The organism is Nocardioides solisilvae, assembly GCF_003194625.1.
Lineage (GTDB): Bacteria > Actinomycetota > Actinomycetes > Propionibacteriales > Nocardioidaceae > Nocardioides > Nocardioides solisilvae.
In genome coordinates this window covers 674,587-898,892 of sequence record NZ_QHKX01000002.1, presented here as the reverse complement: position 1 = coordinate 898,892, position 224,306 = coordinate 674,587, and the positions used below count along the sequence as shown (strand labels likewise).

227 protein-coding genes, 1 tRNA gene and 3 pseudogenes (2 of these 231 only partly in view) are annotated in these 224,306 nt (G+C 74.2%); 137 read left to right on the top strand and 94 right to left on the bottom strand.

Translation table 11 applies throughout. The features are described 5' to 3' along the window. On the top strand, positions 1-523 hold the 3' portion of the coding sequence (locus DNK53_RS10360) for a ribose-phosphate diphosphokinase (RefSeq protein WP_110182157.1). 449 nt of this gene lie to the left of the window's left edge; only the last 523 of its 972 coding nucleotides appear in the window; its start codon lies off the left edge, out of view; it ends in the stop codon at positions 521-523. 18 nt (positions 524-541) lie between these two features. Here DNK53_RS10360 and DNK53_RS10355 read toward each other — a convergent pair whose 3' ends face one another. Then, complete coding sequence (locus tag DNK53_RS10355) at positions 542-1,228, bottom strand: maleylpyruvate isomerase family mycothiol-dependent enzyme (RefSeq protein WP_162599881.1); 687 nt, start codon at positions 1,226-1,228, stop codon at positions 542-544. Positions 1,229-1,349: 121 nt separating this feature from the next. On the opposite strand from DNK53_RS10355, the gene DNK53_RS10350 reads away from it, so the two are divergent. The 5 genes from DNK53_RS10350 (at position 1,350) to DNK53_RS10330 (ending at position 5,911) form a co-directional block, all read left to right on the top strand. After that, on the top strand, positions 1,350-1,766 hold the full coding sequence (locus tag DNK53_RS10350) for a MarR family winged helix-turn-helix transcriptional regulator (protein WP_110182155.1): 417 nt from the start codon (positions 1,350-1,352) through the stop codon (positions 1,764-1,766). Positions 1,767-1,993: 227 nt separating this feature from the next. After that, the gene (locus DNK53_RS10345; protein WP_110182154.1) at positions 1,994-2,638 is read left to right on the top strand and encodes a 50S ribosomal protein L25/general stress protein Ctc; all 645 of its coding nucleotides are present in this window, start codon (positions 1,994-1,996) and stop codon (positions 2,636-2,638) included. Between the two features lie 86 nt (positions 2,639-2,724). Next, positions 2,725-3,315: an aminoacyl-tRNA hydrolase gene (gene pth, locus DNK53_RS10340; RefSeq protein WP_110182153.1), complete on the top strand. Its 591-nt coding sequence runs from the start codon at positions 2,725-2,727 to the stop codon at positions 3,313-3,315. A 329-nt stretch (positions 3,316-3,644) separates the two neighbouring features. After that, positions 3,645-5,066 carry a sugar transferase gene (locus DNK53_RS18070; protein WP_239456470.1) on the top strand — a complete coding sequence of 474 codons (1,422 nt, stop codon included), beginning with the start codon at positions 3,645-3,647 and terminating at the stop codon, positions 5,064-5,066. Further along, positions 5,063-5,911: a glycosyltransferase family 2 protein gene (locus DNK53_RS10330; RefSeq protein ID WP_204163852.1), complete on the top strand. Its 849-nt coding sequence runs from the start codon at positions 5,063-5,065 to the stop codon at positions 5,909-5,911. The genes DNK53_RS18070 and DNK53_RS10330 overlap by 4 nt, the downstream gene beginning before the upstream one ends. A gap of 5 nt (positions 5,912-5,916) precedes the next feature. Here the strand turns inward: DNK53_RS10330 and DNK53_RS10325 are convergent, their stop codons facing one another. Further along, positions 5,917-6,513, bottom strand: a complete 597-nt coding sequence (locus DNK53_RS10325; protein ID WP_110182447.1) for an acyltransferase — start codon at positions 6,511-6,513, stop codon at positions 5,917-5,919. A 53-nt stretch (positions 6,514-6,566) separates the two neighbouring features. On the opposite strand from DNK53_RS10325, the gene DNK53_RS10320 reads away from it, so the two are divergent. The 8 genes from DNK53_RS10320 (at position 6,567) to DNK53_RS10285 (ending at position 19,030) form a co-directional block, all read left to right on the top strand. Then, on the top strand, positions 6,567-11,309 hold the full coding sequence (locus tag DNK53_RS10320) for a DUF4082 domain-containing protein (protein WP_110182152.1): 4,743 nt from the start codon (positions 6,567-6,569) through the stop codon (positions 11,307-11,309). A gap of 64 nt (positions 11,310-11,373) precedes the next feature. After that, positions 11,374-12,459 (top strand): Gfo/Idh/MocA family protein, encoded by a 1,086-nt coding sequence (locus DNK53_RS10315; RefSeq protein WP_110182151.1) that lies wholly within the window; start codon positions 11,374-11,376, stop codon positions 12,457-12,459. Then, on the top strand, positions 12,456-13,457 hold the full coding sequence (locus tag DNK53_RS10310) for an NAD-dependent epimerase/dehydratase family protein (protein WP_110182150.1): 1,002 nt from the start codon (positions 12,456-12,458) through the stop codon (positions 13,455-13,457). Before DNK53_RS10315 ends, DNK53_RS10310 begins: the two co-directional genes overlap by 4 nt. Further along, entirely contained in the window at positions 13,454-14,596 is a 1,143-nt protein-coding gene (locus DNK53_RS10305) for a DegT/DnrJ/EryC1/StrS family aminotransferase (RefSeq protein ID WP_110182149.1), read from the top strand. Before DNK53_RS10310 ends, DNK53_RS10305 begins: the two co-directional genes overlap by 4 nt. Continuing rightward, positions 14,593-15,243 (top strand): NeuD/PglB/VioB family sugar acetyltransferase, encoded by a 651-nt coding sequence (locus DNK53_RS10300; protein WP_110182446.1) that lies wholly within the window; start codon positions 14,593-14,595, stop codon positions 15,241-15,243. The genes DNK53_RS10305 and DNK53_RS10300 overlap by 4 nt, the downstream gene beginning before the upstream one ends. Continuing rightward, positions 15,240-16,346 carry a DegT/DnrJ/EryC1/StrS family aminotransferase gene (locus DNK53_RS10295; protein WP_110182148.1) on the top strand — a complete coding sequence of 369 codons (1,107 nt, stop codon included), beginning with the start codon at positions 15,240-15,242 and terminating at the stop codon, positions 16,344-16,346. Before DNK53_RS10300 ends, DNK53_RS10295 begins: the two co-directional genes overlap by 4 nt. A gap of 3 nt (positions 16,347-16,349) precedes the next feature. Beyond that, entirely contained in the window at positions 16,350-17,810 is a 1,461-nt protein-coding gene (locus DNK53_RS10290; RefSeq protein WP_110182147.1) for an oligosaccharide flippase family protein, read from the top strand. Continuing rightward, positions 17,807-19,030 (top strand): glycosyltransferase family 4 protein, encoded by a 1,224-nt coding sequence (locus DNK53_RS10285; protein WP_110182146.1) that lies wholly within the window; start codon positions 17,807-17,809, stop codon positions 19,028-19,030. Before DNK53_RS10290 ends, DNK53_RS10285 begins: the two co-directional genes overlap by 4 nt. Positions 19,031-19,045: 15 nt before the next feature. Here the strand turns inward: DNK53_RS10285 and DNK53_RS10280 are convergent, their stop codons facing one another. Genes DNK53_RS10280 through DNK53_RS10265 form a run of 4 tightly spaced genes read right to left on the bottom strand, consistent with a single transcriptional unit; the run spans position 19,046 to position 23,122 of the window. Further along, on the bottom strand, positions 19,046-20,203 hold the full coding sequence (locus DNK53_RS10280; RefSeq protein ID WP_162599879.1) for a glycosyltransferase family protein: 1,158 nt from the start codon (positions 20,201-20,203) through the stop codon (positions 19,046-19,048). Positions 20,204-20,208: 5 nt separating this feature from the next. Continuing rightward, positions 20,209-21,105: a glycosyltransferase family 2 protein gene (locus DNK53_RS10275; protein WP_162599878.1), complete on the bottom strand. Its 897-nt coding sequence runs from the start codon at positions 21,103-21,105 to the stop codon at positions 20,209-20,211. Continuing rightward, the gene (locus DNK53_RS10270; protein WP_110182143.1) at positions 21,102-22,406 is read right to left on the bottom strand and encodes an O-antigen ligase family protein; all 1,305 of its coding nucleotides are present in this window, start codon (positions 22,404-22,406) and stop codon (positions 21,102-21,104) included. The genes DNK53_RS10275 and DNK53_RS10270 overlap by 4 nt, the downstream gene beginning before the upstream one ends. Next, on the bottom strand, positions 22,406-23,122 hold the full coding sequence (locus tag DNK53_RS10265) for a hypothetical protein (protein ID WP_110182142.1): 717 nt from the start codon (positions 23,120-23,122) through the stop codon (positions 22,406-22,408). Before DNK53_RS10265 ends, DNK53_RS10270 begins: the two co-directional genes overlap by 1 nt. A gap of 107 nt (positions 23,123-23,229) precedes the next feature. Here DNK53_RS10265 and DNK53_RS10260 point away from each other — a divergent pair, with 107 nt between their 5' ends. After that, positions 23,230-23,877: a hypothetical protein gene (locus DNK53_RS10260; protein WP_110182141.1), complete on the top strand. Its 648-nt coding sequence runs from the start codon at positions 23,230-23,232 to the stop codon at positions 23,875-23,877. Positions 23,878-23,962: 85 nt separating this feature from the next. Here the strand turns inward: DNK53_RS10260 and DNK53_RS10255 are convergent, their stop codons facing one another. After that, a complete protein-coding gene (locus DNK53_RS10255) occupies positions 23,963-25,438 on the bottom strand; it encodes a DUF4082 domain-containing protein (RefSeq protein ID WP_162599877.1) in 1,476 nt (491 codons plus the stop codon). Between the two features lie 235 nt (positions 25,439-25,673). Continuing rightward, positions 25,674-26,576 (bottom strand): FkbM family methyltransferase, encoded by a 903-nt coding sequence (locus DNK53_RS10250; protein ID WP_162599876.1) that lies wholly within the window; start codon positions 26,574-26,576, stop codon positions 25,674-25,676. Between the two features lie 220 nt (positions 26,577-26,796). Between DNK53_RS10250 and DNK53_RS10245 the strand changes: the two genes are divergently transcribed. Both DNK53_RS10245 and wecB read left to right on the top strand, forming a co-directional pair. Further along, positions 26,797-28,179, top strand: coding sequence for a right-handed parallel beta-helix repeat-containing protein (locus tag DNK53_RS10245; protein WP_110182138.1), 1,383 nt, complete (start codon positions 26,797-26,799; stop codon positions 28,177-28,179). Between the two features lie 28 nt (positions 28,180-28,207). Further along, entirely contained in the window at positions 28,208-29,344 is a 1,137-nt protein-coding gene (gene wecB, locus DNK53_RS10240) for a non-hydrolyzing UDP-N-acetylglucosamine 2-epimerase (RefSeq protein WP_110182137.1), read from the top strand. 7 nt (positions 29,345-29,351) lie between these two features. Here the strand turns inward: wecB and wecC are convergent, their stop codons facing one another. From wecC to DNK53_RS10210, 6 genes are all read right to left on the bottom strand, one after another. Further along, the gene (wecC, locus tag DNK53_RS10235; protein ID WP_110182136.1) at positions 29,352-30,608 is read right to left on the bottom strand and encodes a UDP-N-acetyl-D-mannosamine dehydrogenase; all 1,257 of its coding nucleotides are present in this window, start codon (positions 30,606-30,608) and stop codon (positions 29,352-29,354) included. Continuing rightward, the gene (locus tag DNK53_RS10230; protein WP_110182135.1) at positions 30,601-31,524 is read right to left on the bottom strand and encodes a WecB/TagA/CpsF family glycosyltransferase; all 924 of its coding nucleotides are present in this window, start codon (positions 31,522-31,524) and stop codon (positions 30,601-30,603) included. The genes wecC and DNK53_RS10230 overlap by 8 nt, the downstream gene beginning before the upstream one ends. Next, positions 31,517-32,677, bottom strand: a complete 1,161-nt coding sequence (locus tag DNK53_RS10225) for a hypothetical protein (protein ID WP_110182134.1) — start codon at positions 32,675-32,677, stop codon at positions 31,517-31,519. The genes DNK53_RS10230 and DNK53_RS10225 overlap by 8 nt, the downstream gene beginning before the upstream one ends. 76 nt (positions 32,678-32,753) lie before the next feature. Beyond that, positions 32,754-33,773, bottom strand: a complete 1,020-nt coding sequence (locus DNK53_RS10220) for a TolB-like translocation protein (protein WP_110182133.1) — start codon at positions 33,771-33,773, stop codon at positions 32,754-32,756. Next, positions 33,770-35,044 carry an MFS transporter gene (locus DNK53_RS10215; RefSeq protein ID WP_275425745.1) on the bottom strand — a complete coding sequence of 425 codons (1,275 nt, stop codon included), beginning with the start codon at positions 35,042-35,044 and terminating at the stop codon, positions 33,770-33,772. Before DNK53_RS10215 ends, DNK53_RS10220 begins: the two co-directional genes overlap by 4 nt. Positions 35,045-35,048: 4 nt before the next feature. Next, positions 35,049-35,474, bottom strand: coding sequence for a hypothetical protein (locus DNK53_RS10210; protein WP_110182132.1), 426 nt, complete (start codon positions 35,472-35,474; stop codon positions 35,049-35,051). Between the two features lie 514 nt (positions 35,475-35,988). Here DNK53_RS10210 and DNK53_RS10200 point away from each other — a divergent pair. After that, on the top strand, positions 35,989-36,792 hold the full coding sequence (locus tag DNK53_RS10200) for a 3'(2'),5'-bisphosphate nucleotidase CysQ (RefSeq protein ID WP_239456469.1): 804 nt from the start codon (positions 35,989-35,991) through the stop codon (positions 36,790-36,792). Between the two features lie 78 nt (positions 36,793-36,870). On the opposite strand, the gene DNK53_RS10195 is transcribed toward DNK53_RS10200, so the two are convergent. Further along, positions 36,871-37,524: a hypothetical protein gene (locus DNK53_RS10195; protein ID WP_110182130.1), complete on the bottom strand. Its 654-nt coding sequence runs from the start codon at positions 37,522-37,524 to the stop codon at positions 36,871-36,873. A gap of 201 nt (positions 37,525-37,725) precedes the next feature. On the opposite strand from DNK53_RS10195, the gene DNK53_RS17775 reads away from it, so the two are divergent. The 4 genes from DNK53_RS17775 (at position 37,726) to DNK53_RS10180 (ending at position 42,929) form a co-directional block, all read left to right on the top strand. Then, positions 37,726-37,884 carry a hypothetical protein gene (locus tag DNK53_RS17775; protein ID WP_204163851.1) on the top strand — a complete coding sequence of 53 codons (159 nt, stop codon included), beginning with the start codon at positions 37,726-37,728 and terminating at the stop codon, positions 37,882-37,884. A gap of 153 nt (positions 37,885-38,037) precedes the next feature. After that, entirely contained in the window at positions 38,038-41,538 is a 3,501-nt protein-coding gene (mfd, locus tag DNK53_RS10190) for a transcription-repair coupling factor (protein ID WP_110182443.1), read from the top strand. A 24-nt stretch (positions 41,539-41,562) separates the two neighbouring features. Beyond that, positions 41,563-42,258 carry a SurA N-terminal domain-containing protein gene (locus DNK53_RS10185; RefSeq protein ID WP_110182129.1) on the top strand — a complete coding sequence of 232 codons (696 nt, stop codon included), beginning with the start codon at positions 41,563-41,565 and terminating at the stop codon, positions 42,256-42,258. A gap of 5 nt (positions 42,259-42,263) precedes the next feature. Then, the gene (locus tag DNK53_RS10180; RefSeq protein ID WP_239456468.1) at positions 42,264-42,929 is read left to right on the top strand and encodes a nucleoside triphosphate pyrophosphohydrolase; all 666 of its coding nucleotides are present in this window, start codon (positions 42,264-42,266) and stop codon (positions 42,927-42,929) included. A gap of 97 nt (positions 42,930-43,026) precedes the next feature. On the opposite strand, the gene DNK53_RS18375 is transcribed toward DNK53_RS10180, so the two are convergent. Beyond that, the gene (locus DNK53_RS18375; RefSeq protein WP_275425744.1) at positions 43,027-44,451 is read right to left on the bottom strand and encodes a collagen-like domain-containing protein; all 1,425 of its coding nucleotides are present in this window, start codon (positions 44,449-44,451) and stop codon (positions 43,027-43,029) included. 79 nt (positions 44,452-44,530) lie between these two features. Then, positions 44,531-45,088, bottom strand: coding sequence for a tetratricopeptide repeat protein (locus DNK53_RS10170; RefSeq protein ID WP_162599875.1), 558 nt, complete (start codon positions 45,086-45,088; stop codon positions 44,531-44,533). A 74-nt stretch (positions 45,089-45,162) separates the two neighbouring features. Between DNK53_RS10170 and DNK53_RS10165 the strand changes: the two genes are divergently transcribed. The 5 genes from DNK53_RS10165 (at position 45,163) to DNK53_RS10145 (ending at position 49,767) form a co-directional block, all read left to right on the top strand. Next, positions 45,163-46,239: a tetratricopeptide repeat-containing glycosyltransferase gene (locus tag DNK53_RS10165; protein ID WP_110182126.1), complete on the top strand. Its 1,077-nt coding sequence runs from the start codon at positions 45,163-45,165 to the stop codon at positions 46,237-46,239. Between the two features lie 108 nt (positions 46,240-46,347). Beyond that, positions 46,348-47,625, top strand: coding sequence for a phosphopyruvate hydratase (gene eno, locus DNK53_RS10160; RefSeq protein ID WP_110182125.1), 1,278 nt, complete (start codon positions 46,348-46,350; stop codon positions 47,623-47,625). A 21-nt stretch (positions 47,626-47,646) separates the two neighbouring features. Continuing rightward, positions 47,647-48,288, top strand: a complete 642-nt coding sequence (locus DNK53_RS10155; RefSeq protein WP_110182124.1) for an FtsB family cell division protein — start codon at positions 47,647-47,649, stop codon at positions 48,286-48,288. Further along, positions 48,285-48,821: a DUF501 domain-containing protein gene (locus tag DNK53_RS10150; protein WP_110182123.1), complete on the top strand. Its 537-nt coding sequence runs from the start codon at positions 48,285-48,287 to the stop codon at positions 48,819-48,821. Before DNK53_RS10155 ends, DNK53_RS10150 begins: the two co-directional genes overlap by 4 nt. Next, positions 48,811-49,767, top strand: a complete 957-nt coding sequence (locus DNK53_RS10145) for a Ppx/GppA phosphatase family protein (RefSeq protein WP_239456467.1) — start codon at positions 48,811-48,813, stop codon at positions 49,765-49,767. Before DNK53_RS10150 ends, DNK53_RS10145 begins: the two co-directional genes overlap by 11 nt. Before the next feature lie 6 nt (positions 49,768-49,773). Here DNK53_RS10145 and DNK53_RS10140 read toward each other — a convergent pair whose 3' ends face one another. Beyond that, the gene (locus tag DNK53_RS10140) at positions 49,774-50,694 is read right to left on the bottom strand and encodes a LysR substrate-binding domain-containing protein (RefSeq protein WP_110182122.1); all 921 of its coding nucleotides are present in this window, start codon (positions 50,692-50,694) and stop codon (positions 49,774-49,776) included. A 74-nt stretch (positions 50,695-50,768) separates the two neighbouring features. On the opposite strand from DNK53_RS10140, the gene DNK53_RS10135 reads away from it, so the two are divergent. The 7 genes from DNK53_RS10135 to DNK53_RS10105 all read left to right on the top strand — a co-directional run bounded on the left by DNK53_RS10135 (position 50,769) and on the right by DNK53_RS10105 (position 59,482). Further along, the gene (locus DNK53_RS10135; RefSeq protein WP_110182121.1) at positions 50,769-51,692 is read left to right on the top strand and encodes an EamA family transporter; all 924 of its coding nucleotides are present in this window, start codon (positions 50,769-50,771) and stop codon (positions 51,690-51,692) included. Then, entirely contained in the window at positions 51,689-52,537 is an 849-nt protein-coding gene (locus tag DNK53_RS10130; RefSeq protein WP_110182120.1) for a uracil-DNA glycosylase, read from the top strand. The genes DNK53_RS10135 and DNK53_RS10130 overlap by 4 nt, the downstream gene beginning before the upstream one ends. Then, positions 52,530-53,072 (top strand): glycine cleavage system transcriptional repressor, encoded by a 543-nt coding sequence (locus tag DNK53_RS10125; RefSeq protein WP_110182440.1) that lies wholly within the window; start codon positions 52,530-52,532, stop codon positions 53,070-53,072. Before DNK53_RS10130 ends, DNK53_RS10125 begins: the two co-directional genes overlap by 8 nt. After that, on the top strand, positions 53,069-53,629 hold the full coding sequence (gene def / locus DNK53_RS10120) for a peptide deformylase (protein WP_110182119.1): 561 nt from the start codon (positions 53,069-53,071) through the stop codon (positions 53,627-53,629). Before DNK53_RS10125 ends, def begins: the two co-directional genes overlap by 4 nt. Positions 53,630-53,656: 27 nt before the next feature. Continuing rightward, positions 53,657-53,730 (top strand) — tRNA-Leu (locus DNK53_RS10115). Between the two features lie 110 nt (positions 53,731-53,840). Then, complete coding sequence (locus DNK53_RS17765) at positions 53,841-58,406, top strand: esterase-like activity of phytase family protein (RefSeq protein WP_204163850.1); 4,566 nt, start codon at positions 53,841-53,843, stop codon at positions 58,404-58,406. 224 nt (positions 58,407-58,630) lie between these two features. Further along, positions 58,631-59,482, top strand: coding sequence for a Bax inhibitor-1/YccA family protein (locus DNK53_RS10105; RefSeq protein ID WP_110182118.1), 852 nt, complete (start codon positions 58,631-58,633; stop codon positions 59,480-59,482). 73 nt (positions 59,483-59,555) lie between these two features. Here the strand turns inward: DNK53_RS10105 and DNK53_RS10100 are convergent, their stop codons facing one another. From DNK53_RS10100 to DNK53_RS10085, 4 genes are all read right to left on the bottom strand, one after another. Next, positions 59,556-60,200 (bottom strand): response regulator, encoded by a 645-nt coding sequence (locus DNK53_RS10100; protein WP_110182117.1) that lies wholly within the window; start codon positions 60,198-60,200, stop codon positions 59,556-59,558. Continuing rightward, positions 60,152-61,459: a sensor histidine kinase gene (locus tag DNK53_RS10095; protein ID WP_162599874.1), complete on the bottom strand. Its 1,308-nt coding sequence runs from the start codon at positions 61,457-61,459 to the stop codon at positions 60,152-60,154. Before DNK53_RS10095 ends, DNK53_RS10100 begins: the two co-directional genes overlap by 49 nt. A 118-nt stretch (positions 61,460-61,577) precedes the next feature. Beyond that, positions 61,578-62,114 (bottom strand): DUF3060 domain-containing protein, encoded by a 537-nt coding sequence (locus DNK53_RS10090; RefSeq protein WP_162599873.1) that lies wholly within the window; start codon positions 62,112-62,114, stop codon positions 61,578-61,580. A gap of 41 nt (positions 62,115-62,155) precedes the next feature. Further along, positions 62,156-63,193: an SGNH/GDSL hydrolase family protein gene (locus tag DNK53_RS10085; RefSeq protein ID WP_110182114.1), complete on the bottom strand. Its 1,038-nt coding sequence runs from the start codon at positions 63,191-63,193 to the stop codon at positions 62,156-62,158. 54 nt (positions 63,194-63,247) lie between these two features. Here DNK53_RS10085 and DNK53_RS10080 point away from each other — a divergent pair, with 54 nt between their 5' ends. Then, positions 63,248-64,660, top strand: a complete 1,413-nt coding sequence (locus DNK53_RS10080; protein ID WP_110182113.1) for a cystathionine beta-synthase — start codon at positions 63,248-63,250, stop codon at positions 64,658-64,660. Positions 64,661-64,681: 21 nt separating this feature from the next. Here DNK53_RS10080 and DNK53_RS10075 read toward each other — a convergent pair whose 3' ends face one another. Further along, positions 64,682-66,262, bottom strand: a complete 1,581-nt coding sequence (locus DNK53_RS10075) for a sensor histidine kinase (protein ID WP_110182112.1) — start codon at positions 66,260-66,262, stop codon at positions 64,682-64,684. Between the two features lie 52 nt (positions 66,263-66,314). Here DNK53_RS10075 and DNK53_RS10070 point away from each other — a divergent pair, with 52 nt between their 5' ends. After that, positions 66,315-67,109, top strand: coding sequence for a TSUP family transporter (locus tag DNK53_RS10070; RefSeq protein WP_239456466.1), 795 nt, complete (start codon positions 66,315-66,317; stop codon positions 67,107-67,109). Between the two features lie 11 nt (positions 67,110-67,120). Then, positions 67,121-67,741 carry a YigZ family protein gene (locus tag DNK53_RS10065; protein WP_110182439.1) on the top strand — a complete coding sequence of 207 codons (621 nt, stop codon included), beginning with the start codon at positions 67,121-67,123 and terminating at the stop codon, positions 67,739-67,741. Between the two features lie 16 nt (positions 67,742-67,757). Here DNK53_RS10065 and DNK53_RS17760 read toward each other — a convergent pair whose 3' ends face one another. Then, on the bottom strand, positions 67,758-68,315 hold the full coding sequence (locus DNK53_RS17760) for a TetR/AcrR family transcriptional regulator (protein ID WP_204163849.1): 558 nt from the start codon (positions 68,313-68,315) through the stop codon (positions 67,758-67,760). Positions 68,316-68,353: 38 nt separating this feature from the next. On the opposite strand from DNK53_RS17760, the gene DNK53_RS10055 reads away from it, so the two are divergent. After that, positions 68,354-69,601 (top strand): CoA transferase, encoded by a 1,248-nt coding sequence (locus DNK53_RS10055; protein WP_204163848.1) that lies wholly within the window; start codon positions 68,354-68,356, stop codon positions 69,599-69,601. 21 nt (positions 69,602-69,622) lie between these two features. Here the strand turns inward: DNK53_RS10055 and DNK53_RS10050 are convergent, their stop codons facing one another. Both DNK53_RS10050 and DNK53_RS10045 read right to left on the bottom strand, forming a co-directional pair. Further along, on the bottom strand, positions 69,623-69,856 hold the full coding sequence (locus DNK53_RS10050) for a DUF3099 domain-containing protein (protein WP_110182110.1): 234 nt from the start codon (positions 69,854-69,856) through the stop codon (positions 69,623-69,625). Further along, positions 69,829-70,902 (bottom strand): FAD-dependent monooxygenase, encoded by a 1,074-nt coding sequence (locus tag DNK53_RS10045; RefSeq protein ID WP_110182109.1) that lies wholly within the window; start codon positions 70,900-70,902, stop codon positions 69,829-69,831. Before DNK53_RS10045 ends, DNK53_RS10050 begins: the two co-directional genes overlap by 28 nt. Before the next feature lie 54 nt (positions 70,903-70,956). Here DNK53_RS10045 and DNK53_RS10040 point away from each other — a divergent pair, with 54 nt between their 5' ends. Beyond that, positions 70,957-71,496 carry a TetR/AcrR family transcriptional regulator gene (locus DNK53_RS10040; RefSeq protein WP_110182108.1) on the top strand — a complete coding sequence of 180 codons (540 nt, stop codon included), beginning with the start codon at positions 70,957-70,959 and terminating at the stop codon, positions 71,494-71,496. A gap of 6 nt (positions 71,497-71,502) precedes the next feature. On the opposite strand, the gene DNK53_RS10035 is transcribed toward DNK53_RS10040, so the two are convergent. Continuing rightward, positions 71,503-72,048 (bottom strand): DUF488 domain-containing protein, encoded by a 546-nt coding sequence (locus DNK53_RS10035; protein WP_110182437.1) that lies wholly within the window; start codon positions 72,046-72,048, stop codon positions 71,503-71,505. Positions 72,049-72,116: 68 nt separating this feature from the next. On the opposite strand from DNK53_RS10035, the gene DNK53_RS10030 reads away from it, so the two are divergent. Continuing rightward, entirely contained in the window at positions 72,117-72,569 is a 453-nt protein-coding gene (locus DNK53_RS10030; RefSeq protein ID WP_110182107.1) for an SRPBCC family protein, read from the top strand. Positions 72,570-72,579: 10 nt separating this feature from the next. Here DNK53_RS10030 and DNK53_RS10025 read toward each other — a convergent pair whose 3' ends face one another. Both DNK53_RS10025 and DNK53_RS10020 read right to left on the bottom strand, forming a co-directional pair. Continuing rightward, positions 72,580-74,103 carry a hypothetical protein gene (locus tag DNK53_RS10025; protein ID WP_110182106.1) on the bottom strand — a complete coding sequence of 508 codons (1,524 nt, stop codon included), beginning with the start codon at positions 74,101-74,103 and terminating at the stop codon, positions 72,580-72,582. A 44-nt stretch (positions 74,104-74,147) separates the two neighbouring features. Continuing rightward, positions 74,148-74,546 carry a YchJ family protein gene (locus tag DNK53_RS10020; RefSeq protein ID WP_110182436.1) on the bottom strand — a complete coding sequence of 133 codons (399 nt, stop codon included), beginning with the start codon at positions 74,544-74,546 and terminating at the stop codon, positions 74,148-74,150. Between the two features lie 28 nt (positions 74,547-74,574). Here DNK53_RS10020 and DNK53_RS10015 point away from each other — a divergent pair, with 28 nt between their 5' ends. From DNK53_RS10015 to DNK53_RS09910, 23 genes are all read left to right on the top strand, one after another. Next, positions 74,575-75,336: a VOC family protein gene (locus tag DNK53_RS10015; protein WP_110182105.1), complete on the top strand. Its 762-nt coding sequence runs from the start codon at positions 74,575-74,577 to the stop codon at positions 75,334-75,336. 9 nt (positions 75,337-75,345) lie between these two features. Further along, on the top strand, positions 75,346-75,825 hold the full coding sequence (locus DNK53_RS10010) for a CinA family protein (protein WP_110182104.1): 480 nt from the start codon (positions 75,346-75,348) through the stop codon (positions 75,823-75,825). A 43-nt stretch (positions 75,826-75,868) separates the two neighbouring features. Then, positions 75,869-77,386, top strand: coding sequence for an AtzH-like domain-containing protein (locus DNK53_RS10005; protein WP_110182103.1), 1,518 nt, complete (start codon positions 75,869-75,871; stop codon positions 77,384-77,386). A 71-nt stretch (positions 77,387-77,457) separates the two neighbouring features. Further along, a complete protein-coding gene (gene uraD, locus DNK53_RS10000; RefSeq protein ID WP_110182102.1) occupies positions 77,458-77,949 on the top strand; it encodes a 2-oxo-4-hydroxy-4-carboxy-5-ureidoimidazoline decarboxylase in 492 nt (163 codons plus the stop codon). Then, on the top strand, positions 77,946-78,266 hold the full coding sequence (gene uraH / locus DNK53_RS09995) for a hydroxyisourate hydrolase (protein WP_110182101.1): 321 nt from the start codon (positions 77,946-77,948) through the stop codon (positions 78,264-78,266). The genes uraD and uraH overlap by 4 nt, the downstream gene beginning before the upstream one ends. A 1-nt stretch (position 78,267) precedes the next feature. After that, on the top strand, positions 78,268-79,185 hold the full coding sequence (gene pucL / locus DNK53_RS09990; RefSeq protein ID WP_110182100.1) for a factor-independent urate hydroxylase: 918 nt from the start codon (positions 78,268-78,270) through the stop codon (positions 79,183-79,185). After that, a complete protein-coding gene (gene allB / locus DNK53_RS09985; RefSeq protein ID WP_204163847.1) occupies positions 79,185-80,537 on the top strand; it encodes an allantoinase AllB in 1,353 nt (450 codons plus the stop codon). The genes pucL and allB overlap by 1 nt, the downstream gene beginning before the upstream one ends. Continuing rightward, positions 80,534-81,769, top strand: a complete 1,236-nt coding sequence (locus DNK53_RS17755; protein WP_239456465.1) for a pyridoxal-phosphate-dependent aminotransferase family protein — start codon at positions 80,534-80,536, stop codon at positions 81,767-81,769. The genes allB and DNK53_RS17755 overlap by 4 nt, the downstream gene beginning before the upstream one ends. Further along, entirely contained in the window at positions 81,766-83,019 is a 1,254-nt protein-coding gene (locus tag DNK53_RS17750; protein ID WP_204163846.1) for an allantoate amidohydrolase, read from the top strand. The genes DNK53_RS17755 and DNK53_RS17750 overlap by 4 nt, the downstream gene beginning before the upstream one ends. Next, on the top strand, positions 83,016-83,855 hold the full coding sequence (locus DNK53_RS09975; protein ID WP_110182099.1) for a MurR/RpiR family transcriptional regulator: 840 nt from the start codon (positions 83,016-83,018) through the stop codon (positions 83,853-83,855). The genes DNK53_RS17750 and DNK53_RS09975 overlap by 4 nt, the downstream gene beginning before the upstream one ends. After that, positions 83,855-84,664: an FAD binding domain-containing protein gene (locus DNK53_RS09970; RefSeq protein ID WP_110182098.1), complete on the top strand. Its 810-nt coding sequence runs from the start codon at positions 83,855-83,857 to the stop codon at positions 84,662-84,664. The genes DNK53_RS09975 and DNK53_RS09970 overlap by 1 nt, the downstream gene beginning before the upstream one ends. Then, entirely contained in the window at positions 84,661-87,330 is a 2,670-nt protein-coding gene (locus DNK53_RS09965) for a molybdopterin-dependent oxidoreductase (protein WP_110182097.1), read from the top strand. Before DNK53_RS09970 ends, DNK53_RS09965 begins: the two co-directional genes overlap by 4 nt. Beyond that, positions 87,327-87,800: a nucleoside deaminase gene (locus DNK53_RS09960; protein ID WP_110182096.1), complete on the top strand. Its 474-nt coding sequence runs from the start codon at positions 87,327-87,329 to the stop codon at positions 87,798-87,800. Before DNK53_RS09965 ends, DNK53_RS09960 begins: the two co-directional genes overlap by 4 nt. A gap of 154 nt (positions 87,801-87,954) precedes the next feature. Further along, on the top strand, positions 87,955-89,019 hold the full coding sequence (locus DNK53_RS09955; protein ID WP_110182095.1) for an ABC transporter substrate-binding protein: 1,065 nt from the start codon (positions 87,955-87,957) through the stop codon (positions 89,017-89,019). After that, on the top strand, positions 89,019-89,840 hold the full coding sequence (locus DNK53_RS09950; protein WP_110182094.1) for an ABC transporter ATP-binding protein: 822 nt from the start codon (positions 89,019-89,021) through the stop codon (positions 89,838-89,840). Before DNK53_RS09955 ends, DNK53_RS09950 begins: the two co-directional genes overlap by 1 nt. After that, on the top strand, positions 89,837-90,595 hold the full coding sequence (locus DNK53_RS09945; RefSeq protein WP_110182093.1) for an ABC transporter permease: 759 nt from the start codon (positions 89,837-89,839) through the stop codon (positions 90,593-90,595). The genes DNK53_RS09950 and DNK53_RS09945 overlap by 4 nt, the downstream gene beginning before the upstream one ends. After that, a complete protein-coding gene (locus tag DNK53_RS09940) occupies positions 90,592-91,392 on the top strand; it encodes an ABC transporter permease (RefSeq protein ID WP_204163845.1) in 801 nt (266 codons plus the stop codon). Before DNK53_RS09945 ends, DNK53_RS09940 begins: the two co-directional genes overlap by 4 nt. After that, positions 91,382-92,458: an adenosine deaminase gene (add, locus tag DNK53_RS09935; protein WP_110182091.1), complete on the top strand. Its 1,077-nt coding sequence runs from the start codon at positions 91,382-91,384 to the stop codon at positions 92,456-92,458. The genes DNK53_RS09940 and add overlap by 11 nt, the downstream gene beginning before the upstream one ends. Positions 92,459-92,471: 13 nt before the next feature. Continuing rightward, the gene (locus tag DNK53_RS09930; RefSeq protein ID WP_110182090.1) at positions 92,472-93,506 is read left to right on the top strand and encodes an isopenicillin N synthase family dioxygenase; all 1,035 of its coding nucleotides are present in this window, start codon (positions 92,472-92,474) and stop codon (positions 93,504-93,506) included. Between the two features lie 88 nt (positions 93,507-93,594). Beyond that, entirely contained in the window at positions 93,595-95,007 is a 1,413-nt protein-coding gene (locus DNK53_RS09925; protein WP_110182434.1) for a magnesium chelatase ATPase subunit I, read from the top strand. After that, positions 95,000-95,407 (top strand): OsmC family protein, encoded by a 408-nt coding sequence (locus DNK53_RS09920; protein WP_110182089.1) that lies wholly within the window; start codon positions 95,000-95,002, stop codon positions 95,405-95,407. The genes DNK53_RS09925 and DNK53_RS09920 overlap by 8 nt, the downstream gene beginning before the upstream one ends. After that, positions 95,404-97,437 carry a vWA domain-containing protein gene (locus tag DNK53_RS09915; RefSeq protein WP_110182088.1) on the top strand — a complete coding sequence of 678 codons (2,034 nt, stop codon included), beginning with the start codon at positions 95,404-95,406 and terminating at the stop codon, positions 97,435-97,437. Before DNK53_RS09920 ends, DNK53_RS09915 begins: the two co-directional genes overlap by 4 nt. A gap of 18 nt (positions 97,438-97,455) precedes the next feature. Further along, on the top strand, positions 97,456-98,565 hold the full coding sequence (locus DNK53_RS09910; protein WP_110182087.1) for a MalY/PatB family protein: 1,110 nt from the start codon (positions 97,456-97,458) through the stop codon (positions 98,563-98,565). 3 nt (positions 98,566-98,568) lie between these two features. On the opposite strand, the gene DNK53_RS09905 is transcribed toward DNK53_RS09910, so the two are convergent. Beyond that, complete coding sequence (locus tag DNK53_RS09905; RefSeq protein WP_110182086.1) at positions 98,569-100,374, bottom strand: ABC transporter ATP-binding protein; 1,806 nt, start codon at positions 100,372-100,374, stop codon at positions 98,569-98,571. Between the two features lie 95 nt (positions 100,375-100,469). On the opposite strand from DNK53_RS09905, the gene DNK53_RS09900 reads away from it, so the two are divergent. Next, a complete protein-coding gene (locus DNK53_RS09900; protein ID WP_239456464.1) occupies positions 100,470-100,919 on the top strand; it encodes a MarR family winged helix-turn-helix transcriptional regulator in 450 nt (149 codons plus the stop codon). 9 nt (positions 100,920-100,928) lie between these two features. Here DNK53_RS09900 and DNK53_RS09895 read toward each other — a convergent pair whose 3' ends face one another. From DNK53_RS09895 to DNK53_RS09880, 4 genes are all read right to left on the bottom strand, one after another. Beyond that, complete coding sequence (locus DNK53_RS09895; protein WP_110182085.1) at positions 100,929-102,260, bottom strand: ABC1 kinase family protein; 1,332 nt, start codon at positions 102,258-102,260, stop codon at positions 100,929-100,931. A 24-nt stretch (positions 102,261-102,284) separates the two neighbouring features. Beyond that, positions 102,285-102,818 (bottom strand): GNAT family N-acetyltransferase, encoded by a 534-nt coding sequence (locus DNK53_RS09890; RefSeq protein WP_110182084.1) that lies wholly within the window; start codon positions 102,816-102,818, stop codon positions 102,285-102,287. A gap of 11 nt (positions 102,819-102,829) precedes the next feature. Continuing rightward, a complete protein-coding gene (gene msrA / locus DNK53_RS09885; protein ID WP_110182083.1) occupies positions 102,830-103,474 on the bottom strand; it encodes a peptide-methionine (S)-S-oxide reductase MsrA in 645 nt (214 codons plus the stop codon). Between the two features lie 87 nt (positions 103,475-103,561). Next, positions 103,562-104,056 carry a hypothetical protein gene (locus DNK53_RS09880; protein ID WP_110182082.1) on the bottom strand — a complete coding sequence of 165 codons (495 nt, stop codon included), beginning with the start codon at positions 104,054-104,056 and terminating at the stop codon, positions 103,562-103,564. A gap of 43 nt (positions 104,057-104,099) precedes the next feature. Between DNK53_RS09880 and DNK53_RS09875 the strand changes: the two genes are divergently transcribed. The 4 genes from DNK53_RS09875 to ilvA are packed head-to-tail and all read left to right on the top strand — an operon-like array spanning position 104,100 to position 109,252. After that, positions 104,100-105,281: a cystathionine gamma-synthase gene (locus DNK53_RS09875; RefSeq protein WP_239456463.1), complete on the top strand. Its 1,182-nt coding sequence runs from the start codon at positions 104,100-104,102 to the stop codon at positions 105,279-105,281. Next, the gene (locus DNK53_RS09870) at positions 105,268-106,704 is read left to right on the top strand and encodes a glutamate mutase L (protein WP_239456462.1); all 1,437 of its coding nucleotides are present in this window, start codon (positions 105,268-105,270) and stop codon (positions 106,702-106,704) included. The genes DNK53_RS09875 and DNK53_RS09870 overlap by 14 nt, the downstream gene beginning before the upstream one ends. 9 nt (positions 106,705-106,713) lie before the next feature. Continuing rightward, positions 106,714-108,039, top strand: coding sequence for an AI-2E family transporter (locus DNK53_RS09865; protein WP_239456461.1), 1,326 nt, complete (start codon positions 106,714-106,716; stop codon positions 108,037-108,039). Continuing rightward, positions 108,032-109,252 (top strand): threonine ammonia-lyase, encoded by a 1,221-nt coding sequence (ilvA, locus tag DNK53_RS09860; RefSeq protein ID WP_110182079.1) that lies wholly within the window; start codon positions 108,032-108,034, stop codon positions 109,250-109,252. Before DNK53_RS09865 ends, ilvA begins: the two co-directional genes overlap by 8 nt. Before the next feature lie 15 nt (positions 109,253-109,267). On the opposite strand, the gene greA is transcribed toward ilvA, so the two are convergent. Further along, positions 109,268-109,765 (bottom strand): transcription elongation factor GreA, encoded by a 498-nt coding sequence (gene greA / locus DNK53_RS09855; protein WP_110182078.1) that lies wholly within the window; start codon positions 109,763-109,765, stop codon positions 109,268-109,270. Positions 109,766-109,871: 106 nt separating this feature from the next. Beyond that, on the bottom strand, positions 109,872-110,267 hold the full coding sequence (locus DNK53_RS09850) for a DUF4307 domain-containing protein (protein ID WP_162599871.1): 396 nt from the start codon (positions 110,265-110,267) through the stop codon (positions 109,872-109,874). Positions 110,268-110,296: 29 nt separating this feature from the next. On the opposite strand from DNK53_RS09850, the gene mca reads away from it, so the two are divergent. Genes mca through DNK53_RS09835 form a run of 3 tightly spaced genes read left to right on the top strand, consistent with a single transcriptional unit; the run spans position 110,297 to position 111,769 of the window. Beyond that, a complete protein-coding gene (gene mca / locus DNK53_RS09845; RefSeq protein ID WP_110182076.1) occupies positions 110,297-111,181 on the top strand; it encodes a mycothiol conjugate amidase Mca in 885 nt (294 codons plus the stop codon). Between the two features lie 13 nt (positions 111,182-111,194). Then, positions 111,195-111,458 carry a hypothetical protein gene (locus DNK53_RS09840; RefSeq protein ID WP_162599870.1) on the top strand — a complete coding sequence of 88 codons (264 nt, stop codon included), beginning with the start codon at positions 111,195-111,197 and terminating at the stop codon, positions 111,456-111,458. A 38-nt stretch (positions 111,459-111,496) separates the two neighbouring features. Further along, a complete protein-coding gene (locus DNK53_RS09835; RefSeq protein ID WP_239456460.1) occupies positions 111,497-111,769 on the top strand; it encodes a GlsB/YeaQ/YmgE family stress response membrane protein in 273 nt (90 codons plus the stop codon). An 86-nt stretch (positions 111,770-111,855) separates the two neighbouring features. On the opposite strand, the gene DNK53_RS09830 is transcribed toward DNK53_RS09835, so the two are convergent. Genes DNK53_RS09830 through DNK53_RS09820 form a run of 3 tightly spaced genes read right to left on the bottom strand, consistent with a single transcriptional unit; the run spans position 111,856 to position 113,343 of the window. Continuing rightward, complete coding sequence (locus DNK53_RS09830) at positions 111,856-112,422, bottom strand: 1-acyl-sn-glycerol-3-phosphate acyltransferase (RefSeq protein WP_110182074.1); 567 nt, start codon at positions 112,420-112,422, stop codon at positions 111,856-111,858. Positions 112,423-112,451: 29 nt separating this feature from the next. Next, complete coding sequence (catC, locus tag DNK53_RS09825; protein ID WP_110182073.1) at positions 112,452-112,730, bottom strand: muconolactone Delta-isomerase; 279 nt, start codon at positions 112,728-112,730, stop codon at positions 112,452-112,454. A 1-nt stretch (position 112,731) separates the two neighbouring features. After that, positions 112,732-113,343: a dioxygenase family protein gene (locus DNK53_RS09820; protein WP_476739102.1), complete on the bottom strand. Its 612-nt coding sequence runs from the start codon at positions 113,341-113,343 to the stop codon at positions 112,732-112,734. Positions 113,344-113,506: 163 nt separating this feature from the next. Between DNK53_RS09820 and DNK53_RS09815 the strand changes: the two genes are divergently transcribed. Beyond that, a complete protein-coding gene (locus DNK53_RS09815) occupies positions 113,507-114,793 on the top strand; it encodes an SGNH/GDSL hydrolase family protein (protein ID WP_110182072.1) in 1,287 nt (428 codons plus the stop codon). Positions 114,794-114,989: 196 nt separating this feature from the next. Here DNK53_RS09815 and DNK53_RS09810 read toward each other — a convergent pair whose 3' ends face one another. Next, positions 114,990-116,486 (bottom strand): DUF222 domain-containing protein, encoded by a 1,497-nt coding sequence (locus DNK53_RS09810; protein WP_162599869.1) that lies wholly within the window; start codon positions 116,484-116,486, stop codon positions 114,990-114,992. A 140-nt stretch (positions 116,487-116,626) separates the two neighbouring features. Between DNK53_RS09810 and DNK53_RS09805 the strand changes: the two genes are divergently transcribed. Next, a complete protein-coding gene (locus tag DNK53_RS09805) occupies positions 116,627-117,016 on the top strand; it encodes an SRPBCC family protein (RefSeq protein WP_110182070.1) in 390 nt (129 codons plus the stop codon). 24 nt (positions 117,017-117,040) lie between these two features. On the opposite strand, the gene DNK53_RS18370 is transcribed toward DNK53_RS09805, so the two are convergent. The 3 genes from DNK53_RS18370 to DNK53_RS09790 all read right to left on the bottom strand — a co-directional run bounded on the left by DNK53_RS18370 (position 117,041) and on the right by DNK53_RS09790 (position 118,774). Then, a complete protein-coding gene (locus tag DNK53_RS18370; RefSeq protein WP_204163844.1) occupies positions 117,041-117,469 on the bottom strand; it encodes a M23 family metallopeptidase in 429 nt (142 codons plus the stop codon). A gap of 88 nt (positions 117,470-117,557) precedes the next feature. Further along, on the bottom strand, positions 117,558-118,061 hold the full coding sequence (locus DNK53_RS09795) for a winged helix-turn-helix domain-containing protein (protein ID WP_110182068.1): 504 nt from the start codon (positions 118,059-118,061) through the stop codon (positions 117,558-117,560). A gap of 29 nt (positions 118,062-118,090) precedes the next feature. Further along, on the bottom strand, positions 118,091-118,774 hold the full coding sequence (locus tag DNK53_RS09790; RefSeq protein WP_110182067.1) for a VOC family protein: 684 nt from the start codon (positions 118,772-118,774) through the stop codon (positions 118,091-118,093). A gap of 119 nt (positions 118,775-118,893) precedes the next feature. Here DNK53_RS09790 and DNK53_RS09785 point away from each other — a divergent pair, with 119 nt between their 5' ends. Further along, positions 118,894-119,385, top strand: a complete 492-nt coding sequence (locus DNK53_RS09785; RefSeq protein WP_110182066.1) for a SigE family RNA polymerase sigma factor — start codon at positions 118,894-118,896, stop codon at positions 119,383-119,385. Continuing rightward, positions 119,385-120,662, top strand: a complete 1,278-nt coding sequence (locus DNK53_RS09780) for a hypothetical protein (RefSeq protein ID WP_110182065.1) — start codon at positions 119,385-119,387, stop codon at positions 120,660-120,662. Before DNK53_RS09785 ends, DNK53_RS09780 begins: the two co-directional genes overlap by 1 nt. 1 nt (position 120,663) lies before the next feature. Here the strand turns inward: DNK53_RS09780 and DNK53_RS18365 are convergent, their stop codons facing one another. From DNK53_RS18365 to DNK53_RS09760, 5 genes and pseudogenes are all read right to left on the bottom strand, one after another. After that, the gene (locus DNK53_RS18365; protein WP_338041015.1) at positions 120,664-120,945 is read right to left on the bottom strand and encodes a CoA-transferase; all 282 of its coding nucleotides are present in this window, start codon (positions 120,943-120,945) and stop codon (positions 120,664-120,666) included. Next, positions 120,894-121,301, bottom strand: coding sequence for a CoA-transferase (locus tag DNK53_RS18360; protein ID WP_275425742.1), 408 nt, complete (start codon positions 121,299-121,301; stop codon positions 120,894-120,896). Before DNK53_RS18360 ends, DNK53_RS18365 begins: the two co-directional genes overlap by 52 nt. Further along, positions 121,298-122,101, bottom strand: coding sequence for a CoA transferase subunit A (locus tag DNK53_RS09770; protein ID WP_110182064.1), 804 nt, complete (start codon positions 122,099-122,101; stop codon positions 121,298-121,300). The genes DNK53_RS18360 and DNK53_RS09770 overlap by 4 nt, the downstream gene beginning before the upstream one ends. Beyond that, complete coding sequence (gene pcaD / locus DNK53_RS09765) at positions 122,101-122,877, bottom strand: 3-oxoadipate enol-lactonase (RefSeq protein ID WP_110182063.1); 777 nt, start codon at positions 122,875-122,877, stop codon at positions 122,101-122,103. Before pcaD ends, DNK53_RS09770 begins: the two co-directional genes overlap by 1 nt. After that, a pseudogene (locus tag DNK53_RS09760) lies at positions 122,877-123,110 on the bottom strand (acetyl-CoA C-acyltransferase); the annotation flags it as partial. The gene pcaD and the pseudogene DNK53_RS09760, both read right to left, overlap by 1 nt. 17 nt (positions 123,111-123,127) lie before the next feature. On the opposite strand from DNK53_RS09760, the pseudogene DNK53_RS18355 reads away from it, so the two are divergent. From DNK53_RS18355 to DNK53_RS18350, 3 genes and pseudogenes are all read left to right on the top strand, one after another. Further along, positions 123,128-123,193, top strand: a pseudogene (locus DNK53_RS18355) (hypothetical protein); the annotation flags it as partial. Between the two features lie 51 nt (positions 123,194-123,244). Beyond that, positions 123,245-123,910, top strand: a complete 666-nt coding sequence (locus DNK53_RS09755; protein ID WP_239456456.1) for a LysR family substrate-binding domain-containing protein — start codon at positions 123,245-123,247, stop codon at positions 123,908-123,910. Positions 123,911-124,071: 161 nt separating this feature from the next. Then, positions 124,072-124,200, top strand: coding sequence for a hypothetical protein (locus DNK53_RS18350; protein ID WP_275425741.1), 129 nt, complete (start codon positions 124,072-124,074; stop codon positions 124,198-124,200). Between the two features lie 13 nt (positions 124,201-124,213). On the opposite strand, the gene DNK53_RS09750 is transcribed toward DNK53_RS18350, so the two are convergent. Genes DNK53_RS09750 through trhA form a run of 6 tightly spaced genes read right to left on the bottom strand, consistent with a single transcriptional unit; the run spans position 124,214 to position 129,699 of the window. Then, complete coding sequence (locus tag DNK53_RS09750; RefSeq protein ID WP_162599868.1) at positions 124,214-125,797, bottom strand: copper resistance CopC/CopD family protein; 1,584 nt, start codon at positions 125,795-125,797, stop codon at positions 124,214-124,216. Further along, positions 125,794-126,417, bottom strand: coding sequence for a DUF1775 domain-containing protein (locus DNK53_RS17495; RefSeq protein WP_162599867.1), 624 nt, complete (start codon positions 126,415-126,417; stop codon positions 125,794-125,796). Before DNK53_RS17495 ends, DNK53_RS09750 begins: the two co-directional genes overlap by 4 nt. A 36-nt stretch (positions 126,418-126,453) precedes the next feature. Then, on the bottom strand, positions 126,454-127,929 hold the full coding sequence (locus DNK53_RS09740; protein WP_204163843.1) for a protein adenylyltransferase SelO: 1,476 nt from the start codon (positions 127,927-127,929) through the stop codon (positions 126,454-126,456). Positions 127,930-127,952: 23 nt separating this feature from the next. Beyond that, positions 127,953-128,423: a DUF421 domain-containing protein gene (locus tag DNK53_RS09735; RefSeq protein WP_110182059.1), complete on the bottom strand. Its 471-nt coding sequence runs from the start codon at positions 128,421-128,423 to the stop codon at positions 127,953-127,955. 27 nt (positions 128,424-128,450) lie between these two features. Continuing rightward, positions 128,451-128,969, bottom strand: a complete 519-nt coding sequence (locus DNK53_RS09730) for a hypothetical protein (protein WP_110182058.1) — start codon at positions 128,967-128,969, stop codon at positions 128,451-128,453. A 10-nt stretch (positions 128,970-128,979) separates the two neighbouring features. Continuing rightward, on the bottom strand, positions 128,980-129,699 hold the full coding sequence (gene trhA, locus DNK53_RS09725) for a PAQR family membrane homeostasis protein TrhA (protein WP_110182057.1): 720 nt from the start codon (positions 129,697-129,699) through the stop codon (positions 128,980-128,982). A 110-nt stretch (positions 129,700-129,809) separates the two neighbouring features. On the opposite strand from trhA, the gene DNK53_RS09720 reads away from it, so the two are divergent. The 4 genes from DNK53_RS09720 to DNK53_RS09700 all read left to right on the top strand — a co-directional run bounded on the left by DNK53_RS09720 (position 129,810) and on the right by DNK53_RS09700 (position 134,499). Then, complete coding sequence (locus DNK53_RS09720; RefSeq protein ID WP_110182056.1) at positions 129,810-130,586, top strand: isoprenyl transferase; 777 nt, start codon at positions 129,810-129,812, stop codon at positions 130,584-130,586. A gap of 281 nt (positions 130,587-130,867) precedes the next feature. Next, the gene (locus DNK53_RS18045; protein WP_239456455.1) at positions 130,868-132,052 is read left to right on the top strand and encodes an ATP-binding cassette domain-containing protein; all 1,185 of its coding nucleotides are present in this window, start codon (positions 130,868-130,870) and stop codon (positions 132,050-132,052) included. A 344-nt stretch (positions 132,053-132,396) separates the two neighbouring features. Beyond that, positions 132,397-133,704: a PhoH family protein gene (locus tag DNK53_RS09705; RefSeq protein WP_204163842.1), complete on the top strand. Its 1,308-nt coding sequence runs from the start codon at positions 132,397-132,399 to the stop codon at positions 133,702-133,704. Between the two features lie 162 nt (positions 133,705-133,866). Then, the gene (locus tag DNK53_RS09700; RefSeq protein WP_110182054.1) at positions 133,867-134,499 is read left to right on the top strand and encodes an aggregation-promoting factor C-terminal-like domain-containing protein; all 633 of its coding nucleotides are present in this window, start codon (positions 133,867-133,869) and stop codon (positions 134,497-134,499) included. Between the two features lie 9 nt (positions 134,500-134,508). Here the strand turns inward: DNK53_RS09700 and DNK53_RS09695 are convergent, their stop codons facing one another. Continuing rightward, a complete protein-coding gene (locus DNK53_RS09695; protein ID WP_239456454.1) occupies positions 134,509-135,921 on the bottom strand; it encodes an acyl-CoA synthetase in 1,413 nt (470 codons plus the stop codon). 113 nt (positions 135,922-136,034) lie between these two features. On the opposite strand from DNK53_RS09695, the gene DNK53_RS09690 reads away from it, so the two are divergent. Next, the gene (locus tag DNK53_RS09690; protein ID WP_204163841.1) at positions 136,035-136,463 is read left to right on the top strand and encodes a hypothetical protein; all 429 of its coding nucleotides are present in this window, start codon (positions 136,035-136,037) and stop codon (positions 136,461-136,463) included. Here the strand turns inward: DNK53_RS09690 and DNK53_RS09685 are convergent. From DNK53_RS09685 to DNK53_RS09675, 3 genes are read right to left on the bottom strand one after another with little or no spacing between them, the layout of a single operon-like run. After that, positions 136,460-137,062 (bottom strand): hypothetical protein, encoded by a 603-nt coding sequence (locus tag DNK53_RS09685; protein WP_110182053.1) that lies wholly within the window; start codon positions 137,060-137,062, stop codon positions 136,460-136,462. The two genes, DNK53_RS09690 and DNK53_RS09685, sit on opposite strands and share 4 nt — an antisense overlap. A gap of 10 nt (positions 137,063-137,072) precedes the next feature. Beyond that, positions 137,073-138,455 carry a class II fumarate hydratase gene (locus DNK53_RS09680; protein WP_110182052.1) on the bottom strand — a complete coding sequence of 461 codons (1,383 nt, stop codon included), beginning with the start codon at positions 138,453-138,455 and terminating at the stop codon, positions 137,073-137,075. Further along, on the bottom strand, positions 138,452-139,144 hold the full coding sequence (locus DNK53_RS09675) for a spermidine synthase (protein WP_110182051.1): 693 nt from the start codon (positions 139,142-139,144) through the stop codon (positions 138,452-138,454). The genes DNK53_RS09680 and DNK53_RS09675 overlap by 4 nt, the downstream gene beginning before the upstream one ends. Positions 139,145-139,296: 152 nt before the next feature. Between DNK53_RS09675 and DNK53_RS09670 the strand changes: the two genes are divergently transcribed. After that, complete coding sequence (locus DNK53_RS09670) at positions 139,297-140,079, top strand: cobalamin B12-binding domain-containing protein (protein ID WP_162599866.1); 783 nt, start codon at positions 139,297-139,299, stop codon at positions 140,077-140,079. Positions 140,080-140,113: 34 nt separating this feature from the next. Here DNK53_RS09670 and DNK53_RS09665 read toward each other — a convergent pair whose 3' ends face one another. After that, on the bottom strand, positions 140,114-141,091 hold the full coding sequence (locus DNK53_RS09665) for an ArsR/SmtB family transcription factor (RefSeq protein WP_239456453.1): 978 nt from the start codon (positions 141,089-141,091) through the stop codon (positions 140,114-140,116). Between the two features lie 57 nt (positions 141,092-141,148). On the opposite strand from DNK53_RS09665, the gene DNK53_RS09660 reads away from it, so the two are divergent. Continuing rightward, the gene (locus DNK53_RS09660) at positions 141,149-142,432 is read left to right on the top strand and encodes an MFS transporter (protein WP_110182049.1); all 1,284 of its coding nucleotides are present in this window, start codon (positions 141,149-141,151) and stop codon (positions 142,430-142,432) included. Here the strand turns inward: DNK53_RS09660 and DNK53_RS09655 are convergent. Together DNK53_RS09655 and DNK53_RS09650 are read right to left on the bottom strand one after the other, a co-directional pair. Further along, positions 142,368-144,080 (bottom strand): fumarate hydratase, encoded by a 1,713-nt coding sequence (locus DNK53_RS09655; protein ID WP_110182048.1) that lies wholly within the window; start codon positions 144,078-144,080, stop codon positions 142,368-142,370. The genes DNK53_RS09660 and DNK53_RS09655 overlap by 65 nt on opposite strands. 11 nt (positions 144,081-144,091) lie before the next feature. Then, complete coding sequence (locus DNK53_RS09650) at positions 144,092-145,729, bottom strand: hypothetical protein (protein ID WP_162599865.1); 1,638 nt, start codon at positions 145,727-145,729, stop codon at positions 144,092-144,094. Between the two features lie 160 nt (positions 145,730-145,889). Between DNK53_RS09650 and DNK53_RS09645 the strand changes: the two genes are divergently transcribed. From DNK53_RS09645 to DNK53_RS09625, 5 genes are read left to right on the top strand one after another with little or no spacing between them, the layout of a single operon-like run. Next, positions 145,890-147,014 (top strand): ABC transporter substrate-binding protein, encoded by a 1,125-nt coding sequence (locus tag DNK53_RS09645; RefSeq protein WP_110182046.1) that lies wholly within the window; start codon positions 145,890-145,892, stop codon positions 147,012-147,014. A gap of 2 nt (positions 147,015-147,016) precedes the next feature. Continuing rightward, on the top strand, positions 147,017-147,895 hold the full coding sequence (locus tag DNK53_RS09640; protein ID WP_110182045.1) for an ABC transporter permease: 879 nt from the start codon (positions 147,017-147,019) through the stop codon (positions 147,893-147,895). After that, positions 147,892-148,668, top strand: a complete 777-nt coding sequence (locus DNK53_RS09635) for an ABC transporter permease (protein ID WP_204163840.1) — start codon at positions 147,892-147,894, stop codon at positions 148,666-148,668. Before DNK53_RS09640 ends, DNK53_RS09635 begins: the two co-directional genes overlap by 4 nt. Next, positions 148,669-149,703, top strand: a complete 1,035-nt coding sequence (locus tag DNK53_RS09630; RefSeq protein ID WP_110182044.1) for an ABC transporter ATP-binding protein — start codon at positions 148,669-148,671, stop codon at positions 149,701-149,703. Between the two features lie 38 nt (positions 149,704-149,741). Beyond that, complete coding sequence (locus DNK53_RS09625; protein WP_420846492.1) at positions 149,742-150,839, top strand: NAD(P)-binding domain-containing protein; 1,098 nt, start codon at positions 149,742-149,744, stop codon at positions 150,837-150,839. 4 nt (positions 150,840-150,843) lie between these two features. Here the strand turns inward: DNK53_RS09625 and DNK53_RS09620 are convergent, their stop codons facing one another. Beyond that, a complete protein-coding gene (locus DNK53_RS09620) occupies positions 150,844-151,281 on the bottom strand; it encodes a PLD nuclease N-terminal domain-containing protein (protein ID WP_110182043.1) in 438 nt (145 codons plus the stop codon). A 207-nt stretch (positions 151,282-151,488) separates the two neighbouring features. Between DNK53_RS09620 and DNK53_RS09615 the strand changes: the two genes are divergently transcribed. Genes DNK53_RS09615 through DNK53_RS09575 form a run of 9 tightly spaced genes read left to right on the top strand, consistent with a single transcriptional unit; the run spans position 151,489 to position 158,592 of the window. Continuing rightward, a complete protein-coding gene (locus DNK53_RS09615; RefSeq protein ID WP_110182042.1) occupies positions 151,489-152,079 on the top strand; it encodes a thiamine phosphate synthase in 591 nt (196 codons plus the stop codon). A gap of 5 nt (positions 152,080-152,084) precedes the next feature. Further along, positions 152,085-153,113, top strand: a complete 1,029-nt coding sequence (gene thiO / locus DNK53_RS09610) for a glycine oxidase ThiO (RefSeq protein ID WP_162599864.1) — start codon at positions 152,085-152,087, stop codon at positions 153,111-153,113. Beyond that, positions 153,110-153,307 (top strand): sulfur carrier protein ThiS, encoded by a 198-nt coding sequence (gene thiS, locus DNK53_RS17490; protein ID WP_162599863.1) that lies wholly within the window; start codon positions 153,110-153,112, stop codon positions 153,305-153,307. Before thiO ends, thiS begins: the two co-directional genes overlap by 4 nt. Further along, positions 153,304-154,071 (top strand): beta/alpha barrel domain-containing protein, encoded by a 768-nt coding sequence (locus DNK53_RS09600; protein ID WP_110182039.1) that lies wholly within the window; start codon positions 153,304-153,306, stop codon positions 154,069-154,071. The genes thiS and DNK53_RS09600 overlap by 4 nt, the downstream gene beginning before the upstream one ends. Next, complete coding sequence (locus DNK53_RS09595) at positions 154,068-154,640, top strand: thiamine phosphate synthase (RefSeq protein ID WP_110182038.1); 573 nt, start codon at positions 154,068-154,070, stop codon at positions 154,638-154,640. Before DNK53_RS09600 ends, DNK53_RS09595 begins: the two co-directional genes overlap by 4 nt. Beyond that, positions 154,637-155,434: a bifunctional hydroxymethylpyrimidine kinase/phosphomethylpyrimidine kinase gene (thiD, locus tag DNK53_RS09590; protein WP_110182037.1), complete on the top strand. Its 798-nt coding sequence runs from the start codon at positions 154,637-154,639 to the stop codon at positions 155,432-155,434. The genes DNK53_RS09595 and thiD overlap by 4 nt, the downstream gene beginning before the upstream one ends. After that, positions 155,431-157,068 carry a phosphomethylpyrimidine synthase ThiC gene (thiC, locus tag DNK53_RS09585; protein ID WP_110182036.1) on the top strand — a complete coding sequence of 546 codons (1,638 nt, stop codon included), beginning with the start codon at positions 155,431-155,433 and terminating at the stop codon, positions 157,066-157,068. Before thiD ends, thiC begins: the two co-directional genes overlap by 4 nt. A gap of 17 nt (positions 157,069-157,085) precedes the next feature. Then, positions 157,086-157,934 carry a Cof-type HAD-IIB family hydrolase gene (locus DNK53_RS09580; RefSeq protein ID WP_110182035.1) on the top strand — a complete coding sequence of 283 codons (849 nt, stop codon included), beginning with the start codon at positions 157,086-157,088 and terminating at the stop codon, positions 157,932-157,934. Positions 157,935-157,944: 10 nt separating this feature from the next. Further along, complete coding sequence (locus DNK53_RS09575; RefSeq protein ID WP_110182034.1) at positions 157,945-158,592, top strand: DUF1707 SHOCT-like domain-containing protein; 648 nt, start codon at positions 157,945-157,947, stop codon at positions 158,590-158,592. A gap of 200 nt (positions 158,593-158,792) precedes the next feature. Here the strand turns inward: DNK53_RS09575 and DNK53_RS09570 are convergent, their stop codons facing one another. The 4 genes from DNK53_RS09570 to DNK53_RS09555 are packed head-to-tail and all read right to left on the bottom strand — an operon-like array spanning position 158,793 to position 163,134. Beyond that, on the bottom strand, positions 158,793-160,061 hold the full coding sequence (locus DNK53_RS09570; protein ID WP_110182033.1) for an ABC transporter ATP-binding protein: 1,269 nt from the start codon (positions 160,059-160,061) through the stop codon (positions 158,793-158,795). A gap of 4 nt (positions 160,062-160,065) precedes the next feature. Then, positions 160,066-160,905 (bottom strand): carbohydrate ABC transporter permease, encoded by an 840-nt coding sequence (locus DNK53_RS09565; protein WP_110182032.1) that lies wholly within the window; start codon positions 160,903-160,905, stop codon positions 160,066-160,068. Between the two features lies 1 nt (position 160,906). Beyond that, entirely contained in the window at positions 160,907-161,851 is a 945-nt protein-coding gene (locus DNK53_RS09560; protein WP_239456452.1) for a carbohydrate ABC transporter permease, read from the bottom strand. After that, positions 161,848-163,134, bottom strand: coding sequence for an extracellular solute-binding protein (locus DNK53_RS09555; protein WP_162599862.1), 1,287 nt, complete (start codon positions 163,132-163,134; stop codon positions 161,848-161,850). Before DNK53_RS09555 ends, DNK53_RS09560 begins: the two co-directional genes overlap by 4 nt. Before the next feature lie 128 nt (positions 163,135-163,262). Here DNK53_RS09555 and DNK53_RS09550 point away from each other — a divergent pair, with 128 nt between their 5' ends. Then, positions 163,263-164,657: an acyltransferase family protein gene (locus tag DNK53_RS09550; protein WP_110182030.1), complete on the top strand. Its 1,395-nt coding sequence runs from the start codon at positions 163,263-163,265 to the stop codon at positions 164,655-164,657. Here the strand turns inward: DNK53_RS09550 and DNK53_RS09545 are convergent. Next, positions 164,611-165,552, bottom strand: coding sequence for an alpha/beta fold hydrolase (locus DNK53_RS09545; RefSeq protein ID WP_110182029.1), 942 nt, complete (start codon positions 165,550-165,552; stop codon positions 164,611-164,613). The genes DNK53_RS09550 and DNK53_RS09545 overlap by 47 nt on opposite strands. Before the next feature lie 90 nt (positions 165,553-165,642). Between DNK53_RS09545 and DNK53_RS09540 the strand changes: the two genes are divergently transcribed. Continuing rightward, positions 165,643-166,473, top strand: coding sequence for an alpha/beta fold hydrolase (locus tag DNK53_RS09540; protein WP_162599861.1), 831 nt, complete (start codon positions 165,643-165,645; stop codon positions 166,471-166,473). Here the strand turns inward: DNK53_RS09540 and glpX are convergent. Continuing rightward, entirely contained in the window at positions 166,438-167,460 is a 1,023-nt protein-coding gene (gene glpX / locus DNK53_RS09535) for a class II fructose-bisphosphatase (RefSeq protein ID WP_204163839.1), read from the bottom strand. The two genes, DNK53_RS09540 and glpX, sit on opposite strands and share 36 nt — an antisense overlap. 92 nt (positions 167,461-167,552) lie before the next feature. Between glpX and DNK53_RS09530 the strand changes: the two genes are divergently transcribed. Then, complete coding sequence (locus tag DNK53_RS09530) at positions 167,553-168,098, top strand: DUF4245 domain-containing protein (RefSeq protein WP_162599860.1); 546 nt, start codon at positions 167,553-167,555, stop codon at positions 168,096-168,098. Between the two features lies 1 nt (position 168,099). On the opposite strand, the gene DNK53_RS09525 is transcribed toward DNK53_RS09530, so the two are convergent. Together DNK53_RS09525 and xseA are read right to left on the bottom strand one after the other, a co-directional pair. Further along, entirely contained in the window at positions 168,100-168,309 is a 210-nt protein-coding gene (locus DNK53_RS09525) for an exodeoxyribonuclease VII small subunit (RefSeq protein ID WP_110182025.1), read from the bottom strand. Beyond that, a complete protein-coding gene (xseA, locus tag DNK53_RS09520; RefSeq protein ID WP_110182425.1) occupies positions 168,302-169,591 on the bottom strand; it encodes an exodeoxyribonuclease VII large subunit in 1,290 nt (429 codons plus the stop codon). Before xseA ends, DNK53_RS09525 begins: the two co-directional genes overlap by 8 nt. Before the next feature lie 56 nt (positions 169,592-169,647). On the opposite strand from xseA, the gene DNK53_RS09515 reads away from it, so the two are divergent. Together DNK53_RS09515 and DNK53_RS09510 are read left to right on the top strand one after the other, a co-directional pair. Continuing rightward, a complete protein-coding gene (locus DNK53_RS09515) occupies positions 169,648-170,655 on the top strand; it encodes a 4-hydroxy-3-methylbut-2-enyl diphosphate reductase (RefSeq protein WP_110182024.1) in 1,008 nt (335 codons plus the stop codon). Next, the gene (locus DNK53_RS09510) at positions 170,655-171,278 is read left to right on the top strand and encodes an L-threonylcarbamoyladenylate synthase (RefSeq protein ID WP_110182023.1); all 624 of its coding nucleotides are present in this window, start codon (positions 170,655-170,657) and stop codon (positions 171,276-171,278) included. The genes DNK53_RS09515 and DNK53_RS09510 overlap by 1 nt, the downstream gene beginning before the upstream one ends. On the opposite strand, the gene DNK53_RS09505 is transcribed toward DNK53_RS09510, so the two are convergent. The 4 genes from DNK53_RS09505 to DNK53_RS09490 are packed head-to-tail and all read right to left on the bottom strand — an operon-like array spanning position 171,224 to position 174,056. Beyond that, the gene (locus DNK53_RS09505) at positions 171,224-171,655 is read right to left on the bottom strand and encodes a DUF6542 domain-containing protein (RefSeq protein ID WP_162599859.1); all 432 of its coding nucleotides are present in this window, start codon (positions 171,653-171,655) and stop codon (positions 171,224-171,226) included. The two genes, DNK53_RS09510 and DNK53_RS09505, sit on opposite strands and share 55 nt — an antisense overlap. 22 nt (positions 171,656-171,677) lie before the next feature. Then, entirely contained in the window at positions 171,678-172,838 is a 1,161-nt protein-coding gene (locus DNK53_RS09500; RefSeq protein WP_110182424.1) for a DNA recombination protein RmuC, read from the bottom strand. A gap of 58 nt (positions 172,839-172,896) precedes the next feature. Continuing rightward, on the bottom strand, positions 172,897-173,262 hold the full coding sequence (locus DNK53_RS09495) for a DUF5655 domain-containing protein (RefSeq protein WP_204163838.1): 366 nt from the start codon (positions 173,260-173,262) through the stop codon (positions 172,897-172,899). Between the two features lie 5 nt (positions 173,263-173,267). After that, positions 173,268-174,056 carry an exodeoxyribonuclease III gene (locus tag DNK53_RS09490; protein ID WP_110182020.1) on the bottom strand — a complete coding sequence of 263 codons (789 nt, stop codon included), beginning with the start codon at positions 174,054-174,056 and terminating at the stop codon, positions 173,268-173,270. A gap of 169 nt (positions 174,057-174,225) precedes the next feature. On the opposite strand from DNK53_RS09490, the gene DNK53_RS09485 reads away from it, so the two are divergent. Continuing rightward, on the top strand, positions 174,226-175,008 hold the full coding sequence (locus tag DNK53_RS09485) for a 1,6-dihydroxycyclohexa-2,4-diene-1-carboxylate dehydrogenase (protein ID WP_110182019.1): 783 nt from the start codon (positions 174,226-174,228) through the stop codon (positions 175,006-175,008). 42 nt (positions 175,009-175,050) lie between these two features. Then, positions 175,051-176,112 carry a 2-keto-3-deoxygluconate permease gene (locus DNK53_RS09480; protein ID WP_110182018.1) on the top strand — a complete coding sequence of 354 codons (1,062 nt, stop codon included), beginning with the start codon at positions 175,051-175,053 and terminating at the stop codon, positions 176,110-176,112. A 48-nt stretch (positions 176,113-176,160) separates the two neighbouring features. On the opposite strand, the gene DNK53_RS09475 is transcribed toward DNK53_RS09480, so the two are convergent. Both DNK53_RS09475 and DNK53_RS09470 read right to left on the bottom strand, forming a co-directional pair. Further along, the gene (locus tag DNK53_RS09475) at positions 176,161-177,681 is read right to left on the bottom strand and encodes a PH domain-containing protein (RefSeq protein ID WP_110182017.1); all 1,521 of its coding nucleotides are present in this window, start codon (positions 177,679-177,681) and stop codon (positions 176,161-176,163) included. After that, positions 177,678-178,208, bottom strand: a complete 531-nt coding sequence (locus DNK53_RS09470; protein ID WP_239456451.1) for a PH domain-containing protein — start codon at positions 178,206-178,208, stop codon at positions 177,678-177,680. The genes DNK53_RS09475 and DNK53_RS09470 overlap by 4 nt, the downstream gene beginning before the upstream one ends. A 95-nt stretch (positions 178,209-178,303) precedes the next feature. Between DNK53_RS09470 and ychF the strand changes: the two genes are divergently transcribed. Beyond that, complete coding sequence (gene ychF / locus DNK53_RS09465) at positions 178,304-179,377, top strand: redox-regulated ATPase YchF (protein ID WP_110182016.1); 1,074 nt, start codon at positions 178,304-178,306, stop codon at positions 179,375-179,377. A 248-nt stretch (positions 179,378-179,625) separates the two neighbouring features. On the opposite strand, the pseudogene DNK53_RS09460 reads toward ychF, so the two are convergent. Beyond that, positions 179,626-180,386 (bottom strand): annotated as a pseudogene (locus DNK53_RS09460) (IS256 family transposase); the annotation flags it as partial. Positions 180,387-180,501: 115 nt separating this feature from the next. On the opposite strand from DNK53_RS09460, the gene DNK53_RS18040 reads away from it, so the two are divergent. The 3 genes from DNK53_RS18040 (at position 180,502) to DNK53_RS09445 (ending at position 181,949) form a co-directional block, all read left to right on the top strand. Continuing rightward, positions 180,502-180,711 carry a DUF3024 domain-containing protein gene (locus DNK53_RS18040; RefSeq protein WP_110182422.1) on the top strand — a complete coding sequence of 70 codons (210 nt, stop codon included), beginning with the start codon at positions 180,502-180,504 and terminating at the stop codon, positions 180,709-180,711. 61 nt (positions 180,712-180,772) lie between these two features. Next, on the top strand, positions 180,773-181,234 hold the full coding sequence (locus tag DNK53_RS09450; protein WP_110182015.1) for a helix-turn-helix domain-containing protein: 462 nt from the start codon (positions 180,773-180,775) through the stop codon (positions 181,232-181,234). Between the two features lie 19 nt (positions 181,235-181,253). Further along, positions 181,254-181,949, top strand: a complete 696-nt coding sequence (locus DNK53_RS09445) for a nucleotidyl transferase AbiEii/AbiGii toxin family protein (RefSeq protein WP_204163837.1) — start codon at positions 181,254-181,256, stop codon at positions 181,947-181,949. Between the two features lie 213 nt (positions 181,950-182,162). Here DNK53_RS09445 and DNK53_RS09440 read toward each other — a convergent pair whose 3' ends face one another. Genes DNK53_RS09440 through DNK53_RS09425 form a run of 4 tightly spaced genes read right to left on the bottom strand, consistent with a single transcriptional unit; the run spans position 182,163 to position 185,032 of the window. Further along, on the bottom strand, positions 182,163-182,786 hold the full coding sequence (locus DNK53_RS09440; protein ID WP_110182013.1) for a cation efflux transmembrane domain-containing protein: 624 nt from the start codon (positions 182,784-182,786) through the stop codon (positions 182,163-182,165). Continuing rightward, positions 182,779-184,005, bottom strand: a complete 1,227-nt coding sequence (locus tag DNK53_RS09435; protein ID WP_110182012.1) for an MFS transporter — start codon at positions 184,003-184,005, stop codon at positions 182,779-182,781. The genes DNK53_RS09440 and DNK53_RS09435 overlap by 8 nt, the downstream gene beginning before the upstream one ends. Then, a complete protein-coding gene (gene ddaH / locus DNK53_RS09430) occupies positions 183,969-184,733 on the bottom strand; it encodes a dimethylargininase (RefSeq protein WP_110182011.1) in 765 nt (254 codons plus the stop codon). The genes DNK53_RS09435 and ddaH overlap by 37 nt, the downstream gene beginning before the upstream one ends. 44 nt (positions 184,734-184,777) lie before the next feature. Then, entirely contained in the window at positions 184,778-185,032 is a 255-nt protein-coding gene (locus tag DNK53_RS09425) for a Fe-S cluster assembly protein HesB (protein ID WP_110182010.1), read from the bottom strand. 160 nt (positions 185,033-185,192) lie between these two features. On the opposite strand from DNK53_RS09425, the gene DNK53_RS09420 reads away from it, so the two are divergent. Both DNK53_RS09420 and DNK53_RS09415 read left to right on the top strand, forming a co-directional pair. After that, complete coding sequence (locus DNK53_RS09420) at positions 185,193-187,025, top strand: BCCT family transporter (protein WP_110182009.1); 1,833 nt, start codon at positions 185,193-185,195, stop codon at positions 187,023-187,025. A gap of 44 nt (positions 187,026-187,069) precedes the next feature. Continuing rightward, on the top strand, positions 187,070-187,927 hold the full coding sequence (locus DNK53_RS09415) for an alpha/beta fold hydrolase (protein WP_110182008.1): 858 nt from the start codon (positions 187,070-187,072) through the stop codon (positions 187,925-187,927). On the opposite strand, the gene DNK53_RS09410 is transcribed toward DNK53_RS09415, so the two are convergent. After that, a complete protein-coding gene (locus DNK53_RS09410) occupies positions 187,924-188,406 on the bottom strand; it encodes a DinB family protein (protein WP_204163836.1) in 483 nt (160 codons plus the stop codon). The genes DNK53_RS09415 and DNK53_RS09410 overlap by 4 nt on opposite strands. Positions 188,407-188,453: 47 nt before the next feature. Here DNK53_RS09410 and DNK53_RS09405 point away from each other — a divergent pair, with 47 nt between their 5' ends. Beyond that, on the top strand, positions 188,454-188,948 hold the full coding sequence (locus tag DNK53_RS09405; protein WP_162599858.1) for a GNAT family N-acetyltransferase: 495 nt from the start codon (positions 188,454-188,456) through the stop codon (positions 188,946-188,948). Then, positions 188,945-190,618 carry a peptide chain release factor 3 gene (locus DNK53_RS09400; protein WP_239456450.1) on the top strand — a complete coding sequence of 558 codons (1,674 nt, stop codon included), beginning with the start codon at positions 188,945-188,947 and terminating at the stop codon, positions 190,616-190,618. The genes DNK53_RS09405 and DNK53_RS09400 overlap by 4 nt, the downstream gene beginning before the upstream one ends. Here DNK53_RS09400 and DNK53_RS09395 read toward each other — a convergent pair. The 3 genes from DNK53_RS09395 to DNK53_RS18345 all read right to left on the bottom strand — a co-directional run bounded on the left by DNK53_RS09395 (position 190,599) and on the right by DNK53_RS18345 (position 194,742). After that, positions 190,599-191,453: an ATP-grasp domain-containing protein gene (locus DNK53_RS09395; protein ID WP_110182004.1), complete on the bottom strand. Its 855-nt coding sequence runs from the start codon at positions 191,451-191,453 to the stop codon at positions 190,599-190,601. The genes DNK53_RS09400 and DNK53_RS09395 overlap by 20 nt on opposite strands. Next, positions 191,450-193,588 (bottom strand): DEAD/DEAH box helicase, encoded by a 2,139-nt coding sequence (locus DNK53_RS09390; protein ID WP_110182003.1) that lies wholly within the window; start codon positions 193,586-193,588, stop codon positions 191,450-191,452. The genes DNK53_RS09395 and DNK53_RS09390 overlap by 4 nt, the downstream gene beginning before the upstream one ends. 185 nt (positions 193,589-193,773) lie before the next feature. Next, positions 193,774-194,742, bottom strand: a complete 969-nt coding sequence (locus DNK53_RS18345) for an FUSC family protein (RefSeq protein WP_275425740.1) — start codon at positions 194,740-194,742, stop codon at positions 193,774-193,776. Here DNK53_RS18345 and DNK53_RS09380 point away from each other — a divergent pair. Beyond that, on the top strand, positions 194,741-195,541 hold the full coding sequence (locus DNK53_RS09380) for a thioesterase family protein (RefSeq protein WP_110182002.1): 801 nt from the start codon (positions 194,741-194,743) through the stop codon (positions 195,539-195,541). The two genes, DNK53_RS18345 and DNK53_RS09380, sit on opposite strands and share 2 nt — an antisense overlap. A gap of 35 nt (positions 195,542-195,576) precedes the next feature. Here DNK53_RS09380 and DNK53_RS09375 read toward each other — a convergent pair whose 3' ends face one another. Continuing rightward, a complete protein-coding gene (locus tag DNK53_RS09375) occupies positions 195,577-196,707 on the bottom strand; it encodes a hypothetical protein (RefSeq protein WP_110182001.1) in 1,131 nt (376 codons plus the stop codon). Positions 196,708-196,731: 24 nt separating this feature from the next. On the opposite strand from DNK53_RS09375, the gene DNK53_RS09370 reads away from it, so the two are divergent. Genes DNK53_RS09370 through DNK53_RS09345 form a run of 6 tightly spaced genes read left to right on the top strand, consistent with a single transcriptional unit; the run spans position 196,732 to position 203,389 of the window. Then, a complete protein-coding gene (locus tag DNK53_RS09370; protein WP_239456448.1) occupies positions 196,732-197,802 on the top strand; it encodes an NADP-dependent oxidoreductase in 1,071 nt (356 codons plus the stop codon). A 40-nt stretch (positions 197,803-197,842) separates the two neighbouring features. Continuing rightward, positions 197,843-198,175 (top strand): hypothetical protein, encoded by a 333-nt coding sequence (locus tag DNK53_RS17485; RefSeq protein ID WP_162599857.1) that lies wholly within the window; start codon positions 197,843-197,845, stop codon positions 198,173-198,175. An 11-nt stretch (positions 198,176-198,186) separates the two neighbouring features. Then, entirely contained in the window at positions 198,187-199,110 is a 924-nt protein-coding gene (mshB, locus tag DNK53_RS09360; RefSeq protein WP_110181998.1) for an N-acetyl-1-D-myo-inositol-2-amino-2-deoxy-alpha-D-glucopyranoside deacetylase, read from the top strand. Positions 199,111-199,117: 7 nt separating this feature from the next. Continuing rightward, positions 199,118-199,471 (top strand): hypothetical protein, encoded by a 354-nt coding sequence (locus tag DNK53_RS17480; protein ID WP_162599856.1) that lies wholly within the window; start codon positions 199,118-199,120, stop codon positions 199,469-199,471. 9 nt (positions 199,472-199,480) lie between these two features. After that, positions 199,481-201,244, top strand: coding sequence for a VanW family protein (locus DNK53_RS09350; protein ID WP_110181996.1), 1,764 nt, complete (start codon positions 199,481-199,483; stop codon positions 201,242-201,244). Positions 201,245-201,271: 27 nt separating this feature from the next. Then, on the top strand, positions 201,272-203,389 hold the full coding sequence (locus DNK53_RS09345) for an acyltransferase family protein (protein ID WP_110181995.1): 2,118 nt from the start codon (positions 201,272-201,274) through the stop codon (positions 203,387-203,389). 37 nt (positions 203,390-203,426) lie between these two features. On the opposite strand, the gene DNK53_RS09340 is transcribed toward DNK53_RS09345, so the two are convergent. Together DNK53_RS09340 and DNK53_RS09335 are read right to left on the bottom strand one after the other, a co-directional pair. Continuing rightward, the gene (locus DNK53_RS09340; protein WP_110181994.1) at positions 203,427-204,215 is read right to left on the bottom strand and encodes a ZIP family metal transporter; all 789 of its coding nucleotides are present in this window, start codon (positions 204,213-204,215) and stop codon (positions 203,427-203,429) included. Between the two features lie 28 nt (positions 204,216-204,243). Beyond that, the gene (locus DNK53_RS09335) at positions 204,244-205,197 is read right to left on the bottom strand and encodes a GNAT family N-acetyltransferase (protein ID WP_110181993.1); all 954 of its coding nucleotides are present in this window, start codon (positions 205,195-205,197) and stop codon (positions 204,244-204,246) included. Positions 205,198-205,254: 57 nt separating this feature from the next. On the opposite strand from DNK53_RS09335, the gene fdxA reads away from it, so the two are divergent. Both fdxA and dapC read left to right on the top strand, forming a co-directional pair. Continuing rightward, positions 205,255-205,581, top strand: a complete 327-nt coding sequence (gene fdxA, locus DNK53_RS09330) for a ferredoxin (RefSeq protein WP_110181992.1) — start codon at positions 205,255-205,257, stop codon at positions 205,579-205,581. A 5-nt stretch (positions 205,582-205,586) separates the two neighbouring features. Next, the gene (dapC, locus tag DNK53_RS09325) at positions 205,587-206,690 is read left to right on the top strand and encodes a succinyldiaminopimelate transaminase (protein WP_204163834.1); all 1,104 of its coding nucleotides are present in this window, start codon (positions 205,587-205,589) and stop codon (positions 206,688-206,690) included. 74 nt (positions 206,691-206,764) lie between these two features. Here the strand turns inward: dapC and DNK53_RS09320 are convergent, their stop codons facing one another. Further along, the gene (locus tag DNK53_RS09320) at positions 206,765-207,754 is read right to left on the bottom strand and encodes a VldE C-terminal domain-containing protein (protein WP_239456447.1); all 990 of its coding nucleotides are present in this window, start codon (positions 207,752-207,754) and stop codon (positions 206,765-206,767) included. A 4-nt stretch (positions 207,755-207,758) separates the two neighbouring features. Continuing rightward, a complete protein-coding gene (gene dapD, locus DNK53_RS09315) occupies positions 207,759-208,724 on the bottom strand; it encodes a 2,3,4,5-tetrahydropyridine-2,6-dicarboxylate N-succinyltransferase (protein WP_239456446.1) in 966 nt (321 codons plus the stop codon). Positions 208,725-208,763: 39 nt separating this feature from the next. On the opposite strand from dapD, the gene DNK53_RS09310 reads away from it, so the two are divergent. The 3 genes from DNK53_RS09310 to DNK53_RS09300 all read left to right on the top strand — a co-directional run bounded on the left by DNK53_RS09310 (position 208,764) and on the right by DNK53_RS09300 (position 210,960). Further along, positions 208,764-209,192 (top strand): hypothetical protein, encoded by a 429-nt coding sequence (locus tag DNK53_RS09310; RefSeq protein ID WP_162599855.1) that lies wholly within the window; start codon positions 208,764-208,766, stop codon positions 209,190-209,192. Further along, positions 209,189-209,617 carry a hypothetical protein gene (locus DNK53_RS09305; RefSeq protein ID WP_110181989.1) on the top strand — a complete coding sequence of 143 codons (429 nt, stop codon included), beginning with the start codon at positions 209,189-209,191 and terminating at the stop codon, positions 209,615-209,617. The genes DNK53_RS09310 and DNK53_RS09305 overlap by 4 nt, the downstream gene beginning before the upstream one ends. 113 nt (positions 209,618-209,730) lie before the next feature. Continuing rightward, positions 209,731-210,960 (top strand): hypothetical protein, encoded by a 1,230-nt coding sequence (locus DNK53_RS09300; RefSeq protein ID WP_110181988.1) that lies wholly within the window; start codon positions 209,731-209,733, stop codon positions 210,958-210,960. A 12-nt stretch (positions 210,961-210,972) separates the two neighbouring features. On the opposite strand, the gene DNK53_RS09295 is transcribed toward DNK53_RS09300, so the two are convergent. Further along, entirely contained in the window at positions 210,973-211,521 is a 549-nt protein-coding gene (locus DNK53_RS09295) for a DinB family protein (protein WP_204163833.1), read from the bottom strand. A 336-nt stretch (positions 211,522-211,857) separates the two neighbouring features. Between DNK53_RS09295 and ileS the strand changes: the two genes are divergently transcribed. Genes ileS through DNK53_RS09265 form a run of 6 tightly spaced genes read left to right on the top strand, consistent with a single transcriptional unit; the run spans position 211,858 to position 218,767 of the window. Continuing rightward, positions 211,858-215,190 carry an isoleucine--tRNA ligase gene (ileS, locus tag DNK53_RS09290; protein WP_110181987.1) on the top strand — a complete coding sequence of 1,111 codons (3,333 nt, stop codon included), beginning with the start codon at positions 211,858-211,860 and terminating at the stop codon, positions 215,188-215,190. A 44-nt stretch (positions 215,191-215,234) separates the two neighbouring features. After that, a complete protein-coding gene (dapE, locus tag DNK53_RS09285; RefSeq protein ID WP_110181986.1) occupies positions 215,235-216,380 on the top strand; it encodes a succinyl-diaminopimelate desuccinylase in 1,146 nt (381 codons plus the stop codon). Further along, a complete protein-coding gene (locus tag DNK53_RS09280; RefSeq protein WP_110181985.1) occupies positions 216,377-217,132 on the top strand; it encodes an LOG family protein in 756 nt (251 codons plus the stop codon). Before dapE ends, DNK53_RS09280 begins: the two co-directional genes overlap by 4 nt. 30 nt (positions 217,133-217,162) lie before the next feature. Next, a complete protein-coding gene (locus DNK53_RS09275; RefSeq protein ID WP_110181984.1) occupies positions 217,163-217,462 on the top strand; it encodes a DivIVA domain-containing protein in 300 nt (99 codons plus the stop codon). A gap of 49 nt (positions 217,463-217,511) precedes the next feature. Continuing rightward, positions 217,512-217,934 (top strand): hypothetical protein, encoded by a 423-nt coding sequence (locus tag DNK53_RS09270; RefSeq protein ID WP_110181983.1) that lies wholly within the window; start codon positions 217,512-217,514, stop codon positions 217,932-217,934. Continuing rightward, positions 217,931-218,767 carry a M14 family zinc carboxypeptidase gene (locus tag DNK53_RS09265; protein WP_110181982.1) on the top strand — a complete coding sequence of 279 codons (837 nt, stop codon included), beginning with the start codon at positions 217,931-217,933 and terminating at the stop codon, positions 218,765-218,767. Before DNK53_RS09270 ends, DNK53_RS09265 begins: the two co-directional genes overlap by 4 nt. Before the next feature lie 58 nt (positions 218,768-218,825). Here DNK53_RS09265 and DNK53_RS09260 read toward each other — a convergent pair whose 3' ends face one another. Together DNK53_RS09260 and DNK53_RS09255 are read right to left on the bottom strand one after the other, a co-directional pair. Beyond that, positions 218,826-219,617: an enoyl-CoA hydratase-related protein gene (locus DNK53_RS09260; protein ID WP_110181981.1), complete on the bottom strand. Its 792-nt coding sequence runs from the start codon at positions 219,615-219,617 to the stop codon at positions 218,826-218,828. Between the two features lie 5 nt (positions 219,618-219,622). Beyond that, positions 219,623-220,414: a PaaX family transcriptional regulator gene (locus DNK53_RS09255; RefSeq protein WP_110181980.1), complete on the bottom strand. Its 792-nt coding sequence runs from the start codon at positions 220,412-220,414 to the stop codon at positions 219,623-219,625. Between the two features lie 138 nt (positions 220,415-220,552). Between DNK53_RS09255 and DNK53_RS09250 the strand changes: the two genes are divergently transcribed. The 3 genes from DNK53_RS09250 to DNK53_RS09240 are packed head-to-tail and all read left to right on the top strand — an operon-like array spanning position 220,553 to position 222,652. After that, entirely contained in the window at positions 220,553-220,720 is a 168-nt protein-coding gene (locus DNK53_RS09250; RefSeq protein ID WP_082574674.1) for a DUF3117 domain-containing protein, read from the top strand. 11 nt (positions 220,721-220,731) lie between these two features. Next, entirely contained in the window at positions 220,732-222,288 is a 1,557-nt protein-coding gene (locus DNK53_RS09245) for a leucyl aminopeptidase family protein (protein ID WP_110181979.1), read from the top strand. Between the two features lie 10 nt (positions 222,289-222,298). Then, positions 222,299-222,652, top strand: a complete 354-nt coding sequence (locus DNK53_RS09240; protein ID WP_110181978.1) for a hypothetical protein — start codon at positions 222,299-222,301, stop codon at positions 222,650-222,652. Between the two features lie 9 nt (positions 222,653-222,661). Here DNK53_RS09240 and DNK53_RS09235 read toward each other — a convergent pair whose 3' ends face one another. Next, positions 222,662-223,300: an O-methyltransferase gene (locus DNK53_RS09235; RefSeq protein ID WP_110181977.1), complete on the bottom strand. Its 639-nt coding sequence runs from the start codon at positions 223,298-223,300 to the stop codon at positions 222,662-222,664. Between the two features lie 160 nt (positions 223,301-223,460). Here DNK53_RS09235 and sigE point away from each other — a divergent pair, with 160 nt between their 5' ends. Continuing rightward, positions 223,461-224,048 carry an RNA polymerase sigma factor SigE gene (gene sigE / locus DNK53_RS09230; protein WP_239456445.1) on the top strand — a complete coding sequence of 196 codons (588 nt, stop codon included), beginning with the start codon at positions 223,461-223,463 and terminating at the stop codon, positions 224,046-224,048. After that, on the top strand, positions 224,045-224,306 hold the 5' portion of the coding sequence (locus DNK53_RS09225) for a hypothetical protein (RefSeq protein ID WP_110181976.1). The gene runs 254 nt beyond the window's last position; the window shows 262 of its 516 coding nt (coding positions 1-262); it begins with the start codon at positions 224,045-224,047; the stop codon falls past the right edge of the window. The genes sigE and DNK53_RS09225 overlap by 4 nt, the downstream gene beginning before the upstream one ends.

Below are 224,306 nucleotides of genomic sequence, written 5' to 3'. Positions count from 1 at the left end.
CATGGCGATCCAGATCCTCACCGACTACGTGCGGGAGAAGTACGGCACCCAGCAGCTCGCCGTCGTCTCGCCCGACGCCGGCCGGATCAAGGTCGCCGAGCGCTGGTCGGCCCGCCTCGGCGGGGTGCCGCTGGCGTTCATCCACAAGACCCGTCGCACCGACCGGCCCAACGAGACGGTCGCCAACCGCGTGGTCGGCGACGTCGCCGGCCGGATCGCGGTGCTGACCGACGACATGATCGACACCGGTGGCACCATCGTGAAGGCCGCGGAGGCCTGCATGGAGGCGGGCGCCGCGGGCGTGATCATCGCGGCCACCCACGCGATCCTCTCCGACCCGGCGGTCGACCGGCTGAAGAACTGCGTGGCCACCGAGGTCGTCGTCACCAACACGCTGCCGATCCCCGAGGAGAAGCAGTTCGACAAGCTGACGACGCTCTCGATCGCGCCGCTGCTGGCGCGGGCGATCCGCGAGGTCTTCGAGGACGGCTCCGTCACGTCGATGTTCGACGGGCACGCCTGAGGGACGCCCGCAGGAGGGTCAGGCGGCGAGGAGGGCGACCCCCTCGCCGCTCAGCCCGGTGGCGGCCCGGCCGCGGCCGGCGCAGACCATGAGCAGCTCGCTCGCGCGGCCCCGCAGCTCGGGGCCGTCGCCGCGCACCCAGTCGACGTCGGTGGCGACCATCCGGACCTGCCGGACGATGCTCCGGCTGTGCAGCAGGCCGGGCAGCAGGCGGCAGCGGTCGGCGGCGACCAGCGCGGCCCCGACGTCCGGGTCGTGGTGCCGCCCCAGCGCCCGGACCACGTCCTGGTGGTGCACGAGCACGTCGAGCAGGGGCTCCACGCTGGTGGTGACGGCCACCCGGTGCCGGGAGCCGGCGTACCGCTCGAAGTCGGCCAGGATCGTCGCGACGGGCTGCCTGCCGCGCCGCTTCACGTCGCGGAAGATCATCGCGTCGTAGCTCCGGCCCAGGTTGCGGGCGAGGAGCGCCACCAGCTCGGGGGCGTGGATCTGCGGTGTCGCGATGACGTGCGCCGCCACGTCGCGGACGGTCCACCCTGCGCAGAGCGAGGGACGCTCCCACTCCTCCTCGCTGAGCGACGCGAGCATCGCGCCCATCGCCCGGCGCTCGGCGTGGACGTGGCGCCAGACCTCGTCGGACGGCATGGGACGCAGGGTCCGGCGCAGGGTGGCGCCGAGGCCGTCGGGGTGTGTCGTGAGGCTCATCGCGCCTCCCACGGAGTTTGGTAAGGTTTCCTGACCAATATCGCGAGGGAGGTCGGCGGTGTCAAGAGCTGGGGCGCAGGACGACGGCGTACGACGGTGGGACCGGGCAGACTCCCTGTCCATGCACCCCGCGGTGCTCATGCAGGTGGCCCACCGGCACGTGGAACGCCGCGTCCTGGCGCGGGCCCACGAGCGGGGGTTCGCGGACCTCACCACGGCCCAGGCGCGGGTGGCCGCGCGGATCGACGAGGAGGGGACGCGCCTGACGGTCCTGGCGGAGCGGGCGGGGACCACCAAGCAGTCGGCGGGCGAGCTGGTCGCCGCGCTGGAGCGCGGGGGGTACGTGCGGCGCGTGCCCGACCCGGCGGACGCGCGCGCCCGGCTCGTGCGCCTCGCGGAGCGGGGCGAACGGGCCCGGACGGCGGCCCGCGAGGTCGAGCGGGAGGTGCTGGGGGAGTGGGAGGAGCGGCTCGGGCCCGTCCGGTTCGCCGCGCTCCGCGAGGCCCTTGCCGACCTGCGGGAGCTCACGGACGACTGACGGGGCTGCGATTTCGGGTCCGGGCGCCGGGCCGGTAGTCTGCTGCAGTTGCCTCGGCGAGGGAGTCCCCACCGCACCACCTGGTGAGGGAGCTCCGTGATCGACAGGGCAGGCCAGCCACTGCGCCGCGCCCCCTGCCGGGAGCGCGGCGTTCGTCGTTCCGGCGTCCGTCCTCGCGGGGCAGCCACCCAGACCACCCGCAGCACCGCAACCCCACGGAGTCGAGCATGTCCACCGAGAAGATCACCGCCCAGGTCCGCACGGAGTTCGGCAAGGGCGCCGCCCGCCGGATCCGCCGCGAGGACAAGATCCCCGCCGTCGTCTACGGCCACGGCGCCGAGCCGGTCCACCTGACCCTTCCGGGCCACGAGACCATGATGGCGATCCGCCACGGTGGTGCCAACGCGCTGCTCGAGCTCGACGTCGACGGCGAGACCCGGCTCGGCCTGGTCCGCGACGTCCAGGTCGACCCGATCCGCCGGGTCATCGAGCACGTCGACTTCGTCTCCGTCGTCCGCGGCGAGAAGGTCACCGTCGACGTCCCGGTCCACGTGGTCGGCGACGCCGTGCGCGACGCCCTCGTGGTGACCGAGAACGCGACCGTCCAGCTCGAGGCCGAGGCCACCCACATCCCCGAGCAGATCGAGGTCTCCGTGGAGGGCGCCGAGGCCGGCACCCAGGTGCTCGCCTCCGACCTGGAGCTCCCGAAGGGCTCGACCCTGCTGTCCGACGCCGACCTGCTGATCGTCAACGTCACCCAGCAGATCTCCGCCGAGGCGCTGGAGGCCGAGCTGGAGTCCGCCGAGGCCGACGCCGGCATCGAGCGCGACGAGCCCGAGGCCGAGGCCGCTGCGGAGCCCGCCGCGGAGTGACCTCTCCCGCTCGTCGCACGGCGCCGTGACCCCTCGGGTCGCGGCGCCGTGCTGCATCCCGGGGACGGTACGGGATACTCCTCCCCATGGACTCGCAGGTGTGGCTCGTCGTCGGCCTGGGCAACCCGGGCCCGAAGTACGCCAAGCACCGGCACAACGTGGGCTACATGGTCAACGACCTCCTCGCCGAGCGGCTCGGCTCCGGCTTCCGGACCCACAAGACCGGCCGGGCCGACGTGGTCGAGGGCCGGCTGGGCAGCCCGGGCCAGCCTGGCCCGCGGCTCGTGCTCGTCCGGCCGCGCAGCTACATGAACGAGACGGGCGGGCCGGTCTCGGCGGTCGCGAAGTTCTACGGCGTGCCGCCCGAGCGGATCGTGGCGGTCCACGACGAGCTCGACATCGACTTCGGCACCCTGCGGCTCAAGAAGGGCGGCGGCGACAACGGCCACAACGGCCTGCGGTCGATGCGCTCCTCGCTCGGCACCGGGGACTTCTACCGCGTCCGCGCCGGGATCGGCCGACCCCCCGGCCGCCAGGACGTGGCCGACTTCGTGCTGTCGGACTACTCCTCGACCGAGCGCAAGGAGCTGCCGATCCAGCTCGTGGAGGCCGCCGACGCCGTCGAGTGCCTCGTCCTCGAGGGCCTGGAGAGGGCGCAGCAGCAGTTCAACCGCTGACCCGCCCGCAATCATGTTGATCGCTCGTCATCGTTTCATCTAAATCGGGCATTCCACCGGGGCCCCTGCCGCCGTAGCGTCCAAGCCACGGATCGGGTCGGATCCGTCATCACCGCGGGGGACGCGGGGACTGGCCGGGGGGTCACGATGCACGACGCAGTGGAGAGTTCCGCACGCAGTCACACTTGTTCGGGGGGGTGGCACGTCCACGCCCAAGCTGTCCGCGGGTGGGCAGCCCCCCGAGCCGCCCGCGGCAACGGCCGCCGCGTCGTCCCTCCGTTGCCCCATGCGGCGGACCGGGACGGCGCGGCGGTGCTGCGGGGGACGAGGTGAGCGCGGGAGCAGTCCCGCGCCCGGGCCTCGTGCCCGACACCCTGCTACCGGTCCTGCGGACCGGACCGGTGCCGGAGGACATGGAGGTCGTGCCGGGCGCGGGGCGGCCGTTCAGCCGCCTGCTGCTGCTCGCCGAGCTCTCGTGGGTGGTGGCGGCGATGTCCGTGGCGGCCCTGTTCCTGCACCCGGGGGTCTGGCTCGGGCTCCTGGTGGGGTGCGGCGTGTTGCTGGCGCTCTACCTGCCCGGCCGCGACGCGGTGCGGCCCGGCCTCCCGACCCCGGGCCGCGTGGTCCGGGAGCTGGCGCTGCCGCTGGCGGCCACGGCCGTGGCGGCCTCGACCGGCTGGATCGCGCAGGCGGCGCTCGACGCCGCCCTCGGGATGGTCCTCGCGGCCGGCTCGGTCACCCTGCTCGCCGCCGCGGCCCGTCGGGCGTGGACGACGGGCGTCCGGACGGTGGTGATCGGCCCGGCCGCCGAGGTGGCCGAGACCTTCGCCCGCTGGGACCGCGACCGTCGGGTGAGCCTCGTCGGCTCCCTCGTCGTCGAGGGGGAGCAGCCCGGGGACCGCCCCGGTGACGCCTTCCACGCGGAGGACCCCCGCGCGCTGATCCTGGGCTTCCGCCCCGACATGGTGATGGTGGTGCCGGGCCCCGGGGTCGACGCCATGTGCATCCGCAGGATCGGGTGGGCGCTGGAGGGCACGGGCGCCGGCCTCGCGGTCTGCTCGGGGTTGGAGGGCATCGCCGCCCACCGGATCCAGCACACCCGGATGGCGGGCATGAGCGTGATGCAGGTGCGCACGAGCCGACCCTCCTGGCTCGCCCGGGGGGCGAAGGCCGCGGGGGACCGGGTGCTGGCCCTGCTCCTGCTCGCGGCGCTCTCCCCGCTGCTGCTGGTGCTGCTCGGCCTGGTCCGCGCCACGTCGCCGGGCCCCGGGCTCTTCGCCCAGGTCCGGGTGGGCCGCCACGGAGCCCCGTTCACGATGTACAAGCTGCGGACCATGCGGGCCGACGCCGAGGAGGTCAAGGACCGACTGCGCGCCGTCGACGAGGGCAACGGGCTGCTCTTCAAGAAGCGCGACGACCCGCGCGTCACCCCGCTGGGCCGGCTGCTGCGCAAGTACTCGCTCGACGAGCTGCCCCAGCTGATCAACGTGCTTCGCGGGGAGATGTCGCTGGTCGGGCCGCGGCCTGCCCTGCCCGAGGAGGTCGCCCGCTACACCCCGCTCGAGCGCCGACGGCTCGCGGTGCGTCCCGGGATGACCGGGGCCTGGCAGGTGAGCGGCCGGTCGACGCTGGGCCGCGAGGAGTCCATGCGCCTCGACCTCGACTACACCGACAACTACCGGGTGGTGGACGACCTGCTGATCGCGGTGCGCACCGTCGACGCGGTGGCCCGCCCGCAGGGCGCGTGGTGACCGTGGCCCGGGCCAGCGTGGTGATCCCCGCCCACAACGAGGCCCGCACGATCGGCCGCAACCTGGCGGCGCTGCGGGCGGGGGCCCGGGAGCTCGACCTCGACGTCGTCGTCGTCTGCAACGGGTGCACCGACGGCACCGCCGAGGCCGCCCGGGCGGCCGACCCCGCGGCCCGGGTGATCGAGATCCCCCAGCCGTCCAAGACCGAGGCGGTCCGGGTCGGGAACGCGGCCACCTCGGTCTTCCCCCGGGTCCACCTCGACGCCGACGTGGAGCTCAGCGGCACCGACCTGCGCGTCCTCCTCGAGCCGCTCGCCCGCGGCGAGGCCCTGGCCACCGCGCCGAGGCGCCGGCTGCCGCGGGACGGCTGCTCGCGCTGGGTCGAGTGGTACTACGACGTCTGGGAGGAGCTGCCGCAGGTGCGCGCCGGTCTCTTCGGCCGCGGCGTGGTCGCCGTCGCCGCCGACGCCCAGGCGCGGATCGAGCGCCTCCCGACCCTCATGAGCGACGACCTCGCGATCTCCGAGGTCCTCGACCGCGAGGAGCGGCGGGTCGTCGAGGGTGCGACGGTGGTGGTCCACCCGCCACGGACGCTGCGCGACCTCGTGCGGCGCCGGATCCGGGTCGCGACCGGCAACGTGCAGGCCGGACGGGCCGGCGTCCGACGCGCCGAGTCCGTGACGCGCCCGGCCACGCTGCTGGCCATGGTGGGACGGCGTCCGTCGCTGGCCCCGCGGCTGCCGGTCTTCCTCGCGGTGACGGTGGTGGCCCGGCTGGGCGCCCGCCGGGCCGTGCGCGCCGGCGACTTCACCACGTGGCAGCGCGACGAGAGCTCGAGACGATGAGCGCCTCAGCCGCGCTCGCGGAGCACCCCGTCCTCCTCGACGTACTCCTCACCGGTGCGGGGGCAGGCGAAGACGCCGTCCCCCCGGTCCTCGAGCGGCAGGCCGGCGCGACCGACCCAACGGATCCGACGGGCGGGGGAGCCCACCACCAGGGCGAAGTCGGGCACGTCAGCGGCAACGGTCGCGCCGGCGGCCACCAGCGCCCAGCGGCCGATGGTCACGGGCGCCACGCAGACCGTCCGGGCGCCGATGGAGGCGCCCTCGCGGACGGTCACGCCGACCATCTCCCAGTCGTCGGCGCCCTTGAGCTCGCCCTCGGGGGTCACCGCGCGGGGGAAGGTGTCGTTGGTCAGGACCACGGCCGGGCCGACGAAGACGCCGTCCTCCAGGACGGCCGGCTCGTAGACCAGCGCCTGGTCCTTGATCTTGCAGCGGTCGCCGACCTGCACGCCGGGGCCCACGTAGGCACCCCGGCTGATGATGCACTCCCGGCCCACGCGCGCGTCCTCGCGGACGTGGGCGAGGGGCCACACGACCGTGCCGTCCCCCAGGGACGCGCGGTCGCTCACTTCGGCGGATCCCACGATCCGCGGCGGTTCCAACTCGGGCACCGGACCAGCCTCATCTCTCGAAGGACATGGAACGAGGTCCCGCCATGCTAGAGGAGCCGCGACGTCTGCGTCGCCGTCCCGCCACGCCGCTGCTGCTGCTCGGCCTCCTGCTCGCCCTCCTGGTGGTGCCCGGGGCCTGGACGTCGGCCGGGGCGGCCGACCCGTGCGGCGCCGGCGGCAACGCCATCGCCTGCGAGAACTCCAAGCCCGGCACCCCGCCGTCGGTGTGGGACATCGACGGCGCGGGCGACGCGTCGATCCAGGGCTTCGCGACCGACATGTCGGTCAACGTCGGACAGCGGATCGACTTCAAGGTCGACACCGACGCCACGGCGTACACGATCGACGTCTACCGGCTCGGCTGGTACCAAGGCCTCGGCGCGCGCAAGATCGCCTCCGTCACCCCCAGCGCGACCCTGCCGCAGCGCCAGCCGGCGTGCGTCCGGGACGCCGCCACCGAGCTCGTCGACTGCGGGAACTGGGCCGTCTCGGCGTCGTGGAACGTGCCGACGACCGCCGTGAGCGGCGTCCACGTCGCCCACCTCAAGCGCTCCAACGGCGACGAGAGCCACATCACCTTCGTGGTCCGCAACGACGCGAGCACCTCCGACGTCGTCGTCCAGACCTCCGACACCACGTGGCAGGCCTACAACACCTACGGCGGCTCGAGCTTCTACCAGGGCGCTGCCAACGGCCGGGCCTTCAAGCTGAGCTACAACCGGCCGGTCCTGACCCGCGGGCTGCAGAACGGCCGCGACCACTTCATGGGCACCGAGTACCCCTTGGTGCGCTTCCTCGAGCGCAACGGGTACGACGTCAGCTACCTGTCGGGCGTGGACACCCACCGCCGCGGGCAGCTGCTGACCCAGCACGACGTCTTCGTCTCGGTGGGCCACGACGAGTACTGGACCGGGACCCAGCGGGCCCACGTCGAGGCGGCCCGGGACGCGGGCGTCAACCTCCAGTTCCTGAGCGGCAACGAGGTCTACTGGCGCTCGCGCTACGAGCCGTCGATCGACGGCCGGGCCACGCCGCACCGGACGCTGGTCACCTACAAGGAGACCTGGAACAGCGCCAAGATCGACCCCTCCCCGGAGTGGACCGGCACGTGGCGCGACCCGCGGTTCGCCGCGCCCGCCCAGGGCGGCGGGCTCCCGGAGAACGCCCTCACCGGGACGATGTACAAGGCGAACTACAGCGACCTCCCCCTCACAGTGAGCGCGGCGGAGGGCAAGCTGCGGCTGTGGCGGCACACGCCGCTGGCCAACCTGGCCGCGGGGAGCAGCGCGCAGCTGGCCCCGCACACGGTCGGCTACGAGTCCAACGAGGACGTGGACAACGGGTTCCGGCCGAAGGGGCTGATCCGGACATCCACGACGACCGGCCCGACCCCGGAGTACCTCCTCGACTACGGCCTGCGCGTCGCCCCGGGCACGACGACCCACCACACCACCCTGTACCGCGCGGCCAGCGGGGCGCTGGTCTTCAGCGCCGGCTCCGTGCAGTGGTCGTGGGGCCTGGACGCCGAGCACGACTCCTCCTACGCCCCCGAGCCGGCCGACGTCCGGATGCAGCAGGCCCAGGTCAACCTGCTCGCCGACATGCGCGCCCAGCCCACCACCCTGATGGCCGGCCTCACCCTCGCCTCCCGGACCACCGACACCACCGGCCCGGTCGTCAGCATCTCGGCCCCCGCGGCCGGCAGCACGATCAGGAACGGCGACCGGGTGACCGTCACCGGGACGGCCACCGACTCAGGTGGCCGGGTCGCCGGGGTCGAGGTCTCCGGCGACGGCGGCCAGACGTGGCACCCCGCCACCGGCACCACGTCGTGGAGCTGGTCCTACGTGCAGTCCGGCACCGGGACCGTCGCGGTCCAGGCGCGGGCCACCGACGACAGCGCCAACACGGGGGCCGTCGCGAGCCGGCAGCTCACCGTGACCTGCCCCTGCTCCGTCTTCGGCTCCGAGGTGCCCGCGACCCCGGCGACCGCCGACACCTCGGCGGTCGAGCTCGGCATGCGGTTCAGCCCGACCACCGACGGGTTCGTCTCGGGCGTCCGGTTCTACAAGGGGCAGGGCAACGGCGGAACGCACGTCGGCTCCCTGTGGAGCGCCACCGGCCAGCTGCTCGGCCGCGGCACCTTCACCGGGGAGACGGCCACCGGCTGGCAGACGCTGCAGCTCGCCGACCCGGTCCCGGTCGCGACCGGGCAGACGTACGTCGTCTCCTACACCGCGCCGCAGGGCAGGTACGCGCTGCAGTCCGACGCCTGGTACCAGGCGCCGAAGGTCGCGACGCCGCTGCGCGTGGCCGGCGGCTTCGGCGCCGCACCCGCCGGCGTCTTCGCCGACGCGGGCCGCTTCCCCGACCGCAGCTACGGCAGCAGCAACTACTACGTCGACGTGCTCTTCACGACGATGGACGGGTCGCCCCTCCGGGTGGGTTCCCAGTCCCCGCTGCCCGGCTCGACCAGCGTCCCGCCGCAGAGCACCGTGTCGGCGGTCTTCTCCAAGCCGCTGACGTCGGGGTCCGCCTCGATCCAGGTGCGCGACGCGCTCGGCGCCCTGGTCGCCGGCAGCTCCCAGTACGACGCCGCGACCCGCCGGATCACCTTCACGCCGAGCCAGCCGCTCGCCTCGTCCGTCCGGCACCAGGTCACGGTCCGGGGCACCGACACCGCCGGGCAGCAGGTCTCGGCGGGCGGTGAGTGGGCCTTCACCACGGCGAAGCCGGCCGCCGCGCCCGGGGTCTGCCCGTGCGGCGTCTACGACGACGCCACGCAGCCGGGCACCCTCCAGGACTCCGAGACCGCCGCGGTCACCCTCGGGCTGCGCTTCGCGCCGCTCCGGGACGGCCAGGTCTCGGGCGTGCAGTTCTTCAAGGGCCCCGACAACACGGGGACCCACGTGGGCTCCCTGTGGCGGGTCTCCGACGGGGCGCTGCTCGCGCAGGGCACCTTCACCGGCGAGAGCACGTCGGGCTGGCAGGAGCTGACGTTCGGCTCGCCCGTCACCGTGCAGGCCGGCGTCCAGTACGTCGTGGGCTACCGCACCACGGTGGGTCGGTACTCGGTGACGACCAACGCGTTCGCGCAGGGCGCGCTCGACACGTCGATGATCGACGCGATCGGCGGCGCCTACACCTACCCGGCAGGTTTCCCCTCGGCCCAGTCCTCGACGAGCTACATGGTCGACGTCGTCTTCCAGAAGGCACCGGAGCCGTTGACGGTGACGGCCCAGGCGCCCGCGCCGGGGGCGGTCGAGGTGCCGCGCGGCACGTCCGTCGCGGTCGACTTCTCCACCTCCGTGCGGCCCGGCGCGACGCTCACCCTCGTCCAGGGCGGGACGACGGTGCCCGGCACGATGAGCCTGGGCGCCGGCGGGACGTCGCTGAAGTTCACGCCGTCCTCCCTGCTGGCCGCCGGCAGCGACGTGCAGGTCACGCTGGCGGGGGTGACCTCCACCGAGGGCGCCGCCCTGCCGACGCGGATCTGGGGGTTCCGCACCCGGAGCGCCTCGGCGGCCGTGGAGCAGACGCTCTTCACCACCCAGGTCCCCGCGACGGCCGCGATCGCCGAGGCCAGCCCCGTGGAGCTCGGGACGGCCTTCGTGCCGGCCCGCGACGGCCGGGTGACCGGCGTGCGGTTCTTCAAGGGGACGGGCAACACCGGGACGCACCGCGGCTCGCTGTGGTCCGCGGACGGTCAGCGCCTCGCCCAGGTCACCTTCGCCGGGGAGTCGGAGAACGGCTGGCAGAAGGCCTACTTCGACACCCCGGTGCCGGTCACCAAGGGGACGCAGTACGTCGTCTCGTACTTCGCCCCGCGGGGCCACTACGCTGTGACGTCGGGCTTCTTCTCCACCGAGCTGGTCTCCGGCGACCTCCGGGCCCCGGCGGGCGCCAACGGCCGCTACCTCTACGGCTCGGACGGCGGGTTCCCGCAGTACTCCTGGAGCTCGACGAGCTACTTCGTGGACCCGGTCTTCGAGGCGGGGGCCGCGACGGTCGCGGTGGAGTCGCGGAGCCCGGCGCCGGGCGCGACGGGGGTGGTGACGGCGGTGCAGCCGCGCCTGACCCTCACCGAGCCGGTCCGGGCGACCGGGTGGGCCGCCACCCTGACCCGGGCCGGGACCCAGGTGCCGGTCGACGTCGCCCGCACGGCGGACGCGAGGTCGCTGGTGGTGACCCCGCAGCAGCCGCTGGCGACCGGGACGACGTACACGGTCACCTTCTCCGGCGTGGTCTCCGAGGAGGGAGCGGTCCTGCCCACCCAGTCGTGGAGCTTCACGACCGAGCAGGCCGCGGCGCCGACCACCTCGCTCTTCGAGGGGGTGGCCCCGGCCACCGCCGCCGCCTCCGACACGGCGGCGGTGGAGCTCGGCACGAAGTTCGTGCCGGCGGTGAACGGCCAGGTCCTGGGCGTCCGCTTCCACAAGGGCACCGGCAACACGGGCCAGCACACGGGCTCCCTCTGGTCCGCGGACGGGCAGCGCCTGGCGCAAGTCACCTTCGCCCAGGAGACCGCCTCGGGCTGGCAGAGCGCGACGTTCGACCAGCCGGTCGCCGTCACCGCCGGGACGACGTACGTCGTCTCCTACCACGCGCCCGTGGGGCGCTACTCGATCACGACCGGCTTCTTCTCCCAGCCGTGGACGCGGGGCGACCTCACCGCGCCCGCCGGGACCAACGGCGTCTACCGCTACGGCTCCGGCGGCGTCCTCCCGACCGGGAGCTACCAGTCCAGCAACTACTTCGTCGACGTCCTCTTCCGGGCGGCGCCGTGACCAGCAGGACCAGCAGGACCAGCACCAGCAGAAGGACCGACAGCAGCGAGCAAGGGGGCACCACATGACCGGCACCACACAGGCACGGCCACCGATCGGCGTGGCCGTCGTCGGCGCGGGCTACTGGGGACCGAACCTGGTCCGCAACTTCCGCGCCAGCCCCGACTGGGAGCTGGTCGCCGTCTGCGACCTCGACGAGGAGCGGGCCCGCCGGGTGCTGGGCGGCGGGTCGGGCGACGTCCTCGTGACGTCGTCGCTGGCCGAGGTGCTCGGGCGCGACGACGTGGCGGCGGTCGCCGTCGCCACCCCGGCCCGCACCCACCAGGGGATCGCCCTGGCCGCCCTGCGCGCCGGCAAGCACGTGCTGGTGGAGAAGCCGCTCGCCGACAGCGTCCCCCACGGCCGGGCGATGGTCGAGGCGGCCCGCGAGCAGGGGCTCGTGCTGATGGCCGACCACACCTACTGCTACACCCCGGCGGTGCTCAAGATCCGCGAGCTGGTCGAGGCCGGTGAGCTGGGCGAGATCCTCTTCGTCGACTCGGTCCGGATCAACCTCGGGCTGGTGCAGCCAGACGTCGACGTCTTCTGGGACCTGGCGCCCCACGACCTGTCGATCCTCGACTTCGTGCTCCCGGGCGGGCTGCGACCGACCGGGGTGGCGGCCCAGGGGGCCGACCCGCTGCGAGCCGGCAAGGCGTGCGTCGGGTATCTCAGCCTCCCCCTGCCAGGAGGGTCGATGGCCCACGTCCACGTCAACTGGCTCAGCCCGACCAAGATCCGTCAGATGGTGGTCGCCGGCACCCGCCGGACCCTCGTCTGGGACGACCTCAACCCCCAGCAGCGGGTGAGCGTCTACGACCGCGGGGTCGACCTGGCGCAGCAGGCGGTCGGGACGACGGACCGCACCGCCGCGACGATCTCCTACCGCCTGGGCGACACCTGGGCGCCGGCCCTGCCGGAGCGGGAGGCACTGGCGGGGATGGCCGCGGAGTTCGCCGCCAGCATCCGGGAGCGACGACCGTCGCGGACCGACGGCGCGGCCGGGCTCCGGGTGCTCCGGGTGCTCGACGGCGCCTCCCGCAGCCTCGCCGCCGGCGGGGTCCTGGTCGACACCGACATCAGCACGACACAGCTGGAGGTAGTGGGATGACGAGCCTGGAGGGCGCGCAGGTCCTGGTCACGGGCGGGGCCGGGACGATCGGCTCGACCCTGGTCGACCAGCTGGTGGAGGCGGGGGTGGCCCACGTCGACGTCCTGGACAACCTGGTCCGGGGCCGGCGGGCCAACCTCGACGACGCCCTGGCGTCGGGCCGGGTCGCCCTCGTCGAGGGCGACATCACCGACCGGGACCTGGTCCACGACCTGACCCGCGGCAAGGACCTGGTCTTCCACCAGGCGGCGATCCGGATCACCCAGTGCGCCGAGGACCCGCGGCTGGCGCTGGAGGTGATGGTCGACGGCACCTTCAACGTGGTGGAGGCCGCCGCGCAGGCGCGGGTCGGCAAGCTGGTGGCGGCGTCGTCGGCCTCGGTCTACGGGATGGCCGAGGAGTTCCCGACGCCGGAGCGCCACCACCACCACCACAACGACACGTTCTACGGGGCCGCCAAGTCGTTCAACGAGGGCATGGTCCGCAGCTTCCGCGCGATGCACGGGCTCGACTACGTCATGCTCCGGTACTTCAACGTCTACGGGCCCCGGATGGACGTGCACGGCCTCTACACCGAGGTGCTGGTGCGCTGGATGGAGCGGGTCGCCGACGGTCGACCGCCGCTGATCTTCGGCGACGGCCGCCAGACCATGGACTTCGCCTGCGTCCCCGACATCGCCCGCGCCAACGTGCTCGCCGCGCGCAGCGACGTGCGCGAGGGGGTCTACAACGTCGCCAGCGGCACCGAGACCAGCCTGCTGGAGCTGGCCGAGGCGCTGCTGCGGGTGATGGGGCGGCCCGACCTCTCGGTCGAGCTCGGGCCGGAGCGCGCGGTCAACGGCGTGGTGCGTCGGCTGGCCGACGTCTCCGCCGCGCGGCGCGACCTCGGCTTCACCACCGAGATCGGCCTCGAGGAGGGGCTGCACCGGCTCGTCGAGTGGTGGCGGCCGCTGCGCGAGGAGATCGCGGCCGGACGCCAGCTGGCAGGTGCACGATGAGCCGGATCAACGTGATGCAGCCGTGGTTCGGCGAGGAGGAGACCGCCGCCGTCGCCGAGGTGCTCGCCTCCGGCTGGGTGGCCCAGGGGCCCCGGGTGGCGGCGTTCGAGCGCGCGTTCGCCGCCCACCAGGAGGCGGACCACGCCGTGGCCGTCTCCAGCTGCACGGCGGGCCTCCACCTGGCGCTGCTGGTCGCCGGCGTCGGGGCGGGGGACGACGTGGTGCTGCCGTCGTTCTCCTTCATCGCGACCGCCAACGCGGCGACCTACCTGGGGGCCCGGCCGGTCTTCGCCGACGTCGACCCGGTCACCGGCAACGTCACCGCGGAGACGGTCGCCGAGGTGCTGACCCGCGACACGCGGGCGGTGGTGGTCGTCGACCAGGGCGGTGTCCCGGTTGACCTCGACCCGGTCCGCCGCCTGTGCGACCCCCAGGGGATCGTGGTCGTCGAGGACGCCGCCTGCGCGGCGGGCTCGACCTACCGCGGGCGCCCCGCCGGGGCGGGCGCAGAGATCGCGGCGTGGTCCTTCCACCCGCGCAAGCTGCTCACCACCGGCGAGGGCGGGATGGTCACCACCTCCCGCCCCGAGTGGGCGGAGCGGGTCGCCCGGCTCCGCGAGCACGCGATGAGCGTCTCGGCGGCCGAGCGGCACGCCAGCGTCCTCGCGCCCGCCGAGCAGTACCCGGAGGTCGGGTTCAACTACCGGATGACCGATCTGCAGGCGGCGGTCGGGCTGGTCCAGCTGGGGCGGCTCGACGAGATGGTGGCGCGGCGCCGCGCCCTCGCCGAGGGGTACGCCAAGGCGCTGGAGGAGGTCGACGGGCTCCGGCTGGTCGCCGACCCGCCCCACGGGACGACCAACTTCCAGTCCTGCTGGGTCGAGGTGGAGGAGGAGTTCCCGCTCAGCCGGGACGAGCTGCTCGTCCACCTCGCGCGGGCCGACATCTCGGCACGGCGCGGGATCATGGCGGCGCACCGGCAGCCGGCGTACCGCTACCGGTACGGCGGCGGGCTGCCGCTGCCGGGCACCGAGCGGCTCACCGACCAGACGCTGATCCTGCCGCTCCACCACCAGCTCTCGGAGTCCGACCAGGCGCGCGTCGTGGAGGCGCTGTGCCGGGCAGGGCGGGCGAGGTGAGCGGGCTGCTGCTGCTCGCCGCCAGCGGGCTCGCCCGCGAGGTGCTCGCGGTGCCGGGGCTGCTGCAGCGGCACGCCTCGGTGACGCTGCTGGACGACGACCCGGCCCGGTGGGGGACCGAGGTGCACGGCCACCCGGTCCGCGGCGGGCTGGAGCTCGCGGGGGAGTACCCCGACCACCGGCTCCTGGTCTGCGTGGGCCGCGGGGCGGCGCGGCGCGCGGTCGTGCGGCGCCTGCACGGGCTGGGGGTCCGCCCGGACCGGTACGCCACCGTCGTCCACCCCGACGTGCGGGTGCCCCCGGGCTGCCGGGTCGGGCGCGGCAGCGTGCTCCTGGCGGGCGTGGTGCTCACCGCCGACGTGGAGGTGGGCGAGCACGTCGTGGTGATGCCGCACGCGACGCTCACCCACGACGTGGTGCTCGAGGAGTTCGCGACCGTCTGCGCGGGCGTCCAGCTCGGCGGCGGCGTCCGCGTGGGGACCGGCGCCTACCTGGGGATGGCCGCCGCGGTGCGCGAGCGCCTCGTGGTGGGCGCCGACGCCGTCCTCGGGATGGGGGCCGTGCTGACCGCGGACCTGCCCCCCGGCGAGACCTGGGCGGGCGTCCCGGCCCGCCCCCTGCGACGACCCGTGGAGGTGGAGGGATGAACGTCCCGTTCGTGGACCTGGCGTCGCAGCACGCCGAGGTCGCCGACGAGGTGCAGGTGGGCCTCGCCGACGTCTTCGCGCGCACCGCGTTCGTCGGCGGCGAGGAGGTGGGCCTCTTCGAGGCCGAGTACGCGCGGTACGTCGGGGCGCGGCACTGCGTGGGCGTGGCCAACGGCACCGACGCCCTCGAGCTGGCGCTGCGCGCCGTGGGCGTCGGGCCGGGGGACGAGGTGGTCCTGCCGGCCAACACGTTCGTCGCCACGGCGGAGGCGGTCTCGCGGATCGGGGCCGTCCCGGTCCTCGTCGACGTCGACGAGGAGCACCTGCTGGTCGACGTCGACGCGGTCGGGCGGGCCCTCACCCCGCGCACCCGGGCCGTGGTGCCGGTGCACCTCTACGGCCAGGTCGCCCCCGTCGAGCGGCTGCTGCCGCTCTGCGCGGCGGCGGGGGTCGCGGTCGTGGAGGACTCCGCCCAGGCGCAGGGCGCGCGCCGGCACGGCGCGCCGGCCGGCTCCCTCGGGCTGGCGGCGGCGACGAGCTTCTACCCCGGCAAGAACCTGGGCGCCGCGGGCGACGCGGGCGCCGTCACCACCTGCGACGAGGAGGTGGCCGACCGGGTGCGGCTGCTGGGGGCGCACGGCTCGCGCACCAAGTACGTCCACGAGGTGGTCGGGACGAACTCGCGGCTCGACACGGTGCAGGCCGTCTACCTGCGCGCCAAGCTCGCGCGGCTGGAGAAGTGGAACCAGCTGCGCCGCGAGGCGGCCGCCCGGTACGCCGAGCTGCTCGCCGACCTGCCCGGCGTCCGGGTCCCGCGGACGTTGCCCGGCAACGAGGACGTGTGGCACCTGTACGTCGTCCGGGTCGCCGACCGCGACCGGGTGCTGGCCGGGCTGGCCGAGGCGGGCGTGGGCGCCGGGATCCACTACCCGACCGCCCTCCACCTCACCCCCGCCTACCGGCACCTGGGCCTCGGGCCGGGGGCCTTCCCGGTGGCGGAGGCGGCGGCCGACGCGATCCTGTCGCTGCCGATGTTCCCGCACCTCGCGCCCGTCCAGCAGGAGCGGGTCGCGGACGTCCTCGGCAGCCTCGTGCGGGGCTGACGCGTGGGCCGCAGCAGCACCGTGGGGGAGCGGGAGCAGCGCACGCCGACGCGCCCCGGTGCCGGCGGCGCTCTCGTCTGGAGCCTGGTCAACACCGCGGTCGCCCGCTTCGGCACCGTGGCCATCGGCATCGCGCTCGCGCGGATGCTGGGACCCGAGGAGTTCGGCACCTTTGCGGTGGCCCTGGTCGCGCTGATGGCGGTGCTCAGCTTCAACGAGCTGGGGGTGAGCCTGGCCATCGTCCGCTGGCGGACCGACCCCGCCGAGATCGCCCCCACGGTGGCCACGATCTCGACGGCCACGAGCGTGCTGGTGGCCGGGGCGGCGATGCTGGGCGCCCCGGCCTTCGCCGGCGCCATGGGCTCCCCCGAGGCGGCCGGCCTCGTGCAGCTGCTCGTGCTCTGCGTGGTGGTCAACGGGGTCGTCGCCACCCCGGCCGCGCTGATGCAGCGGGCCTTCCGCCAGGACCAGCGGATGCTCGTCGACCAGGTCAACGTGTGGCTGGGTGCGGCGGTCTCCCTCGCCATGGCGGCGACGGGCAGCGGCGCCGAGGCCCTGGTCGTCGGACGGCTCGTGGGGGCCGTCGTCTCCGGGGCGCTCTTCCTGCGGTTCTCCCCCCTGCCGCTGCGGTTCGGCTTCGACCCGCGCTGCGCCCGCCGGCTGCTGTCCTTCGGCCTGCCGCTCGCGGGGGCGAGCGTCGTGGTCTTCCTGGTCGGCTTCCTCGACCAGGTCGTGGTGGGGAGCGTGCTGGGGCCGGTGACGCTGGGCCACTACGTGCTGGCGGTGAACCTCGCGTCCTGGCCGGTGCTGCTCTTCTCCCAGCCCCTGCGCAGCGTGGCCCCCGCGCTCTTCGCGCGGATGCAGCACGACCCCGAGGCGCTGGGGCGGTCCTTCGGCCTCGTGCTGCGGCCGGTCGCGCTGGTGGCCCTGCCGCTCTGCGCGGTGATGGCGGTGACCGCGCCCGAGCTGGTGCGCTTCGTCTACGGCGAGGCGTGGGCCGGCGCGGCGCCCGCGCTGCGGTGGCTCGCGGTGCTGGCGGGCCTGCGGATCTTCTTCGAGCTGGCCTACGACCACCTCGTCGTGCGGGAGCGCTCCCGCGCGCTGCTCCGGGTCCAGCTGCTCTGGGTGACGCTGCTGGTCCCCGCGGTGTGGTGGGGGACCCGCAGCCACGGCGTGGAGGGTGCCGCCGTCGGCCTCCTGGTCGCGGCCGCGGCGGCGAGCGTCCCCCTCTACCTGGCCGAGCTGGCCCGGGTCGGCGTGCGTCCCGCGGCGGTGCTCTCCGCGCTGGCGGTCCCGCTGGCGGCGGCTGCCGTCACGGCCGCGGCGGCGGGAGCCCTCGTGGCGACCGTGGCCCCCGACCTCGTGGCCCTCGTCCTGTGCGGACTCCTCTCGTCGGCGGTCTCCGCCCTGCTCGTGCTGCGGCACCGGGCCGACCTCGACGTCTTCCGGAAGGTCTCCCCATGAGGGTCCTGGTCTACCCGCACGCCATGGAGATGGGCGGCAGCCAGCTCAACGCGGTCGAGCTGGCCGGCGCGGTCCGAGACCTCGGCCACGAGGTCGTCGTCTACGCCCCCGACGGCCCCCTGGTCGACGTGGTCGCCCGGATGGGCCTGGAGGTGGTGCCCCGGCACCCGTCGCCGATCACCCCCGGACCCGGCACCGCGCAGGACCTCCGCCGGCTGTCCCGGACGCGCGGGATCGACGTCCTGCACGGCTACGAGTGGCCGCCGATCATGGAGTGCTGGGCGGCGGCCGGCCCCGCGCGCGGGGGGCCGGCGGTGGTCGGCACCGTGATGTCGATGGCCGTGGCCGACTTCCTCCCGCGCTCGCTGCCGCTCTTCGTCGGGACCGAACGGCTGCGTCGGCTCACGGCCGCCACCCGGCCGGGCGAGGTGCTGCTGATGGAGCCGCCGGTCGACGTGCGCGCCAACGCCCCGGGCGGCCCCGGGCGGGAGTTCCGGGCGGCCCACGCGGAGCCCGACGAGCAGCTCGTGGTCGTGGTCACCCGGCTCGCCCGGGAGCTCAAGCTCGAGGGGATCCTGACCGCGGTGCACGCCGTCGCCCTGCTCGCCCGCGAGCGGCGGGTGCGGCTCGTCGTCGTCGGTGACGGCCCCGCGCGGGCCGAGGTGGAGGGGGCGGCGGCGGCGGCCGCCGCCCTGGTCGGTCGGCCGGTCGTGGAACTGACGGGGTCGGTGCCCGACCCGCGGGGCGCCTACGACGCCGCCGACGTCTGCCTCGGGATGGGCGGGTCGGCGCTGCGCGCGATGGCCTTCGCCAAGCCGCTGGTGGTCCAGGGCGAGGGCGGGTTCTTCCGCACCCTCACCCCCGACTCCCTGCCCCAGTTCCTCGAGGGCGGGTGGTACGGCCGCGCCGACCTCGGCCGGGCGGACGCGGTGCTCGCGCTCGCGGGTCAGCTGCGCGAGCTGCTCGACGACCCGGCGGGCGCGGCCCGGCTGGGAGCGTTCGGCCGACGGGTGGTGGAGCGACGCTTCAGCCTCGAGCGGGCCGCGGAACAGCTCGTGACGACGTACGCCGCCGCCCGCCGCGCCCCGGCCGAGGGGTCGCCGTGGGTGCGGGACTCCGTGCGGTCGGGCGCGGGCCTGGTGGGCTACAAGGTGGTCCGTCGCGCCCGGCGGCTGGGGGGCCGGGTGAGCCGCGACGACTTCAACGCCCGACCCGCCTGAGCCGGCGGTGCGCCGTCACCCCGGGACGTCGAGGCCGAGGAGGCCGGCCAACCGCCGGGCCCGCTCCTCCCAGCCGTGCCGGCGGGCGAAGCGGCGGCGTGCCTCGACCTCCCGCGGGTCGCCGGCGGCATGGGCCAGCGCCACCGCCCGGGCGGCGAACTCGTCGGGTCCCGACGCCACGGCCACGAGGTCGGTGGCGAGCAGCTCGAGCGCCGGCAGCGGCGTGGAGAGGGCCGCCCGCCCCGCGGCGAGGTACTCCAGGGTCTTGAGCGGGAAGCTGGCCCGGTTGAACGCGGAGTCGGCGTACGGCGTGAGGCCGACGTCGATGCGGCGCAGGTACGACGGGAGCTCGGCGAACTCCTTGCGCCCCACCCACTGGACGTTGCCCCGGGCGACCAGCCGGTCGAACCGGGCGCCGCCCCAGCCGGCCAGCCGGGGGCCCACCAGCAGCAGCGACAGGCCGGTCCCGGCCACCGCCTCCAGCAGGGCCAGGTCGATGCGCTCGGAGAGCTGCCCGACCACCCCCGCCACCCGGCCCTCGAGCGAGACGTCCTGCGGCTCGGGGGCCTCCTCGACCCGCGCGTGGTGGTCGACGTCGCAGCCGTTGGGCAGGACGAAGGCCGACCTGTCCGGCCAGCGCTCGACGATCACCGGGGAGACGGCCCCCAGCGTCTGCGCCTCGGCGACCCGGCGCGCCTCCAGCGCGGCCATCCGATCGGGACGCTGCCCCATCAGGGCGGCGCCGGCCGGGAAGTCGTCGGTCGCGTAGTAGACCCGGCGCGCCCCCGGCACCGGCTGCAGCGGGAGGTAGGGGCTGGTCGCCACCACGACGTCCACCCGCCCCGGTCCGGCCGCCAGGAAGCGGTCCAGGAGCGTGCGGGCGAGGGCGGCCGTGACGGGGAGGACGCCCGGGCGGTAGGGCCACGGCGGCGCGGGGAGCGTCACCCGGGTCACGCCCGGCAGGGGCGTGCCGACCCGGACGCCGCGCAGGGCGTCCCGCGGGCCGGCGGAGCGCACCACCGACAGCGGCGGGTCCACCCAGACCACGTCCGTCCACCGGGCGAGCCGGGTGACGAGCTGTCGGTCGGTGCCGACGACGCCGTCCCAGGGCACGCCGGCCTGCCACAGCACCGTGGGGCGGGCGCCGCCGGGGCGCGCGGTCTCGTCGTCCATCCCGGTCACCGGGGGAGGAGGCCGTCGCCGCAGCGGAGCTCGGGCGGACGTCGACGGGGGACCAGGAGGCTGACCAGGGCCGTGCGGGACCTGCGCTCCCCGCGCACGGCCTTCGAGCCCTCGCTGGCCAGCGCCAGGGCGTAGTAGAGGAGGGACGCCGGCAGCCGGTGCCGGCGCCGGTAGAGCCGCACCCGGTTGACGATCTGCATCGCGTGGATCGCGGGCGACTGGCCGGACCCTCCGCCGACGTGGGTGACGACCGCGTCCGGCACGTAGACCGTGCGCAGCCCGGCGTCCCGGGCCCGGAGGCAGAAGTCGGTCTCCTCGGAGTAGAGGAAGAAGCTCTCGTCCCACCCGCCCAGCAGGTCGTGGCAGGCCCGGTCGACCAGCAGGCACGCCCCCAGGGCCCAGTCGACGGTCCGGGGCGTCTCGTAGGCCGCGGGGTCGTCGAGCCGCTCGCTGAGCGCCGGGTGCCGGGTGCCGCCCAGGCCCAGCGCCCGCCCCAGCGTCGGCTCGCGGCGCAGGGAGAGGAAGAGGCTCCCGTCGGGGGAGAGCACGCGGGGGGCGGCCACCCCGTGGGCGGGGTCGCGCAGGGCGTCCACGAGCCGCGGCACCGACCCCGGCGCGAGGGTCAGGTCGGGGTTGAGCACGAGCACCGGGCCGGTGCCGGCGAGCGCGGCGACGCCGGCGTTGATCCCGGCGGAGTAGCCGTGGTTCCCCGACTCGACGAGGAGGCAGTCCGACCTCGCGGCGACCAGCTCCCGGGTGCCGTCGGTGGAGCCGTTGTCGACGACCACCGTGGCGTGCTCCTGGCCCGCCATCGCCGCGGGCAGCGAGTCGAGCAGCGCCCCCACGACGTGGACGGACTGGTAGGTCACCACGACCACGTCGACCCGGCTCACGCGGCCACCTCCGCACGGGCGGCCCTCGGTGGGGAGAGCGGTTCCCGCTGCAGGCGCCACAGGGCACCGCAGAGCCCGACCACCAGGAAGGTGAGCCCCGAGGCGGTCGGGAAGCTCAGCCCGTCGTAGGTGACGAGCCCGACCGCGGCGGCCGCGACCGCCGCGACGTACCCCTGGCCCCGCTCGGCGGCGACCGGCCCGGTGAGCAGCCGGGAGCGGCCCGCCGTCCAGCCGGCGGCCGCCAGGAGCGCGACGAAGGCGACCAGGCCGACCGCCCCCACCTCGACCAGCAGCAGGAGGTACTGGTTGTCGAGGATGCGGTAGCTCGGCAGGAAGGTGCCGTACCCCCGGCCGAGGAGCGGCGCCTGCTCGATGAAGTGCCACACGACGGGGTAGGAGTCCGTCCGCGAGGCGACGCTGTCGTCCGTGCCGACGGTGGTGAAGAGCTTGAGGATCGTGCCGGCCATCCCCGGCACCGCGACCAGGACGACGGCGAGCATCCCGCCGCAGGTGGCCAAGGCCCAGAGCCGGGCCCGGCGGCCCCAGACCACGCCGAGCACCAGGAGGCCGACCACGGCGCTGAGGATCGCGGAGCGGGAGCCCGACAGCAGGATCGCGAACGCCATGGCCGTGACGGCCGCCCAGTGCCGGCCGCGCGCGGTCGGCGTGGTGCGCGCGTAGGAGATCGCGATCGGCAGCACGATCCCCAGCACGGCGCCGAACTCGATGGGGTGCAGCGCGGTGCCGGCCGGGCGGGCGAAGCCGTTGCGGACCACGAGGTCGCTCAGCGGCGCGCTGGTGACCAGGCCGGGCGGCGTGAACGCCCTGATCAGGAGGTCCTCCGCGGCGAACTGGGCCAGGCCGAGCAGCGCGGTGAGCGCGCCCGCCAGGACCAGCCGCCGCGTCAGCACGTCGAACCGCTCCATCGTCGGCACGCCGTCGTGGGCGAGCAGGCAGACCCCCGTCCAGCCGACGAGGGCAACCATGCCCAGCGTGGCGGTGCTCGCCTCGTCGGCGGCGACCGGCCGGGACATGGCCACCGCATAGCTCGCGGTGAAGGCGAGGAACACGCAGAGCAGGGCGCGCCGGACCGGCTGGCTCCCCCGGTGGGCGGGCGTGGAGCGCTGCAGCTGGTGGAAGAGCCACCAGCAGAGCCCCGCCAGCGCGACCAGGGTGGCCGGCGCCCCGGCGCCGCCCAGGGGCGCCACCACCCAGCGGGACTCCAGGCCGACGAGCAGCACGAGGTAGAAGGTCAGGTAGGTGACCGCGTCCAGGTGGGCGTCGCGCCTCGTGCCCGGCATCAGGCGTTCCCGGGATCCCGCTCGTCCGACTCGTCCCGCTCGTCCCGCTCGTCCGGCTCGTCCGGCTCGTCCGTCGCGTCCGGCTTGCCCGGCCTGCCCTTGCGGGACCGGCGGCGGGTGCTCCGGGAGCGGAGCAGGCTGTCGACCAGCGCGACCGCGAGGACGCTGACCAGCAGGAGGGCCGCGGCGAGCAGGCTGAGCACCTGCACCTTGGCGCGCAGGACGGGCTCGGCCTCGTCGTCGGCGTGGATGACGACCTGGGTGATCTGCTGGGACGGCCTGATGTTCACCGACTCCTGCAGCTCGACCAGGTCGGCGGGCAGGCGCTCGAGCAGGAGGCGGAGCGTCGCCTCGGCCAGCTCGGGGTCCTCGTGGGTGGCCTCGAGCGTGATCACCGGCGCGCTCGTGGCGAAGTCGGGGAGCACCGTGTACTCGGCGTCGGGCACCTCGGCCTCGATCTCCTCGGCGGTCGAGGAGGACGACATGGAGCGGACGAGGATGTCGGCGGTCTGCTTCAGCCCACCCAGCTCGAGGAACCTGTTCTGCTCGGGGAACTCGGCGTTGCGGGGCGGGACCAGCACGACGGCGGCCTCGCTGCGGTAGCTGGGCGGGACGCGCTGGGCGGCGGCGTACACCGCTCCCGCGGAGAGCACGAGGGCGAGCAGCAGCAGCGGCCAGCGCCGCAGGCAGATGACGAAGACGTCCCGTAGGTACACGCAGGTCCTCCTCCCCCGGGTGAGCACCGCGCCCGTCCGTGGATCGTACTCATCCGAAGGGCTTCGTGGGCAGGTGCGGACCGCTGGCCGGGCATAGCATGCGACGCATGACGACGGTCGAGCTGCTGCGCCGGCTCCTGCGCCGGTGGTACGTCGTCGCGGCAGGGCTCGTGGCCACCGCCGCCGTGGCCGCGGCCGTGGCGAGCCCGGCCCCCCTCTTCGTCAGCCGCGTCGACGTCGTCCTCGTGGCCCCGCCCGACGACACGCTCGCCCCCGAGCTGGTGAGCCGGGGGGAGGACCTGATCGCCCTGGCCGGGCTCGTCGAGCGGCTGGTCAACGAGGGGCGACCCCGCGAGCCGGGCACCGCGCAGGTCGTCCCCCTCGAGGGGACGGGGGTGCGACGGGGCGTCCAGGTCACGCTCCCCAACGCCGGGGGCCAGTGGGACCACAGCTTCGTGGCGCCGGTGCTGGACGTCCAGGCGGTCGGCACGAGCCGGGCGGAGGTCGTCGCCCTGCGCGACGACGTGCTGGACCGGGTGGTGCGGACGCTGCGGCAGACGCAGGCGGACGACGGGGTGCCGCCGCGCCGGCGGGCCACGGCCCGCGTGGTGCCCGAGGACGGGCCGGTCGTGCCCGCCGGCGGCCACCCCACCCGGGCGGCCGCGGCCGCGGGCGTCGTGGGGCTCCTGCTCACCGCCCTGGCGGGCCTCCTGGTCGACGGCGTGCTGGTGCGACGCCGGGCCCGCCGCTCCTGACGCGCCGCGACCCCGGGCGGGACGTCCGGTGCGGACGCCCCGGCCGGGGTCGTGGGCACGGGCCTGGGCCCGTGGGGGGTTCGGCTCAGTAGCCGACGGTGCTGCCGGTGGCGGCGTCCTTGTTGCCGGTCCAGTTGACCTGGGCGTTGCGGATGAGGCCGTAGCCCCAGCGGCCCTTGCCCATCACGTTGTTGGAGTACGTGATGTTGCTGACCTTGTTGGTGCTGGAGAAGTTGCCGTCGGCGTAGACGGTGTAGCCGCCGCCGACCAGCTTGTTGCCGGTGACCGTGATGTCGCTGATCGCGCCGAAGTAGTTGTCCACCATGACCGTCGAGGTCTGGCTGTGCTCGGACATGTCGATCGTGTTGTTCTCGACGCGGATGTTGCTCAGGCCGCCGTCCATCTGGATCCCGTCGTAGTGCGGGTCGTTGACGGCCTTGAGGGAGTGGATCCAGTTGTTGCGGATGACGCTGCCGGAGCCGGGGACGATGCCGTCGGCGGTGCCGACGATCTCCGAGTCGGTGACGGTCATGTTGCGACCGCCCCCGCCGATGCCCCCGTTGCCGTCCGCGGTGCCGGTGCCGTTGATCTCGAGGTTGTCGAGCTTCGCGCCGGCCGCGCTCACGCGCACGGTGTAGTAGGACGAGCCGGTGATCCGGGTGTTGCGCACCGTCACGTTCTCGGCGCGGATCTCCAGCGAGCCGCGGATGTCGAGGTTCTCGACGACCGCGCCGGGCTGGGTGACGACGACGCTGCCGGACGACTTGAGGGTGACGCCGGCAGGCACGCCGGTGCTGGCGGCGTTCGGGAAGCCGGTGACCGGGGTCGGCTCGGGCGTCGGCGTCGGCGTCGGCGTCGGCGTCGGCGTCGGGGTCGGGGTGGGCGTCGGGGTGGGCGTCGGCTCCGGGATCGGGGCGACGGGCTGGTTGGCGCTGCTCGCGGTGATCACGTCGACCCAGTAGTTGGACGACAGGTAGCTCTTGGTCGGGAAGCCGGAGGCGCTGCCGTACCGGTAGACGCCGTTGCTCCCGGAGCGGGCGCGCAGGCCGTTGGCCTCGACCGCGGTGGAGAAGCCGCGCTGCGTGGCGGCGTACCGGCCCTTGGGCGCGAAGACGGAGACGGTGTAGCGCTCGCCGGCCTTCAGGTCGACGGGCTGGCTGAAGGCGACCGAGATCCAACCGGTGCTGGAGGTGCGCGGGATGGAGACGGTGGCGAGCCGGGTGCCGGTGCTGCTCCACAGGGACGCCGAGGTCGGGGTCACCGAGGAGTCGCTCGAGGACTTGTAGACCTGGGCGCCGAGGGCACGCTTGGCGGTCAGCGGCGTGAAGGACACGCCGAGCTCGACGCTCGCGGTGTCGGAGTCGGTCCGCACGCTGGAGGGCCGGGTCTCGGGGAAGAGGCCGGAGGAGGCGAGCTGGGTGGCGGAGAAGGTGGTGGAGCTGGTCTCGGCCTGGGCCGCGCCGGGGACGGCGAGGGCGACGGCCCCCGCGACGAGGAGCGCGGACAGGGAGGGGAGGGCGACCCGCGTGAGCGGGCGCGCGGAGGAGTGGCCAGAAGGCATGGTGATGTCGCAACTTTCGGTGGGCTTCATGACTTGGCGCAGCCGGGGCCCGAGAGGCCAAGGAGCCGGAAACGCGTACCCAACATCGGGTACGGATGGGGAGCGTGCCAGCATCGCGTACCCCATTTGGGGTAGACCCCTCGTCAACACCACCCGGAAGGGTGAGGCGAGTCACCCGTTCGGGCCATGCGAGGGGGCGCCGAGGGCGTGCGACGGGCCAGGGGGCCGACCGGGGTCAGCGCCTCGCGAGCACCAGGTAGTGGTTCATCGGGCTCGGCCGCTCCACCGACGCCCCGGGGGAGAGGTCGACGGGCACGAGGGCGTCGCGGGCACCGTCGTACACGCAGACGTCGTACCCGGGCAGCTGCGCCGCGCGCAGGGCCTCGCGCAGCGCGGTGCCGTCCAGCAGCATCGCCAGGCCCACGCGGCCGGCCCGGAGCACCGGCAGCGCCCCGGCCAGCACCTGGGCCTCGTGGCCGGCGGTGTTCACCTTGAGCACGTCGACCTCCGCGAGCCCCTCCGCCCGGAGGAACGCCTCGAGCGTGGTGAGCGGGAGCTCGTCGGTGTCGGTCCCCGTCCCGGAGGGGTGTGGCGTCCCGTCCTCCAGCCCGTCCTCCAGCCCGTCCTCCAGCTCGCGGATGCCGTTGAGGTAGCGGCGGCTGCTGGCCCGGAGCGTCGCGCGCCCGGCGTGCTCGCCCACCGCGAGGCGGTGCGTCACCACGCGGTCCTGCAGCCCGTTGGCGAGGACGTTCTCGTGGAGCACCTCCAGCCCGGCGGCGTCGGGCTCGCAGGCGTGGACCACGGCGCCCGTGCGCGCGGCCGTCATCGTCCAGGTGCCGATCGACGCGCCGACGTCCACCGCCGTGCGGCCGGGCCCGAGGTGCCGCTCCAGCAGGGCCAGCTCGGGCTCCAGCAGGTCGCCGAAGACCACCAGGGTGGGGATCAGCTGCTCGGGGTGCCGGAAGGCGATCCGCAGGCCCGTGCGGCGCGTCCGGGTGACCACGGTCCGGGGCCGGCGCAGCGTGACGACCAGGAGGCGCAGCAGGCCCGCGACGACGCGGGTCGGACCCACCTGGCGCACCCCCCACGCCACCTTGGTGACGGCGAGCCGGGCGCGGGCGGGGGTGGGCAGTGGCATGGTGGCCTCGCAGCTCTCTGGCACGTCGCTGGAACGTCTGTGGTGCGTCTGCGGCACGCCTCCGTCAGGAGCGCGGACCGGGTGTCGCCATGATGCCGCAGATTGACATCTCGTCAACGTTGCCCCAAGGATGACGAGCGTCCTCGTCGTCCCCGGACCGCTCGGTCGTGCTCGGACCGGCCAGCCCTCCCGGGCGGCGCGCCCCCGTCGCGGAGAACCCATGTCCTTCCTCAAGCGAGCCAGGCCGGCCACTCGTGGCCTCGCCCTCGCCAGCCTGTTCCTCACCCTTCCCGGCGCCGCCCTCGGCGTCGGTGCCGACCTGTCCGGCGCCGCCCCCGCGGCCGCCGCCCCCGTGCCCCAGCGCCCCCTCGCGGGCGACGAGGCCGGCCAGGCGGCGGACGCCGCCGCGGCCGACCCCCACGCCTGGCGCGGCAACGCGCGGATCGCCGTGCGACGCGCCGGCGCGGAGCGGGGCGACGTCACCACCGTGAAGGCGCGTGGCCGGGCGGGGAAGGGCCGGACCAGGCTCACCCACCGCGCGGTCCGCGCGGAGGGGGTCGCCGTCGGCGCCACCTACCGGGCGGCGGTCCTCGTGCGGGCGCGCAAGAAGCCGGTGAAGGTCACCCTGCGGGTGCGGGAGCAGGGTGCCGGCCAGACCGTGACGCACCGGCGCTCCGTCAGGCTGCGGCCCGGCGCGTGGCGCCCCCTGCGCCTGCGGCTCACCACCACGCTCCCCGACGCCTCCCTGCGGCTCCAGCTGCGCGCGGGGCTGGGCGCGGGACGGCTCCAGGTCGACGAGCCCGCTCTGGTGGGCGTCGCCGGGCGCACCACGCCGCCGCCGCCGCCGACGGAGACCGGTTTCCCCGACGCCGCGTCCACCGGCGTCCAGGACGGCGTCGCGCTGCGCGCCTCGCGCGGGCTCACCGTCACCACCGACGGTGCCGTGGTGGAGAACCTCGACATCTCGGGCCAGCTCCACATCCGCGCCAACAACGTGACGGTGCGCAACGTGCGGGTCCGCAGCAGCGACTACTACGCGCTCTACGTGACCGGCTCCGGCGCCCGGATCGAGCACGTCGAGGTCGACGGGCTCGGCTTCTCGGGCACCGGCGGCGCCGCCGGCATCGGCGGGGGCGGCAAGGGGATGACGGTCGTCGCGGCCGACATCACCGGCGTCGAGAACGGCGTGGTCCCCGGCTCCGGGAGCGTCGTGCAGGACTCGTGGATCCACGGGCTCGCCTCGCCCGGCGACCCGCACTACGACGGCATCCAGATGGACGGCGGGCTGAGCGACATCCGCGTCGTGCACAACACCATCGACATGTCGGAGCACTCCCAGACGGCGGCGGTGATGGTCGACAACTACTTCGGCCCGATCAGCCGGATCTCGGTGACCGGCAACCAGCTCCTGGGCGGTGGCTACACCGTGTACGCCGACGGCTCCTTCTCGTCGTCCGACGCGGTCTCAGCGATCACCTACGCCGACAACGTCTTCGGCAAGGGCCACTGGGGCTACGGGCTGCTGCGCAACGCGGACGTGACCTGGTCGAACAACACCGACCTGGGGACGGGGCGCGCGGTCCGCGCCCGGTCCGAGGGCTAGCGGCTGCAGAGCCGGGACGGAGGGGGAGATGCGCAAGGTGATGGTGGCCTACGGGACGAGGCCGGAGGCCATCAAGATGGCCCCCGTCGTCCTGGCCCTCGCGGAGTCCCGGCACCTGGAGCCGGTCGTCGTGGTGACCGGGCAGCACCGGCAGATGCTGGACCAGGTCAACGGCCTCTTCGGCATCCGTCCGGCCCGCGACCTCGACGTCATCCGGCCCCGGCAGGAGCTGCACGAGGTCACCCAGCGGGTGCTGGCGGGCATGACCGAGGTGCTGCGGGCCGAGCGTCCCGACGCGGTGCTCGTGCAGGGGGACACCACCACCACGATGGTGGCGGCGCTGGCCGCCTTCTATGAGAAGGTGCCCGTCGTCCACCTCGAGGCGGGGCTGCGGACCCACGACCGCTACAACCCCTTCCCCGAGGAGATCAACCGCCGGCTGACCTCCCAGCTGGCCTCGCTCCACCTGGCGCCCACCTCGGTGTCGCGCGACAACCTGCTCCGCGACGGGCTGGACCCCTCCGACGTGGTCGTCACTGGCAACACCGTCATCGACGCGCTGCTGGACGTGGTGGCGCGGGAGCTCCCCCTCGAGGACCCCGCCCTGGCGGTGCTCGACGGGCGTCCTGCCGTCCTGGTCACCAGCCACCGCCGGGAGTCCTGGGGCGAGCCCATGGCCCGGACGGCGTCCGCCGTCGCCCGGCTCGCCAAGGAGTTCCCCGAGACCGTCTTCCTGCTCCCCGCCCACCTGAACCCGACGGTCCGCGAGGTGCTGCTGCCGCCGCTGGAGGGGCTCGCCAACGTGGTCGTCACCGACCCGCTCTCCTACAGCGACTTCGCCCGGGCGATGGCCGCCAGCTCGGTCCTGCTGACCGACAGCGGCGGTGTCCAGGAGGAGGCCCCGAGCCTCGGGAAGCCCGTGCTGGTGCTGCGCGACAACACCGAGCGGCCCGAGGCGGTCACCGCGGGCACGGTGAGGCTGGTCGGCACCGACGAGCGCCTCGTCGTCGAGTCGGTGAGCGAGCTGCTCACCGACCCGGCGGCGTACGACGCGATGGCGCGCGCCGTGAACCCCTACGGCGACGGTCGTGCCGCGCCCCGCTGCATCGCCGCCCTCGAGCACTTCTTCGGGGTGGGGGAGCGGCTCCCCGAGTTCGCCCCCTGAAGGCGGCTCAGCGCCAGATCCCCCGGGTGTCGTAGAGCACCTTGCCCTCGAGCCGCGAGCGGCTGAGCGAGCGGAAGTGGTCGTGGTCGACGAGCACCACGACGATGTCGGCGTCGTCGATCGCCTCGTGGACGCGCTGCAGGCGCACGTGGGGGCGGCCGTCCAACGCCGGGGGCAGGTGGTCCACGAAGGGCTCGGCGACCCGCAGGTCCAGGTCGGGCAGCGCGTCGGCGATGTCGGTGACGATGTCCATCGCCGGGCTCTCGCGCAGGTCGTCGACGTTGGCCTTGTAGGCCAGACCCAGGCAGGCGACCGTCGGGTTGCGGAAGCGCTCGGTCTTGGCGACCACCTGCTCCGCCACGTGGTGCGGCTTGCTGTCGTTGACCTCGCGCGCGGTCCGGATCAGCCGGGAGAGCTGGGGGGCCGCGCCCACGATGAACCACGGGTCCACCGCGATGCAGTGGCCGCCGACGCCAGGCCCCGGGGTGAGGATGTCGACCCGGGGGTGGTGGTTGGCCATCTTGATGATCTCCCACACGTCGAGCCTCAGCTCCTCGCTGATGAGGGAGAGCTCGTTGGCGAAGGCGATGTTGACGTCGCGGTAGGCGTTCTCGACCAGCTTGGCCATCTCGGCGCTGGCCGCGTCCGTCAGGTGGATCTCGCCCTTGCTGAAGACCCGGTAGATCGAGGCCGCCTTCGCCGCGCACCGGCGGGTGACGCCGCCGACCACCCGGTCGTTGGTGATCATCTCGACCATGATCCGGCCCGGCAGCACCCGCTCGGGGCAGTGGGCGACGTGGAAGTCGGGGACGCCCTCGGAGGTGTGGGGCGCCACGAGGTCGGGCCGCAGCTCCTCGAGCCAGCGGCTCACGCCCTCGGTGGTGCCCGGGGGAGAGGTGGACTCGAGCACCACGATCTCCCCGCCCCGGAGCCGGGGCGCGATCTCCTCGACCGCCGCCCGCACGTGGCTCAGGTCGGCCTGGTGGTCGTCGCGGAAGGGCGTCGGGACGGCGATGATGTAGGCGTCCGCCTCGGGCGTCTTCGTGGTGGCGGTGAGCCGGCCCATCGTGACCGCACCGCTCACCCCGATGGCCAGGTCGGGCTCCACGAAGGGCAGCTCGCCGCGCGAGACCGCCTCCACGGTCGCCTCGTTGACGTCGACGCCGATCACCTCGACGCCGCCGACCGCCAGCGAGACGGCGGTCGGAAGGCCGATGTAGCCGAGCCCCACCACCGCGACCTGTCCCTGGAAGACCTCATCCATGTCGTGCCCCCGCTTCCTGCGTGCTCCGAGTCGTCGGCGTGTTCGTCGACGTGGGTGCCGACCCGGTGGTCGGCCGGCGCGGTCCGCGGGGTCGCGGTACGCGCATCCGCACCGGCTGCTCCGTCCGGGCCGGCCGGCCCGGGGCGGACGGCCGGTACGGCGTCCTGGGGTGGATCCGCTCGACCACGAGGAGGCCGACGAACGCCGTGTTGGTGACGAGGTAGCGGCGCCACAGGCGCCGCGGCTCCTGGCGGACCCGGTAGGCCCACTCGAGGCCCGCGCGCTGCCAGCGCTCGGGCGCGCGGCGGGTGACGCCGGCGAGGACGTCGAACGACCCGCCCACGCCGTGCAGCACCGGGACGTCGAGGTCGTCGCCGTAGGTCCCGAGGAAGATCTCCTTGTGCGGCGTGGTCATGCCGAGGAAGAGCATGTCGGCCCGGGAGCGCCGGATCTCGTCGGCCACGGCGGCGGACTCGGAGCGGTCGAAGTAGCCGTCGCGGCTCCCCGCGACCACCACGCCCGGCCAGCGCCTCGCCACGACCTCCTCGAGCGCGGCCAGCACGTCGGGCCGCGCGCCCAGGAGGTAGACCCGCAGGCCGTCGCGGTCCGCGACGTCGAGCAGCGCCTCGAAGAGGTCGATCCCGGCGACCCGCTCGGGCAGGGGGTGGTGCAGCACCCGGCTGGCCCACACCACCGACTGCCCGTCGGCGAGCAGCACGTCGCAGGTGAGCAGCGAGTCGCGCAGCAGCGGGTCTGCCGTCAGCTTGACCACCTTGGCCGCGTTGACGACCCCGATCAGCAGGCGCGCGCGGGTGCGCACCGCCTCGCGCGCCAGCTCCACCGCCTGGGCGAGCGTGAGGGGTGCGACGTCGAGCCCGAAGAGCGGCTGCCCGCGCAGCGCCACGGCCTCACTCATCGCCGGCTCCGGTGGGGAGCCAGGCGTACAGGAGCCAGCCGAGCTCGTAGGGGCGGCACTCGTGGTCCACGACCCCCGGTGGCAGGACGACGTCGAGCCCGGGGACCCGGACGCCGGGGGCCGCCGCGGAGGCCGCGGCCTGCAGGGCCCGCGCCGCCTTGCGCGGCTCGCGTCGGCCGACCTTGCGCCAGACCACGCCCCAGCGCTCGGAGACGAGCTCCTCGAGGGCCTCGGGGTGGCGGCCCAGCCAGCCGACCCCGCGGGCCACGGCGTCGCGGTGGTCGGCTCCGCCGGCCTCGAGCAGGTCGAGGAGCACCATCGGGGCCATGGCGTGCTGGTGGACGCTGTAGACCGGGTACCGCTCGACCACGGTGCCGTCACGGGCGTCGTAGTGCCACCACCACTGCCCCTGCTCGCCCTGGAGGTCGCACAGGCGCGCGGCGGTGAGGTCGGCGGCCGCCAGCCACTCCCCGGGCCCGTGGACCGAGGCCCGGGCCAGCGCCTGCAGCGGGTAGACCTGGTCGGCGAAGCTCCCGACGTGGGCCCGCCAGCGCGGCTTCCCGGCGGAGGGCAGCACGTGGGGGTAGATCCCCTGCGGTCCGCGGCCGGCGGTGAGCCGGGCGGCGGCGCGCTCCGTGACCAGGTCGGTGCGGCCCAGCCCGGCCGCGACGGTGGCGGCCGTGAGCATCCAGGAGACGTCGACCGTCGGCAGCGGCTGCCCCGCGGCGAGGTGCTCCTCCAGGCGGCAGAAGAGCTTGTCGTCGAAGACGCCGCTGAGCTCGGCCTCGGCCCACGCCACCAGCGCCACCGCCCCTGGGTCGGGGTGGTCCAGGGCCGTGCGCGCGGCCCGGGCCAGCACCTCGCCCGGCGACGTGCCGCCCAGCACCTCGCGGGCCCGGGCGGGGCCCAGGCGTCCGAGGCCGAGCAGGGCCATCGCCGTGTAGCGCAGGTTCTGCCCCTCCGCCCTCAGCGCCACGCCGTCGCGCCCGGCGACGAGCCGCAGCGTCTGGGCGAATCCGCCGGCCCCGGCGTCGTACCCGCGGGCGAGCCCGCGCGGTGCGAGCGCCAGCAGGCGCTCGACGTCCTGTGCCACCTCGGGCTCGACGCGTGCGAGCCTGTCCTCGTGCTGGGAGAGCACGTCGTGCTGCTTCATGAGACCCCCCGATCCGTCCTCACATCGTGCGGGACCTGAGGGGGTCGGGCTATCACCAGTAGTGGGTAAATGTTGATCAGCGGTCAACCACGGAGGGTGACCAGGCCTCCTCGACGAGCAGGCTCGGCGCCCGGCTCGCCCCCGGCGAGACGTCCAGCGACCAGACGTCGCTCACCCCCGGCTGGTCGGCGCGGGGGAGGCCGTAGATCAGCGTGTCGTCGTCGAGCCACGTGACCTGGTCGTCCACCCCGCGCGGGCCCCGGGAGGGCTCGTGCCGGGCGCCGGTCGCCAGGTCGAGCACGGCGAGCCCCCAGGTCGTCCCCGAGCCCGGGTCGGTGTCGACCTTGAAGGCGACCCGCGAGCCGTCCGGCGACAGCGCCGGGCACTCGGCGTCGCGGGCGACCGAGGTGAGGGTCCGGTCGCCGAGGTCGCCCTCGACGAGCCACGTCGCGCCCCCGGTGGCCACGGTGGCGTAGAAGCGGTCGCCGCCGGCGAAGGTGACGCCCCAGACGTTGCGGTCCACGGGCGAGACGGCGCGGCCGTCCAGGACGAGGTCGAACTGCTCGAGGTTGCCCCAGTCGCGGCCGCCGCCCCACTCGCGCACCACGGTCTCGGTGGAGAAGCCGGTGGCCAGGTAGGAGTGGCCGGTGACGAAGGACGTCGTCGCGACCAGGCTGCCGTCGGGCGAGACGCGCGTCCGGCTCGGGACGCCCGGCAGGGGGTGCGAGCGCTGCACCTGCCAGTCGGCGTCCAGCTCCTGGGCCTCGAAGCCCGTCAGGCCCGCGGTGGTCAGGCAGGAGGCGCCGCCGCTCCACGCGGCGACGCGGTCGCACTGCACGTCGGTGAAGTCGCGGGCCCCCCGAGGGTCGTCGAGAGCCACCATGGCCACCGTGCCGTACCGGTTGTCGAGCCCGGTGTGCCGGAAGACGATCCGCGGGAGCCTCGCCAGGGAGCCGGCGGCCGCGCGGCTCACGGCCGGCTCGCGGGCCCGCTGCTCGTCGACCCGGTCGCGCTCCCGCAGCCCGTACGCCGTCGCCGCGACGACCGCGACGACCGTCACCGCCACGAAGGCGGTCAGGCGCCCCCGGGGGCTCACGCCGCCGCCTCGTCCAGGCGGCGTACCCGCGTCGCGGCCGCCAGCACCGCCACCGCGAGGCCGGCGGCCACCACCAGCAGCGCCGTCCGGACCCCGAGCGTCAGCCACAGGAAGCCGAAGCCGAACGACGCGGCCATCCGGGCGAGCGCCACCACTGTCTGGGCGGCCGCGATCCCGCTCGCCCGCGCCTGCACCGGCACGAGCCGCCCGGCCAGCGCGGCCGTCACGCCGTCGGTGGCGGCGTAGAACAGCCCCAGCAGCAGCAGGGTCGCCACGACGGCCACCGCCGCCGGCTCCACGGCGGTGGCGCAGAGGTAGGCGACCGCGAGCACGGCGTGCCCCGCCACGAGCACCCGGGCCCGCCCGACCCGGTCGGAGAGGCGGCCGACCGGCACGGCGAGCAGCAGGTAGACCACGTTGGTCCCGACGTACATCAGGGGGAACCAGACGGCCGCGATCCCGCCCTGCTCCAGCAGGGCGAGGTAGAGGAAGCCGTCGCCGACGGTGAGCACGCCGAGCCCCGCCGCCACCAGCAGCAGGGGGCGCAGCCGCCGGTCCGCCAGGTCCCGCAGGCGGACCCGGGGCGGGTCGCCGTCCGCCTCGCGGTCGGCCGCGCCGTCCGGGCCGCGGAGGCGCACGTCGGGCCCCAGCAGCCCGAGCAGGGCCACCCCGACGACCGCGAAGGCCAGGGAGACGACCAGCACCACCCGGTGGCCCCCGGGGACGGCCCACAGCACGCCGAAGGCGACCAGCGGCCCCAGCGCGGCGCCGAGGGTGTCGAGCATCCGGTGGACGCCGAAGGCGCGGCCCAGGTGCTCGGGCGGGGCGCTCGCCGAGATCATCGCGTCCCGCGGCGCCGTCCGGATCCCCTTGCCCAGCCGGTCGACCGCGACCACCGAGGCGACGCTGCCGAGCCCGGCGGCGAAGAGCAGCAGGAGCCGGGCCAGGGCGGAGAGGAGATAGCCGGCGAGGGCCACCCACTTGGGGCGGTCCGTCCGGTCGGCCAGCCAGCCCCCGGCCAGGCGGACGAGGGCGCTCAGCCCCTGGTGCAGCCCGTCGACGAACCCGTAGGCCATCGCCGAGAGCCCGAGCACCCCGGTGACGTAGAGGGGCAGGATCGCCGCGACCGACTCCGACGAGACGTCGGTGAGCAGGCTGACCATGCCGAGGACGACGACCGCCCGCCCGACCCGGCGGGGAGCGGGCCGCGCGTCCCGCGGGAGCCGGGCGTCGGGACCGGCCGGCGGGCGGTCCCGGAGGGAGAGGTACACCGGGTCACCCGTCCCCGGCGTGCAGGACGCCGTGGACCGAGTACGCCGTGCCCCGGCCGGCCGGGCGCAGGGTGACCACCACCGAGCTGCGTCCGCGCCGGAACGCGGCGGCCTGGGTGCCGGCGACCGCGGGCGTGACCTCCTCGGCCATCCCGTACCGCCCCAGCCGCAGTCGCAGCCCCCGCAGCACCCGGGCCGGCGGGCGGTCGGTCCGGGCGTCGAGGGCGACCTGCACCCGCGACCCGTCCCTCGAGACGCTGCTGGCGGTGACCGTCGAGCCCGCCACCGGCCGCACCGCCGCCGGGAAGCCCGCGACCAGCTCGCCCCCCGCCCGACCGCTCCGCGGGAGCGGGGTCGGGAGGAGCGGCGGCGCCGCTCCGGGACGGGTGGTGCCGAGCGTGGGCGCGGCGGGTCCCGGCGTCCCGGGCATCTCCAGGCCCCCGGACGCGGCGGGCTCCGAGGAGGACGACGGCGACGAGGACGAAGGGGACGACGACGGGGACGACGGCGGGGACGACGGCGGCGGGGACGACGACGGGGGCGCCGACGAGGGCGGTGCCGTCCGCGTGCGGGACGGTCGCGGCGTCGAGGCCTTGGGCGGCGGGGAGGTCGCGGACGAGCCCGGGTCCGTGGCCGGCGTCCCTGGCTCCGCGGTCTCCAAGAAGCCCGGGGACGACGCGGCGTCCGGCGCCCGGGTCTCGTCGCCGGAGCACCCCGCCGGCGCCACCGCCAGGGCCAGCGCCCCCAGGGCGAGCGCCCCCAGGGTGGGGGCGCCCGCGAGCCGCGCGCGACCGGTCCGCACCGACATGACGCACCCCCCGGTGGCTGTTGTCCTGTGGTCATCAGTATCGACGGCCGGGGGCTCGCGCGAGTCCCCCAATTGCGGTAAGCGTGGGCCCCGGTCCCTCGCGGCCCGGGGGTCGGGGACGTGAGAGGCTGCGCCTGTGACGACCCCAGAGACTCCCCAGATCCCCGCCGCCGCCCTCGCCGACGACCACGCCTTCGCCGTGTGGGCCGCCGAGCAGGCCGGCGTGCGACTGCTCGAGGTCCGCGCCCAGGGCCTCCAGGGCAAGGCCCTCAAGGACGCCGGCGACGCGGCCGCCCAGTCGGTCCTCGCCGAGCTGCTGGCGACCCACCGCCCCGACGACTCCGTCCTGTCGGAGGAGGCCGCCGACGACAAGGCCCGCCTCGAGGCCGAGCGGGTCTGGATCATCGACCCCCTGGACGGCACCCGCGAGTTCTCCGAGCCGCCGCGCGACGACTGGGCCGTCCACGTCGCCCTGTGGCAGCGGACCGCCGGGCCCGACGGGGCCGGCGAGCTCGTCGCGGGTGCCGTGGCGCAGCCGGCGCTGGGGGAGACCTTCAACACCGCCATGCCCTCCGTGGTGCCGCCGCGCACCGCCGGGAAGCCGCGGATCGCCGTCTCCCGCTCGCGCCCGCCGGCCTTCGTCGAGGCGCTGGCCGCGGAGCTGGACGCCGTCCTGGTGCCGATGGGCTCGGCCGGCGTCAAGGTGATGAGCGTGGTCCGCGACGTCGCGGACGCCTACGTCCACGCGGGCGGCCAGTACGAGTGGGACAACGCGGCCCCCGTGGCCGTGGCCCGGGCCGCCGGCCTTTTCTGCTCCCGCGTCGACGGCTCCGAGCTCGTCTACAACAAGGACGACGTCTCGCTGCCCGACCTCATCGTCTGCCGCCCCGAGCTGGCCGAGTCGATCGTCGACTTCGTCCGCCGCCACGGCACCGACTGACCCGGTCCGCCGGCCCCGGACGCACGACGGCCGCGACCCCGCCGGGGGTCGCGGCCGTCGTCGTCACGGCTGCTGGGGTCAGCGGACGATGTAGGGGTTGGTCCAGCCGGTGTAGTGCTGGTCGCTCGGCACGGTGACGCTGAACTGGAAGCCGCGCTTGTTGGGGGCCTTCACCTTGAAGACGCCCTTCTTGTTGGTCTTGACGGTCCGCCACTTCTTGGGCGTCTGCTTCTTGCCGACCAGGCGCTTGAGGACGACCTTGCGCTTCTTGAAGTCCGGCGTGATCTTGCCGGTCAGCGTCAGCTTGTTGGTCTTGATGGTGACCTTGCGCTGCACCGCCATCGGCAGCTCGTTGGACTCGCTGACGCCGTAGGCGTAGGAGCTGCTCGCGCCGCCGTCGTAGATCAGCTTGTAGAGGGTGTTGCTCTTCGCCTTGTGCCGGAAGGAGAGGTAGCCGCTGGCGTTGGCGGTCTCCACGGGCAGGTAGTCGGCGTCGCGGGAGCTCTTCGCGTAGAGGGTCACGGTGCCGTAGGAGACGCTGCGCCCGGCGGCGTCGCGGACGGCACCGGTGATCCAGGCCTCCTCACCGACGACGATGGCCGGGTCGCTGGTCTCCAGCACGGCGACGGTGGCGATCGGCTCGACGGCCTGGGCGGGGGCCCCGACGGCGAGCGGGACGAGGCCGAGCAGGCCCGCGGAGGTGATGCCTGCGAGCAGGCGGGTGGTCTTCATACCCCGGTGTTTCCCTTCTGGTGGACGTGGGCCTGTTCCCACGAAGTCGTGTGAGGCGGCCCCCGAGAGCCGCCGCGCAAGTCCTACCCCAGGTGAGGTATGGCCAAACCAAGGGATGCGCGGTAGCCCTTTCGGGCCATTTCCGGGTGCCGCTGCCGTGTTCTGCCACGGACCCGGTGTGGCTCGGGTCACCGTGGAGGCATGTGGGACACCGTCGACACCTCGGGCTCGAGCCACCTCTCTCACGACATGCCGTGCACGACGTGCGGGCACGCCGGCCACGTCTACCTGCCCTGCTCGGACAGCTGCGACTGCCAGCCGGTCACCGCGGCCGCACGCCGCGCACCGGTGCTGGCCTGACCCCCGGGCCGTAGACTCGGCGCGCACCCCCGACCCCGCCCGGTCGGGGGACTGTCGTGCTCGTCGTCGTCGGAAGGCCCTGTCGTGAGCCCTGGCTCCACGCTCACCTCGCTCACCCGCGCAGTCCTGGCCGACCCGGCGCTCGCCGAGTCGATGGCCGATGCCCGGGGCGGCGCCGTCCGCGCCCTCGACCTCACCGGTCCCGCGGCCCTGCGCCCGTTCGTGGTCCGGGGCCTGGTGGACGCCGGCCGCTTCGTGCTGGTGGTCACCGCCACCACCCGCGAGGCGGAGGACCTGACCGCAGAGCTGGGCGCGCTGCTGGATCCGGCCACCGTGGCGCACTACCCCTCGTGGGAGACCCTGCCGCACGAGCGGCTCAGCCCGCGCAGCGACACGGTCGGCAGGCGGCTCGCCGTGCTCCGCCGCCTGGTGCACCCCGGCGAGGACGCCAGCAACGGCCCGCTCCGGGTGGTCGTCGCCCCCGTCCGGTCGGTGCTCCAGCCGCAGGTGAAGGGGCTGGCCGACCTGGTGCCCGTCGAGCTGGTCAAGGGCCAGGAGGTCGCCATCGACGACGTCGTCCGCGGCCTCGCGGACGCGGCGTACTCGCGCGTCGACCTGGTCGAGCGGCGCGGCGAGTTCGCGGTCCGCGGCGGCATCGTCGACGTCTTCCCGCCCACCGAGGAGCACCCGCTGCGGGTGGAGTTCTGGGGCGACGACGTGGAGGAGATCCGCAGCTTCTCCGTCGCCGACCAGCGCACCCTGGAGGAGGTGCCGCGGCTGTGGGCGCCGCCGTGCCGCGAGCTGCTGCTCACCGAGGAGGTGCGGGCCCGGGCGGCCGAGCTGGGCCGCGCCCACCCGCAGCTGCTCGAGATGACCGACAAGATCGCCGCCGGCATCGCAGTGGAGGGCATGGAGTCCCTTGCGCCGGTGCTCGTCGACGACATGGAGCTCCTCGTCGACCTGCTCCCCGCCGACACCCACGTGCTGGTCCTCGACCCCGAGCGTGCCCGGACCCGCGCGCACGACCTGGTCGCGACCAGCGAGGAGTTCCTCGGCGCCAGCTGGGCCGCGGCGGCCAGCGGCGGCTCGGCCCCGATCGACCTGTCGGTGGCCTCCTACCGCGAGGTCGCCGACGTGCGCGAGCACGCGCTCGGCCGGGGCCTGGCCTGGTGGTCGATGAGTCCCTTCGGCCTCGGCGACACCGCCGAGCTGGCCGAGCTCGACCTCGACGTGCGGATCGGCGCCGTGGAGTCGCGGACGCTGTCGGCCCAGCCGGTCGAGAGCTACCGCGGCGACCTCGAGCGGGCGCTGCGCGACGTGACGCAGTGGCTGGCCCACGACCACCAGGTGGTCGTCATGTACCCCGGCCACGGGCCCGCCCAGCGGCTGGTCGAGGTGCTGTCCGAGCACGACGTCCCCGCCCGGCTCGCGGAGCCCACCGACCAGCCGGCCGGCCCCGGCGTCGTCACGGTCACCTGCGGCCCGCTCGACCACGGCTTCACCGATCCCGACCGCAAGGTCGTCCTGCTGACCTCGGAGGACCTGTCGGGGCAGAAGTCCTCCACCCGCGACATGCGCAAGATGCCCGCGCGCCGCAAGAAGCAGATCGACCCGCTCGAGCTCAAGACCGGCGACTACGTCGTCCACGAGAAGCACGGCGTGGGCCGCTTCATCGAGATGAAGCAGCGGGAGGTCCAGGGCGCGACCCGCGAGTACCTGGTCGTCGAGTACGGCGCCTCCAAGCGCGGCGCGCCGCCGGACCGCCTCTACATCCCCGCCGACACCCTCGACCAGGTCACCCGGTACGTCGGCGGGGAGCAGCCCAGCCTCGACCGGCTCGGCGGCGCGGACTGGACCAAGCGGAAGAACAAGGCGCGCAAGGCGGTCCGCGAGATCGCGGGCGAGCTGATCAAGCTGTACGCCGCCCGGCAGGCGACGCAGGGGTACGCCTACGGCCCCGACACCCCCTGGCAGCAGGAGCTCGAGGACGCCTTCCCCTTCGCCGAGACCCCCGACCAGCTCACCACGGTCGACGAGGTGAAGGCCGACATGCGCAAGACGGTCCCGATGGACCGCCTGATCTGCGGCGACGTGGGCTACGGCAAGACCGAGATCGCGGTCCGGGCGGCGTTCAAGGCCGTCCAGGACGGCAAGCAGGTCGCCGTCCTGGTGCCGACCACGCTGCTGGTCACCCAGCACCTGAGCACCTTCACGGAGCGGATGAGCGGCTTCCCGGTCGTGCTGAAGGCGCTGAGCCGCTTCCAGTCCGACAAGGAGGCGAAGGAGGTGCTGGCGGGGCTGGCCGAGGGCAGCATCGACATCGTCGTCGGCACCCACCGGCTGCTGGGCAAGGAGGTCCGGTTCAAGGACCTCGGGCTGATCATCGTCGACGAGGAGCAGCGGTTCGGCGTCGAGCACAAGGAGCAGATGAAGTCGCTGCGGACCTCGGTGGACGTGCTCTCGATGAGCGCCACCCCGATCCCGCGCACGCTCGAGATGGCGGTCACCGGGATCCGCGAGATGTCGACGATCACCACCCCGCCCGAGGAGCGGCACCCGGTGCTGACGTACGTCGGCGCCTACGAGGACCGCCAGGTGGTGGCCGCGATCCGGCGGGAGCTGCTCCGCGACGGCCAGGTCTTCTACATCCACAACCGGGTGCAGTCGATCGAGAAGGCCGCGGCGAAGCTCCGCGAGCTCGTCCCCGAGGCGCGGGTGGCCACCGCCCACGGCCAGATGGGGGAGAAGCAGCTCGAGCAGGTGATGCTCGACTTCTGGGAGAAGAGGTTCGACGTCCTGGTCTGCACCACGCTCGTCGAGTCGGGCCTGGACGTCTCCAACGCCAACACGATGATCATCGAGCGCTCCGACACCCTCGGCCTCTCCCAGCTGCACCAGCTGCGCGGCCGGGTCGGCCGGTCGCGCGAGCGGGCCTACGCCTACTTCCTCTACCCGTCGGAGAAGCCGCTGACCGAGACCGCCCACGAGCGGCTCGCGACCCTGGCCCAGCACTCCGACCTCGGCGGCGGCATGGCGATCGCGATGAAGGACCTCGAGATCCGCGGCGCAGGCAACCTGCTGGGCGGCGAGCAGTCGGGACACATCGCCGACGTGGGCTTCGACCTCTACGTCCGGCTGGTCGGGGAGGCCGTGAGCGAGTTCCGCGGCGAGGAGAACGACGAGGTCGAGGAGGTCCGCATCGAGCTGCCCGTCGACGCCCACCTGCCCCACGACTACGTGCCGAGCGAGCGGCTCCGGCTGGAGATGTACAAGCGGCTGTCGGAGGTGCGCGGCGACGACGACGTCGACGCGATCCGCGAGGAGCTCGTCGACCGCTACGGCCCGCCGCCCGAGGTCGTCGAGACGCTGCTGCTGGTGGCCCGCTTCCGCGCCCGTGCCCGCCGCGCCGGGCTCACCGAGGTCGGGGTGGCCGGCAAGAACGTCCGGTTCGCGCCGGTCCGGCTGCCCGACTCCCGGCAGGTCCGGCTGCAGCGGCTCTACCCGAAGGGCAGGCTGCACAGCCAGGTCGACGCGCTCATGGTGCCGCGCCCCCTCGGGTCGGCGAACGGCACCGGCATCGCCCTGCTTCAATGGGCCTACGGCGTGATCGACCAGATCATCGACCCGCCGCCCGCTGCTGCCCCTGCCAGCTGACGTCCGCACCTCCGAGGAGAACCCGTGAGCTCGTCCCGCACCCGTCGTACCGCCCTCGTCGCCGCCACCGCCGCCGTGATCCTCTCCGGCTGCGGCGCGGGCGACTCGCAGACGGCGGCCACGGTCGGCGACCGGGAGGTCTCGATGGCGTCGGTCGACCGCCTCGCGCGGGCGATCTGCGAGCGCGAGGAGCGCCAGTACGAGGAGACCGGCCAGAGCCTGGCCATGGAGCGGCTGCGCCAGACCGCGCTCAACACCCTGACGATCGAGGCCGTGGCCGAGCAGGTCGCCGAGGAGTACGACGTGCGTCCCGGCGCGGCGTACGGGCGTGCGCGTGCCGGCTACGAGGCCGAGGCCGAGTCCCTCGGTCTCTCCGAGGAGGTCCGCGAGGCCTACGTCGACGGCTCGTCGGTGGACGCGCTGCTGGAGGACGTCTTCCTCGGGGTCGGGCGCTCGCTCCTCGCCGAGGAGGGCGTGACCGAGGCGTCGGAGCAGCAGGCCGCGGAGCGCGGCATCGACGTCGTCCGCACCTGGCCGGAGCGCTACGACCTCGAGGTCAACCCGGTCTTCGACGTCCGGGTGGAGGACGGGATGCTGCGCCCGGCCGGTGGCGCGAGCCGGGTGGGCGTGGCGGTCTCCGAGACCGCGACGAGCGCGGCCGCGACCGCCGAGGACCCGAGTCTCGCCTCCGGCCTCCCCGACCACCTGCGCTGCGGCTGACCCTCGTGGCGGGCGACCGGGAGCCCGTCGGCGAGCCGCTCCTGGAGCTCGCCGAGGTGATGCGGCGGCTGCGCGCGGAGTGCCCCTGGAAGGCGGCGCAGACCCACCGCTCGCTCCAGCGCTACCTCGTCGAGGAGACCCACGAGGTGCTGGAGGCGATCGACGTCGGCGACGCCACCGGCGACTGGGACCACCTGCGTGAGGAGCTCGGCGACCTGCTGCTCCAGGTCTACTTCCACGCCGCGGTCGCGGAGGGGCGCGGCGCCTTCACCCTGGACGACGTCGCCCGGGGCATCACCGAGAAGATGCGGCGCCGCAACCCCCACGTCTTCGGCGACGCCGACGCCACGTCGGCAGCGGCCGGCCTCGACCCCGCCGCCGTCAACGAGCTGTGGGAGCAGGCGAAGGCCGCGGAGAAGCAGCGCACGTCGGTCCTCGACGGCCTGGCCCCCGGGTTGCCCGCCCTGCTCCTCGCCGACAAGGTGCTCGACCGCCTCGAGCGCGAGGCCCGCGGCCCCGGCGGACGTCATCAGGAGGGGTCGCCGGAGCAACCGGGCGTGATGACGTCCCAGGAGGTCGGGGAGGAGCTGCTCGCGCTCGTCGCCCGCGCTCGCGCCGACGGCGTGGACCCCGAGCAGGCGCTGCGCGACGCCGTACGCCGTCTCGTCTGACGCCGGCGGGGGCCCCGCGGAGAGGGGCGAGCCGGGCGACCCCGGAGACGAGCGATCCCCCGCCAGGCGGACCCGGCGGGGGATCGGTGGAGGTGCCTCAGGAAGCGCAGACGGTGTAGACGGTGACGTTCGTCTGTCCCTCGTAGGTGTACATGCTCGTCGTCCAGTGTGTCGGGGCTGACGTGACGAGGTTGCGGTTCGCGTCGCTGGGGTAGCTGCTTCCCGTGATCAGGTCGATGGGCTGGCTCGGGGAGACGGCTCCTCCGATCGCGACCTCGCCGGGGAGGCACGCGCCGCCCAGGACGCGCACCGTCTCGATGGAACCGACGGTTACGGTCTGGCCGGGTCGGTAGGCGACCCCCGCGAACGATCCGGCGGCACCGGTCGCGCCCGTGGCACCGGTCGCGCCGGTGACACCCGGCACGCCCTGCGCGCCGGTGGGGCCCGTCTCGCCGACGGGGCCGGTCGGGCCGGTGGGACCCGGGTCGCCGGTCTGGCCGGTGACGCCCGTGGCTCCGGTCGCGCCGTCCATGCCCGCGGGCCCGGTGGGCCCGGTGGGGCCGACCTCACCGACCGCGCCGGTGATGCCCTGCGCACCGTCGGCACCCGGCACCCCCTGCGGGCCGTCGGCACCCGTGGCACCGGTGGCGCCGGTGGGGCCCGTGGCGCCCGTCGCGCCCGTGGCGCCGACGGGGCCGGCCGGGCCGATGTCGCCCTGGATGCCCTGGACGCCCTGGAGGCCCTGGGCGCCGGTGGCACCCGCGGCGCCGGTGGCGCCGGTCTCGCCCTGCACACCCTGCACACCCTGCACGCCCTGGATGCCCTGGGCGCCGGTGGCACCCGTGGCACCCGTGGCGCCGGTCGAGCCCGTGGCGCCGGTCTCGCCCTGCACACCCTGCACACCCTGGATGCCCTGGGCGCCGGTGGCACCCGTGGCGCCGGTGGCACCGGTCGAGCCCGTGGCACCCGTGGCGCCGGTCTCGCCCTGGATGCCCTGGACACCCTGGAGGCCCTGGGTGCCCGTGGCACCCGTGGCACCCGTGGCCCCGGTCGAGCCCGTCGAGCCCGTCGCGCCGGTCTCGCCCTGCACACCTTGCAGGCCCTGCGCGCCGGTCGCGCCCGTCGCGCCGGTCTCACCCTGCACGCCCTGGACACCCTGGGGTCCGGCAGCGCCGGTGGCACCACGCTCACCCTGCGGGCCGGCCTCACCTCGGGGGCCGGCCACACCCTGCGGACCTTGCGGTCCCTGGGGACCGGTCTCGCCCGGCTTGCCCTGGGGGCCCTTGGCCGGGTTGGGGTTGTTGCGCCCCTTGTACCAGCGGATCTCCTGCTGGCCGGGGCGGCAGTCCTGGCGGGGTCGCACGATCTCGAGCTTCCCGGTCTTGACCGAGTAGCAGGCCTTGATGACCCGCTCGAACTGCGCGGGCTTCGCGGAGGCCGAGGGGATGGTCGTGGTGAAGAGCCCGGAGACCGCGATGGCGGCGAGGGAGGCCTGGGCGAGGCGCTGTCGTCGTGGAGTCACCGGCGCAATCTAGGCGCAAGGACGAAGGTCCCGTGGCGTTTTCGGGCAACCTTTGCCCACGCGCGTCCGGAGTCCTCGCTCACCCGTAGCTGGGCGCGGTGACCTCGGACATCGCCGGGTCGAGCCGCAGGCCGGTCGCGAGGTGCTCCTCGCCCTCGGCCTTGCGGCCGAGGTGGAGCAGCGCGAAGCCCAGCCGCATGTGCGCACGCGCCATCTCGGGGTCCGAGGCGACGGCTCGCTCGAAGTAGTCGACGGCGGTCTCGACGTCGCCGGTCTCGGCGATCACGCCGCGGTTGTAGAGCGCGGCGGCGAACTCGGGGTAGACCTCGAGGGCCCGGTCGTACGCCGCCGTGGCGGCGTCGGCGTCACCGGTCTGCTGCTCGAGGAGCCCGAGGTTGTAGTGGCCGTAGGCGTTGCCCGGGTCGAGCTCGAGGAGCTCGTCGAGCGTCGCGCGCGCGTCGTCGTACTCCTCGGCGCCGATCTGCGCCTGGCTCCTCGAGACGAGGGTGTCGACCTCCTTCTGCTCGGCGGCCGACAGGCTGCTGCCGTCCTGCTCGTCGTCGGAGCTGCACGCGGCAGCGCCGAGGACCAGGGCGACGACGACGAACGGCGAGAGCAGGGAGCGCAGGGAGATCACCGGGGGATCGTAGAGGTGGTCCAGACCTCCTGAGGGGTGAACGGCGAGATCCATCGCCCCGTAGCATCCGGCCCATGTCCCGCCTGGGTGTGCACATGATCGTCAAGGACGAGGCCCACGTCATCGAGCGCTGCCTGGGCAGCCTCCGCGGCTTCGTCGACTGGTGGGTGGTCTGCGACACCGGCTCCACCGACGGCACCCAGGAGGTCGTCCGGCGGGTGATGGTCGGCGTGCCCGGCCGCCTGCTGGAGCGGCCCTGGGTCGACTTCGGCCACAACCGCCAGGAGGCTCTGGAGGCGGCCCGCGACCTGCCGGAGTCCGCGCCCGACGACTACGTCCTGTGGATCGACGCCGACGACCAGCTCACTGACCTGCCCGACGAGCTGCCCGAGCTCACGCTCGACGGCTACCACCTGCCCGTCGACTACGGCTCGACGCGCTTCAGCCGGGTCACCCTGACCCGGCTGGGGTCTCCCTGGCGGTGGACCGGCGCGGTGCACGAGTACCTCGACCTGCCGACCGCGACGCTCGGTCGCCTCGACGCGCCGCGCGTGCTCGTCGCCGGGGGAGGGGCGCGGTCCACTGACCCCGACCGGTTCCGCAAGGACGCCGCGCTGCTCGAGGCCGAGCTGGCACGCGACCCCGACGACCCCCGCGCGCAGTTCTACCTCGCCCAGTCGTGGCGCGACGCCGGCGAGACCGAGCGGGCGATCGCGGCGTACCGGGTGCGGATGGCCAACGAGCGCGGCTGGGCGCAGGAGCGCTTCTACTCCGCCCTCCAGCTGGCCCGCCTGCTGCGCGTGACGGGCCGTCCGGCCGACGAGGTCGCCGCGGCGTTCCTCGACGCCGTCCACCTCGACCCGTCGCGCGCCGAGCCGCTGGTCGACCTGGCCCACCACGAGCGTGTCCGCGAGCGCTTCGCGGTCGCGGCGATCTACGCGCGGGCGGCGCTGCGGCTCCCGCCCGCCCCGGACACCGCGCTCTTCGTGGAGCCCGACGCCCACGGCGTCCGCGCCTGGGACGAGCTGGCTGTCGCCTGCTACTGGTCAGGCGAGTACGACGAGGGGCGCGAGGCGGCGGTGAAGGCCCTCGAGCTGCGCCCCGACGACGAGCGGCTCCGCGCCAACCTCGCCTTCTTCGACGCCCGCTGATCGCCGGGCAGCGCGGGAGGGTCGCGGCTCGGGCGGGGCGCGGCGGGGCCCCGGGGGCGCACTAAGGTGGCTCCGACGACCGCCGTCTACCCCCTCAGGAGCAGCACCGTGGCATCCATCGAACTTGTCGGCGCACGCGAGATCCTCGACTCCCGCGGCAACCCCACCGTCGAGGTCGAGGTCCTCCTCGACGACGGCTCGTTCGGCCGCGCCGGCGTCCCCTCGGGCGCCTCGACCGGCGCGTTCGAGGCCGTCGAGCTGCGGGACGGCACGCCCCGGTACGGCGGCAAGGGCGTCGCCAAGGCGGTCAACGCGGTGATCGAGAAGATCGGCCCCGCGCTCGTCGGCCTGGAGGCGGACGACCAGCGCCTCGTGGACCAGACGATGATCGACCTCGACGGCACCGACAACAAGTCCGAGCTGGGCGCCAACGCGATCCTCGGCGTCTCGCTGGCCGTGGCACGGGCCGGGGCGGAGTCGGCCGGGCTCCCGCTCTTCCGCTACGTGGGTGGCCCGAACGCCCACCTCCTGCCGGTGCCGATGATGAACATCCTCAACGGCGGCGCCCACGCCGACACCAACGTCGACATCCAGGAGTTCATGGTCGCCCCGATCGGGGCCCCGACCTTCGGCGAGGCGCTCCAGCAGGGCGCCGAGGTCTACCACGCCCTCAAGTCGGTGCTGAAGAAGAAGGGCCTCGCGACGGGCGTCGGCGACGAGGGCGGCTTCGCCCCCGAGCTGCCCTCCAACCGCGACGCCCTCGACCTGATCGCCGAGGCGATCGGCGTCGCCGGCCTCACCCTCGGCCGCGACGTCGTCCTGGCGCTCGACGTCGCCGCCACCGAGTTCTGCGAGAACGGCTCCTACACGTTCGAGGGCGGCAGCAAGTCGGCCGACCAGATGATCGCGTACTACACGGACCTCGTCTCGTCCTACCCGATCGTCTCGATCGAGGACCCGCTGGACGAGGAGGACTGGGACGGCTGGAAGGCCATCACCGACTCCCTCGGCAGCCGCACCCAGCTGGTCGGCGACGACCTCTTCGTCACCAACGTGCAGCGCCTGCAGCGCGGCATCAGCGGCGGCCAGGCCAACGCCATGCTGGTCAAGGTCAACCAGATCGGCTCGCTCACCGAGACCCTCGACGCCGTGGACCTCGCCCACCGGGCCGGCTACCGCAACATGATGAGCCACCGCTCCGGCGAGACCGAGGACACGACGATCGCCGACCTCGCGGTCGCCACCAACTGCGGCCAGATCAAGACCGGCGCCCCGGCCCGGTCCGAGCGCGTCGCGAAGTACAACCAGCTCCTTCGCATCGAGGACCAGCTGGGCGAGGCCGCGCGCTACGCCGGTGCGGCCGCGTTCCCGCGTTTCACCGCCTGAGCGAGGGAGACTGGTCGCCTGATGGCGACTCGACGAACTCCCCGGTCCACCCCCGGAGGCTCCCGACGACCCGGCCAGCGCGGCCCCGCGCCGCGCGGCCGGGCCGTCGTCGGACCCACCCGCGGCGCGACCCTGCGCCTCGGGGGGCAACCGGCGGCGGCGGGGGGCGACGGTACGCCGCCGAGGCGGCGCCGCTTCCGGCTCACCGGCCGCGCCGGGGTGCTGCTCCTGGTGGTCGCGGTCCTCGCCGTCTCCTACGCCTCGTCGCTGCGCGCCTACCTCGACCAGCGCGCCGACATCCGGGAGATGCGCGAGAGCATCGAGCAGCGCCGGGCCAGCATCGCGGAGCTGGAGCGGGAGAAGGCGCGCTGGGAGGACCCGGCGTTCGTCCGGGCGCAGGCGCGGGAGCGGTTCGGCTACGTGATGCCCGGGGAGACCGGGTTCCAGGTGCTCGACGCCGACGGCAAGCCCCTCGACGAGGGGCCGGGCCTGGCCGACCCCGCGACCGTCGGGGACCAGACCCCGACCCCGTGGTGGAGCGAGGCGTGGGACTCCGTGGAGCTGGCGGGCCACCCGCCGCCGCCGGAGCCGCCGCCGGCCGACAAGATCGACGGCGTCAGGCGCAGCAAGCAGGCAGAGAAGGCACGGGAAGGGACGCAGTGACCGACGCACGGATCGAGGGCCGCGACGAGCAGGCGGTCGCCGCCCAGCTGGGCCGGGAGCCCCGCGGCATCCACGAGGTCGGCCACCGCTGCCCGTGCGGCAACCCCGACGTGGTGACCACCGAGCCGCGCCTGCCGAACGGCACGCCGTTCCCCACGACGTACTACCTCACCTGCCCGCGGGCCGCCTCCCGGATCGGCACCCTCGAGGGCGGGGGCCTGATGAAGGAGATGCAGGCCCGGCTCGCCGACGACGAGGAGCTGGCCGCCGCCTACCGCGCGGCCCACGAGCGCTACCTCGAGGCCCGGGCGGCGATCGGCGCCGAGGCCGGACTCGACGTCCCCGAGATCGAGGGGATCTCCGCCGGCGGGATGCCCGACCGGGTGAAGTGCCTCCACGTGCTGGCCGGCCAGTCCCTGGCCCAGGGCCGCGGCGTCAACCCGCTGGGCGACGAGGTGCTCGACCTGCTGGGCGAGTGGTGGGCCGAGGGGCCGTGCGTCACCGTGGAGCAGGAGGAGGAGCGTGGTGGTTGAGGAGGGCGTTCAGCGCCCGTCTCGAAACCCGGTCGCCGCCATCGACTGCGGCACCAACACCGTCAAGCTGCTGATCGGCACCCTTCCCGAGGTGGCCGTCCGCGAGATGCGGATGGTCCGGCTCGGCGAGGGCGTCGACACCACCGGCGAGCTGTCGGCCGCCGCGCTGGCGCGCTGCTTCGCCGCGATCGACGAGTACGCCGCGCTGATCGCCGAGCACGGCGTGCCTGCCGAGCGGATCCGGTTCTGCGCCACCTCCGCGAGCCGGGACGCGCGCAACGCCGACGTCTTCGCGCAGGGGGTCCGGGAGCGCCTCGGCGTGCTGCCCGAGGTGATCGCGGGGGAGGAGGAGGCCGCGCTCTCCTTCGACGGGGCCGTCCGCAACCTCCGGGAGCCGGCCGCCCCGCCGGTGCTGGTGGTCGACATCGGCGGCGGCTCCACCGAGCTCGTGCTCGGCGTCGACGCTCCGGCGGCCGCGGTCTCGCTCGACATCGGCTCGGTCCGGATGCACGAGCGGCACCTGCACGGCGACCCGGCCACCGCCGACCAGGTCGCCGCCTGCGTCGCCGACGTCGACGCGGCGCTGGACCGCGCGGAGGCCGCCGGCGTCGACCTCTCCTCGGCGGCCAGCGTGGTGGGGGTGGCCGGCACCTGCACGACGGTGGCGGCGGGCTGCCTCGACCTGCCGGCGTACGACCGCGACGCGATCGACCAGGCGGTGCTCACGGTCGCCGAGACGCACGCCTTCGCCGAGCGGCTGCTGGCCGCGCCGGTCGCCGAGCGGCTGGCGATGCCCTTCATGCACCCCGGGCGCGCCGACGTGATCGACGCCGGGGCCCTGATCCTGGACCGCGTGCTGCGTCGCACCTCGGTCGACGCCTGGACCGTCTCGGAGTCCGACATCCTCGACGGCATTGCCTGGTCGGTGGCGGCGCGCGGCGCCTGAGCCGCCTCAGGCGGGCGGCGCCAGCGCGGCGTCCCGGGCGACGACCGTGCGCAGCACCTCCCGGACGTGGCGCACCGTCGGGCTGGCGTCCATCGTCTCGCGCCACAGCAGCCGCACGGTCCGGGTCGGCACCGGCGCCCGGACGGGGACGGCGACCACCTCGGCCGGCAGCGGGCTGCGGCCGAGCCGCGGCACCAGGGCGACCGCGAGGCCCTCCTGCACCAGCCTGACCTGCGACTCGAACTCGAAGGACCAGAAACGCACGCGCGGGAGCCGCAGCGCCGCGAACATCACGGTGAACCACTCGTAGCAGATGGTGCCGGGCTGGGTGGAGGCCCAGACCTCGTCGAGCAGGTCGGCCGGGGTGACCGACTCCCTGCCGGCGAGCGGGTGGTCGCGGTGGACGAGGAGGTCGGCCTCGTCGTCCCCGAGGTGCTCGGTCCGCACCCGCGCCGGCACCGACAGCCCGACGCCCACCCAGCTGTGCACCAGCGCGAGGTCGACCTGGCCGGAGGCGACGAGGTCGACGGCCTGGTGCGGGTCCTCCTCGGCCACCGTGAGCTCGAGGGCCGGGGCCGTCCGTCGCAGCTCGCCGGCGAGCGGGGCGACCAGGCCGCGGACCCCCGTGGAGAAGGCGGCGAGCCGCAGGGAGCCGGCCAGCTCGTCGCCGTGGGCCAGGAGGGCGGACTCCAGCTGCTCGACCCGGGCCAGCACCTCGCGCCCCTCCGCGACCAGCAGCCGGGCCTGCTCGGTGAGCACCACCCGGCGCCCGACCCGCTCGGTGAGCGGCACGCCAGCCTGCTGCTCGAGCCGCTTGATCTGCTGGGAGACCGCCGACGGGGTGTAGCCCAGCGAGGCCGCGGCGGCGGCGACGGTCCCGCGGGCGTCCAGGGCCAGGAGCGACTGCAGCGCGACGAGGTCGATCATGTAGTGATGCTACCGATTCGACCGCATGTCTATTCGCTGGACGTGAACGATCGCCGCGGGCGACGATCCTCCTCGTGCCCCTCAAGGACTCCCTCCTCGCCACCCTGGTCGCCGTCATTTGGGGCGTGAACTTCGTCGTCATCGACGTGGGCCTCTCCGACGACGTGCCGCCGCTGCTCTTCGCCGCCCTGCGGTTCGCGGTGGTGGCGCTGGCCGTGCTCATCGTCGCCCGGCCCCGGTTGCCCTTCGGCCAGGTCGCCCTCGTCGGCCTCTTCATGAGCGTGGGCCAGTTCGGGCTGCTCTACACCGCGATGGCGATGGGGATGCCGGCCGGCCTCGCCTCGCTGGTGCTGCAGGCGCAGGTGGTGCTCACCATCCTCTTCGCCGCCGTGCGGCTCGCCGAGCGGCCCACCGCCGGGCAGGTGGCCGGCGTGCTCCTCGGCGCCCTGGGCCTCAGCGTGGTCGCGCTCGGGCGGAGCGCGGCGACCCCGCTGCTGGCGCTGCTGGTCACGGTCGGCGCGGCGGCCTCGTGGGCCTGCGGCAACGTGGTGACCCGGCGGCTGGGGTCGGCGAACGGGCTGGCGCTCACGGTCTGGTCGGCGACGGTGGTGCCGCTCCCGCTGATCGGCCTGAGCCTGCTGCTCGACGGCCCGGCCGCGGTCGGGCACGCGCTGACCCACCTGTCGGGCGCCGCGGTCGCATCCACGGCGTACACGGCCGTGCTCGCCTCCTGGGTCGGCTACGGCATCTGGAACTCGCTGCTGGCCCGGCACCGGACTTCGGCCGTGGTGCCCTTCACCCTCCTCGTCCCGGTGTTGGGGATGTCGAGCGCCGCGCTCGTCCTCGGCGAGGTGCCGAACCGCTGGGAGGCCCTCGGCGGGCTGGCCCTGCTGCTCGGCGTCGCCACCGCGGCGCTCGGGCTCCCGCGGCGACGCCGTCGCCCGACGTACGGTGGCGGCGTGGAGGAGCGCCAGCAGACCGTGCGCGTGCCCGGGTGAGGCACCCGCTGACCGGGCAGGACTTTCCCTCCCCGGTGCCGCCCGGGACGGGGTGGCCCGAGGACCCGGCGCCGTCCGGCACCCCGGTCGCGCGCACCGCCGGCGGCGTACGACGCCTGGCCGCCACCCGCGAGCTGCCGGTGCTGAACGCCCGGGTCAGCGTCTGCTCCGCGTGCCCCCGGCTGGTGCGCTGGCGCGAGGAGGTCGCGCGGACCAAGCGCGCCTCGTTCGCCGACCAGCCCTACTGGGGCCGCCCGATCGCCGGCTGGGGAGACCTCGAGCCCCGGGTCCTGGTCGTCGGGCTGGCGCCGGCCGCCAACGGGGGCAACCGGACCGGGCGGGTCTTCACCGGCGACAGCAGCGGGGACTGGCTCTTCGCCAGCCTGCACCGGGTCGGGCTCGCCGCGCAGGCCACCTCCGAGCACGCGGGGGACGGGCAGCGGCTGCTGGGTGCCCGGATGGTGGCCACGGTGCGGTGCGCCCCGCCCGACAACAGGCCCACCCCCGAGGAGCGCGACACCTGCGCCCCGTGGATCGACCGGGAGGTGGCCCTGGTCCGGCCGCACCTGCGGGCGGTGGTCGCGCTGGGCGCCTACGGCTGGGACGGCGCGCTGCGGGCGCTGCGTGGGGCCGGCGTCCCGGTGCCCGTGCCGAAGCCGCGGTTCGGGCACGGCGTCGAGGTGTCGCTCGACGGGCTGACGCTGCTCGGCTGCTACCACCCCTCGCAGCACAACACCTTCACCGGACGCCTCACGCCGGGGATGCTGGACGACGTGCTCGGCCGGGCGCGCGACCTCGCCGGGCTGCCCGGGCCGGGGCTGGGGGAGAATGGGCGGCATGACTGACGCAGGCACTGACGCAGGCACGCTGCACGCCATCACGGTGCTGGGCCACGACCGCCCCGGCATCATCGCCGAGACCACCGCGCGGCTGGCGGACCTGGGGCTCAACATCGAGGACACCTCGATGACCCTGCTGCGCGGCCACTTCGCGATGACCCTGATCTGCGCCGGCACGGCGACGGACGCCGAGGTGGAGGCCGCGCTCGCCCCGCTGGCCGCCGACGGCAGCCTGACCGTCACCGTCCGCGAGGTGCCCCACGAGGAGCCGGCGCACGCGTCCGGCAGCCAGTGGCTGCTCTCGGTGCACGGCGGCGACCGACCGGGGATCCTGTCCGGCGTCGCGGCCGAGGTGGCCCGCGTGGGAGGCAACATCACCGACCTCACCACCCGGCTCGCCGGTGACCTCTACCTCGTCGTCGCCGAGGTGGCCCTGCCCGCCGACGCCGACGTGGCCGCCCTCGAGGCGGCGGTGCGCGCGACCGCCGAGCGGCTCGGCGTCGGCGCCACCCTGCGACCCGCGGAGGCCGACGAGCTGTGAGCGCCACCCACGACCGGCTCGCCGCCTGGACGGAGGACGAGCTGGGGGTGACCGGGCGCGTCCTCGACGTCGTCCGGGCCCCCGCGCCCGTGCTCTCCACCGACGGCGGCCGGGTCGACCCGACCGCCCCCGAGGTGGTCCAGCTGGCCGCCGACCTCGTCGCCACCATGCGGGTCTCGCCCGGCTGCGTCGGGCTCGCCGCCCCCCAGGTCGGGGTCGGCGCCAAGGTCTTCTGCGTCGACGTCTCCGAGCACCCCAAGGCGCGCACCCACCACGGCACCTTCGTGTTCTGCAACGCCGAGGTGGTCGAGTCCTCGCGCAACGAGAAGGCGCGCGAGGGCTGCATGAGCGTCCCGGACCTGACCGGCGACGTGAAGCGCGCCTCCCGGGTCCTGGTGCGCGGCCAGCTGCCGGGCACCGGCGAGGAGGTCGAGGTCCGCACCGACGCCTTCGAGGCCCGCTGCCTGCAGCACGAGATCGACCACTGCGACGGCCTGCTCTTCCTCGACCGGGTGGCCGGCGCGCACGCGGTGTACGCGCGCCAGACCTACCTGTAGGCGCACCTCTAGGCTGCACCCCGTCCGGCCCCCGTATCCCAACCGGCAGAGGAAACCGCCTTAAAAGCGGCTCAGTCTGGGTTCGAGTCCCAGCGGGGGCACCGACCGTTCACCTGCGGGTCACGCCGGCGCCCCCGGTCCGCGACCGTCCCGCCACCGGGGCCCCCGACCATCCGAAGCGGTTCTCGGGTCAGCTTCGGAAAGGTTCCGCATGTCCACCTCTGTGTTCGTACGTCGTGGGGTGGCGTTGCTGGCGAGTGCGGCCCTGCCGCTCTCGCTGCTCGCCGTCCAGGGCTCCGCCCCCGCGGGCGCCGTCGACCCGGCGGCCACCGGTCAGCTCTACCACCGCCTGGCCACCTACCCCGTCTTCCAGAACGTCCCCGCGGGGGCCGACCCCAGCGGCGAGACGGTTGCCGAGATCTCCGACGTCACCGACGACGGCAACACGGTCGTCTACACCGACGCGCTCGGGCAGCGCGTCGGGTTCGTCGACATCACCGACCCGTCGGCACCGCGGGGGCTGGGCTCGATCGACGTGACGGCCGCCCCGGGTGGCGACGCGATCGACTCGCCGACCTCCGTCGCCGTCGTCGGCGGCCACGTGCTGGTCGCGGTCGACACCACCGACACCGACACCGAGGGCCTCTACGCGCCCGGCGGCCGACTGGACGTCTACGACGTGGAGACCCGCGCGCACGTGCGCAGCTTCAACCTGCGCGGCCAGCCCGACTCGATCGCGGTGAGCCCCGACGGGACCCACGCCGCCGTGGCGATCGAGAACCAGCGCAACGAGGACTACGCCGTCACCGATGGGCTGCCGCAGCTGCCCGCCGGCTTCGTGCAGGTCCTGGAGCTGGACGGCGCGCCGTCCGCCTGGACCCGGACCAAGGTGGACCTGCCGGCCTCCGCCCTCGCCGGGATGGACACCCCCGAGGACGCCGAGCCCGAGTACGGCGACATCAACGACGACAACGAGTACGTGCTCACCCTGCAGGAGAACAACGGCCTCGTCGTGGTCGACCTGGAGACCAAGGAGATCCTCCACGCCTTCAGCGCGGGCAACGCCCAGGTCTCCGGGATCGACGACGACAACGACGGGATCTTCGACCTCACCGCCGACCTCGACGTCCCCCGGGAGCCGGACGCCGTCCAGTGGGTGGGCGACGGCCTGGTCGCCACCGCCAACGAGGGCGACTGGAAGGGCGGCAGCCGCGGCTGGAGCGTCTTCGACGTCACCACGGGCGACGTGGCCTGGGACGCGGGCAGCTCGTTCGAGCACCTCGCCCTCGAGCACGGCCTCTTCAACGACGACCGGGCCGACAACAAGGGCTCCGAGCCCGAGGGCCTCGCCTTCGAGGTCGTCGACGGCACGCCGTACGCCTTCGTCGGGTCCGAGCGGAGCAACTTCGTCGCGGTCTACGACATGACGGCCCCCCGGGAGCCGGCCCTCGTGCAGGTCCTGCCGACCACCAACGGCCCCGAGGGGCTGCTGCCGATCCCGTCGCGTGGCCTCTTCGTGGTCTCCTCCGAGACCGACGAGGCCGCGGCGGGCGTGCGTTCGACGGTCGCGGTCTACGGCCTGGCCGACGACCGGCCCGCCTTCCCGTCGGTCGTCTCGAAACCCGCCGCTCCCGGCGAGCCGCCGATCGGCTGGGGCGCGCTCGGCGCGCTCTCGGCCGACCCGACCCACGCCGACCGGCTGTGGAGCGCCTCCGACGCCGCCTTCGCGACCGGTCGGATCTACTCGATGGACGCCTCGCAGGCCCCGGCCGTGATCGACGGGGTGCTCGAGGTGACCGAGCCGGGCGGTGCCCGGCCCGAGATCGACATCGAGGGTCTCCACGCCCGCGCCGAGGGCGGCTTCTGGCTCGCCGTCGAGGGAGCGGACGGCCCCGGCAACAAGCTGGTGCGCGTCGACGACGCCGCCGAGGTGGTCGAGACCGTCGAGCTGCCGGCCGAGGTCACCGAGCACGTCCGCAACTGGGGCCTGGAGGGGGTCACCGCCACCGGGACCGGGGGAGACGAGGTCGTCTACGTCGCGCTCCAACGCCCGCTGTGGGAGGACCCCACGGTGGGTGCCGGCGCCGTGCGGCCGAAGGAGGGCAACATCGCCCGGATCGGTCGCTACGACGTCGCCGAGGGGAGCTGGACCTGGTTCGGCTACCGGTTGCGACGGACGGACACGCCCGGCGACTGGATGGGCCTCTCGGAGGTCACCGCGCTCGACGACGACACCCTGCTGGTGGTCGAGCGTGACAAGCTGGTGGGCCCGCAGGCCGCGGTGAAGCGGGTGTACGCCGTCGATGTCCCGGAGATCGGCGGGACCGACGAGCCCGTCATGCTGCGCAAGGACCTCGCGGTCGACGTGCTGCCCCACCTACGCGCGCTCCACGGGTGGACCCAGGAGAAGCTGGAGGGCCTCGCCGTCACGGCCGACCGCCAGCTCGTCGCCGTCACCGACAACGACGGCGTCCAGGACGCCACCGGCGAGACGCAGCTGCTGCGGCTCGGCAGCGTCGAGGGGATCGGACGGCGGACCGTGCAGGTGCTCGGCACCAACGACTTCCACGGCCGGCTCCAGCCCAACGGCGCGGAGGCCGGGGCCGCGGTGCTCGCCGGGGCGGTGGAAGCCCTGGAGGACGAGTACGGCGACACCGTGTTCGCGGCCGCCGGCGACCTGATCGGTGCCTCGACCTTCGACTCCTTCATCGCCCAGGACAAGCCGACCATCGACGCGCTCAACGCCGCCGGCCTCGACGTCTCGGCGGTCGGCAACCACGAGCTCGACGCGGGGTACGCCGACCTGCTCGATCGGGTGATGGCGCCCTACCACCCCACCGACAACCCCCACGGCGGGGCGGAGTGGGAGTACCTGGGTGCCAACATCCGGATGAAGGCCACCGGTGAGCCGGCGGTCCCCGAGAAGTTCGTGCAGGACTTCGGCGACGTCCAGGTCGGCTTCGTCGGTGCCGTCACCGAGCACCTCGAGGAGCTCGTCTCCCCGGCCGGCATCGCGGACCTGGAGATCACCGACGTGGTCGAGGCGACCAACCGGGTGGCCGCCGAGCTGCGCGAGGCCGACGGCGCGGACGTCGTGGTGCTGCTGGTCCACGAGGGCGCCACCACCACGTCGCTGGCCTCGGCCACCGACCCCGACTCAGACTTCGGCCGGATCGTCAACGGTGTCTCCGCCGACGTGGACGCCATCGTCTCCGGACACACCCACCTGGCCTACAACCACGCGGTCGAGGTGCCCGAGTGGGTCGCCGAGGAGCGCCCGGTGACGACCCGACCGGTGGTCTCCGCCGGTCAGTACGGCACCAACCTCAACCAGCTCCTCTTCACCTTCGAGGGTGACCAGGTGGTCGCGGTGGAGCAGAACCTCGTCGCAGCCGCCGGGTACGCCCCCGTCCAGGAGGTGGCGGACCTGGTCGCCGACGCGAAGGTCGACGCCGACGTGCTGGGTGCCGAGGTGCTCGGTGAGCTGGCGGGTCCCGCCCGACGGGCCGCACTGGCGGGTGGCGCCGAGAACCGCGGTGGCGAGTCCACCCTCGGCAACCTGGTCGCCGAGGTGCAGCGGGTCCGGACCCCGGCTGCCGTCGGCGGCGCGGACGTCGCCTTCATGAACCCCGGCGGCCTCCGCAAGGACCTGCCGGGAGGCTCGGTGACCTACCGGGCGGCCGCCGACGTGCAGCCGTTCGCCAACACCTTGGTCAACATGACGATGACCGGTGCCCAGGTCCGGCAGGCCCTGGAGCAGCAGTGGCAGCCGGCGGGTGCCGCGCGGCCCTTCCTGCGGCTGGGCGCCTCGGCGGGCTTCACCTACACCTACGACCCCACGGCACCTGCGGGGCGACGGATCACCGGGATGTGGCTGGACGGCGATCCGGTGGGCGCGCAGCAGTCCCTCGAGGTGACGGTCAACTCCTTCCTGGCCTCGGGCGGCGACAACTTCGGGGCCTTCACCCTGGGCACGGACCGGGCCGACACCGGCGTGAGCGACCTGGCCGCGATGGTGGAGTTCATGGCCGACGAGGCCCCGGTGGGCAGCCCGCTCGCGGTCGACGCTTCCCAGCGGGCGGTCGGGGTGTCCTTCCCGGCCGACGCGCCGGCAGCGTACGCCGCGGGGGAGACCGTGCGGTTCGACGTCACCTCCCTGGCGATGACCGGATCGGGTGACGCGCAGGACGCCGAGCTCGTCGTCTCGCTCGGGGGACGTGAGGTCGGTCGGGCGACGGTCGACAGCTCCCCGTCCGCCGTCGTCGCCGACGAGGCGGGCCGGGCCACGGTCTCGTTCGTCGTCCCGCCAGGCACGTCGGCCGGCACGGCGACCGTCGTCCTGGAGGGTGAGACCACCGGGACCCGGGCGGAGGTCGCCCTGCAGGTGCGGGCGACGCAGCCCGAGCCCAGCGCCGGGCCGACGCCCGGACCCGTGCCGACCGTGCAGCCGTCGCCCACGGCGCAGCCGGAGCCCGGCAAGGTCGAGGTGAAGAAGCCCGGGCGGAGGAAGTCGACCGTCAAGGTCGGCAAGCGGAAGAAGATCGCGCTCCGGGTCGTCCTGCGGGGCACCGACGAGCCGGGCGACTTCCGGGCGCGGGTCACGGGAGTGAAGGGCAGGAAGGGCCTGGTCAAGGCGCGACTCGACCGTAAGGGACGCCTCGTCCTCCGGATCCCGGTGATCGCGAAGCCGGGCAAGCGCCGGATCGTCGTCCGCTACTCCGGCGACGACGTGAACCCGGCACGCACCTTCCGGTTCACGGTGCGCGTCAGGCGCTGACGCCTGAGGCTGCGCCCGACGCGCAGCCAGGGCCGGTCCCGTGCCACCCGGGTGGCACGGGGTCGGCCCGCGTGCGTTCCTCAGGAGCCGCTGAATCCCGCTCCCGGCGGGGAACACCGCGCGTTCCCCGCACGTTCAAACCGGTGACGACTGCGTAGAGTGGACGTCAGACGCAGGCGCGGTCAGGGAGATCGCGCACCCACGGCCTCCGAGGAGAGACCATCATGAAGAGCAGCAACCCGGTGTTCGCCAGGTCCGCCGAGTTCAACGGGCGGTCGAACGCCTACGGCAACACCCAGACCTTCCCCGGCTACGGCCAGGACCAGGGCTACTCCGACCCGTCGACCTGGGGCACCGGCACGCCGACGCACGAGGCACCCACCGCCCGGATGACCATCGACTCGGTGGTCCAGAAGACCGGCCTCACGCTCGCCGTCGTCGTCGTCACGGCGTTCCTCACCTGGTGGTGGACCGGCGACCTCGACGGCGCCGTGAGCCAGGACCAGCTCTCCCGCATCTACGGCGCGGTGATGATCGGCTCGCTGGGCGCCTTCGCCCTGTCGATGGTCAACTCCTTCAAGCGCGTGATCAGCCCGGCGCTCGTGCTCGCCTTCGCCGCGCTCGAGGGCGTGGCGCTCGGCGGCCTGAGCAAGCTTTTCGACGCGCAGTTCGGCGACGGCATCGTCACCGGCGCGGTCTTCGGCACGTTCGCCGCGTTCGCCGGCACCCTGGCGGCCTACAAGTTCCTCGGCATCAAGGTCGGCGACAAGTTCCGCAAGGGCGTCATGGCCGCCGTCTTCGGCATGGTCGGCCTCGGCCTGCTCTCCCTCGTGCTCAGCTTCGCCGGCATCCAGACCGGGCTCTTCGGCTTCGGCGCCCTCGGCCTGCTGATGTCGGTCGTCGGCCTGGTGCTCGGTGTCTTCATGCTGATCCTCGACTTCGACTTCGTCGAGCAGGGCGTCGCCGCCGGCCTCGACGAGCGCGAGTCGTGGCGCGCGGCCTTCGGCCTGACCGTCAGCCTCGTCTGGATCTACACCAACCTGCTGCGCATCCTCGCGATCTTCAGCCAGGACTGATCAGCACCCAGTTGCACGTCGACAGGGTCCCGGAGCCGATCCGGGGCCCTGTTGCCTGTCCGGGAGCCCGCGCTCAGGTCTGCAGCCAGGCGACGACCGCGAGCACCCGCCGGTGGTCGGAGTCGGACATCGGCAGGTCGAGCTTGTCGAAGATGTTGCCGATGTGCTTGCTCACGGCCTTCTCGGTCACCACGAGCCGGGTGGCGATCGCGGCGTTGGAGCGGCCCTCGGCCATCGGCGCGAGCACCTCGGCCTCCCGGGGCGTGAGCCGGTCGAGCCGCGAGCGGCTCCCCGCCGTCGAGACCAGCGACGCGACCACCTCGGGGTCCAGCACGGTGCCCCCGGCGGCCACGTCGCGCACGGCCGCCACGAAGGTGGAGACGTCGGAGACCCGATCCTTGAGCAGGTAGCCGACCGATCCCTCGCCCGAGCCGAGGAGCTCGCGTGCGTAGAGCTGCTCGACGTACTGGCTGAGCACCACCACCGGCAGCCCGGGCCGGCGACGCCGCGCCTCGATCGCCACCCGGAGCCCCTCGTCGGTCTGCGTGGGAGGCATCCGCACGTCGACCACCGCCACGTCGACCCCGTCGGCCCGCAGCGCCTCCGCGAGGGCCGGGCCGTCTCCGACGGCGGCCGTGACGGTGAAGTCGTGCGCCTCCAGCAGCCGGTTCAGGCCGTCCCGGAGGAGGGCGTGGTCCTCGGCGATGACAACGCGCACGGCACCTCCATGACGATCGTGGTGGGCCCGCCGACCGGGCTCCGCACGACCATAGTGCCGTCGAAGGCGGCCAGGCGCCGCTCGGTGCCGGCGAGGCCGGAGCCCAGGGGCGCGTCGGCGCCGCCGATGCCGTCGTCGCCCACCATGATCCGCAGCGCGCCGTCCTCGTGGGTGAGCTCGACGGTGGCCGGGTCGCCGCGGCGTGCTTGACCACGTTGACCAGGCACTCGGCGACCGCGAAGTACGCCGCCGACTCGACCGGGGCGGGGGCGGCCGGGCAGGTCGACCAGCACCGCCACCGGCACCGCCAGGTCGAGGGCGAGCGCCTGCACGGCGCCCCCGAGCCCCCGGTCGGCCAGCACCGGCGGGTGGATGCCACGCACCACCGAGCGCAGGTCGCCCAGCGCGGTCGTGGCGGTGGCGCGGGCCTCGGTGATCAGCGCCATGGCCCGTTCGGGGTCGTCGCGCAGCATCTGCTCGGCCAGTCCCAGACTCATGCCGAGGGAGACCAGCCGGGCCTGGGCGCCGTCGTGCAGGTCGCGCTCGGTCCGGCGGATCTCGGAGGCCGAGCGGTCGATCGTCTCGGCGCGCGACTCGGTGACCTTGGCGACCCGCTGCTCCAGGGTCGACCGGGAGGGGGCGAGCAGGGCCCGGTCGAGCTGTGCGCGCCAGCGCATGAGCAGCGGCGTGCCGAACCACCACAGCGGGACCACGACCAGCAGCAGGGCCCACTCGAGGAACGCCTCGGCCTGCGTGTCGACGGTGAAGACGCCGTACTCGACGTCGAGGACCCCGTCGGGGACCAGGGCGTGGAGCAGCGGGTAGAGCGCGTACCACCCGATCGCGAGGCCGAGTCCCAGCGCGATCCACGACAACGTCCACCCGGCGGTGATCGTGCAGAAGGTCCAGGCGAAGTCCCGCCAGCGGGCCGGGTCGCGGCTCCAGGCGCCGAGGGTGCCCCACCAGGAGCCGGCCTCGTCGACCGGGAGGTACGGCGTCTCGATCTCGCGGCCGAGCATCCGCCCGGAGAGCTTGCGGTGGACGCCCGCGAGGGCCTGGTTGAGCGGGACCAGCAGCAGCAGCAGCGCCAGCCCGACACCCACCACGGCCACCGACAGGGCGGTGGCCATGAGGCAGGAGAGCGCCAGCACCGGCACCGCGAGCAGCGTGTAGCCCAGGCTCAGTCCCCACACCTCGAGGCGGGTGGTGACGGCTCCCGGCTCGCCGAGTCGAGGGGGTTGGGCGAGGGGACGAGGCACGGGGTGCTCCTGTCGTGACGGAGGCGGGTGGACGGACCCCCATCCTCGCGGCCCCCACAGTGGCCTGTCAGTGGTGCTGGCACCACCCCCGGGGCCGGGTGCAGACCCCCGTGCCGCCCTACCGTCGTGGTACCCGCACCGAGTTGTTGGCACCCCGCACCCGCACCTTGGTGGGTCCCTTCGTCACCCGCGCGGTGTTGTTGGCGCCGACGATCCTCAGGACGTCCAGGCGTGCGGAGCGCAGGAGGTTGTTGCTTCCCCGGACCAAGGCCTTCCCGCCCTTGCTCCTCACCTTGACCGCGCTGTTGGAGCTGACCAGCCGCAACGAGACGAGCCGCCCGGTGGTCAGGGTGTTGTTGGCCCCACCGATCCGAGCGGTCCCGACGGTGGACGCCGTGAGCGTGTTGTTGGAGCCCCGGACGACCAGCCGGTCGGTCCTCGGCAACATGACCGTGGTGTTGCTCCCCAGCACCGTGACGGTGCTGCAGCTTCCGGTGACGTGCACGACCTCGGTGGACTGGTCGATGGTCAACGCTCCGGCCGAGCAGTCGAGCACGACATCCGCCTCGGCGGTGGGGGCCAGCAGCAGCGACGGGACGGTCGCGCCGACCAGCGCGACGACGGCGACGAGGGCGGAGACGGGACGAGGACGCACGGTGACTCCTGGGGGAGGGAAGGGATCGCGTGCGGGAGAACCTACTGGTCCGACGAGGCCGGCAGCGCGCTGGTCTCGGCCTCCTCGGCGGACGGTGCCTCGGACTCGCCGGCCGGACGACGGCGGCGTCGGCGCAGCTCGACCCACCGCCCGCGCAGGCCGCGCTGGGAGCCGGCGACCTCGGTGCCGTCGAGCTCGGTGCCGGTGTGGCGCGCGGCCTCGACGGCGGCGGAGGCGACGGGCAGGACCCGCTCGCCGCGCCGGGTCTCGGGGCGGACCTCCTCGGGCGGGACGACGCCGAGCGCCGCCAGCGTCGAGGGCAGGAGCACCTCGGCGAGGTGGCGGTAGCCGTCGGCGGAGGGGTGGAACTGGTCGGGTCCGAAGAGGATGGCCGGGGCGGCGTCGAACTCGGGTCCGAGCGCCTTGGCCAGCGAGACCGTGCGGCCGCCCTCGTCGACCACGACGATCGCCTGGGCGGCGGCGAGCCGGCGCGACCAGATCCGCGCCACCTGCTTGAGCGGAGGCATGATCGGGCGCACGGTGCCGAGGTCGGGGCAGGTGCCCACCAGCACCTCCACGCCGGCCTCGCGGAGCCGGCGTACCGCCTCGCTGAGGTGTCGCACGGAGGCCGAGGGCAGCACCGTGTGGGTGACGTCGTTGGCGCCGACCAGGACCACCGCGACGTCGGGCTGGCTGGGCAGCACCCGCCCGATCTGGGCGTCGAGGTCGGAGGACTTGGCCCCGACCACGGCGACCGAGCGCAGGTGGACGCGACGGTCGGCGGCGGCGGCGACGCCGGAGGCGAGGTGGGCGCCGGGGGTCTCCTCGACGCTCTCGACGCCGTAGCCCGCGGCGCTGGAGTCGCCGAGCAGGGCCATCCGGATCGCGGGGCCGGGGCGGCCGCGGCCGTACCAGCCCGACGCGTCGGGAGGCTCGCCGGTCGCGTTGCCGATCTTGCGGCGGGCGACCTTGGCCTCGACGTTGAGGACGCCGTAGAGCGCTCCGCCCAGCACGGAGAGACCGCCTCCGCCGAACGCGGCGGCGGCGGCAAGCTTGCGTGCGGCGGCTGCTCTACCCACGGGTACACCCTAGTGAGTTCACGGTTGTCCCAGCACGCGGACTAGATTGACGGGATGCAGTACGTGAACTCGCTCCTGGACCTGATCGGCCACACCCCGCTGCTGAGGCTCTCGAGGTCCCTGGGGCCCGAGCTCGTGGTGGAGCGCGGGAAGGACAGCCCCGGCCCGCTGGTGCTGGCGAAGGTCGAGTACCTCAACCCGGGCGGCTCGGTGAAGGACCGGATCGCCACGCGGATGATCGAGGCGGCCGAGGCCTCGGGCGAGCTGCAGCCGGGCGGGACGATCGTGGAGCCCACGTCGGGCAACACCGGCGTCGGCCTCGCCATGGTCGCCCAGGAGAAGGGCTACAAGTGCGTCTTCGTCTGCCCCGACAAGGTCAGCGAGGACAAGCGCAACGTGCTCAAGGCGTACGGCGCCGAGGTCGTGGTCTGCCCGACCGCGGTGGCCCCGGAGCACCCCGACTCCTACTACAACGTGAGTGACCGGCTCGCCTCCCAGCCGGGCGCCTGGAAGCCCGACCAGTACTCCAACCCGCACAACCCGCGCTCCCACTACGAGACCACGGGTCCCGAGATCTGGGAGCAGACCGAGGGGCGGATCACCCACTTCGTCGCCGGCGTCGGCACCGGCGGCACGATCAGCGGCATCGGGCGCTACCTCAAGGAGCGCAACCCCGAGATCCAGGTGATCGGCGCCGACCCGGCGGGCTCGGTCTACTCCGGCGGCACGGGTCGCCCCTACCTGGTGGAGGGCGTAGGTGAGGACTTCTGGCCCGAGACCTACGACAAGTCGGTCGCCGACCGGATCATCGAGGTCTCCGACGCCGACTCCTTCGCCTTCACCCGGCGCCTGGCGCGCGAGGAGGCGCTGCTGGTCGGCGGCTCCTCCGGCATGGCGGCCTTCGCCGCCAAGCAGCTGGCCGCCGAGCTGGCCGCCGAGGGGCGGGACGACGCGGTGATCGTGGTGCTGCTGCCCGACTCCGGCCGCGGCTACCTCACCAAGGTCTTCAACGACGCGTGGCTGGGCCAGTACGGCTTCGCCACCGAGCAGGCCGAGGAAGAGGCCCTCACCGTGGGTGAGGTGCTGCGCGGCAAGGACGGCACGCTCCCAGCCCTGGTCCACACCCACCCCGGGGAGACGATCGCCGAGGCGGTCCACATCCTCCAGGAGTATGGGGTCTCGCAGATGCCCGTCGTCCGGGCGGAGCCGCCGATCGTGGCGGCCGAGGTCGCCGGCTCGGTCTCGGAGCGGGCGCTGCTCGACGCGCTCTTCACCGGCCAGGCCAAGCTGACCGACGCGGTCGAGGAGCACATGTCCCCGGCACTGCCGACGATCGGCTCCACGGAGCCGGCGCGCCAGGCGGTCCAGCTCGTGGAGAAGGCCGACGCCGTGCTGGTCCACGAGGACGGCAAGCCGGTCGGCGTGGTCACCCGCCACGACCTGCTGGCGGTGCTGGCCCGGGGCTGAGCCCGGACCCGCCCCGGCGGGTCAGTCCCCGACGAGCACTCGGTCGTCGGTGGGCGCGGCGGAGTCGGGCTGCGTCCGGACCCCGCCGGGGAGCACCACCCGGAAGGTGTTGTCCAGGGCGTCGTAGTGGACGCTCCCCGACATCGCCGTGATCAGGTCGCGCACCACGGAGAGCCCCAGGCCGGAGCCGTGCCGGCCCGTGCCCTCGACCCGGGTGTAGGCGTCGAAGAGGCGTGGCACGAACTCCTCCGGCACGCCCGCGCCGGCATCGGTGACGCTGAACTGGACGAACCGGTCGCCGACCGGGCGGGCGTCCAGCTGCACCGGTTCGGCGCCGTAGTTCTGGGCGTTGCGCAGCAGGTTGGCCAGCACCTGCTGCAGGCGCAGGGGGTCGCCCTTGACCCACAGGCCACGGGTCGCCCGGACCCGGAGGTCGAGGTCGGGGAAGGCCGCGGCACTCTCGGTGAGCGACCGCGCCACGTCGACCTCGGTGAGCTGCAGCGAGAGGCCCCCACGACCCGCGGTGGCCACGCCCAAGAGGTCCTCGGTCATCAGGGCGAGCCGGGTGGCGAGCATCCGGGAACGCGCGATGATCCGGTCCGCCTGCTCGGGGCTCAGGTCGCCCTCGGCCAGCACCTCCAGGTAGCCCTCGAGCCCGGTGAGCGGGGTGCGCATGTCGTGGCTGACCACGGCCACCATGTGCTCGCGCAGCGTCTGCGCCTCGACGAGGGTGTCGTTGTGCTCGTGCATGAGCGCGGCGTGGCGCTTGGCCTCGCCGTAGAGGAAGGTGACCTCGCGCAGCATCGCCATCAGGACGATGATCGCGGCCGTGAGGGCCAGGGCGCGGGCGCTGTACCAGCCGAGCGTCCACCGGGCCTCCGCGGTGAGCACCAGCCAGGAGTCGCAGCAGGAGGCGACCACAGCGACGAGGGCCCACGACTCCAGGCCGCCGCGCGCGCCGCGACGCGCCACGCCCACCAGCGCGACGGCCAGGGCGACGAGGTTGAGGGCGAAGAGGCGGTAGCCCTGCTTCGAGGCGAACTGGCCGTAGTTCTCGTCCCGCATCATCGGTGGCAGGACGTCGACGAAGCGGGTGGCGAGGACGACGAAGGCCAGGGCGGCGGCCGCGGTGGCGCCGTGCACCAGCAGCGTGCGCAGGGTGCGACCCTCGGGCCGGGCGAAGTAGCGGCGCAGCGACGCGGGCCACGGCGCGAGGGCGGCGGCGACCAGCAGCGGGAAGCCGACGTTCCACCCCAGCCAGAGCCACGGCGAGCTGTCCTCCGGCGTGCCGAGGACCCCCTGGGGGCCGAAGAAGCCCGGGAAGGTGAGCGCGTGGGCGGTCACGCAGACGGCGGACCAGACGTACGCCGCGGAGAGCGGGAGCAGCCGGTCGCCGCCGCCGGCGCGGTAGTGCTCGACCAGCATGGTGGAGGTCAGCAGGTGGGCGGCGAGCACCAGCGTGAGGAACGCCGGCATGAAGCCGGGGTTGGGGGCCAGCTGGGTGTCCGTCCAGAGCCAGAGCACGAGGGTGACCGCCGGTAGGACGGCCGCCACGACCAGGGGACCACGACGGGACTCCTGGGGCACGGCGGTCGAAGGCATGCGGTCATCCTGCCGGAACCGGGGCGCCGGTGAGCGCGCTTACGATGAACATGTGGAAGGACACACCCTGGACCTGTCCACCGAGGTCTTCGTCCTTCTCGTGCTGGCCGCGCTCGTCGCCGGCTTCGTGGACGCGGTCGTCGGCGGGGGCGGGCTGATCCAGCTCCCCGCGCTGCTCGTCGCCCTCCCGGGCGCGGCGCCCGTGCAGCTGCTCGCGACCAACAAGCTCGCGTCGATCTGCGGCACCACGGTGAGCTCGGCGACGTACGCCCGCCGGATCCGCCCCGACCCCCGCACCTTCCTGCCGCTCATGGCGGCCGCCTTCCTCGGCTCGGCGGGCGGGGCGGCGGTCGCCTCGCTGGTGCCCCGGGAGGCGTTCGACCCGATCGTGCTGGTGGCGCTCGTCCTGGTGGGGGCGTACGTCGTGCTGAAGCCGTCGCTGGGGGAGGTCACCGAGCTGCGGTTCGCCGGCCGGCACCACACGACCGCGGCGCTCGGCACCGGGCTGGTCGTCGGCTTCTACGACGGCGTGCTGGGGCCCGGCACCGGCTCGTTCTTCGTCTTCGCCCTCGTCGGCCTGCTCGGCTACAGCTTCCTCGAGGCCTCCGCCAAGGCGAAGCTGGCCAACTGGGCGACCAACCTCGCGGCGCTGGTGGTCTTCGTCCCGCAGGGGGCGGTGATGTGGGGCGTCGGGCTCGCGATGGGGCTGGCCAACATGGCCGGCGGCTACCTCGGCGCCCGGACGGCGATCGGACGCGGCGCTGCCTTCGTGCGGGTCTTCTTCCTCGTGGTGGTCGGCGGCTTCGTGGTCCGGATCGGTGGCGACCTGCTCGGGCTGTGGGGCTGAACGTGGCCCGGGTGACGACGTACCGGACGCTCGCGCGCGACGGCGAGGCCGAGATCGAGGTGAAGCGGTCGCGCTTCCTCTGCGTCGTGCGCCGGATGGAGGACGAGGCCGCGGCTCGCGCCGTGGTGGAGGAGGCGCGCCGGACGCACTGGGACGCGCGGCACCACTGCTCGGCGTTCGTGCTGGGCCCCGAGGGAGCGGTGCGGCGCTCCTCCGACGACGGCGAGCCGTCGGGCACCGCCGGGGCCCCGATGCTCCAGGTCCTCGCCGGCCGCGGGGTCAGCGACGTGGTGGCCGTGGTGACCCGGTGGTTCGGCGGGGTGCTGCTGGGGGCGGGCGGTCTGGTCCGGGCCTACGGCGACGCGGTGACCGCGGCGCTCGACGAGGTCGGCACCCGTGAGCGCCGGCTGCTGGGGGAGTGGCGGGTCGAGCTCGACCATGCCGACGCCGGGCGGGTGGAGAGCGACCTGCGGGCCCGCGGCGTCGAGGTGCTCGACGTGGAGTACGCCGCCCGGGTGCGGCTGCTGCTCGGCACCTCCGACGGTGACGGGCTCGCCCGGAACCTGGCCGAGCTCACGGCCGGCCGGGTCGAGCCCGAGGCCGTCGGCGAGCGGTGGGTCGACCTGGCCTGACGGGCAGCGGCAGCCCTCACCCCAGCACGTCGGCGAGGGTCCGGGCGAGCATCCGGGCCAGCTCGTCGGGGTCGGTCGCGGGGTCGCCCAGGCGACGGATGGCGGCGAGGCACAGGGTCCGGACGCAGAGCGCCAGCCAGTCGTCGCTGAGCGGGGTGGTCAGCTCCCCGCTCACCCGGCGGGCGGCGATCTCCGCCCGGATCGGCTCGGCCTGGACGGCGACCCGGGCGGACTCCTCGAGGTGCGGGACGACGGCGAGGACGACGTCGCGGTAGCGGGCGCTCAGCTCGACCACCCGGCGGGCCAGCAGGTCGAGCGCGCCGGCCCAGGGCAGGGGCCGCATCTCGTCGAGGACCGCCGGGACGACGAGCGCCGCGGTCTCCTCGACGACGGCACGGGTGAGCGCGTCACGGTCCTCGAAGTGCCGGTAGACGGTGGCCCGGGTCAGTCCGGCCGCCTCGGCGATCTCGGTGACGCTGGCGTGCGGGTCGTCGCCGAGCACCCGCGTCGCCGCCTCGACGATCGACTGCCTGTTGCGGCGTCCGTCGGCCCGACCCGACTCCCTCGTGGACATGCCCCGAGCCTAGGCGGGGCGGCCCTAGGGTCGTCCCCGTGGACTCCCCGACCCTCTGGTGGCCCGGCCCGCTCGACGCGCAGGGCCTGGCGTCCGACGCGGTCGGGGACGCGTGCGCGGCGCTGACCGCGCTGGCCGGGCGGCGCGGGCTCCCGGTCGAGGTCTCGACGGCTCCCGGGCTGGTCGCGGCGTCGTTCGCGGCCTTCGAGCACCTGCGCGTCGACGGGAGGGCGGTCGAGGGCTGGGCGCCGATGTCGGGGTTCGTCGCGGCCGCCGACGGGTGGGTGCGCGTGCACGCCAACTACCCGCACCACGCCGACGCGCTGCGCGTCGCGCTGGGCGCGACCACCCGCGAGGACCTGGAGCGGGCGGTCGCGGGGCTGCCGGCGAGCGACGTCGAGGAGCGGGTGGTCGGCGCCGGCGGGATCGCGACGGCGGTCCGGACCGAGGAGGAGTGGGCCGCCCACCCGCACGGCCGGGCCACGCGGAGCGACCCGTGGTGGAACGAGGAGGCGGGCGCCGCGCGGGCCGCGCTGGACCCCGCCCGCGCCCTCCCGCTGGAGGGGGTGCGCGTCCTCGACCTCACGCGGGTGATCGCGGGGCCGACCTGCTCCCAGGCGCTGGCCTGCCTCGGGGCCGACGTGCTGCGGGTGGACCCGCCGCAGCGGCCCGAGCTGCTCGACCAGCACCTGTCCACCGGGATGGGCAAGCGGTCCGCCGAGGTGGACCTGCGCGACGGCGGCGCGCAGGTCCGCGGGCTGCTGCCCCGGGCCGACGTCGTGCTGGTCGGCTACCGGCCCGGCTCCCTGACCCGCTTCGGCCTCGACCCGGGGCAGCTGCTCGAGCAGCACCCGACGCTGGTCGTCGGGTCGCTGTCGGCCTGGGGGGAGCACGGCCCCTGGGGCGGCCGTTCGGGCTTCGACTCGATCGTGCAGGCGGCCTCCGGGATCGCGGTCGCGTGCGGCAGCAGCGACCGACCCGGAGCGCTGCCGGTGCAGGCCCTCGACCACGCCACCGGACACCTGCTGGCCGCCCGAGTGGTCTCGCTCCTCGCCCGCGGGCGCGGGGGAGTGGTGCGCGCGAGCCTGCTGGGTGCCGCCCGCGACCTGCTCGCCCGGCCCCGGGTCGCCGCGGGTGACCCGGTGCAGGGGCCGCCGGTGCCGACCGTCGGTGTCGGGTCGCCGTACGGGCCGCTCGTCGCGGTGCCGCCGCCCTACCTCCTCGACGGGCGCACCGTCGAGCGCGACGTCACGGCGTACGGCGCCGCGGAGCCGGCCTGGCGCTGACCCGCCCGACGTCGAACCGGCTCAGTGGTCCTCGCCCCAGTTGGCGACGAGCGCGGCGACGGGCGGCAGGACGGCGGCGACGACCGACATGGCCACCGCCAGGGCGGTCGACCAGAGCCGGACGACGTTCCAGGCGAGCACGATCAGCACCACGCAGGTCCCCATCAGGGCGAAGTACCAGCGCTTGCGGCGGCGTAGCCGGACGCTCTGCGCCTCGGCGGCGTCGCTCACCGGGAAGGGTCGCTGGCGTCCCATGCCTCCAGCCTGCCACCGCGGTGTCCGCGGCGACCTCCCGCCGCGGCCGCCGCCACCGCCACCCGCCCGGCCCGGGGCGCCAGCGCGAGGCGCCGGGCCAGCCCGGAGGCGACGCGGGTGCGTTGGCCGGCCCGCAGCCGGGCGCGTTCGTAGCGGCGCACGCCCTCGGGCCCGTGCGCGTTGAGCGCCTCGCCGAGCACGATGGCGTCGACCATCGCCTCGCACGCGCCGCGGCCGAGGTTGGGCGACATGGCGTGCGCCGCGTCGCCGACCAGCACGTAGCGGCCGCGGACGAGGCCGCGCGGCCGCCGCGACTCCAGGATCGGGTTCACGACCGTCTGCTCCGGCGTGGCCGCGGCGAGGGCGTCGCGCACCAGCGCCGGGAACCCGGCGTACGCCTCCCGAGCCCAGGCCAGCCCCTCCTCGGGCGACGCCCCGCGCCGGCGAGCGGAGGCGTACCAGTTGGTCCCTGGGCCGGCGGGCAGCGGGTCGGGGCCGACGCCGAAGAGCATGCCGTCGCCCCAGAACTCGTGCATGCGGTCCAAGGGTGCGTCCGGCGGGGTCTCCAGCACCCCCCGGACGGCGACGACGCCGATGTCGCGCGGCTCGTCGCCCCAGACCCGCCGCCGGACGACGCTGCGCGCACCGTCGGCGGCGACCACGAGGTCCCCGGTCAGCGCCCCGGGGTCGTCGACGTGGCGCTCCTCCCGTGCGACCGTCCCCGGCACGGCCGCCCCGAGGAGCTCCAGCAGCGCCGGCCGGGCGACGAGCCAGACCTCGACGTCCTGGGTGGTGGCGACCGGGCGGCGCGCGCTGTCGGCGGTGATCAGGCCGGAGGCGAGCCGGAGGCCGCGACTGCGGAGCCCGTCGGCGAGCCCGACCCGGGCCAGCGCCTCGAGCGCGAACGGCCAGATGCCGAACGCGGTGGGGACCCGGCCGGCGCCGGGACTGCGCTCCACGAGCGTCACGTCGTACGTCGCGGGGTCGAGCGTGGCGGCCAGCGCGAGGCCGGCGACGCCGCCGCCGACGATGGTGAGGGAGGGCATGGGACGACTGTAAGACTACATCTGTAGTGAACACAACACCTGTAGTGTCACCGCGTGCCCACCCGTCGAGAGCTCGTCGCCGACGCGGCCGTGACCGTCCTGGCCAGGGACGGGCTGCGCGGCCTCACCCACCGCGCCGTCGACGCGGAGGCGGGGCTCCCTGCTGGCAGCGCCTCCAACCTGCACCGCAGCCGCACTGCGCTCCTCGAGACCGTCGTGGACCGCCTCGAGGAGCTCGACCGGGCGCTGCTCACCTCGACGCCGCAGCCCGACCCGACCTCGCCGCGGGAGGTGGCGGCGTACCTCGCCGACAGCGTCCGCCTGATGACGTCGCCGGAGCACGTCCGGGCGACCCGTGCCCGCCTCGCCCTGCTCCTCGACGACACGGCCACCGACGCCCTGGACGCCGGGCACCAGCACCTGCTGGCGATGCTCGAGGCGGTGCTGGCCGCGGGCGGCCACGCCGATCCTGCTCCGACGGCGCGCGCGGTCTCCGACCTCCTCGACGGCGCGCTCGTGCACGCCGTGGCGATGCCGTCGCGCCGGGTCGACGTCGCCGAGCTCGCCGACGCAGTGGAGCGCCTGCTGCGCTGAGGGGCCCTACGCGGAGCCGTCGGCGGGACCGTCGTAGACGAGTCCGTCGGGGGTGACCCGCGCGCCCTCCGCGGGGGCGTGCTCGGTCAGCGAGCCGTCGTGGCCGAGGTGCAGGGTCGGGACGCCGTGCAGCAGCACCGCGACGTCGGCGACCAGTCGCCGGTGGCAGCGCCACCACAGGCTCTCGCTGCACATCACGACGACCCGGCCGCCCCCGTCGAGCTCGCCGAGCAGCGCGTCGAGGCCGGCGCGAAACTCCGGCGTGCGGGTGTGCGCGGCGTAGGCGGCGAACGCCGCCACCCGCCACCACGGGTCCCGGTCGGGCTCGTCGGTCGCGGTGCGCCGCCGGCCGCCCAGCCGCTCCTCCCAGCGGTAGGTCACCCCGGCGGTGGGCAGCCACTGCTCGAGCTCGGCGCGGGCCACGTGCGGGTGGCGCCGGCTGCCCGGGAACCGGCGTACGTCGACCACCCGGCGTACGTCGGCCGCCCGCAACAGCTCCGTGAGCTCCTCGCGGCTGGCCTGCCCGTGCCCGAAGGTCAGCAGCGGCTCCATCGGGACACCGTAGCCGTGCCGCATCGGGGGTATGGACCGCTGCGGCGGGCCGGTGCTGCACTGGAGAGGTGCTGTTCGAGGTCGAGACCAAGGCGTCGCCCGAGCAGGTGCTCCGCGCCCTCACCGACTTCTCCAGCCGCCGGCTCGACACCTGGAGCCGCACGCTGGACCCGAAGCGCTACGAGCTGCGCGAGGAGGGGGAGACCTGGGCCGTGGCGAAGGAGGCGACGCCCGGCTCGCCCTTCTGGGTGGTCGCGCACTACGACTGGTCGGACCCCGCGGTGGTCCGGATGTCGGTGCGGGAGAGCAGCTACGGCGGCGCCGGCGACGGGCTGGTCCGGATCACGCCGCGGCCCGGGGGCGGCAGCCACCTGGCGGTCGAGTGGGAGAACACCGGCGCCCGGCGGGTGCGGGACAAGGTGCTGCTGACCGTCCTGCACAAGGGTCCGATGGGGCGGATGATCTCCCGGCTCTGGGCCGCCTCGCTGGACAGGTACGCCGAGAGGGAGGCCGGGTCCTAGCCGGCCGCCATCAGCGGTGAGCGCGCCCGCAGTGCCGGGTGACCTCGGTGTCGCAGTGGTCGGGTCCGCCACGACCGTTGGCGCGGTCACGGCCGCGGCCACCGATCAGTCGGTCGCCCACCTTCGTGGACGAGCCCGCCAGCACGTCGCGGCCCGGTCCTCCGAGGGCGACCTGCCGCCGGGCGGGGACGCGCTTGTAGCGCAGGTCGTTGTAGGTCAGGCTGATGAGGTCCCCTCCGCCCTGCCCACGCACCACCACGTCGCGGCCGAAGGCGGTGAGATGGTCGGCACCCGGCCCCCCGTCGGCCCTCACGACCTTGCCGCCCAGGACCGCCTGGTCGACGCCGCCTCGTCCATGGAACGTCACCCGATCTGCGAACGCGTCCACGTTGTCACGACCGTCGGTCCCGACGATCTGCGTCCGGCCACCCTTCGCACTGCTCGAGAACCGCGCGCGCTCGAAACCGGTGAGCGGAACGGCGTCACCGTCGCACGCCACCTCGGTCGCAAGCCGGACCCTCAGGTCGGCGCACGCCCGGTAGTAGTCGACGCTGTCCCGTCCCGGTCCACCGTCGATCTCGCGCACCTGCGACCACGAGCTGTACCCGCCCTCGACGGCGTCGCTTCCGCCGCCCATCCGCACCTCACCCAACATGCCGTGGCGGACGAAGAGGGACTCGTCGGCCTCGGTGCCGAGGAAGGAGACGGAGGGCTCCGGGTTCGGGGTCAGGTACTCCCCGACCTCCCACGAGCCGACAAGACCGTCCCAGGCCAGCACCTGCACGCCGTCCACGGTTGCCCGCGCGGAAGGTGCGTCGATCAGCAGCTCGAGATCCTTCCCCGGGGGAGTGGGTGGCAGGACCACGGAGAGGCTGACCGCGGTCGGAGCGGCGTCGGAGAAGTCCAGGCGACCCCCGGAAGCCATCGCCCCCCGGTAGTGGAGCTCGGCCGCACCTGGCCCGAACGAGATGACGTCGGCGTTGCTTCCGTCGGCCGACGGAAGCGACCACACCTCGTCGGGGAGGGTCGGATCGGCGGAGCCGCCACCCATGTCGATCACGTCCCGCTGGCTTCCCGGCAGGGCTGTGAAGTCGTGCGGGCGCTCCGTGTCGGCGAAGACGGTCTCAGCGAAGCCGGCGCCGGTGAACCGGTCGTCCCCGCCGCCGAGATAGACCGTCATGCCCGACCCCACGCTCGACTCGTTGACGACCACGTCGTTGCCGGGCCCGGCGTTCACCACACCCCACGGCCCCCGCGGGTCCCGACCACCGGACGGGGCCCCGGGAACCAGGCAGATCGTGTCGTCTCCGCCCAAGGCGTCGAAGCTGTTCCATCCCCCGGGAGTCATCGCGACCACGTCGTCGCCCTCGCTGCCTGTCGTGACCTGTGCGGTGGCCACGATCGTCACCGGCTTCCCCAGGCAGGTCGTCGCCGCGGTCGCGCCGGCTGGGTCGAGGGCCCCGCCCGCTGCGAGGGCGGGCACGACGGCCACGAGCGCGACCGCGGGCCACCGGACAAGTCGTGCGAGGTTCACCCGGGCTCCTGGCGTCGTGTCGAGACCGTCTTCGTCGGCGAAGACTAGCCTCCACGCGGCGGCACCGCGTCGAGGTAGAGCCAGCGCCCCGCGCGCCGCGCGAACCGGCTGCGCTCCCGCTGCTCGCCGCCGGCGTACCGGGCGACGAACTCCACCACGCCCTCCTCGTCCTCCGGTCCGCCGTCGACCACGTCGACGACCTCCAGCCCGGTCCACCGCGTCGAGGGGTCGAGCACCACGTCGTCCGGGCGGGTCCGCGGGTGCCAGGTGGTGAAGAGGTAGTCGGCCTCCCCGACCACGAAGGCGCTGTAGCGCGACCGCATCAGCTCCTCGGCCGTGACCGCCCGGGCGGCCCCGCGGTGCAGGCGCCCGCAGCACTCGTCGTACCCGGCACCGGACCCGGTGTCCGACCCACGGTTCCCACCACAAGGACACTCCCGCACCAGCACCCCGCGAGGCTACCGTCGGAGCGTGCCCAGCACCGTCACCTGGCTCAGCGCCTTCCTCGACCTGCCTGCCGGCCGGTTCGACGAGGCGGTCGCGTTCTGGCAGGGGGTGACGGGCTACGACCTCTCCCGTCCTCGGGGTGCAAGCGCTGAGTTCGCCACCCTGCTGCCGCCGGACGCCGACGACCACCTGCGGGTCCAGCGGCTCGCCGAGGGTGGCCCGCGGATCCACCTCGACCTGCACGTCGCCGACCCGCGGCAGGCCGCCGACGAGGCCGTGCGGCTGGGCGCCACGGAGGTCGCCGACCACGGGTACGTCGTCCTCCGCTCGCCGGGTGGGCTCACCTTCTGCTTCGTCGGCCACCAAGCCTCCCGGCCCGCCGCCCCCGCGACCTGGCACGACGACGGGCACGACGACGGGAAGGTCACGGACCGGACCTGGCGCAGCGCGGTCGACCAGGTCTGCCTCGACGTGCCCCGCGGCGTCTGGGAGCCGGAGTGCCGGTTCTGGGCGGCGGTGCTCGGCTCCGACTGGCAGCCGACCCCGCCGCCGGGCGACTTCCGCGGCTTCCGCCCCGTCGGCGCCCTCCACGTGCTCGCCCAGCGGCTCGAGGAGGCCGACGGCGAGGTCCGCGCCCACCTCGACCTGAGCTGCGACGACGTGCCCGCGGAGGTACGCCGGCACCTCGCCCTCGGCGCCCGGGTCGAGGCCGAGCACGCGCAGTGGACGGTGCTGCGCGACCCCGCCGGCTCGCCGTACTGCATCACCGTCCGCCGCCCCGGGTAAGGGAGGCGCATGGCTGAGGAGGAGTACACCGAGATCGTCCAGCAGGTCGCCGAGATCGCCCAGGAGCACGGGCTGCGGATCGGCGCGGCCGAGTCGCTGACCGGGGGCGCGATCACCTCGGCCCTGGCGATGGGCGAGGCGGCGGCGGAGTGGTTCCGCGGCGGCGTGGTGGCCTACATGCCCGAGGTGAAGTTCGACCTCCTCGGCGTCACCCCCGGCCCCCTGATCAGCGACCGCTGCGCCGACGAGCTCGCTGCCGGCGCGGTGAAGGCGCTCGACGCCGACGTCGTCGTCTCCACCACGGGTGCCGGCGGCCCCGACGAGGAGGAGGGGCACCCGCCCGGCACCGCGGTCATCGGCTTCTCGGTCCGCGGCGCCACCTCCACCACGTGGGTCCACCACGACGGCGACCCCGAGGACGTCGTCCACGCCGTCCGCGACGACGCGCTGCGGGCGCTGCTGGCGCAGCTCCGGACGCTCGCGGACTGAGCCGCCCGCGGCCCACTGCGGCGTCGCCGTCTAGCGTCCTCCCATGACGAGCGGCCCCGCAGAGACGCCCCGCCCCGTCCCGCCCGGCCTGGTCGAGGCGTTCCGGGAGTACGAGCGGGCGTTGATGGCCGACGACGTGGAGGCGCTGGACCGGCTCTTCGCGCCCGGCCCGACGACCCTGCGCGGCGACGCCGAGGGGCTGCTCGTGGGCCACGACGCGATCGCCGAGTTCCGTGGCTCCCGCGGCGGCGCCCCGCGCCGCCGGATCGTCCAGACCCACGTCCAGGTGGTCGACGACGACCACGCGCTCGTCGTGGCCGTCACCGAGCTCGAGCGCGGCGGCCGGGGGCAGCAGACCCAGCTCTGGGCGCGGTCGGCCACCGGGTGGGCGGTCACCGCCGCGCACGTCTCCGTCCCCGCTCCCGCCCTGGACACCCGCGTGTGGCGGGTCGTCGGCGACCCGCTCGTCCCCGGTGCGGGGAGCGGTCCGCTGGCCGGCGAGACCCTCGCCGTCAAGGACCTGTACGCCGTCGCCGGCCACCGCGTCGGCGCCGGCAACCCCACGTGGCTGGCGCAGGCGCCGGTCGAGTCGGAGCACGCGACCGTGGTCGGCCGGCTGCTGGCGGCCGGCGCGGACGTGCGCGGCCTCGCCCGCACCGACGAGCTCGCGTGGTCCCTGGCCGGCACCAACGCCCACTCCGGCACCCCGCCCAACCCTCGGGCGCCGGGCAGGATCCCCGGCGGCTCCTCGTCGGGGTCGGCCAGCGCCGTGTCGCTCGGCCACGCCACCGTCGGGCTCGGCACCGACACCGGCGGCTCGATCCGGGTGCCCGCGGCCTACCAAGGGCTGCACGGGATCCGCACCACCCACGGACTCCTGCCTCGCGACGGCCTGCTGCCGCTGGCCCCCTCCTTCGACACCGTCGGCTGGCTGACCCGCGACGCCGCCACCCTGCGCCGGGTCGGCGAGGTGCTGCTCCCGCCGTCACCGGGCGGCGGCGACGACCTGGTCGTCGTACCGAGCCTGCTGGCGCTCGCGACGCCCGAGGTGGCGGCCGCGGTCGAGGGGCACGTCGACGCAGTGGCGCCCGGCGTGGCCCGCGAGGAGTGGGACCTCCCGCTCGACGACTGGCTCGACGCCTTCACCACCCGCCAGGGGTTCGAGGCCTGGCAGGCCCACGGCGGCTGGGCCGGCGGCCGGCTCGACGCCCTCGGCCCCGACGTCGCCGGCCGGTTCCGGCACGCGGGCACCCTCTCCGCCGCCGACGGCGAGCGCGCCGCGGGCGTGGCGGCCGAGGCACGGACGCGGATCCGCGACCTGGTCGGCGACCGGGTGCTCGTGCTGCCCTCGGCGGCCTCGGTCGCGCCGCGTCCGCGCGACGACATGGCCCGGGTCCGCTCCGCCACCCTGCGGCTCACCCTGCTCGCCGGCCTCGGCGGGCTCCCGGCGGTCAGCCTGCCGACCAGCGCGGGCGGGCTGCCCTGCGGCGTCTGCCTGGTGGCCGCCCCGGGCCGGGACCGCGACCTGCTCGACCTGGCGGTGCGGCTCTCCAAACCGTAACGTGGCTGAAACGACCGTTCCCGGTTCGCTTTACATCGACGTCCTAGTTTCACAGGACCCGAGGAGGCGGCATGCGGATCGAGCAGTTCAACCAGCAGGACGCGGAGGACGCGGCCGCGCAGCTGCGTGCCTGCGCGGCGATCGACCACTGGGTCGACGCGCTGGTGGCGGCGCGCCCCTACGACAGCCGTGAGGAGCTGCTCACCCACGCGATGAGCCTGGCGGCAGGATGGACCGCCGACGACGTGGAGGCCGCCCTGGCCGACCACCCCCGGATAGGGGAGCGCCACCCGGGCGGCGCCGCGGCGGACCACTCCGCGCGCGAGCAGGCCGGGATCGACCCGGCCGACGCCGAGGTGCAGGCGCGGCTCCTGGCGGGCAACCGCGCCTACGAGGAGCGCTTCGGGCGGATCTTCCTGGTCCGGGCCGCCGGCCGCTCGGCGGGCGAGATCCTCGCGCTCCTCGAGGAGCGCCTCACCCTCGAGCCGGCCCTCGAGCTGCGGGTCACCGCCGACCAGCTCGCCGAGATCGCCCTGCTCCGGATGGAAGGACTCCTCTCATGAGCGCCACCTGCTCCACCCACGTCCTGGACGCCGCCCGCGGGCGGCCCGCGGCCGGCCTGCGCGTGGCCCTGGCCGACGCCGCCGGGCGCACCCTCGTCGAGGCGGTCACCGACGCCGACGGCCGCGTCCGGTTCGACGCCGACCTCGAGCCGGGCATGCACGCGCTCGGCTTCGAGACGGGGGCCTGGTTCGCCGCCGACGGCCGCGACTGCTTCCACCCCCACGTCGACGTCGCCTTCACCGCTGCCGACGGCGAGCACCACCACGTGGCGCTGCTGCTCAGCCCGTTCGCCTACACCACCTACCGGGGGAGCTGAGATGGCAGCCGGAGACGCGGTCCTGGGCCGCAACCAGTACGGCAAGGCCGAGTGCCGCCTCGTCCGGGTCGACCGGGAGGCCCCGACCCACCGGATCACCGACCTCACCGTCACCACCCAGCTGCGCGGCGACTTCGTCGCCTGCCACACCGACGGCGACAACGCGCAGGTGGTCGCGACCGACACCCAGAAGAACACCGTCCACGCCTTCGCCCGCGACGGCATCGGTGCCCCCGAGACCTTCCTGACGAGGCTGGCCCGCCACTTCGTCGACTCCTTCGAGTGGGTCGACGGCGCCCAGATGTCGGCCGAGCAACACGCCTGGGGGCGGATCCCGGTCGGCGGCCGGGCGCACGACCACGCCTTCCAGCGCGACGGCGGCGCCACCCGCACGGCCGTCGTCCAGGTCGACGGGGACGCCGTCCACGTGCTCGCCGGGCTCACCGGTCTCACTGTGCTGAAGTCGACCGGCTCGGAGTTCCACGGCTTCCCCCGCGACCGCTACACGACCCTGGCCGAGACCACCGACCGGATCCTCGCCACCAGCGTCACCGCGCGCTGGCGCTACCGCCCCGCCGCCTCGGCCGCGATGAGCAGCGAGCAGTACGACGCGACGTACGCGGGGATCACCGAGACCCTCCTGGAGACCTTCGCCACCCTCCACTCGCTCGCGCTGCAGCAGACGATCTTCGAGATCGGCAAGGCGATCCTCGACCGGTTCGACACGGTCGCAGAGGTGCGGCTCTCGTGCCCCAACAAGCACCACTTCCTCGTCGACCTCGACCCCTTCGGCCTCGACAACCCCGGCGAGGTCTTCCACGCCGCCGACCGCCCCTACGGCCTGATCCAGGCCGAGGTGCGGCGCGAGGGCGAGCCCGAGGAGCCCGCCGCCTGGGCCGCCGTGCCGGGGTTCTGCTGATGACGCTCGCCGCCGTCCGCGCCCGCCAGGTCCTGCTCGACGACGACCTGGCCCCCGCGACGCTGACTCTCGACGACGGCCGCATCGCCGCCGTCGAGCCCTTCGACCACCCCGTGCCGGGGGAGGTGCTCGACGTCCCCGACCACGCCGTCGTCCTCCCCGGGGTCGTCGACACCCACGTGCACGTCAACGAGCCCGGCCGCACCCACTGGGAGGGGTTCGCCACCGCCACGACCGCCGCCGCCCTCGGCGGCGTCACCACCCTCGTCGACATGCCCCTCAACTCGGTGCCGCCGACCACCACGGTCGCCGGGCTGCGGGCCAAGCAGGAGGCCGCCCGCGGCCAGCTCGCGGTCGACGTCGGCTTCTGGGGTGGCGCGGTCCCGGGCAACCTGGCCGACTTTGAGCCGCTCTGGGCGGCCGGGGTGATGGGCTTCAAGTGCTTCCTCTCGCCGTCGGGGGTGCCGGAGTTCCCGCCGCTCGACCCCGACCAGCTGGTGGCCGCGGCCACCGAGGTGGCGCGGCTCGGAGCCCTGCTGCTGGTGCACGCCGAGGACCCCGACGTCCTCGACCGTGCCCCCGCGCCCCCCAGCCGGGCGTACGCCGACTTCCTGCTCTCGCGCCCCGACGAGGCGGAGGTCTCCGCGATCGCCCGGGTGGTCGAGGTGGTCCGCCGCACCGGCGCCCGGGTGCACCTGCTCCACCTCTCCAGCGCCCGCGCCCTCGACCTGCTGGCCGAGGCCCGGGCCGACGGTCTGCCCCTGACGGTCGAGACCTGCCCGCACTACCTCTGCCTCGCCGCCGAGGACGTCCCCGACGGCGCGGGGGAGATGAAGTGCTGCCCCCCGATCCGGGAGGCCGCCAACGCCGACGCGCTGTGGGACGCGCTGCTCGCCGGCGTCATCGACGTCGTCGTCACCGACCACTCGCCCGCCACGGTCGCCGAGAAGACCCGGGGCGACGGCGACCTCCAGCAGGCCTGGGGCGGCATCGCCGGTCTCCAGGTCGGCTTCACCGCCGTGGCCTCCGAGGCCAGGCGCCGGGGCATCGGGATCGACCGGGTGAGCCGCTGGATGTCGCAGGGCACCGCCGACCTGATCGGCCTCGCCGGCAAGGGCCGGATCGCGCCGGGCGCCGATGCCGACCTGCTGGTCCACGACCCGACCGCCGAGACGCTCGTCGACGCCGCCCGGCTGGCCCACCGCCACCCGGTCTCGGCCTACCACGGACGCCGCTACGCCGGCCGTGTCGTGGAGACCCTGCTCCGCGGCGTCCCCGTCCGGGGGCGGCCGGACCTGGACCGGGGCCACCGGCTCGCGCGCGCGGGCATCCACGAGGGGAGCCCCGCATGACCAGCCACCCGACCAGCCACCCGAGCAGACAGGTCGACCCGCCGCCCCGGCTCCTCATGGGGCCCGGCCCGGTCAACGCCGACCCGCGCGTGCTGCGCGCCATGTCGGCCCAGCTGGTCGGCCAGTTCGACCCGTTCATGACGGAGACCATGAACGAGACGATGGCGCTCTACCGCGACGTCTGGCGCACCACCCACGAGCAGACCTTCCTCGTCGACGGCACCTCGCGCGCCGGCATCGAGGCCGCGCTGGTCTCGCTGCTCGAGCCCGGCGACCGGCTGCTGGTGCCGGTCTTCGGCCGCTTCGGCCACCTGCTCGCCGAGATCGGCACCCGGTGCGGCGCAGAGGTGCACACCGTCGAGGTGCCGTGGGGACGGGTCTTCACCCCCGAGCAGGTCGAGGAGGCCGTCGTCGCGGTGCGGCCGAAGGTGCTCGCCGTGGTGCACGGCGACACCTCCACGACGATGCTCCAGCCGCTGGCCGACCTCGGCGAGGTCTGCCGCCGCCACGACGTGCTGCTCTACTGCGACGCCACCGCCTCCCTGGCCGGCGTCCCGGTCGAGACCGACGCGTGGGGCCTGGACGTCGCCACGGCCGGCCTGCAGAAGTGCCTCGGCGGCCCCTCGGGCAGCGCGCCGATCACGATCGGCCCGCGCGCGGTCGACGTCATCACGGCCCGCCGCCACGTCGAGGCCGGACTCCGGGAGGCCGGCGACAGCGACAGCGGCCGGCGGATCGCGTCGAACTACCTCGACCTCGCCATGGTGATGGACTACTGGGGCCCGCGCCGGCTCAACCACCACACCGAGGCCACCACCATGCTCTACGGCGCCCGCGAGTGCGCCCGCCTGCTCGTCGAGGAGGGCATGGCCGCCGTCAACGCGCGGCACGCCCTCCACGGCGGCGCGATGCTGGCCGGGGTGCAGGGGCTCGGCCTGCAGGTCTTCGGCGACCTCGAGCACCGGATGCCCCACGTCGTCGCCGTCGAGATCCCCGACGGGGTCGACGGGGACGCCGCCCGCGCGGCGATGCTGGTGGAGTTCGGCATCGAGATCGGGACCTCCTTCGGTCCGCTCCACGGCCGGGTCTGGCGGATCGGCACGATGGGCCACAACGCCCGCCGCGACGCCGTCCTCACGACGCTCGCCGCGCTCGAGCAGGTGCTGCGGGCCGCGGGCGTGCCGGTCGCCGCCGGCGGCGGCGTCGACGCGGCCCGGGAGGTGTACGCGTGAGCCCCGACCTCGAAACCGACGCGCACCCCGACGCCTGCGAGGTGCTCGCCCGCTGCGACGAGCTCGCCGCGATCTCGGCGCGCCCCGACGGCATCGAGCGGGTGTACCTGACCCCGGAGCACCGGAAGGCCAACGACCTCGTGCAGGAGTGGATGCTCCGCGCCGGGCTCGTCACCTGGGTCGACGCCGCCGGCAACGTCTGCGGTCGGCGCGAGGGGCGGGTCCCGGGCCTGCCCGCCCTGCTGCTCGGCAGCCACCTCGACACCGTTCCCGACGCGGGACGGTACGACGGCATCCTCGGCGTGGTGCTGGCCGTCGCGGTCGCCGAGCGGCTGCGCGACCGCGGCCGTGACCTCCCCTTCGCCCTCGAGGTGGTCGGCTTCTCCGACGAGGAGGGCGCGCGCTTCGGCAAGGCCCTGCTCGGCTCGTCGGCCGTCGCCGGGCTCTGGGACCAGGAGTGGTGGGAGCTCGCGGACCGCGACGGCACCACGCTGCGCGAGGCCACGGAGCAGTTCGGCCTCGACACGGCGCTGATCGGCACCGCGGCCCGCCGCCGCGAGGACCTCGTCGGCTACCTCGAGGCCCACATCGAGCAGGGCCCCGAGCTCGAGGCCGCCGACGCCGCGCTCGGCTACGTCACCTCGATCGCGGGCGCCCTGCGGCTCACGCTGGTCGTCACCGGCGAGGCCCGGCACGCCGGCGGGACGCCGTACCCCCGCCGTCGCGACGCCCTGGTCGGCGCCAGCGAGATCGTCACCGCGGTCGAGCGCCGCGTCCGCGACTCCGACGCCGTGGCCACTGTGGGCCGGCTCGAGGTGCAGCCGGGCGCGGTCAACGTGATCCCCGGCCGGGTCGAGCTCACCCTCGACCTGCGCGCCGCGACCGACGCCGAGCGCGACGCCCTGTGGGAGGAGCTGCACGCCGAGATGAGGCGCACCTGCGCGGCGCGCGGCCTCGGGCTGGAGGTGCGGCGCGACCACGTCGCCGCCGCGGCGCGCACCGCCGGGCGGCTGCGGCAGGCCGTCGTGGCCGGGATCGCCGCCGCGGGCGACCCCGCCCCGCTCGGGCTGTGGAGCCGCGCCGGCCACGACGCCATGGTGATGGCGGCGGTCACCGACGTGGCGATGCTCTTCGTCCGCTGCCACGACGGGATCAGCCATCACCCGGGGGAGTCCGTCCGGGCCGACGACGTCGACCGGGCGCTGGTGGCGCTCGAGGCCGCGGTGCTCGCCCTGGCGGGGACGTCGTGACCACCGGGCGGAGCGCGCCGCCGGCCGGCCGGATCGACGAGCGGATCGCGGCCCGGATCGGCTCGCTCTCGCCGCAGGAGCGGCGGGCGGCGGCGACGCTGCTGGAGCACCTCGACGACCTCGCCACCTACCGGGCCGCCGAGCTCGCCACCCTGGCGGGCGTCTCCAAGGCCACGATGAGCCGGCTCTTCCGCAGCCTGGGGTACGTCGACTTCGACGAGGCGCGCGAGCACCTGCGCGCCCTGCGCAGCGCCGGTGAGCCGCGGCGGACCAAGGGGGCGGCCGACCTCGCCGCCCACGCCCAGGCCGAGGCGGCCGCGATCGCCCGGGCGCTGGCGCGGCCGGCGCTGGGCCGCGTCGTCGAGCTGCTCACCGCCGCGCGGACGGTGCTCGTCGTCGGCTGGCGCAACAGCCACCCCGTCGCCCTGCACCTGCGCCAGCAGCTCGCGCAGGCGCGAGGCGGGGTCCGGCTCGCGCCGCTTCCCGGCCAGACGGTGGGGGAGGAGCTCGCCGACCTGGGGCCCGGCGACGCCGTGGTGGTCTGCGGCTTCCGCCGCCGCCCGGAGGGGTTCGGGAGGTTCCTCGCCGACGCGGCCGCGACGGGGGCCGCGGTGGTGCTCGTGGCCGACCCGAGCGGCGCGCCGCACGCCGTGCACGCCACCGCCTGGCTCGAGTGCCCGGTCCACTCCGACCTGGCCTTCGACAGCTACGCCGCGGCGATGAGCCTGGTCGGCGTGGTGGCCGACGGCGTCTTCACCGCGGCGGGCCGGGAGGCCGAGGAGCGGGTCGGCGCGATCAGCCGCCGCTACGAGCGCCTGGCCGAGGTGGAGCGCTGATGGACCTCGCGACCGTGACGTCGTACCGCCCGGCGCTCGAGCGCGGCGACCTCGCCCTCGGGCCGGGCGAGCGGCTGCTCGGCGGCGGGACGTGGCTCTTCTCCGAGCCGCAGCCGGGCACCACCGGCCTGGTCGACCTCACCACGCTGGGCTGGCCGCCTGCCGAGTCGCTCCCCGGCGGCGGGCTGCGCGTCTCGGCCACCTGCACGGTCGCCGGGCTGCTGGAGCTGCCCTGGGGTGGGGGCCCCGGCGACCTGGCCCGCACCTGCGCCGACGCCCTGCTCATGTCGTTCAAGGTGCGCGCCAGCGCCACCGTCGGCGGCAACGTCTGCCTCGCGCTGCCCGCGGGCGCGGTGCTGGCCCTCACGGCGGCACTCGACGGGGAGGCCGTGATCTGGACCGCCGGTGGCGGGGAGCGTCGGGAGCGGGTGGTCGACCTGGTCACCGGCGTCGGCACGACGACCCTGCGCCACGGCGAGGTGCTGCGGGCCGTCGACCTGCCGGCCCGCGCCCTGCGCTGCCGGACCGCCGGGCGGCGGATCTCGCTCACCGAGCGCGGCCGCACCTCCTCCCTGGTGCTGGGCCGGGCCGACGAGCACGGCACCACCCTCACCGTCACCGGTGCCACCACCCGCCCCGTCGTCATCCACCTGCCCGCCGACGAGGGGCGGGCGGCGCGCCGCGACCGGCTGGTGGCCGGCCTCGGGGCCGTCGACTGCTGGTACGACGACCCCCACGGCGCCGCCGACTGGCGCGAGGCCGTCACGGGCCTGCTGGCCGCCGAGGTGCTCGAGGAGCTGACGTCGTGAGCGCCCCCGGACGCACTCTCGTCGACGGCGTCCCCGTCGAGGGCGCCCCCGGTCCCGGCCAGTGCCTGCGCACCTGGCTGCGGGGCACCGGACACCTGGCGGTGAAGAAGGGCTGCGACGCCGGCGACTGCGGCGCCTGCACGGTGCTGCTCGACGGCACCCCGGTGCACTCCTGCGTCGTCCCCGCCGTGCGTGCCGTGGGCCACGAGGTCACCACCGCCGCCGGGCTGGGCGGCCCGGAGGAGCCGAACCCGGTCCAGCGGAGCTTCGTGGCGGCCGGAGGGTTCCAGTGCGGCTTCTGCACCGCCGGCTGGGTGGTCACCGCCACCGCGCTGGCCGACGCCGACGGCCGGGTGGAGGTCGAGGACCCGGGCACCACGTTCAAGGGCAACCTCTGCCGCTGCACCGGCTACCGCGCCATCGCCGACGCGCTCGCCGGCCGGGTCAACACCGCGCCCACGGGGGAGGGCGCCTTCGGCCGCTCGATCGGGGCCCCTGCCGGGCCGCGGCTCGTCGCCGGCTGCGAGCCCTTCACCCTCGACCTCCCCGAGCAGGGGGTGCTCCACGTCAAGCTGGTCCGCAGCCCGCACGCCCACGCCCGCGTGCTGCGGGTCGACACCGCGGCCGCCGAGGCGCTGCCGGGGGTCCACCTCGTGCTGACCCACCGCGACGTGCCCGACGTGCTCTACTCCACCGCCCGCCACCACAGCCGCCTCGACGACCCCGACGACATGCGGATGCTCGACGACGTGGTCCGGTTCCGTGGGCAGCGGGTCGCCGCCGTGGTCGCCGACTCCGTCGTCCTCGCCGAGCGGGCCGCGGCCCTGGTCGAGGTCGACTACGAGGTGCTGCCCGCGGTGCTCGACCCCGAGGCGGCCCGCCGCCCCGGCGCCCCACTCGTGCACGGCGACAAGGACCCCGAGGCCTCCCGGATCGCCGAGCCCGGCCGCAACGTCGTGGCGGCCAGCCACGGCGAGGTCGGCGACGTGGCCGCCGGCCTCGCGGCCGCGGCGTACACCGTCTCCGGCACCTGGCGCACCGCCCGCGTCAGCCACGCCGCGCTCGAGACCCACGGGGCACGGGCGTGGCTGGACGACGACGGCCGGCTGGTGGTGCGCACCAGCACCCAGGTGCCGTTCCTGGTCCGCGACGAGCTCGCCCACGTCCTCGACCTGCCGCGCGACCGGGTGCGGGTGGTGACCGCCCGGGTGGGCGGGGGCTTCGGCGGCAAGCAGGAGATGCTCGTGGAGGACGTCGTCGCCCTCGCGGCGCTGCGCCTGGCCGAGCGCGGCGACCCCCGCCCGGTGCAGCTCGAGCTGACCCGCGAGGAGCAGTTCACCGCCGTCCCGTGCCGGCACCCGATGCGGGTCTCCGTCGAGCTCGGCGCCGACGCCCACGGGGTGCTCACCGCGCTGCGGGTCGACGTGCTCAGCGACACCGGCGCCTACGGCAACCACGCCGCCGGGGTGCTCTTCCACGGCTGCCACGAGTCGGTCGCGCTCTACCGCTGCCCCAACAAGCGGGTCGACGCCGAGGCGGTCTACACCCACCAGGTGCCGTCGGGCGCGTTCCGCGGCTACGGGCTGGGCCAGGTGATCTTCGCGATCGAGTCGGCCATGGACGAGCTGGCCCGTGAGGCCGGGCTCACCCCGGCCGAGGTGCGGCGTCGCAACGTCGTCGTGCCCGGCGACGACTTCGTGGTCAACGCGCCCGCTTCCGGCGACCTCCTCTTCGGCAGCTACGGCCTCGACCAGTGCCTCGACCTCGTCGAGCGGCACCTGGCGACCGGCGGCGGCGACCCCGCCCCGGTCGACGACGGCCTGGGCCCGTGGCGGGTCGGGGAGGGGATGGCCGCGGCGATGATCGCCACCATCCCGCCGCGCGGCCACCACGCCGACGCGACCGTCACCCGGTTCCCCGACGGCACCGTCGAGGTTGCCGTGGGCAGCGCGGAGTTCGGCAACGGCACCGCCACCGTCCACGTGCAGGTCGTGGCCGAGGAGCTCGACGTCGACCCGCGCCTGGTCCGGCTCCGGGCCGGCGACACCGACGCCGCCGAGCACGACACCGGCGCCTACGGCTCGACCGGCTCGGTCGTCGCCGGGACGGCGGTCGCCGAGGCCGCCCGGGAGGTACGTCGCCGGCTCGACGCCGGCGCCGACCCCACCCGCCCCGTCGTGGGCCGGGGCGAGCACCGCGGCACCCCGCGCTCGGTCGCCTTCAACGTGCACGGCGTCCGGGTGGCGGTCCGCCCGACCACCGGCGAGCTGCGCGTCCTCGACTCCGTCCAGGCCGTCGACGCCGGCGTCGTGATCAACCCCGAGCAGCTCCGCGGCCAGGTCGAGGGCGGGGTCGCGCAGGGGTTCGGCAGCGCGCTGCAGGAGGAGGTCCGCCTGGTCGCCGGGGCCGTCACCACGGCCGCGTTCCGCAGCTACCGGGTGCCGCAGCTCGCCGACGTCCCACACACCGAGGTGCTCTTCGCCGACACCTTCGACACGCTCGGACCGCGCGGCGCCAAGTCGATGAGCGAGGCGCCGTACAACCCCGTGGCCCCTGCGGTGGCCAACGCCGTGCGTGACGCCCTCGGGAGGCGTCCGTACGAGATCCCGATGACCCGCGACCGCCTCTGGCGGCTCGTGCGCCGGCACCCTGAGGAGGACGCATGACGCAGCACGACTCACACTGGCTCCAGGAGGCCGTCGGCCTGGCCGTCGACAACGTGGCCGTCGGCGGGGGGCCCTTCGCCGCGCTGGTCGTCCGCGACGGCGAGGTGGTGGCCTCGGGCGTCAACCGGGTGACCCTCGACCTCGACCCCACCGCGCACGCCGAGGTCTCGGCGATCCGCGCCGCCTGCCGCGAGCTCGGGTCGTTCACGCTGGCCGGCTGCGAGCTCTTCACCTCGTGCGAGCCCTGCCCGCTCTGCGTCGCCGCGGCGCTGTGGGCGCGGCTCGACCGGGTGGTCTTCGCCGCTGACCGGCACGACGCCGCCCGCGGCGGCTTCGACGACCACCACTTTTACGAGCTGATGGACGTCGACCCGCAGCAGTGGCCCAGCCCGGTCGTCCCGCTGCGGGTGGAGGACGCCGCCCGCCCCTTCGACGCGTGGCTCGGCAAGGCCGACCGCACGCACTACTGAGGGCTGAAACGAACGTTTACGCCTCTGAAACCTGCGGTGCCGAGTCGCGAAATCCGGCGCCCCTAGCGTCACTGTCCACAAGGGCACGACCGCGCTCGGGAGGTCGGTCTCGTCACCCCGGCACGCGTGCCAGCCACCCCGCAGGAGGACCCCCATGACCCTGTCCCACCGTCGCCCCCGCCGCGGCCTGCGCGTCGCGGCGCTGGTCGTCGCCTCGTCGCTCGCGTTCGCCGCCTGCGGCTCCGACGACCCGGAGCCGGCCGCCACGGGGGAGGACGCCGACTTCGGGACGCTCACCCTCCAGCTCTCCTGGGTGAAGAACGCCGAGTTCGCGGGCGAGTTCTTCGCCGACCAGAACGGCTACTACGAGGACGCCGGCTTCACCTCGGTCACGATGAACCCGGGCCCCGGCCCCGTCGAGACGCTGGTCGCCACCGGCGAGGCCGACTTCGGCCTGAGCAACGCCGTCGCGACCGCGCAGGTCATCGCCGAGGAGGAGGCGCCGCTGAAGATCGTCGGCACCAAGTTCCAGAAGAACCCCTTCACCATCCTGTCGCTCAAGGACGGCGCCGACATCGCCACCCCGCAGGACCTGGTCGGCAAGAAGATCGGCGTCCAGGCCGGCGGCAACGAGACGCTCTTCGACGCCCTGCTCGAGGTCAACGGGATCGACCCGGCCGACGTCAAGAAGGTCCCCGTCGAGTACGACCCCTCCCCGGTGGTCGACGGCGAGGTGGACGGCTTCCTGGCCTACATCACCAACGAGTCGCTGACCGTCTCCATGGACGGCATCGAGGTCACCAACCTGCCCTTCGCCGACAACGGCCTGCCCTTCGTGGCCGAGAGCGTGATCACCACCGACCAGATGATCGCCGAGGAGCCCGAGAAGGTGAAGGCGTTCCTCACCGCCGAGATCCTCGGCTGGAAGGACGCGCTCGCCGACGACGAGGAGGCCGCCCGCCTCGCGGTCGAGGTCTACGGCAAGGACCTGGGCCTCGACATCGCCAAGGAGACCGAGCAGGCCAAGGTCCAGAGCGGCCTGATCGTCACCGACGAGGTCGAGGCCAACGGGCTCTTCACCATCACCGACGAGCTGATCGAGGGCAACCTCAAGACGTTGGCCGCCGCGGGCATCGAGATCGAGGCCGACGAGCTCTTCGACCTCTCCCTGCTCTCCGAGCTGCTCGAGGAGAAGCCCGAGCTCGCCGAGCTGGACTGATGACCGACACCACCACCCGCACGGACGCCGCGACCGCGGGAGCCGCCACCGGCTCCCGCGGCACGGGGGTCCGGATCGAGGGCCTCACCAAGACCTTCCGCAGCGGCCGCCGCCAGGTGACCGCGCTGGACGACACGACGCTCTTCACCGACAGGGGCAGCTTCCTGTCGCTGCTCGGCCCGTCGGGCTGCGGCAAGTCGACGATCCTGCGGATCCTCGCCGGGCTGGAGACGCCGACCCGTGGCTCCGCCCTCGTCGAGGGGAAGACGCCCCTGGAGCTGCGCCGCGACCACGAGCTCGGGATCGCCTTCCAGGACTCCGCCCTGCTCCCGTGGCGCTCGGTGCTCTCCAACGTGCGCCTGCCGTTCGAGGTGTCGGGGCAGAAGGTCGACGACGCGCTCGTCGCCGAGCTGATCCGGCTCGTCGGCCTGGAGGGCTTCGAGAAGGCCAAGCCCGCCCAGCTCTCGGGCGGCATGCGACAGCGCGTCTCGATCGCGCGGGCGCTGGTGGTGAAGCCGTCGGTGCTGCTCCTCGACGAGCCCTTCGGGGCGCTGGACGACATGACCCGCCAGCGGCTCAACCTCGAGCTGCTCCGGATCTGGACCGAGAAGCCGGCGACCACGCTGATGGTCACCCACGGCATCTCGGAGGCGATCTTCCTCTCCGACCAGGTGGCGGTGATGAGCGCGCGGCCGGGCCGCGTCAAGGAGGTGATCGAGGTCGACCTGCCACGGCCCCGGACGCCCGAGATGATGCGGACGCCGGAGTTCCACGCCCTCCACGACCACGCCTCCGAGCTGCTCTTCGGGGGCGACGGGTGAAGGGGCTGCTCGCCGTCCTCGCCGTGTGGTGGCTGGCGACGGTGACCCTGCTCGCCGACGTCCGGGTGCCGACGCCGCCCGAGGTGGTCGGGGCCGTCGGCGACTCGGGCTGGGAGTTCTGGTCGACCCACTTCGGCGTGACGCTGGAGGAGGCGTGCGTCGGGTTCCTCTACGGCAACGCGGCGGCGCTCGTGCTCGCCTCGCTGGTGCTGCTGGTGCCCTTCGCCGAGACGGTGATCATGCAGGTCGCGGTGATCTCCTACTGCCTGCCGGTCGTGGCGATCGCCCCGGTGCTCTACATCGTGATCGGCGTCCCCGAGCCGGGGGAGCGCTCCGGCACCGCCGTCGCGCTGGCCGCCCTGTCGGTCTTCTTCACCACGGTGGTGGGGGCGCTGCTCGGCTTCCGCTCCGCCGACCGGGCCAGCCTCGACGTGGTGAGCGTCTACGGCGGCGGCCGGTTCCAGCAGCTGCGGCGGGTCCAGCTCGTCTCCGCGCTCCCGGCGATCCTGGCCGCCCTGCAGATCGCCGCCCCGGCGGCCTTCCTCGGCGCGATCCTCGGCGAGTACGTCGGCGGCATCGACCGCGGCGTCGGGCTCGCGCTGAAGATCGCCCAGCAGAACATCGACGTCGCACAGGCCTGGGCCATCGGCTTCGGCTGCGCGGCGCTCGCGGGGGCGGCGTACGCCGGCTTCGGGCTGCTGTCGCGGCTGGTGACCCCGTGGTCGCGGGGCGCGGCGGGGCAGGGTGCGTCGTGAGGGCCCTGCTGAGCGCGGTCGGTCGCGCGCTGGTCACCCTCTGCTTCGTGGTCGGCGTGGTCCTGCTGCTCTGGGTGGCCGGCCTGAGGTTCTTCGAGGTCTCCGACTACGTCGGCAAGGGTCCCAGCGACGTGTGGGCCCACCTCGTCACCGACGAGGACGCCGCCGAGACCCGCGCCGAGGCCTGGTCGCTGCTCGTCAAGACGCTGCAGGACGCCACCCTCGGCTTCGTTGCCGGGATGCTGGCGGCCGTCGTCCTCGCGGGGGCGATCGTGCTCTCGCGCAGCTTCGAGAGCGCGGTGATGCCGATCGCGATGATCCTGCGCTCGGTGCCGCTGATCGCGCTCGCGCCGATCATCATCCTCATGGTCGGGCGCGGCTTCGCGGCCGTGGCCGTGATGAGCGGCATCGTCGTCCTCTTCCCGGCGCTGGTCAGCCTGGTGCTGGGGCTGCGGTCGGCGTCCGACCAGGTGCGCGACGTCGTGCTCGTCTACGGCGGCTCGCCGTGGGCGGTGCTGCGCAGGGTCTCGTTCCCGTCGGCCCTTCCCGCGCTCTTCGCCTCCATCCGGATCTCAGTGCCGGGCGCGATCACCGGTGCCCTGCTCGCTGAGTGGCTCGCCACCGGCGAGGGGATCGGCTACGCGATCGTCTCCGCCGCGGCCCGGTCGAAGATCAACGACGTCTGGTCGCTGGTCGTGGTGATCACGCTGGCCTCCCTCGTGCTCTACCTCGTCGCCCAGCTGGTCGAGGCCGTCGTGCTCTCCCGCTTCGGGAAGGAGGCCGGCCGTGTCGCGTGACCTCCCGAACGACCCGGCCGTCGAGGCGGTCGTCACCGCGCTTCCCAAGATCAGCCTGCACTGCCACCTGATCGGGTCGGTCCAGGCCGCCACCGTCATGGACCTGGCGCGCAAGCACGGGGTCGACCTCGGCGCCCGCACCGCCGACGACCTCTACGACCACGCGAGCTACGAGAACCTCGGCGAGTTCCTCCGGGTGCTCGACGTGGTCGGCTCGGTCGTCCGCGACGTCGAGGACTTCCACCGGATCACCTACGAGTCGCTCACCGACGGGGGCGCCGCCCACGGCGTGCTCTACCGCGAGATCCACCTCAGTCCTCCGGGCCACCCGGGCGTCCCCTATCCCCGGCTGCTCGCGGGGGTGGTCGCCGGGATGGAGGACGCCCGAGCGGACACCGGGATCGACTCCCGGCTCGTCGTCGGCCTGTGCCGCAACGACAGCAGCACGGCCGCCGTCGAGCTGGTCGAGACGGTGATCGAGCACCGGATCGACGAGGTGCTCGGCATCGGCCTCGACTACGAGGAGGTGAAGGGCCCGCCGCACCTCTTCGTCGAGGCCTTCCAGCTGGCCGGCCGGGCCGGGCTGCGTCGTACGGCCCACTCGGAGTCGGGCCCGCCCAGGCACGTCCTCACCCTGCTCGACGAGCTCGGCTGCGAGCGCGTCGACCACGGTTACCACGTGGTCGACGACCCCGAGATCACCGCGCGCTGCGTCGAGGAGCGCATCCCCTTCACCTGCACCCCGGTCAGCTCCGACATCGGGCGCTACTCCGGCAGCGGCGACGGGACCCACCACCGGATCAGGGAGATGGTCGACGCGGGGCTCTGCGTGACCGTCGACTCCGACGACCCCCCGATGTTCGGCACCGACCCGACCCACGACCACCGCGTCCTCGCCCACGCTCTCGGCTACGGCCGCGACGAGCTGGCCGCCCTCACCTGCAACGGCGTGGAGGCGACCTGGCTCGACGACTGCGACAAGGCCGCCCTGGCCCGCCGCGTGGAGGAGGCGCTCGCCGCCGTCCCCGATCCGACCCCCGTCCCGACCCCCGTCCCCACCACCTGAGGAGCAGACCATCATGGGCTTCCACGTCCCCACCGTCGACATCAGCCCCTACGTCGGCCACGGCACCCCCGACGAGCGGGCCGCGGCGGCCGCCGCCTTCGACGAGGCCGCCCGCACGGTGGGCTTCGTCCAGGTCGTCGGCCACGGCGTCCCCGACACCGTCCTCGCCGCCTTCGCGGCCGCCCTCGACTCCTTCTTCGACCAGCCGCTGGAGACCAAGAAGGCCTACCGGACGCCGCCGCACGTCAACCGCGGCTACGCGCCCCCGAAGACGGAGTCGCTGAGCCTGAGCCTCGGCCTGGCGCCGGCCAACCGGATGCACGACTTCTTCGAGGCCTTCAACGTCGGCGCGGCCCGCTCGGACTACCCGGGGGTGGAGCTGCCCGCCGACGACTACGCCGAGAACGTCTGGCCCGAGGGGTTGCCCGGCTTCCGGCCGGCCGTGTCGGCGTACTTCGACGAGGCCGCCCGCGTCGCCCGCACCCTCACCACCCTCTTCGCCGATGCGCTCGGCCTGCCGGAGGGCTTCTTCGAGGGCTACACCGACCACAGCCTCGATGTGCTCCGGATGAACAACTACGCCCTCGCCCCGGGCGAGGTCGAGCTCGACGGCGAGCTCACCGGCATGGGCGAACACACCGACTACGGCATCGTCACCGTGCTCTGGGCCGACCAGGTCGCCGGCCTACAGGTGCTCGGCACCGACGGCAGCTGGAACGACGTGAGGCCCGCCGACGGCGCGCTGCTGGTCAACCTGGGCGACCTCATGGCCCGCTGGACGAACGAGCAGTGGATGTCGACGCTGCACCGGGTGAAGCCGCCGATCGTCGACGGCCGCGTCGAGCGCCGCCGCAGCGCCGCCTTCTTCCACGACGGCAACGTCGACGCCCTGGTCGCCACGCTGCCCACCTGCCTCGGGGACGGGTCGCGCTACGAGCCGATCACCATCGGCGAGCACATCGGCGCCAAGCTCGCGGGCTCCCGGGCAGGCGTGGCCAACGCCGCCGCCGAGCGCGAGGCGGCCCGCGTGCTGGCGGCGAAGGAGTAGTCCTGCGTGCTCGGGTTGGTGCGTGAGCGGCACGAGCACCTCCAGGTCCGGGACCTCCACCTTGCGGTGCGGGTCTAGCGTGGACGCCGTGACGACGTACGCCGGTGACGCCCGGTCCGAAGCCCCCGCCCCCCGCACCCTCGGCCAGCTCCGCGAGTCCGGCCACCGCCTGCGCAGCCTGCGCGAGGAGGTCCGCGACAACCTGCTGGCCAGGCTGGCGGCGGGGGAGGACCCCTGGCCCGGGCTGCACGGCTTCGCCGACACGGTCGTCCCGCAGCTTGAGCGGGCGCTGATCGCCGGCCACGACATCGTGCTGCTCGGGGAGCGCGGCCAGGGCAAGACCCGGCTGCTGCGCACGCTGGTCGGCCTGCTCGACGAGTGGAGCCCGGTGATCGCCGGCTCCGAGCTGGGCGAGCACCCCTACGACCCGATCACCCCGCAGTGGCAGCGGGTCGCCGCCGAGCAGGGCGACGAGCTCCCGGTCGAGTGGGTGCACCGCAGTGAGCGGTACGCCGAGAAGCTGGCGACCCCGGACACCTCGGTCGCCGACCTGATCGGCGACGTCGACCCGATGAAGGTCGCGGAGGGCCGTCACCTGGGCGACCCGGAGACCATCCACTTCGGCCTGATCCCGCGCAGCCACCGCGGCATCGTCGCGATCAACGAGCTGCCCGACCTCGCCGAGCGGATCCAGGTCGCGATGCTCAACGTGATGGAGGAGCGCGACATCCAGGTCCGCGGCTACGTCCTGCGGCTGCCGCTCGACGTGCTGGTGGTGGCGAGCGCCAACCCCGAGGACTACACCAACCGCGGCCGGATCATCACGCCACTCAAGGACCGCTTCGGCGCCGAGATCCGCACCCACTACCCGGCTGAGCTCGAGGCCGAGATCGCCGTGATCCGGCAGGAGGCGCACCTGACGGCCGAGGTGCCCGACGCCCTGCTCGAGGTCCTGGCGCGGTTCACCCGGGCGCTGCGGGACTCCTCCGCCGTCGACCAGCGCTCCGGCGTCAGCGCCCGGTTCGCGATCGCCGGCGCGGAGACGATCGCCGCCTCCGCGCTGCACCGGGCCACCCTGCAGGGCGAGGAGCACGCCGTCGCCCGCGTCGTCGACCTCGAGACCGCGGTGGAGGTGCTGCGCGGCAAGATCGAGTTCGAGACGGGGGAGGAGGGCCGGGAGACCGAGATCCTCACCCACCTGCTCCGCACGGCCGTCGCCGGTGCCGTCCGCGAGCACTTCCGCGGCCTCGACCTCTCGCTGCTCGTCGACGCGATGGAGGGCGGGGCCACCGTCTCCACCGGGGGCCAGGTCACGGCCCGCGACTTCCTCGCCGGCCTGCCGGTGCTCGGCGAGTCCGAGCTGTACGACGACATCGCCGCGCGGCTCGACGCCCGCAACGACGGCGAGACCGCCTGCGCGGTCGAGCTCGCCCTGGAGGGCCTCTACCTGGCCCGCAAGATCGGCAAGGACTCCGACGGCCGCGAGACCGTCTATGGCTGAGGCCGCCGTGCAGCCGGAGCCCTACGCGGTGCGCGTCGGGGCCGGGTCGCTGCGCCTCGCCGAGGGTCTCGACCTGGCGCACGCCTGGACCTCCGACGGGATCGTCACGGACGCCGTCGGCACCGGCGCCCACCTCCTGCACCTGTCGGTCGGCGTCTGCGTGCTCAACGACTGCTACCGCGAGGCCGCGCGGCTGGGGGTGGCCCTGGACGGCGTCCTGGTCACGGTGGAGGGCGGCTTCGACGAGGAGTGGCGCCCCACCGGCCTGCGGTACGCCGTCGAGGTCGAGGGGCCCGACCCCGCCCTGGTCGAGGCGCTGATCGAGGCCGTCGACGAGGTCGCCGAGATCCCGCGGGCGCTGCGCGCCGGCGGCACGGTCCGCCGGGTGGCGGCCCCGTGAGCCGCTACCAGCGGTACTCCGGCGGCGACCCGCTGGCGCCGCCCGTCGACCTGGCCGAGGCGCTGGACGCCATCGGCCAGGACGTGATGGCCGGCTACTCGCCCGAGCGGGCCATGCAGGAGTTCCTGCGTCGCGGTGGCGCCGACCAGCGCGGCCTCGACGAGCTCGCCGCCAAGGTCGCCCAGAAGCGACGCGAGCTGCTGCAGCGGCACGACCTCGACGGCACCCTGCGGCAGGTCCGGGAGCTGCTGGACCGGGCCGTGCTGGAGGAGCGCAAGCAGCTGGCCCGCGACGTGGAGATGGACGACGCGGACCGCGCGTTCCGCGAGATGCGCCTGGAGAACCTGCCCGCCTCGCCGTCGGCCGCGGTCACCGAGCTCTCGTCGTACGAGTGGGCCAGCAGCGAGGCCCGGCAGGCCTACGAGGAGATCAAGGACCTCCTGGGCCGCGAGCTGCTCGACCAGCGGTTCGCCGGGATGAAGCAGGCCCTGGAGGGGGCGACCGAGCAGGACCGGGCGGCGGTCAACGAGATGCTCGGCGACCTCAACGACCTGCTGGAGAAGCACGCCCGCGGCGAGGACACCGCCGAGGACTTCGCCGAGTTCATGGAGAAGCACGGGGACTTCTTCCCCGAGGACCCCCAGGACATCGACGAGCTCCTCGACGCCCTGGCCCAGCGCAGCGCCGCCGCCCAGCGGATGCTCAACTCGATGACGCCCGAGCAGCGCGAGGAGCTCACGCAGCTCTCCGCGCAGGCCTTCGGCAGCCCCGAGCTGATGCAGCAGCTGGCCCGGATGGACGCCAACCTCCAGGCGCTGCGCCCCGGCGAGGACTGGGGCGGCTCCGAGCGGTTCGACGGCGAGGAGGGGCTCGGCCTCGGCGACGGCACCGGGGTGCTCCAGGACCTGGCCGACCTCGACGCCCTCGCCGAGCAGCTCGCCCAGTCCTACGGCGGCGCCCGGCTCGACGACGTCGACCTCGACCGGCTGACCCGCCAGCTCGGCGAGGAGGCGGCGGTGGACGCGCGCAAGCTGGCCGAGCTCGAGCGCGCGCTGCGTGACTCCGGCTACCTGCGCCGCGGCTCCGACGGCGACCTGCGGCTCAGCCCGCGGGCGATGCGCCAGCTGGGCCGGTCGCTGCTGCGCGACGTGGCCACGCGGCTCTCGGGGCGCCAGGGCCAGCGCGACGTGCGTCGCGCGGGCGCCGCCGGCGAGCTCACCGGCTCGACCCGGGCCTGGGAGTTCGGCGACACCGAGCCGTGGGACGTGACCCGCACCGTCACCAACGCCGTCCTGCGCACGACGGCGGGGGGCGGCTCGGTCCGCGGCGGCGTGCGGCTGGAGCTGGAGGACCTCGAGGTCTCCGAGACCGAGGCCCGCACCCAGGCGTGCGTGGCGCTGCTGGTCGACACCAGCTTCTCGATGGCGATGGACGGCCGCTGGGTGCCGATGAAGCGCACCGCCCTGGCGCTGCACCAGCTGATCAGCTCGCGGTTCCGCGGCGACGCGCTGCAGCTGATCGCCTTCGGCCGGCACGCGCAGGTGATGGACGTCGAGGAGCTCACCGCCCTGGACGCGCGCTGGGCCAAGGGGACCAACCTGCACCACGGGCTGCTGCTGGCCAACCGGCACTTCCGCCGGCACCCCAGCGCCCAGCCCGTCCTCCTGGTCGTGACGGACGGCGAGCCCACCGCCCACCTGGAGCCCGACGGCCAGGTGTGGTTCAGCTATCCGCCGCACCCCCTCACCCTCGCCCGCACCGTGCGCGAGCTGGACGCCAGCCGCCGCCTGGGCGCCCAGACCACCTTCTTCCGGCTGGGGGAGGACCCCGGACTCGCCCGCTTCATCGAGTCGATGGCCCGCCGGGTCGACGGCCGGATGGTCTCCCCGGAGCTCGACGACCTCGGCGCAGCCGTGGTCGGCAGCTACCTCGGCTCGCGGGGCCCGTCGGGCTCCTACGGCGGACAGTTCGGCGGATTCGAGGGTTTCGGCGGCTGGGGCGGACGCGGCTTCTGGGTCGGCGACGGGTAGCCGATAGCCTCTCGGGGCATGGAGATCCTCGGAGCGGGACTGGACGAGCTGCGCGGCTCGCGCACCAGCATCAAGTGGCAGGTCCACGGCCCGGACGTGCTGCCGCTGTGGGTCGCCGAGATGGACTCCGCCCCCTGCGCGCCCGTGGTGGAGGCGGTCACGGACGCGATGCGCCGCGGCGACACCGGCTACGCGTGGAGCCCGCCGCTCGTGGAGGCGTTCGTCGGCTTCGCAGCCAGGCGGTGGGGCTGGGAGGTCGAGCCGGGCCGGGTGATGCAGGTCCCCGACGTGATGATCGGGATCGAGGAGCTCGTGCAGGCGCGGGTCCCCGCGGGCGGTGCCGTCGTGGTCAGCCCGCCGGTCTACGACTCGTTCTTCGGCTTCGTGGCCTCGACCCGTCGCCGCCTCGTCGAGGCGCCGCTGGGGCCGGACCACCGCCTCGACCTCGACACGCTGCGGGGGGCCTTCGAGGAGGCCGGGATGGGCTCGGCCTACCTGCTCTGCAACCCGCAGAACCCGACCGGCACCGTGCACACGCCCGAGGAGCTCACCGCGGTGGCTGAGCTGGCCGACGAGCACGGCGTCCTCGTGGTCTCCGACGAGATCCACGCGCCGCTGGTCCACGCGGGCGCGACCTTCACGCCGTACCTGTCGCTGCCCGCCGCGGGTCGCGGGCTGGCGCTGGTGAGCGGCTCGAAGGCCTGGAACCTCGCCGGCCTCAAGACCGCCCTGCTGGTCGCCGGGCACGGCACGGGGCACGGGCTCCACGAGGTGGTGACGCATGGCGCGCAGCACCTCGCGGTCATCGCGCAGACCGCAGCCTGGGAGCACGGGGAGCCGTGGCTCGACCAGCTCCTGGGCGAGCTCGCCGACCGGCGCGCGCTCCTGGCCGACCTGCTCGCCGAGCACCTGCCGGGCGTGACCACGGCGCCCGCCGAGGCGACGTACCTCGCCTGGATGGACTGCTCGTCCCTCGGCCTGGAGGACCCCGCCGCCATCTTCCTGGAGCGGGGGGTGGCACTGGTGCCGGGGCCCCGGTACGACCGGCGGGCCGAGCAGCACGTCCGGCTCAACCTCGCCACCTCGCCCGAGGTGCTCACCGAGGCGGTCCGCCGGATGGCCGGCTGAGCCTCACGCGGCGACGAGCCGCGCTCCCGCCAGCCCCGCGTAGCGACCGCCCCGCGCGACCAGCGCCTCGTGGTCGCCGAGCTCCACGACCACTCCCCCCTCGAGCACGGCGATCTGGTCGGCGTCCCGGACGGTCGAGAGCCGGTGGGCGATCGTGACGGTCGTGCGACCCGCGCTCAGCCGGTCGAGCGCCCGCTGCAGCTCGCGCTCGGTGGCGTTGTCGAGCGCGCTGGTCGCCTCGTCGAGGACCAGCACCCGGGGGTCGCGGAGCAGGGTGCGGGCGACGGCGAGGCGCTGCTTCTCGCCGCCGGAGAAGCGGTGCCCGCGCGCGCCGACCATCGTGTCGAGGCCTCGGGGGAGGGCCCGCACCACGTGCGCGACCTGCGCCGCCTCCAGCGCCTCCCAGAGCTCGGAGTCGTGAGCGCCGGGCTTCGCCAGCAGCAGGTTCTCCCGGATCGTCGCGTGCACCAGGTAGGTCTCCTGGGAGACGACGCCCACGATGCTCGCGAGCGTCTCGGGCGCGAGGTCGCGCAGGTCGACGCCGTCGATCGTCACCCGGCCCGTGGTCGGGTCCTGGAGGCGGGCCAGCAGGCCCGCGAGGGTGCTCTTGCCCGAGCCGGTCTCGCCGACGAGGGCGAGCGTCGTGCCGGCCGGCACCGTCAGGTCGACCCCGGTCAGCGCGGGCCGGTCGGAGCCGGCGTAGGTGACGCCGACGCCCTCGAGGCGCACCTCGCCGCGGACAGCGGCGGGCTCGAGCGGCACGGGCCGGGTGGGCGGGGGCACGTCGACCGGCAGGTCGAGGTAGCCGAAGATCCGGCTGAAGAGCGCCATCGAGGCGATCCAGGAGACGCCGACGTCGAGCAGGCCCATGACCGGCCGGAAGATGCCCGCCTGGAGGCCCGTGAAGGCGACGAGCGTGCCGATGGTCATGCCGCCCGACGTCGCCGGCAGTCCGGCGGCCAGGTAGAGCAGCGCGGGGATCGCGGCGAAGACCATCTGCATGGTCGCCATCCGCCAGCGCCCCGCGAGCTGGGCGCGCACCTCGAGCTCGACGAGCTCCGCCGAGGTGGCGTCGAAGCGGCCGGTCGCGGCCGCCGACGAGCCGAGGGTCTTGGCCAGCAGCGCGCCGCTGACCGAGAGGCTCTCCTCGGTCTGCCCGTGCAGCTCGGCGAGCCCGCGCTGCCGGCGCGCGGTGACCTCGCGGCGCAGCTGGGCCACCTTGCGGGTCACCCAGACCGCGGGCGGGATCACGATCAGGGAGAGGAGGCTGAGCCGCCAGCTCAGCGCCACCATCGCCACGGCGGTGCCGAGCACGGTGGTGACGTGGGCGGCGATCGAGGTCGCGGTGGTGGTGACCACCGACTGCATGCCGGCGACGTCGTGGGTGAGCCGGGACTGGATCTCGCCGCCGCGGGTGCGGGTGAAGAACGCCATCGACTGGCGCTGCAGGTGGGCGAAGACGTCCGTGCGCAGCCGGTGCATCACCTGCTGGCCGACCGACGTGGAGAGCCAGGTCTGGACGACGCCGAGCAGGCCGGTGACGACGGTGATCGCGAGCATCGCGCCCACCGTGAGCAGCAGCAGGCGGACGTCCTGCTCGGGGATGGCGCGGTCGATGACGGCGCGGACGAGGAACGGCTGGGCCAGGGCGACCGAGGAGGAGGTGACGATCAGCGCCACCACGGCGAGGACGGCCCAGCGGTGCGGGGCGAAGAGCGCCACCACGCGGCGCAGGCGCACGGGGGACTCGGCGAGCTGGTCGCGGTCGGCCGGGTCGATGCGCTGGGGCCTGCGGGGGGAGTCGTTCATGCGACCACCCCTTTCTGGAAGGAGACCCTGGGACTCGGGCATATGCTGAGGTTACCTCACAATGAGGCGCCGCAGCAATGCGGTAGCCTGTGGCCGTGGACACGCCACCCAGCACCCGCGCGGAGGCGGAGGGGGACCTCGCCGAGCGCCTGATGCGCGTGGCGCGGCTGCTCCGCCGTCGCGGCGCCCAGCAGCTCGAGCCGTGGGACCTCTCGCCGCACCAGGTGCGCGCGCTGCGGGTCGTCGAGCGCGAGGACGGCCCGCGGCTCGGCAGGATCGCCGACGAGCTCCGGATCGCGCCGCGCTCGACCACCGACGTCGTCGACGCCCTGGAGGGACGCGGGCTGGTGGAGCGGTACGCCGACCCAGCCGACCGCCGGGCCTCGTGCGTGCGGCTCACCGACGCGGGCGCGGCGTTGCTGCGCGACGTCCGGCGGGCGCGTGCCACCGGCGCCGAGGAGCTCTTCGCCGTGCTGGACGCGGCCGACCGGCAGCGGTTGGCCGACCTGCTGGCCCGGGTCGAGGAGGCGGCGGACCAGACGTAGAGGGGCCGGTCAGCCCGCGAAGCCGGGCAGGTGCTCCTCGAGCAGCCCGCGGAACGGCGCCTCCGCCTCGAGCTGGCAGAGCAGGCCGATCCCGCCGAGCCAGGTGCGGTGGATCAGCAGGTAGGACGGCGGCAGGTTGATCTTGGTCGCCATCGTGAAGTGGGGCGAGCGGGGGTCGTTGAGGCGCTCGTACTGGCCCCGCATCCACTCGCGGCTGAAGCGGAACCGCTCCGAGGTCATGGGCTCGACGAAGGGGCTGAGGTACTCCAGCAGCGCCTCGGGGTCGACCCGCACGCCCGGCCGGACGAAGCCCTCCTCGCGCAGGCCCTCGAGCAGCACGTCGCTGTCGCCGGAGGAGGCGGCCCGCAGCAGCCGACCCATCGCCTCGGGGAAGGCGCCGCCGGGCAGCCGGGCGACCGCACCGAAGTCGAGCACCCCCAGCCGGCCGGGGGAGCCGTCGTCGTGGGGGACGGTCCGGAAGTTCCCCGGGTGGGGGTCGGCGTGCAGCATCCCGGTGCGGGCCGGGCCGGCGAAGGTGAAGCGGACCAGCAGCTCGCCGTAGTGGTCGCGCTCGGCCTGCGTGCCGTCGGCGATCACCCGGGCCAGCGACCCGGTGCTGTCGAGCCACTCGGTGACCAGGACCTTCTCGCTCGCGTGCACGAGGTGCGGCACCAAGATCTCGGGGTCGCCCTCGAACGCCTCGGCGAAGACCTGCTGCGACTCGGCCTCCAGCCCGTAGTCCAGCTCCTCGGCGGCCCGCTCCTGCAGCTCGCGGACCAGCGCCGGGATGTCGAGCCCCGGGAAGACGGGGGCCACCCCGCGGGCGACCCGGGAGAGGCGGCGCAGGTCGCCCAGGAGCGCCTCGTCGGCGCCGGGGAACTGCACCTTGACGGCCACGTCGCGGCCGTCGTGCCACGTCCCGCGGTGCACCTGCCCGATGGAGGCGGCGGCCGCGGCCGCCCCGTCCAGCCAGGTGATCTGCTCGCGCCAGCCGGGGCCCAGCGACTCGGCGATCACGTCGCGCACCTGCTGGGTGCTCATCGTCGGGGCGTCGTCCTGCAGGGCGGTGAGGTGCTCCCGGTAGGGGGCCGTCGCGCTCTCGGGGAGCGCCGCCTCCAGCACCGACAGGGCTTGGCCGAACTTCATCGCCCCGCCCTTGAGCTCGCCCAGGGTCCGGAAGAGCTGCTCGGCCGTGCGCTGCTGGACCTCGCTCAGCACCACCTCGGCCGGCGCGCCGCCGAGCCGCCTGCCCAGGCCCAGGGCCGAGCGTCCGGCGTACCCCAGAGGGAGCGCGGCGAGCCGCGCCGTGCGGGCCACGGCCTTGCGCGGGAGGTCGACCATTGCTCCAGTGTGTCGGACGGCTGGTCAGCCGGGGGCGACCCGTCCGTAGACGGCCACGTCGTGGCGGGCGGCCCCGACCCGCTTGGCGGCCGCGAGCGTCCCCTCGTGCCGGAAGCCGAGCCGCTCGGCGACCGCGCGGCTGCGCAGGTTGTGGGTCGACGTGCGGATCTCCACCCGGTCGACGTCCGGCCGGGAGAGGAGCTCGGCCACCACGGCGGCGGCCCCGCGACCCACCGCCCCGCGACCCTCGTGGTCGGCGTCCACCCAGTAGCCCACCTCGGCGGTGCCGCCCCAGGGGTCGATCCGGGCCCCGACGGCGCCGACCAGGACGCCCTCGAGCTCGAGCACGACGGGCAGGGCCCGGCCCGCGACCCAGCCCTCCAGCTGCTGGCGCGTGAAGAGCCGCATCCCCTCCAGGGACTGCGGGCCGTGGGCCCACTCCTCCCACTCGCGCAGCCGCTCGAGGTTGGCCAGCGTGAGCTCGTGCATCCGCTCCGCGGTCGACGGGTCGCGCAGGCGCAGCGCCAGCCCGTCGCCGAGGTCGTGCCTGAACCGCACGGGCGCGCCCGTCAGGCGGGGAACTTCACGCCGGTGTTGGCGTGGCAGCGGTAGCCGAACGGGTTCTTCGCCAGGTACTGCTGGTGCGCGTCCTCCGCGTAGTAGTAGCCGGCCTCCTCGGCCGGGCGGATCTCGGTCGTGATCGTGCCGAGGCCGCGCCGGTCGAGCTCGTCGCCGTAGACCCGGGTGAGCTCGCGGGCGACCCGCTCCTGCTCGGGGGAGGTGAAGTAGACGGCGGAGCGGTACTGGGTGCCGACGTCGTTGCCCTGGCGCATCCCCTGGGTCGGGTCGTGGATCTCGAAGAACCGCCTGACCAGGTCGGCGAAGGTCACCCGGGCGGGGTCGAAGACGATCCGCACGGCCTCGGTGTGGCCGGTCCGGCCGGAGCAGACCTCGTCGTAGGTCGGGTGCGGCGTGATCCCGCCGGCGTAGCCGACCGAGGTCGACCAGACGCCGTCGACCTGCCAGAAGATCTCCTCGGCGCCCCAGAAGCAGCCGAGCCCGAAGAGCGCGACCTCCATCCCGTCGGGCACCTCGTCGGTGACCACGGGGGTGCCGAGCACGAGGTGCTGGCCGAGGCTCCAGGGACGCTCGGGGCGGCCGGGGAGGGCCTGGTCGGCGGTGGGCAGCTCGGTCTTGGTGCGGCCGAAGAGCATGGGGACTCCTTCAGGTGGGCAGCGGGGGGCGTGCGGTCGTACAACCACGCCCGGGCCGGCATCCTTCCCCACCGGTGCGCTTGCGGGCTACCGGTGCTCGGGCGGCCGCCCCACGGCGGTGTCGGGGTCCTTGGTGACGCCGGGGTCGCCGGGGTCGGAGTCGGGACGGCGCTCGTGGTGCCGCCGCCCGGCGGTGCGCCGCTGCTCCTTGAGCTCGGCCTCCTGCAGGTGCCGGCGGCCCCCCGCCAGCTGCTCCCGGGCCTCGCGCTCGAGGCGCCTGACGTCGGCGTAGTAGCCGTCGTCGTACTCCTCCATCACCTGGAAGGTCCACCGTCCCTTGAGCACGTTGCGGCCGACCAGCTCGCTGGCGACCCGCTCGGCCAGCTCGGGGTGGCCCGCCTCGCGGAAGAGCTCTGCCGCCTCGCCCGCGGCGAAGTCGGCGGTGCCGGTGAGCCGGTGAAAGCCGTAGAGCATGCCGCGCGCCTGCTCGATGCACTCGAGGGCCTCGGAGAGCTTGCCCAGCGCCTCCACCGTCGCGTCGTCCAGCCCCTCGGGGCGGGCGTGCCTGTCGTCGATCGCCATGGGGGAGCGATACCCGATCGCGCCGCGGACTAGTCTCGGACGGGTGAGCCAGTCGAACCCCACCTCCGGTCAGGAGCACGCCCACAAGTCCGGCTTCGAGACGCGTGCGATCCACGCCGGCTACGAGCCCGACCCGACCACCGGCGCGGTGATCCCGCCGATCTACGCCACCAGCACCTACAAGCAGGACGGCGTCGGCGGGATGCGCGGCGGCTACGAGTACAGCCGCTCGGCCAACCCGACGCGCACCGCCCTCGAGGGCGCGCTGGCCGCGGTCGAGGAAGGGGAGCGCGGCTTCGCCTTCGCCTCCGGCCTCGCCGCCGAGGACACCCTGGTCCGGGCGCTGTGCCGGCCCGGCGACCACGTGGTGCTCCCCGACGACGCCTACGGCGGCACCTTCCGGCTCTTCGACAAGGTCGAGCGCGCGTGGGGGCTCGAGCACTCCTCCGCCCCGGTCTCCGACGTCGACGCCGTCCGCGCCGCGATCGAGCCGGGCCGCACGAAGCTGGTCTGGGTGGAGACCCCCACCAACCCGCTCCTCAACATCGGCGACATCGAGGCCCTGGCGTCCGTCGCCCACGACGCGGGGGCGCTGCTCGTCGTCGACAACACCTTCGCCTCGCCCTACCTGCAGCAGCCGCTCGTGCTCGGCGCCGACGTGGTCGTCCACTCGACCACGAAGTACGTCGGGGGCCACTCCGACGTCGTCGGCGGCGCCCTGGTCGTCCGGGACCTCGAGGTGGCCGACGCGGTCGCCTTCCACCAGAACTCGATCGGGGCCGTTCCCGGGCCCTTCGACAGCTTCCTGACCCACCGCGGGCTCAAGACGCTCGCGGTCCGGATGGACCGGCACTGCGACAACGCCGAGCGGGTGGTGGAGTTCCTCACCGGCCACCCGGCGGTCGCCGAGGTGATCTACCCCGGGCTGCCGGAGCACCCCGGCCACGCGGTCGCCGCCAAGCAGATGCGGCGCTTCGGTGGCATGGTCAGCTTCCGGGTCGCGGCCGGCGAACAGGCGGCCCTGGACGTCTGCGCCCGGGCCGAGGTCTTCACCCTCGGGGAGTCTCTCGGCGGGGTCGAGTCGCTGATCGAGCACCCCGGCCGGATGACCCACGCCAGCGTCGCCGGCACCGACCTCGAGGTGCCCGCCGACCTGGTCCGGCTCAGCGTCGGCATCGAGACCGTCGACGACCTGCTCGCCGACCTCGACCGTGCTCTGGGCTGACCCCTCCCCGGTGGTCGAGGAGGGCGCCCCGCGCCCGTCCCGCGACCTCGCGGTCTGCGCCGACTTCGGCTCGACCTTCACCAAGACCGCCCTGGTCGACCTGGCCGACGGCCGCCTGGTCGCCACGGCCAGCCACCGCACCACCCTGCCCGACGGGGCCGGCGCCGACCTGCTCGACGGCCTCGACGCCTGCCGGGCGGTGCTGGCCGAGGCAGACCCGGCGGCCGCCGACGCCCCCGTGCTGGCCTGCTCGTCGGCCGGCGGCGGCCTGCGGATCGCGGTGGTCGGCAACGAGGAGCTGGTCACCGCCGAGGCCGGGCGCCGGGTGGCGCTGTCCAGCGGCGGTCGGGTGGTCGCCGTGCTGGCGGGCGGCCTCGACGACGAGCGGTACGCCGCCCTGGTCGCGGCCGAGCCCGACGTGCTGCTCCTGGTCGGCGGCACCGACGGCGGCAACGCGGCGCGCCTGGAGGCCGACGCCGCCGCCCTGGCCGTCCGCGGCTGGGCGCTCCCGGTCGTCGTGGCCGGCGACGTCACGGCCCGCGACCGGGTGGTCGCGACGCTGGCGGGGGCCGGCGTCCCCGTGGTGCCGGCCGACAACGTGGTGCCCCGGATCGGGGTGCTGGCCCCGGAGTCGGCCCGGCACGCGATCCGCGAGGTCTTCCTCTCCCACGTGATCGGCGGCAAGCACCTCTCGACCCGTGCCGAGCTCGGCGCCATCGTGCGCGGGGCCACCCCCGACGTGGTCCTCGACGGGGTCGAGCAGCTCGCCGGGCTGGTCGGCGACGTCGTCGTGGTCGACGTCGGCGGCGCCACCACCGACGTGCACAGCGCCGTCGAGCCCGACCCCGACACCACCCGCTCCGGGGCCGGCGGGCTCTCCCGCGAGGTGGTCGCCAGCACGCCGCTCACCCGGACGGTCGAGGGCGACCTCGGCATGCGCTGGTCGGCCCCGAGCACGGTCGCGGCGGCGCTCGAGGCGAACCTCCCCCTCCCGCGCGACGTCGAGGGCGCGGCGACCCGACGCCAGCAGGGCCCCGGCCTCCTCCCGACCGAGCCGGCGGACACGGAGCTCGACGAGGCGCTGGCCCGGACCGCCGTCGTCCTGGCCCTGCGCCGGCACGCCGGCCGCGCCCGGGTGGTGCTCGGGCCCGACGGCCGGGTCGTCGAGCGCAGCGGCAAGGACCTGCGCGAGGTGCGGCTGCTGGTCGGGTCGGGCGGCGTGCTGCGCCACGGCCGGCCGGGTGTCGCCGACCGGGTGCTGGGCGCGGCGCTCGCCGACCCCGGCGACTGGCAGCTGCCCCGGGGCGCCCGGGTCGTGGTCGACGACCGGCACGTCCTCGCCTGGGCGGGGCTGCTGGCCGGGGAGCACCCCACGGCGGCGCACCGGTTGCTGGAGCGCTGGCTCGCCACCGCCCGTGGATAGTGTGACGTGGTGAACAGAGAAGGGGACGAGGGTCGCGGCCCCGCGGAGAGCCTCGGCGAGCGGATCACCCAGCAGCTGGCCCACCAGTGGGCGCTGATCCGTGCCGAGCGCCGGGCCGAGCCGCCGGTGATCACGCGCGGCACCTCCAACTTCAGCCGGGCGCAGGTGCCGTGGGGCCTCGACCTCGCGGCCGCCTGGTCGTGGCGCTTCATCGCGATCGCCCTGGCCGGCTACCTGATCGCCCGGACCGTCGCCGACTTCGCGGTGGTCACGCTGCCGCTGGCGATCGCGCTGCTGGTCGCGGCCCTGGTCAGCCCCCTGGTGCGCGGCCTGTGCCGGGTCGGGGTCCCCCGTGGCCTGGCCAGCATCACCTCGGTCGTGCTCACCCTCGGCGTGGTGGGCCTGCTGCTCACCTTCGCGGGGCAGCAGGTGGCCAACGGTGCCGCCGACCTCGCCGACCAGGTCGTGCAGGGGCTGCAGGAGATCCGGATCTGGCTGCGCGACGGCCCGCTCAACGCCAGCGAGAGCCAGATCAACGACTACCTGACCGTCGCCCAGGACGCCATCGCCGAGGGGTCCAAGGACGGCAAGGTGGTGAGCCAGGTGACGGGCATCGGCACCGCCCTGGGCCACGTCACGGCCGGCTTCTTCATCGTCCTCTTCGCCACCTACTTCTTCCTCGCCGACGGCGAGCGGATCTGGGCCTGGATGGTCCGGCTGGCCCCGCGGGCCGCCCGCGAGCACGTGGACAACTCCGGCCGGGTCGCCTGGATCTCGCTCACCCAGTTCGTCCGGGCGACCGTGATCGTGGCCCTGGTCGACGCGGTCGGCGTGATGGTCGTGGCCGGGCTGCTCTCCGTGCCGTTCGTCCTGGCGATCGGCGTCCTGGTCTTCCTGGGCGCCTTCGTGCCGATGATCGGGGCCACCGTCGCCGGCTCCGTCGCCGTGCTGGTGGCGCTGGTCGACCAGGGGCCCTTCACCGCGCTGCTGATGCTGGGCGGCGTGATCCTCGTGCAGCAGCTCGAGGGGCACATCCTGCAGCCGTTCCTCATGGGCCGGTTCGTCTCCCTGCACCCGCTCGGCGTGATCGTGGCGATCGCCTGCGGCCTCGTCGTCGCCGGCATCGGCGGGGCGCTGGTCGCCGTGCCGCTGGTGGCGGCCGTCAACGCCGTGGTGCAGCACCTCGCCGACCAGACCGACGTGGGGGAGCCGGACCCCGACGAGGTGCTCGACGAGGAGATCGACGCGGAGCGCGCGGCGGGCAACCTGGCCGAGCCGGTGCCGCAGCCCGACAGCCCGGTGCTCGACGACGACGAAGGACGACGCGATGACTGAGCCGGACCCGCCGCGGGTGACCCTCGCCGAGGTCGAGGAGGCCGCGCTCACCCTGGCCGGGGTGGCGGTGCGGACCCCCATGGAGGAGTCCCGGTGGCTCTCGGGCCTCGTGGGGGGCCCGGTGCAGCTCAAGTGCGAGAACCTCCAGCGGACCGGCTCCTTCAAGGCCCGCGGCGCCTACGTGCGGATCGCCCGCCTCACCGAGGAGGAGCGGGCCCGCGGCGTGGTGGCCGCCTCCGCGGGCAACCACGCCCAGGGCGTGGCGCTGGCCGCGCAGTCCCTCGGCATCCGGGCCACCGTCTTCATGCCGGAGGGCGCCCCGATCCCCAAGGAGCGCGCCACCCGCGGGTACGGCGCCGACGTGGTCTTCGCGGGCCGCTACCTGGAGGACGCGCTCGAGGCCGCGCAGCAGTTCTCCGCCGAGACCGGGGCGGTCCTGATCCACCCCTTCGACCACGTCGACGTCGTCGCCGGCCAGGGCACCTGCGGCCTGGAGATCCTCGAGCAGGCCCCCGAGGTGCAGACCGTGCTGGTGCCGACCGGCGGCGGCGGGCTGCTGGCGGGGATCGCGATCGCGGTCAAGGCGCAGCGCCCCGACGTGCGGGTGGTCGGCGTCCAGGCCGAGGGAGCGGCGGCGTGGCCCGGCTCGCTGGCCGCCGGGGGACCGGTCGCGCTGCCCTCGATGACCACGATGGCCGACGGCATCGCCGTGGGTCGGCCGGGCGAGATCACCTTCGCCGCCGTCCGCGACCACGTCGACGAGATCCTGACCGTCTCGGAGGAGTCGCTCTCGCGCGCCCTGCTGGCCCTGCTGGAGCGGGCCAAGATGGTGGTCGAGCCGGCAGGGGCCGCCGCGGTGGCCGCGCTGCTCGACCAGCCGGGGGCCTTCGGGACGCCGGCCGTGGCGGTGCTCTCGGGCGGGAACATCGACCCGCTGCTGCTCGGCCGGGTGATCCGGCACGGGCTGGCATCGGCCGGGCGCTACCTCTACCTGCGGGTCTGCATCTCGGACCGGCCTGGGGGCCTCGCGCAGCTGCTGGCCGAGGTCAGCGAGACGGGCGCCAACGTGCTCGAGGTCGCCCACGAGCGGATCTCACCCACCCTGGCCCTCGACGAGGTCGAGGTGCGCCTCCAGCTGGAGACGCGCGGGGCCCCGCACGCCGAGAAGGTGCTCGCGCGCCTCCGGGAGCGGGGCCACCGCGTCCACGAGTGAGCCTGCGGGTGCCGCTCAGCCCTGGAAGGGCACGGCCTCGACGATCTCCACCGAGAGGTCCTTGCCGTTGGGCGCCTCGTAGCTCACGGTCTCGCCCTTCTTGTGGCCGTTGATCGCGGCGCCGAGCGCGGACTGGGGGGAGTAGACCGTGAGGCCCTCCTCCTCCATCTCGCGGGCGCCGAAGAGGAAGGTCTCCTCGTCGCCGAAGTCGACGAACCGGACGGTGACCTTCATGCCGGGCTCGACGACGCCGTCGTCGGCCGGGGTCTCCCCGACCTCGGCGCGGCGGAGCATGTCCTCGAGCTGACGGATCCGGGCCTCCTGCTTGCCCTGCTCGTCCTTGGCGGCGTGGTAGCCGCCGTTCTCCTTGAGGTCGCCCTCGTCGCGGGCGGCGCTGATGCGGTCGATGATCTCCTGGCGCTTCGGCCCCTTGAGGTCCTCGAGCTCCGCCTTGAGCTTGTCGTAGGCCTCCTGGGTCAGCCAGATGGTGGCCTGCTCGGTCGACTGGGTCATGGCTCCACTCCTGTACGCAAAAGCAACACCCGCGGGGCTCGTCGCCGGTGGCGAACTTTCCCTCTGAGCCCTGCGGGTGACTGGTTGATCGACCAGTCTAGCAACATCAGCGGCGGCGGGCCTGTCCTTCGACCCGGCAACCGAGGTTCTCCACGCTCGTGGCCCGGCGCTCGGTGCGGACGGTGACCTCTTGGCGTCCGTCGACGGCGGTGAAGGCCAGCTCGCCGACGGTCGCCTTGTCCTCGGAGAACGCCCGGACCAGGCAGTCGGCCTCCTCCGCGTCGTCGAGCACGACGTCGAGCACCATGGTGACGGTGTGGTCGTCGACCACCTCGTAGCCCACCTGGCCGGACTTCGCGCCGGGGTTCGAGTGGAACCAGGCCGCCCACGCCAGCCAGCCGAGGAGCGCCGCGGCCACCGCCGCGACCACCACGGTCAGCAGGAGGCGCCGCCGCGGCGAGGGGGCGCCGTACCGGTCCGCCAGGTCTGCCTGCGAGCTCACCCTCCCAGCCTGCCACCTAGACTCCAGCCATGCCCGACCGCCCCCGAGCAGGCCTGCGCCTCATGCACGTCCACGCGCACCCCGACGACGAGTCGAGCAAGGGTGCGGCGTCCACCGCCATGTACGTCGCCGAGGGGGTCGACGTCCACGTCGTCACCTGCACGGGGGGCGAGCGCGGCTCGATCCTCAACCCCAAGATGGACCGCCCCGACATCCTCGCCAAGATCACCGAGGTGCGGCGCCGCGAGATGGAGTGCGCGCGCGACATCCTCGGGATCACGCAGGACTGGCTCGGCTTCGTCGACTCCGGGTGGCCCGAGGGCGACCCCAAGCCGCCGCTCCCCGAGGGCTGCTTCGGCCTGGTCCCCGCCGAGGTGGGCGCCGAGCCGCTGGTCCAGCTCATCCGCGAGCTGCGCCCCCACGTGGTGACGACGTACGACGAGAACGGCGGCTACCCGCACCCCGACCACATCAAGTGCCACGAGGTCGCCGTGGAGGCGTTCCACGCGGCCGGCGACCCCGAGCGCTACCCCGACGCGGGGGAGCCGTGGCAGCCGCTGAAGCTCTACTACCACCACAGCTTCAACCGGCCCCGGATGGTGGCGCTGCACGAGGCGATGCTCGCCCACGGCCTGGAGTCGCCGTACGCCGATCGGCTCGAGTCGTGGAAGCCCAACCCGGAGTGGGACGCCCGGATCACCACGAAGGTGCCGTGCGCCGAGTACTTCGGGGTCCGCGACCAGGCGCTGCTGGCGCACGCCACCCAGATCGACCCCGACGGCTTCTGGTTCGCCATCCCGCGCGAGCTCCAGGAGGAGGTGTGGCCCACCGAGGACTACGAGCTGGTCGTGAGCCACGTCTCGACCGAGCTCCCCGAGGACGACCTCTTCGCCGGCATCGACCCCGGCCGGTGAGAGCATGGGCACCATGCTCGACCTCCTGGACCCCGCGCTGCTCCACCCCCTCCTCTCGCTGAGCGACGGGGCGCCCCGCAAGTCGCCCGAGCCGGAGGACGTGAAGGCCGGCTGGACCGCCCTGCTGCTCTGGCTCGGCCTCGCGGTGGCCGTCGGCCTGCTCGGCTGGAGCCTGATCCGCCAGCTGCGCAAGACCAACGCCGCGCGCGACGCGGGCGTCTACGGCGACCCGGTCACCCGCGCCGACGACGAGGGCGACGACCCCGACCGGACCTGAGGCGTTTGCCCCTCGAGGGGCACGGGTACCGGACGGTCATGATCATTCAAATCCTTGGTCTCCTGCTCGTCGGTCTCGTGATCGGCGCCCTCGCCCGACTGCTCCGCCCCGGCAAGCAGTCCATGAGCCTGGTCGCGACCATGCTCCTCGGAGTCGTCGGAGCCATCATCGGTGGTCTCCTCGGCGGTCTCCTCAACGACAGCACCAACCCCTTCGAGCTCAACGTCCTGGGCTTCGTCTTCGCGGTGATCGCGGCCTTCATCCTGGTCGGCGTCGCCGAGGGCATGTCCGGCAAGAAGTCGCGCGTCTGACGCCTGCCGGCGCCAGCCCGCACGCACGAACGGCCACGCACCCGCGGTGGGGTGCGTGGCCGTCGTGCGTCCGGTCGTGGGGGCCGTCAGGCGAGCTCCTCGCGGAGCCGCGGCTCGGTGCGGTGCTCGGGCCGCAGGCCGCGCTTGTCGGCGTAGAACGCCCGGACCAGGTCCATGTCCGCCCTGACGTCGCCCGTGACCTGCACCGTCGGGCCGAACCCGAGCGTGCGGGTCGGCCCGTCGATGAAGCCGAGGGCCACCGGCAGGCCCGTCTGCTGCGCCAGCCGGTAGAAGCCGCTCTTCCAGTGCTCCGAGCGGGTCCGGGTGCCCTCGGCGGCGATCGCGACCACGAGGGTCTCGTCGCGGCCCAGGTGGTCGGCGAGCTCCGCGACCACCTCCGAGGCGTTGACCCGGTCGACGGGCACGCCTCCGGTGGCCCGCAGGAGCCACCCGAGGGGGCCCCGGAAGAGCTCCTCCTTGATGAGGATCCTGGGGGTGACCTCGCGGGACCACATCATCAGCATGGTCGCCACCCAGTCCCAGTTGGAGGTGTGAGGTGCCCCCACCATGATCCCGGTGCGGGGCACCTCACCCACCACCCGCCAGCGGGCGGCGCGGAGGACGGTGCGGGCGAAGGTGCGGCGGATCAGCATGCCGGCACCCTAGGGGAGCGGCGCCGGCCTCACGCGACGGACGACGGGTGCTGCGCGAGCGGCGTGACGTGGATGTCCATGTAGGGGAAGAGCGGGAGCCCCTGCAGCACGTCGTGGAGCTCGTCGTTGGAGCCGACGTCGAAGATGCTGAAGTTGGAGTACTCGCCGACGATCCGCCACAGGCGGACCCACGTCCCGGCCCGCTGGAGCTCCTGGGAGTAGGCCTTCTCCCGGGCCACGGTCTCCGCCCGGGCGTCGGCCGGGAGGTCGTGGGGGATCCGGACGTCCATCCGCACGTGGAACAGCACGTCAGCCCCGCACCGGGTCGAGGACGAAGTCGTAGGAGACCTTCGAGCCCGAGCCGTCGCTGGCGATGTCGTCGTCGTTGTGCTCGTCGCCCGGGAAGTAGAGCTGGGCAGTGAGCAGCTCGTGGCCGGGCGCCCACACCTTGACGTGCAGGTGGACGGGGCGCCAGGCGTGCCAGCCGGCGGCGGCGATGAGCTTGCCGCAGGAGCCGTCGGTGGGGATCCGGTACGGCGCGGGCTGGACCGTGGTGATCTGGAACCGGCCGTCCTCGTCGACGGTGAACGAGCCGCGCAGGTTCCACTCCGGCAGGCCGGGGGCGAACTGGGAGTAGAAGCCGGCGTCGTCGGCGTGCCACAGCTCCACCTCCGCCCCGGCCAGCGGGGAGCCGTCGGTGGAGGTGACCTGGCCGCTCCAGACGAGCGAGGGGCCGCCCTCGTCCTCGCGCATCGGGATCGTGCCGTGCGAACCCTGCTCGGGGGCGTCCGGGACGTAGTAGGGGCCCTCGATCGAGCCCTTGTTGCCCTCGCGGTGGTCGGTGGCGACCTCCTCGACCACGTGCTCGACCCAGACGTCCAGGAAGAGCGGCCACTCGCCGTCCAGCCCGACCTGGATCAGCCACGCCTTCAGGGACTCATTCGCGGTACGTACGAATATTCATCGAGCACAAGGTCGAGATGGCGCGTGACTGATCGATGACGATGATCAATCGTCTCGGCCGTGGCGTTGACCGTGAGCCACTGGCGTGTGATGCCGGTCACCGGGGTGCTAGGTTCCGCGCGTGCGCCGAACGATCTCCGCTCTGGTTCCCGTCCTCCTCGCCTCGCTCGCCGGGCTCGTGCTGGTGCCCGCCGGCCACGCGGCCGAGGGGGACTCCTTCAGCCGGGTGCTGGACCGTGGGCCCGGTGGGGAGCGGTACGTCGCCCTGGGCGACTCCTTCACCTCGGGTCCCGGGATCGCGCCCCAGCGTGCCGGGGGGTGCATGCGCAGCGAGAAGAACTTCCCGAGCGTCTTCGCCGGCAAGCTCGACGCGCAGACCGGCGGCGGTCTCACGGCGTACACCGACGCGAGCTGCGGCGGCGCCCAGACCAAGGACCTGCGCGCTCCGCAGGTCCTCGGCAGCTTCACCAACGCCCCCCAGCTCGACGCGCTCGACGCCGACACCACGCTGGTCACCTTCGGGACCATGGGCGGCAACGACATCGGGCTCGTGCAGCTCGCCGCCGGCTGCTTCACGGCCGACTGCGTCCCCGCGGCGGGCACCGACCCGCTGGGCCCGAAGTTCGCCGCGCTGGGTGCCGCGCTCGACCAGGGCCTCGCCGACGTGAGGACCCGGGCCCCGAAGGCCGACGTCCTGGTGATCGGCTACGGCACCTACCTCCCGCCCGGCGGCTGCCCGGCCACGTTCGGCGGTGCGCTCACCGTGGAGGAGTTCGCCTACGTGCAGGGTCAGATCGACCGGATGTCCGACACGCTCAAGGCGGCCGCCGACCGCAACGGCGTCGGCTTCGTCGACATGCGTCAGGTCCCCGGCTCCGTGGACCGGACGGTCTGCGCCCCGCCGAACCGCCAGTGGATCCGCGCGATCAACACCTACGACGACGGCATCGTGCTCCACCCGTCGGCGTGCGGCATGGACGCCATGGCGCAGCACCTCCACCGCACCCTGCAGGCGCGGCGCGGCCTGGAGCAGACGGCGTTCGACTCCTCCTGCGTGAGCGCCGGCCCCGGCGCCCCCGTCGAGACGCCTCCGGTGGAGCCCGAGCCGACCGACGCCGAGATCAGGACTGAGCTCCGGGCCCAGGCGAAGAAGCTGGACGCGCGCACCTCGTGCCGGGCCGGCAAGGCCGTGGTGAAGGTCCGCGGCGGCACCCGCCACGTCACCCGTATGAAGGTGACCGTGCGCGGCAAGAAGGTCGCGATGGACCGCAAGGCTCCCCTTCGGGCCGTGCTGAAGCCCGCCAGGGTGCCGGCCCGCGGCAAGGTCCGGGCCGAGGTCGTGCTCCGTGACCGGGGCGTGAAGGTCACCCGGACGCTCAAGGTCGAGCGCCCGCGCTGCCTGCGCTGAGATGCACCCGCGTCAGCGGAAGAACACCAGGATGATCACGGCCGTCACCACCAGCGAGAGCAGGAGCGAGCCCGCGCACCCCAGGCGGTTGCTGAAGAACAGGAACATGGCGGCGGACTCCCGGGGTCGGTGACGGCTCCCCGGTGCGTGCCCCTCGTGCCGCCCCGGCAAACCCCGAAGTCGGTGGCTCGCAGGGTCATGCGACGAATCCGCGCACGACTGCCTCCTCGAAGGGGCTGAGGGTGAAGTGGTCGAGGCGTGCGAGTGGGGGTGGTGGGGTCCGGTCGGGTGGGGCCGTCCGTCGGGTGCCGGTGTGGTCGACGAGGTAGTGGGTGCCGTGGGGGTCGCGCCAGAGGTAGATGCCGGGGAAGGGTTGGTGGACGTCCCAGTCGCCGTGGGTCTTGATCCGGTGGTGGAAGCGGGTCAGGGGGCTGTAGTTCCCGATGCGTGACTGGCCCGGTGTGCCTGGGTTGAAGGGGATGGTGTGGTCGATGTCGTGGGCATGGGGGTCGGTGTTGGTGGCGAAGGGGAAGACGTCGGCGGGGGTGAGGACCTGCACCGCGCGGCGGTGGGAGTCGGGGACCTCGTAGGAGTCGACCGGGGCCTGTCCCTCGATGCCCTGGACGGGGCGGATGGTGAAGGTGGCGTCGCCGAGCCACCGGCGGACCCAGTCGGTGGTGACCGGGCCGACGCCGGGCAGGCGGAGGATCCCGGTGCCGGGCTCGTCGCAGGCACACGCCGGGGCGTAGGTGTGGACGATCAGGGTGACCTGGGGCAGGACCTTGGTCCAGTCGATGACCGGCTTGGCGCCGGTGCGCGCAGGTTCGTCGTGTGCCTGACCCTGTCCCGACTCCTCCTCCTCGGGCGTGGCGGGGGCTGGGGGGTCGGCGGGGCGGTCCTTCCACTGGGTGAAGGCGGTGACGAGCTCGGTGGCGAGGTGGGGGTTGGCCAGGACCGCGAGCGCCTTGACCCGGCGGTGGTCGACCGGGTCGGGGTCGCCCAGGGCCGCGAGGATGTCGGCGATCCAGGCGACCCGGGCGTCCAGCACGGCGATGATCGCGGCGGGGCCGCGGACGTAGAACCCGCGCATCCCGTGCTCGGTCGACCGGGTGGGCTTGGCGAACTGGTCGGTGGCGGCCCGGCGCTCCCGCTCGGCGGTGGCCTCGGGGTCGGCGGCCGCGACCGCGGCCTCGACCAGGGTCTCGAACCGGGACCAGGGGATCCGCCCGTCGGCGGACTCGACGACCCGGGAGTCGACGTAGCCGGCCTGCTCCACGGACAGGTCGCGGGTGCGGCGGGCCACGTGGCGGGCGTAGGAGGCACGGACCTCCAGGGCCTGCACCCGGGCCCACAACCGCGGGAGCCGGATCAGCAGGTCCAGCGCGTCACCGATCAGCGACGCCCCGGCGTACGGGCTGATCCCGAGCCGGGCGGCCAGGTCGGCGCAGCAGAACTCCGCGACCCGCGGGGTGCCCAGCCCGCCGTAGCGGCGGGCCCGCTCCCGCCCCGGGAGCCGGGACACGGCCGGGTCGAGGGTCTCGGGGTTGTTGAGCACCGCGTGCTGGACCGCGATCCGCAGCTCGTGGACCTCCAGCTCACGGCGGGTCCGCGACACCTGGGCGGCGTGGTCGAGCAGCCGCGCCTGCGACAGCTCCTCCAGCACCACACCCGTGGCCGCACCCCCGAGATCCATGACCCCACTCAACAACCCGGCACCGACACTTTCGACCCAGCAGGCGGCCCCATCTCGAGCAGTGGACACATGTTCGATAACAGTCACCGACGCGCCCGGGGCGCATGACCGCGTTGGCCCCGCGTCGTACGGTCGACCCCATGGCACCCACCCTCGGCATCGACGTCGCCGGCCCCGCGGAGACCGCGTGGGAGGTGCTGGTGGACCTGCGCTGGTGGCCGCACTGGGGCCCGACCGTGCGGGACGCCCGGCTCGACGACGGAGCCACCCGCCTCGCAGCCGGGGCGACGGGGAGGGTGCAGACCCCGGCGCGCGTCTGGTTGCCCTTCGAGGTGACGACCTGGCGCGAGGACGAGCGCGTCCGCTCGTGGGCCTGGCGGGTCGCGGGCGTCCCCGCGACCACCCACACGGTCACCACCCTCGGTCCGGAGCGCTGCCGCGTCGAGATGTCTGCGCCCTGGTGGGCGGTCGGCTACCTGGGCGTCCTCGGGGTGGCGCTGCTGCGGATCCGTCGCCTCGCCGAGGAGTGAGCAGGCCGCGGGGGAGGGCAGGCATCAGGGAGCGGTGAAGACCTGTCCGTTCTCCGGGAAGCCGGGCAGCGCCGTGGGCTTCGGCTCGCCGGTGGTCCAGCGCCGTTCGCGCTCCTCGGGGTCGAGCGTCAGCCCGGGCCACGCCATCGGGACGCCGGCGGCCTGGGGGAGCCGGGGACGATCCATGAGCTGGACGTGCAGGTGCGGCTCGGAGGTGTTGCCGGTGTTGCCCACCTCGGCCAGCTGCTGCCCGGCCTCCACGACGTCCCCGGGTCGCACGCGCGCCGAGCCCTGGCGCAGGTGCGCGTACGCCGACCAGGTGCCGTCGCCGTGCTGTTGAGCGCCGTCCAGCGACCCTGCACGGGCGGACGCACCGCGACTGGGTCGCGTCCGTCGGCCGGTGGACGCACGAGGAGGAGCGCGAAGGCCGCGCCGGCGACGAGCAGGTCCCACGGGAAGGGGACCCCCAGCACCGCTCCCGCCACCACCGCCACGACGAAAATCCGCAGCCACCACGTCTGCCACCGGGCGATCGCCCGCCTCATCGCCGGGCCCCCAGCAGCACCGCGAGCAGCGGGACGACGCGAGCCACCGGCACCTCGTGGCGTCCGCCGCCCAGGGGGCGCAGCCAACCGGCGGCGACCAGCTGGCGGAGGTGGTGGTAGACCTGCCCGGTCGTGCCGACCCCCTCGACTGCGGTGAGCTCCTGCGCGGTGGCCGCCCCCCGGAGGACCTGCTGCAGGAGCCGCAGCCGCACGGGATGGCCGAGCGCGGCGAGCACGTCGCCCACTGCCTCCCAGTCGCCGTCGACGAGGTCGCCGGTGAGGGCGCCCTCCTGCCACTGGGCGACGCGGCCGTCGGGGAGTCGGACGTCGCCGACCAGCATGACCGCGCCGGGCTCGGGGGCCCGCGCCGCGAGGCCTTCGAGCGCCCAGAGCTCCGTCTCAAAGGCGGGGTCGCCGGGGGCGGACGGACGCGCCTCGAGAGCGCCGACGCGGCGTTCGAGGTCGTCGAGGCGGTGGTGGAGACGGTTGTCGGAAGCCACGCCGCCGACGCTACTACGGAATCACGAAATTACGTAGTAGGTGGGAAGACGCAGAACTCGTTGCCCTCCGGGTCGGCGAGCACGGTCCAGCGCGGCTGGTCCCAGAGGTGGGTGGCGCCACGCGCGAGCAGCGCGTCGACCTCGCCGACGACGTGCCAGTGGAGCCGGTTGGGCTCGGTCCGTGGCTCGGGCACCGCGTTGAAGTCGAGGGTCATCCGCTCGTCGACCGCGGCGCCGGTGATCGACCACCAGCGCTCCTCGCCCGCCCCCTCGTGGACCGGCTCCACGCCGAAGGCCTCGCCCCACCAGCGCGCCTGCGCCTCGGGGTCGACGCAGTCGACGCCGACGCCGTGCAGTCGGTACGTCGGCACGTCGACGCCCTCGCGCACGAAGGCGCAGAACTCGTTGCCCTCGGGGTCCTGCATCCGGGTCCACGGCAGACCGGTCTCCGACGACGCGGCCTCCACCGTGGCCCCCAGTGCCAGGAGGTCGTCGAGGGAGGCGCAGTCGACGTCGAGGTGAGTGCGGTTCTTGACCACGTGCGGCCGGTCGACCTGGTTGACCCAGATCGTGTGCCGGGGGGACGGCCCGACCAGCCGCGCCGGTGCCGCGGGGTCGTCGACCTCGAGGCCGCTCACGGCCGCCCAGAAGCGGGCCTGCGCAGGGACGTCCAGGGCGTCGAGGCAGAGGTCCTGCCAGGTGACGAGGCTCATGGCCTCAGTGAAGCAGGGAGGGGCGACAGCCGTCATCGGCCCCGGACCCGGAGGAAGTCGTGCCAACCCTTCGCGGCTCGGATGGCGTTGACTGGGTGAGGGACGACGGGGGAGGACGGATGGACGAGCAGGGGTTCACCGCGTGGGTGGGCGCCGTGGAGCGCCCGCTGCTGCGCGCGGCGTACCTGCTCACGGGCGACCTGCAGCGCGCCGAGGACCTGGTGCAGGAGGCGCTCGTCAAGGTCGCCCTGCGCTGGTCGCGGCTGCAGCACGAGAACCCGACGGCGTACGCCCGCAGGATCCTGGCCCGCGACCACGTCACGGCCTGGCGTCGGCGCCGCCCCCGGGAGACCGAGCTCGTCGAGGCGACGGACGTCCCGGCGGTCTCCTCCGACCCCGAGACCGAGATGGTCGTACGCCGGGCGCTCGCCCGGCTCACCCCCGCGCAGCGCGCGGTGCTGGTGCTCCGGCACTTCGACGACCTCACCGAGCGCGAGACCGCCGAGGTGCTGGGGGTCTCCGTCGGCACCGTCAAGAGCCAGAACGCCGCCGCCCTGGCACGCCTGCGCACCGGGGCGCCCGAGCTGCTCGACCTGATCGGGAGGACCTGATGGACGACGAGCGCGACGGGCTGGGCGAGGTGCTGCGCCGCGCCACCGACCGGGTCGAGGGCCGTGGGATGGCCGGAGCCGCGCTGGCGGGGGCGCGGCGTGCCCGGCGCCGGCGCGGCGTGCTCGCCGTGGGGGCGGTCGCGGCCTCGGTCCTGGTCGTCCTGGGCGGGGTCCGCCTGGCGGGGAGCGGGACGCTGGGCACGGAGCCCGACCCGGCCGCCCCCACGCCCACGGCGTCGCCGACCTCGACCGGCGTGCCGAGCCCGCCCGCGCCCCCGCCCGACCCCGTCGTGCACCCGACCTGGGACCCGTTCACCGTCGTGGACGCGCCGCTGCGGGACACGGTGCTGCCGGAACGACTCGTCCCGCCCGCGGAGGCGCCCGCGATCGAGGACGACCCGGTGCCGGCCGCCGTCGTGGCCTGGCCGGCGAAGGGCCGGGACGTGATGCTGCTGGGCGAGGACGGTCGGTGGCGCTCGGTGCCAGGCACCGCGGACGCGCTGTCGGGCACGTTCGGCGACGTGGTGGAGCCCGTGCTGGGACACGGCGGGCAGAAGGTCGCGATGTCCACGGACGCGGGGATCCTCGTCGTCGAGGTCGCCACCGGCGCCCGGCGGACCATCCCCTGGCCGGATCCGGTCGCGCCGCCGTGGGACACGGCCCCCGAGCTGCGCTGGGCGCCCCTGGGGAACGCGGCCGGTCTCGCGGTGCTGCACTGGAACGAGACGTGGCTGGTGGAGCTCGACGGCACCGCGCGGAAGGCGCCGTACAGCAGGCCCTACGGCACCGGCCTCGCCTTCGAACCCGTGGGGCCGGTGGTGGAGAAGCGGTGGGAGGAGCTCGACCTCCGGGTCTGGGACGGGGCGCCGCACGCCGCCCGCATCACCAGCACCGTGCCCTTCGGCTACTGGGGTGAGCGCCTGGTCTTCGAGCGCGGGTTGATGGCGCTGACCGGGGGTGGCAACGGGCTGCCCGGCGACGCCGGGCCGATGGTGGTCGAGGCGGCCACGGGCGCGGTGCTCGGCTACGCGCCGATCCGGGACCGTGACTCGGTCTACGGCGACAACGGGCGCCTCACGGCCCTGGGCTTCCTCGACGAGCAGACCGTGCTGCTCCTCGTCGGCCCGATGGACTTCCGCACCATGGAGCTCGGCGACGAGTCCTGGCACCTCGTGGCCTGGGACTTCCGTGACGGCGGCTTCGAGCGGCTCACCACCGGAGGCACCGGGATGCACGCCATCGCCGTCGCGTCAGGGGTGCTGGCGAGCGACTGGTAGGTCACTCCACGACGGGCGCGCCGGTCGCGGCGCGGAGCTCCTCAAGCGTGACGTCGGGGGCCAGGTCGACCACACGGAACCCGCCGTCCGCCACGTCGAGGACGCCCAGGTCGGTGACCACGCGGGAGACGACGCCGCGTCCGGTGAGCGGCAGCGTGCAGGCCTCGAGCAGCTTGTGCTCGCCCTTCTTGGTCACGTGGTCCATCAGCACGATCACGCGGCGTGCGCCGCTCACGAGGTCCATCGCGCCGCCCATCCCCTTGACCATCGAGCCGGGGACCATCCAGTTGGCCAGTTGGCCAGGTCGCCGTTGGCCGCCACCTGCATGCCGCCGAGCACGGCGGTGTCGACGTGGCCGCCGCGGATCATCGCGAAGCTGGTGGGGGAGTCGAAGAACGACGCCCCGGGCAGCACCGTGACGGTCTGCTTGCCGGCGTTGATGAGGTCGGGGTCGACCTCGTCGTCGTAGGGGAAGGGGCCGACGCCGAGGATGCCGTTCTCGGCGTGCAGGGTGACGGTCGACCCCTCGGGGAGGTGGTCGGGGATCATCGTCGGCAGTCCGATCCCGAGGTTCACGTACTCGCCGGGCTGCAGCTCGAGTGCGGCGCGGGCCGCCATCTGGTCGCGGGTCCAGCTCATGCGGCACCTCCGGTGGTCCCGACGGGCTCGACCGACGGTCGGAGCCTCGTGGTGCGCTTCTCGATCTCCTTCTTCGCGGCCTGCTCGGGCGTCAGCTCGACCACCCGCTGCACGAAGATGCCGGGCAGGTGGACCTCGTCGGGCCCGATCTCGCCGACCTCCACGAGCTGCTCGGCCTCCACCACCGTGAGCCGGCCGCACATCGCGACGGCCGGGTTGAAGTTGCGGGCCGACTCGTGGAAGACGCAGTTGCCGGCGCGGTCGACCTTGGCGGCGCGGACCAGCGCGACGTCGGCGACGATCGACTCCTCGAGCACCATCTCCTTGCCGTGGAAGGTCCGCACCTCCTTGGCGGGCGACTCCTCGACGACGTGGCCGTCGGCGTCGTACCGCCAGGGCAGCCCGCCCTCGGAGACGAGCGTGCCGACGCCGGTGGGGGTGAAGAAGGCGCCGATGCCGGCGCCGCCGGCGCGCATCCGCTCGGCCAGGGTGCCCTGGGGGGTGAGCTCGACGGTCACCTCGCCGGCGAGGTACTGCCGGGCGAACTCCTTGTTCTCCCCGACGTAGGAGGCGATGACCCGGCTGATCCGGTGCTGCTCCAGCAGCAGGCCGAGGCCGGCGCCGTCGACGCCGCAGTTGTTGGAGACGACCTCGAGGTCGGTCGCGCCCTGCTCGAGCAGCGCCTCGATGAGGAACCACGGGATCCCCACCAGGCCGAAGCCGCCGACGGCGATGCTGCTGCCGTCGCGGACGTCGACCACGGCGTCGGCCGCGCTCGCGACCACCTTGTCGAGGCTCATCAGGACTCCCGTCCGTTCAGGTGGGTGAGGATCGCCGGGGTGACGACCCGGGGCTGCTGGGCGTTGGCCAGGTGGGCGGAGTCGGGGACGACGAGGAGCCGGCCGTCTCGGACCCGGGCGGCGATCGCCTCGAGGTGGGGCGGCGGGGCGGCCGGGTCGTCTGCCCCGGCGATCGCCAGGGTCGGCGCCACGACGGCGGCGAGGTCGCCGCGCAGGTCCATCGCCGCGATCGCCTCGCAGCACCCGGCGTACCCCTCGTCGGAGGTGCCGGTGACCATCGCCTCGCAGGCCTCCCGCACGTCCGGGTGGGCCTCGAGGTACGCCGGGGTGAACCAGCGCTGGACGACGGCCTCGGCGACCGAGCCGGTGCCCCGGGCGCGCACCTGGGCGGCGCGGTCGGTCAAGGCGCTGCTGGGCTCGAGCCGCGCGCCGGTGCAGAGGACGGCCATCCGGTCGACCCGCTCGGGCTCGCGGGCGGCGAGCCGCATCGCGGTCATCCCGCCGAGCGAGAGGCCGACGACGTGGGTGCGCTCCACCCCGAGCCGGTCGAGGAGGGCGACCAGGTCGTCGACCAGGTCGTCGATCGCGTAGGGGCCGGGCGGGGTGGGTGACGCGCCGTGGCCGCGGGTGTCGTACCGGACGACGCGGAAGCGCTCGGCGAGCGCGCCGGCCTGCGCGTCCCACATCGCCCACGTCGAGCCGAGGGAGTTGGAGAGGACGACGACGGGGGCGTCCGCCGGACCGGTGACGGTGTGCGAGAGCTCGACGGCGGCCATCAGCGCACCGCCTCGAAGACCGCGGCGAGGCCCTGGCCGCCGCCGATGCACATCGTCTCCAGGCCGTAGCGGCTGCCGCGGCGGCGCATCTCGTGGGCCATGGTGGCGAGGATCCGGGCGCCGGTGGCGCCGACGGGGTGGCCGAGCGAGATCCCGGAGCCGTTCGGGTTGAGCCGCTCGTCGGCGGCGTCGACCTTCCACTCGCGGAGCACGGCGAGCACCTGGGCGGCGAAGGCCTCGTTGAGCGGCGATCCGCCAGCTGGAGGACGCGCTGGGGGTCCGGCTGCTCGAGCGGACCACCCGGCGCGTCGACCTCACGGAGGCGGGTGCCGCCTACCTCGAGCGGGCGCGGGAGCTGCTCGCCGGCGTGGACGAGGCGGCGCTCGAGGCCCAACGCGTCGCCGCCGGGGTCGCGGGCCGGGCGACCATCGGCTGCGTCGGCTCCGCGACCTATTCGCTGCTGCCGCCGCTCGCCCGCGCGCTGCGCGAGGAGCTCCCCGGCATCGACTTCACCTTCCGCGGGGAGATGCTGGTGCCCGCCCAGCTCGCCGCGCTGCGCCGGGGCGGCCTGGACGTCGCGCTGCTCCGCCCGCCCCTGGACGGGACCGGCCTGGACGTACGCCGGCTCCGCACCGACCGCCTGGTCGTCGCCCTCCCCGAGGGCCACCCGCTCGCGGACGCCGACGTGGTCCGGCTGGCCGACCTGGCGGGGGAGGACTTCATCGTCCACGCGGGGGAGGGGCGCTCGGTGATGCACGCCGAGGTCGTGGCCCGCTGCCGGGCCGCGGGCTTCGAGCCGCAGGTCCGGCACGAGGTGGCCGAGACCAGCACGCTGGTCACCTTCGTCGCGGCCGGGCTGGGGGTCGCCCTGGTCCCCGAGCCGGTCTCGCTCCTGGTCGTCGCCGGCGCCTGCCACCGAGCGCTCGCCGACCCCGGACCCGGCGTCGACCTCGCGGTCGCCACCCGGCGAGAGGAGTCGGCGGTCGTCGCGTCGGTGCTGGCCGTGCTCGGGCGGGTGGTCGGCGAGCAGTGACGGGACAGCGACAGGCCAGCGACAGGCCAGCGACAGGGCAGCGACAGGGCAACGACAGGCCAACGACCCTCCTGTGACGTGCGCGATGCGCACACGACGTTTCTCGACAGGGGCGTCGGGGCACGGTCCCGGAAGTCCGCACCCGACACAGGAGGCTCTCCGTGACCACCCCGCACGTGGCACCGCATGGACGTGAAGACGACCGTTTCGCCGAGCTGGGAGGCCTGCTCCTGCTGTGGGCGGTCCCCTTCGTCGGCTTCCTGCTCGCGATCCTCGGCCTCGGCTACTGAACCCTCCCGTTGCTCAGTCCCGCTCCGGGATCGGCACCTCCAGCGTGACCACCGGGTGGTCGAAGCGGCTGGTCCGCAGGCCCACCGAGAGCCGGTAGTCGCCCCCGTCGGGGAACGGCACCAGGACCCGGTAGGCCCCGCCGCCCCGGTCCTGCAGCGTCAGCGTCCCGAGGTCGAACTCCGCTGAGCGCAGCTCCACGGTCGGCGCCTCGTCCGGTTCCACCGGCCGTCCCGCCGAGTCCTGCACCTGCAGGTCGAGGGTGTTGGCGCCGGGCGCTCCCGGGGTGAGGCCCACGACGACCTCGAGGTCGCCCAGGACCACGGTCTCGGCCACCGGCCGCGGCGCGGGCGGCGGCTCCGGCGGGTCGACGGGCGGCTGGTTGGCCAGGAAGCCGGCCACGCCGACGACCGCCACCAGCAGCGCGAGCTCGACCAGCAGCGTCCGGCCCAGCGGACGCCCCCGCCGCACCAGCACGAGGCGGTTCCACGCGGCCACGCCGGCCACGAGCAGCACGAGGCCGACCTTGGTCAGCAGCAGCGCGCCGTACGTCGTGGAGACCAGGGCGGTCCACGACCCGAGGATCCGCCACCCCAGCAACGCCCCTGTCGCGGCCAGCAGGACCAGCGAGACCGCGGCGACGGTGGAGAAGCGGCCGACCGCGCGGGCGGAGGCCTCCCCGTCGCCGGCCCGCACGACGAGCCACAGCCCGACGAGGCCGCCGAGCCAGAGTGCGGCGACGGCGACGTGGACCGCGTCGGCGAGCGGGACCAATGCGGTCGGACCGTAGGAGCGGGAGTGGCCCACCAGTGCCGGCGAGGCGACGAGGGCGACGGCGCCGGCGAGCAGCGCGGTCCGCCGTGCCCCTCCCCGGACGCTCCGGGTGCCGACGAGCAGCAGCGCGGCACCCGCCGTCACCGTCGCGGCGGCCGCCGTCTCCCACCGCACCAGGCGTGCGTCGAAGCCGTCGAGGACGCCCGCCCAGCCGAGCCCCTGGGCGTAGGCGGAGGCGACCGGGACCTGGAGCCACGCGGCGACGACGGCCAGGAGCGCCGCGCCCCGGACGACGCGCGTCGCGCCCCGCACGGGCGCCGGGTGCAGCAGCGCGAGGAAGGCGGCGAGCCCGGCGCCCAGCAGCACCCCCAGGTGGCCGGCCGCGGCGAGCAGGCCCCGGTCGGCCGTCATCGCGTCGCCGGCGAGCAGGGGCGGTGGTGGCTCGACGACCGGGCTGCGCTCCCCGACCGAGAAGGTGAGGGTCCCGCTGACCGGGTGCCCGTCGTCGGAGACGACCAGCCACGTGACCAGGTGGGTGCCGCGGGCCAGCGGTTCCTCGAGCACCACCTCGAGGGTGCTGCCGCTCGCGGTGGCGGAGGAGTCGACGACCGTGCCCCGGGCGTCGTACGTCGTGGGACGGCGGCCGGTGAGCCGCACCGGCTCGCTGAACTCGAGCGTGACCGACTCGGGGGCCTCCGGCAGCACCGCGCCCTCGGCGGGGTCCGTGCCGACCAGCTGCGCGTGCGCCCACGCCGGCGGGGCGAGGGCCAGGCTGGCGCTGGAGCCGGCGAGGAGCAGGAGGAGCGCGGCGAGGAGGCGCCTCACCGCTCGGTCCCGCGGCGGACCCGGAACCGGAGGGCGCCCACGAGCAGCACGAGGCCGACGCCGACCGCCGCGGCGAGGGGACCGGAGAGCCGCTGCCACGGGCTCTCCTCGTCGACGAGGTCGACGGAGACCGTCGTGCCCGCGCCGACGACGCGGACGACCGGGGCGGGGCGCTCCAGCTCGGCGGCCGCGTCGGTCTCCTCGACGGCGACCTGGGTCCAGGCCTCCTCGCCGGACTCGCAGGTCTGCACCGTCGGGAGGGCGAGGTCGCCGGGCTCGTCGGGGGCGCGGAGCACCAGGTCGACGCCGACCGTCAGGTCGCTCGGGACCGGGGTGGCGGCGGTCAGCACCAGCACGCGGCCGCGGCGCTCCACCCGCCAGTCCCGGGTGGGGCCGGTGTCGACGTCGCCGAGCGCGTCGGGGAGACGGACCTCCAGCCGGGTCGTCGGCGAGTCGCCGCACCCGTGGTCGACCTGCAGGGTGACGACCGCCTGCTCGCCCGCCCGGAGCTCGTCGGGGGTGACGGAGACGTGCGCGCCCGCGGGGGCGGTCCCCGCGGCGAGCGCGGCGAGCGCCGCGAGCGCACCGACCAGCAGGAGAGCGGGACGGGGCGACGACATGGATGGGAGCGTAGGGGCTGGGAGCGTGGAGGAGGGTCAGGTCCCGCAGAAGGTCATGAAGCCGGCGTCGAACTCCTCGAGGCCCGGCTCGGCGTAGCGCTCCAGCCCCGCGCGCTGGCCGAACGGGTCGGTCACCGCGTCCAGCAGCCGCTCGAAGGGGTCCAGGTCGCCCTCGACGGCGGCGTCGAGCGCCTCCTCGACGAGGTGGTTGCGGGGGACACGGACCGGGTTGGTCCGGTCCATCAGGTCGGCGTCGGGGGCGAGGGCGAGCCACCACTCGAGCCACCCGTCGAGGGCCGCGAGGTCGAGGACCCGCGACCGCGCCGGCTCGCGGTCGCCCCGGGCGGCGTCGCCCAGCGCCACGAAGAACGACGTGTGGTCGACGCGGCTCGCGGCCATCAGCTCCTCGAGCTCCACCCCGAGCCGGGCCACGGCCTCGCCGTCGGTCCCGCCCGGCCCATCGAGCAGGCCGAGCTTCTCCCGGGTGCGGGAGGTCCGCGCCGCCGCGTGCAGCGGGCGGAAGGTTCCCAGCACCTCGGTGGCCCGCTCGATCGCCTCCTGCTCGTCGTCGGCGAACAGGGGCAGCATCGCCTCGGCCAGCCGGGCGAGGTTCCACTCGGCCGCCGGAGCCTGGTTGCCGAAGGCGTAGCGGCCGCCGGTGTCGATCGAGCTGAAGACGCGGCGGGGGTCGTGGGCGTCCAGGAAGGCGCACGGGCCGTAGTCGATCGTCTCCCCGGAGAGGGTCATGTTGTCGGTGTTCATCACCCCGTGCACGAAGCCGACGGCCAGCCAGTGGGCGACCAGCTCGGCCTGGGCGGCGACGACGGCGGCGTACAGCGCCAGGTGCGGGTGGTCGGCCTCGGCCGCCCCGGGGTGGTGGCGGGCGATCGCGTGGTCGGCCACCCGCCGCAGCAGCTCGAGGTCGCCGGTGGCCCGGGCGAACTGCAGGCTGCCGACCCGCAGGTGGCTCGCGGCGACCCGCGCCAGCACGGCGCCGGGCAGCACGGTCTCGCGCTGCACGGGGTTGCCGGTGGCCACCACGGCCAGGGCCCGCGTGGTCGGGACGCCCAGGGCGTGCATCGCCTCGCTGACGAGCAGCTCGCGCAGCATCGGGCCGACGGCGGCCAGGCCGTCGCCGCCCCGGGCCAGCGGGGTGCGTCCCGACCCCTTGAGGTGCAGGTCGCGCAGCGTCCCGTCGGGCCCGGCCAGCTCGCCGAGGAGCAGCGCGCGGCCGTCGCCGAGGCGGGGTGACCAGCCGCCGAACTGGTGACCGGCGTAGACCTGCGCGACCGGTCGGGCCCCGGGCGGCACGTGCTCGCCGGTGAGCAGCCGCAGTCCGGCGGGGGAGCGGAGCCAGTCGGGGTCCAGGCCGAGCTCCGTCGCGAGGGCGTCGTTGAGGACCAGCAGGTGGCGGTCCGGGGCGCTGGCGGCCTCCCACGGGACGCTGAGCTCGGGGAGCGTGTGGGCGAAGGTGCTGGCCAGGGTGACGGGGGCGGTGACGGAGCGGCTCACCACGTCCACGGTACCGACGGGGGCTAGGCGTGCGTCCCGTCGCCGGCGCCGTCGTCGGGGTAGGTGAAGAACGAGAAGCCGCCGTTGACCTCGAGCACGGCGACCTCCACGTCGGAGAGCCGCCGGATGCCCTGCTCGCGGGCCGCCTCCACCAGGTCGTCGAAGGTGAGCTGCTCGCCGTCCAGCACGTCCAGCAGCGGCTCGCCGCGGCGGATGACGACGCGCGGCGGCCCCTCCAGGACGGGCCGGACCCGTGGGAACCGACGGCTCACGAGGCCCAGGCCCATCGCGGCGAGCGCGAAGGTGGCCACGGCCAGCATCGCGGCCGTCAGCGACGCGTCCTCCTGCAGGACGCCGTCGCTCACGAGGTCCCCGATCGTCACCAGCAGGATCAGGTCGAAGGCCGAGAGCTGGGCGACCTCGCGCTTCCCGCTGACCCGGATCACCACCCACGCGAAGGCGAAGACCAGCAGCGCCCGCAGCACGACCTCCATCTCAGCCCTCCCGGCCCGGGTGCGCGGTCACGGCAGCCGCCACGTGGAGAAGGAGACCGACGCGGCCACGACGTCGTCCAGCAGCACCTCGACCTCGCAGGTCCGGCGGCCTGCGAGGCCCCCGGGCTGCTCGTGGGCGTCGAGGCTCACCTCGAGGGTGCGGCCGGTGGGCGGCGGGTCGAAGTCGTAGACCAGACGACCGGGCAGCCCCGTCTCGGCGGCGGGGGTCGGGTACCAGCTCTGGAAGTCGACGTGGTCGAACCAGTCGTCGCAGAGCGCGACCCGCACGGCCTCGACCCCCTCGAAGCCGGCCTCCCGGGTGACGGTCAGGTGCAGGGGCGTGGGCACCCCCGCCCGGGTCACCGAGGGGTAGGTGACCCGGAGGTCCCAAGGGCCGGTCGTGTCCTCGACCTGTCCGGTCCGCGGGCCGAGCAGGCCGAGCACGCCGGCGAGCACGAGGAGGACGAGGCCGGTGACGGCCAGTCGGTGGGAGCGCCGGCCGGACGGGCGGTCGGTCAGGCCCTCGAGGGTGGAGTCCTGCGTCATCTCGCGGCGCTCACCTCAGGGAGTACGTCGCGATGGAGACGCCCACGTAGTGGCTGAGGAAGGCGAGGATCGTGAACGAGTGGAAGACCTCGTGGAAGCCGAACCAGCGGGGGCTGGGGTCGGGCCGCTTGAAGCCGTAGACGATCCCGCCGAGCGTGTAGAGCGCCCCGCCGACGACCACCAGGGTGATCACCGCCACGCCCACGCGGGCGCCGTACTCCATCGCCCCGTCGACGAAGCCGCCGAAGAAGAAGACGGGCGCCCAGCCCAGCGCGATGTAGATCGGCGCCGAGAGCCACCGCGGGTGGGTCACCCACCAGACCTTCATGACCACGCCCGCCAGCGCCCCGCCCCAGCTGATGCCGAGCATCCACCAGCGGTCGGCGCCCTGCAGCAGCAGGAGGGCGAAGGGGGTGCAGGAGCCCGCGATCAGCACGAAGATGTTGGAGTGGTCGAAGCGCTGCAGGTGGGTGTGGGTCCGCGGCGACCAGCGACCCCGGTGGTAGAGCGCCGAGACCGTGAAGAGCAGGAGCGCGGAGAGCGCGAAGACGGCGGAGCCCAGGCGGGTCTCGGCGGTCGGGGAGAGGACGACGAGGGCGATCCCGGCGGCGAGCGCCACGGGGACGGTCCCGGCGTGCAGCCAGCCGCGCAGGTGTGGCTTCACCTCCTCCAGCGCACCCTCGACCCGGTCGTGGAGGTGGTCCATCTGCGTACGTACCGACTCGCGCATGTCTCCCAACTTACGGCACCGTAGGTGGCGGGTCGCCCGGACGCGACCGCCGTCACTGTCGTTCCCATCCTGCGGATACCCAACCGCCGGCGTCGGTAACATCCGTGTCCATGGGGAACTTCAAGGACGCCGTGCGCCGGCTGCTCTACCCGGCGTACGAGTCCCGGGTCGTCAAGTTCCTCCCGCCCGACCGGATCCCGAAGCACGTGGGCGTGATGCTCGACGGCAACCGGCGCTGGGCCCGTGCGGTGGGCGCGGACACCGCGCAGGGCTACCAGGCGGGCGCCGACAACATCCAGCCCTTCCTGGGGTGGTGCGAGGAGGTCGGCGTCGAGGTGGTCACCCTGTGGCTGCTCTCCACCGACAACCTCAACCGTCCGCCCGAGCAGCTGTCCGGGCTCCTCGGCGTGATCGAGGGGGCGGTGGAGTCGCTGGCCGCCACCGGCCGCTGGCGGGTCCACCCGGTGGGGGCCCTCGACCTGCTCCCCGACGCCACCCGCGAGCGGCTCAAGGCGGCCGAGGAGGCGACCCGCGACGTGGACGGGCTGCTCGTCAACGTCGCCGTGGGATACGGCGGCCGCCGCGAGATCGCGGACGCGGTGCGGTCGCTGCTGCTCGAGCAGTCCGCCGCGGGGGCGACGCTGGAGCAGCTCGCCGAGACCCTGGACGTCGAGCACATCGCCGAGCACCTCTACACCAAGGGCCAGCCCGACCCCGACCTCGTCATCCGCACCTCGGGGGAGCAGCGCCTGGGCGGCTTCCTGCTGTGGCAGAGCGCGCACAGCGAGTTCTACTTCTGCGAGGCGCTGTGGCCCGACTTCCGCCGGGTCGACTTCCTCCGGGCGATCCGGGCGTACGCCGAGCGGGAGCGCCGCTTCGGGACGTGACGGGTCACACGCCCCCGCGGCCCTGATCTCCCTCCTCTTGGTCCTCCTCTCCGGCCTCTCGGTCGGCCTGGTCAACGACGGCGTCTCGGGCTGCAGCGCATGCCCGTCACGTCGTTCGCGTTCCAGGAGGACGTCTCCAAGGACTCCGCGTTCTCCCGCAGCGTGGTCGACCTCGGGACGGTCGAGGAGTGAGCCGACCAGCCCGGCGTCGAGGAGGGGATCGACGTCGGCGACGTGGTCGTCGTTGAGCCTAGGGCGCCGAGCTCACCGTCACCGGGATCATGGCCGAGCAGCACACCTTCGGCCACGTCGACACCGCCTACCTTCCGCTCGCCACCTGGCAGGAGATCCGCTCGGGCGCCGCCCCGGGCGAGGAGGTCCCGGACCGGGTCCGCGACGAGGTGACCGCGGTCGCGGTCAAGGGCTCCGACGCGCCCGAGGACCTCGAGGCCGGGGACGCCGCCGTCGGCACCACCTCGATGACGCTGGAGGACTCCTTCGGCGCCTCGCCCGGCTACACCGCCGAGACCTCGACCCTGCAGCTGATCCAGGTCTTCCTCTACGCGATCTCGGCCCTCGTGGTCGGCGCGTTCTTCACCGTCCTGACGATCCAGCGCAAGCAGGAGGTCGCCGTGATGCGCGATGGGCGCCGGGGCGTCCGTCGGCCTCGGCCTCGCCGCCACCCTGCTGGTCGTCCTGGGGGTGCTGGGGGCGGCCGTGGCCGTCCTCCGGATCACCCGCGTCGACCCCCTCACCGTCCTGGGAGGCAACCGATGAGCACCGTGACCACCCCGCGCTCGAGCTGTCCGACGTCACCCTGCTGCACGGCGACGGCGAGGAGAAGGTCACCGCCCTGGACTCCGTCAGCCTCACCGTCGCTCCCGGACGCCTCGTGGCCGTCGTGGGCCCTTCCGGGTCCCGGCAAGTCCAGCCTCCTGGCCGTGGCCGGCGGCCTGGTCCGTCCCAGCTCGGGCACGGCGCGGGTCGGCGACGTCGAGCTGACCACCGCCTCGCGGAAGGAGGTGGCAGCGGTCCGGCGCACCCGGATCGGCTACGTCTTCCAGAGCGGCAACCTGGTCCCGGCGCTCACCGCCCGCGACCAGCTGCGGCTGCCGCTGACCTTCGGCAGGGTCGCCGACCCCCGCGACCCCGACGAGCTGCTCGGCGAGGTGGGCATGGCCCACAAGGCGAAGCGCCGGCCCCACCAGTTCTCCGGCGGCGAGCGCCAGCGCGTCGGCATCGCCCGGGCGCTGATGACCCGTCCGGGGCTCCTGCTGGTCGACGAGCCCACGGCGGCGCTGGACCGCCAGCGCAGCCAGGACGTCGTCGCCCTGCTCGTCGACGAGAGCCACCGGCACGGCGTGGCGACCGTGATGGTCACGCACGACCACGACGTCCTGCACCACTGCGACGAGGTCTGGGAGATGATCGACGGACGGCTGCAGCGCGCCGGGGCGTCGGTCTGACGCACCCGGGCGGCTGCTCGCGGGCTACCTCGCCGGTTGACGGTCCTCCCGACGCCCGGCGACGTGTCCTGTCACACAGGATTAACCTGACGTTTCCGCGTGTCGCTGCTGGACGGCCGGCCCCGCGGCGTACTTTCCGAGACATCGGCGAGTGGGGAAGCTCGCTGAAACCGGGAGGCCGTTCGTGAGCAGTCACGACTTCGCAGCACACCACGCGGGGCAGTTCGCGCCGCGCGGTGTCGGAGGGGGCCGGCACTCCGGTCCTCGGGTCCCTTCCCGGTCCGTCAGCACGAACTAGGGGCGGGCGAGGAGTGCGCGCGCCGTCCCGTGAGGGTGAGCACGACGTGACCACGACCCAGCACCGCACGTATGTCCTGGACACCAGCGTCCTCCTGGCCGACCCCGGCGCCATCAAGCGCTTCGCCGAGCACGAGGTCGTGCTGCCGGTCGTGGTCATCACCGAGCTGGAGGGGAAGCGGCACCACCCCGAGCTCGGCTACTTCGCCCGCAGCGCGCTGCGGATGCTCGACGAGCTCCGGGTCGTCCACGGACGCCTCGACCGGCCCGTGCCGGTCGGCGAGGCCGGCGGCACCCTGCGCGTCGAGCTGAACCACACCGACCCGGGCGCCCTGCCCTCGGGCTTCAGGCTGGGCGACAACGACACCCGGATCCTGTCGGTGGCCCGCAACCTGGCCGACGAGGGGCACCGCGTCACCCTCGTCTCCAAGGACCTGCCGCTCCGGATCAAGGCCTCGGCCGTCGGCCTGGACGCCGCGGAGTACCGCGCCGAGGGGGTCAGCGAGGCGGAGTCCGGGTGGACCGGGATGGTCGAGCTCCCCGTCGCCGCCGCCGACCTCGACCGGCTCTACGACGACGGCTCCCTCGACCTCGACGAGGCCCGCCAGCTGCCCTGCCACACCGGCCTCGTCCTCCTCTCCGACCGAGGCACCGCGCTCGGCCGGGTCGGCGCCGACAAGGAGGTCCATCTCGTCAAGGGCGACCGCGAGGCGTTCGGCATCCACGGCCGTTCCGCGGAGCAGCGCGTGGCGCTCGAGATGCTGCTCGACCCCGACATCGGGATCGTCTCGCTCGGCGGTCGTGCCGGCACCGGCAAGTCGGCGATGGCGCTCTGCGCGGGCCTGGAGGCGGTGCTCGAGCGAGGCCAGCACAAGAAGGTCGTGGTCTTCCGCCCGCTCTTCGCCGTGGGCGGGCAGGAGCTCGGCTACCTGCCCGGCTCCGAGAGCGAGAAGATGTCGCCGTGGGGCCAGGCGGTCTTCGACACGCTCAACGCCCTGGTCTCCCCGCACGTGGTCGAGGAGGTGCTCGACCGCGGGATGCTCGAGGTGCTGCCGCTGACCCACATCCGGGGCCGCTCGCTGCACGACGCCTTCGTGATCGTCGACGAGGCGCAGTCGCTCGAGCGCAACGTGCTGCTCACCGTGCTGTCGCGGATCGGGGCCAACTCCAAGGTGGTGCTCACGCACGACGTCGCCCAGCGCGACAACCTGCGGGTGGGGCGCCACGACGGGATCGTGGCGGTCGTGGAGAAGCTCAAGGGCCACCCGCTCTTCGCCCACGTCACCCTCACCCGCTCCGAGCGGTCGCCGATCGCCGCGCTGGTGACCGAGATGCTGGAGGACGTCACGCTGTAGCCCCGTCGCAGCGTGGCGTGAGCCTCGTCGCAGCGGTCCCCAATAGTGGGGGTCTGGTTTGCGCCACGCCGGGGGGAGCCTGCAAGGTGGCGCGTGACCGTTCCGTGACCTTCGCGGAGTCAGCCCGGTCACGCGCCGCCGTCAGTCGTCCCGAGAGAGCCCGTGTCGAGTTCCGAGCAGTACGTCCCCAAGCACCGCGCCCCCGGCAAGCACCGGCGTGAGCGCGAGCCGCGCCGGCTCGTCCGGCGGGCCGCCGTGACGGCGGGCGTCGCCGCGGTCTCGACGGGCGTGGCGGTCTCGAGCGGGGTGCTGTCGCAGGCGCCCGACATGGTGGCCGCCGACACCGCGACCGACGTGTCGACCGACATCGCCGCGGCCAGCCTGGCCGACCGCGCCGTCGTCTCCCGCGCGGACCGGCGCGGCGCCCGCGACCCGCTCAAGCAGGCGGCGCTCTCCACCGAGGCGGGCCTCGTCACGAAGCGCACCCAGACGCTCGACGACTCCGACCCGCGCGAGGTCGCGCGGGCCCTGATGCCCGAGTTCGGCTTCTCGGTCTCGCAGTTCGGCTGCCTGGACTCGCTCTACGTGAGCGAGAGCGACTGGCGGGTCGACGCCGACAACCCCACGTCGTCGGCGTACGGCATCCCGCAGGCCCTGACCCGCACCCACGACCTCCCGGAGGGCTACATGACCTCCGCCGAGGTGCAGATCCGCTGGGGGCTGGAGTACATCAAGAACCGCTACGGCACCCCGTGCGCCGCCTGGTCGTTCAAGGCCGCGAACAACTGGTACTGAGCCGCCCGCTCACCCCGGCAGCAGCCGGGCCTTCTGGACCTTCCCCATCTCGTTGCGCGGCAGTGAGTCGACGAAGCGGACCTCGCGCGGGCGCTTGTGCGCCGACAGCTCCTGGCCGACGTACGCCGTGAGCTCGGCGGCCAGCCCGTCCGCGGCCGCGCCGCGGAGGACGACGTACGCGACGACCCGCTGGCCCAGGTCGTCGTCGGGCTCGCCGACCACCGCGCACTCGGCGACCGCGGGGTGGCCCAGCAGCGTCGACTCGACCTCGCCCGCGCCGATCCGGTAGCCGCCCGACTTGATGAGGTCGACCGACTCCCGGCCGACGATCCGGTGCGCGCCGTCGGGCGCGACGACGGCGACGTCGCCGGTGCGGAACCAGCCGTCGTCGGTCCAGGCCTCCGCGGTGGCCTCGGGGCGGTCGAGGTAGCCGGCGAAGAGGGTGGCGCCGCGGACCTCGAGCCGGCCCACGGACTCCCCGTCGTGCGGGACCTCCGTGCCGTCCTCGGCGACGAGGCGGGTCTCCACCCCGGCGACCGGGACCCCGACCCAGCCGGCGCGGGGTCGGCCGTCGGCTCGCGTGGCGACGGTGATGAGGGTCTCGCTCATCCCGTAGCGCTCGACCACCCGCTGGCCGGTGAGCCGCTCGAGGCGCTCGAAGACCGGGACCGGCAGGGCGGCGCTGCCCGAGACCAGCAGCCGGGCCGCGCGCAGCGCCTCCGCGTGCTCGGGGTGCTCGGCGACCCGGGACCAGATGGTCGGCACCGCGAAGAACATCGTCGCGCCGGCGCGCGCGGCCGCGGCGTACGTCTCCGGCGTGCCCCTGCCGGTGTGGACCAGCCCGCCCCCGACGCGAAGGGGCCCCAGCACCCCGAGCACCAGGCCGTGCACGTGGAAGAGCGGCAGGCCGTGGGCCAGCACGTCGTCGGCCGTCCAGGCCCAGGCGTCGGCGAGGGCGTCGATCCCGGCGGCCAGCGCCCGGCGCGGGAGCAGCACGCCCTTGGGCAGGCCCGTGGTGCCCGACGTGTACAGGACGAGGGCGGTGCGGTCCGGGTCGACGTCGAGGGGCTCGTACGGCGCCCGCGCGGCGAGGTCGACCGGTTGCGAGGCCAGGCGGCTGCCGGAGGGCGCGGCGCCGAGCCAGCAGTCGGCGCGCGAGTCGGCCAGCACGTGGTCGAGCTCGGCGCGGCCCGAGTCGGGTGGCACCGGGACCACCTCGGCCCCGGCCAGCAGGGCGCCGACGACCGCCACCACCGTCTCCGCGGAGGGGGTGGCGAGGACGGCGACCCGGCGGTGGTCGTGCAGGCCGGCGGCGACCGCGGCGGCGGCGCCCAGCAGGTCGTCGTACGCCATCGTCTGGCCGGCCACGGTCACCGGGTGCCGGCCGCGTCCGTCGGTCAGGGCGGTCACGATCGTCTCCACGCCTACATCATCACCCGTGCGGTGTTCCGGAGATCACCGGCCAGCTGTGGTCCGCGTCCTTGCCGCCGCCGGCCGCCGGGGCGACGCTGGAGCTGGATGGTCGGAGGTGCGAGATGCTCGGGAGCGTTCGCCGGTTCGTCGGAGGGTTCTTCCTCTTCACGGCCGGGATCAACGTCGGGATGGCGGCCGCAGACGCGGACGCCTGGGGCGTCTTCGGCGACCAGGCCGCCCTGGACGTCGTCCGGGAGACCTGGCAGGACGTCGTGGCCGGCAGCCCGGCGCCCTGGGCGCTGCTGCTCGCCGCTGCCGAGCTGGCCGTCGGCGTCCTGCTGCTGCGCGGCGGCCGCGCGGCCCGGGTCGGCTGGGTCGGGGCGATCGGCTTCCACGTGCTGCTCATGGCGTTCGGGCCGTGGATCTGGGTCTGGTGCCTGCCCGTCCTGGCGGTGCTGGTGCCGGTGGCCCGCGCCGAATGGCCCCTGCTCGTCCGCACCGGGGCGTACGCCGACCCGGTGCGGACGCCCTCCGCCGCCGCCCGGGGCTAGTCCTCCGCCTCCTTGGCCTGCGAGCGCCGCCTCAGCAGGTTGGCGCCCGGGAGACCGTCGACGACCTGCCCGACCGTCTCCACCTTCTCCGCGACGTCCTCGATCCCCGGTGCCAGCTCGGCGAGGCCGACCAGGGCGGGCTCGAGGCGGTCCACGATCCGGGGGAGGGTCTCCAGCAGCGAGGCCACCCCCGAGAGGTGCACCGGCCGCAGCTCGCGCGCCGCCTGCACCAGCAGCGGCGCGAGGGCCCGCAGCGGCCCCTCGTAGTCGTCGACCATCCGCTGCAGGCGCTGCACCTGCTCGTCGGCCAGCGCCCGGGTGCTCCCCGCCTCGGCGGTGACGAGGCGCACGCCGTCCACCGCCGCGGCCGCCAGCTCGGGCTGCGGCTGGACGCGGGCGATCACGTCGGCCACCGCGACCACCTCGCGCTCCACCTGGTCGAGCAGCACCTCCAGCCGGGCCAGGAGGGTGGTGGCCTGCGCGACCAGGAGCTCGGCGTCGCCGACCAGGTCGACGACCCGCTGGCCCGTCTCGAGCGCGACGGCCAGCCCGGCGCGGGGCAGGGCGGTTGCGCCGCGCACGAGGTCTCCGAGGATCACGGTCCTGCTCCTAGGGGTGGGTCATCGACTCGACGTCGAGGGCGGCGTCGAGCTGCTCCTCGGTGAGCTCGCCGCGCTCCACGAAGCCCATGGCGAGCACGGTCTCGCGGATCGTGGCCCCGTCGGCGAGCGCCTTCTTGGCGACCTTGGCGGCCGACTCGTAGCCGATGTGCTTGTTGAGCGGGGTGACCACCGACGGCGAGGACTCGGCGTACCGCCGCATCCGCTCGGCGTCGGCGGTGATGCCGTCGACGCAGCGCTCGGCCAGCAACCGCGAGGAGGTCGAGAGGATCCGCACCGACTCCAGCACGTTGCGCGCCATCACCGGCATCATCACGTTGAGCTCGAAGTTGCCCGCGGCGCCGCCCCACGCGACGGCGGCGTCGTTGCCGACCACCTGCGCGCAGACCATGAGGGTGGCCTCGGGGAGCACGGGGTTGACCTTGCCGGGCATGATGCTCGACCCCGGCTGCAGGTCGGGCAGGTGGATCTCGGCGAGGCCGGTCGTGGGGCCCGACGACATCCAGCGCAGGTCGTTGCAGACCTTGGTGAGGCCGACGGCGTACGTGCGCAGCACGCCCGAGAGCTCGACCAGGGAGTCGCGGGTGCCCTGGGCCTCGAAGTGGTTGCGGGCTTCGGTGAACGGCTGGCCGGTGAGCTCGGCGATCACCTCGATCACCCGCGCCGAGAAGCCGGACGGGGTGTTGATCCCGGTGCCGACGGCGGTGCCGCCCAGGGGCAGCTCGCGGACCCGGGGGAGCACAGACCCCAGCCGCTCGACGGCCAGCCGCACGGTCGCGGCGTACCCGCCGAACTCCTGGCCCAGCATCACCGGGGTGGCGTCCATCAGGTGGGTGCGGCCCGACTTCACGAGGCCGGCGAACTCCTCGGCCTTGGCCTCCAGCGAGCCGGCCAGCACGTCGAGCGCGGGGAGCAGGTCCTCCACGACCGCGAGCGTCGCCGCGACGTGGATGGAGGTCGGGAAGGTGTCGTTCGAGGACTGCGAGGCGTTGACGTGGTCGTTGGGGTGGACCTCGACCCCGCGTGCCGAGGCGAGCGAGGCGATCACCTCGTTGGTGTTCATGTTGGAGCTCGTGCCCGAGCCGGTCTGGAAGACGTCGAGCGGGAAGTGGTCGACGTGCTCCCCGGCGGCCACCTCGGCCGCCGCGGACCCGACGGCCTCGGCGAGCTCGGGCGGCAGCACGCCGAGCTCGCCGTTGACCCGGGCGGCCGCCTGCTTGACCAGGCCGAGGGCCTGGAGGTGGCGCGGCTCGAGGGTGGTGCCGCTGATCGGGAAGTTCTCGACGGCCCGCTGGGTCTGCGCCCGCCACAGGGCGTCGCGAGGCACCTGGACCTCGCCCATGGAGTCGTGCTCGGTGCGGAAGTCGGTCATGGCGTCGACGGTACCTGCGCGCTGTAGAGGTGGTAGGTCTCCGGACGGTCCTGCAGCAGGACGTCGTACGCCGTCTCCGTGACGTCGCCGAAGACCCGGCGGACCGCGTCGGCGAGCTCGGGCGCCTCGTCGGCCGCCCACACCACCAGCACCCCGCCCGGGTTGAGCATCGCCCGGCACTGCTCGAGGAACGACTGCTCGTAGAGCCCCGCGTTGTCGCCGTGGACGAGGTAGCGCGGACCGTTGTCGACGTCGAGCAGCAGCAGGTCGTGCCGCTGCCGGGCCTCCGCGACCGCCATCGAGATGTCGGCGTTGACGACCCGCAGCCGGCGGTCGGCCATGAGGGCTGGGCCGTGCGGCACGGTGCCGTCGCGCATCCACCCGATCAGCGGCTCCTCGAGCTCCACCACCGTGACCCGCTCGACGCGGGGGTCGGCCAGCACCCGCTGGGTGGTGAAGCCGAGGCCCAGCCCGCCCACCACGACGTCGCGCGGGTCGGGGACCAGGTCGAGCGCCAGCGCCGCCATCTCGATCTCGGAGCCGGTCTCGAGGGTGTCCATCACGAAGACCCCGTTGACCCGCAGCTCGAGCACGTCGGGGGCGCCGTGCCGGCTGCGGCGCCGCAGCACCAGCTCGCCGCGCTCGGTCTCGGCGCGCGCGACCTCGGCGTGCTCAACCGTCTCCTCCATGGCTCTGCGGTTCCCCCGGCGCGGCAGTCCCACACCTCGCGCGCGGGCATCTGCCGGCGCTCGCTGTCACTTCTTGGCAAAGCGGGCTAGTGTCGAGGTGTCGTGCTCAAGTCACCGGGGCGATGTGTCGACCAGTGGAGCGGGTGGGACCCATGACGACGGAGATCGCGAGCGACGAGATGGCGGGCGACGGCGGGGCCGAGCGACGGCTCACCGACCTGGCCACGCTGCTCCACCAGGGGTTCTCGGCCGACGAGGCGGCGCTGCGGGTGCTGCTCGACGAGCACGCCGGTGAGCTGGCGCCCCCCACCGCGACGCTGGGCGACCCCGACGCGCTGTGGCGCGCCGCGGTCGGCTTCGACGTCGACGGGCTGACCCGGGCCCTCGACAAGGGGTTCGCCCTCGGCACCTACGCCGAGGTGGTCGACGGCTGGCTGCTGCCCTCGCTGCACCACATGGGGCTGGCCTGGGAGCGCGGCGAGCTCGGCGTCGCCGAGGAGCACTTCGCCTCAGCCAGCGTGCACCGCCGGCTCGCCACGATCTTCGACCAGGCGCCCCGCCAGCTGCACGCGCCACGGGTGCTGGTCGGGCTCGCCCCCGGCTCGCGCCACGAGCTGGGCGTCCTGGCTTTCGCGGTCGCGCTGCGCGAGGAGGGCGTCGACGCCGTCTACCTCGGGGGCGACGTCCCGCTGCAGTCCTGGGTGGACTCGATCACCCGCCACACCCCGGCCGGGGTGGTGATCGCCGTCCCGACCAAGGAGGACGTGGTCGCCTGCCGGCGGCTCGTCACCGCGCTCACCCAGGCCGCTCCCGGCGTCCCGCTGGTGGCCGGCGGGAGCTACCAGGACCTGCTCGATCCCCACGTCACCCGCCTGGGCCACAGCGTCATCCCGGCGGCCGCCCGCCTGGCCGGGGCGGTCCGCGCGAAGGTCTGATCGTGCCCCGCCCCCCGGCGGGCGCGGCGGCAGGTCAGGACCCTGCCCGCAGCAGGTCGTCGCCCAGGGCCGAGCGCAGGTAGAGCACCGATCGCCCGTGCCGGGCGGAGGTGAGAAGGCCTGCCGCGTGCATCGCCCGCAGGTGCTGGTTGACGGCGCTGGTCGTCACCCCGAGTCGCACCGCGAGCTCGGTGGAGGAGGCCGGCGAGTCGAGGAGCAGCAGCAGCCGGGCGCGGACCTCGCCGACGAGGCCGGCCAGGGCCCGGGGCGCCGCCGGGCGGTCGCTCTCCCACAGGGTGCCGGCGCCGCGGGCGCCGTAGAGGATCAGCGGCGGCTCGGCCGCGGAGATGGGCACGGTGGCGGAGCGGGTGAACAGCGAGGGCGTCAGCGTCAGCCCCTCGCCGGCGGTGGTGCGACGGAAGCCCCCCAGCGACCTGATCTCCACCCGGACGACGTCGTCGACGAGCCTGATCCCGGGTGAGAGGTCGGCGAACATCGCCGCCAGCCCGTCGCGGGCGGTGGTGCGGCCCCGGAGGACGATGTCGGCCTCGAGCACGGTGCGCATCCGCGCCCACCACGGCTCGAAGCACGCGGTCCAGTAGCCTTCGATCGCCCGGGTGATCCGGCGCAGCACCCGGTCGGCGCCGCCGGCGAGCGCGGCCGGGCGGGCGTCGGGCTCGGGGTGCACCTCGGCGAGGTCGTCGCGGACCACCTCGAGCGGCGTACGGGCGAGCGCGGCCAGCTCCTCGTCGAACCGGGTGAGCGGCGACCAGGGGCGCGGGGTGAGGAAGTCGGGGGTCCACAGGTCGTCGTTGGTGAGAGCCAGCAGCATCTCGGCGTCGAGGCCGGCGCGGGCCGCCGCGGTCCGGTGCAGCCAGGGCAGCTGCAGCGGGTAGCGACCAGGATCGCGCCAGGTGCGCAGCGAGAGGGCGAGCTCGTTCATCGGGGAGAGGGCGAACCGCACCTCGCCCAGGTCGGTCCCGGTCAGCTCGTACTCGACCAGAGAGACCATGAAGCAGGACGCTACATCGTTGGCGCCGCGCCCGCGGCGCGTGGGAGAACAGGCGACGTGCTCGACCGCCTCCGCCGCCTCTTTCTCCCCACGGATCCCGTCCAGCGCGCGCTGACCTCGGCCACCACGGCCCAGGCGCTCGCCTACGGGCTCTTCTACAGCGTCAGCGCCCTCTACTTCACCCGGGTGATCGGGCTGGAGGTCACCACCGTCGGCCTCGGCCTCACGATCGCGGGGCTCCTGGGCGTCCTGTGCTCCTTCCTGGGTGGGCAGGCGGCCGACCGGGTCGGCGCCGACCGGCTGCTCGTGTGGGCCGGGGTGGTGCACGGCGCCGGGCTGCTGGCCTATGTGCTGGCCGACGGGCCGGTCTCCTTCACCGCCATCGCCTGCATCGCCGTCGGCAGCCGCAGCCTGCAGGGGACGGCGCGGTCGACCGTGCAGGTGCGCTGGTTCACCGGGCCCGACCGGGTCGACGTCCGGGCCCGGCTGCGGGTGGTCACCAACCTCTTCATCGGGCTCGGCACCGTGCTGGCCGCGGGGGCGCTGCTCGTCGGCACGGGCACGGCGTACCGGGTGACGATGGTCGCCGTGGGGCTCTTCGCCCTGTTCGCCACGGTGCCGCTCGTCGGGCTGCGGAGCCGGGTCGAGGGGTTCGGCACGGCGATGGACCACCACCTCGTCCCCGACCGGGTCCGTGGGCCGTCGCCGCTGAGGGACCGCACCTACGTCTCGTCGGTGGCGCTCAACTCCGTCATCGCCATGCACTTCGGGTTGACGAGCGTGGGCGTGCCGCTGTGGATCGCCACCGCCACCGACGCTCCCGACGTGATGATCTCGGCGCTCCTGGTGCTCAACACCGTGCTGGTCGCGCTCTTCCAGGTGAGAGCCGCCCGGGGCACCCACGACATCGGCACCGCGGGCCGCGTCGTACGCCGTGGCTCGCTGCTGCTGGCCGTCGCCTGCCTGCTCTACGGCTCCGCCGGCAGCGTCGGCCTCGTGGGCGCCGTCCTGCTCCTGCTCGCCGCCGAGGTGGCCGGGTCGTTCGCCGAGGCCTGGTGCGAGGCCGGGGCCTGGGGACTCGCCTTCGAGCTGGCCGACCCGGCCAGCGCCGGCAGGTACCAGGGGCTCGCGGCGACCGGCTACTCCGTCGCGTCGATGGTGGCGCCCGCCCTCGTCACCGCCACGGCGGTCGACCACGGCCTGCCCGGCTGGGCGCTGCTGGCCGTGGTCTTCGCGGCCGCGGGCACCGGCGTCGCCGCCGTGGCCCGGGCCGCCGTCACTGCGCGGAGCGGACCCGGATCCCCGTCAGCGGCACCGTCACCGACCCCGACGGGTCGGTGAAGAAGTCGTTGCCCTTGTCGTCGACGACGATGAAGGCGGGGAAGTCCTCGACCTCGATCTTCCAGATCGCCTCCATCCCGAGCTCGGGGTACTCGATGACCTCCTGGCTCTTGATGCAGTCCTGTGCGAGCCGGGCGGCGGGGCCGCCGATCGAGCCGAGATAGAAGCCGCCATGGGTACCGCAGGCGTCGGTGACCTGCTTGGAGCGGTTGCCCTTGGCCAGCATCACCATCGAGCCGCCGGCGGCCTGGAACTGCTCGACGTAGGAGTCCATCCGCCCCGCGGTGGTCGGCCCGAAGGAGCCCGACGCCATCCCCTCGGGGGTCTTGGCGGGGCCGGCGTAGTAGACGGGGTGGTCGCGCAGGTAGGCCGGCATCTCCTCGCCGGCGTCGAGACGCTCCTTGATCTTGGCGTGCGCGATGTCGCGGGCCACCACCAGCGGTCCCGTCAGCGAGAGCCGGGTCTTCACCGGGTGCTTGGAGAGCTCGGCGAGGATCGCCGGCATCGGCTGGTTGAGGTCGATCTTGACGACCTCGCCGCCCGCAATCTCCTCGGCCATCCCGGCGTCGGGCATGTACTGCGCGGGGTCCATCTCGAGCTGCTCGAGGAAGACGCCGTCGGGGGTGATCTTGCCCAGGGCCTGCCGGTCGGCGGAGCAGGAGACCGCGATGGCCACCGGGCACGAGGCGCCGTGGCGGGGGAGCCGGACCACGCGCACGTCGTGGCAGAAGTACTTGCCGCCGAACTGGGCGCCGATCCCGAACTGCTGGGTCAGCTCGAAGACCTGCTCCTCCAGCTCGAGGTCGCGGAAGCCGTGGGCACTCATCGAGCCCTCGGTCGGCAGGTTGTCGAGGTAGTGCGCGGAGGCGTACTTGGCGGTCTTGAGCGCGAACTCCGCGCTGGTGCCGCCGATCACCACCGCGAGGTGGTAGGGCGGGCAGGCGGCCGTGCCGAGCGAGCGGATCTTCTCGTCGAGGAACTCCAGCATCCGCTTGGGGTTCAGGACGGCCTTCGTCTCCTGGTAGAGGAAGGACTTGTTGGCCGAGCCGCCGCCCTTGGCCATGAAGAGGAACTTGTACTCCGGGCGGCCGCTGGTCTGCGGGGTGGAGTAGATCTCGATCTGCGCCGGCAGGTTGGTGCCGGTGTTCTTCTCCTCGTACGTCGTCAGCGGCGCGAGCTGGGAGTAGCGGAGGTTGAGCTTCGTGTAGGCGTCGTAGACGCCGCGGCTGATCGCCTCGCCGTCGTCGGCGCCGGTCAGCACGCCCTCCGACTTCTTGCCCATCACGATCGCGGTGCCGGTGTCCTGGCACATCGGCAGCACGCCGCCGGCGGAGATGTTGACGTTCTTCAGCAGGTCGAGGGCGACGAACCGGTCGTTGCCGCTGGCCTCGGGGTCGTCGATGATCTTGCGCAGCTGGGCCAGGTGGGCGGGGCGCAGGTAGTGGCTGATGTCGTGCATCGCCTCGGCGGTGAGCCGCTGGATCGCCTCGGGCTCGACCTTGAGGAAGGTCTGCACCTCGCCGTCCTGGGTCGCCGCCTCGAAGGTGGAGACGCCCTCCGTGGTGATCAGCCGGTACGGCGTCTCGTCGCGGCCCGTGGGCAGCAGGTCGGAGTAGCGGAACTCGGGGTCCGTGGGTGCGGTGCTCACGGGGGGTCAGATTACCTCTGTCCGCCGGGTCGTCGGTCCAGCAGGTCGCGGACCGCGTCCTCGACGAAGGCCTCGGCCGGCTCCATCAGCGACCCGTCGACGGGGACCCCCTGCCACAGCCCCTGGCTGCGGTCCTGGGTGACCTGCACGTGGAGGGAGAGGACACCCGGCTCCGCCGGGTCGCCCAGGGCCACGGTCCAGCTCCGCGACGGCGACTCGGGGTCGGTCGACGAGGTCGTCACGGCCGTGTGGCCGGCCACCTCCTGCTCCGCCTCGCCGACCGTCGACTCGTCCAGCGACCGCCAGGAGGCGGTGGCGGTGAGGTGCAGCGCGTGCTCGGGCTCGCCGAAGTAGCAGGCGGGCTCCTGGGGAGCGTCCTCGCCGGCGACCTGCTGGGCCGCGGTGGCGCGGGACAGCACCCCGGTGCCGGCCACGACGTCGTCCCCGAAGTGCTCGCGCACCTGAGGGAGAAGGGCGGCGCAGAGGACCTCGGCGTCGGCCTGCGCGGCCAGCAGCAGGTCGGCCGGGTCCTCGGGCACCTCCGCGCCGGTCGCGGGTGCGCACTCCCGCTCCGTGGCGTCGCTGACGTGTGCGCAGGCCCCGACGGCCGCGACGTCGGAGTCGGCCCGGGCGGAGGTCGCCTCGGCCGGGTCCGGTCCGTCGGCGGGGTAGAGGAGAGGAGGGTCCGAGAAGTCGGGCGCGGCGGGCTCCCGGGCGTCCACGGCCTCGAGCATCCGGGTCGCGGCCCGGCGCGCTTCGGGGCAGGTCTGCGCCACGACGCGGAGCCGCAGCACGTCGTCGTGGGCCGACGGGCCGACCGTCAGCGGGGCCGCGGCGACCTGGAGGTCGCAGTCGCCCGCCGAGGTGGTGAGCGCGGCGGGCCGACCCGCGACCGCGACGGCGCGAGCGCCCCGGCCCGGCTCCACGAGGTACTGCCGGTGGCCGTGGTCGAGGGCCACCCCGAGCACCAGCGTGTCGACCGGGATCCCGCCGCTCGGACGGCGCACCGAGCATTCGCCGGGCGCCGCGGACGGCCCGAACAGGTAGTCGACGACGACCTCGTCCCCCGTGGGCTCCCCGTGACCCGCGCGCAGCCACTCGCAGGGCGGGACGAGGGCAGGGGAGGGGTCGGCCAGGGCCCGCTCAGGAGTCGCCATGAGCAGCTCGGCGACGCCACGCGCGACCCGGCGCGTGGCGGCGCACCCGTCGTCGTAGGTCCAGACGTGGATCGCCCGCCCCTGGTCGACGGGCAGGTACCAGCCGCAGGTCTCCAGCACCGGGCTCTCGGCGTACGCCACGGCGCCCCCCAGCGCCTGCCGGGAGCGGTGGAAGCGGGTCTGCTGGGAGAGTCCCGCACCGATCTCGACCCGGACGTTCGCGTGGGTCGTGGGGAGCCGGAGCGTGCAGACGGTGGGGGAGGTCGCCCGGGTGGTGGCGCCCTCGGGCGCTCCCGCCTGCGCGAGCACGCACGGGTCGAGGGCGGCGAGGCGCCTCGACACGACGTCCCGGTCGCGGTCGGGGCTGGTCACGGCCGCAGGCGTGACGGGAGACGGTGGGGCCGCCGACTCGCCGGGGTCGTCGCCGAGCAGGGAGCACCCGCCGAGCAGCAGGAGGAGGGCGGGGATCCAGGCAGGACGGCGTCGCGGCACGCCGTGCAGTGTGCCGGTGTCCCGGGACCCGACCACCGACCGTTCGTCCGCCGGACGCCTGGCGGTCGCCCCGGGTCCGCGTGGAGGGCACGGTCCCGGTGCAGTCTTCGCACGCTATGTTGCACCCTGGTTCGACCCGTCCCAGCCCCTGGAGGTCTGAGTGAAGATCCGCCGTTCCCTCGTCTCCGTCGCCGCGCTCGCCACCCTGGCGTCGCTGGCGGCGTGTGCCGCACCCGAGTCCGACGACGACGGCGGTGACGCCTCGGGCAGCGACGCCGCGCAGGCCACGTCCGTCGAGGACTTCGGCGACTTCGACGGCCTCGTCGAGGCCGCCCAGGAGGAGGGCGAGCTCAACGTCATCGCGCTGCCGCCCGACTGGGCCAACTACGGCGAGCTGATCTCGACCTTCGAGGAGAAGTACGACATCAAGGTCAACTCGGCGCAGCCCGACGCGGCCAGCCAGGACGAGATCAACGCCGCCAACCAGCTCAAGGGCAGCGACCGGGCCCCCGACGTCTTCGACCTCGGTCAGGCCGTCGCGCTCGCCAACGTCGACATGTACGCGCCGTACCAGGTCCAGACCTGGGACGACATCCCCGACGAGTTCAAGCACCCCGAGGGCGCCTGGGTCAACGACTACGGCGGCTACATGTCCATCGGCTACGACTCCTCCGCCGTGCCCGAGGTGACCGGCCTCGACGACCTGCTGAAGCCCGAGTTCAAGGGCAAGGTGGCGCTCAACGGCGACCCGACCCAGGCCGGCGCGGCGTTCTCCGGCGTGGTGATGGCCTCCATCGCCAACGGCGGCTCCGTCGACGACATCAAGCCCGGCGTCGACTGGTTCGCCGACCTGAAGAAGGCCGGCAACTTCATCCCGGTCGATCCGACCCCGGCGACCATCGAGTCCGGCCAGACGCCGGTCGTCATCGACTGGGACTACAACAACGCGGCGATCAAGAACGAGATCGACACGTGGGAGGTCGTCGTCCCCGACGAGGCCGCCATCGCGGGCTACTACTTCCAGGCGATCAACGCCGACGGCCCCAACCCCGCGGCCGCCCGCCTGTGGCAGGAGTTCCTCTACAGCGACGAGGGCCAGAACCTGTGGCTCAAGGGCGGCGCCCGCCCGATCCGCGCCGACGCGATGGCCGAGGCCGGCACCATCGACGAGGAGCTGTGGGCCAACCTGCCCGAGGTGAGCGGCGAGCCCGTCGTGCCCACCGACGAGGAGTCCGAGGCGATGGCCTCCTACCTGGCCGACAACTGGGCCAAGGCCGTCGGCTGACGGTGAGCACCTCCACCCCCGCCCCGACGGGTCGGCGCCTCGGCGTCGGCCCGTCGGTCGGGTTGCTGCCCTTCCTCGTCTTCGTCGCGCTCTTCCTGCTCGTCCCGACCGTCACCGTCGTGGTCGGCGCGTTCCAGGACGAGGGCGGCGGCTTCTCGCTGGAGAAGATCGAGGCTCTGGGCAGCGAGACCGCGCTCCGGGCGCTGTGGCAGAGCGTGGTCCTCTCGGCCAGCTCCGCCGCGATCGGCGCCGTCCTCGGCGCGCTGCTCACCTACCTTGTGGTGAGCGCCCCGCCCGCCAGCGTCACCCGCCGCGTGATCACCTCGGTCTGCAGCGTGCTGGCCCAGTTCGGCGGCGTCACGCTGGCCTTCGCCTGGATGGCGACCCTGGGCTTCGGCGGCCTGCTCACCGAGCTGCTGGCCGACGCCTTCGGGATGGACGCGACCGGCTCCGGCTGGCTCTACGACCTCCCGGGCCTGGTGCTCGTCTACACCTACTTCCAGATCCCCCTCATGGTGATCGTCTTCCTGCCGGCGATGGAGGGCCTGCGGCCGCAGTGGCGCGAGGCTGCGCTCAACCTCGGCGCGAGCACCCGGCGCTACTGGACCCAGGTCGCCTTCCCGCTGCTGCGCCCGGCGTTCCTGGGCTCGATGCTGCTGCTCTTCGCCAACGCCTTCGCGGCCTACGCGACCGCCGCCGCCCTGGTCAGCCAGGGCGCCCCGATCACGCCCCTGCTCATCCGCTCCGCGCTGACCAGCGAGGTCGTGCTCGGCCAGGCCAACTTCGCCTTCGCGCTGGCCCTGCAGATGATCCTGGTCGTCGTGGTCGTGATGGTGGGCTACGCGCTGCTGCTGCGGCGTACGTCGAGGTGGTTGCGGTGACGCTCCTCGCTCGCGGCGTGCGGGGCCTGCTGGTCCTGGCCTTCGCCGTCTTCTTCCTGCTGCCGCTGGTGGCGCTGCTCGACTTCAGCACCGAGGTGCGCGGCGGCGGGCGGACCGGCGAGGCCTGGCAGGGCCTCCTCGACGACCCGCTGATGTCCCAGGCGATCGTCACCAGCCTCACCCTCGCCGGCCTCACCGTCGTCGGGATGGTCGTGCTGCTCGTGCCCACGATGGTCTGGGTCCGGCTGCGGCTGCCCCGCGCGACGCGGCTCGTGGAGTTCCTCTGCCTGCTCCCGCTCACGATCCCCGCGCTGGTCATCGTGGTCGGCAGCGCCAACGTGTTCAGCTGGCTGCGCTACTTCTTCGGCGACACCTCCCTGGTGCTGACGTTCTCGTACGTCGTGCTGGTGCTGCCCTACGCCTACCGGGCGATCGACGCGTCGCTGTCGTCCCTCGACGTCCGCACCCTCTCGGAGGCGGCCCGCTCGCTGGGCGCCGGCTGGTGGACCGTGATCGTGCGCGTGGTGCTCCCCAACATCTGGCCCGGCGTGCTGGGCGCGGCGTTCATCTCGGTCGCGCTGGTGCTGGGGGAGTACACGTTCGCCTCCCTGCTCAACTACGAGACCCTGCCGGTCGCCATCGTGCTGCTCGGCAAGAGCGACGCCCAGACCTCGATGGCGGCGGCGCTGGCCTCGATCCTCTTCGCGGCGGTCCTGCTGCTGCTCCTCTCCTTCCTCGACCGCGGTCGACGCACCATGTCCGGAGGCAAGTGAATGAACGGCACCGTGATCGAGATGAAGGGCCTGCAGCGCCACTTCGGCGACGTGCGTGCCCTCGACGGGCTCGACCTGCGGATCGAGCCCGGCGAGATGGTCGTGCTGCTCGGCCCCTCGGGCTGCGGCAAGACCACCGCCCTGCGGATCCTGGCCGGCCTCGACCACCAGGACGCCGGCACCGTCACCGTCGGCGGCAAGGACGTCAGCAACGTGCCCGCCAACAAGCGGGACATGGGGATGGTCTTCCAGGCCTACAGCCTCTTCCCGCACCTCACCGTCGGCCAGAACGTCGCGTTCGGCCTCAAGATGCGCGGCCGCGGCCGCAAGGAGCGCAAGAATCGCGCCGCCGAGATGCTCGAGCTCGTGGGCCTCGGTCAGCACCGCGACCGCTACGCCCACCAGCTCTCGGGCGGCCAGCAGCAACGCGTCGCGCTCGCCCGGGCGCTGGCGGTCGAGCCGTCGGTGCTGCTGCTCGACGAGCCGCTCTCGGCGCTCGACGCCAAGGTCCGCGTCCAGCTGCGCGACGAGATCCGCAAGGTCCAGCTCGAGGTCGGCACCACCACGCTCTTCGTCACCCACGACCAGGAGGAGGCGCTCGCCGTCGCCGACCGGGTCGGCGTGATGAACGCCGGGCGGCTCGAGCAGCTCGCCCCACCGGCCGAGCTCTACTCCTCGCCCGCGACCGCCTTCGTCGGCGAGTTCGTCGGCCTCTCCAACCGGGTGCCCGCGACGGTCGAGTCGGGCGAGGCCGCGGTGCTGGGCCGGCGGGTGCCGGTCCTCGACGGGTCGACCGCGGGGGAGGGGCTCGCACTGGTGCGCCCCGAGTCGCTGGAGCTCGCGCCCGCGGCCGACGGCGACGGCACCGTCGTCTCCGTCGGCTTCCTCGGGCCCGTCTCGCGGGTCCACGTGGCGCTGCCCGACGGGCGCGAGCTGGTGGCCCAGCTGGCGAGCGCCGCGGCGACCGACCTGCGCCCCGGCGACAGGGTCGCGGTCGGTGTCTCCTCGGCACCGGTGCTGGTCGTCGGCGCCTGACCCCACGGGGCAATACTTCGAGGACCGCGGGCGTTGACGTGCACGTGGACGTCCTCGACTCGGTGGTCATCGGCGCGGGCCAGGCCGGCCTGGCGGCGTCGTTCCACCTGTCCCGGCTCGGGATCCGCCACCTCGTGCTCGACGCGGCCGACGCCCCGGGCGGGGCGTGGCAGCACCGGTGGGACTCCCTGACGATGCACGACGTGCACGGGGTCGCCGACCTGCCCGGCGACGCGGCACCGCCGCGCTCGGCTCGCCGCGCCAACGAGGTGGTGCCGGCGTGGTTCGCCGCCTACGAACGGCGCCACGACCTGCCCGTCGTCCGGCCCGTGCGGGTGGACCGGGTCGAGGACGACGACGGGCTGCTCGTCGTCCACGGCCACGACCGAGCGGGTCGGCGCAGCTGGCGCACCCGGACGCTGGTCAACGCCACCGGCACCTGGACCCGCCCCTTCGTCCCGTACTACCCGGGCGTCGCCTCCTTCGCCGGCGAGCAGCTCCACACGGCCCGCTACCCGGGGGCCGAGCACTTCCGCGGCACCCGCGTCCTGGTGGTCGGCGGCGGTGCCTCCGCCGTCCAGCTGCTCGGCGAGCTCGCCCCCGTCACCGACACGCTCTGGGTGACCCGGCGTGAGCCGGTGTGGCGCGACGACGACTTCGACGCCGAGGCCGGGCTGGCCGCGGTCACCGCCGTCGAGGAGCGGGTCCGCCGCGGGCTGCCGCCGACCAGCGTCGTGGGGGTGACCGGGCTGGCCCTGCGCCCCCAGGAGCGGCGGGCCGCCGAGCTCGGCGCCTACCGCCGTCGGCCGATGTTCACCTCGGTCGAGCCGGCCGGCGTCCGCTGGGCCGACGGGGCGCCGGGCGGCCCGGCGTTCGAGGAGGTGGGCGCGATCCTCTGGGCCACGGGTTTCCGGGCGGCCGTCGACCACCTCGCCCCGCTGGGGCTGCGCTCCCCGCACGGGGGGATCGCGCTCGAGCACGTCCCGGGCAACGTGCAGGGCGCCACCACGGCGGTGGCCGACCCACGGGTGCAGCTCGTCGGCTACGGGCCGTCGGCGAGCACGATCGGCGCCGGGCGGGCGGGGCGCACCGCCGCGACCGCCGTACGCCGTCGACTGGCCGCCGCGGCCGCGTGAGGCTTCAGCCGGCGGCGGGGTCGTCCTCGGGCGTGCCGTCCTCGGCGCCGCGGCGCCGGCGTCGCTCCTCCCGCTCGGCCTCCTCCTGCTCCCGCTTGCGTCGCTGCTCGGCCTCGTAGCGCCTCCGCTGCTCCTCCGCGCGCTCGCGCACCCGGGCCAGGAACTCCTCGTCGGAGGCCGCGTCGGTCGCGGCGGCGCGCCCGGGCCGGTCGTACTCCGGGAACTGCGGCGCCGCCCGCTCGCCGGGGGCGCGGCGACGGGCCACCGGCCGACCCGCGGCCAGCCAGGCCACCGCGCCCACCACCGGGAAGAAGAGGATGAGCAGCATCCAGCCGATCTTGGGCAGGTGGCGCACCTCGCCGTCGTCGGCGGTGATCGCCTCGACCAGGCAGTAGATCGACAGCACCAGCGGCGCGACGTAGAAGAGCAGGATGCGACCCATCGAGAGACCCCCCGGTTGACGTGTTGGCAGGAGCCTAGGGGCGACCGGCGACGCCCGCACGGGTCTGGACAGGTCCGGGACCCTTCGCTAACCTCGCCGGCGTCCACCACGGGAGCCTGCGGCAGCGGGCTGAGAGGGAGCTGGGGCCGCTCCGACCGTCGAACCTGATCCGGGTCATGCCGGCGAAGGAAGCGTCAGGAGCCCTGCGTGCTGCCCCACCTGTTCTGCCTCGTCTCCCCCCACGACGACCTCGGCCTGCTGCCCGACCTCGCGGCCGTCGGCGTCGACGGGTTCCAGGTCCGCGACAAGACCGGCACCGACCGGCACGCGCTGGCCCTCACCCAGCTGGTGGTCGGGGCGGTCCGCCCCGCGGGCGCCGTCGTGGTGGTCGACGACCGGCTCGACGTCGCGCTGGCCGCGGGGGCCGACGGGGTCCACCTGGGCGCCGACGACCTGCCGGTCGCGGCCGCCCGCCGGGTGGCGCCCCACCTGCTGGTCGGGGCCACCTGCCGCAGCCGTGACGACGCGGAGCGCGCCGCGGACGCGGGGGCGTCGTACGCCGGCTTCGGGCCGGTCTGGGCGACGACCAGCAAGGCCGGGCTCCCCGACCCCCTGGGGCCCGACGCGCTCACCCGTGCGGCGGGCGTGCTGCCGCTGGTGGCGATCGGCGGGGTGGACGCGGCCGCCGCGCGGGTGGCCCGGACGGCGGGCGCGCACGGCGTGGCGGTGATCGCGGGGATCTGGAGTGCCCGGGACCCGGTGGCGGCGGCGGAGGAGCTGGTGGCGGCCGTCCGGTGACGCGGGTGGGGAGCCTGCGGGTGCGGGTGCTCGGCGCGGGGGTCGTCGGCCTCGCCTGCGCCGAGGAGCTCGCGCGCCGCGGCCACCGGGTGACCGTCTGGGACCCGGTCCCCGGGCGCGGGGCGTCGTGGGCGGCCGCCGGCATGCTCGGCCCGGCGGGGGAGGCGTGGCACGGCGAGGCCGACCTGCTCGCCGCCGGGCGGGAGTCGACCCGGCTGTGGCCCGTCCTCGCCGCGCGCCTGGGGGTCCGGCTGCAGACGGCCGGGACCCTCATGGTCGGATACGACGCGGGCGACCTCCTCGAGCTCGAGCGCCGTGCCGCGCTGCTCGCGGCGCTGGGCGAGGCGGCCGAGCCGCTGGACCGCCGGGCGCTGGCCCGGGCCGAGCCGTGCCTGGCGCGGGCGGCCGGGGGACTGCGCCTGCCCGACGACCTCGCCGTCGACCCGCGGGCCGTCGTGGCGGCGCTCCGGGAGCGGCTGGCCGACGTGCTGCGACCCTCCGCGTGGGACCTCGACCGGGAGCCCGTCCCGGGGCGGGGCCACGACGCGGTCGTGGTGGCCACCGGGGCGCGGCTGCCGGAGCCCTTCGCCCACCTGGTCCGCGGCGTCCGGGGCGAGGTGCTCCGGGTGCGGGCCGACGACCCGCCGCGCCACGTCGTGCGCGGCACGGTCCGCGGCCGCTCCGTCTACCTGGTGCCGCGCCCCGGAGGCGAGGTCGTGGTCGGCGCAACCACGGAGGAGCACGACGGCCCGCCCGTGGTCACCGCCGGCGGGGTCCACGGGCTGCTGGACGCGGCCCGCGTCCTGCTCCCGGGCCTGGACCGGGCCACTTGGCTCGAGGCCGCCGCCCGGGACCGGCCCGGCACCCGGGACAACCGGCCGCTGGTCGGTCCCACCCACCTGCCCGGCGTGGTGCTCGCCGCCGGGCACCACCGCCACGGGGTGCTGCTCGCCCCGCTGACCGCCCGCCTGGTCGCCGACCACCTGGAGTCGGGGACCGTCCACCACCCCTGGGACCCGAGGAGGAACCCGTGAGGATCACGTTCGACGGACGAGAGGTCGAGGTGCCCGACGGCGACCTGGCCGCGCTGCTGCGCCACCGGGACGCCCCGACGACCGGGTGCGCCGTCGCCGTCAACGGTCGGGTCGTGCCGCGCGCCGCCCACGCCGGGCACCCGCTGCGGCCCGGGGACGTCGTCGACGTCGTGCAGGCGGTGCCGGGCGGATGAGGGACCCCCTGGTCGTCGCGGGCGAGACGGTCGCCTCGCGGTTCTGGCTCGGCACCGGCGGCCTGCCGCGGCTCTCCCTGCTGCCCGACGTGCTGGCGGCCGCGGAGCCGGGCCTGGTGACGGTGAGCATGCGGCGCACCTCCGGCAGCGGCGGGGGCGGCCTGCTCGACACGCTGCGGGAGCACGGTGTGCGGGTGCTGCCCAACACCGCCGGCTGCACGAGCGCCCGGGAGGCCGTGCTCACCGCCGAGCTGGCCCGCGAGGCCCTCGGCACCGACTGGGTCAAGCTCGAGGTGGTCGGCGACGAGGAGTCGCTGCTCCCCGACGCGGTCGAGCTGGTCGACGCCGCCGAGACGCTGGTGGCCCGCGGCTTCACCGTGCTGCCCTACGCCCCCTGCGACCCCGTGCTGGCGCGGCGGCTGGCCGACGCCGGGTGCGCCGCGGTGATGCCGCTCGGCTCGCCCATCGGCTCCGGGCGCGGGGTCCTCGACCCGTGGTCGCTGGAGGCGGTGGTGGCGGCGGTCGCCGTGCCGGTGGTGCTGGACGCCGGGGTGGGCACCGCCTCCGACGCGGCGCTCGCCGCGGAGCTGGGGTGCGCGGCGGTGCTGGCCGCCACGGCGGTGACCCGCGCGGAGGACCCGGTCGCGATGGCCCGGGCGCTCCGGCTGGCCGTCGAGGCCGGCCGCGCGGCGCGGGGGGCCGGGCGGATCCCGCGGCTCGACGTGGCCCGGGCCTCGAGCCCGGTGGCGGGGCGGGTCGGATGAGCCCGCTGCCGCGCCTCCTCCTGCTCACCGACCGCCGGCAGCTGCCGGCCGGCCGGGGCCTCGCCGCGACCGTGGCCGCCTGCCACGCCGCGGGGCTGCGGGCCGTGGTGGTGCGCGAGCACGACCTGTCGGCGCCGGTGCGCCGGGCCCTGGTCGCGCGGCTCTCCCGGCTGCCGGGCCTGACCGTCCTCACCTCCCGACTGCCCGACCCGTCGGCCCGGGGGATGCACCTCGCGGCCGACCAGCCCGTCCCGTCCGGGGCGACGTGGTGGGGACGCTCCTGCCACGATGTCGCCGCGGTCGGCCGGGCCGCGGCCGAGGGGGCGCGGTGGGCGACCCTGTCGCCGTACGCCGCGTCGGCCAGCAAGCCGGGGTACGGCCCGGCCCTGCCCGCCTCCGCCTTCGCCGGCCACCCGCTCCCGGTCCTGGCGCTCGGCGGCGTGGAGCCGGGCACGGCGGCAGCCGCCGTCGACGCCGGCGCGCACGGCGTCGCCGTGATGGGCGGCGTGATGCGCGAGACCGACCCGGCCGAGGCGGTCGCCCGCCTGCTGGCGGAGGTCGGGTCGTGAGTGGCACCCCGCCGGTGGTGCTCACCGTGGCCGGCACCGACTCGGGCGGGGCGGCGGGGATCGCCGCCGACCTCGCGACCGTCGGGCACCTCGGGGCCCACGGGGCCTGCGTGGTGACCGCCGTGACCGCCCAGGACACCCTCGGCGTGCACGCCGTCCACGCGGTGCCGACCGACGTGGTCGCCGCCCAGCTCGACGCCGTCCTCGACGACCTGCCGGTGGCCGCGGTGAAGACCGGGATGCTCGGCAGCGCCGAGGTGGTCCGGCTGGTCGCCGAGCGGGTGGGCCGCGCCGGCCTCCCCCTGGTCGTCGACCCCGTGCTGGTGGCCACCAGCGGCGCCGTCCTCGGCGACGCCGAGGTGGTCGCCGCCTACCGCGAGCACCTGCTCGGGTGGGCGACCGTCGCCACGCCGAACGTCGACGAGGCCGCCGCGCTGGCGGGCCGCGACGGCACCCCCCGCGACCTCGCCGGCCTGCTCGTCGCGCGCGGGTTCCGGGTCCTGGTGACCGGCGGGGAGAGCGGCTGCGACCTGCTCGCGCTGCCGGGCCGCGACGTCGTCGAGGTCGCCCACGCGCCGGTCGCCACCGACAACGACCACGGCACCGGCTGCACCCACTCCAGCGCGCTCGCCGCCCACCTGGCCCACGGGCTCCCGCTCGCCGAGGCGGCGGCCGCGGCGGCGGCGTACACCGCCGGACGACTGGCCGCGGGCCGCGGCTGGCGGCTGGGCCGCGGCCGCGGCCCCGTCGCCCACACCACCCCCGTCCCGACAGATGAAGGAGCACCCGCATGACCAGCCACCCCGTCCAGCCCGGCCACCCCGTTCACCCGAGCCACGCCCGCGTCACCGAGGGGGACCTCGGCGTCCCCGTCACCCGCATCGCGCTGAGCAACGGCGAGACCTTCGACCGCTACTGCACGACCGGCCCGGGCAGCGACCCCGAGGTGGGGCTGGCGCCGTGGCGAGCAGGGTGGATCGCCGCCCGCGGCGACACGCAGGAGTACGACGGCCGCCCCGTGCAGCTGCTCGACAACGGGCGGGGCTCGGTGCGCCGCGGCGCCGCGCGGGGCGAGTGGCGGGGCGAGCGACGCCGGCCGCGACGCGGGGAGAGGGTGACCCAGATGGCGTGGGCGCGCCGGGGCGTGGTGACCCGCGAGATGGAGTACGCGGCGGCCCGCGAGGGCTGCGACCCCGAGCTGGTCCGCGCCGAGGTGGCGGCCGGGCGCGCGATCATCCCCGCCAACGTCAACCACCCCGAGCTCGAGCCGATGGTGATCGGGCGCCGGTTCCTCGTGAAGGTCAACGCCAACATCGGCAACAGCGCGGTCACCTCCTCGGTCGCCGAGGAGGTCGAGAAGCTGACCTGGGCGGTGACCTGGGGCGCCGACACGGTGATGGACCTCTCCACCGGCGACGACATCCACACCACCCGCGAGTGGATCGTGCGGAACTCGCCGGTGCCGATCGGCACCGTCCCGGTCTACCAGGCGCTGGAGAAGGTCGACGGCCGCGCCGACCGCCTCGACTGGGAGGTCTTCCGCGACACCGTCGTGGAGCAGTGCGAGCAGGGCGTCGACTACATGACGATCCACGCCGGGGTGCTGCTCGAGCACGTCCCGCTGACCGCCGACCGGGTCACCGGGATCGTCTCCCGGGGCGGCTCGATCATGGCCGGCTGGTGCCTGGCCCGCCAGGAGGAGAACTTCCTGCACACCCACTTCGACGAGCTCTGCGAGGTCCTGGCCCGCTACGACGTCTCGATCTCGCTCGGCGACGGCCTGCGGCCCGGCTCGGTCGCCGACGCCAACGACGCCGCCCAGCTCGCCGAGCTGCGCACGCTGGCCGGGCTGACCGAGCGCGCGTGGGCCCACGACGTCCAGGTGATGGTCGAGGGCCCGGGCCACGTGCCGCTGCACCTGGTCGAGGAGAACGTCCGCCTGCAGCAGGAGTGGTGCCACGGCGCGCCGTTCTACACGCTCGGCCCGCTCGCCACCGACGTGGCGCCCGGCTACGACCACATCACCTCGGCGATCGGCGCCGCCGCGATCGCGATGCACGGCACGGCAATGCTCTGCTACGTCACCCCCAAGGAGCACCTCGGGCTGCCGGACCGCGACGACGTGAAGACCGGGGTGATCACCTACAAGCTGGCCGCCCACGCCGCAGACCTGGCCAAGGGCCACCCCGGCGCCCGGGAGTGGGACGACGCGCTGTCGCGGGCCCGCTTCGAGTTCCGGTGGCACGACCAGTTCGCCCTGGCCCTGGACCCGCGCACCGCCGAGGCCTACCACGACGAGACGCTCCCGGCGGAGAGCGCGAAGAGCGCGCAGTTCTGCTCGATGTGCGGGCCGCGGTTCTGCTCGATGCGGATCAGCCACGACGTGCGGGCCCTGTCCCTGGGCAGGACGGTCCGCACCGACCGTTGAGCGCCTACGCTGCCGGGATGCCGCCCCACTCCGTCCGGCTCGTGGCCACCGACCTCGACGGGACCCTGCTCCGCGACGACCTGAGCCTCAGCCCGCGCACCCGGGCGTCCCTCGACGCCGTCCGCGCGGCCGGCATCCAGGTGGTGCCGGTGACCGCGCGGCAGCCCGTCGGGGTCCGGCGGATCGCCGAGCAGGCAGGCTTCGACGGGTGGGCGGTCTGCAGCAACGGGAGCCTCGGCCTCCACCTCGGCACGGGCGAGCGGCTCTTCGAGAGCCACCTCGGCGTCGAGGCGCAGCGGGCGCTGGTCGAGGCGCTGGTCGAACGGGTGCCGGGCGTGCTGTGCGTCAGCGTGCGGGACGGGGGAGAGGGCTTCGTCGCGCAGGAGGGGTACGCCGCGATCGCGAGCTTCGAGGACCACAAGCGCGAGGTCGCCACGATGGGCGGGCACCCGCTCGCCGAGGTGCTGGCCGCCCCGAGCCTCAAGCTGGTGGTCCGCCACCCCGGCCTGGCCGTGCAGGAGCTCGCCGACCGGCTCGCCGGGCTCGTGGCCGAGCGGGGGCTGGCGGGCTTCGCCGTCACGCGGTCGGGGGCTCCGTTCCTCGAGGTGATGGCCGAGGGCGTCTCCAAGGCGTGGGGGCTCGCCCGCCTCTGCGACGCGCTCGGCGTGGCCCGCGAGGAGGTGCTGGCCTTCGGGGACGCCCCCAACGACGTCGAGATGCTCGCGTGGGCGGGTCGGGGGGTGGCGGTGGCCAACGCGGAGCCCGTGGTGCGGGCCGCGGCCGACGAGGTCACGGCGAGCAACGAGGAGGACGGGGTGGCGCAGGTGCTGGAGAACCTCGTCGGCGTCGCTGCGGCCGGTCGATAGGCTGACGCCCATGGACCAGCCCGACCCCTCACGCCTGCGCGTCTCCGACCAGGACCGGCACCGGGTCGCCGAGGCGCTGCAGGACGCCGCGGCCGAGGGTCGCCTCGACCTGGACGAGCTGGAGGAGCGGCTGGAGGCGGCGTACGCGGCCAAGGTCTACGCCGACCTCCTGCCGCTCACCGCCGACCTGCCCGGCTCCCACGCCCCGGTGCAGCCGCTGGGGCAGACGCTGCCCGTCCCGCGCCCCGCGCCGGGCCTGCCGGCCACCGTCAGCCACCACAGCTCGGTGGCGATCATGTCGGGCGTCGACCGCAAGGGCGTCTGGCAGATCGGCTCCACCCACACGGCGTTCTCGATGATGGGCGCGGTGGTGCTCGACCTCCGCGAGGCCAGGTTCGCCGCGACCGAGACGATCATCAACGCCAACACCCTCATGGGGTCGGTCGACGTCTACGTCAACGCCGGCACCCACGTCGTCGTGGAGGGCTTCGGGATCATGGGCGCCTTCGACCAGGCCCGCGACAAGGTGCCGGCCGACCTGCGGCCCGACTCGCCCGTCGTGCGGGTCAAGGGCGTGGCGATCATGGGCGCGGTCACCGTGACCCGCAAGCGGATGCCGGGGGAGCGCGGACCGGTGCGCAAGATGCTGGGTCACTGAGCCTGTCGCTGACACGGGTCGCCGAGCCGGGTCGCTGACACGGAAGAGGGCCTCACGACCCGCCTACCCGGCGGCAGCTCGTGAGGCCCTCCGTGTCCGCGGGCTGTGCGTGACCTCCCGCGGCGTCCTTGCCGTACCCCTGGGGGGCACCCGTCATGTGTCAGGCGACCGGGACCTTCGTCCTTCTTCCTCCTCCGTCCTCACTCCTGCGCGGCCGGGTCGGCCGAGTGGATCTCGTCGCCCTCGTCGGCCATCCGCTCCGCCTGGGCGGCGGCCTCGGGGTTCTCCCGCTCCGGGATCCGGCCGGCCCGCGACTCGTCGACGGTGAGGTTCTCGCCCGTCGAGGGGTCGAAGAGGTGCATCTTGGAGGTGTCGACCCAGATCTCGGCGTCGTCGCCCTCGGAGATCCGGCTGGCGCCGTCGAGGGAGATCACCAGCTGGGTGCGGAGCGACTCGCCGTCGAGGTCCTTCTCGAGCTGGGCCAGCTGCTTCTGCACCTCGGGCGGGGCCTCGAAGGGGATGTAGGCGTAGGCCTCGTTGCCCAGCCACTCCACGACGTCGACCTTGGCCCGGAAGGTGGAGCCCTGCTTCGACGGGTCGACCACCGAGGCGTCCTCGAAGTGCTCGGGCCGGATGCCGGCGATCAGCAGGCCCTTGCCGCGGGCCCGGGCCGCCTTCTCCTCGGGGATCTGCACCTCTCCGAAGGGCAGCTTGACGGTGGTGCCGTCGACCTCGGCGGGGAGGAAGTTCATCGGCGGGGAACCGATGAAGCCGGCCACGAAGAGGTTGCCCGGGTTCTCGTACAGCTCGCGCGGCGAGGCGAGCTGCTGCAGGATTCCGCGCTTCATCACCGCCACCCGGTCGCCCAGCGTCATCGCCTCGGTCTGGTCGTGGGTGACGTAGACCGTGGTGATGCCCAGCCGCTTCTGCAGCCGGGAGATCTCGGTGCGCATCTGCCCGCGGAGCTTGGCGTCGAGGTTGGAGAGCGGCTCGTCGAAGAGGAACGCGTCGGCGTCACGGACGATCGCGCGCCCCATGGCGACCCGCTGCCGCTGGCCGCCCGACAGGTTGCCGGGCTTGCGCTCGAGGTGCTCGTCGAGCTCGAGGGTCTTCGACGCCTCCCGCACCTTCTGGTCGACCTCCTCGTCCTTCGCGCCGGCGAGCCGGAGCGGGAACGCGATGTTCTCGTAGACCGTGAGGTGGGGGTAGAGCGCGTAGTTCTGGAAGACCATGGCCAGGTTGCGCTCCCGGGGCGCGAGGTCGTTGACCCGCTTGTCCCCGATCAGCATGTCGCCGTCGGTGATGTCCTCCAGGCCCACGATCATCCGCAGCAGGGTCGACTTGCCGCAGCCCGAGGGCCCCACGAGGATCATGAACTCCCCGTCCTGCACGTCGATGCTGACGTCGTTGACGGCCGGGAAGCCGTCGCCGTAGCGCTTGACGATGTTCTTCATGGTGATGGCGGCCATGTGATCAACCCTTCACTGCGCCGGAGGTGAGCCCGGCGACGATCTTGCGCTGGAACAGCAGGACGATGACGATGATCGGGATCGTGGAGACCACGGCTCCCGCGGCCAGCAGCGACGCCGGCCGGTTGAACGGGTCGTTGCCGACGAAGAACGACAGGGCCGCCGGGATCGGCCTCGCCGCCTCGGTGGAGGTCAGCGAGATGCCGAAGACGAAGTCGTTCCAGGCGAAGAAGAACGTGAGAATCGCCGCGGTGAAGACGCCGGGCGCGGCCAGCGGGACGATCACCTTGCGGAAGGCCTGCCACGAGGTGGCGCCGTCGACCTGCGCGGCCTGCTCCATCTCCCAGGGGATCTCCCGGAAGAACGCCGAGAGCGTCCAGATCGCCAGCGGCAGCGTGAACGACATGTAGGGGATGATCAGGCCGAGCCAGGTGTCGTAGATGCCGAAGGTGCGCCACATGTCGAAGAGCGGGCCCACCAGTGCCACCACGGGGAACATCGCGATGATCAGCGCGGTGGTGAGGACGAACTTCTTGCCCTTGAACTCGAGCCGGGCGATGGCGTAGGCGGCCAGGGTCGCGATGATGACCGAGAGCAGCGTCGCGATGAGCGAGATGCCGATCGAGTTGAAGATCGCCCGGCGGAACTGGTCGTCGGCGATGACGTCGGAGTAGTTCTGCCACCCCGCGCCGCCGCCGTCGCGCGGCAGGAAGCCCGGGCTGCCCGTCGTGATGGCCTCCTGGGACTTGAACGAGAGCGAGATGATCCACGCCACCGGCAGCAGGCACCAGACGAGGATGAGGACGGCGCCGATCACGACGCCGATGCGGTTCTTGGTGCTCATGTCATCCCTCCTGCCGCGCCGCGGCGAGGTCGACGCGGAAGATCTTGACGATGAGGCCGGCGATCACCAGCACCGAGAGGAAGAGCAGCACCGAGAGCGCCGACCCGATCCCCAGCTGGAACTGCTCGATCACCTGCCGGTAGGTGAGGAAGGAGACCGACTCCGTCCCCTGCGCCCCGGCGGTCATCACGAAGATGTTGTCGAAGATGCGGTAGGCGTCCAGGGCCCGGAAGAGCACCGCGACCATGATCGCGGAGCGCATGTTGGGGAGGACCACCTTCCACAGCCGCTGCCACCACGTGGCGCCGTCGACCTTGGCCGCCTCCAGCATGTCCTCGGAGACCTGGGCCAGGCCGGCCAGCAGGAGGAGCGACATGAACGGCGTGGTCTTCCAGATCTCCGAGACCATGATCGCCGCGATCGCCGAGCCGTACTCGCCGAACCAGTTGAAGCTGTTGTCGAGGAACGGCAGCCACTCGTTGACGAAGCCGTTGCTGTTGCTGAAGGCGAACTGCCAGGCGAACCCGGAGACCACGGTGATGATGCCGTAGGGGATGAGGATCGAGGTCCGGATGACGCCGCGGGCGAAGATCACCCGGTGCATCACCATGGCGAAGATGAAGCCGATCACCAGCTCGACCGCCACGGTGACGACCATGATGAAGACGGTGTTGAGGGTGGTCTCCCAGAAGAGCGGGTCGGTCAGCGCGGTGATGTAGTTCTGCGCGCCGACGAACTCGCGGTCGTCGGGGGCCGTGAGGCTGTAGTTGAAGACGCTGAGGTAGATCGCCCGCAGCATCGGGAACGCCGTGACCAGCAGCATCAGGGCGATGGCCGGCAGGACCAGCTTCTGCCCCAGCCGCTCCTCGGCCTTGCTGCGGTCGCTCATCTGGGCTGTCTTGCGGCGGTCCTTCTTGGAGTCGGGTGCCACGACGGTGCTGGTCACAGGAGCCTCTTTCCATCGAGGACGTCGTTGAGGAACGACTCGGACCTGCCGGGCGTGTCCTCCGAGACGCTGTCGGGGGAGTGCCAGACCGACTGCACCGCGCTGGAGATCTGGCTGTAGAAGGCGCTCTTGGGCCGGGGCCCGCCTCCGTCGATGCTGTTCCGGAAGAGCTCGAGCAGGTCGGCCGGGTAGGCCTCCTTCAGCTCGTCCGAGTCGTAGACCGAGCCGCGCGAGGGCATCAGGCCCTCGTTGACGGCCAGCTGGCTCTGGGCCTCGGGGCTGGTCACGCAGACCGCGGCCTGCTGGGCCCACTCGAGGTTCTCGGAGTAGGCGCCGACCCCGATGTCGATGCCGCCGATCGGGGGCCGGGACTCCTCGCCCTCCACCGTCGCCGGGTAGCGCGCCCAGCCGAGGTCGTCGAACTGGTCGACCTGGCCCTCGTAGTTCTTGTAGACGAAGGTCCAGTTGACCATGAACTCGCCGGGGCCCTCCTCGGGGAACATCTGGCCGAGGCTGGTGCCCTCGTTGGAGACGGTCAGGTCGGCCTGGGCCGCGGGGGAGTCGGCGAGCTTGGCGATGATGCGCGCCGCCTCGGCACCGGCCTCGGTGTCGATGGTGACCTTCGCGTCGCGGCCGGCCTCCGTGTCCTCGAGCATCTGGCCGCCCGCGCCCATGATCATCGCGTTGATCCACACGACGTACGCCTCGTAGCGGTTGGCCTGCACGCCGACAGTGCCGCCGTTCTCGGCGGCCGCCTCGATCACCTGGTCCCACGTCCACGGCTGCTCGGGGTCGAGGCCGGCGGCCTCGGCGAGCGACTTGCGGTACCAGAGCACCTGGGTGTTGGCCCACTGCGGGGCCGCGACCACCTCGTCCTCCCACATCACCGTGTCGGCCGCGCCCTCGAGCACGTCGTCGTCGACCACCTCGTCGGCGAGGTCGCCCTCGAAGGGGGCGAGCCACCCGGCGTTGGCGAACTCCGGGACGAAGACCGGGTCGAGGCTCATCAGGTCGGTCGAGGAGTCCTCCGCGGCGAGCCGCCGAGCCAGCTGGGTGCGCTGGTCGGTCGCGCTGGCCGGGAGCAGCTGGATCTCGATGTCGTAGTCGTCGGTGCTGCAGTCGTCGGCCAGCTTGTTGAGCGTCTCCTGGCCGTCGGGGTTGATGTACCAGTTGAGCGTCGCCTTGCCGGAGTCGTCTCCGGAGCACGCCGCGAGCATGCTCGAGCACAGCGCCAGGGCCGCCACTGCGACTCCCGTCCGTCGACGCCTCGAGCCGCTCCTCATGGGCGATCCCATGGCTCCCTCCCTCTGTGGTCTAGATCACATGTAGTGCACCGGTGAATCATTGGCAACCCCCACACGTGTGACGCGGGTGTACCCGTGGGGCCCGGATGTGATGCAAGACTCGTCCCGTGAACCCGACGGCGAGGGGGGTCCCCGCGCGACCGCGGGCGGCGGACCTCGAGGCCCTGACCCCCGCGGACCGCAACCGCGTCGTGGACCTGGTGCGGGTCGGCGCGCTCCTGGTGGTGGTCCTCGGGCACTGGGTGATGCAGGGGCTGTGGGTGACCGACGCGGGCGTGCTGCGGCGTACCGGGATGCTCAGCACCGAGGTGTGGGCGCACCCGTTCACCTGGCTGCTCCAGGTGGTGCCGCTCTTCTTCCTGGTCGGGGGCTACGTCAACGCGCTCTCCTGGCGTCGCGGCCGCGAGCGGGGGCTGCCGTACGGCGAGTGGCTGGCCGCGCGGACCGCGCGGCTGGTGCGACCGCTGCTCCCGCTGCTGGCGTTCTGGGTGGTCGCGGCCCCGGGGGCCGGGCACCTCGGGCTGGGCTGGGACTGGCTGCGGGTGGCGGGCAAGGCCTCGTGGGTGCCGACGTGGTTCCTGGCCGTCTACCTGGTCGTCGTCGCCCTCACCCCCCTCACGCTGGCCTGGTGGGAGCGGTCCGGCCTGCGCACGGTGCTGGCCGGGGTGCTGCTGGCGGGCGCCGTCGACCTGGTCGGCCTCGTCGTCGGCGGGACCGCGGGGTTCGCGGTCGGCACCCTCAACGTGCTGGTGGTCTGGACCACCCTGCACCAGCTGGGCTACGCGTGGCGCGACGGCGCGGTGGGCGGGCAGCGGCACCGCGGGCGAGCGGCGCTGCTGGTGGCGGGGGCGCTGCTGGCGGCGGTGCTGCTGGTGCGCCTCGGGCCGTACGGCGTCTCGATGGTCGGAGTGACTGGCCACGGCGTCGACAACTCGATCCCGCCGAAGGTGACGCTGCTGCTGGTCGGTCTGGCCCAGGTGGGCGCCGTCCTGCTCCTCGAGCCGCGCCTGGCGCGAGTGGCCGCGCGACCGCGGGTGTGGCGGGTGACGGCGCTGGTGGGCTCGCGGATGATGACCGTCTACTTGTGGCACCTCACAGCGTTCGGCCTGCTCGCCGCCGCCTCGTTGGGCCTCGACGGCGCGGGGATGTCGGCCGAGCCCGGCAGCGCCGCGTGGTGGTGGTCGCGGCCCGCCTGGTTCCTGCTGCTCGCCCTCACCGCGGCGCTGCTGGTGGTGCTGCTGGGGCGGTTCGAGCCGGTCCGGACCCGGGTGGCCGCCGGCGCCCCTGGAACCGCCGGGGTCCGCGGCGCGGTCGCGCCGCTCCTGGAGGTGCTGGTGGTCTGCGTGGTGGTGGCCGCCCTGGCCCGCGGCGGCGTGGTCGACGCCGAGGGGCGTGCCGTGTGGGAGTGGCAGGCGTTCGGCCTCGCTGCCCTGCTGCTGCTCGGCGCCGGGCCCGTCACCGGGAGCCGGCGGCTGCGGCCCGGTCGGCGGTCCGACGGATGACGTCGACGAGGCTCGGGTGCAGCGCCTCGGGCATGTCGTGCCCCATCCCGTCGACCAGCACCAGCTCGGCCCCGGGGACCGCCGCCGCGGTGGCCCGGCCCCCCGAGACGTGCACCATCCGGTCGGCCGTGCCGTGGACGACGCTGGTGGGGATCCGCAGGCCGCGCAGTCGCCGCGTCCGGTCGGGCTGGGTGAGCACCGCGAGCATGTGCCGCAGCACGCCGCGGGCGTCGAAGCCGCGGTCGTAGGTGACCCGGGCCCGCTCGGCCAGGACCTCGTGCTCGACCGGGTAGTCGGGGGAGCCGATCATCTTCCACAGCGCCGCGCTGGTCTGCACGTAGGCCTCGCGGCCCGGGTGCCGGGGCGCGACCAGCGCGGGCAGGAGCTTGGGGTTCTGCCAGCCGACGGTCCGGCGCCCGGTGGTCGACATGATGCTGGTGAGGGAGAGCACCCGCCGCGGCTGCGCCACCGCCATCGTCTGGGCGATCATGCCGCCCATCGAGACGCCGGCCACGTGTGCGGCCTCCAGCCCGAGGTGGTCCATCAGCCCGAACGCGTCGTCGGCCATGTCGGCCAGGGAGTACGGCGCCCGCACCCGCCGCCCCATGAACGCGCGCACGAGCATGGCCCGGGTGACCCGGGCCGCCAGGTGGGTGGAGCGGCCGGTGTCCCGGTTGTCGTAGCGGACGACGTGGAAGCCGGCCCGGGCGAGCTGCTCGCACAGGGCCGTGTCCCACCACGTCATCGGCCCGCCGAGGCCCATCACGAGGAGCAGCGGGTCGCCGCCCGGGTCGCCGAAGGTCTGGTAGCACAGCTCCACGCCGGGACTCACCGGCGCGAGGAGCTCGTCGGAGGTCGCGACTGGCGCGGGCCTCTCCGGGGTACGCGGGGGCATGGGTGCAAGTGAACACGACGCCGCCGCGCAACCGGACGAGGTTGGGCAAATGGCGTCCTCCTGGGGTTCCTGATGGCTACCGTGCACAGTGTGAGCCCGAACACACTCGCCTCCTTCCTCCGCCCGGAGGGCTTCGAGGCGCTGCACCCCGCGGCGGTCCTGCGCGAGGCCAGCGTCGTGGCCGAGCTCGGCCGCTACGCGGCGAGGCGCGGCCGGCAGGGGCTGGGGCCGAGGTGTTTCGCGGGCGCCACCCCGCGCCGGGACCACGACCCGGTCGTGCTCGTCCCCGGCTTCCTCGCCGGTGACGCGACGATGGCCCCGCTGGCCCGCGAGCTGCGTCGCGACGGCATGCAGACCTTTCGCTCCCACATCCACGCCAACGTGGGCTGCACCCGCAGCGCCGCCGACCAGCTGGAGGCGCGCCTGGAGTCGGTGGTGGCGCGCCGGGGCCGTCGCGCCCGCGTCGTCGGGCACAGCCTCGGCGGGATGCTCGCGCGCAGCGTGGCCGCTCGCCGTCCCGACCTGGTCTCCGGGATCATCACGCTCGGCAGCCCGGTGCTGGCCCCGGGCGCCCACCACCCCAGCCTCACCGCCAGCGTCGAGGTGCTCGTCCGGCTCAGCCGCGCCGGGCTGCGCGGCCTGATGGCCGAGGACTGCGTCGCCGGGGCGTGCGCGCGGTCGGCCTTCGACCTGTGCCAGGCGCCGCTGGACCCGTCGGTGGCCTACACCGCCGTGTGGTCGCGGCGCGACGGGGTGGTCGACCACCGCGCCTGCCTCGACCCCCGGGCCCACCACGTGGAGGTGACCTGCTCCCACGTGGGCATGGTCGTCGAGCCGGAGGTCATCGACCTGGTGCGCCGGACCCTCGTCCAGCCGGTGCGGCTCTCAGTGGTCGAAGTCGATCGCGGAGAAATTGCGTAGCTTGCCGAGCTGGTGCTCGGAGATGATGTTGCGGATCGTGCCGCTGCGCGAGCGCATCACGAGCGAGTGGGTGGTCGCCGCGCCGTTGGGCAGGTAGCGGACCCCCTGCATCAGCTCGCCGTCGGTGATCCCGGTGGCGACGAAGAAGCAGTCCTCGCCGGTGACCAGCTCGTCGGTGGTGAGCAGGTGGTCGGGGTCCAGGTCGTGCCCGGCGTCGAGGGCGCGCTGCCGCTCCTCGTCGTCGGTGGGCCACAGGCGGCCCTGGATGACGCCGCCCATGGCCTTCATGGCGCAGGCGGCGATGATCCCCTCGGGGGTCCCGCCGATCCCGAGGAGGAGGTCGACGCCCGTGTTCTGCCGGGCCGCCATGATCGCCCCGGCCACGTCGCCGTCGCTGATGAACTTGATCCGGGCCCCGGCGGCGCGGATCTCCTCGGCGAGCTTCTCGTGGCGGGGCCGGTCGAGCAGCACGACCGTGACGTCCTCGGGGCGCCGGCCCTTGGCCTTGGCGACGAGGTGGATGTTCTCCGCCACGGGCAGGCGCAGGTCGACCACGTCGGCCGCCTCGGGGCCGGTGACGAGCTTCTCCATGTAGAAGACCGCCGACGGGTCGTACATCGTGCCGCGGGGGGCGACGGCCAGCACGGCGACCGCGTTGTTCATCCCCTTGGCGGTCAGCGTCGTGCCGTCGATCGGGTCGACCGCGACGTCGCACTCGGGGCCGGTGCCGTCGCCGACGGACTCGCCGTTGTAGAGCATCGGGGCGTTGTCCTTCTCGCCCTCGCCGATGACGACCGTGCCGTTCATCTGGATCGTCGAGATCATCACGCGCATCGCGTTGACCGCCCGGGCGTCGGCGCCGTTCTTGTCGCCCCGGCCCACCCAGCGGGCAGCAGCCATCGCAGCCGCCTCGGTGACGCGGACCAGCTCCATGGCCAGGTTGCGGTCGGGGGACTCGGGGGCGACCGTGAGGTCCTTCGGCGTCATGGGGCGCATGGTACCGAGGCGCGGCGGGACCCCGGCTCCCTCGGGGTGGGCCCGGACACCCGGTCGTCGCCCCGGCTGAGAGGATGGCCGGCGTGAGTGAGAAGCCGGGCCGCTACCAGACCTCGATGGGCGCCATGGTCGGCGCGATGCTCGTGCTGGTGGTCGCCGTCCTCGCGTTCGTGCTGCTGCGCGACCTCAACCGGGAGAGCGCCGAGACCACCGTCGACCCGCTCGACTGGGAGGAGGCGGTCGTCGCCGCCCAGGGCGCCGGCCACGCGGTGGTCCACCCCGGCGAGCTGCCCGAGGGCTGGAAGGTCACCAGCCTGGCCTTCACCCCCACCGACCCGCCCGTGTGGGGGATGGGGATGCTCACCGACGAGGACCGCTACGTCGGGATCCGCCAGGAGGACGACCGCGTCGAGGACCTCCTCGAGGTCTTCGTCGACGAGGACACCTCCGAGGAGGAGCCGGTGCGGGTGGGCGGTGAGCTGGCGGGCGAGTGGCAGGTCTTCACCGACGCCGGCGGCGACACCGCCCTCGTGCGCGAGCGCGACGGCGACGTCGTCCTCGTCTACGGCTCGGCGCCCCGGGAGGTCGTGGAGGAGCTCGCCTCCCGCCTGACCGAGGCGCCGCTGTGACCTACGCGCCCTCGGGGTCGGCCTCGATCGCGGCGTCCAGGCGCTGACGGGCGCCGTCCAGCCACTGCTGGCACGCCTGGGCCAGCGCCTCGCCCCGCTCCCACAGCCGGAGCGACTCCTCCAGCGTGGTGCCGCCCTGCTCGAGCGTGCGCACCACCTCCACCAGCTCCTCGCGGGCCTGCTCGTAGGAGAGCTGCTCGGTCTCAGCCATCGGTCGTCGCTCCTGGGTGCTGGGGGTCGGTCTGCGCTGTCTCTTCTGCCTGCGCTGTCTGGTCGGTCTGCTCGGTGCCCGTCGCGGTGGCGTGGACCCGGCCGTCGGCGAGGCGCACGGTCAGCGCGGAGCCCTCGCCCACGGCGGCCACCGACGTGAGCACGTGACCGTCGGCGTCCTGGACCACGGCGTACCCGCGCTGCAGGGTCGCCAGCGGCGAGAGCGCGCGGGCGCGGGCGCGGTGGTGGGCGACGTCGTCGGCGGCCCGGTCGAGCCGGTGGGAGAGCGTGCGCCGGGCCCGGTCGCGCAGGGCGTCGACCTCCTCGGACCTGACGTCGAGGAGGTGCCGCGGGTCGGCCAGCGCCGGGCGGGACCGGATGTCGTCGAGGCCGCGCTGCTCGCGGTCGAGGATGGCGCGCAGCTGCTGGCGCACCCGCTGCCGGGCCCACCGGACGCCGTGCAGCTCCTCGGCCATGTCGGGGACCACCAGCTTGGCCGCGTCGGTGGGCGTGGAGGCGCGCACGTCGGCCACCAGGTCGAGCAGCGGCTGGTCGGGCTCGTGGCCGATCGCCGAGACCACGGGGGTGCGCATCCGGTGGACGGCGCGGACCACGGCCTCGTCGCTGAAGGGCAGCAGATCCTCCACCGAGCCGCCCCCGCGGGCGACCACGACCACGTCGACCTCGGGATGGCGCTCGAGCCGGTCGAGGGCCTCCATCACCTCGCCCGCGCAGCGAGGACCCTGCATGGCGGCGTGGACCACCTCGAAACGGACGGCCGGCCACCGGCGGCGCGCGTTGTCCAGGACGTCGCGCTCGGCGGCCGAGCCGGGGGCCGTGACGAGCCCGACCGTGCCCGGGAGGAAGGGGAGGCGGCGCTTGAGCTCGGGGGCGAAGAGGCCCTCGGCGGCCAGCAGCTGGCGGCGACGCTCGAGCCGCGCGAGCAGCTCGCCCAGCCCGACCATCCGGATCGACCGCACGGCCAGCGAGAGCGTGCCGCGGTTGGCGTAGTAGCTGGGCTTGGCGTGGACGACGACGCTCGCGCCCTCCACGAGCGGCGGGTTGAGCCCGTCGAAGGTGCTGCGGGCGCAGGTCAGCGGCACCGAGATGTCGGCCACCGAGTCGCGCAGCGTGAGGAAGACCGTCTGCACGCCCGGGCGCCGGTTGACCTGCGCGATCTGCCCCTCGACCCACACGGCGCCGAGCCGGTCGATCCAGCCGGAGATCGCGTTGGCGATCTGCCGCACCGGTGCCGGCTGCTCGGGGGAGGTCTCCAGGGCCACGGCGGCCACCCTAGGCGACGGCGCCGACAGCCCCGGGCCCCGTAGACTCGGGTCCCATGAGCATCGACCTGGGTACGCCGACCGTCCTCTCGGCCGAGGAAGCGGAGAAGGCCGTGCTGCTGGCCGCCCCGCGCGGCTACTGCGCCGGCGTCGACCGGGCCGTGATCACGGTCGAGAAGGCGCTGGACCTCTACGGCGCCCCGGTCTACGTGCGCAAGCAGATCGTCCACAACAAGCACGTGGTCTCCACGCTCGAGGCGCGCGGCGCGGTCTTCGTCGAGGAGCTCGACGAGGTGCCGCCCGGCGCCACCGTCGTCTTCTCCGCCCACGGGGTCTCCCCGGCGGTGCACGAGCAGGCGGCCGAGCGGCAGCTGAAGACCATCGACGCGACCTGCCCGCTGGTGACCAAGGTGCACCACGAGGCCAAGCGCTTCGCCGCCGACGACTACGACATCCTGCTCATCGGCCACGAGGGCCACGAGGAGGTGGAGGGCACGGCGGGCGAGGCCCCCGAGCACATCCAGCTCGTCCAGTCGCCGGCCGACGTCCCGGGCATCGTGGTGCGCGACCCGGCCAAGGTGGCCTGGCTCTCCCAGACCACGCTCTCGGTCGACGAGACCCTGGAGACCGTGGCGGCGATCCGCGAGCGGTTCCCGCTGCTGCTGGACCCGCCGTCCGACGACATCTGCTACGCCACCCAGAACCGCCAGCTCGCGGTCAAGGAGATCGCGGTCGACGCCGACCTGGTCATCGTCGTCGGCTCCGGCAACTCGTCGAACTCGGTCCGCCTGGTCGAGGTCGCCCTGGAGGCGGGCGCCAAGTCCTCCTACCGGGTCGACGACGCCTCCGAGATCGACGAGGCCTGGCTCGACGGCGTCCGCACCGTCTCGGTCACGTCGGGCGCCTCGGTGCCCGAGGAGCTGGTCGAGGGGGTGCTCGCCTTCCTCTCCGAGCGCGGCTACCCCGACGCGAAGGCGGTGCGGTCCGCCGAGGAGTCGCTCATCTTCGCGCTCCCGCCCGAGCTGCGCCGCGACATGCGCAAGGCCCAGCAGCAGGGGTCCTGATGGCCCGGTACGTCGACCTCCACCCCGAGAACCCGCAGGTCCGCCTCGTCCGGCAGGTGGTGGAGGCGCTGCGCGACGACGCGCTGATCGCCTACCCGACCGACTCGGGCTACGCGCTGGGCTGCCAGCTCGGCAACCGCGACGGCCGGGACCGGATCCTGCGGATCCGCGACCTCGACGAGCGCCACGACTTCACCCTCATGTGCAAGGACTTCGCCCAGCTCGGGCAGTTCGTCAAGCTCGACAACTCGGCGTTCCGGGCGATCAAGGGGGCCACCCCCGGGCCCTACACGTTCATCCTGCCGGCCACCAGCGAGGTGCCGCGGCGGCTCATGCACCCCAAGAAGAAGACCGTGGGGGTGCGGATCACCGACCACCCCGTGGTGTGCACGCTGCTGGAGGAGCTCGGCGAGCCCATGCTCACCAGCACCCTGATCCTGCCGGGCGAGACCGAGCCGCGGACGATGGGCTGGGACGTCAAGGAGGAGCTGGACCACCAGGTCGACCTCGTGCTCGAGGCGGGCGAGACCTCCGCCGAGCCGACCACCGTCGTCGACTGGTCGGAGGGCTACCCCGAGGTGCTGAGGGTCGGGTCGGGGGACCCGTCCCGGTTCGAGGGCTGACCGGCGGCGCTGCTGCGCCGCCACCAGGCGGCGAGCGAGAGCGCGTAGCCCACGAGCAGCGCGGCGCTGTGGTGGGTGAGGCCGCTGATCACCGCCTGCACGACGCCGTCGTCGGGCTCGGCGACCACCTGCGGGGCGACGAGGCCCAGGAGCACGAAGACGGCGAGCATCAGCACGGGCGGGTAGAGCCCCATCACGAACCAGCCGTCCTCGCGGACCCGGACCGCCAGGGCCAGGCAGAGGGTGATGAAGCACAGGTCGAAGAAGAGGCTGAGCTCACCGACCAGCAGGTGGTCCACGGCGACGACGCTGAGCGCGACGGCCAGCCCGAGGGCCACGGCGTGGCTCTCGGACTCCGTGCCCCAGGAGCGGCTCACGTCGACCAACGTAGGGCTCCCGTCAGGCTCCGCGCGAGCGACGCGCCGGGTCGTCGGACGCGTCGGTGCCCTCCTGCGGCGGGGCGCTGAGACCGGCGAGGTCGGGGAACGGCTCCCGCTCGTCGAGCAGGGCGAGCTCGGGGGCCGACGGCTCCCGGGGGGCCAGGTCGACCTGGCGGACCTCGTCGAGCCCTGGGTCGACCACACCGAGGGCCTCGAACCTCCGGGCCGTGACCAGCACCCGGCCCTCCAGCGAGCCGACCGCCTGGTTGTAGGCCTTCACCGCGGAGCCGAGGCTCCGGCCGACCTGGGCGACGTGGTCGCCCATCGTCCCGAGGCGGTCGTAGAGCTCGCGACCCAGCCGCTGCACCTCGGCCACCTGCCCGGCCAGCGTCTCGTGGCTCCATCCCTGGGCGACCGTGCGGAGCAGGGCGATCAGGGTGGTGGGCGTCGCCAGGACCACCCGGCGCTCGGCGGCGTGCTCCAGCAGCCGGGGCTCGGCCTCGAGGGCGGCGGAGAGGAACGCCTCCGCCGGGACGAAGAGCACCACGAACTCGGGCGTGCCCGGCAGCGACTTCCAGTACGCCTTGTCGGAGAGCCCGGCGACGTGGGTGCGCAGCTGGCGGGCGTGCCGGGCGAGGTGGGCCTCGCGCTCCTGGTCGTCGTCGGCGGCGGTGGCGTCGAGGAACGCGTCCAGCGGCACCTTGGCATCGACGACGACGTGGCGCCCGCCGGCCAGGTGGACCACCAGGTCGGGCCGCAGCGCGCCGTCGTCGAGCCGGTGCTGCTCGGTGAAGTCGCACCGGTCCACCATCCCGGCCAGCTCAACCGCCCGCCGCAGGTGCATCTCTCCCCAGCGGCCGCGGACCTGGGGCTTGCGCAGCGCGGTGGCCAGCGAGGAGGTCTCGCGGCGCAGCGACTCGGTGGTCATCTGCATGCCCCGGACCTGCGCGTTGAACTCGCCCTGCCAGGTGGCGCGGTCGTGGTGCAGGTCGCGCAGCTGGTCGGCCAGCCGATCCAGCCCCTCGCGGACCACCGCCTGGTCGGCGGCCCGGGACTCCAGGGCGGCGACGGCCTCCTCGCCGGGGTGGCGGGTGCCCGCCCAGAGCCAGCCGATCAGCGCCCCGAGGGCGAGGCCCAGCAGCAGCCCGGTCACCAGCGTCAACAGGGTCGAGAGGTCCATGTCCCCGATCATGGCGGCGACCGCCGACAGTCCTGGGACGCGCACCCGGCGAGGCGCGTCAGGGGACGTCGACGGCGGCGGCGTACGCCGCCGCGAGCCAGGCGCGCACCTCGTCGTCGACGTCCTGGGGCCGGCGGAGCTCGAGGTGGTGCATCCAGACCCGCGGGGAGGGGTGGACGACCTCCTTGAAGCGCCGCGAGCGAAGCTCGTGGGGGAGGGCGAGGGAGAGGACCGCCGGCGCGTCGTTGGCGACGTACTGACCGGGCCGCCAGACGTAGGCGAAGCCCCGGCGCCGGCGGAAGGCGACCTGGCTGCGGCTCGCGGCCGTCGTCACGTCGTCCCCGAGGTCGGCGACGGCCTCCTGGACGAGGCGGCACAGCGTCAGGCCCTCGGGGTGTCCGGCGAACAGGTCCTCGGGCTCCACCGCGGTCAGCCGAGGTCGACGACCACGGGGGCGTGGTCGGACGGCGACCCCTCGCCGAAGGTGGGGTCGCGCTCCTCGCGGTCGATGAACGCGTGGGTGACCCGCGACGCCAGGGAGGGGGAGCCCAGCACGAAGTCGATCCGCAGGCCGCGGTTCCGCTCGAACCGCTGGCGGTAGTAGTCCCAGTAGGTGTAGTTCTCCGGGCCCGGTGCGTGCGGCCGCACCACGTCGGCGTACCCGTCGTCGAGGAACGCCCGGAACGCGGCGCGCTCAGCGGGCGTCACGTGCGTCGAGCTGCGGAACTGCGCCGGGTCGAAGACGTCCTCGTCGGTGGGGCAGACGTTCCAGTCGCCCACCAGCGCGGTCTCCTCGCCCAGCCACCCCCGGGCCTGGTCGCGCAGCCGGGCCAGCCAGTCGAGCTTGTAGACGTAGTGCGGGTCGGCGGGCTTGCGGCCGTTGGGCACGTAGAGCGACCAGATCCGCACGCCGCCGCAGACCGCGCCGATCGCGCGGGCCTCGGGCTCCACGGGGTCGCCGTAGCCGGGCATCCCCTCGAAGCCGACCCGGACGTTCTCCAGCCCGACCCGGCTCACCAGCGCCACGCCGTTCCACTGGCTGGTGCCGGCGGCGGCGACCTCGTAGCCCAGCGACTGGAGCCCCATCACCGGGAGCTGGTCGACCTTCGCCTTCGTCTCCTGGAGCGCCAGCACGTCGACGTCGTGACGCTCCAGGAAGGCCTCGACGCGGCCGATGCGGGAGCGGAGGGAGTTGACGTTCCAGGTCGCGATGCGCACCAGCCCACCCTAGGCGTGTGGTCCACGGCACACCCGGGTGACCTGCGCTCATAGGCGGAGCCGATCAATCGGCGCCGATTCGGTCTTTCACACGCCCCTGTGGTGCGCGACACCGTCCTCGTCAGACGTGACCTGTGACACAGGTCGTCATCTCGAGGAGGCAAAACGCATGTACCCATCACGGTTCTCGGACAAGGTCCTGGTCGTCACCGGCGCGGCCCAGGGCATCGGCGCGGCGGTCGCCGTGCGCGCGGCGGCGGAGGGCGGCACGGTGCTGCTCGCGGACCGCTCACCCCTGGTCACGGACGTCGCGGTCGAGATCGAGGAGGCGGGCGGCCGGGCCACCACCTTCGAGGGCGACCTCGAGCAGTTCGACGGGGCGCAGGCGCTCGTCGAGGTGGCGCTGGCCGAGCACGGCCGCGTCGACGTGCTCGTCAACAACGTCGGCGGCACGATCTGGACCCGCCCCTACGAGGAGTACGACGTCGCCGCGATCGAGCAGGAGGTGCGGCGCTCGCTCTTCCCGACGCTGTGGTGCTGCCGTGCCGTGCTCCCGTCGATGGTCGAGCGGGGTGCCGGGACGATCGTCAACGTCAGCTCGGTGGCCACCCGCGGCGTCAACCGGGCGCCGTACGCCGCGGCCAAGGGCGGCGTCAACGCCCTCACCGCCGCCCTGGCGTTCGAGGCGGCGGCCAAGGGCGTGCGGGTGGTCGCCACCGCGCCCGGCGGCACCGAGGCGCCGCCGCGCCGGATCCCGCGCAACGACTCCGACCTCGACGACCGGGACCAGGCCTGGTACCGGGAGATCGTCGACCAGACAGTGTCCAGCAGCCACATGAAGCGCTACGGCACCCTCGCCGAGCAGGTCGGGCCGATCCTCTTCCTCGCCTCGGACGAGGCCTCGTACGTCACCGGCTCCGTGCTGCCCGTCGCCGGCGGCGACCAGGGCTGACCGGCCGTTCCCACCCTCCCTCCACCCCCTGAAGGACCCGTCATGGACAACCTGCTCCGCACGATCGGCCGGATCCCCGGCGCGCTGATGATCGTCCCGCTCTTCCTCGGCGCCGTGGTCAACACGGTGGCCCCCGACCTGCTCTCGATCGGTAGCTTCACCACCGCCCTCTTCAAGGAGGGGGCGCCGGTCCTCATCGGTCTCTTCTTCTTCTCGGTCGGCTCCCAGATCCAGGTGAGGGCCGCGCTGCCCGCCGTGGAGAAGGGGATCGTCCTCTTGCTCGCGAAGTACGGCGTCGCCGTCGCGGTCGGCCTCTCGATCGCCTTCCTCGTGCCGGGCGGCACGCTGTGGGGCCTCGTCCCGCTGGCCGTGATCGCGGCGATGTCCAACTCCAACGGCTCGCTCTACGTCGCCCTCACCAGCCAGTTCGGCAACCGCACCGACAAGGGCGCGATCTCGGTGCTGTCGATCAACGACGGCCCGTTCCTCACCCTCGTGGCGATGGGCGCCGCCGGGCTGGCCGACTTCCCGCTGATGGCGCTGCTGGCCGCCGTCCTCCCGATGGTGCTGGGCTTCCTGCTCGGCAACGGCAGCGCGGTCGCCCGCGAGTTCCTGGCGCCGGGGGAGAAGCTGATCATCCCGTTCGCGGCCTTCGCGCTGGGCGCCGGCATCGACTTCACCGTGCTGGCGACCGCCGGGATGGCCGGCGTGCTGCTCGGCCTGGCCACCGTCGTGCTCTCCGGCGGCGCGGCCGTCGGCGGGCTGGTGCTCTGGCACAGGGTCCGGCGCCACCCCCGCCCGGCCCGCAACGTGATCGCCGGCGTCGCCGAGGCCAGCACCGCGGGCAACGCGATCGCCACGCCGGTCGCCGTCGCCACCGTCGACCCGACGTTCCTGGCGGTCCAGGAGGTGGCCACGGCGCAGGTGGCCGCCGCGGTGGTCACCACCGCCTTCGTGGCCCCCTTCCTCGTCGCCTGGGTCTCCGCCTGGCAGCAGCGCCGCGGGATCAGCCCGGAGCTGGAGGAGGCGTTCCACGAGGGCAGGCTCCCGGACCCCGCCGAGCTGACGGAGACGCCCGCGTCGGAGCCGGCGCTTGTCCGCTGAGCAGGACCGCCCCCGGGGGCGCCGGCGCGGACGTGGTCCGCGCCGGCGTCACGCCGTCCGGACGAAGGGGGCCAGCGCCGCCGGCGTGACCTGGTGGGCCAGCTCGACCGCCCGGTCGTGGGGGACGTCGCGCAGCGTGACCCGCTCCTGCCCGGCGGCGGTGGTGGCCACCAGCGTCGCGAGACCGGCCCGTCGCTGGAACCAGCTCTGCTCCACGACCCAGCCGATCACCCCGTCACGCTCCAGGACGGTACGGCGGCGGGTGCTGGTCCCGCTGCCGACCACCAGGTGGCGGTCGGTCAGGGCGTGACCGAGGTGGGCGTAGGCCGCCTCGGCCAGCAGCGCCCCCAGCAGCGCGGCCGCCGGCACCGCGGCCCACGGCAGCCAGCCGGGGACCCAGTCGAGGCGGTCCCGCACCGGCTCCAGGGCGTCGAGCCGGAGCGCGAGGAGGACGACCAGCAGGACGAGGGTCGGACGCTGCCACCTCACGTGGCTGCGGCGCCTGGCGGCCGGGCCGTGCGGACGCAGCCCGGTGGCGAGGGGACGTGCGTCCTCCACCACCTGCGCCCCCACGCCTCGGGCCACCGTCGCCGGGCACGGGGGCAGCACGGCCGTCACCCCGTTGCTGACCCCGGTGGCGAGGGTGGAGAGCTCGGCCCCGCGGACCATCCGCAGCAGCACCTTCTCCTCCAGCTCGATCCCGCGGATCCGCTGCTCCTCGACCGTGACCGACCGGGTGGTGAGCAGGCCGTGGACGAGGTGGAGGGAGCCCGCGCCGCGGCTGAGCCGCAGCCCCCACCACTGGGCGAGGTAGCCGACGATCGAGAGGGCGATCCAGCCGAGCAGGGCGATCGCGAGCAGGAACGCGACGACGGCGAGCACGGCGAAGCCGGTCACCCACTCCCACGCGCTGCGCACGTCGTCGCCGTCGAGGACCGGGAAGTCGTCGAGGACCTGGGTGAGGAACCCGACGGCGCCGGCCACCACGACGAGCCTCGCGAGGCTGAAGGGGGCGAACCGGACCCATGTCGGGTCGAGCCGGGCGAGCACCTGCTCGGGAGCGGGGGGAGGGGGCGGCGTGGGGTGGGGCCCCCGGTCGGCGTCGTCGAGGGCCCGGGGGTCGGCGCCGGAGGCCGAGCGGGCGAGCAGCACCCGGCGCAGCTCGGCGGCCTCGACGACGGTGACGGCGTCGAGGGTGATCCGGTCGTCGTCCACACCGGTGCCGATCCGCACGGTGCGCAGCCCGAGCATCCGGTGGACGAGCTGGCCCTCGAGGTCGACGCTGCGGATCCGGTCCAGGCGGACCGTCGAGCTCTTCTTGTTGAGCAGTCCGCTGCGCAGCTGGAACTGCTCCTCGTCGAGGCGGAACCACGTGGTCAGCCACGGCACCACGCCGAGCGCGACGGCGCCGAGGAGGAAGGCCGGCAGGACGGCGAACGTCCACATGGGCCGGCCGCTGCTGCTGACCCCGATCACCACCGCCACCAGCGGGAAGAAGAAGGAGCGCAGGACCGCCAGCGGGTCGATGACGAGCTTGCGGGGACTGAGCCGGCGCCAGTCGTCGCTCACGTGGCGTCGCCCTCGGCGGCGCCGGTGATCGCGGTGAGCTGGGCGACCAGGCGCCGCGCGTCGTCGGCGTCCAGCCCCTCGATGGTGATCGGTCCGGCGGCCGAGGCGGTGGTGACCGTGAGGGAGGCCAGACGGAAACGGCGCATCAGGAGGCCCTGGGTGGAGTCGACCGTCTGCACCCGGCTGAGCGGCGCGATGCGGGTCTCGACCTCCAACCACCCCGAGCGGGTGTGGACGGCCGTCGGGCTCACCTCCCAGCGGTGCACCCGGAAGCGCAGGCCGGGCACGACCAGCACGTAGACCAGGTTGACCAGCGTGGCCGCCACGACGAGGGCGGTGGCCCACCAGGCCCACCACGGCAGGAGCAGGAAGAGGACGCCGGCGACCGCCAGCTCGGCGAGGAGGCCGAGCGCGGCGGACGTCCGCCAGTACTGCACCGCCCGGGGGCAGACCTGGTGCGCGGGCTCGCGGAGGGCCACCGGGTCGGGCTCGGGGACGGGCACGTCGGGCGGGGCGTCGATCGTCACGGGTGCGAGCCTCCCACAGGGCACCGACGACGCGGGGGCCCAGCGACCCCGCGTGATTTCGAGGGCCGCGGGCGCCGCACCTAGACTCGGCGCCCGTGGCCCTCACCATCGGGATCGTCGGACTCCCCAACGCCGGCAAGTCGACCCTCTTCAACGCGCTGACCAAGAATGACGTGCTCGCCGCGAACTACCCCTTCGCGACGATCGAGCCCAACGTCGGCGTGGTCGGGGTGCCCGACTCCCGTCTGGCGAGGCTGGCGGAGATCTTCGGCAGCGAGAAGATCCTCCCCGCGACCGTGGAGTTCGTCGACATCGCCGGCATCGTCCGCGGCGCCTCGCAGGGCGAGGGCCTGGGCAACAAGTTCCTCTCCCACATCCGCGAGTCGGCCGCGATCTGCCAGGTGACCCGGGTCTTCCGCGACGAGGACGTCACCCACGTCGACGGCGAGGTCAACCCCGGCAACGACATCTCCACCATCCAGACCGAGCTGATCCTCGCCGACCTCGAGACCGTCGAGCGGGCCGTCGTCCGGCTGGAGAAGGAGTCGCGCAAGGTCAAGGACCTGGTGGCCAACCTCGAGGCGGCGCGGGCGGCCAAGGAGGCGCTCGAGGCCGGGACGCCGATCATCGCCACCTCGATCGACCGCAGCCTGCTGCGCGAGCTGTCGCTGCTCACCGCCAAGCCGTTCATCTACGTCTTCAACTGCGACTCCGACGAGCTCGGCGACGAGGCGCTCAAGCAGCAGATGCGCGACCTGGTCGCGCCCGCCGAGGCGATCTTCCTCGACGCGAAGTTCGAGTCCGAGCTGGTCGAGCTCGACGACGAGGAGGCCGCCGAGTTCCTGGCCGAGGCGGGCGTCACCGAGCCCGGCCTGGAGGTGCTGGCCCGGGTCGGCTTCGCCACCCTCGGCCTGCAGACCTACCTCACCGCAGGGCCCAAGGAGACGCGCGCCTGGACGATCCCACAGGGCGCCACCGCCCCCGAGGCAGCCGGCGTGATCCACACCGACTTCCAGAAGGGCTTCATCAAGGCCGAGATCGTCTCCTTCGACGACCTCGTCGCCGCGGGGTCGATGGCCAAGGCCAAGGAGGCCGGCAAGGTCCGCATGGAGGGCAAGGACTACGTCATGGCCGACGGCGACGTCGTGGAGTTCCGCTTCAACGTGTGAGCTAGCGTGTTTGTGCAGGTCAGAGGGGGTCTCACCCCGCCCAGTCCGCAGAGAGTCCGCAAGCCGAAATCCTTCCACGCGTCGACGTAGCAGTGCGATGGGGCATCGAAGTCCAGCGACACTTCGTTCGTGATGCTTGTGGACGCGCTTCTCGTCCCGTCGAGCGATGGAAGGACCGTCACGTCTTGGAACGGGGGGTGGTGCCCCCCGGGATCGCAGAACAGTCGGTCGAGGCTGCCAAGCCCGTGACGTCGCAACGAGCCTGCCCTAATCTTCGCTGCAACCGCTTCGACCAGGGCGGCGTGGGCATCTGAGGTGACCAGCCGGACCCCGGTCAGGCCGCGGGCGACCAGGTCGGCGAAGAACTCGTTCCACGCCGCGCCGGTCTCACTGGTGGCTACCCGTATGCCGAGGACCTCGCGGTGACCGTCGCCGTTGACGCCGGTGGCCAGCAGGACGACGGCGTTGATCACCCGGCCGCCCTCGCGGACCTTCATCGTCGAGGCGTCAGCGGCGATGAAGGTGAACGGTCCCGCAGCGTCGAGGGGGCGGTGGCGGAACTCTTCGACGTGCTCGTCCAGGTCGGCGGCCATCCGCGACACCTGCGATTCGACAGGGAGTCGATGCCCAGGGTCTTGACCAGCTTGTCCATCCGCCGCGTGCTGACGCCGGCGAGGTAGCAATCAGCCACCACCGTGATCAGCGCGGACTCCGAGCGCTTGCGGCGCTCCAACAGCCAGTCGGGGAAGTAGGTGCCCTTGCGCAGCTTCGGGATCGCCACGTCGATCGTGCCGACCCTGGTGTCCAACGGGCGCCGGCGGTAGCCATTGCGCTGCGCCGTGCGGCCCGGCGTGGGCTGCCCGTACTCGGCGCCCACGACGGCGTCGGCATCCGCGGACAGCAGGGCGTTGATGATCGTCTGCAGCAGCGAACGCATCAGATCCGGACTCGCCTCGGCCAGGGCTTCACCCAGCAGGCCGGAAGGGTCGACAATGTGTGGTGCGGTCATCGTGATGACTCCGTTCGAGGGTTCTGTGAGAGGTTCACTCGAAGGATCACGCGGTGGCCGCATCTACGTCTTCCGTACACGCCGGTGACGATCTCGGCGACCGCGCTACACCACTATCGGGGACTCAACTTGGGACGGGGTCGGCGAGCACACCCGGTTCCCAATCGCGCGGCTGCGCTACACGAAGTCGACCGGCCAATGGGAGATCTACTGGCGCGACCGCCACCTCAAGTTCCACGAGTACAAACGCAAGCGCCCGACCAAGAACGTCCAGGCGCTCCTCGATCACATCGAGACCAGCGGCGACCCGATCTTCTGGGGGTAGTGAGGCACGTGAAGAGTTTCTCATTATTGACTTGATGGACCGAATGACTAAAATGAGAAACATGCCAGCCCCCAGCCCGTACACGAGCCCCGAGCAACAGGCGGACCTCGAACGCCTAGCCGCCCGGCTGCGCGAACGCCGAAAGGCCCTCGGTGTCACCGCAGTCGCCTGCGCCGAAGCTGCTGGCGTTTCGCGTGTCACCCTGCACAGGATCGAGGCAGGCAACCCCTCCGTCACGATCGGCGCCTACATCAACGTTGCCGCCGCACTCGGACTTCACCTCGTCGTCCCGATCCTCGACGTTCCAGCAGCAGAACCGGCGACGATCACGGTCGGCGACTACCCCGGTCTGCGCACGCTGGCCTGGCAGACGGACGTCGGCACCACCATCACCGAGACGGAGGCACTCAACCTCTACGAACGCGGTTGGCGACACCTCGACCAGGAGACGCTGACCGACCACGAGAAGGCGTTCATCCAGCACCTGGCGGACACCTACAGCAACGGGAGGCTCCTTGTTTAGGCGGCTGCACCACCAACACGTGGCTGAGGTGCTGTCGAGCCTCGACGCACCGCTCCTGGCCGAGCACAACTGCTGGTTCGGCGGCGGCACCGCGATCGTCCTCGCCAACGGTGAGTTCCGCGAATCGGTCGACATCGACTTCCTGGTCTCCGACCCGAAGTCCTACCGCGCGCTGCGCCAGATGGTCAGGGACCACGGGCTCGACGCTCTGGTTACCCGAGCACTGGACCCGGGTCGAACACCCTCTGTCGACGGCTACGGGATCAGGACCTCGGTGCTCGTTGCGGGGATTGCGATCAAGTTCGAGATCATCCACGAAGGCCGCATCGACCTCGACACTCCCGCCCCGGGGGATGAGATCTGCGGCGTACGGATCCTGACGCGAACAGACCAGGTCGCAACCAAGCTGCTCGCCAATGACGACCGCTGGGCAGACACGTCGACGTTCAGCCGCGATCTCATCGACCTGGCCATGATGAAACCCGACACCGCCGCACTGAAGGCCGGCGCGCGCAAGGCAGTCGATGCATACGGCAAGACGGTTGGCGAGAGCCTCGACAAAGCAGTCACCTACCTCCGAGATCGTCCGCAACGTCTCGACGAATACATCCGCGCACTCAAGATCGACGTGCCCCGAGCAGCTGTCTGGCAGAGCATCCGCGACCTGTCCGCAAGATCCGCGAAGATCGAAGATCTGGGTCGGGGCTCGGACTAGCCTGACGTCATGTCGGTGAGTCCGCGAGGAATGACCTCAGGGCCTCCGACCGTCCAGCGGTCCGCAAACAGTCCGCAAGAAGTCACGCGGAGCCCGTTTCTGACCAATGGCTGCCAACGACTCGTGGACGGCGTTTGCCCAGGTCGGAGGCCCTGTTCCGGCTGTTTTCAACGATGATCGAAAGTAGTCGAAAGACCCGGTTTTCGTTCCGCTTCAACGTGTGAGCCCCGCGGCCAGCCGCTCCTCCTCGCTGGCCTCCCACACCTCGTGGGCGGAGTGCAGGGCGAGCAGGACGAGGCAGCAGCCCAGGACCAGGTCGGGCCAGCCCGACGACGTGACGAGCGTCAGCACCGCCATCGCGATGACGGCGAGGTTGACCAGGACGTCGTTGCGCGCCGACAGGAAGGCCGCCCGGCTCAGCGAGCCGGCGTGGTGCCGCAACGACACCAGCAGCCAGGCGCTCGTCCCGTTGACCGCGATGGCTCCGAGCGAGACCAGCACCACGGGCAGGACGTCGGGGGCGACGGGCTCGCCGAAGCGCCGGGTCGCCTCCCAGGCGGCGAACCCCGCGGGCCCGAGGATGAGCAGCGCCATGGCCTTGCCCGCCACGGCGCGCGCGGCGAGCGGCCACCCCAGCGCGACGAGGATCAGCAGGTTGATGGCCGTGTCCTCGAGGAAGTCGACGCTGTCGGCCAGCAGCGAGACCGATCCCGCCACCAGCGCGGCGCCGAACTCGACTGCGAACCCGGCCAGGTTCAGCGCCGCGACGACCAGCACGGTCCGCCGGAGGCGGCGTCGCTCGGGCTCGGGCTCGGGCGCGTGCACGTCGCTACTCATGACGCCGTCCGGCGTCGGCGAGCTCGTCGTCGACCAGCACCGGCCGGACGGCGCGCAGCCCGGCGAGCGTGAACGGCACGGCAGTCGCCCCCAGCAGCACCAGCACGGCGGTCCACCCGCCGGTCGCGTCGTGCAGCATCCCCACGAGCACCGGGCCGGCCGCGGCGGCCAGGTAGCCGACGGGCTGGACGAACCCCGAGAGCCGGGCCGTCACGTCGGGGTCGTGCGTCCGGGCCGGCAGCAGCGCGATGACGAGCGGGAAGGCGAACCCCGCCACGCCCAGCATCAGCGCCCACAGCCACGGGACCTCGGCCGGGGCGAGCACGAGGCCGGTGTACCCGGAGGCCAGCAGCACGCCGAACGTCATCATGTACGGCGCCAGCGAGGGCGCCCGCACGATCACGGTCGGCATGGCGAGGCTGCCCACGATGCTGGTCGCCGCGAGGAGCGCCTGGAGGCCGCCCGCCTGGACCGCGGAGAGCCCGGCGTCCCGGTAGACCTGCGGCAACCAGCCCATCTGGACGTAGGCGTGCATCGACTGGAGGCCGAAGAGCAGGGTCATCGCCACCGCCGTGGGGGAGGCGGCCACGCCCAGGGGCAGGACGGAGCCCGACCGGGCGACGGTCGCCGGACCACGGTCACGGCGCTCCCGGGCGGCCAGCCGGAGCCAGAGCGGCAGGGCCAGCAGGATCGGCAGCGCCCACGCCCCCAGCGCGCGGTCCCAGCCGCCGAGCGACTCCGCCAGGGGTGCGGTGAGCAGCGAGCCCAGGGTGCCGCCCACCACCAGGCCGGTCCCGTACAGCGTCGCCAGCGCCACCTGGCGGTGGCCGCCGAAGCGCTTGATCCACGCGGGGACGAGCACGTTGCCGACCGCCATGCCGGCGAGCGCCAGCGTGCTGAGCAGCAGGAAGAGCCACGCGGAGCCGGTGGTGGCCCGCAGCAGCAGCCCGGCCGCGGCGGCGACCAGACCCAGCGCGATCCCGGCGGCGGTGCCGATCCGACGCGCGAGGCCCACCGCCAGCGCGCCGGCCACCGCGAAGCAGAGGCCGGGCAGCCCGTTGAGGAGGCCGGCGTACCCGCCGCCCACGCCCAGCCCGGCACGCAGCTCCGCGAGCACCGGCCCGACCCCGGCGGCGCCGGGGCGGAGGTTGACCGAGACGACGACGACCGCGACGCCGGCGCTCAGCCGCGCAGGCGGACGGAGAGGCACGTCACGCATCCCTCGAGCTTCTCGAACTCGGTCATCGGCACCGCGACCACCCGCAGGCCGCGCTCCTCGTAGAGCCGCGCGGTGAGCGGGGCGCTGGCCGACATCAGCACGGTCCGCTCGTCGAGGAGGACGACGTGGGCGCCCGGCTCCTCGGGGACGGCCAGGAAGGTGGGCCACACCGCCGGGTCGTCGACGAGCTCCTCGAAGCCCACGACCGTGCCGTCGGGCAGCGCGGTGACCGCGGACTTCAGGTGCAGCACCCGGGTGAGGGGGACGCCGACGGTGCGGACGCCGTGGGGCGCCAGGTGGGCCGCGAGCTGGTCGAGGCCGGCGCGGTTCGTCCGCCCGCCGAGCCCCACCCATGCGGTGCCGTCGTGCTTGAGGACGTCCCCGCCGTCGAGGGTGCCGGGTGCCTCGACGTGGGCGATCCGGTAGCCGAGGTCGCGGAGCACCTGCTCGGTGCCGGCCGTCTCGGGCTTGCGCTCGTCGGCGCCCGGGCGGGTGATGACCGCGAGGTCGTCGTACACCACGACGGTGTCCTCCACGAAGACCGCGTCGGGGCATGCGGGGGCCGGGGGCACCTCGATGGTCTCCCAGCCCTCGGCCGCGAGCGCGGCGACGTAGGCCTCCCACTGCTCCAGCGCCAGGTCGACGTCGACCGGGACGCGCTCCAGGTGGGTGAGCAGCCCCTCGGCGAGGCGGGGGCCGGGGCGGCGGACGAGGGCACGGCGCGACATGGTCGCGATCCTGCCCCAGCCCGCCTCCCCGGGGCAGCCCGGGGTCAGGCCTGCAGGCCGACCGCGAACTGGATGTTGCCGTCGGCGTCCACGCCGCCGTCGAGGACCTTGTCGTCCAGGAGCGCGGAGGCGGGGGCGTCGACGAAGACGGTCGCGCCGTCCTGCTCGATCGTCTGGTCGTCCTGCTGGGCGTGGTCCGCCGGGCTGATCGACAGGGACTGCCCGTCCGCCTCGGCGGCGATCCGGATGCCGGAGACCTCCGGCACCTCCCGGGCGAGCTGCTTGACGATGTCGGTCACGTTCTCGGTGGGGCGAGCACGGCTCTCCTTCGCTTGAGGATGTGTCCCCTCCACCGTTGCTCGGATCCGGCGCAGGGACAAACGCCGGGTGCCGGGGACGACGCTCCCGGACCCCCGCGGCTAACGTGAGACGTCCCCGAGGAACAGGAGCAGCCGGCTCATGCCAGACGAGGAGTACCCGCACGACCTCCACCCCGCCCTGGTGCCCGGCATCGCCGTCGACGAGCAGCGGCGCCGCTACGGCGTGGACAAGGTGGTGGCCGGGATCGCCGGCGTCCTCACCGTCGCCTTCGTGGTCTGGGGGATCGCCGACCCGGGCAGCGTCGCGACGGTCGCGTCGGCGGCGTACGACTGGACGGTGGAGCACCTCGGGTGGCTCTTCAACGCCGTCGCCACCGTCGTCCTGGTGGCCCTGCTGGTGCTGGCGTTCTCGCGGTACGGCGACATCCCGCTCGGCAAGGACGGCGAGGAGCCCGAGTTCTCGACGTTCTCCTGGGTGGCGATGCTCTTCGCCGCCGGCCTCGGCATCGGCGTGATGTTCTGGGGACCGTCGGAGCCGCTCACCTACTTCATCACCCCGCCGCCGCTGACCCACGAGGCGGAGTCGACCGAGGCGCTGCACCACGCGCTGGCCCAGACCTACTACCACTGGGGGATCCACGCGTGGGCGATGTACGCCCTCGTCGGCGGCGCGGTCGCCTACGCCGCCTACCGGCGCGGGCGCTCCCTGCTGATGTCGTCGATCTTCGAGCGGCTCTTCGGCAAGGCGCGCTCCGAGGGGTGGGCCGGCCAGCTCGTCGACATCTTCGCGATCGTCGCGACCCTCTTCGGCACCGCCGCCGCGCTGGGCATCGCCGCCCTGCAGATCGGGCAGGGCTACGTGATCGTCACCGGCGCCTCGGCGGCCACCAACCGGGTGCTGGTCGGGGTGATCGCGGTGCTCACCGTCGGGTTCGTGGTCTCCGCGGTCTCGGGCGTCTCGCGCGGCATCCGCCTGCTCTCCAACACCAACATCGTCCTGACCATCGGCTTCGCCGGGCTCGTCTTCGTGCTCGGACCCAGCCTCTTCCTGCTCAACCTGCTGCCGTCGGCGGTCGTGGAGTACGCCGGCTCCCTCTTCTCGATGATGGCGCGCTCGGCCTCCTGGGGACCCGAGACGCAGCAGTTCCAGTCGACGTGGACCGTCTACTACTGGGCGTGGTGGATCTCGTGGTCGCCCTTCGTCGGCGTCTTCATCGCCCGCATCTCGCGCGGCCGGACCATCCGGCAGTTCCTGCTCGGCGTCATCCTCGTGCCGTCCTCGCTGCTCTTCGTCGCCTACGGGATCATGGGCGGCACCGCGATCTGGATGTACCGCGACGGGGCACCGGGCTTCAGCAGCGAGGTGAACCCGCCCGAGGTGCTCTTCTCGCTGGTCGACAACCTGCCGTACGCCGGGTGGCTGCCGGTGGTCATCATGGTGATCCTGGCCATCTTCTTCATCACCGCCGCCGACTCCGCCTCGGTCGTGATGGGGATCCTCAGCACCCGCGGCAGCCAGGACCCGCCGAAGGCGCTCGTCGTCTTCTGGGGGCTCGTGATGGCGGGGATCGCGGTCGTCATGCTGACGCTCGGCGAGGCCTCGGCGCTGCAGGGCCTGCAGTCGCTGGTGATCGTCACCGCCGTGCCCTTCGCCGTCGTGATGCTGCTGGTCGTGGTCGCGTGGTTCCGCGAGCTCGCCACCGACCCCCACGCGCTGCGCCGCCGGTACGCCGAGACCGCCGTGCGCGACGCCGTCGTCCGCGGGATCGACCGGTACGACGACGACTTCGCCCTCCAGGTCGTCCGGACCGAGCCGGGGCAGGGCGCGGGCGCCGACGTCGACTCCACGCACGCCGACTACACGGAGTGGTACCAGCGCACCGACGAGAACGGCGACCCCGTCGGCTTCGACTTCGCCACGGGGGAGTGGGCCGACGGGTGGCGGCCGGACGACCCCCGCCGGGACGCCTGAGCGGCGCTACGGTGGAGGTGTCCCGACGACCAGGAGGTCGCACCATGGACCGCTCCCAGCCCCGCACGGTCACGCTGCACGGCCACGAGTTCTCCTACGTCGACAGCGGCGAGGGCGCGCCCGTCCTCTTCATCCACGGCATCCTCGGCTCGCGCCGGCAGTGGTCGCGGCTGGTCGACCGGATGGACGACGACCAGCGGGTGATCGTCCCCGACCTCTTCGGCCACGGCGAGTCCGACAAGCCGCTCGGCGACTACTCGCTGAGCTCGCACGCCGCCACCCTGCGCGACCTGCTCGACCGGCTCGGCGTCGACCGGGTCACCCTCGTCGGCCACTCGCTGGGCGGCGGCATCGCGATGCAGTTCTACTACCTCTTCCCCGAGCGGGTGGAGCGGCTCGTCCTGGTCGCCAGCGGCGGCCTCGGGCGCGAGGTCAGCCCGCTGCTGCGGGCGGCGACGCTGCCGCTGGCCGACCAGGTGCTCTCGGTCGCCGCCTCGGGCTGGCTACTGGGCCGGCTGGAGGACGTGGGCCGCGTCGCGCGCGGCGTCGGCTGGAGGCCGGGGGCCGACATCACCGCGGTCTGGAAGGGGTTCACCTCCCTCAACGACCGGGAGAGCCGCCGGGCCTTCCTCGCCACCACCCGCGCCGTCATCGACCCGGGTGGGCAGACCATCAGCGCCCACGACCACCTCGAGGACGTCGAGCCGGTGCCGACCCTCATCGTGTGGGGCTCGCGGGACCGGATGATCCCCGCCTTCCACGCGCTCAAGGCGCAGGAGTCGGTGCCCGACTGCCGGGTCGTCCTCTTCGACGGAGCCGGCCACTTCCCGCACCTCGACGACCCCGACCGGTTCGCCGACGTGCTGCGCGACTTCATCGCCAGCACCTCCCAGGCCGCCTAGGTGTGATGCCCGGGCGCGCCGCCGGCGCGCAGCTGCTCGACGAGGATGTCGCCGTGTCCCGCGTGCCGGGCCAGCTCGGCGATCATGTGCAGGTGGACGAAGCGCAGGCTCACCCGCGCGCCGTGCCACTCCCACTCCTCGTCCAGCTCGTGGACCGCCGCGACGGCGCGGGAGTGCTCGCACGCCGCCCGGTGCCGGGCCAGCACGGCGGCCACCGTGTCCTGGTCGGTCAGCCCGAAGCTCTCGTCCACGGTCGCCGGGATGCCCAGCTCGCGCCGCGGCACCCCGGCGACCCGGGAGTGGAACCACACCTGCTCGACGAAGGTCGCGTGCTTGACCAGCCCGAGGGGGGTGGTCAGCGAGGGGACCAGCCGCGCCCGCGCTGCCTCCTCGTCCAGCCCGTCGAGGAGGCGGGCGACCTCGCGGCGCTGGTCGTCGAGCATCTTCTCCAGCAGCGCGCGCTCTCCCGGGACGGACATGGTGCCCATCGTGCCGGTCCTGCGGGCGTCCGGCCAGAATGGGTCCCGTGAGCGACGCCGTCCAGCCCGAGTTCCTGCTCGTCCGCGCCGACGACCCGCGGGTCGAGGCGCTGCTCGCCGACTACGCCGCCGAGCTCGCGGGGGAGGGGATCGTGCTGCACCAGGGCGAGGGCGGCTCCGTCACCGCCGACGAGATGGTCCCCCCGACGGGGGCGTTCCACCTCGTCACCCTGGCCGGCGCGCCCGTCGCGTGCGGCGGCGTCCGCCTGCTCGGACCGCGGGTCGCGGAGGTGAAGCGGATGTACGTCGCCCCCGCCGGCCGCCGCCGCGGCGTCGCGCGGGCGCTGCTCGCCCGGCTGGAGGAGGACGCGTGGAGCCTGGGCGCCGACGTCGTGCGCCTCGACACCGGGCCCACCATGGCGCCGGCGGTGGCGCTCTACCGGAGCGCGGGCTACGAGCCGGTCGAGGACTACAACGGCAACCCCCATGCGGGCCACTGGTTCGGGAAAACCCTGGGTCCCGGAGGATCATGGGGCACGTGACCTCCGCAGCCCCCGCCAGCAACGCCCCCAGCACCGGCACCGACAGCGCCTCCACCGCCACCTCCGCGTCCGCCCAGGACGTCGCCCGCGAGGCGGCGCGCCGCCGTACCTTCGCGGTGATCAGCCACCCCGACGCCGGCAAGTCGACGCTCACCGAGGCGCTGGCCCTGCACGCCCAGGTCATCAACCAGGCGGGCGCGACGCACGGCAAGGCGGGCCGCAAGGCGACGGTCTCGGACTGGATGGAGATCGAGAAGGAACGCGGCATCTCGATCACCTCGGCGGCCCTGCAGTTCGCCTACGAGGACCAGGTCGTCAACCTCGTCGACACCCCCGGCCACTCCGACTTCTCCGAGGACACCTACCGCGTCCTCTCCGCGGTCGACGCGGCCGTGATGCTCGTCGACGCCGCCAAGGGGCTCGAGCCGCAGACCCTCAAGCTCTTCCGGGTCTGCAAGGCGCGCGGCCTGCCGGTGATCACCGTCATCAACAAGTGGGACCGCCCGGGCCTGGACCCGCTGGCCCTGATGGAGCAGATCCAGGAGCAGATCAAGCTGGTCCCGACGCCGCTGACGTGGCCGGTCGGCATCGCGGGCGACTTCCGCGGCGTGCTGGAGCGGCGCACCGGGGAGTACGTCGCCTACACGCGGACCGCGGGCGGGGCCACCCGGGCGCCCGAGGAGCGGATGGGCGCCGACGCGGCGCAGGCCCGCGAGGGCGACGTCTGGGCGGCGGCGGTGGAGGAGTCCGAGCTGCTGTCGGCCGACGGGGCCGACCACGACCAGGAGCTCTTCCTCTCCGGCTTCACCACGCCCGTCCTCTTCGCCTCCGCGATCTCCAACTTCGGCGTCTCCAGCATCCTGCGCACCCTCGTCGAGCTGGCGCCTTCGGCCGTGCCCTTCCGGCACGGCGAGGAGGACGCCGAGGGGCGGCCCCTGGAGGTCCGCGAGGTGACCGCGCCGTTCAGCGCCTTCATCTTCAAGGTGCAGGCCGGCATGAACACCCAGCACCGCGACCGGGTGGCGTTCGCCCGCGTCTGCTCGGGCGTCTTCGAGCGCGGCATGATCGTCACCCACGCCCAGACCGGCCGCCCGTTCGCGACCAAGTACGCCCAGACGCTCTTCGGCTCCGAGCGGGGGGTGCTCGACACCGCCCACCCCGGCGACATCATCGGCCTCGTCAACGCCATGACGCTGCGCATCGGCGACACGATCTACGTCGACGAGCCCGTCACCTACCCGCCGATCGCCACCTTCGCGCCCGAGCACTTCGCGGTGGCCACGGCCCGCGACAGCGGCCGGTTCAAGCAGTTCCGCAAGGGCATCGAGCAGCTCGACAGCGAGGGCGTGGTCCAGGTGCTCCGCTCCGACCTGCGCGGCCAGCAGTCGCCGGTGCTCGCGGCGGTCGGGCCGATGCAGTTCGAGGTCGCCCAGGCGCGGATGGAGAGCGAGTTCGGCGCCTCGATCCGCCTGGAGATGCTCGGCTACACGCAGGCCAGGCGCACCGACGCCGCCTCGGCGCCCACCTTCGCCGCGGTCCGCGGCGTCGAGGTGATGGAGCGCACCGACGGCACCCCGCTGGTGCTGGCCCCCGACAAGTGGCGGATGAGCGTGATGGAGCGCGACCACCCCGACCTGGTGCTCGAGCCGCTCATCGCAGGCGACCGGTGACCAGGTCGGCGAACCGCTCGGCGTTGGCCGGGTCGACGTCGAGGTAGAGCCCCGGCTCGATCAGCTCCAGCTCGCTGACCCGCCACCCGCCGTCGTGCCGCATCATGTCGACCCGGGCGTAGGCGAGGTCGGCGCCGAGCAGGTCGGCGGCGGCCCGCACGGCCTGCTCCGCCAGCGCGGCCCGCTCGGCGTCGAGGGGCACCAGCCGCGAGCGGCCGCCGTACGAGCCGTGGACCCGCACCTCCTCGCCGACGGCGACCTTGTCGACCTGCGAGACGGCCCCGCCGTCGAGCACGTGGAGCGACGACTCGCCGGTGGTCCGCACCGACTCCACGAGCGGCTGCACCACCCACGGGCCCGGGGTCAGGCCCTCCAGGCGCTGGTCGTCGGTGCGGTCGGCCACGACGACGCCCACCCCGCCGGCCCCCGTGCGCGGCTTCACCACCACGGTGCCCCAGCGCTCGATCGCCGCGCCGAGGCCCGGGACCAGCGCCGCGTCCTCGAGCAGGGCGGTGGGGAGCGTCGCGACGAGCTCGCCCAGGCCGACCAGGTAGGCCTTGTCGGCGTTCCAGGCGAACACGTCGGGTCCGTTGAGCAGCGTGGTCGTCGCGGCCACCCGACGGCTCCAGGCCAGGAACTCCTCGCACCGGCGGTGGTAGTCCCAGGTGGCGCGGACGGCGACGAGGCCGGCGGCGGCCCAGTCCACCGCCGGGTCGTCCCAGACGGCCCAGCGGGCCGCGACCCCGCGCGCGGCCAGCGCCTCGACGAGCAGCGCGCCGCCCGGCTCGCCGTCGGGGAGCAGCTGGAAGGTGGCGAGCAGGACGTCGGCGGTCACCGGCGGCGCTTGTGCAGGGCGTCGGTGAGCAGGGCGACCATGGCCTCCACCTGGATGTCGGCCGAGGCGGTGACCTCCTCGTCGGAGCCGTCCAGGGCGCGGGCCGCGAGGCCCGCCTTGGAGTCGATCAGCTCGGCGATCCGGGTGTCGATCGTCTGCGCGGCGATGATCCGCCACGCCGTGACCGGCTCCTCCTGGCCGATCCGGTGCACCCGGTCGATCGCCTGGGTCTGCTCGGCGTCGGTCCACGAGAGCTCGGCCAGCACGACGTTGGAGGAGACCTGCAGGTTGAGGCCCACGCCCGCCGCGGTCAGCGAGCAGACCACGATCGCCACCTCGGGGTCGTTGACGAACGAGTCGATCGCGGCCTCCCGCGCCTTCGGCGTCTGGTTGCCGCGGATCGAGGAGTGGCGGATGCCGCGCTCGGCGAAGAGGCGCTCGCAGGCGTCCATGACGTCCACGTGCTTGGCGAAGACCACGACCTTGCCGACGCTGCGCGCCAGCTGGGCGGCGTAGTCGGCGGCCAGCGGGGCCTTGGCCGTGCCGATCCGGCGGATCATCGAGAAGACGTTCTCGCCGGAGGCGTTGTCGTCGGTCTCGTCGCGCTCCCACTCCGCGACCCGGCGCACCAGCTCCTCGTCGATCCCGGCGACGCGCTTCTCCTCGTCGCGGGCCGCCATCACCCGGTCGTAGCGCTCCACCAGGCGACGGGCCAGCTCGCGCTCGGCGGCCCGGATCGAGCGGCCGGCCTCGTCGTCGAGCTCGACCGGGATGTCGGCGATCCGGCGGGCCGGGATGTCGGCGGCCACGTCGACCTTGCGACGGCGCACGATCCCCATGTCGACCACGGCCCGGCGGGCGGCCGGGTAGAAGGGCTTGTCCTCGGGGGTCAGCCCGGTCTCCTCCAGGCGCGCCATCAGCTCGGGGAGCGGCTTCTTCTCGTCGATCCAGCCGAGGAACTGCCAGATGGAGGTGAAGTCCTCGATGTCGTTGATCAGCGGGGTGCCGGTCAGCGCCATGAGGAGCGGCCGGACCGTGCGCTGCCGGATCCGGTCGGCCAGCTGCAGCACGTGCTGGGAGCGCTGGGACTTGCGGTTCTTGATGAAGTGGGCCTCGTCGACGACCATCCCGCGGAAGCCGAGGTCGCCGAGCCAGCCGACGTGCCGGTCGAGCACCTCGTAGTTGACCACGACGATGTCGGCGAAGCCGTCGATGTCGTGGCCGTCGCCGTGGATCACGGTGGCCTTGCGACGGGGCACCCAGCGCTGGGCCTCGCGGGCCCAGTTGGTCTTCACGACGTTGGGCACGACCACCAGCAGCGGGAACGCGTCGGCAGCCTGCGCCGCCAGCAGCGCCTGCGCGGTCTTGCCGAGACCCGGCTCGTCGGCCAGCAGGAAGGTCCGGTGGCCCTCCTTGACGGCGGCCACCAGCTGCGCCTGGTGGCGCATCATCTCGAGGCCGTCGCGGGTGCGCCGGTCGCGCGGGTCGGGCATCTCCAGGCAGGCGGGGGCGCCGTTGGCGAGCTCGAACGAGCGCAGCAGCGGCCCGATCAGCTCCCAGTTGGCGAGCCGGTGCGTCTTCGGCTCGAGCCGCCGGGCGGCGCCCTCGAAGTCGGGCACCTGGAACGGGTTGGCCAGCTGCCGGGCGACGACGGAGCGGGGGACGACGCGGCGCTCCGGGACCGCGGGGACCTCGCCCTCGACCGCGGCGGGCGGCTCCTCCTCGACGACCTCGACGCCGGCGGCCTCGAGCATCTTGCGCCGCAGCGCGCGGGCGGAGTCGGAGACCTCGGCGTCCTCGGCCAGCAGCACCAGGAGCGTGGTGTCGCGGGCGGCGGCCTTGGCGAGGATCGTCGCCACGCCGTCGAGGCGCTTGAGCTGCTCCGCCTTCTGCACCTCCGTGGCCTCGGCGTCCTCCTTGACGCGGGCCCGCTCCTCGCGGACGAGCAGCGCCACGACCTGGAACCGGGTGCGGGCCGACGGGGAGACGCGGCCGCGCTGGGCCTCCGCCTCGATCTCGCGCACGGCGCGCGCCAGCACCGGGATGATCCCGTCGTTGTCGAGACGCCTGGGGGTGCTGCGGCGTGGGCGCCGGTTGCCGCGCGTGCGGCTCGCGGACTTCGTCTGGCCGGACAAGTTCCTCCTCGTCGGGGCTCCCGCGGCGGCCGCGGGTGCACCGGAGCGTGCTGTCGGTTCGGCACGGCCCGCGAGCGAGGTCCGACTCCAGCGACCGAGGGAGGCCGAGGGGCTGTCGTCCCGGAGGAGCGAGGCGCAGAGGCGGGGCTGCTGACGAAAGACTCCGGGGCCGTGCTGGGCACAGCCTAGCGCGCGGCGTCCGCAGGACCCAGACGCGGCCCACCCGTGTCGTCCCGGGGGTGCCCGGGGCCGCGGGAGCGGGTCGCCCACGCCAGGGCGATCCCCACGACCGCCCCGACCACCGTCTCCACGCCCCGGTCAAGGAGCAGGTCGCCGGCGGGGACGGGCGCGACGAGGTGCACCATCGGCAGGGCGAGGGGGGTGACCGCCACCAGCGCGACGGCGTAGTTGCGTCCGACCCACAGCTCGGCGCCGGCCTGCAGCAGCACCACCACGAGGATCAGCGCGAGCCCCGTGAGGTCGAGGGCCAGGAGCGCGGCGGCCAGGGCGAGGCCGACCAGGGTCCCGACGATCCGCTGCAGGCCGCGGACCAGCTGGACGCCGAGCTCCCGGGGCGCCAGCGGCACGATCGCGGAGACCATCGCCCAGTAGGGGTGCCCGATGCCCGCCGCCGTCGCGAGGGTCCCGGCGACCCCGCGGCGACCCCCGCCGCGACGGGGAGGTCGGCCGGACGCGAGGGGAACGACGCGCAGGCCGCGAAGGCGAAGACGAGGAAGAGCGGGCCCGGCGGGTGCCAGTCCTGGGCGTCGGAGACGAGCGAGCCGATCCCCGCGACCAGCGCCCCGGTCGGCACGACCAGCCAGTCGCGGTGCGCCGAGAGACCCACGGCCACGCCGCCGACCACCGCCCCGGTGAGCAGCACGGCCAGGCTCGCCTGCATCTGCAGCCGGGAGAGCCCGGTCCGGGTGCGGCCGTAGAGGGAGGTGAAGGCCCCGAAGGCGGCGTAGATCGAGAGGTCCTGCCGGTCGAGCGCCCACAGCAGGAGCAGCGGGACCAGCACCGAGAGCGAGGCCCGGAGCGCCACCCGGTGCGCCGGCGTGGGGTCCGACGGTGAGGAGCTGGCTCACCAGGCTGGGTGGTGCGGGCACCCGGCCCGTCTGCCCCGTCGGGCACGGCGCATAGCATCCGCGCATGACCAGTGAGTTCGACGCAGCCCTCGCCCTCACCCCCCGCGAGGGCGGGGTGTACGACGCCGTCCTGGACCACGGGTGGCACATCGGGGGCGGCATCAACGGGGGGATCCTGCTGGCCACGATGGCCGAGGCGATCCGCCGCGAGCTGCCGACCAAGCCCGACCCGCTGGTGGTGAGCGCCCACTACCTGGGGCCCTCCAGCGCCGGGCCCGCCGAGGTCCGCACCCGGGTGGTGCGCGAGGGCGGGACCGTCGGCACCGCCGAGGCGACCCTCGTCCAGGACGGGGCCGACAAGATCGCGGTGCTGGCGACGTACGGCGACCTGGAGCGCCTCGACGGCGAGGTCCGCACGAGCGTCGAGCCGTTCGAGATCCCCCCGCCCGAGGAGTGCTTCTCCGCCGACCTCAACCCCGCGGCCTCGCCGCCGCTGATGGGCCGCTTCGACATGCTCTTCGACCCCGCCTCCGTGGGCTGGGCGCTGGGCCAGCCCAGCGGCTCGGGGGAGATCCGCGCGTGGCTGCGCCTCAAGGACGGCCGCGACCCCGACCCGCTGGTGCTCCTCACGATGGTCGACTCGCTGCCCCCGGTCGTCTTCGACCTCGGCTACACCGGCTGGGCGCCCACCCTCGAGCTCACCGCCCACGTGCGGGCGCGGCCCGCGCCGGGCTGGCTGAAGGTCCGCGCCTGGACCACGAACGTGGCCGGCGGCCTCTTCGAGGAGGACTGCGAGGTCTGGGACTCCAGCGGCCGGCTCGTCGCCCAGTCCCGCCAGCTCGCGATGGTCCCGCGCCGGCGCTGATCCACGAACGGCGCTGGGTCACGAACGGCGCCGGGTCAGGAACGGCGCCGGTCGAACCAGGAGCGTCGCGCCGAGACGACCCAGCGGCGTCGCGGGTGCTCGGTCACCGACCACAGGCGGTCCTCGCCCGGCCGGTCGGACGGCCAGAACGACAGGTCCTCGGGCCCCATCGGCAGCGCCCACCGGTGGCGCTGCAGCGCCCCGGGCGAGCCGGTGAAGACCGACCCGGGCACCCAGGGGCCGTGGGAGACGCTCACGTGGTGCCGGCCGCGGGCCCGCACCGCGCCCTGCATCCCCAGGACGCCCCCGTCGTGCAGCGCCGGACGCGACAGCCCCTCCTCGTCGGTGGCCGGCAGCCAGGTGTCGGGGTCGAGCTCCAGCCGGGCCAGGCGGGTGGTCTGTCGGCCCCGCCCGTACTCCCCGGCGAGCAGGTCGGGGGGAGCGTCGGGCAGCGGGGAGCGGTCGAGCGAGAGGAACGAGTACCGCAGCCGCTCGTGCCCCTCGTCGGCGTGCGCCTGGTGGGCGTAGCGGACGGGCAGCACGTGGTGGTGGCCGAACGAGGCGACCCGGTCGCCGAAGAGGCCGATCTCGTCGGGCCGCTCGTCGTCGCCCGGCACCCGGAGCAGGTCGTCGACCCGGAAGGTGAGGAAGCCGCGACCGGTCGCGGCGACGTGCAGCCACGGCCCCGCCCAGGCGATCCCGCCGGCGTGGACCCGCACCCCCGACAGCGTCAGCTCGCCGCGGTCGTCGAAACGGGCGTCGACCAGCAGCACGTGCCGGTAGCGGAGCGTGTCGAGGTCGAGGAAGGTGACCCGCGAGCCGCGGCGCACCCCGTCCTTCTCCTTCGCGTACCAGGTGACCACCGCGAGCCGGCGGCCCTCGACGAGCCCGGAGGGGTCGGCGTCGGCGGAGGTGGTGATCCCCTGCGGCCACCAGACCGGGTCGCGCTGGTCGTAGGAGTCGAAGGCGATGGCGCGGTCGACGGCGCGCCCCAGCAGCCGTCCCACCGGCGACGGCCGGGCCCGGTACTTCAGGGCGCCCAGCAGCTCGGGCAGGCCGGCCCGGCCGCCGAGCACCCCGGCGAGGGCCTCGACCTCCGCCACGTGCTCCTCGCTGCGGCGCAGGTGGACCCCACCCACCGCCCGGTCGCCTGCTGGTCGGTCCATGCCCGCCACCGTAGTCTCGGGGCCGTGACCCAGACTCCTGACAACGCCACGTCCAGCCGTCCCGCCCGCAGCACCCAGGTGCGGATGGCCGCCCGTCCGGTGGGCGAGCCCGACGACTCGGTCTTCGAGCTCGTCGAGACCGACCTGCCCGAGCTCGCCGAGGGCCAGGTGCTGCTGCGCACCGTCTACCTCTCCCTCGACCCCTACATGCGCGGTCGGATGAGCGACGCCAAGTCCTACGCCGCCCCCTGGCAGGTCGGCGACGTGATGCAGGGCGCGACCGTCTGCGAGGTCGTCGAGTCGCGCTCCGAGCGCCGCGCGCCGGGCGACCTGGTCCTCGCCTACACCGGCTGGCAGACCCACGCGGTCGTCGACGCCCGCCACATGCGCTCGATCGACCCCGCCGCGGCCCCGATCTCCACGGCCGTCGGCGTGCTCGGCATGCCCGGCTTCACGGCGTACGCCGGCCTGCTGCAGATCGGCCGTCCGCAGCCGGGCGAGACCGTCGTCGTCGCGGCCGCCACCGGCCCTGTCGGCTCGGCGGTCGGTCAGGTCGCGAAGGTCAAGGGCGCCCGGGCCGTCGGCATCGCTGGCGGGGAGGAGAAGTGTCGCGCCCTCACCGAGGAGCTCGGCTTCGACGCCGCCGTCGACCACCGCTCGCCCACCTTCCGCGAGGACCTCGCCGCCGCCACCCCCGACGGGATCGACGTCTACTTCGAGAACGTCGGCGGGCCGGTCTTCGAGGCCGTCGCGCGCCGGCTCAACAAGTTCGCCCGGATCCCGGTCTGCGGGCTCGTGGCCAACTACAACGCCACCTCCGCCCCCGAGGGCCCGGACCGGCTCCCCGGCTTCATGAACAAGGTGCTCACCCTCAGCCTCACCGTGCGCGGCTTCATCCAGGACGAGTTCGTCGCCGAGCACGAGGCCGACTTCCAGCGCGAGATGGCCGCCTGGGTGGCCGACGGCTCGGTCCGCTACCGCGAGCACGTGGCCCGCGGCCTCGAGAACGCCCCCGAGGCCTTCCGCGGCATGCTCTCGGGCCGCAACTTCGGCAAGACCCTCGTCCAGGTCGGCGACGACCCGACGCAGGCGTAGCGCGGACGCGCAGGCTCAGGCACGGGACCGGGAGGCCACGGTGGCGCGGGCGATCTTCTACGACGAGGACGACGCGCGCGCCGTCCTCGCGCGGCTCGAGCGCGACGGCTGGTCGGCGACGCTGGAGCGGGAGCGCCTCGCGGGGGAGGACGACGACGAGGACCACCCGTGGGCCCTGCTCAGCGACGCCCCCGTCCCCGTGCTCGAGATGCTGGTCGAGGAGCACGACGGCTGGCTCGACGAGGAGGCCGGCGACGGGGGCGGCGCCGTCGCGCCCCCGGCCGCGCCGCCGCTGCCGGACGGGCCCCGCCGGGTGAAGCGCCCAGACCTCCTGGACGACCGCGCGGAGGGCCGGCGCCCGGCCGCTGACTAGGCTGGTCGACCATGAGCCCCCAGCCCGACCAGCGCATCCTGCTCGTCCACGCCCACCCCGACGACGAGTCCATCGGCAACGGCGCGACCATGGCGAAGTACGTCGCGCAGGGACGCGGCGTCACCCTGGTCACCTGCACCGCGGGCGAGCAGGGCGAGATCCTGGTCCCCGAGCTCGAGCACCTCGCGGCCGACCGCGAGGACGGGCTCGGCGAGCACCGCCGCGGCGAGCTGGCGGCCGCGATGAAGGCCCTCGGGGTGACCGACCACAGGTTCCTCGGCGGCTTCGGCACCTACCGCGACTCGGGCATGAAGTGGCACGCCGACGGCCACGCGGTGGCCGCCGACGAGGTGCACGAGAACGCCTTCTGGCGCGCCGACCTCACCGAGGCCGCCGACCACCTGGTGGCCGTCGTCCGCGAGGTGCGCCCCCAGGTGCTGGTGACCTACGACCAGTTCGGCGGCTACGGCCACCCCGACCACGTCCAGGCCCACCGCGTCGCCACCTACGCCGTCGCGCTGGCTGCGGTGCCGTCGTACCGCCGCGACCTCGGCCCGGCCCACGACGTCGCCAAGGTCTACTGGAGCGCGATGTCGGAGTCGCGGATGCGCGAGGGGCTGCGGGCGTTGCGCGCGGCGGGCGACACGACCACCTTCGAGGGGATCGACCCCGACGGCCCGATGCCCTTCGCCCGCCCCGACGAGGACCTCTCCGCGGCCGTCGACGCCAGCGACTTCGTCGGCGCCAAGATGGACGCCCTGCGCGCGCACGCCACGCAGATCACCACCGACGGGCCCTTCTTCGCGCTCTCCAACAACGTCGGGGCGGCGGCCTTCGGCGTCGAGCACTACCGGCTCGCCAAGGGCACGCCCGGGCCGCTGGGCCCCGACGGCCTGGAGGACGACCTCTTCGCCGGCCTCCCCTCGGGCCAGTGACCCGCCCGTGACGGTGCGTCGCGCGGCCGCCGCGGTCCTCCTCCTGCTGCTCGGTGCCCTCGCCGCCCTGGGGGGCGTCCTGGTGCACGGGCGCTGGTGGGGTCTGGCGCTCACGTGGGCCCTGCTGGTCGCGGCGCTGGTCGCCCTCCCGCCCGGGTGGTGGGCGCGGCTGGCGTTCGCGGCGGGCTGGGTGGCCGTCCTCGGATGGGCTTTGGCGCCGCGGCCAGAGGGCGACTTCCTGGTGGCCGGGACGGCCCAGGGGTACGGCGTGCTGGCCAGCGGCCTGCTGGCTGCGGTGTGGGGGATCGGCACGCTGCCACGCCGCGGCCGGAATCGTGGCGAACTGGGCGGAGCCTCCTAGACTCGCCGGGTGCCCCAGTCCAACGCCACGCCCCCCGACGTCGCCGAGGCCGACCCGACCGCGGAGAAGGCCGGCGGCCGCGTCGTCGTCCTCCTGCTCCTCGGGCTGGTGCTGCTGGCCGGGGCGGGGTACGCCGCCGCGCACCAGGTCGCCGGCGACAAGGTGCCCCGCGGCACCACGGTCGAGGGCGTGGAGATCGGCGGCCGCTCGCAGGCCGACGCCGCCCGTGCGCTCGAGCGCGGGCTGGCCGAGCGCGAGCGGGCCCCGCTGACCGTGGTCGTCGACGGGCAGGAGCGCAGCGTCACCCCGGCCGAGGCCGGCCTCTCGGTCGACCACGAGGCCTCGGTCGCCGAGGCCGGCGGCACCGACTCGTGGTCGCCCGCCCGGCTCTGGGACTACTACACCGGGGGCGACGACCTCGACGCGGTCGTCCAGGTCGACGAGACGGCGATGACGACGCTGCTCGACTCCGTCCAGGACGAGCTCGGGACGCCGCCCCGCGAGGGCGCGGTGCGGCTCGTCGACGGGGAGGTGCGGACCCGCTCGCCGCGGATCGGCGAGGGGATCGAGCGCGAGCAGGCCCGCGACGCCCTCGTCGCGGCGTACCTCTCCGAGGAGCCGCGCGCCGAGCTGGACGTGGTCGACCTGGAGCCCGAGATCGACGAGGCCGACGTGCAGGAGGCCCTCACCTCCTTCGCCAACCCGGCGGTCGCGGAGCCGGTCACGCTCACGCTCGACGACCAGGTCGTCACCCTGGCGCCGGCGCAGTACACCCGGGCCCTCTCCCTGCAGCCGGTCGACGGGGCGCTCGAGCCGACCCTGGACACCGAGCGGCTCGCCGAGGTCGTCGACGACGCGCTCGCCGGCGACGGCGGGCCGGTCGACGCCACCGTCGCGCTGGTCGACGGCCGGCCGCAGGTGGTCCCCGACAAGCCGGGCGCGAGCTTCGACCAGGCCGAGATCGACGCCGCGTTCCTCGACCTGGTGGCGGCCCCGTCGGGCCAGCGCAACCTCGCGGTCACCGCGACGGTGGCGCGCGCCGACTTCCGGACCGCCGACGCCGAGGCGCTGAACATCAAGGAGAAGGTCTCCTCCTTCACCACCTACTTCCCGCACGCGGACTACCGCAACACCAACCTGGGCCGGGCCGCCGAGCTGATCGACGGGACCGTGCTCAAGCCGGGTGAGACCTTCTCGCTCAACGACACGGTCGGGGAGCGGACCCGGGCGAACGGCTTCACCGAGGGGTTCATCATCGCCAACGGGATCTTCAAGGAGGACCTCGGCGGCGGCGTCTCCCAGATGGCCACCACCGTCTTCAACGCGATGTTCTTCGCCGGCCTCGAGGACGTCGAGCACAAGCCGCACTCCTTCTACATCGACCGCTACCCGGTCGGTCGCGAGGCGACCGTGGCCTGGGGCGCGATCGACCTCCGCTTCCGCAACGACACCGACCACGGGGTGCTCATCGACGCCAAGGTCTCGCCGAGCAGCCCCGGCGGCCAGGGCGCGGTCACGGTCTCGATGTGGTCGACCAAGGTCTGGGACATCGACTCCACGACCAGCCCCCGCTACGCCTTCACCCAGCCGGAGACGCGCACCCTCTCCACCCCCGACTGCTACCCCAACGCGGGGTACGGCGGCTTCGACGTCGACGTGAAGCGGATCTTCCGCCGCCCGGGGAGCGCGAAGGTCGTGAAGACCGAGACCTTCACGACCACCTACACGCCGTCGGACACGGTGATCTGCAAGCCGCCCGCCGGGCAGGGCTGACCACCGGCCTCGTAGGGTCGGGGGGCGATGAGCCTGCCGACGACTCACCGACGTTCCGCCCACCCGGGACCGCCCCGCTGGTCCTACCGACCCGAGCTGGACGGGATGCGCGCCTCCGGGGCGCTCGTCATCATCTTCTTCCACGCCCAGGTCACGGGGTTCTCGTCGAGCTTCGTCGTGCTCGACATGTTCTTCGTGCTGTCGGGCTTCGTCGTCACCAACGTGGTGCTCCGCGAGGTCGACGCCAAGGGCCGACTGGCCCTCGGTGCCTACTACGCGCGCCGGGTGCGGCGGCTGCTGCCGGCGGCGGTCGCGACCGTCGTCGGGACCAGCCTCGTCTTCCTGCTCCTCGCCTCCCAGCCGGAGCGGTTCGAGCTGGTGCGGCAGGCGCAGTCGGCGCTGCTCTACCTCGCCAACTGGCAGTTCATCGCCGACGGCGCCGACTACTTCGCGGGCGACATCCGCGAGTCGCCGTTCATGCACTTCTGGTCGCTGTCGGTGGAGGAGCAGTACTACATCTTCTTCCCCCTGCTGGTGATCGCGTGGCACCGCTGGGGCCGCAGCAGGCCCCGGGTGCTGCTCGGGGTGGTCGGGGCGCTCATGGCGGCCTCCGTGACCGCCCAGGTGCTGCACGCCCGGGTCGACCCGATGCGCGCCTACTTCGGCACGGACACCCGGCTCTTCCAGCTGCTGGCCGGGGTGGCGCTCGCCGTGGCGCTGCGCGAGTACGCCCTCTCCCGCGACGCCGACGGCCGGGTCGCGTGGCCCCGGCTCGGGTCCGCGCTCGCGACCGCCGGCGCGCTCGGGTTCGTCGTCCTCGGCACCGAGCTGGTCGGCATGAGCGTGAGCAACCGCAACCTGCTCGCGACCGTGGTCTCGCTGGCGCTGGTCGCCGGGGCCTACACGGCGCCGGCGGCCCCGGTGGCCCGCTTCCTGGCGCTGCCGGCGATGGCGTTCCTGGGCAGGATCTCCTACGGGATGTACCTGTGGCACTGGCCCGTGATCGTCGTCCTCGAGCGCCTGCTCGACGCCCCCGGGCTGGTGGTGGCCGCCCTCACCGTGCCCCTCACCATCGGGCTCGCCCAGTTCTCCCACTACTTCCTGGAGACCCCGATCCGGACGGGGAGGCCCCTCGACCGCGTGCACTGGCCGGTCGTCGGCACCGGCCTGGCCGTCTCCGTGGCCGCCGCCGTGGTCGTCGTGCCGCCCGTGCTGGAGAGCGCCCGGACGCCGGCGCTGGCGGCCACGGCCCGGCCGGCGGCCACGACCGTGGTCTCCGAGCGCGCCGAGAGCGGCGACCGGCTCGCCGAGCAGCTGCGCCGCCCGGTGCCGAGGGGCCTCGACTTCAGGAGGATCGGCAAGGACCGGGGGCCGGCGGTGACCCGCTGCGAGCCCGACGACCCCGGGGCGTGCCTCGTCGTCGACGGGGACGGCCCGCACGTGGTGCTGGTCGGGGACAGCCACGCCCGGATGCTCACCCCCGCCTTCACGACGCTCGCCCGGGAGCGGGGCTTCCGGCTCTCGGCCAACGTCGTCCCCGCCTGCCCGTGGCCGCACGGCTTGCTCAGCGACAAGGCCCGCGGTGCCAACCGGGACCGGTGCCTGGAATCGCGCGACGGCTTCTACCAGCGCACCCTGCCGCAGCTCGACGCCGACGTCGTGGTGCTGGTCAACGCCCCGCGGGGGGACGGCGTGGGCGAGGCCCTGGTCGACTACCGGGGCCGTGAGGTGGAGCTCCCCGGCGCCTTCGCCACCGCCGTCGACCGGACCGTCCGGCTGGTCGAGCGGGCCGGCGCCAAGGCCGTGATGGTCAAGGGGATCATCGGCACCGGCGGCTGGGGCCCCGACGGCCCCGACCCCCTCGACTGCCTGGCCCGGGCCGGCACGCAGGGGGAGTGCGTCGTCGTCCCGCCCCAGGACCGCCCGCTCTCGGACAGCTACTACCGGGTGGCCGCGGGGTCGAGCGCGGCGGCGGCCACGGTCGACCTCAACCCCGTCGTCTGCCCTGACCACCCCACGTGCCGGCCGGTCGTCGGCGGGCAGGTGGTCTGGCGCAACGCCGACCACGTCACCGCGTCCTACCTCGAGGAGCACCGCGACGAGATCTGGCAGGCCCTGCGGGGGACGGGCTTCCTCGAGGAGTGAGCCGGGCGGGTGAGCCGGGCGGGCCGGCACGGGCCGCTCAGAGCGTGGCGAGGAAGAACGAGAGCACGAAGCCGGCGGCGGTGGCCAGCGCGACCGTGGGTCCGCCCTTCTCGTAGGCCTCGGGCATGAGCGTGTCGGCCAGGGAGGCCAGGACCGCGCCGGCGGCGAAGGCGAGCGGCAGCGAGAGGGTCTCCGGGTCGGCGCTCGACAGCGGTCCCGCGCCGACCACCACCGCGGCGGCCAGGAGCACGGCGCAGAGCGCCCAGGTCCCGACCACGAAGGCCTGGGAGCGGCCCTGCTCGCGCATGGACGCGCTGCCGACGAGCGCCTCGGGGAAGTTGGAGACGAAGATCGCCGCGAGCAGGGCGAGGCCACCGCTGCCCTCGCCCAGGGAGACCCCGAGGGCGACGTTCTCGGGGACGCCGTCGAGGGTGACGGCCGCCAGCAGCGCCAGGCCCGCGGCACCGCTGTGGGAGGCCGCGGAGGTGGCGGAGTCCGACGCGGGCGCGTCGGTGTCGAGCTTGGCGCTGCCGGGGTCGGCGTCCGCGTCGTCGGCGGTTCCGGCGGCGGCGCGGCGGTCCAGCCACTGGCTGAGCAGGGTGAAGACGACCGCGCCGACGAGGAGCCCGAGCGCGGAGCGCCACAGGCCGCCCTGCTCGTAGGAGTCCTCGAAGAGCTCGAAGGCCAGCGCCGTGATCAGCGCGCCCGAGGCAAAGGCCAGCATCGCCGCCAGCAGGGCCTTGGGCAGCCTCAGCCAGCCGCCAGCGAGCGCGCCCAGGACCAGCGCGCTGGACGCGATCGTGCCGAAGATCAGCGACTCACCCATGCCGGAGGCGTACCCCGGGGGCGTCCCCTCATGCCGTCAGGTACGTCATCTCGTGGTGCACCGCGAAGCCGAGCCGCTCGTAGAGCGCCAGGGCGGCGGCGTTCTGCGTCTCCACGTGCAGCCAGGCGGTGGTCGCGCCCTGCTCGGCGCCCCACTCCAGGAGGGCCGCCAGCACGGCGGTGGCGAGCCCGCGCCGGCGCTCGGAGGGGTCGACGTGGAGCCGGTGCACGCCGAGCCAGTCGCCGTCGAGGGCGGCGGCGCCGCGGGCCGCCTCCGCCCCGGCCGCGGACCGGACCGACACGGTCACCCCGGTCCCGGTCCCGGTCCCGGTCAGGTCGACCTCGTCGGCCGCCGCGACCTCGCGCGCCCGGCGCAGCGCCCGCGCGGTCGAGGCGAGCAGCAGGTACGCCGCCCCGCCCGGGACCTCGCGCCAGCCCTGGTCGAGCAGCGCGGCGTGCGGGGCCGAGCCGGGCTCGACGTGGACCAGCGCCGGCCGGTCGCGCGCGGCGTAGAAGGCGCGCACCGCGGCCGCCGCCGCGTCTGGCGGCAGGCCGGGGTCGCCCACCGCGAGGCACGAGTTGGCCCGCTTCACCAGCCGGCCGACGGGGGAGGGGTCGCTGCGCAGCACCCACTCGCCGAGCGGCTCGACCTCCAGGCCGGGCCACAGCGAGGCCGTGTGCCGCTCGGCCTCCCCGACGCCGACCCGGTGCCGCACCGAGGGGCGCGGCGGCACGGGCTTGCCGGAGACGATGTCGGCGACCCTGACCTCGACCACGGTGCCGTCCTCGCGCTCCAGCACGCAGAGGCCGTCCGCCCAGCGCCGGCAGGTGCCCAGCACGTCGGTGAAGGCGGGTCCGCCCGTGGGGCCGGTCTCGCCCCGCAGCAGCCGGCGCACCACGACGCGCAGGCCCACCACGTGCGGGCCGAGGGTGTGGGAACCCGGCTGGTGGCCCAAGGGGTGGGGTTCGGCGGTCGGAGGCACGCAGGGATACTAGGCTGGCCCTCAGCCCCATCCGCCCTCAGATCCCAGGAGGACCCGGTGACCTACGTCATCGCCCAGCCGTGTGTCGACGTCAAGGACCGCGCGTGCGTCGACGAGTGCCCAGTCGACTGCATCTACGAGGGCAAGCGGATGCTCTACATCCACCCCGACGAGTGCGTCGACTGCGGCGCCTGCGAGCCGGTCTGCCCGGTCGAGGCCATCTTCTACGAGGACGACACCCCGGAGGAGTGGAAGGACTACTACGACGCCAACGTCAACTTCTTCGACGACCTGGGCTCGCCCGGCGGCGCGGCGAAGATGGGCGTCATCGAGAAGGACCACCCGATGATCGCGGCGCTGGAGCCGCAGAACCAGGACCACTGACGCCGGTGGAGTCCACGGTCTCGGCCCGGCTCCCCGACTTCCCCTGGGACCACCTGACCCAGCACGCGGCAACCGCCCGGGCGCACCCCGACGGGATCGTCGACCTCTCAGTCGGCACCCCCGTCGACCCCACCCCCGAGGTGGCGCAGCGGGCGCTGGCGGCCGCCGCCGACGCGCCCGGCTACCCGGTCACGGTCGGGCGGGTGGAGACCCGGCAGGCCGTGGTCGACTGGCTGGGCAGGCGGTTCGGCGTGACCGGCCTCGACGTGGACGGCGTCCTCCCGGCGGTCGGCTCCAAGGAGCTGATCGGCTCGCTGGCGCTCCACCTCGGCATCGGCCCGGGCGACCTGGTCGTGCAGCCCGCGCTGGCCTACCCGACGTACGAGGTCGGGGCGGCGCTCGTGGGCGCCGAGCTGGTGGCGACCGACAGCCTCACGGCGATCGGTCCGCGCACCCCGCGGCTGCTCTGGCTCAACAGCCCCTCCAACCCGACCGGCCGGGTGCTGCCCGTCGAGCACCTCAAGAAGGTCGTCGACTGGTGCCGCGACCGGGGCACCTTGCTCGTCTCCGACGAGTGCTACCTCGAGTGCGGCTGGGAGCCCGACAGCCCGCCGGTCAGCGTCCTGCACCCCGACGTCTGCGGCGGCAGCACCGAGGGGATCCTCACCGTCCACTCGCTCTCCAAGCGCTCCAACCTGGCGGGCTACCGCTGCGCGTTCGTGGCCGGCGACGCGGGCGTGGTGGCCGAGCTCCTCGCCGTCCGCAAGAACCTCGGCCTGCAGATGCCCGAGCCCCAGCAGCGGGTGATGGCCGCCGTCCTCGCCGACGACGACCACGTCGCCGAGCAGCACGCCCGGTACGCCGTCCGGCGGGCGGCCCTGCGCGGCGCCCTGGAGGGCGCGGGCTTCCGGATCGACCACAGCGAGGCGAGCCTCTACCTCTGGGCCACCCGCGACGAGGACTGCTGGGAGACCGTCTCCTGGTTCGCCGAGCGCGGCATCCTCGTGGCCCCCGGCTCGTTCTACGGTGCGGCCGGCTCGCGGCACGTGCGGGTGGCCTTCACCGCCACCGACGAGCGGGTCGCCGCGGCGGCCGACCGCCTGCACTGAGCCCGTCCCGTCCCGACCGACCGACCCGACCCGGCGGGCGCCGGGTCCGTCGAGCCGCCGAGCCGCCGAGCCGCTCAGGCGAAGACGTCGACGTGCACGTGGTCGCGGTGCTCGAGGATCGCGAGGTCGCCGCGCGACGAGCGCGGCACCCGGTAGTCGCGCCACCCGTCGTCGGAGCGCCGCGCCTGCCAGATCCGGTCGTCGAAGATGACGGTCTGGATCTTGAGCCGGGCGGCGTGCGCGACCAGGTAGTGGGCGACGGCCCAGCCGCGACGCCGGTTGTCGTCGCCCACGGGCCGGAAGAAGACGTCGACCGCGCGGCCGTCGTAGTGGGTGGAGCCGGCCATGTGGCCGTCCCGCACCCCGCCGGGGGCGAACCCGCCCAGCGACTGGGGGCCGAAGGCTCCCTCGACCGCGAGCCGCACCCGGTCGGCCCGCTTGGTCAGCCCCGTGGCGACGAGGTCGGCCGAGGCCGCGCCGACGCCGTCGTCGACCGTGCAGCTCCACGCCTCCGGGGAGTTGCCGGTGAGCGCCGAGGCGAGGATCCGCGCGTCCTCCTCGTGGTCGGCGTAGGCGTCGGGGTAGGCCGACCGCTGCACCTCCTGGGCCGCGACGGTGACCTCCATCGACCGGTAGTCCCCGATCTTCTCGAGGGCGTCGTAGAAGGCGTTGGTGGCGAAGACGGGGTCGAGGACCTCCTCGGCCGTCCCCCAGCCCTGCGAGGGGCGCTGCTGGAAGAGGCCGAGGGAGTCGCGGTCGCCGTACTCGATGTTGACGATCTTGGACTCCTGGTAGGCCGTGGCCAGCGCGATCGTCGCGGCGCGCGCGGGCATCCCGCGGCGGACCGCCACCGCCGCGATCAGCGCCGCGTTCTCGGCCTGCTCGTGGGAGAGCGTGACGCGCCTGCCGTCGATCTCGGCGACGCACTCGTCGCGGGAGAGCAGGGGGCCGATGCCGCGGTCGAAGACCACGCAGATGCCCCAGAAGAGCGCGCCGGCCACGACCAGCGCGACGACCCAGTGCCAGCCGCTCGACCGGCGCGGCGCCGGCGGCGGTGCCGGCACGCCGTCAGTCGTTGGCGTGGAGGGCGTCGTTGAGCGCAATGCCCTGGCCCTTCCACGGCGCGGCCTCGACCGCGCCGGTCACCGAGTTGCGGCGGAAGAGCACGTTGCTCGCGCCGGAGAGCTCCGCGGCCTTGACCACCCGGGAGCCGTCGCCCTCCAGCACGGTCACCTTGGTGCCGGCGGTGACGTAGCAGCCGGCCTCGACCACGCAGTCGTCGCCCAGCGAGATCCCGATGCCGGCGTTGGCGCCGAGCAGGCACCGCTCGCCGACCGAGACCACCTCGGTGCCGCCGCCGGAGAGGGTGCCCATGATCGAGGCGCCGCCGCCGACGTCGGAGCCGTCCCCGACCACGACCCCGGCGGAGATCCGGCCCTCCACCATCGAGGCGCCCAGGGTGCCGGCGTTGAAGTTGACGAAGCCCTCGTGCATCACGGTGGTGCCGCTGGCGAGATGGGCGCCCAGCCGGACCCGGTCGGCGTCGGCGATCCGGACGCCGGACGGCACGACGTAGTCGACCATCCGGGGGAACTTGTCGACGCCGAAGACGGTGACGTGCTGGCCCGCGGCGCGCAGCCGCGCGCGGACCGTCTCGAAGCCCTCGACGCGGCACGGGCCCGCGGAGGTCCACACGACGTTGGCGAGCAGGCCGAAGACGCCGTCCATCGAGATGCTGCGCGGGGTGACCAGGCGGGCGGAGAGCAGGTGCAGGCGCAGCCAGGCGTCCTGCGCGGTGGCGGGGGCGGCCGCGAGGTCGGCGACCTCCACCAGCTCGACGGCGCGGGTGACCTGACGCAGCTCGTCGTGGCCCTCGAGGCCGGCGAGCTCCTCGGGCACCGGTGCGCCGTCACCTGCCTCGTCGTGACGGCCCAGCGCCGGGCGCGGGAACCAGACGTCGAGGACGGTGTCGGCGGAGTCGCGGGAGACGAGGCCGTAGCCCCAGGCGGCGGAAGCAGTCACGGTCGAGGTCACGCTCCGAACTCTACGGGGGCGCTCGATACCCTCAGGCACGTGTCTCCCGCCTTGTCGTACGCCGTCGCCGGGTTCCTCGGCCTCGTCACCGTGCTCGCCCTCGTCGCCCTCCGCCTGCCCGGCCTCGACCCCGTCGTGCGCCGCTTCATGGTCGCCGCGCACGGCGCCACCGCGGTCGTGGTGCTGCTCGACGTGGTGACCCTGCTGCGCGGGCACGAGGTCGAGTCGCCGGTCACCCACATCGGCTACGCGGTGGCCGCCGTGGGCCTCCCGGTGATCCTGCTGAACCGGCGTCCGCTGCTCGACGAGGACGAGGGGCTGGAGCGCGGCGAGGAGAGCGGCGAGGAGAGCGGCGACGGCGCGGAGCCCGCCGAGTCCGCCGAGCCCGACCTGCCCCACCTCGGGGTCGTCGCGGTGACGGCCGCGGCGATGGTGGTCCTCGTCGTCCGCCTCCAGCTCACGTGGTGAGCGCGGGTTCGGGGCGGCCCGTCCCGGCACGCCGGCGCGCGGTCGGCCAGGTGCTGATCGCGGCGTACGCCGTCTTCGCCGTCGCCGCGGGCGCCCGGTCGTTCGCGCAGGTCGTCACCAAGCTCGACGAGGCGCCGGTCGCCTACCTGCTCTCCGCGGTCGCCGCGGTGGTCTACCTCGTCGCGACCCTGGCCTTCCGGCGTGCCGGGCGGCCGGCGTTCCGGGTCGCGCTGGGCGCCTGCCTCTTCGAGCTGGTCGGCGTGCTGGGGGTGGGGCTGTGGACGTACCTCGACCCCGACCTCTTCGCCGACGCGACCGTCTGGTCGCACTTCGGGCAGGGCTACGGCTTCGTCCCGCTGGTGCTGCCGTTCGTCGGTCTGGCCTGGCTGCGGCACGTCGAGCCGGAGACGCGCCCGGCGCGCTGATCGGTCGGCCTGCCGCCTCCGTCCTTGCCGACGACCGCGGTTCCGGTCATGCTGTGGGCATGAACCACGGGGGAGATGCCAGTCACGCGCGCGCTCGGGCGGCCCGGTGGGGGGTGTCCTGGCTCGCCCTCGTGCTCACCGCGCCCGCCGCACTCCTCGGGGGCGGCGTGGTCGCAGCCGCCGCCGGCCCCGCGCCCGGGACGGCTCCAGGCGGCGACGGCGAGGTGCTGCGGCTGCAGACCGCGACGCTGACCTCCCACGGGCCGGGGCTGCCGCTGGCAGGCACGCCGGTCGGCCGGCAGCTGGCCGGGGCCACCGTGCGCACCGAGGTGTACGGGATGCAGACGGGTGAGCCGAAGTACTTCCCCGAGGTCGACGTGCAGCTGGCCGGCGTCCCCGGGACCGACCACGACGACGACGCCCGGCTCACGGTGGCGTTCGGCCACCTGGTCGGCGGCACCTGCACCCCCAGCGAGCACTACCAGCGCGACGTCACGTCGGGTCGTGACGGCAGCAGCTACCGCTTCACCGGCTACACCCCCGACTACTGGAACGGCACCCCGGACCGGCCGTGGGACTGCCTCTACGTGATCCTGGGCTCCCTGGACGGGCAGACCGTGTACGACGCGCTGGTCGGCGAGCTCGTCAACACCTACGAGTCGCCCGTCGTCGAGCTCGGCGACGTGGAGCTGCTAGGCAAGAAGCAGCGGCAGCTGCGACTGGTCCGTGGGGCGTGGACCACGATCGACGTGGGGCTGCGCAACACGGGCCCGATCGGGACGCTCCCGTTCGAGGTCAGCGGGTCGGGGAGGGGTGTGCAGGTCGGCAAGGTCGCCGTCGAGGGAGTGGAGCAGGGGGCCGAGACGGCGGTCCGACTGATGGTGAGGCTCAAGGGCGGCAAGGGCGGCAAGAAGGTCGGGCCGTTGACCCTGACCGCCAGGGGGACGGGCGTGGATGCCACCCGCAGGATCAAGGTCAGGTCCGTCGCACCGCCGCCGCGACCGAGGGCGGGGCGCTACCGCAGCTCCGACGGCCGGGTCCACTTCCGGATCCGCAACGGCCGGGTCATCGGGTGGACCGGCACGATGCAGACCCAGTGCGGGGGCTACGGGTCCGTCCCGCAGTACACGCAGAACACCTACGACTTCCCGAAGGAGGTGAAGGTCCCGCGCCACGGCATCGTGGACGCCTCCACCTCGGGCCGGGCGGCCGGGAACACCTGGAGCGCCTCCCTCCGGATGCTGGTGAAGGGCTCGAAGGCGACCCTCGGCCGGTTCCACTACGGCACCGAGGGGCCCTGCACCGCCAGCGTGGGCTTCACGGCGAAGCGGGTCGGGCGCTAGGGCCGGCGGAGCCTACTGGCCCTTGCGGCCGTCGATCGCCTCGCGGAGGAGGTCGGCGTGGCCGGCGTGGCGCGCGTACTCCTCGAGCAGGTGGACGACCACGTCGCGGACCTCGATCGGCACCCCGTGCACCAGCACGTGGGAGTCGAGGTCGAGCTCGACGAAGAGCTTGCGGGAGTGGGTGAGCTCGCGGAACCAGGCCTCCCAGGCCTCGATCACCAGGTCGTCGTCGGCGACCGCGCCGTCGAAGTCGTTGTCGGGCACCTCGTCGGTGTCGTAGAGCCGCGGCAACGCCCAGTCGCCCTCGAGCACCCGACGGTTCCAGTGGTGCTCGACCCGCGCCAGGTGGCGGACCAGGCCCAGCAGCGACAGCGTGGACGGCGGCACGGAGCGGCTCGCGAGCTGCTCGGCGTCCAGGCCGTCGCACTTGAGGTCGATGGTGGTCCGGTAGCGGTCCAGGTACTCCAGCAGGATCGCCTTCTCGCCCACGGCGGGGACGTCGGCGACGCGGGGGTCGTGCTCAGGGTCCACCCACATGTCGGGTGCCTTGCGCTGGGTCATGGGGGACATTCCACCAGATGCCCCCACCGCGGCCTCGCAGAACCCGTGTGACGGGAGGTGTGTCCGGCGTCTAGGATCGTCCCAGGCGTTCGAGCCGTCATCAGCGGCGAGCCTCCGGAAGAACAGGCCTCCCACACCGGGGAGCGCCCCACTAGACCCGGACGGGTGGGCCCGGCACAGCCCTCGACGAAGCGGTCCCGAGGTCTCGTCAGGCTCGACCTGCGAGCACCTCCGGGACAAGCGAGGTGGTACCGCGGCTCCCGCTGCCCAGCCGGCAGGGGTCGTCCTCGCGGCAAGGAAGAGCAGCCGCGCACGACGACCGCAGGAGCAGCGCCGATGACCTACCCGAAGGTCTCCCACCTCACCACCAGCGAAGCCGCCACCGGGGTGCCCAGCAGCCCTTCCTTTCCGGCGATCGAGGAGGCGGTCCTCGCCCACTGGGCCGCGGACGACACCTTCCGCGCGAGCGTCGAGCAGCGCGACGCCGGCCCCGACGGGAGCAACGAGTTCGTCTTCTACGACGGTCCGCCCTTCGCCAACGGCCTGCCGCACTACGGCCACCTGCTCACCGGCTACGTCAAGGACATCGTGCCGCGCTACCAGACGATGCGCGGCAAGCGCGTCGAGCGCCGGTTCGGCTGGGACACCCACGGGCTGCCCGCCGAGCTCGAGGCGATGCGCCAGCTGGGCCTCAAGACCACCGACGAGATCCACGACATGGGCGTGGAGAAGTTCAACGACGCCGCCCGGACCTCGGTGCTGCGCTACACCGACGAGTGGCGCGAGTACGTCACCCGGCAGGCGCGCTGGGTCGACTTCGACGACGACTACAAGACGCTCAACCCCGAATACATGGAGTCGGTGATCTGGGCGTTCAAGCAGCTCCACGACAAGGGGCTGGTCTACGAGGGCTTCCGGGTGCTGCCCTACTGCTGGAACGACGAGACGCCGCTGTCCAACCACGAGCTGCGGATGGACGACGACGTCTACCAGGTCCGGCAGGACCCCGCCGTCACCGTCGGCTACCGGATCGAGCCCGACCCGGCGCTCGGCGGCGAGGACCCGCTCGCCGACGTCCTGGCCCTCATCTGGACGACGACGCCGTGGACGCTGCCCTCCAACCTCGCCGTGATGGTGGGCGAGGAGATCGACTACGTCGTGGTGGAGGGGCCCGTCCCCGGGACCGACCGCACCGCCCGCTACCTGCTCGCCGAGCCCCGGCTGGCGGCGTACCAGCGGGAGCTCTTCCCCGACGCCGACGAGCCGGTCGTGCTCTCGCGGCACCGCGGCGCCGACCTGGTGGGGCGCAGCTACACCCCGCCGTTCTCCTACTACCTCGGCCACGAGAACGCGTTCCGGCTCGTCGGCGCCGAGTTCGTCACCACCACCGACGGCACCGGGCTGGTGCACACCGCCGGCGCCTTCGGCGAGGACGACAAGGTCGTCACCGACCGCGAGGGGATCGAGGCGGTGATGCCGGTCGGCAGGGACGGCCGCTTCACCCACCCGGTCGCCGACTACGCCGGGATGCAGGTCTTCGACGCCAACCCGCACGTCATCGACCACCTCAAGGCCGCCACCCGCGCCCTCTCGTCGGTCGAGGAGGGCGGAGCCCCTCTCGAGACCGGCTCGGTCACGCCCGGCACGGTGCTGCTGCGCCGCGAGACCTACGACCACTCCTACCCGCACTGCTGGCGCTGCCGGCAGCCGCTCATCTACAAGGGCGTCTCCTCGTGGTTCGTCGAGGTGACGGCGTTCAAGGACCGGATGGTCGAGCTCAACCAGCAGATCCGCTGGGTGCCCGAGCACATCAAGGACGGCCAGTTCGGCAAGTGGCTGGAGAACGCCCGCGACTGGTCGATCACCCGCAACCGCTTCTGGGGCAGCCCGGTGCCGGTCTGGAAGAGCGACGACGAGGCCTACCCGCGGATCGACGTCTACGGCTCCCTCGAGGAGATCGAGCGTGACTTCGGCCGGCTGCCGCGCGGCGCCGACGGCGAGCCCAACCTGCACCGGCCCTACGTCGACGACCTCGTGCGGCCCAACCCCGACGACCCGCGGTCGCCGGAGGAGGGGCAGTCGATGATGCGCCGCGTCACCGACGTGCTCGACGTGTGGTTCGACTCGGGCTCGATGTCGTTCGCCCAGAACCACTACCCGTTCGAGAACGCCGAGTGGTTCGACGGCACCGCGGAGAAGAAGGGCCACTTCCCCGGCGACTTCATCGTGGAGTACATCGGCCAGACCCGCGGCTGGTTCTACACGCTGCACGTCCTGGCGACCGCGCTCTTCGACAAGCCGGCCTTCTCGTCCTGCATCAGCCACGGCATCGTGCTGGGCTCCGACGGCAACAAGATGAGCAAGTCGCTGCGCAACTACCCCGACGTGAGCGAGGTCTTCGACCGCGACGGGGCCGACGCGATGCGCTGGTTCCTCATGGCCAGCCCGATCCTGCGGGGCGGCAACCTCGTGGTCACCGAGCAGGGGATCCGCGACGGCGTGCGCCAGGTGATGATCCCGCTGTGGAACAGCTGGTACTTCTTCCAGCTCTACGCCAACGCCGCCCGCCCGGGCGGGTACGACGCCGCCCGCTCGACCGCCTCGACCGACCCGCTCGACCGCTACCTGCTCGCCAAGACCCGGCAGTACGTCGCGGCGATGACCGAGCAGCTCGACGCCTACGCGATCGCGGACGCCTGCGAGACCACCCGCGGCTTCCTCGACGTGCTGAGCAACTGGTACATCCGGCGCTCCCGCGAGCGGTTCTGGGCCGTCGGCGGCGAGCTCGACGAGACGGGCGAGGCCGCCTTCGACACCCTGCACACGGTGCTCGAGGTGCTCTGCCGGGTCACCGCCCCGCTGCTCCCGCTCACCACCGAGGAGGTGTGGCGCGGGCTCACCGGGGGCCGGTCGGTGCACCTCGCCGACTGGCCGCGGGTCGACGAGCTGCCCGCCGACGACGACCTGGTCGCGGCGATGGACACCGTCCGCGACGTCTGCTCCGCCGGCTCCGCCCTGCGCAAGGCCGCGCGCCTGCGCAACCGGCTGCCGCTGGCCGGACTCACCGTGGTCGTGCCCGGGGCCGCGGCCCTGGCCGGCTTCGAGTCGATCGTCGCCGACGAGCTCAACCTCAAGGCGGTGCGCCTGCTGGACGCCGACGACCCCGAGGCGGCGTCGTACGGCGTGGAGCAGCGGCTGGCGGTCAACGCCCGAGCCGCGGGTCCCCGCCTCGGCAAGGACGTCCAGGTCGCCATCCGGGGCGCCAAGTCCGGCGACTGGTCGGTGGCCGAGGACGGCACCGTGACCGCCGGGGGGCTGGCGCTGGTGGAGGGCGAGTACACGCTCGAGACCGTGGCGGCCGCCGACGACGGGGAGAGCGCGACCCAGGTGCTGGCGCGCGGCGGCTTCGTCGTCCTCGACACGCGGGTCACGCCCGAGCTGGAGGCCGAGGGCCGGGCCCGCGACGTCGTCCGCGCCGTGCAGCAGGCCCGCCGCGACGCGGGTCTCGAGGTCACCGACCGGATCGCCCTGACCGTCTCCGGCCCGGGCGAGGTGCTCGACGCGGTGCGCACCCACGAGGCGCTGGTGGCGGGGGAGACCCTGGCCACCTCGGTCTCCTACGCCGACGCGGAGGGGCTGGAGGTGCGCGTGGAGCCGGTCCGGGGCTGACCTGGCGGGACCGTGGCCGCGGCGGCGAGTGGTTGGATGGCCCCATGCCGGACCAGCCCGACCATCCCGACCGCTCCGACCAGACCGATCGCCCCGACCAGCCCGCCCCCGACCCGATCCGGGACGTGGAGCTGGACCTCGGCCTGGACGTCGTCAGCCTGACCCGCCGGCTGGTCGACATCGAGTCGGTCAGCCACCACGAGCAGCGGATCGCCGACGCCGTCGAGCGCGCGCTGTCGGCCCTGCCCCACCTGACGGTGGTCCGCCGGGGCAACACGCTGGTCGCCCGCACCGACCTCGGCCGGGGCGAGCGGGTGGTGGTCGCCGGCCACCTCGACACCGTGCCGGTGAACGACAACCTCCCCTCGCGGCTCGAGGACGGCGTGCTGCACGGGCTCGGCAGCTGCGACATGAAGGGCGGCGACGCGGTGATCCTCCGGCTCGCCGCGACCGTGCCGGAGCCGAACCGCGACCTCACCCTCGTGCTCTACGAGGCCGAGGAGGTCGAGGCGGTCCACAACGGCCTGCGGAAGCTCTCCGAGAGCGACCCCGGGCTGCTCGAGGCCGACTTCGCGATCCTCATGGAGCCCTCCAACGCGTCGGTGGAGGCCGGCTGCCAGGGGACGCTGCGCGTCGACGTGCGGACCCGCGGCGAGCGGGCCCACTCCGCCCGCAGCTGGCGCGGGGTCAACGCGATCCACGCCGCCGGCGAGGTGCTGGCCCGGCTCGCGGCCTACGAGGCCCGCCGGCCCGAGATCGACGGCCTCACCTACCGCGAGGGGCTCAACGCCGTCGGGATCCGCGGCGGGGTGGCCGGCAACGTCGTCCCCGACGAGTGCGTGGTCGAGGTCAACTTCCGGTTCGCCCCCGACCGCAGCGAGGCCGACGCCCTGGCCTTCGTCACCGACTTCTTCGACGGCTTCGAGGTCGAGCTGACCGACTCCGCCCCGGGCGCCCTGCCGGGTCTGCACCTGCCGGCCGCGAGGGCGTTCGTGGAGGCCGTCGGCGGGGAGGTGGCGCCCAAGTTCGGCTGGACCGACGTGGCGCTCTTCTCCCGGCTCGGGGTGCCGGCGGTCAACTTCGGCCCGGGGGACCCGTTGTACGCGCACAAGCAGGACGAGCAGGTCCCGGTCGCCGACCTCGTGCGGTGCGAGGAGCAGCTCCGGGCCTGGCTGGAGGGGGAGCGATGAGGTCGCAGTACCGGGGACTGGTGCGGCGACGCCGCCAGCAGGTCGAGGACAGCACGTCGGACCAGCGGCTGCTGGACTCGCGCGGGCCCGCGGACTGGGCCCACACCGACCCGTGGCGGGTGCTCAAGATCCAGGCCGAGTTCGTCGAGGGGTTCAACGCCCTGGCCGAGCTCGGGCCGGCGATCGCGGTCTTCGGCTCCGCCCGGACCGCCGCCGACCACCGCTACTACGCGCTCGCCGAGCAGGTCGGGCGGGCCCTGGTCGCCGAGCAGTTCGCCGTCATCACCGGCGGCGGACCCGGCGCGATGGAGGCGGCCAACAAGGGCGCCAGCGAGGCCGGCGGGACCAGCGTGGGGCTGGGCATCGAGCTGCCCTTCGAGGCGGGCCTCAACGAGTGGGTGGACCTCGGCGTCCACTTCCGGTACTTCTTCGCCCGCAAGATGATGTTCGTCAAGTACGCCCAGGGGTTCGTGGTGCTCCCGGGCGGGCTCGGGACCTTCGACGAGCTCTTCGAGGCCCTCACGCTGGTGCAGACCCGCAAGGTCACCTCGTTCCCGGTGGTGCTGATGGGGGTCGACTACTGGTCCGGCCTGATGGACTGGTTGCGCGCCACCGTCCTGGCGGAGGGCAAGATCTCCCCCGAGGACCTCGACATGATCCGCCTCACCGACGACGTCGACGAGGCCGTCGCGCTGATGGTCGAGGCGCGGGAGGGGCGCTACCCGAGCCCCGCTCCGCACACGAGCGAGTGACGGGGGACGACGAGTGAGGGGCTGGAGCAGATGGTGACGTGGGTGCTGGTGGCGGTGCTGGTGCTGGTGCTGGGCGGCGTGGCCGCCGTGGCAGCCGGACGGACCGGGACGTGGGAGGAGCCGGAGCGGGACCGGGTGGCGGTCCGCCTCCCCGACGGGCCCCTGACCCGCGCCGACCTGGGCCGGGTCCGCTTCCCGATGGCCTTCCGCGGCTACCGGATGGCGGACGTCGACGCCCTGCTCGACCGGCTCGGCCGTCAGCTCGAGGACGCCCCCGCGCCGTCGGCGACCGGGCACGGCGCCCAGGACGACGGCGGCGAATCTGCCTGAATCGGCGTTTCCGTGGCGCCGACCACATCTCTACGGCACACTTCCCTGCGTGGAGTCAAAGGAAATCATCGTCTGGGTCCTGACCGGACTGGGTCTCGTGGTCATCCTCCTCACCCGGGTGCGCCTGGGCAAGGACGAGACCGAAGGGCCCATGAAGGTGAACAAGCCGGCCCTCAACGTGCACACGTTCGTGGGCCTGCCGGCGTTCGCCCTCTGGGTCGCGTGGCTGATCATGTCCGAGGACTCGTTCCTCGGTGGTGACGTCGCCGGCATCGTCGCCCTCGCGCTGTGGTGGATCGCGGCGCTCGCCGGGCTGGCCCTGCTGCTGCGCTGGCTGCCCTCGCGCGGCCGGCACGCCACCAACGTCGAGGAGGACACGTGGAGCGAGGGGCCCGGGCTGTCGATCCTGGCGCACGCCGGGCTCTTCATCGGGGTCTGCGTCTTCACCTTCTTCTACCTGACCGCTGCGTGACGGGCAGGCGACGTCCCGGCCCCGCCGGGGTCCTCGCCGCTGCCCTCGCGCTCGTCTGCCTCGCGCCCGGTCCGGCCTCCGCCGGCCCGGGCGTCGGCGTTCCCGGCGCCTTCGTTCCCGGCGCCACTGTGGTCGGCACCTCCGTGGCTGCCGACCGGAGCGCGGAGCACGCCGGTCGACCGCGCGCGGTCGTCGCGCGCCGGGTGATCGGGCGCTCGGTGCAGGGCCGGCCGATCACCGCGTGGCGGCTGGGCGAACCGGGACGACGCACCGTCGTGCTGCTCTCGACCATGCACGGCGACGAGCCGGCGACCCGCCAGCTCCTGGCGGCGCTTCGTGACGGGCGCCCGCTGCGCGGCATCGACCTGTGGGTGGTGCCCACCTACAACCCCGACGGCCTCGCCCGCGGCACCCGGCAGAACGCCCGGGGCGTCGACCTGAACCGCAACTTCCCGCGCGACTGGCGCGACCTCGACGGCCGCTACGAGTCCGGGCCCCGGCCGGCGAGCGAGCCGGAGACCCGGGCGGTCATGCGCTTCCTGCGCCGGGTGGACCCGAAGCGGGTGCTGAGCTTCCACCAGCCGCTGCACGGCGTCGACACCGACACCAAGGACCCCGTCTTCGCGCGCCGGCTCGCCCGCGGCCTGCGGCTCCCGACGACGAGCCTCGACTGCGGCGGGACGTGCCACGGCACGATGACCGGGTGGTTCAACGCCACCTTCGCCGGTGCTGCCCTCACCGTGGAGTACGGCGCGCACCCCTCCCGCCGCCGGATGCGGGTCGAGGCACCCCGCCAGCTGCTGCGGGTCCTGCGGGCGCGACGGGGACGCTGAGCCGGCGCCGGACCAGTGCCGGCCGGACGGGCCGGACAGCCTCAGCGGGCCCCGGAGCTCAGCGGCCCCGGAAGACCGGCTTCTCCTTGGCGAGGAAGGAGTCGACCGCGGCGGCGTGGTCCTCGGTGGCCCCCGTGGCGGTCATCATCGACGCCTCGAACGCGAGCGCGTCGGTGAACGAGTGCTCCGCTGCGTACGCCACCGACCGCCGGATCGCGCCGAGGGCGGCCGTCGGACCGGTCGCGAGGCGGGCCGCCAGGGCGTGGGTGGTCGCCTGCAGCTCGTCGGCCGGGACGACCCGACCGGCCAGCCCCATCTCCACCGCCTCGGTCGCGGGGACGGTCGTGGGCAGGTAGAGCAGCTCGAGCGCCTTCTCCCGGCCGACCAGCCGCGGCAGGGTCCAGCTGGTGCCGGTGTCGCAGGAGAGCGCGATCCCGGCGAACGCGAAGTTGAAGCCCGCGGAGTCGGAGAGGACCCGCAGGTCGCACGCGAGCGCGAGCGACACCCCGGCGCCCGCGGCGACCCCGTTGACGGCGCAGACCACCGGCTTCGGCATGGAGGCGAGCGCGGTGACGATGGGGTTGTAGTGCTCCTCCACGGTCCGGAAGAGGGAGTCGCGGTCGGGGCCGCGCAGGATCGCGACGTGCTCCTTGAGGTCCTGGCCGACGCAGAAGGCCCGTCCGCTCCCGGTGAGGACGACGGCCCGCGCCTCCGGGTCCTCGGCGACGGCGGCGACCACGTCGCGCAGCCGCTCCTTGGTCGCCACGTCGAGGCTGTTCATCGCCTCGGGACGGTTGAGGGTGATGGTGGCGACGCCGTCGCGCACCTCGAGCAGCACCGGGTCGGCCATGCGGGTCAGTCTGCCCCAGGGGACAGGGCCCTGGCCACGAAGCGCTCGGCCGACTCGCGCAACCGGTCGGCCTCGCGGGTGAAGTACGCCGCGGCGCGGTCGCCCGGCCAGTCCGCCGGCAGCAGCTCGGAGGGCAGCGCCGGGTCGGTGAAGAGGAACTTGCGCCACTCGTGGACCAGGTGGAAGCGGGCGGCGAAGGCGGCCTCGTCGGGGTCCTCGTGGGCGGCGAGGTGGCGGGCGACCGAGGCCGCGGCGTCGGCGAGCCACTCCTCGTAGGCCCGTCCGAGGCCCTCGAGGTCCCAGCAGGAGAGCGGGGTGCCGGCCGGGTCGAGCTCCGTGGCGCGGGCGAGGACCGCCGTGGCCCCGCACCGGGCCAGGGCCTCCGCCAGCTCCTCCCGCGGCCACGGGCTGAGCCAGGTGTGCGGGCGCAGCTCGGCGTAGCCGAGGTAGGTCAGCTCGCGCTGCAGGCGGGCCCGGTCGGTGCGGCTCCCCGAGCAGGTGACCAGCGCCAGCTGCCACGAGCCGTCCCAGGGCTGCGGTCGGCGGTCGTAGATCCGCTCGGCCGCCCGGGCGAGCCGGCGCACGGCGCGCTCGGTGGCGGCGTACCCGCGACCGCGCTCGGTGGCCACCGGTTCCAGCCAGCCCTGCGCCACCATCCGGGAGATCGCCGTGCGGACGGCGGGGGCCGCGATCCCGACGGGCCCCAGGAGCCGGACCAGACCGGCCACGGGCGCACGGTTCCCGCGCCCGGGCAGCAGGTCGCCGTAGACGTCGAAGAGGGCGGAGCGGGCGTGCACGGCAGCAGTGTCTCAGGGCAGGCCGAGGGCTGTCCCGCAGACCTGTGGTGCGGGTCACCGTGTGCATGGGGGATAATGGGAAACTGAAGCATCCCTGCGGCCGAGGGCCGCGCAGACACAGGAAGCAGAGGTGCGCTCATGGCGGCCATGAAGCCGAGGACGGGCGACGGACCGCTGGAGGTCACCAAGGAGGGACGCGGCATCGTGATGCGGGTCCCGCTGGAGGGCGGGGGCCGCCTCGTGGTCGAGCTCAACGCCGAGGAGGCCGGAGCCCTCGGCGACGCCCTCAAGGACGTCGTCGGCTGACCGTGGCAGCCATGCGCCCCGCCGCCGCCCTGCCGACGCAGGTCTCGCCCCCGGAGTTCGCGCTCTCCGCGCACGCGCCGCACGAGATCGGCGGGGTGGAGTGCTGGGCGTTCCCGGTCCTGCCCGGTGACGGCGACGGGCCGGTGCAGCTGGGCCCGGGTGCCGAGCAGGCGGCCGAGCTCCTCGGCCGCGACCTGCTCGACATCCTCGAGTCGGCCCGGGCGACCGGCCGGGTGGGCGAGGTGACCACCCTGCCGGTGGCCCACGACGACCACCCCGACCTGCGCCTGGTCCTGCTGGTCGGCGTCGGCGCGCAGACCGCCACCGACTTCCGCCGGGCCGGGGCGAGCCTGGCCCGGGCGGTCAAGGACCGCAGCAGCGTGGCCACCACCCTGGCGGCCATCGCTCCCGAGGGCGTGCTGGGTGCCGTGGTGGTCGGCGCGATGCTCGGCTCGTTCGGCTTCCACTGGCGCGGCGACGGACCCGCCGAGCAGCCGGTGCGTCAGGTGGTCCTCGCCGGGGTGCCCGGCAGCGACGACCGTCGGGTCGAGCTCGACCGGGCGCTCGCGCTGGGCGGCGCGGGCTGGCGGGCGCGGACCCTGGCCACCGTCCCCTCCAACCTGAAGAACCCGCCGTGGCTCGCCGAGCAGGCGCGGGTGCTGGCCGACGAGGCAGGCCTCCGGGTCACCGTCTGGGACGAGGAGCGGCTGGCGGCCGAGGGCTTCGGGGGCATCCTCGCCGTCGGCGCGGCGTCCGACACCCCGCCGCGCCTGATCCGCCTCGACTACCGCCCGGAGTCCGCCGGCGACGACGTGCCCCACGTGGTCCTGGTCGGCAAGGGCATCACCTTCGACACGGGCGGCCTCGACATCAAGCCCGCGCAGGGCATGACGACGATGAAGCGCGACATGACCGGCGGCGCGGTCGTGCTGGCCACGATGGCGGCGCTGGCCGACGTCGGCTGCCCCGTCCGGGTGACCGGGCTCGTGCCGGCGGCCGAGAACGCCATCAGCGGACGCGCGATGCGCCCCGGCGACGTGGTGGTGCACCACGGCGGCCGCACCTCCGAGGTCAACAACACCGACGCCGAGGGACGCCTCGTCCTGGCCGACGCGATGGCCTACGCCGTCTCCGAGCTGGCTCCCGACGTGCTGGTCGACGTCGCGACCCTCACCGGCGCGATGAAGGTGGCCCTGGGTCAGCAGACCGGCGGCTTCTTCGCCAACGACGAGGCGCTGGCCACGGCGATCTCGGCCGCGGGCGAGGAGTCGGGCGAGCGGGTGTGGCGGATGCCTCTCGTCGCCGACTACGAGGAGAAGCTCGCCTCCAAGGTCGCCGACGCCGACAACGCCGCCGGGGGAGCGGGCGCGATCACCGCGGCCCTCTTCCTGCAGCACTTCACGGGTGACGTGCGGTGGGCCCACCTGGACGTCGCCTCGGTGGGCGACGCCCCCGAGGAGCGCTTCGAGTGGACGACGGGCCCCACCGGCTTCGGCGCCCGTCTGCTGCTCACGTGGCTCGGCGGCGACGACCCCGTCGGCGGCCTGACGGCCACGGGTCGGGGCTGAGGGGCCCGGCATGCGCGGGCTCACCGTCCGGTGGTCCCTGGCCGAGGCGGCCCCGGCGGCCGGCGACGAGCTCGCCCGGCACGTCGCCGAGTCGTCGTTCGCCCGCTGCACCGGGATGACGGGGCTGAGGTTCACAACCTGGCGGGTGCGGCCCGGCGAGTGGTTCGAGAGCTCCTACGTCTTCGTCGACGAGGCGGCGCGGAGCGCGTTCGAGACCGAGCTCACCGGGAGCGTCGCGGAGTCGCCGGTCTCGCGGATCGTGGGCTCCGGGCCGGTGCTCGTCGAGCCGTGCGACGTGGTGGCGGTGGCGGAGGGCTGGGAGGGGTTCGAGGCGACCCCGGGCCGGGGCGCCACCGGGGCCTGAGCCGCGGGCTCAGTCCTCTCCCGCCCACTCCTTCTTCGCCAGCAGCAGCCCGTCGCCCACGGGGAGCAGGACCGGCACGAGGGACTCGTGCTCCGCGACCTGGCGCCCGAGCTCGCGGATCGCGACGGTCTCCTCGTCCCGCTGGGCGGCGTCGGCCACGCGGTCGTGCCACAGGGCGTTGTCGAAGGCCACCACGCCGCCGGGGCGCAGCAGCCGGAGCGCCTCGCGCAGGTAGGCGGAGTACTCGCGCTTGTCGCCGTCGCAGAAGACGAGGTCGTAGTGGCCGTCGGTGAGCCGCGGCAGCACGTCGAGGGCGGCGCCGCTGATCGTGCGCGCCCGCTGCGGGGGGATGCCGGCGTCGGCGAAGGTCTCCTTGGCGAGCCGCTGGTGCTCGGCCTCGATGTCGACGGTGGTGAGCACGCCGTCGGGGCGCATCCCCCGCAGCATCCAGAGCCCGGAGACGCCGGTGCCGGTGCCGATCTCGACGACGGTGCGGGCGTCGAGGACGGCGGCCAGGAAGCGGAGGGCGGCGCCGCCGCCCGCCCCGATCGGCGTCACCCCGACCTCGTCGGCCCGGGCGCGGGCGGCGCGGAGCACGTCGTCCTCGGCCACGAACTGCTCGGCGTGGTTCCAGCTGGCGGGCTTCATGGGCGGGACTCTATCGCGTGGGGCGGGAGCTCCCGCGGGGGAATGCCGGCCCCTGCTCACAGGTTCCTCTCAGGCCGGGAACCTAGGCTGTTCCCCGAGCGTCGGAGAGGGTGTGAACCCGTTCCGGCCCGGCCCTCGTCCCCGACCCCAGGAGGTCCCCGTGGAGAGCTCGACGGAGGCCGTGCCCACCTGGGACGAGATCGTCACCCGCCACTCCGACCGGGTCTTCCGGCTCGCCTACCGGCTCACCGGCGACCGCCACGACGCCGAGGACCTCACGCAGGAGGTCTTCGTCCGGGTCTTCCGCTCCCTCGACACCTACACGCCCGGCACCTTCGAGGGGTGGCTCCACCGGATCACCACCAACCTCTTCCTCGACCAGGCCCGGCGTCGCCAGCGCATCCGCTTCGACGCCCTCTCCGACGAGCGGGCCAGCCGCCTGACCTCGGCGTCCCCGGCCCCCGAGGCGGCGTACGCCGACCGCACCTTCGACGACGACGTCGAGCGGGCGCTGGCGACGCTGCCGCCCGACTTCCGGGCCGCGGTCGTGCTGTGCGACGTCGAGGGCCTCTCCTACGAGGAGATCGCCGAGATCATGGGTGCCAAGCTCGGCACCGTGAGGTCCCGGATCCACCGCGGGCGCTCCCTGCTCCGCAAGGCGTTGGCGCACCGCGCGCCCGGGGAGGGACGCGAGCGGTACGCGGGGCCGGCCACCGAGCCCCTGCCGATGCTCAGGAGCGGCGCGTGATCGGCCACCTCGGCAGCCGGGTGAGCGCGCTCCTCGACGGACACCTCGCCGCCGACGAGGAGGAGCGCGCCTGGGAGCACGTGCACGCCTGCCACCCGTGCCGCGACATGGTGGAGCGGGAGGGCTGGGTGAAGACCCGCCTGGCGGAGATGACCCACTGCGCCCCTTCCGGATCGCCCGGCGTGGAGGAGTCGCTGCGCCGCTCCCTGCTCGCGATGGCCCCCGACGGGGCCTCGCCGATGCAGCAGCACCTCGCCT

Coding starts and splice junctions, on each gene's coding strand:
- dapE (WP_110181986.1), top strand. CDS start 215,235: ATGCCGGACCAGCCCGACCATCCCGACCGCTCCGACCAGACCGATCGC.
- DNK53_RS09970 (WP_110182098.1), top strand. CDS start 83,855: ATGGACCTCGCGACCGTGACGTCGTACCGCCCGGCGCTCGAGCGCGGC.
- DNK53_RS09830 (WP_110182074.1), bottom strand. CDS start 112,422: ATGCTGATCCGCCGCACCTTCGCCCGCACCGTCCTCCGCGCCGCCCGC.
- DNK53_RS10035 (WP_110182437.1), bottom strand. CDS start 72,048: ATGGAGCCGCTGCTGACCTTCGGGCACGGGCAGGCCAGCCGCGAGGAG.
- DNK53_RS10270 (WP_110182143.1), bottom strand. CDS start 22,406: ATGCCGGGCACGAGGCGCGACGCCCACCTGGACGCGGTCACCTACCTG.
- DNK53_RS10045 (WP_110182109.1), bottom strand. CDS start 70,902: ATGCCCTCCCTCACCATCGTCGGCGGCGGCGTCGCCGGCCTCGCGCTG.
- allB (WP_204163847.1), top strand. CDS start 79,185: ATGACGCTCGCCGCCGTCCGCGCCCGCCAGGTCCTGCTCGACGACGAC.
- ddaH (WP_110182011.1), bottom strand. CDS start 184,733: ATGTCGCGCCGTGCCCTCGTCCGCCGCCCCGGCCCCCGCCTCGCCGAG.
- DNK53_RS10225 (WP_110182134.1), bottom strand. CDS start 32,677: ATGAAGCAGCACGACGTGCTCTCCCAGCACGAGGACAGGCTCGCACGC.
- DNK53_RS09345 (WP_110181995.1), top strand. CDS start 201,272: ATGAGCCTGCCGACGACTCACCGACGTTCCGCCCACCCGGGACCGCCC.
- DNK53_RS09720 (WP_110182056.1), top strand. CDS start 129,810: ATGGGGAACTTCAAGGACGCCGTGCGCCGGCTGCTCTACCCGGCGTAC.
- DNK53_RS09770 (WP_110182064.1), bottom strand. CDS start 122,101: ATGAGCCTCGACAAGGTGGTCGCGAGCGCGGCCGACGCCGTGGTCGAC.
- DNK53_RS09565 (WP_110182032.1), bottom strand. CDS start 160,905: ATGAGCACCAAGAACCGCATCGGCGTCGTGATCGGCGCCGTCCTCATC.
- DNK53_RS10245 (WP_110182138.1), top strand. CDS start 26,797: ATGTCCTTCCTCAAGCGAGCCAGGCCGGCCACTCGTGGCCTCGCCCTC.
- DNK53_RS10165 (WP_110182126.1), top strand. CDS start 45,163: ATGTCCCGCCTGGGTGTGCACATGATCGTCAAGGACGAGGCCCACGTC.
- DNK53_RS10080 (WP_110182113.1), top strand. CDS start 63,248: ATGCAGTACGTGAACTCGCTCCTGGACCTGATCGGCCACACCCCGCTG.
- DNK53_RS10320 (WP_110182152.1), top strand. CDS start 6,567: ATGCTAGAGGAGCCGCGACGTCTGCGTCGCCGTCCCGCCACGCCGCTG.
- DNK53_RS18045 (WP_239456455.1), top strand. CDS start 130,868: ATGGCCGAGCAGCACACCTTCGGCCACGTCGACACCGCCTACCTTCCG.
- DNK53_RS09500 (WP_110182424.1), bottom strand. CDS start 172,838: ATGGACCTCTCGACCCTGTTGACGCTGGTGACCGGGCTGCTGCTGGGC.
- DNK53_RS09235 (WP_110181977.1), bottom strand. CDS start 223,300: ATGAAGCCCGCCAGCTGGAACCACGCCGAGCAGTTCGTGGCCGAGGAC.
- DNK53_RS09440 (WP_110182013.1), bottom strand. CDS start 182,786: ATGAGTAGCGACGTGCACGCGCCCGAGCCCGAGCCCGAGCGACGCCGC.
- DNK53_RS09275 (WP_110181984.1), top strand. CDS start 217,163: ATGGTGACGTGGGTGCTGGTGGCGGTGCTGGTGCTGGTGCTGGGCGGC.
- DNK53_RS10315 (WP_110182151.1), top strand. CDS start 11,374: ATGACCGGCACCACACAGGCACGGCCACCGATCGGCGTGGCCGTCGTC.
- DNK53_RS09730 (WP_110182058.1), bottom strand. CDS start 128,969: ATGACGCAGGACTCCACCCTCGAGGGCCTGACCGACCGCCCGTCCGGC.
- DNK53_RS09280 (WP_110181985.1), top strand. CDS start 216,377: ATGAGGTCGCAGTACCGGGGACTGGTGCGGCGACGCCGCCAGCAGGTC.
- greA (WP_110182078.1), bottom strand. CDS start 109,765: ATGACCCAGTCGACCGAGCAGGCCACCATCTGGCTGACCCAGGAGGCC.
- DNK53_RS09690 (WP_204163841.1), top strand. CDS start 136,035: ATGCTCGGGAGCGTTCGCCGGTTCGTCGGAGGGTTCTTCCTCTTCACG.
- DNK53_RS10285 (WP_110182146.1), top strand. CDS start 17,807: ATGAGGGTCCTGGTCTACCCGCACGCCATGGAGATGGGCGGCAGCCAG.
- DNK53_RS09295 (WP_204163833.1), bottom strand. CDS start 211,521: ATGACCCAGCGCAAGGCACCCGACATGTGGGTGGACCCTGAGCACGAC.
- DNK53_RS09670 (WP_162599866.1), top strand. CDS start 139,297: ATGACGACGGAGATCGCGAGCGACGAGATGGCGGGCGACGGCGGGGCC.
- DNK53_RS10355 (WP_162599881.1), bottom strand. CDS start 1,228: ATGAGCCTCACGACACACCCCGACGGCCTCGGCGCCACCCTGCGCCGG.
- DNK53_RS09245 (WP_110181979.1), top strand. CDS start 220,732: ATGCGCCCCGCCGCCGCCCTGCCGACGCAGGTCTCGCCCCCGGAGTTC.
- DNK53_RS10295 (WP_110182148.1), top strand. CDS start 15,240: ATGAACGTCCCGTTCGTGGACCTGGCGTCGCAGCACGCCGAGGTCGCC.
- DNK53_RS10210 (WP_110182132.1), bottom strand. CDS start 35,474: ATGCCCGGGACGCCGGGACCCGCCGCGCCCACGCTCGGCACCACCCGT.
- DNK53_RS09785 (WP_110182066.1), top strand. CDS start 118,894: ATGGACGAGCAGGGGTTCACCGCGTGGGTGGGCGCCGTGGAGCGCCCG.
- DNK53_RS09510 (WP_110182023.1), top strand. CDS start 170,655: ATGGCCCGGTACGTCGACCTCCACCCCGAGAACCCGCAGGTCCGCCTC.
- DNK53_RS09790 (WP_110182067.1), bottom strand. CDS start 118,774: ATGAGCCTCGTCACCTGGCAGGACCTCTGCCTCGACGCCCTGGACGTC.
- wecB (WP_110182137.1), top strand. CDS start 28,208: ATGCGCAAGGTGATGGTGGCCTACGGGACGAGGCCGGAGGCCATCAAG.
- uraH (WP_110182101.1), top strand. CDS start 77,946: ATGAGCGCCACCTGCTCCACCCACGTCCTGGACGCCGCCCGCGGGCGG.
- DNK53_RS09910 (WP_110182087.1), top strand. CDS start 97,456: ATGGAGATCCTCGGAGCGGGACTGGACGAGCTGCGCGGCTCGCGCACC.
- DNK53_RS09545 (WP_110182029.1), bottom strand. CDS start 165,552: ATGCCCCCGCGTACCCCGGAGAGGCCCGCGCCAGTCGCGACCTCCGAC.
- DNK53_RS09435 (WP_110182012.1), bottom strand. CDS start 184,005: ATGCGTGACGTGCCTCTCCGTCCGCCTGCGCGGCTGAGCGCCGGCGTC.
- DNK53_RS10250 (WP_162599876.1), bottom strand. CDS start 26,576: ATGCCACTGCCCACCCCCGCCCGCGCCCGGCTCGCCGTCACCAAGGTG.
- pth (WP_110182153.1), top strand. CDS start 2,725: ATGGACTCGCAGGTGTGGCTCGTCGTCGGCCTGGGCAACCCGGGCCCG.
- DNK53_RS17495 (WP_162599867.1), bottom strand. CDS start 126,417: ATGTCGTCGCCCCGTCCCGCTCTCCTGCTGGTCGGTGCGCTCGCGGCG.
- DNK53_RS09630 (WP_110182044.1), top strand. CDS start 148,669: ATGAACGGCACCGTGATCGAGATGAAGGGCCTGCAGCGCCACTTCGGC.
- DNK53_RS10005 (WP_110182103.1), top strand. CDS start 75,869: ATGACGAGCGGCCCCGCAGAGACGCCCCGCCCCGTCCCGCCCGGCCTG.
- DNK53_RS09805 (WP_110182070.1), top strand. CDS start 116,627: ATGGCACCCACCCTCGGCATCGACGTCGCCGGCCCCGCGGAGACCGCG.
- DNK53_RS10050 (WP_110182110.1), bottom strand. CDS start 69,856: ATGGGACGCCAGCGACCCTTCCCGGTGAGCGACGCCGCCGAGGCGCAG.
- DNK53_RS10195 (WP_110182130.1), bottom strand. CDS start 37,524: ATGAAGACCACCCGCCTGCTCGCAGGCATCACCTCCGCGGGCCTGCTC.
- DNK53_RS18365 (WP_338041015.1), bottom strand. CDS start 120,945: ATGGTCCCCGGCTCGATGGTCAAGGGGATGGGCGGCGCGATGGACCTC.
- DNK53_RS17765 (WP_204163850.1), top strand. CDS start 53,841: ATGTCCACCTCTGTGTTCGTACGTCGTGGGGTGGCGTTGCTGGCGAGT.
- DNK53_RS10105 (WP_110182118.1), top strand. CDS start 58,631: ATGAAGAGCAGCAACCCGGTGTTCGCCAGGTCCGCCGAGTTCAACGGG.
- DNK53_RS09810 (WP_162599869.1), bottom strand. CDS start 116,486: ATGGATCTCGGGGGTGCGGCCACGGGTGTGGTGCTGGAGGAGCTGTCG.
- DNK53_RS10125 (WP_110182440.1), top strand. CDS start 52,530: ATGACTGACGCAGGCACTGACGCAGGCACGCTGCACGCCATCACGGTG.
- DNK53_RS09450 (WP_110182015.1), top strand. CDS start 180,773: ATGCCAGCCCCCAGCCCGTACACGAGCCCCGAGCAACAGGCGGACCTC.
- DNK53_RS09410 (WP_204163836.1), bottom strand. CDS start 188,406: ATGTCCGTCCCGGGAGAGCGCGCGCTGCTGGAGAAGATGCTCGACGAC.
- thiC (WP_110182036.1), top strand. CDS start 155,431: ATGACCAGCCACCCCGTCCAGCCCGGCCACCCCGTTCACCCGAGCCAC.
- DNK53_RS17775 (WP_204163851.1), top strand. CDS start 37,726: ATGTGGGACACCGTCGACACCTCGGGCTCGAGCCACCTCTCTCACGAC.
- uraD (WP_110182102.1), top strand. CDS start 77,458: ATGCGGATCGAGCAGTTCAACCAGCAGGACGCGGAGGACGCGGCCGCG.
- DNK53_RS09555 (WP_162599862.1), bottom strand. CDS start 163,134: ATGAGGAGCGGCTCGAGGCGTCGACGGACGGGAGTCGCAGTGGCGGCC.
- DNK53_RS10260 (WP_110182141.1), top strand. CDS start 23,230: ATGACGACGGTCGAGCTGCTGCGCCGGCTCCTGCGCCGGTGGTACGTC.
- DNK53_RS10310 (WP_110182150.1), top strand. CDS start 12,456: ATGACGAGCCTGGAGGGCGCGCAGGTCCTGGTCACGGGCGGGGCCGGG.
- DNK53_RS10230 (WP_110182135.1), bottom strand. CDS start 31,524: ATGAGTGAGGCCGTGGCGCTGCGCGGGCAGCCGCTCTTCGGGCTCGAC.
- DNK53_RS09480 (WP_110182018.1), top strand. CDS start 175,051: ATGGACAACCTGCTCCGCACGATCGGCCGGATCCCCGGCGCGCTGATG.
- DNK53_RS09515 (WP_110182024.1), top strand. CDS start 169,648: ATGAGCATCGACCTGGGTACGCCGACCGTCCTCTCGGCCGAGGAAGCG.
- mshB (WP_110181998.1), top strand. CDS start 198,187: ATGAGCCCCCAGCCCGACCAGCGCATCCTGCTCGTCCACGCCCACCCC.
- DNK53_RS09620 (WP_110182043.1), bottom strand. CDS start 151,281: ATGGGTCGCATCCTGCTCTTCTACGTCGCGCCGCTGGTGCTGTCGATC.
- DNK53_RS09920 (WP_110182089.1), top strand. CDS start 95,000: ATGGCTGAGGCCGCCGTGCAGCCGGAGCCCTACGCGGTGCGCGTCGGG.
- DNK53_RS09950 (WP_110182094.1), top strand. CDS start 89,019: ATGACCGACACCACCACCCGCACGGACGCCGCGACCGCGGGAGCCGCC.
- DNK53_RS10075 (WP_110182112.1), bottom strand. CDS start 66,262: ATGCCTTCGACCGCCGTGCCCCAGGAGTCCCGTCGTGGTCCCCTGGTC.
- mfd (WP_110182443.1), top strand. CDS start 38,038: ATGGCCGATGCCCGGGGCGGCGCCGTCCGCGCCCTCGACCTCACCGGT.
- DNK53_RS09880 (WP_110182082.1), bottom strand. CDS start 104,056: ATGGCGATCGACGACAGGCACGCCCGCCCCGAGGGGCTGGACGACGCG.
- DNK53_RS09665 (WP_239456453.1), bottom strand. CDS start 141,091: ATGGTCTCTCTGGTCGAGTACGAGCTGACCGGGACCGACCTGGGCGAG.
- DNK53_RS17755 (WP_239456465.1), top strand. CDS start 80,534: ATGACCAGCCACCCGACCAGCCACCCGAGCAGACAGGTCGACCCGCCG.
- DNK53_RS10280 (WP_162599879.1), bottom strand. CDS start 20,203: ATGGACGACGAGACCGCGCGCCCCGGCGGCGCCCGCCCCACGGTGCTG.
- DNK53_RS10155 (WP_110182124.1), top strand. CDS start 47,647: ATGGCGACTCGACGAACTCCCCGGTCCACCCCCGGAGGCTCCCGACGA.
- DNK53_RS09600 (WP_110182039.1), top strand. CDS start 153,304: ATGAGGGACCCCCTGGTCGTCGCGGGCGAGACGGTCGCCTCGCGGTTC.
- DNK53_RS09380 (WP_110182002.1), top strand. CDS start 194,741: ATGACCAGTGAGTTCGACGCAGCCCTCGCCCTCACCCCCCGCGAGGGC.
- DNK53_RS09895 (WP_110182085.1), bottom strand. CDS start 102,260: ATGGTCGACCTCCCGCGCAAGGCCGTGGCCCGCACGGCGCGGCTCGCC.
- glpX (WP_204163839.1), bottom strand. CDS start 167,460: ATGACGCCGAAGGACCTCACGGTCGCCCCCGAGTCCCCCGACCGCAAC.
- DNK53_RS09595 (WP_110182038.1), top strand. CDS start 154,068: ATGAGCCCGCTGCCGCGCCTCCTCCTGCTCACCGACCGCCGGCAGCTG.
- ilvA (WP_110182079.1), top strand. CDS start 108,032: ATGACTGAGCCGGACCCGCCGCGGGTGACCCTCGCCGAGGTCGAGGAG.
- DNK53_RS17760 (WP_204163849.1), bottom strand. CDS start 68,315: ATGTCCACGAGGGAGTCGGGTCGGGCCGACGGACGCCGCAACAGGCAG.
- DNK53_RS09375 (WP_110182001.1), bottom strand. CDS start 196,707: ATGGACCGACCAGCAGGCGACCGGGCGGTGGGTGGGGTCCACCTGCGC.
- DNK53_RS09240 (WP_110181978.1), top strand. CDS start 222,299: ATGCGCGGGCTCACCGTCCGGTGGTCCCTGGCCGAGGCGGCCCCGGCG.
- DNK53_RS09485 (WP_110182019.1), top strand. CDS start 174,226: ATGTACCCATCACGGTTCTCGGACAAGGTCCTGGTCGTCACCGGCGCG.
- msrA (WP_110182083.1), bottom strand. CDS start 103,474: ATGCTCTTCGGCCGCACCAAGACCGAGCTGCCCACCGCCGACCAGGCC.
- DNK53_RS09840 (WP_162599870.1), top strand. CDS start 111,195: ATGCTCGACCTCCTGGACCCCGCGCTGCTCCACCCCCTCCTCTCGCTG.
- DNK53_RS10010 (WP_110182104.1), top strand. CDS start 75,346: ATGGCTGAGGAGGAGTACACCGAGATCGTCCAGCAGGTCGCCGAGATC.
- DNK53_RS09905 (WP_110182086.1), bottom strand. CDS start 100,374: ATGAACGACTCCCCCCGCAGGCCCCAGCGCATCGACCCGGCCGACCGC.
- ileS (WP_110181987.1), top strand. CDS start 211,858: ATGACCTACCCGAAGGTCTCCCACCTCACCACCAGCGAAGCCGCCACC.
- DNK53_RS09835 (WP_239456460.1), top strand. CDS start 111,497: ATGATCATTCAAATCCTTGGTCTCCTGCTCGTCGGTCTCGTGATCGGC.
- DNK53_RS09955 (WP_110182095.1), top strand. CDS start 87,955: ATGACCCTGTCCCACCGTCGCCCCCGCCGCGGCCTGCGCGTCGCGGCG.
- DNK53_RS09340 (WP_110181994.1), bottom strand. CDS start 204,215: ATGGGTGAGTCGCTGATCTTCGGCACGATCGCGTCCAGCGCGCTGGTC.
- wecC (WP_110182136.1), bottom strand. CDS start 30,608: ATGGATGAGGTCTTCCAGGGACAGGTCGCGGTGGTGGGGCTCGGCTAC.
- trhA (WP_110182057.1), bottom strand. CDS start 129,699: ATGCGCGAGTCGGTACGTACGCAGATGGACCACCTCCACGACCGGGTC.
- DNK53_RS09570 (WP_110182033.1), bottom strand. CDS start 160,061: ATGGCCGCCATCACCATGAAGAACATCGTCAAGCGCTACGGCGACGGC.
- DNK53_RS09735 (WP_110182059.1), bottom strand. CDS start 128,423: ATGGAGGTCGTGCTGCGGGCGCTGCTGGTCTTCGCCTTCGCGTGGGTG.
- DNK53_RS09960 (WP_110182096.1), top strand. CDS start 87,327: ATGACGCAGCACGACTCACACTGGCTCCAGGAGGCCGTCGGCCTGGCC.
- DNK53_RS18345 (WP_275425740.1), bottom strand. CDS start 194,742: ATGCGCGGATGCTATGCGCCGTGCCCGACGGGGCAGACGGGCCGGGTG.
- DNK53_RS09250 (WP_082574674.1), top strand. CDS start 220,553: ATGGCGGCCATGAAGCCGAGGACGGGCGACGGACCGCTGGAGGTCACC.
- DNK53_RS09260 (WP_110181981.1), bottom strand. CDS start 219,617: ATGGCCGACCCGGTGCTGCTCGAGGTGCGCGACGGCGTCGCCACCATC.
- DNK53_RS10350 (WP_110182155.1), top strand. CDS start 1,350: ATGCACCCCGCGGTGCTCATGCAGGTGGCCCACCGGCACGTGGAACGC.
- DNK53_RS18360 (WP_275425742.1), bottom strand. CDS start 121,301: ATGAGCTGGACCCGCGACCAGATGGCGGCCCGCGCCGCACTCGAGCTG.
- DNK53_RS09420 (WP_110182009.1), top strand. CDS start 185,193: ATGCCAGACGAGGAGTACCCGCACGACCTCCACCCCGCCCTGGTGCCC.
- DNK53_RS10140 (WP_110182122.1), bottom strand. CDS start 50,694: ATGATCGACCTCGTCGCGCTGCAGTCGCTCCTGGCCCTGGACGCCCGC.
- DNK53_RS10345 (WP_110182154.1), top strand. CDS start 1,994: ATGTCCACCGAGAAGATCACCGCCCAGGTCCGCACGGAGTTCGGCAAG.
- DNK53_RS09415 (WP_110182008.1), top strand. CDS start 187,070: ATGGACCGCTCCCAGCCCCGCACGGTCACGCTGCACGGCCACGAGTTC.
- DNK53_RS09580 (WP_110182035.1), top strand. CDS start 157,086: ATGCCGCCCCACTCCGTCCGGCTCGTGGCCACCGACCTCGACGGGACC.
- DNK53_RS09575 (WP_110182034.1), top strand. CDS start 157,945: ATGGACCAGCCCGACCCCTCACGCCTGCGCGTCTCCGACCAGGACCGG.
- mca (WP_110182076.1), top strand. CDS start 110,297: ATGCCCGACCGCCCCCGAGCAGGCCTGCGCCTCATGCACGTCCACGCG.
- DNK53_RS09675 (WP_110182051.1), bottom strand. CDS start 139,144: ATGGAGGAGACGGTTGAGCACGCCGAGGTCGCGCGCGCCGAGACCGAG.
- DNK53_RS10255 (WP_162599877.1), bottom strand. CDS start 25,438: ATGCCTTCTGGCCACTCCTCCGCGCGCCCGCTCACGCGGGTCGCCCTC.
- DNK53_RS09930 (WP_110182090.1), top strand. CDS start 92,472: ATGGGCTTCCACGTCCCCACCGTCGACATCAGCCCCTACGTCGGCCAC.
- pcaD (WP_110182063.1), bottom strand. CDS start 122,877: ATGGCCGCCGTCGAGCTCTCGCACACCGTCACCGGTCCGGCGGACGCC.
- pucL (WP_110182100.1), top strand. CDS start 78,268: ATGGCAGCCGGAGACGCGGTCCTGGGCCGCAACCAGTACGGCAAGGCC.
- DNK53_RS10305 (WP_110182149.1), top strand. CDS start 13,454: ATGAGCCGGATCAACGTGATGCAGCCGTGGTTCGGCGAGGAGGAGACC.
- DNK53_RS09680 (WP_110182052.1), bottom strand. CDS start 138,455: ATGACCGACTTCCGCACCGAGCACGACTCCATGGGCGAGGTCCAGGTG.
- DNK53_RS09780 (WP_110182065.1), top strand. CDS start 119,385: ATGGACGACGAGCGCGACGGGCTGGGCGAGGTGCTGCGCCGCGCCACC.
- DNK53_RS09525 (WP_110182025.1), bottom strand. CDS start 168,309: ATGGCTGAGACCGAGCAGCTCTCCTACGAGCAGGCCCGCGAGGAGCTG.